Here is a 230,686-nt window from a genome sequence, read left to right on the forward strand (position 1 = left end):
CGCAGCGTGCCGGGGCCCTTGTCTTCCAGGCTGGTTACCACGTACACTTTGCCGCCCCGGCCCCCGAAGGAGTGGGCCCCGCCGCCTTCCGCGCCCGGAAACGCCAGCAGCGGCGACTGGGGCAAATCAACCGGGCGGGCCGCCCACGGAATGTAGGGCTTGCCGTTTTTGGCGTCGCGCTCGATGATGGGGTAAGCCTTGGCCCAGGCGGCATCCGACTCGCGGCGGGCCTGCTCCATCAGCTCGTTGGTGGCTTTCTGCACGTCGGCCGGGATTTGCGGATACTGCGCCCAGGCCGAGTGTTGCAGCGCCAGGCAGCCAGCGAAAACGAGAAGAGAACCAGCGGATTTTTTCATGAGAAGGGTGGGGTTTTAACCGCAGCTAAATAACAGGACAAAACGTCCCGCTACCTATACCATTTTTTCGACCCTGTGTAGGATGTTATCATTCCGGCCCGGGCGCACCTCTTATGGGCCGCCGGGGTGAGGAGCGCCCACCCACTGACGTCCCGCCACCCGCCGCCGGGTGCCGGCCGCATTCCTTATATAGGAGCAGGCGGCGTAAGCAGGGGCCAGGGCCGTCGTTGGCGGGCCCGGGCCGCCGCCCGGCCCGGAAACAGGAGCCGGGCTACCGGGTAAGGGGGCACTCACTGGGCCGGGCGAAGCCCCGCGCAAGGTAGCACCGCCGCCCAATTGGGCGCATGGCAACATGCTACAACAGCCGGAGAAGATGGTATAAGTTGCGGGCGGCCGGGGCCGGTACTTTTGGTATCAGCGTTCTGCCGCTGCGGCAGAACCGGAAAGGGAAAGCAAAGGTGAAGTAGAACAGGCGCGCTGCGCTTGTTCCACTTGCCTTTGCCCCGCTTCCGGCCGCCGTTCAACGAAAAACCCCGTTTGCCCTATGACCCCGAGCCAGTGGAAAAGCCTGTTTGCTAGTTGTTTGCTGCTGGGCTGCCTCTGGCTGGGCGTCGGGCGGGCGGTGGGTAGCCCGGTGCCGGCGGCGGCCTCCCAGACTATCGTCGTGCCCAAAGCGGCCCACGCCCGGCTGCGCTACGGGGCCGAGCGGCTGGCGGCGGCGCTGCGGGCGGCCGGCTACCCCGTCACCATCACGGCCCAGGATAAGCCCGGCCGCCGCAACCAGATTCTGGTCGGTTTGGCCACCGATGCGCTGCTGCGACAGGCCGCGGCCACGCTGCACGCTCCGGCTCCGGCCGCGCCCGGCAAGGAAGGCTTTTCCATTGTTTCGGCCGACAACCACACGGTGCTCATCAGCGGGGCCGACAACTCCGGCGCGCTCTACGGCTGCCTGGAGCTGGCCGAGCAGGTGAAAAGCGCGGGCCGCCTGCCCGAGCAGCTCAGCCTGCGGCAACAGCCCGAAATGGTGCTGCGCGGAGCCTGCATCGGGGTGCAGAAGCCGTATTATCTGCCCGGCCGCACTGTGTACGAGTACCCCTACACGCCCGAAACTTTTCCCTGGCTCTACGACAAGCAGCTCTGGATCCGGTACCTGGACATGCTGGCCGACAACCGCATGAACTCGCTCTACCTCTGGAACGGCCACCCGTTTGCGTCCTTGGTGCGGCTCAAGGACTACCCCTACGCCGTGGAGGTTGATGAGGCCACGTTCCGCAAGAACGAGGAAATCTACCGGTTCCTGACCGCCGAGGCCGACAAGCGCGGCATCTGGGTGATTCAGATGTTCTACAACATCATCGTCTCCAAGCCCTTTGCCGAGCACCACGGCATCAAAACCCAGGACCGCAACCGGCCCATCACCCCGCTGCTGGCCGACTACACCCGCAAGTCCATTGCCGCCTTCGTGGAGAAATACCCCCACGTGGGGCTGATGGTGGCCCTGGGCGAAGCCATGGAAGGGGTGGGGCAGGACGACGTGGACTGGTTTACCAAAACCATTATTCCCGGCGTGCAGGACGGCCTCAAGGCCCTGGGCCAAACCGAGCTGCCGCCCATCGTGCTGCGGGCCCACGACACCGACGCGCCCCGGGTGATTAACGCCGCGCTGCCGCTCTACAAAAACCTCTACACCGAGGCCAAGTTCAACGGTGAGGCCCTGACCACCTACACCCCGCGCGGCTCCTGGGCCGAGCTGCACCGCAAGCTGAGCAGCATGAACTCGGTGCACATCGAGAACGTGCACATTCTGGCCAACCTGGAGCCGTTCCGCTACGCCTCGGCCGACTTTATCCAGAAATCGGTGCAGGCCATGCACGGCACCTACGGGGCCAACGGGCTGCACCTCTACCCCCAGGCCTCGTACTGGGACTGGCCCTACACCGCCGACAAAGCCCCCGAGCGGCTGCTGCAAATCGACCGGGACTGGATGTGGTACAAAGCCTGGGCGCGCTACGCCTGGCAGGCCAACCGGCCCCGTCCGGCCGAAATAGACTACTGGGGCCAGCAGCTGGGCGAGTTATTTGGCACCGACGCGGCGGCCGGTAAGCAGGTGCTGGAAGCTTACGAGCAAGCCGGCGAAATCGAGCCCAAGCTGCTGCGCCGCTACGGCATCACCGACGGCAACCGCCAGACGCTCACGCTGGGCATGCTCATGGGCCAGCTCATCAACCCCAGGCGCTACGGGCTGTTTACCCTGCTCTATGAGTCGGAAGCACCGGAAGGGGAGATGATCATCGAATACGCGGAGAAAGAAGCCAAAGGACTGCCTCACGTGGGCGAAACGCCGGTGCAGGTGGCCTCCGAAGTCGTGGCCCACGGGCAGGCCGCGGTGGCGGCCATCGAGCGGGCGGCCCCGAGCGTGACGAAGAACCAGGCGGAGTTTGCCCGCGTCAGAAACGACATGTACTGCCAGGCGGCGCTGGCCAACTTCTACGCCGACAAGGCGCGGGCGGCCCTGCTGGTGCTGCGCTACAAATACTCGCGCAACGTGGCCGACCTGGAGCAGGCCGTGCCGCTGCTGGCGCGCAGCGTGCAGCACTGGGAAAAGATGGTGGCCCTGACCCAGGACACCTACCTCTACGCCAACAGCATGCAGACCGCCCAGCGCAAGATTCCGATGCGCGGCGTGGATGCCACCTACATTACCTGGGCCGAAATGCTGCCCGTCTACCAGAAGGAGCTGCTGAACCTGCGCCGCAACATCGACTCGCTGAAAACGGTGAAGCTGGTGCCCCCGGTGCAGCAAACCACCCGCCTGGCGGCGGCCCCCGTCACGCTGCAAACCAAAGCCGGGCGCTACGCTGCCGCGGCCGGGCAGTCGGTTTTCGCCGATACCACGGTGACCATTACGGCTTTGGCCCCGGAACTGGCCGGCTTGACGGGCCTGCGCCTGAGCAAAGCCCAGATGCTGAGCCAGGGCACCGAAATCCGCTTTACCACCCGGCAGCCGGTGAAGCTGCTGGTCGGCTATTTCAACGCCAAGAACCCACGCTACCTGCCCGCGCCCCAGCTCGAAACCGACGCCAGCGCCAACGACTACGGGCAGGCCGACATCAAAATCAGCAATGCGGTGGCCGTGGCCGGGATGCCGCCGGTGAACGTGCACACCTACACTTTTAAGGCCGGCACCCACACGCTCTACCTGGGCAAAGGGGCCGCGCTGCTGCTGGGCTTTATCGACGCCAGCCAGCCCCTGCGCCCCTACAACGCGGGCCTGGGTACCGGCCTGGGCGACCAGACCAAGGAAGTAGACTGGCTGTTTGAGTAGCCGAAAATCAGCTTTCACCCCGTTATTTACCTTTTCACCCGTCAAACGCAACGCAGTACATGGCCTTTCGCGCGCAAGCACTTCTTACGGCTCTGGGCCTGCTGGCCGGCGCGGCCGCCCCGGCCGGGGCCCAGCAGCGCCCCCCCTTCGTGCTGAGTACCGAGCCGCTGCGCACCAGCGTGGCCTGGTTTAACAGCCTGGACCAGGAAACGGTGGTGAACCTGGTGCCCAACGCCGGGGCCGCCGACTGGCTGGCCGAGCAGGTGCCGCTGTTCGAGTGCCCCGACTCGGCCTTGCAGCAAACCTACTATTACCGCTGGTGGACCTTCCGCAAGCACCTGAAGCAGACGCCTGACGGCTACGTTTTCACGGAGTTTATTACCCCGATGAAGCACGCCGGCGCCCACAATACCATCAGCAGCGCCCTGGGCCACCACCTCAACGAGGGCCGCTGGCTCCACGATTCGCAGTTCATCGACCAGTACACCCGGTTCTGGCTGTTTGCCGATGCCAGGCGCCCCGCGCCCAAGCTCCACGCCTTCAGCAGCTGGCTGCCCGATGCGGTGTACGGCCTGTACCTAGTGCAGAACAAGCCGCAGCTGGTGCAAGAGCTGCTGCCCGCCCTGCATGCCGATTACAAGCTCTGGGAAAAGGAAAGAATGCTGCCCAACGGGATGTTCTGGCAGTACGACGTGAAGGACGCCATGGAAGAATCCATCAGCGGGGGCCGGAAGGTGAAAAACGTGCGCCCCACCATCAACAGCTACATGTACGGCAACGCCAAGGCCCTGACGGCTATGGCCCGGCTAACGAAAAACGACAGCCTGGCCCGCAAGTACGCGGCCAAGGCCAAGCAGCTGCGCACCGACGTGCAGCGCGTCCTCTGGGACGAAAAAGCGGCGTTTTTCAAGGTGCAGTACGAGAAAGGCGGCCTCTGCGAAGCCCGCGAGGAGCTGGGCTACATTCCCTGGTACTTCAACCTGCCCGCCGACAAGGCCAAGTACGCCAAGCAGTGGGAGCAGCTCACCGACGAGCAGGGCTTCCGGGCGCCCTGGGGCCTGACCACGGCCGAGCGGCGCGCCCCCGGCTTCCGCACCCACGGCTCGGGCCACGGCTGCGAGTGGGACGGGGCCGTGTGGCCCTACGCTACCACCCAGACGCTCAAAGGCCTGGCCAACCTGCTGACCAGCTACAAGCACCACGATGGTATGAGCAAGCAGGTTTACTACGACGAGCTGCGCAAATATGCCCTGTCGCACCAGAAAAACGGCGTGCCCTACCTGGGGGAGTATCAGGATGAAAAGAACGGGGAGTGGCTCAAGGGCGACAACCCGCGCAGCAGCTACTACAACCACTCGGGCTTCGCCGACCTGATTATCACCGGCCTGGTGGGTCTCAAGCCCCGCCCCGACAACGTGGTGGAAATCGTGCCCCTGGTGCCCGCCGGGCAGTGGGACTACTTCTGCCTCGACCAGGTGCGCTACCACGGCCGCCTGCTCACGGTGCTCTGGGACAAAACCGGCCAAAAATACGGCAAAGGCCCCGGCCTGCGCGTGTTTGCCGACGGCCAGCAAATCGGCCACGCCGCCCAGCTGACGCGCCTGACGGCCAAGCTGCCGGGATAGTACAGGACGGAAGAAAAGAACGTCATGCGGAGCTTGTCCCAGAGCCTTATTGACCTCCTCCGCTAGGAGCAAAAACCGCCCGAATGCCAGGAACGAACCACCATCAGTATGAAAAAAGGCCCCTTAGCACTTGTATATAAAACGTCTGGCTCTCCCTCTCTTCTGGAGAGGGGGCCGGGGGGTGAGGCGCTTCGGCTGCTAATCGTCCTGTTCCTCGTGTTCGGCTCGGTTTCAACTCAGGCCCAGCAGTATTACAACGTGCTCAAGTACGGGGCCCGCAACGACAGCACCCGGCTCAGCACCGCGGCCATCGGCAAGGCCATAGCGGCGGCCAGCAAGGCCGGTGGGGGCACGGTCTACTTTCCGGCCGGCAAGTACCGCACCGGCCCGATTCACCTCAAAAGCAACATCACCATCGACCTGGAGGCCGGGGCCATTCTGTATTTCAGCGACAATTTCGACGACTACCTGCCCATGGTGTCCACCCGCTACGAGGGCATCGACATCACCAGCTTCTCGCCGCTGTTTTACGCCTACAAGGCTGAGAATATTACGATTAAGGGCCGGGGTGTCATCGACGGACAGGGTAAAAAGTGGTGGGACTACGCCGAGGGTGCCTCCCGCAAAAGCCAGGACTCGAAGTGGCAGCAGGAGTTTTTTCGCCTGAACCAGAACATTCTGCGGCCCGACGAGCCCGGCGTGATAGAGCGGGGCTTTATGCGGCCGCCGTTCATCCAGCCCATGTACTGCAAAAACGTGCGCATCGAGGGCATCACCATCCGTAACTCCCCGTTCTGGACGGTCAACCCCGAGTTCTGCGAAAACGTGACCATCACGGGCGTCACCATCCTGAACCCCAAGTCGCCCAACACGGACGGCATCAACCCCGAGTCGTGCCGCAACGTGCGCATTTCCGACTGCCACATCAGCGTCGGCGACGACTGCATCACCATCAAATCGGGCAAGGACCGGGCGGGGCGGCAGCTGAACGTGCCGGCCGAAAACTACACCATCACCAACTGCACCATGCTCTCGGGGCACGGCGGGGTGGTTATTGGCTCGGAAATGTCGGGCGGGGTCAGGAAAATTACCATCAACAACTGCATTTTCGACGGCACCGACCGGGGCATCCGCATCAAGACGGCCCGGGGCCGGGGCGGAATCGTGGAAGACATCCGGGTGGATAACATCGTGATGAAAAACATCCGCGAGCAGATCATCGTGCTCGACATGCAGTACGCCAAAACGAAGGAAGAGCCGGTGTCGGAGCGCACGCCGCGCTTCCGCAACATTCACTTCAGCAATATCACCGCCGAGGGCAACCAGGCCGGCTACCTCAACGGCCTGGCGGAAATGCCCATCGAAAACGTGACCTTCAGCAACCTCAACATCGACACCAAACTGGGCTTCACGGTGAAGGAGGCCCGCAACGTGGCCTTCCACAACGTGCAGGTAAACCCGCAGACCGGCCCGGCCGTGCGCGCCGAAAACGTGCAGCAGCTTCGCCTCGACGGCCTGCGCGGCCAGGTGCCCGCCGGCGCCCCGCTCGTGGAGCTGGGCAACGTGGCCGACGCCTTCGTGACCAACTGCTTCCCGGCTCCCGGCACCGATACTTTCCTTAAGCTGGAAGGCGCCGAAACGCGCGGCATCGTGCTCCAGAACAACTACCTCAAATCGGTGAAAACCCCGATTGCCAAGGGCCAGGAAGTAAGGCAGCCGGTGGAAATAACGGCCGCCGAAGTGCCCGCCGCACCGGCCGTTGAACGCCGCCGCTAGCACAACCGCTGCGTCTTCCGCGTTTCTTCCGCGCCCTCTGCGGGCTCCACTCGTCTGCTCCTACATGCTCCGCCTGTCCATCCTGCTCCTTACCTGGCTAAACCTCATCGGCCCCGCCCGGGCCCAGCAGCCCCTGACGCTGTGGTACCAGCGGCCCGCCGAGAAGTGGACCGACGCGCTGCCGCTGGGCAACGGCCGGCTGGGCGCCATGGTATTCGGCGGCGTGGGGCAGGAGCGGGTGCAGTTCAACGAAGCCACCCTCTGGACCGGCCGGCCCCGCAACTACAACCGCCCCGGCGCGGCCCGGTACCTGCCCCAGATCCGGGCGCTGCTGGCCCAGGGCAAGCAGGCCGAGGCCGAAGCCCTGGCTACCCGGCACTTCCTGGGCCTGCGGGACCACGAGGACGGCTACGAGCAATTGAAGGCCGCCTGGCTGCAGCAAATAAAGGCCGTAACCGCCCCGCAGGCGCTGGCCGCCTCCGGTTGGCAGCCCATCCGCATTCCGACGGCCAACGGCTGGGAGGCCGCCGGCCTCGATGGCCTCGACGGGGCCGTGTGGCTGCGCACCAGCTTCGAGCTGCCCGCCGCCTGGGCCGGCAAAGACCTCACCCTGAGCCTGGGCCGCATCCGCGACCAGGACCTGACCTACGTCAACGGCCAGCTCATCGGCACCGACGAGGGCATCAGCAAGAAGCGGCGCTACCGGGTGCCCGCGGCGGCGCTCAAACCCGGCCGCAACGAGGTGCTGATTCAGGTCATCAACTACTACGATAAGGGCGGGCTGATCGGGGTGAAGGAGCAGCAGCCGGTATTCGTGGTCTACCCCGAAGCGGCCGACCCGGCCACCGGCGTGGCCCTGAACCCGGCCTGGCAGTACTGGGTGCAGGACCAGAACCCGCCGCTGACGCCCACCTACCAGGCTTCCTACCAGCCCTTCGGCGACGTGCTGCTGGACTTCCCGTCGGCGGAGGCCAGCTCGTACGTGCGGCGGCTGCACCTCGACCGGGCCGAGACGGTCACGAGTTATAAGCAGAACGGGGTGCCCTTCATGCGGGAGTACTTTGCCAGCGCTCCGCGCAACGCCATTGTCGGGCGTCTGAGCGCCGGCGCGCGGGGCCGCCTGACGTTCAGGGCCCGCTTCGCCAGCCCGCACCAGCAGCGCCGCACCTACCGCGTCGACGATCATACGCTGGCCCTGGCCGTGCGGGTGCGCGACGGGGTGCTGCGCGGCGTGAGCTACCTGCGCGTGGCCGCCAGCCAAGGCCGCGTGACGGTAACCGATGAGCAAATTCAGGTGGACGGGGCCGACGAAGTGACGCTCTACCTGACCGCCGCCACCAACTTCGAGGACTACCAGCACACCGGCGCCGACCCCGAAAAACGGGCCGCCGACTTCATGCGGGGCGTGAGCGGCCAAAGCTTCGCCGCGCTCCAGCGGGAGCACCTGCGCGACTACCAGCGCCTGTTCAATAGCCTGGCCGTGGACCTGGGCCACACCCCGAACGAAAAGCTGCCGACCGACGAGCGAATCCGGCAGTTCAGCGCCGCCGCCGACCCGGCCTTGCTGGCCCTCTACCTGCAGTACGGCCGCTATCTGCTGATTTCCGCCTCCCGCGCCGGCGGGCAGGCGGCCAACTTGCAGGGCCTCTGGAACGAGTCCCTGACGCCGGCCTGGGGCAGCAAGTACACCACCAACATCAACCTGCAGATGAACTACTGGCCCGCCGAGCTGCTGAATTTGTCGGCCTGCACCGGGCCGCTGTTCCAGCTGATCAGCGAGGCCGCCGAGGCGGGGCAGGCCACGGCCAAGGATTACTACGACGCCCGGGGCTGGGTGCTGCACCACAACACCGACCTCTGGCGCGGCACGGCCCCCATCAACGCCGCCAACCACGGCATCTGGGTAACGGGCGCGGCCTGGCTGACCCAGCCCGTGTGGGAGCATTACCAGTTCACTCAGGACCGGGAGTTTCTGCGCCGCAACTACCCCGTGCTCAGGCAGGCAGCCCTGTTTTTTCAGGATTTCCTGGTGAAAGACCCGCGCACCGGCTGGCTGATCAGCACGCCGTCCAACTCGCCCGAGCACGGGGGCCTGGTGGCCGGCCCCACCATGGACCACCAGATTATCCGGGAGCTGCTGCTGACCACCAGCCGGGCCGCCGAGGTGCTGGGCGTGGACGTGGAGCTGGGCCAACAACTCGCCGAAAAAGCCCGGCAGCTGGCCCCCAACCAGATTGGGCGGCACGGGCAGCTCCAGGAGTGGCTCGAAGACAAAGACGACCCCCAGGACACCCACCGCCACGTCTCGCACCTGTGGGGCGTGTTTCCGGGCACTGATATTACTTGGCAGAATACCAAGCTGATGCAGGCGGCCCAAACCTCGCTTGTGCAGCGCGGCGACGAGGGCACGGGCTGGAGCCTGGCCTGGAAAGTCAACCTCTGGGCCCGCTTCAAGGACGGCAACCACGCCCTGCGTATACTGGAAAAGCTGCTTTCCCCGGCCGACAACGCCACCGGCCCGGAGCAGGGCGGAGTCTATAAAAACCTGTTCGACGCCCACCCGCCGTTTCAGATTGACGGCAACTTCGGCGGGGCGGCCGGCATGGCCGAAATGCTGCTGCAAAGCCACGCCGGCTACCTCGACCTGCTGCCCGCCCTGCCCACGGCCTGGCCCGGCGGCAGCATCCGGGGCCTGCGCGCCCGGGGTGGCTTCCTGGTGAATCTGCAGTGGGAGCGGGGCCGGCTCCGGCGGGCCGACATTACCTCGGAAGCCGGTGGGCCCTGCGAGGTGCGCTACGGCAACAAAAAGCTCATTCTGAGCACGAAAAAAGGAAAAACCTACTCGCTAACGGATGATTTACAGCCCAAAAACGCCGCTAAAAACTAGTTTCCCGCCTTTTTTCAAATTCCGCGCATCAAGCGGCGTGGGCTAGGGGTGGTAAAAACCGCAGAACGACTTTAGAAGCTATGCGCTAGTTCTAGTATCGTTCTGACATGTCAACCACCCTCAGCCCCTCCTCATCTGAGGAGGGGAGCTAGCTTCTAGTAACAACCTACTTGCCATGCCCCGCCTTTTTCTGCCGCTTCTGCTGTTGCTTACTTGCTTGCTGCCGACAACTCCAGCGGCAGGCCAGGCTGCCCTGCGCACGGAAATTCCGCTGAATGACAACTGGCGCAGCGTGGCCGACGACAACAACCAGCAGGCGCACAACGGCTTCGAGCGGGCCGGATTCGACGATACGGCGTGGCAACCGGTGGCCGTGCCCCACAACTGGGACGCCTACGAGGGCTACCGCCGACAGCGCCACGGCAACCGCCACGGCTACGCCTGGTACCGCAACACTTTTTCGGGGCCGGCGGCGCAACCGGGCCGGCAGTACTTCCTGTTTTTTGAGGGTGTGGGCTCTTACGCTACCGTCTGGCTCAACGGCCGGCTCGTCGGCCAGCACGCTGGGGGGCGCACCACGTTTACCCTCGACGTCACCGCCGCTATTCGCCTCGGGGGCCAGCCCAACGTGCTGGCCGTGCGCGCCGACCACCCCGCCGGCATTCAGGACCTGCCCTGGGTGTGCGGGGGCTGCTCCGAGGAGCGGGGCTTTTCCGAAGGCTCCCAGCCCCTGGGCATCTTCCGGCCGGTGTCGTTGCTCATTACGAATGCCGTCCGCATTCAGCCCTTTGGCGTGCACGTCTGGGCCGATTCGACGCTGTCGGCCCAACGCGCCCGGCTGAACGTGACAACCGAAGTGAAAAACTACGGCCGCCAGCCCGCGACGCTCACGGTGCTCAACCAACTGCTCGACCGGCAGGGCCGGGTGGTGGCCCAGGTGCAAACCCGGCAAAAGCTGGCCGCCGGCACCGCCACTGAGCTGCACCAGCAGCTGCCGGCCTTGCCGCAGCCCCACCTCTGGTCGTTGCCCGACCCCTACCTGTACCGCCTCGTGACGCGCGTCAGCAAGGGCCGCCAGCCGCTGGATGAGCTGACCACGCCCTACGGCATCCGCTGGATCAGCTGGCCGATTGGCCGAGCGGCAGCCGCCGGGCAGAAACAGTTTTTGCTGAACGGCCAGCCGGTGTTTATCAACGGCATAGCCGAATACGAGCACCTGCTGGGCCAGAGCCACGCCTTCACGGCCGCGCAGATCCGCACCCGCGTGCGGCAGCTGCGGGCCGCCGGCTTCAACGCCTTCCGCGACGCGCACCAGCCCCACAACCTGCGCTACCAGGCCAACTGGGACTCGCTGGGCGTGCTCTGGTGGCCCCAGCTGGCGGCCCACGTCTGGTACGACACGCCGCAGTTTCGCCAAAACTTTAAAACCCTGCTGACTGATTGGGTCAAGGAGCGGCGCAACTCGCCCTCGGCCGTGCTCTGGGGCCTGGAAAACGAAAGCACTCTGCCCGAAGACTTTGCCCGCGAATGCACGGCCCTCATCCGCCAGCTCGACCCCACGGCCTCGCGGGAGCGGAAAGTGACGACCTGCAACGGCGGCCAGGGCACCGACTGGGACGTGCCCCAGAACTGGACCGGCACCTACGGCGGCGACCCCAGCCTGTACGCCGCCGATGTGGCGCGGCAGGTGCTCATCGGCGAGTACGGCGCCTGGCGCACCCTCGATCTGCACGCCGAAGGCCCGCCCGTACTCAACGGCGGCCCGTTCAGCGAAGACCGGTTTACCCAGCTCATGGAGCTGAAAGTGCGGCTGGCCGAAGCCGCCCGCGACAAAACCGCCGGCCATTTCTTCTGGCTGCTGACTTCCCACGACAACCCCGGCCGGGTGCAGGGCGGGGAGGGGCAGCGCGAGCTGGACCGGATTGGACCGGTGAATTACAAGGGCCTGCTCGCGCCCTGGGAGGAGCCCACCGACGCGTTTTACATGTTCCGGGCCAACTACGCGCCCAAGGCCACCGAGCCGATGGTGTACCTGGCTTCCCACACCTGGCCCGACCGGTGGCTGACGCCGGGCAACAAGGATGGTTTGGTGGTGTATTCCAACTGCGACGAGGTGGAGCTGTTCAACGACGTGAACGGCTTGTCGCTGGGGCGCAAAACTCGGGGCGGCGTCGGCACGCATTTTCAGTGGGATGGGGTAGAGGTGCGCTACAACGTGCTCCGGGCCGTGGGCTACGTGGCCGGCAAGCCCGTGGCCCGCGACGTGCTGGTGCTGCACCACCTGCCCCCGGCGCCCCATTTTGACCAGCTACTGACCGGCAGTAAACCGCTTACCAGGCCCGCGCCCGGCTATAATTACCTCTACCGCGTGAACTGCGGCGGCCCCGCGTACGTGGACGAGCACGGCAGCCGCTGGCTGGCCGACCAGCCCCGTTCCGGCCCCGGTACCTGGGGCTCGGAGTCCTGGACCCGCGACTTTCCCGGCCTCGCGCCGTTCTTTGCCAGCCAGCGCCGCACCCAAGACCCCATCGGCGGCACCCGCGACTGGCCGCTGTTCCAGAGCTTCCGCTACGGGCGCGACAAGCTGCGCTACTCGTTTCCGCTGCCCAACGGCGAGTATCTGGTGGAGCTCTACTTCGTGGAACCCTGGCTGGGCACCGGCGGCGGCCTGGACGGCACCGGCTGGCGACAGTTCGACGTGGCTCTGAATAACGAAACCGTGCTCCGCGACCTGGACATCTGGCGCGAAGCCGGCCACGACCAGGCGTTGAAAAAGACCGTGCCGGTCCGGGTGGTGAACGGGGAGCTGGTCGTGTCGTTTCCGCGGGTGGCCTCCGGGCAGGCGCTTATTTCGGCCATTGCCATTGCCAGCCTCGATGCGAATGCCAAGCCTGCCCCGGCTCCGCAACCCGTCATCATCGACCTGAAATCGGCTGACGCCGCCGCCGGGCAGTGGACAGCCGAAACCTGGCTCGATACCGGCACCCAGCCTTACACCGATTCGCCGGTGGCGTTCAGCAAGCTGCCTTCGGCGCTGTACGGGGCCGAGTGGCTGCGCGGCCCGCTCGTCATTCCGGCCACCACCGCCGGGCAGTCCCGCGCCACCTTCCGCGTTAGCGCCCCGGCCGATGTGTATATCGCGCTGGATGGTAAGGCTACGCTGCCGGCCTGGCTCAAACAGTACGAAGACACCAAGACCACGCTCGAAACCAACGAAGCCGGCGGCCGCCAGTACCGGGTGTACCGCCAGCGGTTCCCAGCTGGCGTGCTGGTGCCGCTCGGCCCGAACAGCAGCACCCCGGACGCGCGGCCGTACCTGGTGGCCGTGAGCCGCGCCACGACCATCGAGCCGGCGTATGATTTGAAGTCGGTGACGGGCTACAAGCCGGCCGTGGCCCGCACCTCGGGCGCGGGCATGGCCCGCGAAACGGTGCACGGCAAGGAAAGCATTTCCTTCCGGGAAGCCGCCGGCGGGGCCGTGGAGTGGACCATTCAGGTGGGCGTGGCCGATACGTATTCCCTGACGTTGCGCTACGCCAACCAGCTCACCCGCCCGCTCGCCGGCCAGCTCACGGTAGCCGCCGCCGACGGCACGCTGCTGCGCACGGAAGCCATGGTGCTGCTGCCCTCCAAGCCCGGCAAGTGGAACTACCTGGCCTCGTCTACCGGCACCATGATTAACGCGGGCAGCTACCGGATACGCTTCACGGCCACCGACGCGGCCGGCCTGAGCGTGTCGGGCCTGGAGGTGCAGTAGCTGTTCGTAGTTGGTAGTTGTCAGTTGTTAGGAACGACACAAACCAGAACGAACTAACAACTGACAACGAACAACGAACAACTGACAACTACCAATCAGAAGCCAAGATGCTACAATAGGAGGGGAAAATCATACACGGACGCCGTGGCGGCGGCGGCTAGCTTTGTAGATAGTAATTCACCCCGGCACAAGGCGACAATTCGCGGCATTTCAGCAAAGTTTGTCTTATGAGCAATCTGCGAGTTCTTGACCTGGTCATTATTGCCCTCTACCTGGTGGCAATGGTGGCCGTGGGGGTGTATTTCGCCCGGAAAAACGTGAATCCGGAGCAGTACTCCAGCGCTTCGGGCTCTATTCCGGGCTGGGCCATCGGCATGTCGATTTACGCGACGTTCCTGAGCAGCAACACCTTTCTGGGCGTGCCCGGCAAGGCGTTTGGTACCAACTGGAACGCCTTTGTCTTCAGCCTCTCGATGCCGCTGGCGGCCTGGGTGGCAGCCCGCTACTTTGTACCATTTTACCGCAGCACCGGCGAAATATCGGCCTATACTCACCTCGAGCACCGTTTCGGCAGCTGGGCCCGCACCTACGCGGTGGTCTGCTTTCTGCTCACGCAGCTGGCCCGCATCGGCTCCATCTTTTTCGGCATTGCCCTCACGCTGCAGGCCCTTACCGGCCTGTCGATGGAGCTGATTATGCTCGTCACCGGCATCTGCATCATCGTCTACACCGTGCTGGGCGGCATTGAGGCCGTTATCTGGACCGAGGTGGTGCAGGGCGTCATCAAAACCTTCGGGGCCCTGCTGATTCTCTACCTGATTGTCGACAACCTGCCCGGCGGTCTGGCCCGGGTGGTCAGCATCGGCGAGCAGCACGACAAGTTCAGTTTGGGCGGCTTCAGCCCCGACCTCACCCAGTCGACGTTCTGGGTGGTGCTGCTCTACGGCTTTTTCATCAACCTCAACAACTTCGGCGTCGACCAGAACTACGTGCAGCGCTACCACACGGCGGCTTCGGCCCGGCAGGCGTCCAAGTCGATCTGGCTGTGCGTGTGGCTGTACGTGCCGGCGTCGCTGCTGTTTTTCGTGATTGGTGCGGCCCTGTTTGCCTACTACCAGGTGCACCCCGAGCTGATTGAGGCCGTGAAGCTGAAAGTGGCCGCCGAAAAGCTGCCCCTCATGGCCTCGGCCGCCGAAATCAGCCAGGCTGCGGCCCGGCTGCTGCCCGCCGACTACGGCGACAAAGTTATGCCTCACTTCATGGTCACCAAGATTCCCTCGGGCTTCGTGGGCCTGATTGTGTCGGCCATCTTGGCGGCGGCCATGAGCACCATCAGCTCGGGCATGAACGCCTCGGCCACGGTGTTTACCGCCGACATCTACGAGCGGTATTTCCACCGCAGCCCGCTCAGCATGCGCCAGACCATGCGGGTGCTGCACCTGGGTACGGTGGTGGTGGGCCTGCTGGGCATGGGCACCGGCATTGCCATGATTGGGGTGAAAAGCGTGCTGGACGTGTGGTGGGAGCTGTCGGGCATCTTTGCCGCCGGCATGCTGGGCTTGTTTCTGCTGGCCGTCGTCAGCCGCCAGACCCGCAACCACGAGGCCCTCACCGCCACCATTATCGGGGTGCTGGTCATTCTCTGGATGACGTTTTCGGGCAAGCTGCCCGCCGAGCTGGCCGCCTTCCGCAACCCTCTGCACAAAAGCATGATTATCGTGGTCGGCACGCTTACCATCTTCCTGCTGGGCCTGCTCTTCACCCGCCTGCGCGGCTCCCGGTCCCGGCCCGAGTCGGCGGCGCTGCCTTCCACTGAACAGTCCGTGTATCACTAGCCCCGCGCTATCATCGGGCCGCCGCTAACGGGCTGCCCATCTGCCTACTACATCCGGTTTAAGAAGATGGAAAAATCACGCAAAGGATTTGTCCCGGTCATGCTCATGCCCTTTCAAAGCGACGGGCAAATTGATTATCCGGCCCTCACGCGCCTGACGGAGCTGTACCTGCGGGCCGGGGCCTCGGGTTTGTTTGCCAACTGCTTGTCGAGCGAGATGTTCGAGCTCAGCGCCCAGGAGCGCCTGCAAAGCATCCGCCACATCGTCGGGGTGGTAAACGGGGCCGTGCCGGTGGTGGCCACCGGCACCTTCGCCGGCACCCTGGGTGCCCAGGCCGACTTCGTCAAGCAGGTCTACGAGGCCGGCACCGAGGCCGTCATCGTCATTACCGGCCTGCTGGCGGCTCAGTCCGAGTCCGACGCCGTGTTCGACGAGCGGGTGTTTCGCCTGCTCGACTGGACGCCGGGCATTCCGCTGGGCTTCTACGAGTGCCCCGAGCCCTACAAGCGCCTGCTCTCGGCCCGGCAGCTGGGCCAGTTCGTGGATACCGGCCGCGTTATCTACCACAAGGATACTTGCCTGGACATCAAGCAGGTGCAGGCCAAACTGGCGGCGGCCCAGGGCCACCCCTTCGGCCTCTACGACGCCTACATGGGCCACGCCGTAGACTCGCTGCGGGCCGGGGCGGCGGGCTTGTCCTGCATTCAGGGCAACTTCTTCCCCGAGCTCATCGTGTGGCTCTGCGCCAACTACGACCAGCCGCATTTGCAGCAGGAAGTGGCCGAGGTGCAGCAGTTTTTCATCCGCAACATGGACGTGATGCACCACGTGTATCCCATTGCGGCCAAATATTCGCTCAAGCAGCGCGGCATCGACATTTCGACCTTCACGCGCCGGCAGGTGGGCAGCTTTACCAGCGCCGTGCGCCAGGGCGTCGAAGCCCTCAGCGGCGACTACCTCACGCTGAGCCGCAGCCTGGAGCTGGCGTAGGAAACACGGAGGAACGTGCGGGGGAAGGATACAAAAAGGTGAGAGACAGAACGGCCGCCGTCAATGCTGACGGCGGCCGTTCTGTCTCTCACCTTTTCTGCAGGTTTGCTTAGGCTGCGGCCAGCTCCCGGTAGCTGTGCAGGTACTTGCGCTTGTATTCCAGCGGGGTCATCTTCGTGATTTTCTTGAAGTGCCGGTAGAAGTTCGACACGTTGTTGAAGCCGCACTCGAAGCAGATAACCTCGGTGGGCATCTTGTCCTCGATGAGCAGGCGGCAGGCCTGGCTGATGCGGATTTCGATGAGGAAGTCGTAGTACGTTTTCTTGGTTATCAGCTTGAAATACCGGCAGAAAGACGTCACGCTTAAATTACTGATCGAAGCAATTTCGTCGAGGGTAATTTCCTTTTTGTAGTTCGACAGCGTGTAGTTGCACACCTTGTTGATGCGCTGGGCATCCGACTCGTTGCTCTGCTTGAAGGCGTGGTGCTCGGCGGCAATGGTCTGGATTTCCGACGTTTCGGAAATGATTTTCAGAATCGACAGAAAGATGATGATGCGGTCCAGGTCGGTGGCCTGCACGGCCGCGTGCATTAGTGGGGCCAGGCGGGCCTTGGCCTCCCCGTCGATAATCAGGCCGCTCTTGGCTTTCTCGAACAGCTTCGGGATGAGGTAGGCCTCGGGCAAGCCCAGCAGGTAGCGGCCCAGGCACTCGGGCAGAAACTGAATGACGATGGCCTCAACTTCCAGCTCGGGGTTATACTGGAAATACTCCTCGTTGCAGCGCCAGGTGTGGGGCAGGTTGGCCCCGAGCAGAATAATCTCGCCGGAGGAGAAGTTGCTGATGTTGTCGCCGATCAGGCGCACGCCCTCGCCCCGGATAACGTAGTGCAGCTCCAGCTCGGGGTGGTAGTGCCAGGTGGTGCCGAAGTTGGGCTTCCGGTCGTGGCGGATGCTGAAGGAGCTCTGGGTGCTGACCGGGACTTTGTGGAAGTGCGCTTTCATGGGTGGGAAGCTAAGAGTGGAGAAAAACGGAGCCGCTGACCCCGCCGCCGAGCCACACCTTCACGAGCTGCTGGTGTTTCTCCGTCCCGTCCCCCGGATCAGCGCAGCCCCCCAGGGGGCTACTCTAGGATCTTATCCTGGGTGAAAACGGCCGGAGAAGAGGGAAACGACCAGCTTCAGTGGCAGTGTGTGGTCACTAATGTATCAGCGTATTTCACCCCAACTCTCCTGTAGTCTACTGCTCGGCCCCGGGAGGCGCCCCACAACCGCCCCCCAAACCGGTGAGCCGCTACTCACGCCGCCGGCCGGCCCTCGACACCCAGCCGAACCGGGCCGCTGCCGCCGCAAATCGGCGCTATGCTAACATCCTATACTAAGTAGCTAAGAACCCGGAGAGACGCCGTGCCCGGGTCCGGCATATTTGTTACAGAGATTTTTTCGGTGGCCGGCCCACCTGACCCGGTGGCTGTCTGCCGCCGGAAAAACCGGGCGGGCGGGCTGCAGTGGGACTTTTACCGCCGCTGCCCGCCGTCCTTCTCGTGTACCTTTTAACCAGCAGCAAGCCGTGGCTCCCGTTACCCCCCAAGAAATAGTGTTAGTGGCCAGCGGCGACCTGCGCCTGGCCGCCAATCAGAATTGCTGGGCCGCCCAGCAGGCCATGGAAGCCCAGCTGAGCGCCGCCCTGGCCCGCCAGGGCTACAGCGTGCGGCGCGCCCACCCCTACGACCCCGCCAAGCAGCACGGCTTCATCGACTCCCAGAAGATGGGCATGGACGTGTTTCGCGGCATCGACCCGCACCAGCCGCTCATCGTGGCCGAAAGCGTGTGGCAGTACTCGCACCACGTGCTGGCCGGCCTCACCACCCACCAGGGGCCTATTCTGACGGTGGCCAACTGGAGCGGGCAGTGGCCCGGGCTGGTAGGCATGCTCAACCTGAACGGCTGCCTGACCAAGGCCGGCGTGACCTACAGCACCCTCTGGAGCGAGGATTTCACCGACGAGTTTTTCGAAGCCGGCCTGCGCCAGTGGCTGCGCGAGGGCCACGTCGCCCAGGATGCCAGCCACGTGAAAAGCTTCGCGGCGGCCACCATTCCCAGCGCCGACGAGCAAACCGGCCGCGCCTTTGCCCGCCGCCTGCGCCAGCACAAGGCCATCATGGGCGTGTTCGACGAAGGCTGCATGGGCATGTACAACGCCATTGTGCCCGACGAGCTGCTGCACCCCACCGGCGTGTTCAAGGAGCGCCTGAGCCAGGCCACGCTCTACGCCAGCATGCGCACCGTAACCGACGCCGACGCCCAACAGGTGCTCGACTGGCTGCTGGCCAAGGGCCTGAAGTTTAGCTGGGGCACCGACGAGGCCACCCAGCTCACCCGGGCCCAGACCCTGGAGCAGTGCAAGATGTACATTGCCGCCGTGCGCCTGGCTGCCGAGTTTGGCTGCGACACCATCGGCATCCAGTACCAGCAGGGCCTCAAGGATTTGACCGTGGCCAGTGACCTGGTCGAAGGCCTGCTCAACAACGCCGACCGGCCCCCGGTGTACTCCGCCGCCGGCCAGGAGCTGTACGCCGGCAAGGCGCTGCCCCACTTCAACGAGGTCGACGAATGCGCCGGCCTCGACGCCCTGCTGACTTACCGCCTGTGGGAAGAGCTGGGCCTGCCCGGCGAAACCACCCTGCACGACCTGCGCTGGGGCGAGCTGTATGATACCGGCGAAGGGGAGGAGTTCGTGTGGCTGTTCCTGATTTCGGGTGCGGCCCCGCCGGCCCACTTCGTGGGAGGCTACCAGGGCGCCAGCAGTGAGCGGCAGCCGCCGATGTACTTCCGCCTCGGCGGGGGCAGCCTCAAGGGCGTAAGCCGGCCGGGCTCCATCGTCTGGAGCCGGGTGTACGTGATGGACGGCAAGCTGCACTGCGACCTGGGCGTGGGCGAGGCCGTGGCGCTGCCCGCCGCCGAAACCGAGCGGCGCTGGCAGGCTACCACCCCCGAATGGCCCATTATGCACGCCGTGCTGCGCGGCGTAAACCGCAACCAGATGATGGCCCGCCACAAAGCCAACCACATTCAGGTGGTGTACGCGCCCTACGAGGCCAAAGCCCACCAGGCCTGCCGCATCAAGGCCGCGGCCCTGGCCGAGCTGGGCGTGGAAGTGCACTTCTGCGGCGACGTTATCGGCACTACGCCCGCGGCGGCCAAGGCCAAGCACCAGCTGCTGTCCTTGCCGGGCTAAGCCCCGGCACCGCTTCCCGCACCCGGCACGACCACCGCGCCTTCGGGTTTCACGGCTCTGCTAAGGAGCTTATCGTCAATTGCCTCAATACCCCGTTTCTGATGAAACACCGTTTGGCTTTCTGCTCTCTGGTTTTCCTTGCCGCCGCTTCGGTCCGGCCGGCGTGGGCGCAGTACCCCACCATTCCGCCCGAGGTGGAAGCCAAGGCCGAAGCGGCCCTGAACGAGGCCAAGCAACGCTCGGAAGCGGCCTGGCAAAAGGCCCTGCCAATCGTTGAGCGCGAAGCCAAAGCCGGCAAACCCTACGTGCCCTGGGCCGCTCAGCCTTCTGATCTGCCCCAGGCCAAAATTCCGGCCTTCGCCGGGGCCGAGGGCGGTGGGGCCTACTCCTTCGGGGGCCGGGGCGGCAAAGTGTACGTGGTGACCAGCCTGGCCGACAGCGGGCCGGGCACGCTGCGCGAGGCCTGTGAGCAGGGCGGGGCCCGCATCGTGGTCTTCAACGTGGCCGGCATCATCCGCTTGCAAAGCCCAATTATCATTCGCGCGCCTTACCTCACGCTGGCCGGCCAGACCGCGCCCGGCGACGGGGTCTGCGTGGCCGGCGAGTCGGTCTGGATCAACACCCACGACGTGGTAATTCGCTTTCTGCGCTTTCGGCGCGGGGCTACCGAGGTGGGCCGCCGCGACGACGCGCTGGGCGGCAACCCGGTGGGCAACATCCTGATTGACCACGTCTCGGCTTCCTGGGGCCTGGACGAGAACATGTCGATGTACCGCCATGTGTACCACAACCCCGAAACGGGCAAGGACGACAAGCTGCCCACGGTGAACGTGACGATTCAGAACAGCATCTTCTCGGAGGGACTCGACACCTACAACCACGCCTTTGGCAGCACCATCGGGGGGCTGAACAGCACGTTTATGCGCAACTTGTGGGCCAACAACATTGCCCGTAACCCCTCGGTGGGCATGTACGGCGACTTTGGCTTTGCCAACAACGTGGTGTTCAACTGGTGGAACCGCTCGGCCGACGGCGGCGACAACCGCTCGGTCTACAACTTCGTGAACAACTACTACAAGCCCGGCCCGATTACCCCCCTCGACAAGCCCATCAGCTTCCGCATCCTCAAGCCCGAGGCCAGCCGCGACAAACAGCTGGGGGCGGTGTACGGCAAGGCCTACGTGGCCGGCAACGTCATGGAAGGCAACGACAAGATTACCAAGGACAACTGGGCCGGCGGCGTGCAGCTCGAAGACGTGGCCGAGCCGGAGAAAGTGCTGGCCGGCATTCGCCTGACGGAGCCCCTGCCCATGCCGGGCGTGACGGTAGTGCCCGCCCCGGAAGCCTACCAGTACGTGCTGGCCCACGTGGGCGCCACGCTGCCCCGGCGCGACGCCGTGGACGCGCGCATCGTGGAGGAAGTGCGGACCGGCAAAATCGTGTACGCCAAAGACGCCCAGCCCGCGGCCAAAAGCCCCTACATCAAGCGCCGCCTGCCCGCGGATTCGTTTAAGCAAGGCATCATCACCGACCCGGCCCAGGTGGGTGGGTACCCCGTGTACAAGGGCACGCCTTATAAAGATGCCGACCAGGACGGCATGCCCGACGACTGGAAGAAAAAGCACGGCCTCAACCCCAAAAATGCCGCCGACGCCAGCCAGGACCGGGACCAGGACGGCTACACCAACATCGAGGAATACCTCGACAGCGTCGTAAACCTGCAAGCCGTGCGCCCCGGCTCGGGCAAAAGCAAGTCGTAAGCCGTAATGCGAAGCTCCACTTCGCGGGTCGTTGAACGACCACCTGCCCCGCAACCCCGCCGATTCGCGAAGTGGAACTTCGCGTTTACTCCCAAGCCGCAAGCAATGCCTTTTAAGCCCCGAAATTTCCTCGCGCTGTTTTTACCACTTAGCCTGCTGGCCGCCGCCCCGGCGGCCGCGCCCACTGACGCGCTGCGGGTGTCCGACAACGGCCGCTACCTGCAAACCGCCGCCGGCAAGCCCTTTTTCTGGCTCGGCGACACCGGCTGGCTGCTCTTCAACAAGCTCAGGCGCGAAGAAGCCGAAACCTACCTCGAAGACCGCCGCCGCAAGGGCTTCAACGTCATTCAGGTGATGGTGCTGCACCAGGTGCCGGCCGTGAACGTGTACGGCGACTCGGCCCTGGTGCGCGCCGACGTGGCTCGGCCGCTCGTCACCAAAGGCAGCGCGCCCACCGATGCGGCCCAGTACGACTTCTGGGACCATGTCGACTACATCGTGGACCTGGCGGCCAAAAAGGGGCTGTACATGGGCCTGGTGCCGGTGTGGGGTACCAACGTGAAGGGCGGCGAAGTCAATCAGCAGCAGGCCAAAGCCTACGCCACTTTCCTGGCCGAGCGGTATAAGAATCGGCCCAATATCATCTGGCTGAACGGCGGCGACATTGCCGGCTCCGACTCGCTGAAAGTCTGGAACGTCATCGGCAGCACGCTGAAAGCCGTCGACCCGAACCACCTGGTGACCTACCACCCGCGCGGCCGCACGCAGTCGTCGGACTGGTTTCACAACGCCAAGTGGCTGGACTTTAATATGTATCAGTCGGGGCACCGGCGCTACGCGCAGGACACCTCGCGCAACGAAAAGAAGCACTACGGCGAGGACAACTGGCGCTACCAGCTGGTCGACAACCAGTTGAAACCGACGAAGCCGAGCATCGACGGGGAGCCGTCGTACGAGGGCATTCCGCAGGGTTTGCACGACATCACCCAACCCCGCTGGACTGATGCTGACGTGCGCCGCTACGGCTACTGGTCGGTATTCGCGGGCGCCTTCGGCTACACCTACGGGCAGAACTCGGTGATGCAGATGCACAGCGCCTTCGACAAGGGCAGCGCCTACGGCTCCTCGGAGCTGTGGTCGTCGGCCCTGAAAGCCCCAGGCGCGGCGCAGATGCAGTATCTGAAGCAATTGATGTTGTCGCGGCCCTTCTTCGAGCGGGTGCCGGATCAGTCGCTGATTGCCGGCGGAGGAGGGGAGAAGTACGAGCGGCTGTTTGGTACCCGAGGCAAGAATTACGCCTTCGTGTACACTTACACCGGCCGCAACATCAAGGTGAACCTGGGCAAAATCAGTGGCTCGAAAGTCAAGGCCGCCTGGTACAGCCCGCGCGACGGGAAAACCACCGCCATCGGCACCTTTCCGAACAAGGGCACCCAGGAGTTCAACGCGCCCGGCGAGCCGAAACCCGGCAACGACTGGGTGCTGGTGCTGGATGGGGTGTAACCTCACCCCCCGGCCCCTCTCCTTAGATGTCGCGCATCAAGCGAGGAAGGGGGAGCGAATAGTATCGTACGTCAGCTCACATCAGAACGCACCCCTCTCCCCAAGGAGAGGGGCTGGGGGTGAGGTTTACGGAATGACGACCTGAAAATTTCCAATGCTCAAAACCAAAGCCGTCCGCTTCCTAACCCCGCTGCTTGGCGCGGTCCTGCTCACGGCCTGCTCGCCGGACGCGTACATGTTTACGTCCTTTCACGAGCCGGCCAATGAAGGCCTGCGCCTGCTCTACAGCTACGACGGCTATAAGTGGCAGGATCTGAACCGCATTTTTCTGAAGCCGGAAGTTGGCCCCAGCAAGGTTATGCGCGACCCGAGCATCGCGCGCGGGCCCGACGGCACCTACCACCTGGTCTGGACCTGCGGCTGGAAGGGCGACACGGGCTTCGGCTACGCTTCCTCGAAAGACCTGGTGCACTGGTCACCGCAGCGCTTCATCGACGTGATGGGCCACGAGCCCACGACCGTGAACGTGTGGGCCCCGGAAATCTTCTACGACGCGCCCACCCGGCAATACCTTATCGTGTGGGCCTCGACGATTCCGTTCCGCTTCGCGAAAGGCATCGAGGACGAGGACAACAACCACCGGCTCTACTACACCACAACCCGGGACTTCCGGACGTTTGCGCCCGCCAAGCTGTTCCTGGACCCGGGCTGGAGCGCCATCGACGCGGTGGTGGTGCCGCGCGGACCGCAGGATTACGTGCTGGTGGTGAAGGATAATACCCGGCCCATGCGCAACATCAAGGCGGCCTTTGGCCCGTCGGCGCTGGGGCCGTTTCCCAGCGTGTCGGAGCCATTCACAGGTAACTTCACCGAAGGGCCGAGCGTGCTGGCCCTGCCGGATAAGCAGTGGCTGATCTACTACGACGCCTACAAAGAAAAGCGCTTCGGCGTGATGAAAACGGCCGATTTCAAGACGTTCACCGACGTTTCTAACCAGACCAGCGTGCCACCGGGGCACAAGCACGGTACCGTGTTCATGGCGCCGCGCAAGACTTTGAAGTACCTGTTGCGCAGCGCCCCGGCGGCTCCTGCGGCAACGACCACCACGAGCGGAAATCAATGAGTAAGATGATAGCATTTTCGGACGGCGCTGGCGTTGGCGCCTCACCCCCCGGCCCCCTCTCCGAAAAAGGAGAGGGGGTGCCAGACGCGAGAATCGTTGAACGCACCCCCTCTCCTTTTCGGCGAGGGGGCCGGGGGGTGAGGCGCACACTCGCGCCGCTATTGCTTGCCCTCGGCAGCCTCGCCGCCCAGGCCCAGACCACGCCCGAAACCATCCGCTACACCGGCACTACCCTCAGCAACGTGGACTACCACCACGGCCAGCTGCGCCCCGCCATCGGGACGCACTGCCGGCAGGTGCTGCGGGCGAATCGGGAGCAGCCCAGCGCCGCCAACGGGGAGGGGTGGACCTACAACCACGCGCCGATGCTGGCCTACTGGCAGGGGCAGTTCTACTACCAGTACCTGAGCAACCCGGTGGGCGAGCATGTGCCGCCCGGCCGCACCCTGCTGCTGACGAGCAAGGACGGCTACACCTGGACCAACCCGACGGTCATTTTCCCGCCCTACAAGGTGCCCGACGGCTTCACCAAGCCCGACCAGCCCGGCAAAGTGGCCCGGAACCTGGAGGCCGTGATGCACCAGCGCGTGGGCTTCTACACCTCCAAGAAAAACCGCCTGCTGACCCTGGGCTACTACGGCGTGGCCCTCGACGCCAAGGATGACCCGAACGACGGGCAGGGCATCGGCCGGGTGGTGCGCGAGGTGCTGCCGGGCGGCAAGTTCGGGCCGATCTACTTCCTGCGCCACAACAAAACCTGGGACCAGTCGAAATCGGCCTACCCCTTCTACACGAAGAGCAAGGACAAAGGCTTCGTGGCCGCCTGCGAGGAAATACTCGCGAATCCGCTGATGATGCAGCAGATGGTGGAGGAGCAGGACCGCGACGACCAGCTCATTCCGCTGCGCAAGGAGTACAAGGCCTTCAGCTACTACCACCTGCCCGATGGCCGCGTGGTGGGCCTCTGGAAGCACGCGCTGACTACCATCAGCCCCGACGGCGGTAAAACCTGGCCCAACCCGGTCATTCGCGCCCCGCACTTCGTGAACAGCAACGCCAAAATCTGGGGCCAGCGCACCTCGGATGGGCAGTACGCCACGGTGTACAACCCCTCGGAGTTCCGCTGGCCGCTGGCCGTTTCCACGTCGCAGAACGGCCTCGACTACACCGACCTCTGGCTGGTGCACGGCGAAATCACGCCCATGCGCTACGGCGGCAACTACAAAAGCTACGGCCCGCAGTACGTGCGCGGCATTCAGGAAGGCGACGGGGTGCCGCCCGACAAGAAAATGTGGGTGAGCTACAGCGTGAACAAGGAAGACCTCTGGATTGCCTCGGTGCCGGTGCCCATCCGCGCCACCGCCACGAGCCACGCCAACGAGGTTTTCGCGCAAATGCCAGTAGGGCAGGAGCTGGACCAGTGGAACACCTACAGCCTGGTGCAGGCCCCGGTGGAAATCGGCCCGCTGCCCGACGGCTCCAAGGGCCTCGTGTTCAAGGATTCGGACCGCTTCGACTACGGCAAGGCCGAGCGCGTCATCCCGGAAAGCAAGCAGCTGACGGCCGAGCTGTCGGTGGTGCCCGCCCAGAACGACCACGGCCTGCTGCAAATCGAGTTTCAGGACGCCAAGGGCCAGCCCGCCGTGCAGCTCAGCTTCGACTCCACCGGCACGCTCAGCTACAAGGCCGGGGCCCGCTTCAAGGGCGTGACCAAGTACCAGGCCGGCCAGCAGCTGGATCTGAAAGTGACCCTGGACGCGCCCAACCGCACCTGCACGGTATCGGTGAACGGCGGCAAGACCAGCACCTTCATCTTCTACGCTCCAGTAGCCTCCTTCGAGCGGGTGATGCTGCGCACCGGCCCCGCCCGCCACTTCCCCACGCCCGATACGCCCGCCGATCAGGCCTACGATTTGCCCAAAGCGGGCGAGTCGGAGAAGCTGGCGGTGTTTTATGTGAAGTCGTTGAGGACCTCGGGGGCGGCGGTGAATTGACCTCACCCCCCGGCCCCCTCTCCTTAGGGAGAGGGGGAGCCAGACGATTCTTTCTGCACTGAAAAATGGAGCGAGGCTAAAAAATAGCCTATATCACAAACAACAAACCCACGCTGCCGTGGCTCCCCCTCTCCCGGAGGGGAGGGGGCCGGGGGGTGGGGTCCACCACATGCCCAAGCTCTACCCATTCCTCCTCGCCGCCCTGCTGCCCCTGGCCTCACAAGCCCAGCAGACGCAAATCCAGTACCTCTCTGGTACCGATAAAGACCACACGGTGAAGTGGAAATTTCACTGCTCCACCGGCCGCAATTCCGGCAAGTGGACCACCATCCCGGTGCCTTCCAACTGGGAGCTGCAGGGCTTCGGCAAGTACAACTACGGCCACGCCAAGGACACCGCCCGCGGCAAGGAAGTAGGCCAGTACCGGTACGAGTTCAAGGTGCCTAAAAACTGGGACGGCAAGACCGTGAACCTCGTCTTCGACGGCGCCATGACCGATACCGAAGTACGCATCAACGGGCAGCCGGCCGGGCCGATGCACCAGGGCTCCTACTACCGCTTCAAGTACGACATTACCAAGCTGCTCAAGCCGGGCAAAACCAACCTGCTCGAAGCCACCGTGGCCAAGCACTCGGCCAACGAGTCGGTCAACGACGCCGAGCGGCGCGGGGACTTCTGGCTGTTCGGCGGCATCTTCCGCCCGGTGTTTCTCGAAGCCCTGCCCGCCACCCACATCAGCCGCGTGGCCGTGGACGCCAAGGCCGACGGCTCCCTGCGCGCCGATGTATACACCCAGGGCAGCGGGGCCGATGAAGTCGTGGGCCAGCTTTACACGCTCGACGGGCAGAAAGCCGGCGCCGAGTTCCGCGCGGCCGTAGCCGGCAGCGCCACCACCCGCCTGCAAACTTCGCTCAATCAGGCCCGGCTCTGGACGCCCGAAACGCCCAACCTCTACCGCGTGGCCTTCACCCTGCGCAAGGGCGGGCAGCCGGTGCACGTCGTGGATAAGCGCATCGGCTTCCGCACCATGGAAGTGCGCGAGCGGGACGGCATGTACCTCAACGGCGTCAAAATCAAGTTCAAGGGCGTCAACCGCCACTCGTTCTGGCCCACCTCGGGCCGCGTCACCAGCAAGGCCCTGAGCATTCAGGACGTGAACCTGATGCGCGACATGAACATGAACGCCGTGCGCATGGCCCACTACCCGCCCGACGACCATTTTCTGGCCGCCTGCGACTCCCTGGGCCTGATGGTGCTCGACGAAATAGCCGGCTGGCACGGCAACTACGACACGCCCACCGGCACCAAGCTCACCGAGGAAATGGTGCGCAAAGACGAAAACCACCCCAGCATCGTGGTGTGGGTGAATGGCAACGAGGGCGGCCACAACTTCGACCTCGACCCAGTGCTCGACCGCATGGACCTGCAGCAGCGCCCCGTCATCCACGCCTGGCAGGTGTTCCGCGGCACCGATACCCAGCACTACATCAACTACGACTACGGCAACGGCACGCACCTGCAGGGCCACAACGTGGTGTTCCCCACCGAGTTTCTGCACGGCCTCTACGACGGCGGCCACGGCGCCGGCCTCGAAGACTACTGGGAGCAGATGTGGGCCCACCCGCGCTCGGCCGGCGGCTTCCTCTGGGACTTCTCCGACGCCGGCGTGGTGCGCACCGACAAGGGCGGCATCCTCGACACCGACGGCAACCACGGCGCCGACGGCATCCTCGGCCCCTACCGCGAAAAGGAGGGCAGCTTCTTCACCATCAAGGAAGTCTGGAGCCCTGTGTTCTTCGAGCGCCGCGAAATCACCCCGGCCTTCGACGGCACCTTCCGCGTGCAAAACCGCTTCCACTTCACCGACCTGAACCAGTGTAAGTTCACCTGGAAGTTAGTGAAGCTGCCCGGTCCCGGGGACCCCACCCCCGGCCCCTCCCCACAGGAGAGGGGAGCCAGACGCGAGAAATCGTTGAGCGCACCTCCGCACGCCAGAACGCACCCCTCTCCCGGAGGGGAGGGGCTGGGGGTGGGGTCCCTCACCGCGCCCAGCATTGCCCCCAACGGCACCTACGGCACCCTGAAAGTGGCCCTGCCCGCCGACTGGCAGCAGCACGACGTGCTCTACCTCACCGCCAACTACCCCGACGGCCGCGAAATCTACACCTGGAGCTGGCCCATTGCCCGCCCCAGCGCCGTGGCCCAGCGCCTCATCCGCCTCGAAGGCCCCACCGCCGCCAAACTCACCGAAACCGACTCGCTCTACAACGTATCGGCCAACGGCGTGGAGCTGAGCTTCAGCCGCCGCTCGGGCCTGCTGCGCTCGGTGCGCAACGCCAAGGGCGTCATCCCGCTCACCAACGGCCCCGTGCTGGCCGAGGGCGAAACCGCCTTCGAGGGCTTGAGCCAGCGCCAGGACGGCCCGAACGTGGTCATCGAAGCCAAGTTCGGCAAGCAGAGCCGCTACCAGTCCTTGCAGTGGACGGTGTACCCCTCGGGCTGGGTGCGCCTCACGGCCAAGTACTTCCCCAAAGACTACGACTTCGCCCTGGCCGGCCTGAGCTTCAGCTACCCCGAAAAGGACGTGCGCGGCGCCCAGTGGCGCGGCGACGGGCCCTACCGCGTGTGGAAGGACCGCCTGAAAGGCACCAACCTGGGCGTGTGGACCAAAGGCTACAACGACACCAGTACCGGCGAAATGAACGGCACCCGCGGCCCCGAGTACCCCGAGTTCAAGGGCTACTACTCCAACTTCTACTGGCTCACCCTGCAGACCACCGGCCAGCCCTTCACCGTAATCTGCGACCAGGAAGACGTGTACCTGCGCCTGTTCACGCCGCGCTTCTCGGCCACGCCCTACAACACGGCCCCGGCCTTCCCCAGCGGCCAGCTCTCCTTTATGCACGGCATCACGCCCATCGGCACCAAGTCGCAGAAAGCCGAGAACATGGGCCCGATGGGCAAAACCAACATGTACTACGACTACGGCAAAGACCCCTCGTACGCCAAGGAAATGACCCTGTACTTCGATTTTTCCGGCCAGCAGGCGCAGGAGAAGTCGGTAGGGCAGCGGTAGGAGAGGAACGACATTCCAGAACGTCATGCTGAGCTTGCCGAAGCATCTCTACCGTTTCGTCCGGACTCGTTCAACGAAGCGGTAGAGATGCTTCGACAAGCTCAGCATGACACGGAAGGATAGTAGCAGCGGGTAGTGAACCGACGAGGTTTGCTACCCGTTGTTTGCTTTGGTACCTTCGCCGGGTATGATTAATGACCGTTACACGTTTGCAAGCTCACCCGACCTGTTGACGTTTGAGTTTGACAGCGTCGGCCCCAAAGGCACGGTCACGAAAGTCGTGCAGTACACCGAAATCAACGTCAAGGGCTTCTACAACCTCGGTTTCGGCGACAAAGAGCCCGAGTCCGGCTACATCAGCGACCTGAGCGTCACCAACAACGGCGACAGTCAGAAAGTCCTGGCTACCGTGGCCCGCACCCTGTACTTGTTTATGGAACGCCACCCCGACGCCATCGTGTTAGCCACTGGCAGTACGCAGGCCCGCACCCGCCTGTACCGTATGGGCATCACCAACAATCTGACGGCTATTGAGCAGGATTTTGACGTACTTGGTCTGACGGACGCCGATTGGGAGCCGTTTCGCAAAAACGTCACGTACCACGCCTTTTCCGTGCGTCGAAAGCCGCAACAGTAACTACAGCCATGAAAAAGACCCCGAAAGCCAAGCCCGCCAAAAAGCAGCCGGAGGTGGAATACACCATCAATCCGGAGTTGGCTGGCAAATACGACAACCAGCCCTTGTTTCAGGACAAGGTGAACCGCGCTAACTACATCCTGAAAACGGTCGGCATTCCGAAGTTTTCGTGATTGACATAGCTTTGTTCAGCATGCAACAGCGGAAAGTAAATCGTGGAGGTTTGCTGCCCGCTGTTTGTATTTTGGTGATGGACGCGCGTTTCTTGTATTAAAAATAAGCTATGGATAAAGTGCTACTTGCAGTATTGGTGCTAATCATTTCAATGAGTGCTTTTGCGCAAGACGTGGAAATAACTTGCGAAGGTAAGGTTATAAGATGCGAGAATGGTAATAAAGATCATTTTGATATGGTTAATGATTGTCCATATGAAGAAGTTGATACTACAAAACTTCCGCAGAAAGTGTTGATTAACGCTAAAGCTTATTTGATCAAGAGAGTTGGTGTTAGCTTTTACAGGCAGAAGTTAAATTACTATCAAAGCCAAATTGTCGACTTTGCTCGATTCGACGAAATCAAAAAACAGAAAGGCTGGATAGACGAGAAGAGTGACAAGCGGGTCAAATATGCCATTCAATACTATTTTGTAGTTGAAGGTGATATGAAATATTATATATCAATAGTGTTTGATGAAAAAGGAAATATAATATCAAAGGATCAGCTGCCTGCTAAAGCGCGGAATAATAATTTTGATAGAATGATAAGCGTTTGTGATGCAAAGAAAATAGCGGAATCAGATGAATTGTTCAGTGGAAAACTTGAAGGTATTTCACTTGAATACTATCTTAAGCAGAATGCTTTGTGCTGGAGGGCGGAAAAGCCCTCTGTCAAAGGCAGTAAATCATTTGAAAGAATGCATAGATTTATTTGGATAGATGCGAATACGGGTCAAATAGTAAAGCGTGAGTCAGAAGCGTGGCGTAGCGCACACTATTAGCCTGTAGTACGGTGCTGCCCCCACCATGCCCAAATCCTAAAGCTTTATGCTAAGATCGTAGAATGTTGGCACGGGAAAAATGGTGAACTAGTGGACGCCAAAAGTGCCTAGCACCGCCCCGTGGCGCCGGCCCGTGTAGCGGCCGGCTTCCCCGCTGCTGTCGTAGCGGGGGCGCGGGGTGCGGCTGCCCGTCCCGATGAACCTGCGCATTGTACTTTCTTCGCTTCTCACCGCCCTGCTGCTGACGGCCTTCCGCGCCGACCAGCCCGCCCCCGTGCAGCTGCTGCGCCTGCGCTGCGAGCTGCTCACCAACCCCGAAGGCATCGACGCCACCGCCCCGCGCCTGAGCTGGGAGCTGAGCGGCCCGGCCCGCGGCCTGGAGCAAACCGCCTACCAAGTGCTGGTGGCTTCCACCCCCGAAAAGCTGGCCGCCGACGAGGGCGACCTGTGGAACTCCGGCCAGGTCAGCTCGGCCCAATCGGTGCACGTGGCCTACGCCGGCACCCCGCTGCGCAGCCGCACCCTTTGTTACTGGAAGGTGCGTACCTGGACCACTCAGGGCCCCTCGGCCTGGAGCGCGCCCGCCCGCTGGAGCATGGGCCTGCTCAACTACCTCGACTGGAAAGGCCGCTGGATCGGCTTCGACCGCGCCTTTCCCGGCGACGACGAAACCACCCACGCCCGTCTCTCGGCCCGCTACTTCCGCAAGGAGTTCAAGGCCGACAAGCCCATCCGCCAGGCCACGGCCTACATCATCGGGCTGGGGCTGTACGAGCTGTACCTGAACGGGCAGCGGGTAGGGGAGCAGGTGCTGGCCCCCGGCCCCACCGACTACGGCCAGGGCGTGAAGTACAATGCCTACGACGTGACCGGCCTGCTCAAAGCCGGCCCCAACGCGGTGGGTGTGACCCTGGGTAACGGCCGCTTCTACGCCATGCGCCAGAATTACAAGCCCTACAAAATTAAGACCTTCGGCTACCCCAAGCTGCTCATGCAGATCGAGGTGACCTACGCCGACGGCACGCGCGACATCGTCAAGACCGACGACACCTGGCAGGGCACCGCCGACGGCCCCATCCGCACCAACAACGAGTACGACGGCGAAGAGTACGACGCCACCCGGGAAATGCCCGGCTGGGCCACCGCCGGCTTCGACGCGAAGAAGTGGCTGCCCGCCGAGCTGGTGCAGGAGCCCGGCGGCGCCTACGAGGCGCAGATGAACGAGAACATGAAGGTGATGGAAACCCTGAAACCGGTATCCATCAAGCCCCTCAACGGCGGCAAGTACATCCTCGACATGGGCCAGAACCTGGCCGGCTGGCTGCGCCTACGCGTGCAGGGCAAGGCCGGCGACCAGGTGACGCTGCGCTTCGCCGAAACCCTGCAGCCCAGCGGCGAGCTGTACGTGCGCAACCTGCGCGACGCCCGCGCGACCGACGTGTACACCTTAAAAGGCGGCGCCCGCGAAACCTGGGAGCCCCGCTTCGTTTACCACGGCTTCCGCTACGTGGAAATCAGCGGCTGGCCCGCCGGCCCGGCGCCCACCCTGGCCGACTTCGACGGCCGCGTGGTGTACGACGATATGGCCACCACCGGCGCGCTGACCACCTCCGACGCCACCATCAACCAGGTGTACCGCAACGCCTACTGGGGCATCCGCAGCAACTACAAGGGCATGCCCATCGACTGCCCGCAGCGCAACGAGCGGCAGCCCTGGCTCGGCGACCGGACCACCGGCGCCTACGGCGAGAGTTTCGTGTTCGACAACTCCCGCCTCTACGCCAAATGGCTGCGCGACATCGAGCAGGCCCAGAAAGCCGACGGCAGCATCCCCGACGTGGCCCCCGCCTTCTGGCGCTACTACGGCGACAACGTAACCTGGCCCGGCACCTACCTCACCGTGGCCGACATGCTCTACCGCCAGTACGGCGACCAGCAGGTGCTGGCCCGCCACTACGATTCCATGCGCCGCTGGCTCGTCTACATGGGCCAGAACTACTCCGAAAACGGCCTCGTCACCAAGGACAAGTACGGCGACTGGTGCGTGCCCCCGGAGTCCAAGGAGCTGATTCATAGCAAGGACCCCGCCCGCAACACCGACGGCGCCCTCATTGCCAGCAGCACCTACTACCACCTGCTGGATTTGATGCTCGGCTTCGCTGGGGTGCTGGGCAAGACCCGCGACGCCGACGAGTACACCCAGCAGATGGCTGCGCTGAAAACGGCCTTCAACCAGAAATTCCTGAACCGGGAAAGCTGCCAGTACTCGAACAATACCGTAACGGCCAACCTGCTGCCCTTGTCCTACGGCCTGGTGCCGCCCGAGGCCGAGGCCAAGGTGTTCCAGAACATCGTCGACAAAGTCATGGTCGACAACCAGGGCCACATCAGCACCGGCGTCATCGGTACGCAGTGGCTGATGCGTGGCCTCACCCAGCACGGCCGCCCCGACGTGGCCCTGCGCCTGGCCTCGAACCGCGACTATCCGAGCTGGGGCTACATGGCCGCCAACGGCGCCACTACCATCTGGGAGCTGTGGAACGGCAACACCGCCGACCCGGCCATGAACTCGCAGAACCACGTGATGCTGCTCGGCGACCTGCTGATCTGGCAGTACGAAAACCTGGCCGGCATCAAATCCGCCCCCGACGCGCCGGGCTTCCAGCGCCTGGAAATGAAGCCCACGCCCACCGCCGGATTGACTTCGGTGCAGGCCTCCTACCAGTCGGTGCGGGGCTTGATCAAGAGCAGCTGGAAGCAGGAGCCAAAGCGCTTTAGCTGGAACCTGACGGTGCCCGGCAACACCAAGGCTGTGGTCTACATCCCGGCCAAGGACGCCGAGAAAGTACAGGAAGGCGGCAAGAAGGCTTCGGCCGCGCCGGGCGTGAAGTTTCTGCGCATGGAAGGGGATAGGGCCGTGTTTGAGGTCGGCTCGGGGAATTATGCTTTCGTGGTGAAGTGAATCTGAATGACTGACATGGAACATCATGCCGAACACAGCCGAAGCATCTCTCCCGCTTCATCTGGCTCCCCCTCTCCTTTTTTGGAGAGGGGGCCGGGGGGTGAGGCGCAACGAAGCGGGAGAGATGCTTCGACAAGCTCAGCATGACAGAAAAGACAATCTAAAAAGCCGCGAATAGGCTTACTGACGAACGAACAATGTCGAAAACAAACACCTACCGAACCGGCCTGCTGGCTTTGATGCTGACCTGCATTTCGGGCAGCGGCTGCGTCAGCGCGTCCAGTGCGTCGGTGCCAGGCGGTGCGCAAACTGTTGCGGCCGGCACTTTGCAGCCCGCGCCGGCCCCGGCGAAATGGTCGGCGCGCATGATGAACTCGGTGCTGAAGCGCAGCCCGTGGATGGCCGACCCGGCGCAGAAAGACACCTGGGGCTACACCCAGGGGCTGATTATATACGCCCTGGAGCAGGTGTGGCGCAAAACCAACGACCCGCAGTACCTGGCCTACATTCAGCGCTACGGCGACAAGATGATTGACGCCCAGGGCCAGATCAAAACCTACAAGCCCGAGGATCTGAGCCTCGACAACATCAACTCGGGCAAGGTCTTATTTAACCTCTATGCCCGCACCAAGGACGAGAAGTACCGCAAGGCCCTAACCCAGCTGCGCGAGCAACTGCGCAAGCAGCCCCGCACGAGTGCGGGCGGCTACTGGCACAAGCTCAAGTACCCCCAACAAATGTGGCTCGACGGGGCCTACATGGCCAGCCCGTTTCTGGCCCAATATGCCGCTACCTTCCACGAGCCCGCCGCTTTCGGTGAAGTCGCCAACCAGCTGATCTTGCTGGAAAAGCACCTGCGCGACCCTAAAACCGGCCTGCTCTACCACGGCTACGACGAAAGCCGGCAGCAGAAGTGGGCCAACAAAACCACCGGCGCCTCGCCCAACGTCTGGGGCCGGGCTATGGGCTGGTACGGCATGGCCCTCGTGGACGTGCTCGACTACTTCCCCGCCCAGCACCCGCAGCGCCCCGAGCTGCTCCGGATTCTGGACCGCCTGGCCGTAGCCGTGGTGAAATATCAGGACCCCAAATCCGGCCTTTGGTACCAAGTAATGGACCAGCCTACGCAGCCCGGCAACTACCTGGAAGCTTCGGCGTCGAGCATGTTTGTGTACACGCTGGCCAAGGGCGCTAACCGCGGCTATCTGCCCAAAACCTACCGCCGCGCGGCCGAAAAAGGCTACGCCGGCATCACCGGGCAGCTGGTGGAGGTGAAGCCCGACGGGGAAGTCAACCTGCTGCAAGTGTGCGAAGTAGCTGGCCTGAGCGCCGACCGGGACGGCAGCTTCGAGTATTACATCAAGGAGCCGATTCGGGTAAACGACCCCAAAGGCACCGGTCCCTTCATTCTGGCTAGCCTGGAGCTGAACCAGTAGCGACGACCCAAAACGAACATGAGCAAACTCCTTCCCATCCTGCTTTTCGGCCTGCTAACCGCCGGCTGCTCCGTGGCCCAGACCCCGCCCGCAACTGCCCGGAAAAACCCCTGGCAGCGCGCTGTTATCGTGGATGAGTTCATCCAGGAGAAGATGCCCTTCCCGGAAAGCCACGCCGCCACCCTGGCCGAGACGCCGCAGGGCCTGGTGGCCTCCTGGTTTGGCGGCACCAAGGAGCGCAACCCGGACGTGGGCATCTGGGTGAGCCGGCAGGAAAACGGCCGGTGGACCGCCCCGGTGGAAGTGGCCAACGGCGTGCAGAGCGAAACCCTGCGCTACCCCACCTGGAACCCGGTGCTCTACCAGGTGCCCGGCGGCGAGCTGCTGCTCTTCTACAAGATCGGGCCGAAGCCCTCGGACTGGAAGGGCTACCTGCGCACATCCAAGGACCACGGCCGGACCTGGTCGGCGGCCCGGGCGCTGCCGGAGGGCTACATCGGGCCGGTCAAGAACAAGCCGGTGCTGCTCGCGAACGGCACCCTGCTGAGCCCCACCAGCACCGAGGGCAGCGGCGGCTGGCGCGTGCACCTGGAAGCCACGAAGGACAACGGGCAGACGTGGAAGATGATTGGCCCGATTGAAAATGGCCCCACCCAGGGCGCCATTCAGCCCAGCATCCTCACCCACAAGGACGGCCGCCTGCAGCTGCTCTGCCGCAGCCGCGACCGGGCCCTGCTGGAGTCGTGGTCCTCAGACCAAGGCCAGACCTGGACGCCGCTGGCCAAGACTTCGCTGCCCAACAACAACTCCGGCACCGACGCGGTGACCCTGCAGGACGGCCGCCAGCTGCTGGTGTACAACCACGTCTTGCCGCCCGGCACCCTGGCCAAGGGCCCGCGCACCCCGCTGAACGTGGCCGTGTCGAAGGACGGCAAGGAGTGGTACGCGGCGGCCATCCTGGAAGACTCGCCCATCAGCCAGTATTCGTACCCCTCGGTGATTCAGACCAGGGACGGCAAGGTGCATTTTGTCTACACCTGGCGCCGCCAGAGCATTAAGCACGCCGTCATTGACCTGAAAAAGCTCAAGCTGGTCAAGATTGAAAACGGCCAGTGGCCGGCCCTGAAGGGCTACACGGCCCCAATGGGCACGGCGGAAATTACCAAGGATTAGACCCCACCCCCCGGCCCCCTCCCCTCCGGGAGAGGGGGTGCCAGACGACAAAAAAACATGGTTACGCTTTTTATATTCAAGTCTGAAAACGCTCGCGCCGCCGTGGCTCCCCCTCTCCCGGAGGGGAGGGGGCCGGGGGGTGGGGTCCTCCACAAACTCCGCCTCCTCACCATCGGCCTACTGCTGACCGCCGCCGGCGCCGCCCGGGCCCAGACCGCCGACGAGCAGTACCGGGAGCCGCTGCAACAGGTGCTCGACGAGATTCAACAGCGCTACGGGGTGAAAATCCGGCCCGACGCGGCGCTGGTGAAGGACCGGTACGTGACCTATGCCCAGTGGCGCTTCCGCCCCGACGTGGACGAGACGCTGCGCAACGTACTGGCGGCGCTAGACTTGCAGGCCGCCAAAACCGGCGACAAAACCTACAAAATCAAGACCTACCAGTATCACCTCAAAACGCCGGAGGAAGGCGCCGCGCAGCTCCGGGAGCTGGCCGCCCGCTACCACGACCAGGCCAGCTGGGAGCAGCGTAAAGCTGAATTGCGCGGCTGCATGTGGTCGGCGCTGCGGCTGGCGCCGATGCCGGCCAAGCCCGCCAGCAAGCCAATCGTGACCAACAAACGGGAGTACGACGGGTACTCGGTGGAAAACGTGGCCCTGGAAACGCTGCCGGGCGTGTACGTCACCGGCTCCTTGTACCGGCCGCTGAAGCCCAAGGGCAAAATTCCGGTCATCATCAGTCCCGACGGCCACTTCGGCGACGGGCGCTACCGGGCCGACGCCCAGAAGCGCTGCGCCACGCTGGCCCGCATGGGCGCCATGGTCTACAGTTACGATTTGTTCGCCTGGGGTGAATCGACCCTGCAGTTTAAGCCCGAAGACCACCGCCGCAGCCTGGCCATGACGGTGCAGGCCCTGAACGGCCTGCGGGCCCTGGACTTCCTGCTCGCCCAGAAAAACGCTGATAAAGACCGCGTGGCCGTAACCGGCGGCTCGGGCGGCGGCAGCCAGACCATGCTGCTCACCGCCCTCGATGACCGCATCAAGGTGAGCGTGCCGGTGGTGATGTTATCGACTTACCATAGTGGTGGTTGTCCGTGCGAAAGCGGCATGCCGGTACACCTCTGCGGGGGCGGCACCAACAACGCCGAGCTGGCCGCCATGGCCGCCCCGCGCCCGATGCTGGCCATTACCGACGGCGGCGACTGGACTGCCCAGACGCCCGACGTAGCCATGCCCTACCTCAAGAACATCTACGGCTACTACGGCCAGCCCGAGCGGGTGCAGAATGCCCACTTCCCCAAAGAAGGCCACGACTACGGCGCCTCCAAACGGCAGGCCATGTACGCGTTTATGGCCCAGCACCTGGGCCTGAACCTGCGCATGGCCCAGGACGCCGCTGGCCAGATGGACGAGTCGAAGGTGACGGTGGAAAAGCAGGAGCAGCAACTGGTGTTCGGCCCGAAAGGGGAGGGGCTGCCGGCTACTGCCATCCACAGTTTCGAGGCCCTGCAGGCGCTGTTCAACCAGACGGCCGCGCAGGGCAATTAGCGCCGCGTGTGCGTAGCGCTGACTCTGTAGTCGGCGCTGCGGCGGAACGCCGCAATGCGGAACCGCGCATTGCGTGCCTTGCCCCATCAGCACAACAGCATTGCCCTATCCAGCCAGCAACGACCCAGAACCACCTTGGCGCCTTCCGCGCCAGCGCCGACTACAAAGTCAGCGCTACTCTCAGAACCGCTTGATGACCCGTTCGATTTCCGCCAGCCTCTTTCTCGCCGTCAGTCTGCTAAGTACCTCAGCCGTTGCCGCCGACATCTGGGTGGCCCCCACGGGCTCCGACCGCAACCCCGGCACCGCCGCCCAGCCGCTGGCCACGCTGAACATGGCCCTGCGCCAGGCCCGCGACCTGCGCCGCCTCCGCGATGCTTCGGTGCAGAACGGTGTACACATCTGGGTCAAAGGCGGGGAGTACCGGCTGCAGGAGCCCTGGCTGTTCCGGCCCGAAGACGCCGGCACCGCTACGAGCCCGACCATCATCGAAGCCGCGCCCGGGGAGCAGCCAGTGCTCAGCGGCGGCGTGGCGGTGACTGGCTGGAAAAAGGCGGCGGCCGCCGTACCGGGCCTGCCCAAAGCCGCCCAGGGCCAGGTGTGGGTAGCCGATGCGCCGCTGCTGGCCGGCCGCGCCTTCGATTTCCGGCAGCTGTGGGTGAACGGCCACAAGGCCGTCCGCGCCCGCACGGCCACCGACGACAACCTGCCCCGCCTGCTGCGCTGGGACACCGACAAGCGCGAAGCCTGGATTCCGGCCGCCGCGCTGAGCGGCGTGACGCGGGCCGGGCAGCTGGAAATGGTGCTGCACCAGATGTGGGCCGTGAACGTGCTGCGCGTCAAGTCGGTGACGGTGCAGGGCCCGGAAGCCCGCGTGACCTTCCAGGAGCCCGAAAGCCGGGTGCAATTTGAGCACCCCTGGCCCCGGCCCATCATCAACGGCAAAAACGGCAGCTCGGCCTTTTACCTGACCAATGCCCTGGAGCTGCTTGATCAGCCCGGCGAGTGGTACTACGACCAGCCGCGGCGGCAGGTGCTCTACTGGCCCCGCCCTGGCGAAACGATGAGCAGCGTCCAGGTGACCGTGCCTGCGCTGGAAACCCTGGTGCAGGTAGCCGGCTCGCTCGACGCGCCGGTGAGCCACCTGCAGTTCAAAGGCCTGACTTTCGCCCACACCACCTGGCTGCGCCCCGGGCAGCAGGGCCACGTGCCGCTGCAAGCCGGCATGTACCTGCTCGACGGCTACTCCCTGGCCAAGCCCGGCACCCCCGACAAAGCCGGCCTCGAAAACCAGGCCTGGATTGGCCGTCCGCCCGGTGCCGTGCAGCTCACAGGGGCCGACCACACCCGCTTCGAACGTTGCCGCTTCGAGCACCTCGGCGCCGCCGGCCTCGACTACCAGCAGGGCACCCACGATGATGCCATCGTCGGCTGCGTGTTCCGGGACGTGGCCGTGAACGGGCTGCAGCTGGGCAAGTTTTCCGACCCCGGCATCGAAACCCACCTGCCTTATAATCCTAAGGACGAGCGGGAAATCTGCGCCTCGGAGCTAGTGGAAAACAACCTCTTCACCGACTGCGGCAACGAGGACTGGGGCGCCGTGGGCATTGCGGCCGGCTACGTGCGCCAGACTACCATCCGCCACAACGAAATCAGCCAGGTGCCCTACACCGGCATCAGCCTGGGCTGGGGCTGGACGAAATCGGCCAACGCCATGCAGGGCAACCGCGTGCAGGCCAACTACATCCACCACTACGCCCAGCACACCTACGACGTGGCCGGCGTGTACACCCTCTCGGCCCAGCCCGGTACCGTCGTCAGCGAAAACCGCATCGACGAAATCGGCCGCGCCGCCTACGTGCACGACCCCGAGCACTGGTTTTACCTCTACCTCGACGAGGGCTCCTCGGGTATCACGGTGCAGGACAACTGGTGCCCGGCGGAGAAATTCCTGGCCAATGCAAACGGCCCCAACAACGTCTGGAAAAACAACGGCCCGATGGTGCCCGAGGCCATCAAGCAGGCCGCCGGGCTGGAAGCGGCGTTCCGCGACCTGCGCGGCGCGGCGCCGAAAGCGGAGCAGAAAGCCGGCAAGAGTCAATAGTAAAAGAACGTCATGTCGAGCTTGTCGAGACATCTCGCGTGCTGACTTCCGAGAGCAACCCCAACGAGAACAATAGCACCCAACGTCAGCACGCGAGATTCCTCGACTTCGCTCGGAATGACGCCCTGATTTGCAGCCATTAACCTCCCCTGATGCCCCACGCTACCCTGAAACGCTTTACCGTCGCCGCTGCCGCGCTGCTGGCCCTATTCGCCGCCGAAACCGCCCAGGCCCAGCAGGCCAGCAAGGCCACCTGGATCTGGTACCCCGGCGACTACGAAATCTGGCTCAGCAACCAGATGCAGAACCGCCGTACCGAGCGCGGCTCCTTCTTCCCGCCCTTCTGGCGCCTCGACAGCCACTACCCGCTCATCGACTTCCACCAGGACTTCGACCTGAAGGAGGCCGAAGAAGTGGAGCTGCGCGCCGAGGGCCAGTACAACGTGAAGCTCGACGGCAAGCTGATAACCGGCTACCCCACGCGCCTGACGGTGCCCGCCGGCAAGCACCGGCTCAACATCAAGGTCTACAACCAGCAGCACGTGCCGGCGGTGTTCGTGCGGGGTAAAACCATCGGCACGGACGGCCGCTGGCTGGTGACCTACGAGGACAAGGAGTGGATTGACGCCTCGGGCAAGGTGTCGGACCAGTCGGGCACCACCTGGCTGACGGCCGGCAGCTGGAACTTCAACGAGGCCCAGGCGCTGCCCTCGGCCTTTAAGCTGAAAACCGAGCCGCGGCGGGCCGCCAAGGTCACGCGCAACGCCGACGGCAGTATGCTGGTGGATTTCGGGCGCGAGACGTTCGGCTACGTGCGCCTGCACGGGCTGCAGGGGCAGGGACCGACCACGCTGTACTTCGGCGAATCCAAGGAGGAGGCGCTGAGCGTGGCGGGCTGCGAGACGCTGGAGCGGCTGGAGGTGAACCAGCCGCAGAAGGCCGACAAGCTGACTTCGCTGACCAAGGCCTTCCGCTTCGTGAACATCCGGCCGGAAAAGGGCGTGACCCTGGATTCGGTGTCGATGCTCTACGAGTACGCGCCGCTGACGGAGCGGGGCCGCTTCCGGTGCTCGGATGAGCAGCTGAACAAGATCTGGGACGTGGCCGCCTACACCATGCAGCTCACGAGCCGGGAGTTTTTCATCGACGGCATCAAGCGGGACCGGTGGGTGTGGTCGGGCGACGCCTACCAGAGCTACCTGATGAACTACTACCTGTACTTCGACACGCCGACGGTGAACCGCACCACCTTCGCCCTGCGCGGCAAGGACCCGGTGACCAGCCACGTGAATACCATCATGGACTACACCTTCTACTGGTTTATCGGCATCTACGACGCCTACCAGTACTCGGGCGACAAAACCGTGGTGCAGCAGCTCTACCCGCGCATGCAGAGCCTGATGGACTACTGCCTGAGCCGGCGCAACCAGGATGGCTACATGGAAGGCCTGGCCGGCGACTGGGTGTTTATCGACTGGGCCGACGGGCTGAGCAAGAAGGGCGAAGTCAGCTTCGAGCAGCTGCTGCTGTGCCGCAGCCTGGAAAGCATGGCCCTGTGTGCGGGCCTCGTGAACGACCAGACCGGCGCCCGGAAGTACCAGCAGCTGGCCGCCGACCTCAAGGCCAAAATCTTCGCCACCTACTGGAGCCCCGCGAAAGGCGCGCTGGTGCACAGCCGCGTGAACGGGCAGCCCACCGACAACGTGACGCGTTACGCCAACATGTTCGCCATCTTCTTTGACTACCTAAGTCAGGAGCAGGAGCAGCAGGTGAAAAAATCGGTGCTGCTGAACCCGCAGGTGCCCAAAATCACCACGCCCTACATGCGCTTCTACGAGTTGGAAGCCCTCTGCGCCCTGGGTGAGCAGCCCTACGTGCTCCAGGAAATGAAGAGCTACTGGGGCGGGATGCTCAACGAAGGTGCCACCGCCTTCTGGGAAGAATACGACCCCACGAAGAAAGGCACCGAGCACCTGTCGATGTACGGCCGGCCCTTCGGCAAAAGCCTCTGCCACGCCTGGGGCGCCAGCCCGATCTACCTGCTGGGCAAGTACTACCTGGGCGTCAGGCCCCTCTCGGCCGGCTACGCCACCTACGAAGTCGTGCCCAACCTCGGCGGCCTGCAGTGGATGGAAGGCAGCGTGCCCACGCCCCAGGGCGACATCACCGTGCGCGCTACTGCCAGGGAGCTGAAAGTGAAAGGCGCCAGCGGCACCGGCGTTTTACGCTTCAAAAGCAAGAGCAAACCCAGCGTCAAAGGTGCCAAAATCGAAGCTAAGGGTGGCGGGCAATACGAGCTGCAGCTCCAGCCCGGCCGCGAATACGTGGTGCACTATCAGGCCAGTTAAGATAGTTGCGGCATTCCTGTCTGATAGGTGCAGGACGTGCGTCCCGCCGTTGTTACTCAACAAGTTAACAGGTATTGCTGCGTTGCTGAAGTATTCTATATTTGAATATCAGTGCAAAATATTCGCGCAAAAACAATCAGATGCTATGAAGAGAGTAGCAAAGACAACTCTGTAATACGATGAGAAACAGCACATCTGCTTTGTTTCTGGGCCTTTGCGCCGTGCTTACCGGCGCTTGCTCTACCCACCGTACCGACCAGCAGCCCGCGTCCGCCGGGGAGCTGAGTATCGAGGCGTTTGCGGAATCAGACAAGTATAACCGGGCATTGGATAAGCTGGCGGAACTCAATGCCGCTTCCGATAAAAGCGGTCTGACGGCTTTAACGCTGGGTAGCCCCGATGCCCACACCTGGGAAAAGCTCGATGCGTACTACCAGCAGGCCGACGCGCTTCCTTACCCGGCGGATATTAGGAAGGCCCTGAAGGAAAAAGCTATTTTCGGCCTGGTGGAAGTCCAGCACTTCTTAAGCATTGCTCCGCTGGAAAAGCGCACGTACTATGCCGAGCAATTCTTCGCCCAGCCCTATGTTGAACCCAAGCTCGCCATTGCCTTCCTGGAAAATCTGCGCAACCAGTGGCCGGCCGAAAAGCTGGCGGCGGCCAAAGCCAAAACCAGCCGGCAGCTGCAAGCCAGCCTGGCCCGGACAACCAAAAAGCTGCCTGGCAACCTGATTTTGCCCGACACCAAGGAAATGAAGAAGACATTGGCAGTGGTGCAGCAGGAGCAACAAAAAAGGGCCCGGCAGCTGACCGCGCTACAATCGAAGCTCGAAACCCTGTAGCCAAATAGGCGCTACCCGACTAAAGCCCAAGCCCCGCCCCGATGAGGCGGGGCTTGGGCTTTCAGCCAACCAGGTTGTTGGGATGGTTGCTACGGCAGTACCACATCGGCCCGGCGCGACTCCGGCGTTACTTTCAACTCGGTGACTTTGCCATCCTTCACGGTGCATTCCACGGTGGTCTGGTAGGGCGCGTGGAGCTTGAAATGCACGTCCCACTGCTTGGGCCAGGCGGGCAGCAGCAGGATTTTGCGGTCATCAACTTGGAGCAGCATTTCCTGCAGCCCGATCATGCCCGCGCCGCCCCAGTTGTGGTCGGGCGCCCAGTCGTAGCCGGGGCCCCAGAAGGCGGGGAAGCGGCGGCCCGAGTCCTGCAGCTTCTGCACGGTGAGCAGGGCGGCTTCGTCGGTGAGGCCGAGGCGGGCGGCGAAAATGTTGTGCTGCTTCCAGCCCACGTGGCTGCGGAATTTCTGCACGTCCGGATCGAATCGGTAGGTATTCCGGGCCACGTCCAGGTCGGGCCGGCCGAGGCCGTACTGGCCCCAGGGAAACACCGGGTAGAGCTGCGGGCTTTCCACGTTGTTGACCCGCTCCCAGCTTTTAGCGGGTGAAATCAGCCGGTGCCCGTCGATTTCGCGGAAGCTCAGGGCCGGGATGCGGCCGAGCATGGCCGTCCAGGTTTGGCGCTGCTCCGCGGTGCCCACCTGCGGCGGCAGGGCCAGCAGGCGGGTCAGCACGGTGCGCAGGCCGGCCACGGTGGCGGTGGAGTTGTAGGCCATCTTGTAGGTCTCGGCGCCCGAGCCGGGGTAGAGTACCAGGTGGCCTTCGCCGTCGAGGGCCTTGGCGCCGCGCTGCCGGGCCAGCTGCTGGTAGTGCTGGTCGAAGAAGGTCAGGCAGCTTTCGATGAAGGGCAGATACGGCTTGATGTCTTGGCCGGCGTACCGCTCGGCGTCGAGCATCATCAGGCAGAACTCCAGCACCGTGTCCCACTCGTATTCCAGCCAGGCGTTGTACTCCAGACCCCGGTCGAAGCCGGCGGGGCGCTTCCAGCCGTACTCGGCGGGGTTGGGCAGGCCGAAGTTTTCGAGCTGCTCAGTAAAGCAGGCACCGGGGTGCTGCCAGTAGGTCTGGCTGCGCAGCTCGGCGTTTTTCAGCAGGCGCAGGTAGAAGTCGAACTGCGGCTTCAGCAGCTGCGCGTCGCCGCTTTTGAGCAGGGGCCAGTACACCAAGCGCTGGTTTTGGGCCGTGTGGGTGCCGCCGCCCCAGTTGCGAAAATCGGGGGTGAATTTGAGCGTGCTGTCGGTCAGCGCCGGGTCGTAGGTGAAGAGGCCGCCGTTGAACTTGGTCGGCCACTGGCCCTGGGCGTTGCAGCCGAGCATGTAGCGCATCAGCTGGTAGTTGCGGCCGGCTTGCCACTCAGGGGCGTTTTCGGCGGCTTTCGTGGGCTGAATGTGGATAAAGCTGCGCTGCCAGAAGCTGCGCCACCAGGCCAGCGTCTGCTGCCTGGCGGCCTTGGGGTTCTGGGCGGCGGCTTGCTGCGTCTGCCGCAGCTCCTGCTGCCACTGCTGGAGGCTGGACGCGTAGCTGGTGTGTAGGGCTAGCGTGAGGGCGTGCTTCCGCGCCGTACCCCGGCTTTTTAGGGCGTAGGCACGAAAGGGCGTGCGTTGGTACGTGCCGTCGGTAGCGCCGGCCGGCTGCATGTTTTCCCCCGTCAGCGCGCCGCCGAAGGTCAGGTTCCGTAGCGGATTGTAGAGCTGCGCCTTCACCGCCTCCAGACCTTGCTGGCGCACGGTCACGTCGAACACCGTTTCGGGGCGGTTCTGGTGAAAAAACTCGACCGTTTGTCCGCGGAAGCTGATACTGTCGTGGCGGGTTTTGACTTCGCCCTGCGGGGCCCACTTGTAGGAGTTCTGGTTGTTTTCCTTGCCCTTCAGCACGCGGTCCTGGTGGCGCCAGCTTTCGTAGCGGGCCTCGGCGGCCAGCGGTTTGCTGCTGCTGACTTCGACGTGGATGACGGGGCGGAACACCTCAACCCAGATGTGAACCTGGGCTTTCAGGCCGTTTTTCTCCGCGGTCAGCGTCACGTCGCCCTGCTGCAGGTTCAGCGTTTGTGCGAAGTGGCCGTTGTCGAACGGATTCGGCGTGAGGCGCAGGCGGACGCGGCCGAGCTTGAGCAGGGAGTTGTTTTCGTCGAAGGTGCCGCTGCGGGCGGCGTAGAAGAGCACGTCGCCTTGTTCGCTCCACACGTTCAGGCCCACGTCGCCGCCGCCGCAGGGCATGGATTCGGCGGCGTTGCGGCTGGGGCTGGTCCAGGTGATGTTGTTGCTCGGCAGCTCGGGGCTTTGGGCAGTGGCCGTCAGGCGGAGCAGAATAAATGCCCAGACGTAGGGAGCCCGCAGAGGGCGCAGAAGTTTACGCAGAGGGCGCAGAACGTTCTGCGCCTTCTGCGGCAAACCTCTGCGCCCTCTGCGGGCTAAAAAGTCAGCCCGAGCCCTCATTGCGCCCAATCATCGGTGCGAAACGACGACACCGGCAGGCCCTCGGTGCTGAACAGGGTGGCGCGGGTGAAGTCCTGGAAGGCGTAGCGCACCGCCACCGGCTGCTTCACCTGCTCGGCCGATACCTTCACCACGCTGCCATCGATGCTGGCTTTGGCCGGGTACCACCGCCGGTCGGCCCCGGCTACTTCGAAGCCCGTCAGCGCCTCGCCGAAGGACGTCATGCCGTTGGGCGCGTCGCGGAACCGCACCTGGGCCACGCCGTCCTTCACTTCCAGGGACTCATACGCCGGGCTGACCGCCCCGAAGCCCTTGCGGCCGTAGGTTTTGGCCAGGGCAAGCAGGGCTAGGCGCTGCCCGCCGGGCTCCTTGCGCATGGGGTGGATGCTGGCTTCCTCGCCCACGTCGAGCAGCACGGCCATGGCGGCGTTGGGAATCGTGGTTTCGGCCTTACGTTGGGCGTCACGCAGGAAGGCCGAGTTGTACTTGCCGCCCTTATTATAAGGCGGCAGCTGGGCGTAGTTGTAGGGCGCAATCTGGGCGTAGTAGAACGGAAACTCGCCCTGTTTCCACTCCGCACGCCACTGCTGCACCAGCGCCTGCAAGCGGGCCGGGTACTCGTCCGGGTGCTCGTAGTTGGATTCGCCCTGGTACCACAAGGCCCCGCAGATGCCGTAGCCGACGACCGGGTGCAGCATGCCGTTGTAGAGCGTGGTGGGCGTGCGGTTGACCACCTTGATGGAGTCGGTACGGGGCGGAATGGGCACGCCCGCAAACTGCCGCAGCGTCTCCTCGCTCAGCCAGGCCTCGATGGTGGAGCCCCCGTAGCTGCAGTTGATCAGCCCCACCGGCACGTGCAGCTGCTCCTGCACGAGCCGCCCGAAGTAGTAGGCCGTGGCGCTGAAATTCGCCACCGCCTCGGGCTCGGCCACTTTCCAGCTGAAGGGCTTGCTGTTGTCCTTGGGCGCGGTGCGCGAGTTGCGCGGCACGTTGTAGAGGCGGAGGTTCGGGTTGCTGGAGTGCAGAATAGCCTCGTTGGAGCCCAGAACCGGCTGGCCCTTGAAGCCCTTCATCGGCATTTCCATGTTCGACTGCCCGCCGCACAGCCACACCTCGCCCACCAGTACGTTCTGCAAAGTGACCGGCTTATCGTCGCCGCTGAAGGCCAGGGTGTAGGGCCCGCCGGCCGTGGGCGTTTTCACTTTCAGCTTCCAGCGGCCTTTGTCGTCGGCCTGGGCCTGGTACTTCTGCTTGCCCCACGACGGCGCCACGGTGATGCGGCTGCCCGGCCGGGCCCAGCCCCAGACAGCGCACTCGGCCTGCTGCTGGAAAATCATGTTGTCGGTGAAGATGGACGGCAGGCGCAGCTCGGCCCGCAGCAGCAGCGGGGTGAGCAGGAGGGCGACGGAAAGCAGGAAGGGCTTGGTGTTCATGTAGGCAAGGGAGCTAAGACTAGCTCCCCTCCTCAGATGAGGAGGGGTTGGGGGTGGTTGAAAGGTTAGGGCTAAAATTTAGAATCAAGTCATGTCCGGATGGCGGCTCAACCACCCCCAACCCCACGCCGCTTGATGCGCGGAATCATCTGAGGAGGGGAGCTAATTCTAGCTCTAACTGTGGACGCTACCGGCTCAGCGGAATCCACACTTCCATGTCGGCGTGGCCGCGGTTGCCCCAGGCGTAGTAGGGCACCAGCGTCAGCGGCACGGCGGTGGGCTTGCGCGCGGATACCGGGCGGTAGAGCTGCGTGCCCGTCCACTGCGGCTCGGCGCTGAGCAGGCCCTGGCCGGTTAGGCTCATCACCCGGCTGCCCTCGATGGTCACGGGTTTGGGCGTGAGCTTGGCACCGGCCGGGATGGTGAGGGCCGACAGAGGCTGACCAGCCGGAAAATCCTTGGTTTCGAGGCAGTACACGATGGGGCCGCGCTTCACGGCCACCTGGTTGCGGGTTTCCTCCACCAGCGGATTGGCCTCGACCAATTGCGCCGGCATGGGCAGCATCAGCTCCACTTGGTCGCCGGCTTTCCAGCTGCGGCTGACCTCGGCGTACGTGCCCGGCGTCAAGGCTACCGCCTGCACTTTGCCGTTCACCAGCAGCTTCGCTCCCTCAGCCCAGCCTGGCACGCGCAGAAACACAGAAAATGCCTCGGCCGGGGCCTGCTGCACCGTCAGCTGCACGGCGCCGTCCCAGGGGTAGTTGGTGGTTTGCTTGAGCTTCACCGCCGCGCCGCTCTTGAGCCTGGTGGTCAGGTCGTTGGCGCCGTACAGGTTCAGCCACAGCCCGCGGTCAGACACGCTGTAGGCGTAGTTGCCGACTTCGGCCACCGTGCGCACCACGTTGGGCGGGCAGCAGTTCGAGAGGCTGATGTAGTCCACGCGGTCCTTGCTCCAGCGCTGGTGAAAGGGGAGGGCATCGGAGTAGGCCAGCGGGTTGGTGTAGAGGAACTTCGTGCCGTCGAGACTGATGCCGCTGAGCACGCTGTTGTAGAGGGCGGTTTCCATCACGTCGGCGTACTTGGCCTCGCCGGTGAGCTGGAGCATGCGCCAGTTCCAGAGCACGTTGCCGATGTTGGCGCAGGTTTCGCCGTGGGCGGTGTGGTTGGGCAGCTGGTAGTCGCGGCCGTAGGCCTGGTGGATTTTCTGCACCGTATCGGGCTTGTAGGCCGTCCCGTCGGGCGAGACGCCGTCGTACAACGCCCCGCAGGCCCCGGTCACGTACATTTTGTGCTGGGTCACGTCGTCCCACATCCGGTTGAGCGTAGTCAGTAGCGTGGCGTCGCCGGTTTCGGCGTACACGTCGGCCACCCCGGCGAAGAGGTAGTTGGCGCGCACGGCGTGGCCGCCGGCCTTCTGCATCTGCCGGAAGGGCAGGCGGTCCTGGTTGTCGTCGGTGCCGATGTCGCCGGCCAGCCCGCGGATGTCAATCAGCTGCCGGGCCAGCTCCAGGTAGCGCGCATCCTTGGTGGTGCGGTACATTTCCACCACGCCCATGTAGTGCGAGGGGCAGATGGCGTTACGGGCCAGCTCGGGCGAGGAGCGTTTGTAGAAGGCGTACAGGTAGTCAGTGGCCTTGCGGGCCAGGTCCAGCATCGTGGTCTTGCCCGTGGCGCGGTAGTGCACGCAGGCGGCCGTCATCAGGTGGCCCAGGTTGTAGCTCTCGAAGTTCAGCCGGTTTTGGAACGCGGTGCTCTGGCCGGTATTGAGGGCCGCAATGGTGGCCTGGGTGTTCAGGTAGCCGTCGGCCCGCTGGCACTTGGCAATGACTTGGATAGCCTCGTCCATCATCTGGTCGAGCTTCGGGTCCTTGGTCACTGCGTAGGTCGCCGCCACTGATTCCAGCAGCTTGTAAAAGTCGCCGTCGTGGAACGAGGGGCCCATGTGCGTGCCCTTCTCCAGCCCGGCCGCAATTTCGAAGTTGCGGAACGCGTGGTTGCGCACCGGGTCGTGGTACAGGGCCCACATGGTCGGAATCATCGCCTCGCGGCAGACCTGAAACCGCTCCCCCCAAAAGCCCTGGGGCTGCCACTGCACGCTGCCCATATCCACACCACTGAGCCGGGCGTGCTGGCTGGCGGTGGTGTTGACCAGGGCCTTATCCTGCGCCGCCGCCGGGCGGGCCGCTACGGCCAGGCCGACGAGCAGGGCGGCGACCCTCACCCCCCGGCCCCCTCTCCTTAGATGTCGCGCATCAAGCGAGGGAAGGGGGAGCCAAGATGGGTCGGAAAGCCACGACAAACGCGTACGTCGCGGCGGCGAGGGAAGCAATGGATTGGTTTGGGGACGAATAACAGTCATAGAACGAAGTCAGAACGCACCCCTCTCCCCAAGGAGAGGGGCCGGGGGTGAGGTTTCGGTGCTGATGACCACCGGCCCCAGCAGCCCAGCCGGCAGCAGCGGCTTGGTGGCAGCCGGCGCGGGGGCCGTGGTCAGCGAGGTGTGGCGCTGCTCCACTGGCAACGCCGCGTCGCCGATGAGGCGGTTAGCCCAGGTGTTGGTCACGCGGATGCGCAGCTGATTCGGGCCTTTGCGCACGGCCTCGGTGATGTCGAGGCGGTAGGGGGCCGTCCAGGCCGTGCCGACGGGCTGGCCGTTCAACTCCACTTCCGCCAGGTTATTCACCTGCCCGAGTTCGAGGTACACGCGCTGGCCAGACTTCTTTCTTCCTTTCCAGCGGAACGTTTGGGTGTAATCGGCCGTGCCGGAGTAGTGGCGGATGGCCTCGTCCGCGTGCTGGCTCCAGTCGGTCAGCTGCGCGAAGGCCACGGGCTGAGCGGGGCCGCCGGCTTTAGTATCGAACTGTACCTGCCAGGGGCCACCGAGCGGCTGGGCGGGCGTGGTCGTCAGCCAGTTCGGGCCCGAATGCCCGGCGGTTTGCGTGGTCGGCTGGCGGAAGACGACGAACAGCGACCCGCTCGGCTCCAGGCGCAGCGGCAGGCGGGTGCGGCCGTTTTCCTGCTGCCAGTCCCGGGCGGGCCGGATTTCCCCGGTTACCGCGTCCCACAGCTCCGGCTGCCGTCCGGCCACGCGCAACGACAGGTCGATGGTCTGCACCGAGTCGAGCTGGTTGGAAACAAAGTAGATATCGAACTGCTCGGCGGTGCGGTGCGTCCAGGCCAGGCCGCGGGCACGCTGGCCGCCGGAGTAGCTGGCCGTCAGGTCGCGCAGCAGGCCCAGCGGCTCGAAGGAATCGGCGGTGTAGGGGCCGCGCAGCAGGTGCGCCTCGCCCCCCGGCCGCATCTGCTCTAGGCGCAGAGTCTCCGAAAAAGGAGAGGGGGAGCCGGACGAAGCGGTAGCGCCGGGCGCTGCGGAAGCTTTGGCTTCGGTGGTAGCTTGCAATCTGGCCGTCAGCTGCTTTACTTCCTGATCAGCCTGGGGGAAGCCTCGTAGCTCGGGGCTACGGCTAGGTTGCCGGTCCAGCAGGATGGTGGCACCGGCCTGCACCAGTTCGCGCAGCTTGTGGGCCACGGCGGGCGTCATGGATGTGCTGTCGGGCCAGAGGGAAGTTGCGCCGGGCACCACCAGCAGGCCGTAGCTGGCGCCGCCGGGTAGCTCGATGCGGCCGTTGCGCACCTGGGCCAGGCGTAGCAGCGCGTCGGGGTTGAACGAGTCGTAGGCGTAGCCGTGGAGCGGGTCCACCAGCATGTCGGCGGTGAAGCTACCGGCCGTGGCCGACACCTTTTCGGGCATTTCGCGCATGGGCACGCTGGCGTTGGCCAGGCGCTTTTGCTCGCTCTGCACCTTCTGCGGGCCGAAAATGCCGGGCAGCGTCTCGGTCAGGCGCTCGGGCAGCACGGCGCGGCGCGGGGTTTCCTCGCCGATGAACACGGCCAAGTCCACGACCGGGCGGCCGAGTTGCAGCAGCGCCTGGCAGCGGCGGGCATAGTCGACCCAGGCGCGGCCGGGGCGCCACCAGGTCTGGTCGCGCTGGAAGTACAGGCCCACGCCGTTGAGCGTCATGCCCGGCTGCCGGTCCAGCCAGGGGTTGTGGGCGAAGACGTGGTACACCAGCCGGTTCACGCCCAGCGCGTAGTTGCGGTCCTGCACGCTTTTCAGCATGGCCGGATGCTCGTCCCAGGCCATGCGCAGCTCCGTAAAGGACTCCGCCTGCACGATATTCTTCCCGTAGATATGCGCCCCCGACACGGCGTCGAGCATGTCGTTGGGCTTGTCGTGGGTGGGGCTGCGCAGCCAGAACTCGCCCATGGGCGCGTCCACGTGCTGGTAGTGCAGCAGCCCGTCGCTGACCATGGTGGGGGCAATAGCTTCGGCCGAGAAGCTGACGCCCTTGGCCCGGGCGGCGGCGGCCAGCGTGGCGTAAAACTTGTCGCCCACCAGCTCGGCAATGGTCTGGCGCACATCGAACAAGACCCGCTCCGATACCTCGGCGCTCTGCAGGGGCACGCCGGCCAGCACCGGCAGGTAGGGTAGCAAATCGTAGCCCCGGCGCTGCCGGAACTCGGCGGCGAAGTTGCCCGACCAGTTCTGGGAGCCGCATTCCCAGCTGTCGACGTGCAGGGTTTTGAGCACGCGCCCGGCCAGCTCGGGCCCGCCCTGGCGCAGCGCCTCGCCAAACCAGCTGTCGAACTGCAGCTGCACGGCCGCGGGGTTGAACTTGTCGCACTCCAGGCCCAGCGCGCCGCCGCCGGTGTAGTTGGTGTAGCCGGTGGCGGTGTGGCCTACGCGCAGAATGGTCCACCGGCCGGCCGGTGGCGTCCAGGTCAGGCGGCCGTCGGGGCCCAGCTTATTGGTCAGGTTGAGCACCTTGCCCAGCGGCACGCACAAGGAATCGGGTAGCTGCCGGGCGGTGCTGCGCGGGCTCACGCGCCAGACTTCCCCATTTTTGCCCTCGTACTGGTTGATGCGCGCTTCGGCCGAGAGCCGGATTTCCGACACTTTCAGCGCGGGCTTCCACTTGGCCGCGTCCAGGTCCTCGCCGCCGGGCTCGGAGCCGGCGGGGTCGTAGCGGAAGCGGAAAAAGCGGGCCGTGGTGGTCGGCAGCGCGTGCGTCACGGCGCTGCTGTCCTGCCAGCCGCTGCGCGGCGGCGTCAGGCGCACGACCGGCCGGAAGGTCTTGCCGTCCTGGCTGGCCTCCACGAGGAGGCGGTTGGCCTGGTAGTTATAGCCGTTGGAGCGGATGCGCAGGGAGCGGGCGGTAAAGGGCTGGCCGAAAGCGTACTGAACCCAGCCCGGCTCGGTGAGCTTGAAACCGTCCTTGTTGCCAGCCACGGCCAGTCGCTCCGGCTTGCCTTCTTTGGCGCTGCTCGTTACCGTGGGCTTGGTCGTGTAGGTCGACACCCCGCCGCCAGTGGGCGTGGGGTAGGCGTACACGGCAATGTCGCGGTAGTAGCCCTTCACCGCTGCTGGCTGGGGCAGTTGGATAGCCTGTTTGCGGCCGCCGGTCAGGCGGGTTTCGCTAAAGACCACCTTCTGCATGGCCAGTTCGGGCGTAATCCAGGGCCCGCCGGCTAGGGCAAATCCGTCGCTCACGTGCATGGCCAGCTTCAGGCCCAGGCGGTCGGCCTCGCGCAGGGCGTGGCGCACCATGTCCCACCAGCGCGGCGAAAGTTGTTCGGCCGGCGGGGTGATGAGCGGCTTCTCGCCCGCGCCGCGGATGGGCATCAGATACGCCCCGCCGATGCCAGCCTCGTGCATGGCTTCCAAATCGGCCGTGATGCCCTCGGGCGTGACGGCGGCGTTCATCCAGTACCAGAACACCCAGGGCTTGGCCGCGTCGGGCGGGTGCTGGAAGGCGGCCTGCAAATCTGCCGCGGTGGTCGGCACCGACTGCGCCCAACTCGTTGGCCCGCCCGAGCCCAGCAGCAGGGCGCTTAGGCCGAGCCGCAGACCGAGGTGGCGAAGCGAAAACGAGGGGCGGTGCTTCATGCTACAGTTTGCCGGTGCTACCAAGGGTGGTGGATTTGTTGGTGGGAGCTAGCTTGGCGGGCCTCCCGAAGCGCACTTTACGGGCCAGGGCGCCCAGGTCCTTATTCTTCCCGTTCACCGGCAGCAAATAAAAGCTGTAGCGGTAAGACTTGGCGGGCAGCTGGTACTGCGGCAGCGGGGCGGCCTGGTCGTCCCAGCTGGTATTGCCACCCACGCCCATCTGGGCCAGGTCGAGGTTCAGCGTGATGAAGCCGGCGTCCTGGAGGCGGTTGGTGTGGCGCGCCGACTGGATATTCTGCTCGGTGAAGGGCAGGGCCGTCATGCTCAGCAGCGAATCGGCCACCACCAGCAGCCCGCAGCCCTGCTGGTCGGCCAGCTGCAGCCAGCGGATATCGGTGCGGGTGCCGAATTCCTGGGGCACCACGTAGGAATCGGCCGCCGTGGGTAGAGGGTGGCTATAGATGCCCGCGTCGATGCCGTAGCGGCGGTCCAGGTAGTTTTCCCAGGGGCCGCGGCCGTAGTAGCTGAGCTGGTCGTAGCTGCGCCGGATTCCGCCCTGCAAACCCACGCGGGGCAGATTTGGCAGGCCGGCGGCGGGCGTCAGGGCGTAGTCGACTTTGAGCACCCCGTCGCCGTTCACGGTGTAGGTCACGCGCACCTTGGTGGTGGCGTCGATGAGGCTGTAGGTGCTGGTGAGGCTGGCCAGGCCGGCGGTGGATTTATCCACGGTCAGGCTTTCGAGCTTGGGCTGGGCCTCAAACCAGGGCTTGAGCTTCTTCGGAGCCTTCCAGCCGCGCCGGTCGTTGTCGGTGAGCGGGCGGGTGAAGTGGGGCAGCAGCGGGGCGGCCAGCTGCTCCGTGCCGTTGTGCTGGTAGCTCGTCAGCGCGCCGGTGGTCTTGTCGATGCTGACCGTGAAGCCCTTGCCGCTGATGACGTAGGCCTTGGCCTCGTCGCGCACGGCCACGGCGGGGAAGCTTTTGGCGGGCTTCTGCGGCTGGGCCAGGCCGGTCAAAGCCAGCTGGTTGGCGGCTACTTCGTGGCCCTTCGGCGCCCACCCGGTAGCCTCCGGCAAGGTGAACGAAACCGTAGCCAGGTATTCGGCGCCGGCTTTCAGCTTGGGCAGGTAGGGCCGCAGGCTGATGACGGTGTCGCGCTGGGCCGCCAGGCGCAGGCGGGGCAGCGGCTTGGTGCTGACCACGCGGCCGTCTTCGCGCAAGGTCAGCGTCAGCAGGTAGTCGGCGGCCGACTTGGCGGCGTGGCGGTTCTGCACTTTCACCAGCGCCTTGCCGGCGTCGGTCAGGGTGGTTTCCAGGGGCTGATTCACCCGCTTGCACTCGTAAAGAGCGGCTTTCGGATTGCCCTCGGAGTCGGCAATGCCCTTGATGGTGAAGTCGTCGTAGTATTTCTCCTGGAAGTCGCCGCCGTAGGCGTAGTAGGCGGTGCCCACCGAGTCGCGCTTGAGCAGGCCCTGGTCGCGGTACTCCCAGATGCAGCCGCCGATAATGCGCTTGGTGCTGCGCCAGGCGTCCCAGAACTCCTTGATGTTGCCGGTGGCGTTGCCCATCGAGTGGGCGTACTCGCAGAAGAAAATGGGCCGGTTGTCGCCGTTTTGCTGATTGGCCAGCAGCTCGGCGGTGAAGATGCCGGGGTACATGCGGCTGACCATGTCCACGTAGGCTTGGTCGCGCGGCACCTGGAGGCGGTAGGCGTGGTTTTTCGGGTAGCCGGGGTCTGAAGGACTGATGTAGCCGTCGAGGTGCGGGTCGCCCTGGGCGGGCTCGTAGTGCACGGGGCGGGTGATGTCGAAATCGTGCAGCCAGGCGGCCATGGCGGCGTGGTTCGGCCCGCGGCCGGATTCGTTGCCGAGGCTCCAGAACACGACGCTCGGGTGGTTTTTGTCGCGCAGGGCCATGCGCATGCTGCGCTCCTGGTAGGCGGCGGTCCAGGCTGGGTCGTTGCTGAGCTTGGCGCCGAGGCCGTGGGTTTCCAGATTGGCCTCGTCCATCACCAGGATGCCGTACTCGTCGCACAGGTCGTAGAAGTACGGGTCGTTGGGGTAGTGCGAGGTGCGGATGCAGTTAAAGTTGAACTGCTTGAGCGTCAGCACGTCCTTGCGAATATCCTCCCGCGACACGGCCATGCCCTTGGTCGGGTGGTGGTCGTGGCGGTTCACGCCGTAGAGGTAGGTGAGCTTGCCGTTGATGAGCAGCTTGCCCGTCGTCTTGTCGAATTCGATGGCCCGGAAGCCCACCTTGCAGCTCTTGCTTTCCAGCACCGCGCCCGCCTTATCCGTCAGCGTCAAGACCAGCGTGTACAGGTTGGGCGTCTCGTCGCTCCACTTCAGCGGGTTCGGGATTGTGGCTTCCAGCAGCCCGAACTTGGCGTTGTCCAGGCGCGGGTACGGCTCGTTGATGATGCTTTCGGCCGTGCGCTGCAAGGGCTGGCTGAGCACCGGCTGGCCCGCTTTGTCGTACAGCTGGGCCCGGACTTCGTAGCCTTTCAGGTCGTTGTTGCCGGTGAAGTTTTCCAGGCGGGGCCGGATGCTCAGCGTCGCGTCCTGGTACTGCTTATCCAGCTTAGCCTGCCAGTGGAAGTCGGCCAGGCGCATCTTGGGTTCGGCCAGCAGCAGTACCTCGCGGTAAATCCCGCTCAGGCGCCAGTGGTCCTGGTCTTCGAGGTACGAGCCGTCCGACCAGCGCATGACCTGCACCGACACGGTGTTTTCGCCGGCCTGCAGGTAGGGCGTCACGTTGAACTCCGAGGGCAGGCAGCTGTCCTCGGCGTAGCCCAGAAACTTGCCGTTGACCCACACCTTAAACGCCGAGCTGACCCCGCCGAAGTGCAAAGTCACGTTCAGGTTGTGCCAGTCGGCCGGCACCGAAAACGTGCGCTGGTACGAGCCCACGCCGTTGTAGTCCTGGGGCACGAAGGGCGGGTCGACGGGGCGGAAGGGGTACTTGGCCGACTTGTAGATGGGCAAATCGTAGCCGTTCATCTCCCAGTTCGAGGGCACGGTGAGCTGCTTCCAGCCCTGCACGCGGCTGCGCTGAAAGTCCTTGGGCGCGTCACTCGGCTTCGGCGCGAAGCGGAAGTCCCAGGGACCGTTCAGGCTCAGCATGCGGCCCGATTTCTCGCGGTTGCCTTCCAGCGCGGCGGCCTCGGAGGCGAAGGAGTAGGCCGTGGCCCGGGCCCGGTCGCGGTTCAGCTCCGTTATCTGCGGCACCTGCCAGCCGTCGGCCTCCGGGCCGGGGTACACCTGCGGCGGGTGCGACACGCCGGGGAAGAAGTACACGCTGGCTTCCTGGGCTTGGGCTGTGAGGGCGCAGAGGCCGAGCAGGGCCGCCCAGACGGTGCGCCTCACCCCCCGGCCCCCTCTCCGAAAAAGGAGAGGGGGAGCCGGACGATTCTCTCGGGTTTGATCTGGGAGGAAGCTTTGCTGACTCATACTCATGGGTACTTAGTTGCCCGCGGCTACTGAGGTAGCCGGGCCTTTCGTGGTGGAAGCAGAAGCAGAAGCACCACTTTTGAGGGTGATGCTGGCCGGCTGCAAGCCGTCGGCGGTAGCGCGCAGAGTAATGATGCCGGCCTGCTCGGTGGTCTGCACGATGGCCAGGCACTGCCCGTTGTAGGCCTTGCGCTCCGTCGCCTTGAAGGGCTCCAGGCTGGCCTGGTAGCCGTTGTCGACGCCGGCCAGCAGGGCCGGGCCGCCCAGGTCGAACTTCACCAGCGGGGCCGCGTCGGGCACCAGCGTACCCTGGGCGTCGAGTACGCGCACGGTCACGAACGAGAGGTCCAGGCAGTCGGCGCGCAGGGCGCTGCGGTCGGCCGTCAGCTCGATGCGGGTGGCCGGGCCGGCGGTTTTCACGGTGCGCGTCAGCACGGTTTTGCCGCCCTTGCGCGAAATGGCTTGCAGCGTGCCGGGCGCGTAGGGTACCCGCCACATGACGTGCAGCTGGTCGGCACCCTTCTTTTTCGTGCCCAAAGACTTGCCGTTCAGGAACAGCTCCACCTCGTCGGCCTGGCTGTAGTAGGCCCACACGTCTACCGGCTGGCCCAGGCGCCAGTTCCAGTGGGGCAGCAGATGCAGCACGGGTTTGGTGGTCCACTCGCTCTGGTAGAGGTAGTAGGCATCCTTGGGAAAGCCGGCCAGGTCGATTAGGCCGAAGTAGGAGCTGCGGGCCGGCCAGGGGTAGGGCAGCGGCTCGCCCAGGTAGTCGAAACCCGACCAGACGAAGGTGCCGGCCATGAACGGGCTGCGCTTGACGGCCAGCCAGGCCGGCTCGTGCGTGCTGCCCCAGTACGGCCGGGCGTTGTCGTACGACGAGGCGGTGAAGTCCGCGTTGCCGGTGGTGAGCTTGGTTTTGCCGTCCAGGGGCCACACCCGCACGCTGTCGGAGGGCAAATCGTAGTGGCCGCGGGTTTCGAAGGCGGCGGCAATTTCGGTGGCCAGGAAGGGCTTGCCGGGGAAGCTCTGGGGCAGTTTGGGGTAGCCCTCGTGCTTGTAGTTGAAGCTCAGGATGTCGAGCACGCCGGCCTGGCTGATGAAGTTCTTTTCCGGCTCCTGCTCAGTCAGCGCCGAGGTGACGGGCCGGGTCGAATCCAGCTGCTTCACGGTGGCTACCAGCTCCTTGGTGAGCCGCACGCCGGTGCTGTCGAACTGCTCCCGGATTTCGTTGCCGATGCTCCAGACGATGATGCTGGGGTGGTTCCGGTCGCGGCGCACCATATCCCGCAGGTCGCGGCGGTGCCAGGCTTTGAAGTCCAGGTGGTAGTCCTTGCCGTTCTTTTTCTTCTGCCACATGTCGAAGGCCTCGTCCATGACGAGCAGGCCCATCCGGTCACACAGGTCCAGCAGCTCCGGCGCGGGCGGGTTGTGCGACATGCGGATGGCGTTGCAGCCCATCTGCTGCAGAATCTGCAGCTGCCGCTCGGCCGCCCGCAGGTTGAAAGCCGCGCCCAGAGCGCCGAGGTCGTGGTGCTGATTCACACCCAGAATCTTCAGCGGCTGCCCGTTCAAGGAAAAGCCCGTCTGCGCGTCGAAGGCGAAAGTGCGGACGCCAAACGTGGTTTCGTACTCATCTACGGCCGTTTTGCCCTGCGCCAGACGCGTCTGCACCCGGTACAGGTAGGGCCGCTGCACCGACCACCGCTGCGGCTGCGGCAGGTTCAGCGTCTGCGTCAGCACGGTGGTCGAATCGGTCAGCTGCACGTTGTCGGTGGCCTGCCGGGCTACCGTTTTGCCCTGCGCATCCAGCAGCAGGGTTTCCACGCGCACGGGCTTGGCGCCCTGGCCGCCGCTGTTGCGGATGGTCGTCTGCAGGCGCACCGTGGCCGCTTCAGCCGTGACCTTGGGCGTGGTCACGAAGGTGCCCCAGTGGTCCACGGCTACGGTCGAGGTCGTCACCAGCCGCACGTTGCGGTAGATGCCCGAGCCGGAGTACCAGCGCGAGTTGGGCTGGGCTGAGTTGTCGACGCGCACGGCCAGCACGTTGGGCTGGCCGGCGGGCCGCAGGTGCCGGGTCAGCTCGTAGCGGAAAGAAATGTAGCCGTTGGGCCGCTGGCCGAGCAGCTGCCCGTTCAGCCACACCTCGCTGTGCTGGTACACCCCGTCGAACTCGATGTACACGCGCTGGTCTTTGCCGGGCTTGACGGTGAACGACTTACGGTACCAGCCGATGCCCGTCGGCAGGCCGCCGCCTTCGGGCTTGGCCGGGTTTTTCTCGTCGAACCTGCCTTCGATGCTCCAGTCGTGGGGCAAATTCAATTGCCGCCAGCCCGCGTCGTTGAAGCCGGCTTCCTTGGCTTGAGCCTCGTCGCCGAGGTAGAATTTCCAGCCCTTGTTGAAGTTCTCCACCCCGCGCACCGGCGGCTGGGCCGCGGGGTGGGCGGCGCTGAGCAACAGGAGCAGCAGAAAGGGAAGGAAGAGGCGCATGTAAGTTTAGTAGGTTGGCAGGGCAGATGCTACTAGTGCTAGAGTTAGACTTAGTTCCCCTCCTCAGATGACTCCGCGCATAAAGCGGACCGGGGCTAGGGGTGGTTGAACTTGTATTCGAACGACATCTAGCTCTAGCTTTTCAACCACCCCCAACCCCAGTCCGCTTTATGCGCGGAGTCATCTGAGGAGGGGAGCTAGCTCTAGTCGTAACTCGTGGATGCTTTGGCTTCCTTTTTCTTCTTCTCGGGCGGGGCAATGAACGATACCTTGCTCTTGCCCAGGTCCTTGGACGTAGCCACGGCAATGCCGCGCTGGTCGGGCTTGTTCACGGCGCAGTAGTAATGGTACACCACGCCCTTGTGCTTCACCACGAAGGACTTGTGGGCAAACAGCTCGTCGTAGGACTCGGAGGGCTCCACCAGGTTCTGCCCGCTCCAGTCGGTCCAGTTCACCAGGTCGTAGGAGCAGGCGAAACGGTTCACCGCGCCCTTCACGCCGGGGTAAAACGCGCCGAAGTAGAACATCACCCACAGGTCCTTGTCGATGCCGTCGAGCTTCTGCAAATACGCGTCGCCGGTGATGCCCTTGTGGTGATTCAGCACCGGGTTGCGCCGGTAGCGCGACCAGTGCACCATGTCGTCCGACACGGCCATGCCGATGCGCTCGGCCCCGCGCTTGGCGTCGAGCGAGTCGCCGTTGGCGTTGTAGTACATCACGAACGGGTGGCCGGTGAGCTTGCTCTTGTCCCAGATGACGGAGCTTTTGTAGATAGTGTGGTTTTCCCACCAGCGCACGTCCTTATCGTCGGGGCGCAAAACCGGCTGGGGCAGGCGCTGCCAGGTATGTACCGTGCTCGGGTCCTTGTCAGTCGAGGCTATGCCGATGGAGAGCAGGCCCTTCTCGTAGCCCCGGCTCTTGCCGCCGAAGTACGACATCCAGTACTTGCCCTGGTAGGGCTGCCACTCGTAGGAGCCGCCCCATTTGTAGTCCTGCAGGGCGACGTAGCCGGCTTTCTGGTTGGTGTCCCAGTCGGTGGTGTCGGTGAAGGCCATGATTTTGCCCTTGGTTTCCCACTTCAGCAGGTCCTTGCTCTGCGCCAGCCAGGTTTCGTAGCCCCGGCCGTCGTAGATGATGTAGGTCATGTACCACTGCTTGCCCTTGCGGAACACGCTGGGGCAGTCCATCTTCTTCTGGTTGTCGTTGGTAACGAGCACCAGGCCGTACTTGTAGGGCGTTTTCACCTCTTTGTACACTTTCTGCATCACGGCGGCCGACACCTCTTGGGGCTTGGCCGGGGCTTGGGCGCGGGCCGCGGTCTGGGCGAGCAGACCGGAGAGCAGCAGGCAGGCAAGTTTCAGTTTCATGCGGAAGTCGGAAGGAGGAGCAATAAGGGGCGTCGTACTTAAGCGGGCGGCTGCGCAGTCGAAGCGCAGGAAGGCGGAGTCAGGCGGCTCTACCGAAGTCGTTGCAGGAGCCCGGCCGAAGCGGTAGAGCTGCTTCGCCCGGGCTCAGCATGACGCTCTATTCCAGCGGCTGGGCCACGAACCGGTACGTGCCCGAGCCCACCGCAATGCGCGCCCGGCCGCCCTCCACGCCCAGCAGCCGCAGCTCCGGGTGCTGCGTGAGTGGCTGGCCCGATTCGGTGATGGCAGCGGCCGAAGAAGCGGGCAGGTACACCGTGGCCGTGGTATTGGCCGGGATGGTGGCCGTCAGTTCGAAGCCGGCGGCAGTTTTCTGCCACTCACTACCAATCAGCCCGTAAGGCGAGTGGTGCGTGGCTTTGGCGGAAGTCACGTCGCCCACCGGCTCGGGGCGGATGTCTATTTTATCGAAAGCCACCGAGCCCGCGGCGGGACGGATGCCGGCCAGCGCGCCGTACAGCCATTCCTGCAGGTGCCCGAGCATCAGGTGGTTGTTCGACACCGTCGGCAGGGCGGCCCAGGATTCGGTGAGGGCCGTGGCACCCTGGGCCAGCTGGTAGCCGTAGCCGGGCACGTCGGCGCGGCTGTTCATGGCATAGATGACGTCGGAGCGGCCCGCGTCTTCCAGCACCCGCAGCACGTAACGGTAACCGATGTCGCCGGCGGTCAACGCGTGCTGGCGGCTCTGAATGTCGCGCACCAGGTTATCGACGACGGCGGCCCGGTGCTCGGGCGCCACCAGGCCCATGTACACGGCCACGGCGTTGGCGGCCTGGCTGCCGCTGGCGTACTGCTTGGTTTCGGGGTTGAAGAACTTCGCGTTGAAGGCCGTGCGGACTTCGGCCGCCAGCCGGGCGTACTTGGTGGCGTCATCAGCCTTGCCGAGCAGGCGGGCAATGTCGCTGAGCGTAACCAGGTCGTAGTGGTAGATGGCCGTGCCCGTCACGCCCATGGGCGTGAGTTGCGACACGCCCGGCGGCTTGGGGCCCAGGTCGTACCAGTCGCCGAGGCCCTGGGTGAGGATGTGGCCCTGAGCCTTCGTCGCCAGGTAGGCCGCGTAGCGCTGCATCACCGGGTAGCTTTCCAGCAGCGTCTGCCGGTCGCCGTACCACTGGTAGGCGTACCAGGGCAGCAGAATGGCGCTACTGCCCCATTCGGGCGAGTCGCGGAACATGTCGCCGCCCCACTCGAACTGCACGTACTCCGGCGCGATTTCCGGGACAAGGCCGCTTTCGAGCTGCGAGACCTGCAAGTCCCGGATAACCTTGCGGCACAGGGCGGCAATGTCGTAGCCGTAGCGGATGGAGGCGCCCATCAGGTGGTTCTGCTCCTGCCAGCCCAGCTTTTCGCGGTGGGGGCAGTCGGTAAATACGCTGGCCATATTGCTGCGCACTGCCCAGTCGATGAGCGTGTTGGTCTGGTTCAGCAGCGGGCTTGACGAGCTGAACGAGCCCACCGGCGCGGCCGCGTTGCGGGTGTGCAGCATGGTCAGCCCGAGCACTGTGGGCCGGCCGGCGGGGTTAGCCTCGCCCGCGGGCACGCCGCCGTCGAGCTGCGCGTAGCGGAAGCCGTAGTAGCTGAAGCGCGGGCGCCAGGTTTCCACGCCCGCGCCGCGCAGCACGTAGGTGAAGTAGTAGGGCCGGCCGCTGTTTTTCTGGCTCACCAGCTTGTCCGGGCCCAGCAATTCGGCCGGCGCCAGGCGCACGGTGTCGCCCGCCCGGCCCTGCACCCGCAGCTCCACGATGCCGGAGGCGTTCTGCCCGAAGTCGTACACGAAGTGGCCCGGCCGGGGCTGCGTGACTTGCCGGGGCTGAAACGTCTCGTGCACCCGCAGCGGCTCGGCCTGCTCGGCGTCGAGCCGGGCGGGGCCGTCGACCAGCAGCACCGGTTTCCAGGCTTTTGCATCGAAGCCGGGCGCGTCCCAGCCGGGCTGCTCTCGGCGCGCGTCGTAGTCCTCGCCACCGTAGATGCTGCTGAAGGTGACCGGGCCGGCGGCCGTCTGCCAGCTGGCGTCACTGACGACGTTTTCCTGGGTGCCGTCGGCGTAGTCGAGCACCACGCGGCAGCGCAGCTTGGGGTAGCCGAAGGCGGTTTTGAGCTTGCGGTAGCGGCCCTTTACCGGCGGCACGTAGTAGAAGCCGTTGCCGAGCATGACGCCCACCGCGTTGTCGCCCCGGCGCAACTGCCCGGTCACGTCGAAGGTCACGTACTGGGCGTGTTGGTCGTACTTGGTCCAGGCCGGGTCGAGGAAATGGTCCCCGACTTTCTGCCCGTTCAGGCGCAGCTCAAATTGCCCCAGCCCGCACACGTAGGCCGTGGCCCGGCGCAGCTTTTTCCCGACGGCGAAATCCTTGCGCAGCAGCGGCAGCACGTTGCCGCCCTGGTACGCGTCTTTTTTGCCGTCGACGGGCAGCACGCTCACGCGCTCGGCCGGCAGTTCCTCGTAGGCAATCCAGCGGGCACCTTGCCAGTCGGCGGCCGTCAGCAGGCCCATCTGCCAGCGGGCGGCCGGGCTCCAGGCCGAGGCCTGTTGCCGCTCGTCCCACACCATCACCTTCCAGTAGTAGGTTTTGGTGGCCTGCAAAGCCGGTCCGGCGTAGGGCACCTGAATAGAGGCGGCCGAAGCGGTTTGCTGCGAATCCCACACGTTGCCCACGTTGCGCCGGAGCAGCTTTTCGTCGTCGGCCACCAGCACGCGGTAGGCGGTCTGGCGGGCGTTGCGGTGGTCGGCCCGCAGCTCCCAGCTCAGCTGCGGAGCTGCCTGGAGGCCCAGCGGGTTTAGCCGGTAGCCGCACTTGAGTTCTTTCACGGCCACCGCCTGCGCATGGGCCGCCGCCCCCAGGGCCAGCAGCAGCACGAGCAGGCCTGCTGGTCGGGTGTTGTCACGGCGCAGGGCAAAGGCAAACCGCATGGCTAGGCGTTCTTCAAAAAGGGCGGGTGGCTAGGGCAGAAACGGGGCGAGCAGCAGACCGGCCGGCCCGAACCGGGAGTGTGGCCGGTACAAATATTCACTTCCTGTCGGCGGCCACTGTCCCAGTCGTTAGCAACTTATTATACGATATTGCCCGACCCCGCCCGGCGGCCGGCGGCGACTGGCCTAACATGGTATATTCTTGTCCGTAAGGCTTGATTGGTCCCATCGGTAAAAAGCCCTTTCCCGTACGCAACGGGAAAGGGCTTTCTGGGGAAAGGCTGTGACTACCTGCGCAGCGGACGGATTGACGCCGCTTGAGGCGCGGAATGGCTTACGCCTCACGCCTCACGCCTCACCATGACACATTCTGCACATTTCTCACATTCAACCACATTCGCCCATTGCCTACGCTTTCTTCCACTTGATGGTGCAGCCGATGGCTTTGGTGGAGCTGGTTGCGGCGGGCTTGCCGGCCAGGATGTCGGTCATGGCCTGCTCGACGTACTTGGTTTTCACCAGCGTAGCATCTTCCGAGTTGTCGTCGATGGCCCCGATGTAGGATACCACGAAGTCGGTGCCCCGGCGGGTGACGACGTACAGGTGGGGCGTGCGGGTGGCGCCGAAGGTGCGGGCTACCTGCTGGGTGGCGTCCTGGAGGTAGGGAAACGGGTACTGCTTGCTGGCCGCCCGGGCCTTCATGGCGGCGAAGGAGTCGCCGGGCACGGTGGCCTCGTCGTTGGGGTTGATGGCCACCACGGGGTAGCCCTGGGCCGCGTATTTCTGGTGCAGCCCGATGATGCGGCTTTCGTAGGCCTGAGCGTAGGGGCAGGTGTTGCAGGTGAAAACCACGATGTAGCCCTTGGCGGCCTGGTTATCGGCCAACGAGACGAGCTGGCCGTCCACGTTCCTGAGCTTGAAGTCCGCGACTTTGTCGCCGACCTGGTAGCCGGCCGGGCCGGCGGTGAAGTTGCTGAGCAGGGCCAGCAGCAGGCAGGCCGTGACGAGGGGAAAGAGCTTTTTCATGGCGGTACGGTAGGGTAGAAGGGAAAGGAATTTCGGCGGGCTAGGGCAGAAACCTGGCGACTTCCGCCGCCAGCTCGGCCGGGGTAAACTCTTTTTCGAACGTGGCCCGGCGGTTTTGCCTGCCGTTCCACATCACCGTAAACGGCAGCGCGCCCGACCATTTCGGGTCCACTTTTTCCAGGTAGGTGTTCGGGTCGGTTTCGCCCAGCAGCACCACTTCCGACTTCAGCCCGCGCCTGAGCACGAAGGGCTTCACCTTCTTGTTGAGCTGGGAGGCGTAGTCCATGCTCACCAGCAGCACTTTCACCTTTTTATCGGCGTGGGTCGTGTTCAGCTGCTCAAACAGGGGCAGCTCCTTCACGCAGGGCGCGCACCAGGTGGCCCAGAAGTTCACCACGTAGGTCGTGTCGTTCTGCCGGTTTAGCCGCTGTTGCAGCTCCGCGAACTTGATGACGGAAACCTGCTGGGCCCGGGCGGCCCCCGCGGACAACAGCCCGCCGGTCAGCAGGAGCAGAAAAAGCCGGAATGATTTCATGAAAGCAGCCTTGATTTTCACCAAAGACAGCCGGCCCGGCCGAAAGTTGCTGCCCGGCGCGGCGGCGGGCCAGATCGGCAGCCCCGGCAGCCCCGGCCGGCGCGGGGGCCGCCGGGCCGTGTTTGGGCAAGCGCCGCTTCCAAACCTTGCGTACCTTTGCCCGCCGCAACTTTCCGCGCCGCCCCGTAGTTTCTGCTACGCCCACCTAGTCCGCCGCATGACCACTGCCTCCGCCTCCAAGATTTACTGCCCCAGCCTGACCGAATACAAGCGCCGCCTCTCGCGCGAAGTGAAAATCGGGGACCTGCCCCTGGGCGGCCTCAACCCGATTCGGGTGCAGAGCATGACCACCGTGGATACCATGGACACCCTGGGCTCGGTCGAGCAGACCCTGCGCATGGTCGAAGCCGGCTGCGAATACGTGCGCATCACGGCCCCCAGCGTGAAGGAGGCCCAGAACCTGCTCGAAATCAAGAAGGAGCTGCGCAAGCGCGGCTGCTCGGTGCCCCTCATTGCCGACATTCACTTCACGCCCAACGCCGCCGAGTTGGCCGCCCGCATCGTGGAGAAAGTGCGCGTGAACCCCGGCAACTACGCCGACAAGAAGAAGTTCGACGTCATCGACTACACCGACGCCAGCTACGCGGCCGAGGTGGAGCGCATCCGGGAGCGGTTCCGGCCCCTGGTCCAGATCTGCAAGCAGTACGGCACGGCCATGCGCATCGGCACCAACCACGGCTCTTTGTCCGACCGGATTCTGTCGCGCTACGGCGATACGCCGCTGGGCATGGTCGAGTCGGCCCTGGAGTTTTTGCGCCTCTGCGAAGAGGAAAACTACTACGACGTGGTGCTGAGCATGAAGGCCAGCAACACCCAGGTGATGGTGCAGGCCTACCGCCTGCTGGTGCAGAAGCTCGACGAGGAAGGCCTGCAGCCCTACCCGCTGCACCTGGGCGTCACGGAAGCCGGCGAGGCCGAAGACGGCCGCATCAAGTCGGCCGTGGGCATCGGCACCCTGCTCGAAGACGGCCTCGGCGACACCGTGCGCGTGAGCCTCACCGAAGCCCCCGAAGCCGAAGCCCCCGTGGCCAAGGCCCTGATTGACCGGTATACTACCCGCGCCCAGGAAGCCAAGCCGATTCGGCCTTTGACCCCTCCCCAATCCCTCCCCAAAAGGGAGGGGCTTGAAGTAGCCTTCGACGTTGTTTCGTCTGGCACCCCTCCCTTTTGGGGAGGGGACGGGGGAGGGGTTCCCATCGACCCCTTCCAGTACCACCGCCGCGCCACCCGCGAAGTGCGGAACCTGGGCGGACAGAACGTGCCCCGGGTGATGGTGGACATTTCCCGCCTCGCGGCGGTGGAATACGCTGATCTGCGCGCCGTGGGCCACTTGTACTCGGCCTTCCTCGACAAGTTCCAGATGAGCGACCTGGGGGCCGATTACCTCTACAGCGGCCAGCGCCCGGTGCCCTTTATGCTGCCCAACGGCCTGAAGGAAGTCGTGGACTACAGCGCCTGGCTCGACGCCGGCCGCCGCCCCGACCACTACCCGGTGCTTACCCAAACCGAGTACGCCGAAGCCGCCGCCAAGCACCCCGAGCTGAACTTCGTGTTTCACAACCTCGACTCGCTCACGCCGGCCGCCCTCGACCAGCTCCGGGACGATGCCACGGCCGTGGTCATTCTCTACACCGACAACGCCCACGCCATGCCCGAAATCCGCCGCGCGTTTTTCGAGCTGCTGAATAACGGCGTGCCCAACCCGGTCATTATCAACCGCCAGTACCCGGCCCTCACGCCCGAGCAAACCCAACTCTACGCCGCCACCGACGTGGGCGGCCTGCTCCTCGACGGCCTCGGCGACGGAGTGGTGCTGAGCACCGAGCTGCTGCCCGAGCGCCCGAAAGAGGAGTGGCTCCAAGCCCTGGATCAGCTCAATCAGCTCAGCTTCGGCATTTTGCAGGCGGCCCGCACCCGCATGTCCAAAACCGAGTACATCAGCTGCCCCAGCTGCGGCCGTACCCTGTTCGACTTGCAGGAAACCACCGCCATGATCCGCAAGCGCACCGACCATTTGAAGGGCGTCAAAATCGGCATCATGGGCTGCATCGTAAACGGGCCCGGCGAAATGGCCGACGCCGACTACGGCTACGTGGGCGTGGGCAAAGGCAAAATTGCCCTCTACCGCGGCCAGGAAGTCATCAAGAAAGCCGTGCCCGAGGAGCAGGCCGTGGATCAGCTCATCGAGCTCATGCGCGAGGATGGCCGCTGGCTGGAGCCCGTGGTGCTGGAAGAGCCGGTGGGGGCGTAGCTACCTTCTCGTTGGTCAGGCTGAGCTTGCCGAAGCATCCCGCGTGCCAGCAGAGTCACTCGCCCCGGCGGGGCTAAGTCCAGGTACCCGTTGTAGAGACGCAATATGTTGCGTCTCGTCGTTGAACGGTTGGAAACGCGCCACCTTGCCTGTACTAAACAACATCAGCAACGACGAGACGCAACATATTGCGTCTCTACAACGGGTGCATTGACGCCGAAACTGCTTTGAAACAAGTAGAAAACGCCTAGTTAAGCGCTGATGCACTGGTGCCAGCTGTAGAAAACGCTGCCTTTTTCTTTCTGGTTTTCTACAACCAGTGTAGAAAACAACTCCTTTGCTGGCGAAGTTTTCTACAACCCTGGCGCTGCCCTGAATAAAGAGGTTCAGTACCAGATGTAAAACATCCGCCCCGCTCAGCCGTCTACTGACGTATGAAGATCAAAGCAATTCTGACCGGGGCGACCGGTATGGTGGGCGAGGGAGTGCTGCACGAGGCCCTACACAGCCCCGACGTGGAGCAGGTGCTCAGCATCAGCCGCAAGCCCTCGGGCGTGACGCACCCTAAGCTGCGCGAAATCATCCACCAGAACTTCCACGATTTGTCGCCGATTCAGGACCAGCTCGTGGGCTACAACGCCTGCTTTTTCTGCCTGGGCGTGTCGTCGGTGGGCCTGAAGCAGCCCGAGTACCAGCGCCTGACCTACGACCTTACCCTGCACTTCGCCCAGACGCTGCTGCCCCGCAACCCCGAGCTGACGTTCTGCTACGTCTCGGGCGCGGGCACCGACAGCTCGGCCCACGGCCGCAGCATGTGGGCCCGGGTGAAGGGCCGCACCGAAAACGACCTGCTGGCGCTGGGCTTCAAAAGCGCCTACATGTTCCGGCCGGGCTTGTTACGCCCCACGCCGGGGCAGCAGCACGTGCTGTCGTACTACAAGTACTTTGGCTGGCTCTACCCGGTTGTCCGCGCCGTGTTGCCCAAGTTTGCCTCGACGCTGGCCGAGCTGGGACAGGCCATGCTCAGCGTGGTGCGCCGGGGCTACCCCAAGCCCGTGCTGGAAGTGCCCGACATCGTGGCCGCCGCCGGGAAGTAGGGCGAATAGAAATACAGAACGTCATGCCGGGCCTGAGCGAGACATCTGGCGTGCAAGGGTAAGTAAAATTACTGCTGCACGCCAGATGCTTTCCTTTGTTCGGCATGACGTTCTTTTTGCTCCGTCGGCCCGGTCGGAGTACTACCTTTGCCCGCCCACTTACTTCCCCTGCATGATTCGCACCGTTATCTTCGACATGGACGGCGTGCTGGTCGACACCGAGCCGCTTCACCACGACGCTTTTTTCCGCCACTTCGCCGAGCTGGGCATTCCCATGACCCGGGAGGAATACGCGACGTTTCTGGGCGCTTCCACCCGCAACGTGTACCAGACGCTCAAGGCGCAGTTTGGCCTGGAGCAGGAGGTAGAAACCCTGATTCAGCGCAAGCGGGAGCTGTTTGGCAAGTCCTTCGACGAATCCCGGGAGCTGGAGCTGCTGCCCGGCGCCCGGCCCCTGATTGAGGCGCTGCACCAGGCCGGCGTGCCGCTACAGCTGGCCTCGTCGGCCTCCAAGGAAACCATTGCCCGCGTGTTCACCCGCTTCGGCCTCTACCCGTACTTCGACAACCTGGTCAGCGGCGAAGATTTTCCCCGCTCCAAGCCCGACCCGGCCATTTTCCGGCACGCCGCCCAGCTGGCCGGCATTCCGCCCCACGAGTGCGTCGTCATCGAGGACTCGGCTAACGGCGTGACGGCGGCCAAGGCGGCGGGCATGGTCTGCATTGGCTACCAAAGCGAGCATTCCGAGGGGCAGGACCTGCACCACGCCGACCAGGTGGTAGCGAGTCTGACGCAGCTGTCGGCCGCCGCTATCCTGGCCTTGTAAGGGGGCTTGTTCAACGCATTGACTGCCTTTTTGGGCTCCGGCCGCCTTCCCCTTTCCGGCGGCGCTGCGTATACAACAGGGCACTAGCGAGGAAAAAGTACCCATGACCAACCGTGTGCTGAAACTGCCCGAGCTGGGCTTGCTGGTCTTTTTGCTGCGGGGTCAGCCCCGTTACGACCACCTGCTGGGCCGGCTCTACTCCATCGAAGTCACGGAGCTGGACGCCGCGGCCAGCGGCAGCCTGCGCTTCAGCAATGCGCGGCCCGACCGGCGGCTGGGGGAGAAAATTGCGGCCACCCGCTTCCTGGACGAAGACGGCGTGCCGGTCTTCGTGTCGCTCTACCTCGACCAGCAGGGCGAATTGTACGAGCTGGACTGCTGGAAGGTGGACGACACGCCATTGCGGCGCATTCCGGCGTTTTAGCGCCCATTACGGGCAGCCGTCCTTGCGCCGGGTGTCGATGATGTGCACGATTTTCCAGTTGCCGGCCAGCTTCACCAGCTGGAAGGAATTATAGCCGCAGTGGCTGAATTTGGTGCCCACGTAGAACTGGTAGGGCGTCCAGACGCTGGCCAGGGGAGCGTCCACCAGCACCTGCCCGAAGGTGATGCGCTCATCGTAGACGTCCGGGTGCGGTGTGCCCACGGCCTTGAGAAACGCGTTGGCCGGCTCAATTTCCACCTGCCCGCCATTTTTGGGGCTGATGGTGTGCAGCACCACGCCCGGGGCCAGCGTGCCGCGCACCATCGTGCTGTCGCCCTGGCGCATGCCGTCGAAAAACGTGGTAATGGTCTTTTGCACGGCGGCCGTTTCGGCGGCATTGGCCGGGGCTTTCTGGGCCCGGGCGGCCGTGGCGCCGGCCACGAGCAGCAGGAACGAGAGGAAAGGGTGGCGCATGGGGGTTGGGAAAGGGTAGAAGTCGAGGAGAAAAGCCGGCTAACGACGCAGCCGGCCCCGGGCAAGTTGCAGGCACTTGACGACCGGTCGTCCCGGCGTTTTCCGGAATCTATTTACCTTGCCGGCAAATCATTCTGCCCCGGCGGATGTTCTGAAAACGAACCTACAAACAACTGATATGGAAGGCCGCAACCTGTTCAACTTCGGGCCCGCACTCGGATATTTCTTCCGCAAAAACGACCCCAACCGCAAAACCAACTTCAACCTGCGCACCATGCACTTCATCAATAAGCTGAGCATGGCCATGTTCCTGGTGGGGTTGTGCGTGGTGCTCTACCGCCTGTTTACCCGCTAACCAAAGTCCGGCCGCGCAGCGTATGAACATCGAAGAGTTCCGCGACTATTGCCTGCTCAAAGCCGGCGTGACCGAAGAAACGCCCTTCGGCCCGGAAACCCTGGTGTTTAAGGTCGGCGGCAAAGTGTTTGCCCTCACCGACATCGACACCTTCGGCAGCATCAACCTGAAGTGTGACCCGGAGCGCGCCCAGGAGCTGCGCGAGCAGCACGACTACGTGCTGCCCGGCTACCACATGAATAAAAAGCACTGGAACACGGTGCTGGTCGGCACCGGCATTCCCGCCGGGCAGCTGCGCGCGCTCATCGACCATTCCTACGACCTGGTGCGGGCTTCCCTGCCCAAAAAGCAGCGCGAGGAGCTGGCCGCCGCCGAGCAGGAAAGCTAGCTGCCGCGGCCGGCAGTACCCGTAGCTCAGGCTTCGCCTGATCCAGAAAAAAGGCCCGCCGGAGTATTCCAGCGGGCCTTTTTCGGGCCAATACGGTGCCGTAGTCCTTACACCACCACGTTCACCATGCGGCCGGGCACGACGATAAACTTCTTGGGCTCCTTGCCCTCGGCAAACCGCGTCAGGAACCCCGACTCGCGCACTGTAGCCTCGATTTCGGCGGGGGTGGCGGCGGCGGCAAACTGCTGGGTTTCGCGCACCTTGCCGTTGATGGCCACGGGGTAGTTCACGGTGTCTTCCACCAGGTACTCCTCCCGGAACTCGGGGTAAGCGGCCGAGCTGATGCTGCCGGCCTCGTGGCCCAGGGTCACCCACAGCTCCTCGGCCAGGTGAGGGGCGTAGGGCGAGATGAGCACTACCAAGGGCTCCAGGATGCTGCGCTTGTGGCAGTCGAGGGCCGTCAGCTCGTTGACCGTAATCATCAGGGCGCTGACGGTGGTGTTAAACGAGAACTTCTCGATGTCTTCCTCCACCTTTTTGATGGCCTTGTGCAGGGCCTTCAGCTCGGCGGGAGCTGCCGCGTCCTCCGTCACGGCGAAGCTGCCGTCCTGGGGGTGGTAAAGGCGCCAGAACTTCTTCAGGAAGCCCGCCACGCCGCTCATGCCGTTGGTATTCCAGGGCTTGTACTGCTCCAGCGGCCCCAGGAACATTTCGTAGAGGCGTAGCGCGTCGGCTCCGTACTGATTGACCAGCACGTCCGGATTCACGACGTTGAACTTCGCCTTCGACATTTTTTCGACTTCCCAGCCGCTGACGTAGCGGCCGTCGTCTTCGAGGATGAACTCTGCATCAGCATAATCCGGCCGCCACTTTTTGAAAGCCTCAGTGTCCAGCACGTCATTGTTAACAATGCTGACATCCACGTGCAGGGCGGTGGTTTCGTGCTGGTCTTTCTTGCCGAGCGTGACGAACGTGTTGGTGCCGTTGATGCGGTACACGAAGTTCGAGCGGCCCAGAATCATGCCCTGGTTGATGAGCTTCTGGAAGGGCTCGTTGGCCGTTACCAGGCCCAGGTCTTTCAGGAACAAATGCCAGAAGCGGGAGTAGAGCAAGTGGCCCGTAGCGTGCTCTGCGCCACCGAGGTACAGGTCCACGTTCTGCCAGTACTTCTCGGCTTCCTGGCCCACGAAACGGTCGGCGTTGTGCGGGTCCATGTAGCGCAGGTAGTACCAGCTGGAGCCGGCCCAGCCGGGCATGGTGCTCAGCTCGTACTCGTAGAGGCCCTGGTACTTCCAGTCTTTGGCGCGGCCCAGGGGCGGTTCGCCGGTTTCGGTGGGCTTATACTCGTCGATTTCGGGCAGCACCAGGGGCAGATCGGCCTCGGCCACGCCGTAGGCTACGCCGTCTTTGTAGTAAATCGGAATTGGCTCGCCCCAGTAGCGCTGCCGGCCGAAGATGGCGTCGCGGATGCGGAAGTTGGTTTTGCCCTTGCCGATGCCGCGCTCCTCGAGCTGCTGAATCAGCGTTTGGGTGGCCTGCTGGTAGTCCTGGCCCTGAATGAGGCCGTGCAGGTAGGTGCCTTCCTTGGTCGGGTCGGCTTGCTCCGCAATCTGCTGCTGATTCACGACCTGCACGATGGGCAGGCCGAAGTGCTTGGCAAACACGTAGTCGCGCTGGTCGCCCGAGGGCACGGCCATCACGGCGCCGGTGCCGTAGCCGGCCAGCACGTAGTCGGCAATCCAGATCTGGATGGGCTCGTTGCTGAACGGGTTCAGGGCGTAGGAGCCGGTGAAGGCCCCCGACACGGTTTTGGTGTCGGCCATCCGGTCGCGCTCCGAGCGGCGCTTGGTGGCGTCGATGTACTCCTGGATTTCGGCCTGCTGCTCCGGGGTAGTCAGCTCTTTCACCAGCTCGTGCTCGGGCGCCAGCACCAGGAACGTGGCGCCGTAAATGGTGTCGACGCGGGTGGTATACACCTTGATCTGCGCCTGCTCGTGGCCTTGCACCTGGAACGTGACTTCCGCCCCGATGCTTTTGCCAATCCAGTTGCGCTGCATTTCTTTCACCGCGTCGGGCCAGTCGAGCGTGTCGAGGCCCTGGAGCAGGCGGTCGGCGTAGGCCGTGATGCGCAGGTTCCACTGGGGCATCAGGCGGCGCTCCACGGGGAAGCCGCCCCGCTCGGAGAGGCCGTCCTTCACCTCGTCGTTGCTGAGCACCGTGCCCAGGCCGGGGCACCAGTTCACGTAAGTATCCTGCTGGTAGGCCAGGCGGTAGGGGTGCACGGCCTGGAGTTTCTGCTTTTCGGTGAAGGTCTGCCACTGGCCGGCGGTGAAGCTGTGGCGCTCTTCCTCGTCGCCGGCCGCCCGGATTCCCTCACTGCCGTTCTGCTGAAACTTGTCGAGCAGGGTTTTCAGCGGCTCGGCCCGGTTGGTGTCCAGGTTGTACCAGCTGTTGAACAGCTTCAGGAAAATCCACTGCGTCCACTTGTAGTAGGCTGGGTCGGAGGTGCGCACCTCGCGGCTCCAATCGTAGCTGAAGCCCAGGGAGCTGAGCTGACGGATGTAGGTGTCGATGTTCTGCTCGGTGGTCAGGGCCGGGTGCTGGCCGGTCTGGATGGCATACTGCTCGGCGGGCAGGCCAAACGAGTCGAAGCCCATGGGGTGCAGCACGTTGAAGCCGCGCAGGCGCTTGTAGCGCGACACGATGTCGGAGGCAATGTAGCCCAGCGGGTGCCCCACGTGCAGGCCCGCCCCCGAGGGGTAGGGGAACATGTCGAGGACGTAGTACTTGGGCTTGGCCGAGTGGTTATCGGCCTTGAAAGTGCTATTGGCTTTCCAGTGGGCTTGCCACTTCTTCTCAATTTCCTGGGGACTATAGCCGGGCATGGGCTTCCGATTAGGTGGTTACTTGCTGAACTGGCGAAATTAAGCGGAAATGCCGGGAAAGGGTAATTCTTGCCCGGATTAGGCAGTCGGGAGCGGGTGTTTCGGATTCGGGAAGAAGTGTTTCGCCTTGCGTCGGAGGCGTTTCGGGCTTGGGTGGAAGTGTTTTCGATGGGGGCGGGACTGTTTTGTCTCCGGACGAACGTGGTTTGCGTTGGGCCCGCCGTGTTGTGCCCCGGTTACGAGGTGTATTGGAACAAGTGCGGGGCGGTTATTTGCCGAATACCGAACAGCGGGAAGCTCCACGCTGGGGAAAGTTGTGCAACTTGCTCCGTCCATGTATTCTATCCCGCTGTTCCGTATGCGCTACCGCTACTGGCTGCTGCTCCTGCTTTTCTCTGTAATTTATCGGCGCGGCGCGGCCCAAACGGCTCCCGTGCCGGTGCGGCCGGCCCTGACTACCGTAACGGTGTATCTGAACGGCACGGCGCTGGAGCACCAGGCGCGGGTGCCGTTGGCCGCGGGCCTCAACCGGCTGGCCCTGCTGGGGGTATCACCCAAAATAAACCCCGAAACGCTGGAAATAGAGCTCGGGGACGGGGCCGAAGTGCTAAGCCTGGGCCCCGACGATGCCCCCGCTGGCCCGGTAGCACTGAATACGTCGGCCGTGGATAGCCTGACGCGCGCCACCGAGGAGCTGCGGCGCACCGAGGCCGAGCTCCAGGGCCTGGACCAGGAAAAGGCTTTTCTGCTGGCCAACCGGACCGTGGCGGCGGGCCCCCAGGCCAGCTGGAGCGCCGAGGTGCAGCGCGGGGCCACGCTGCTGCGTACTCGCCTGGTGGCAATTCAGCTGGAAACCAACCGCCTGCAAACCCAGCAGGCCCGCCTGCTGGCCCAGACCACCGCCCTGCAGCCCCGCGCGGCCGCCACCGGGGCCGACAACCGGCTGGTGCTGCTGGTGCGGGCCGAGCGGGCCCTGACCGTGCCCCTGACGCTGCGCTACTACGTCGCCAGCCGGGCCCCGTGGCAGCCCAGGCTCGATATCCGCGCCGATGCCAGCGGGCAGCAGCTGCAGTTCGTTCCGCACGGGGTGCTGCGCAATCAGTCGGGGCTGGCCTGGGAACGGGTGCGCGTGGTGCTGATGCGCCACAACCTGGGCGAAGACGTGTCGCGGCCCGTGCTGGAGCCCTGGGCGCTGGATTTCGACGGCGGCGACCATATCGGCGAGGGCCGCATCGACCAGTTCGTGGTGAAGGGCACGGCCAAGGGCAAGCCCGTGGAAGTACCCCAGAGCACCCGCTACGAAGTGCCCGAAGCCGTAACGCTGGCTTCCGGCGGGCGGCGGGAGCTGGCGCTGCCGCCCGTGCGCCTGGCGGCCCGCCCCGAATACCTGGCCATTCCGCGGCTGTCGGAACAAGTGTTTTTGCAGGCCAAGGTCACCGGTTGGGAAGGCCTGCAACTGCCCGAGGAGGCCAGCGTGTACCACCAGGGCTCCTACGTGGGCACTACCGAGCTGAACGAGCGAGCCTACAACGACTCGCTGGAAGTAGCCCTGGGCCACGATGCGCAGCTGGTGGTAGGCCGGGCCAAGCTGGAAGACTTCAGCGGCAACGTTCCCCTGAGCGACAAGCGCCGGGTGCGCCTTACCTACGAGCTGAACGTGCGCAACAATCATGCTGCGGCCGTGCGCATCCGCATTCTGGATCAGGTACCCATTTCGGAGGAAAAGGAAATCGAGGTGAAGGTGCTCAACACCGGCGGGGCCCGGCTGGACGAGCGCACCGGCAAGCTCACCTGGGTCCTGACCCTGCCCCCCGGGGCCAGCCAGCGGCTACAGTTCGGCTTTCAGGTAGACTACCCCCAAAACCGGCCGGTAGAGATTATCAAGCACCAAACCCGGATTTCCTCGCCCAAATTTCGGTAGAACTGGCTACAGCAGCCCTTCCAGCGGGTTGCGGCCGTCGAGGGTGCCTTCGGAAGAAAGCACGCGGAAACGGGCAAACAGCTCCTCGCCGTACCACTGCTCCTGGCGGGTGCGCTGAATGACGCCCTTGTGCGCCGCCCCCCGGTAGGCGTACTGCTGCATGGCCCCGGCCGACTCCCACACGCTGAACGTAGCCTGGCGCACGATGGGAATTTCGCCCAGCCCAATGGCCGCCCGCACGCCCTCGGCCCGGGCAAAGGCGGCGCTGGTGGCGGGCACGGCGCGCCAGAACTGCGGGGCCTTCCAGAGCTTGATAGAGGCGCGGGTCAGCACGGCCACCGGGCCGTCGGGCGCGGCGGCCGGTTCGGCGGTCTGGTAGTCGAAGGGGTTGCGGCCGTCCCAGCGGCCGTGGGCTTTCAGCGGGGCCAGGCTCATGGTCCACTGCTCGGTGCTGTGCTGCTGATATGCTTGCCACAGCGGGTGGGAAGCCCGGAAGGCATCGGCGTCGGCCGCGGTTTCCCAGACGGCCATCAGGGCGTAGCGGCGGAAGTTGGGCTTGAGGCCAAAATCAAAGCCGCTGCCCAGCATCTTGAAAAAGCGCAGGCCTGGCACCCGTTGCAGCTGCCGGGGCGCGGTGCCCATGCGGGCCAGCCCCCAGCGCGTAGTGCCGGGCCGCAGGGTGAAAATGGTGAGGGTCGTGTGTGGCAAGTGAAGCTACGAAACTAGTTCTCCTCCTTCTTTTCAAGGAGGGGTCAGGGGTGGTAAGCTAGAGCTAGAAAATCGTTGGGGGAGCCGTACGGACCAAGCCCAGTTCTAAAGGTCGTTCTACGATTGAACCACCCCTAACCCCTCCTTGAAGGAAGGAGGGGAACTAGCTCCTAGCTTATAGCCCTAAAACAACAAAAAAGGGCCGGAATTGCTTCCGGCCCTTTTTGCTAAGTAAGCCCGGGAGCTTACTTCACGTTTACTTTGGCGTGCTCGTTCACGTCGTCGGAGGTGGCCCGCTCGCCGGTGGCCAGGGCTTTCACGTAGGCCGCTACCTGGGTCAGGGTGCTGCTGGGCGTGTCCCAGTACTCGCCCTTGTCGATTTCTACTTTCAAGATGTAGATGTTCGGGTCCTCCTTGCCCTTGGCAAACCAGGCGCGCATGGGCTCACTCCAGAGCTGGTCGATTTCGGCCTGGTCGCGGTAGGCGTTGGCCCGGCCCGAAACGGACACGTAGACGTTGTCGTCGGGCTTGGCGTAGCTCAGGTTCACATGGCTGTCCTTCTTGACTTCGTAGACTTTGGCCGAGTCCTTATCGGTCAGGAACACCAGGGCGCTGCTGCCGTCGGGCTTCTGGGTGTACATGGGGCGGCTGCGCAGGCTGCCATCCTCATCCTGGGTGGTGAGCATGGCGATGCGCACGTCTTTGATTTTATCGAGCAGGGTGGTCAGGTCGTTGGTTACGGGCGTTTCGGTAGCCATGAGTTGGGGTGTTTTAGTAAAGAGCGGAAAGAATAGTGCCCGCCGATACGTCGGGCGGTCTGGTTGGCTGTACGGTTTTGCGCCCCGTGGGGTTGAGCTTACCGGCTCCCGGAGCCCGTTAACATTGTAGGGCGAACTTTGTAGTTCGCGTAGCCCGCGCCGTGTAGGTATCCGGAACGGCCCAAACGGCGCGGGCTACGCGAACTACAAAGTTCGCGCTACGGCATTGCCTCTATTAATGAACTTCCTGGCCCACCTGCTGCTCTCCGGCTCGCCCGCCGCCCCCGATTACGCGGATATCGTTATCGGCAACTTTGCCGCCGAGGCCGTGCGGGGCCGGGCCCAGGTGCTGGCCTACCCCGCCGCCGTGCAGCGCGGCATTCATTTGCACCGCTTCATCGACTCGTTTACCGACGGCCACCCCGTGGTGCGCCGCACCACTGCCCGCCTGCGCGCGGCCGGCCTGGGCAAGTGGGCCGGCGTGGTGGCCGATATGGGCTACGACCACCTGCTGGCCCGCGACTTCGCCCACTTTCACCCCGCCGAGCCTTTGCCCGCGTTCAGCCAGCGCCTCTACGCCCTGCTGCACGCCCGCCGCCACGAGCTGCCCGAGCGCCTGCAGCACATGCTCCAGTACATGCGCCAGGGCGACTGGCTGACCGGCTACGCCCAGCCCGAAGGCTTGCACCGCGCCCTGCTGGGCCTGAGCCGCCGCGTGCCCAGCGGGGCCGTGCTGGCCACGGGTGCCGCCGCGTTTCTGGCGGAGCGGGGGGCGTACGAGGTAGATTTTCGGGAGTTCTGGCCGGAGCTGCGGGCGGGGGTGGAGGAAAGATTGTTTACAGGAATGTAAACTTTTTTGTATCGTTGCCGCGTCTTTACTACTGACTGACGGGCTGCTCTCCATGCAAAAGCCGATTGCCGTTGCCTTAACTGAGGAAGCCGATGCCTTTGTGCTGGCGCTGGCTCCGGAAGTTAGGAAGCGGTTTGCTAAAGCATTCGAGAAAACCGAGCTGGGCTTTAAAGGCGACTGGTTTCAGAAAATGACGAACACGGCCGACATCTGGGAGTTTCGCGTTGATGGGCCAAACCACACCTACCGGCTGTTTGCCTTCTGGGATACCACGGGTGCTACTGATACGCTCATTATCTGCACCCACGGCCTGGATAAGAAAACCCAGAAGACGCCCGCCGCCGATATTGCCCGCGCCGAGCGTGTCCGGCAAGCCTGGCTTGCGGGCCGCCGCTAACTCACCACACACCACTTAAACGTTACCCCATTCATGGCTACTACTACCAACCAGCCCGCCGCCGAAACCCAGTCCATCCGGCTCAAACGGTTTCAGGATGTGAAAAGCAGCTATGTAGGAGCCGAGGGCACACCGGAGCGCCACACCTACGAAGCCGAGCTGCGGGCGGAAGTCATTGCCGAGAAGATCAAGGAGCTGCGCAAAGCCCGCCACATGACCCAGCAGGAGCTGGGCGACAAAATCGGGGTGAAGAAAGCCCAGGTTTCCCGCCTGGAAAGCAGCACCGCCAATATCACCCTCGACACACTGCAAAAAGTGTTTCTGGCGCTGGGCGCGCGGGTTACGTTCGGAATTGAGCCGCTGGGGGAGTAGGGTTATTTGGCTAGTAAAAAGAATTATGAAAAAGGTATACAAGTACTATATAGAAGATACAAACTTTGGTTCTGGTTTAGCTTACGTAGAATTTGATGTTGAATCAGGCGAACCTTTGAGGCAAGTAAATGATTACGTCAACATTCTGCTGTATTGCTATTGGGATGCTGACAATGGCAAAGAGGTCGGTACATGTTATTTATCTGAGCAAAATATAAACTCAGGATTTAACCATGAAGAAGACAAAGTATTAGAAGAAATCTTTAGAAGAAAATGGGAGAGGGCAATTGCTATTCAAGACGATAGACTTGATATTCAGAATAAACATGAATTGTCTTTGGAGGAAGCACAGTCGATTATAATCAGAATCAATAGATAGTTATTTTTAAAATATAGAAACAAAAAACGGGGCCACACGGCCCCGTTTTCATTATCAGCATATAGCCAAATCTTAGTGGTGATGCCCACCTTCGCCGTGTACGTGGCCGTGGTCCAGCTCTTCTTTCGTGGCGTCGCGCACGGCGGCTACCTTACCGTCGAAGTGCATGACCATGCCGGCCAGAGGGTGGTTGAAGTCCATCTTCACGGTGTCGGCGCCGATTTCGACGATTTTGCCCTGCATGTGGTTGCCCTGGTTGTCGGACATGGGCAGGAAGTTGCCTTCCTGCAGCATTTCCTCGTCAATCTTGCCGTCGATTTCGAAGACGTTCTTGGGAATGTCGACCACGGCCTGCTGGTCGTAGTCGCCGTAGGCCTGCTCGGGGGTGAGGCTGAAGGTGAAGGCGTCGCCGGCGCTTTTGCCGCTGAGCTGGCTCTCGAACTCCTCGGGCAGGCCGCTCTGGCCAAACAGGAACACCATCGGGGCGTCGGCCTCGGCCGATTCTACCAGTACTTTCTCTTGGTTTTCGTCGGTCACACTCAAGTCGTAGGTGATGGTGACGACTTTATTGGGGCTGATCTGGGCCATACTCGGGGTGGATTAAGTATCCGGGTTGGGTGAAAAAACGGTTTCGGGCGGCTAGTTACGGAAATGCCGGGTAAAAAGCGGCGCTGCGTACTACTGATACTGATCGGCGGGAAATAGGGTTTTGCCTCACCCCCGGCCCCTCTCCCGAGGAGAGGGGAGCCTGCCGCTCTGGTGCTGCGCAGCTACGTCGGCTTACGCCTCCGCAACTGCTACCGTTGTAACAGAATGCTAAAAGCCACTGCTGAGAAGCAGTAGCTTTTATTCGGCAGTGCTACTAAGCTCCCCTCTCTTCGGGAGAGGGCCGGGGTGAGGCCCTACTGCAGCTCCCAGGCGGTTCTATACGCCCCGATGCTTTCCACGTAGTCCAGGAAGGCTTTGTAGAAGGGGTGGGAGCCCAGGGTGCTGGAGTCGCCGACGATGAGCAGCTTGCGGCGGGCCCGGGTCATGCCCACGTTCATGCGGCGAATGTCGCTGAGAAAGCCGATTTCACTCTGGGCGTTGCTGCGCGTGAGGCTGATGGCAATAATGTCGCGCTCCTGGCCCTGGAACGAGTCGACGGTGCCGATGCTGAGCATGCGGTGCTCCATCAGGCCCACCAGCTCGTCGTTGTCTTCCACCGCGTCCTTGAGGTAGTTGATCTGGGCGCGGTAGGGGGCAATGACGCCGATGGTGAGCAAGTCGTCGGTGTGGTCGGCCGGGTCGTAGACTTCCAGCAGCTGCGAGAGGCGCTTGAGCAGCAGGTCGGCTTCCTCGGGGTTGGCAATGGAGCGGCTTTCCTCAATGCCCAGCTCCTGAAAGCCGAAGCCGGCAGTATCCAGGAACTCCACCGGCAGGTCGGGGGCGAAGCGCAGGTCGTAGGCGGGCAAATCGGCGTGGGCCACGCCGGGCGCGGCTTTCAGGCGGCCTTCGTAGAACTGCTCGGAGCTGAACGCCATGATCTGCTCGTGCATGCGGTACTGCACTTCCAGCATGCGGGCCGCGTCGGGCTGGCGCTTGATGCACTTCTCGAACAGCGTCTCACGCAGGCCGTCCCGGGCCGCCTGGTCACTTTTCACGGTGGGCGGCAGCTGCTGATGGTCGCCGGCCAGCACCACCCGGCTGCCCTTGGTTATCGGAATCCAGCAGCCGGGCTCCAGGGCCTGGGCCGCCTCGTCGATAAACACGGTTTCGTAGGTCAGGTGGCGAATGGCGCGGTTCGAAGCGCCCACCAGCGTACAAGTAATGACCTGCACTTTCTCCAGCAGGTCCTCGGTGATGTAGCGCTCCAGGTTGTCGGAGTCCTGGAGCATCTGGTGGGCCATTTCCTTGAGCAGACGGCGCTGCTCGCGCTCCTCCCAGCCAAAGTGGCGCTTGAATTTGCCGGCCTGCTCGCGGTACTGCTCGGCCGTCTGGCGCATGCTTTTCAGCTCCCCGTAGCTCTTGTGCTCCATAATCTGGGCGTCGAGGGTGTGGTGCAGCAGCAGATCCGACACGCGCGAGGGGTTGCCCATGCGAATCACGTTGACGCCCCGCTCGGCCAGCTTTTCGGTCAAGAGGTCCACGGCCGTGTTCGAGGGCGCGCACACCAGCACCCGCCGCTCGCGCCGGATGGTTTCCAGGATGGCCTGCACCAGCGTGGTGGTTTTGCCCGTGCCGGGCGGGCCGTGAATAATGGCCACGTCCTTGGCCGCCAGCACGTGGCGCACGGCCGCCAGCTGCGACTCATTCAGGGGCGAAGGGTAGTACAAAGTGGCTTCGGCTTCGGGGCGGTAGCGGGCGGGCTTGACGCCCAGCAGCACGTCGCGCAGCTCGGCCAGGCGGTTTTCGTAGGCGCCCATCACCTTGCCCAGGGCGTGCTCCATCTCGCGGTAGCTCACCTCGTCGAAGGTCAGGTCCACGCCCAGCTTGCCGTCGTCGACCCAGTCGGGCAGGTCTTCCTTGTTGGTAGCCAGCAGGATTTTATTGCGCTTCACGCTGGTAATCACGCCCGACAGGGTGGGGCGGTCGGAGGCGGCGCGGCCGGGAATGTTGCCAAACAAAGCCGCGTTTTTGCCGACCTGAAACAGGTGCAGGCCGCCCTGGCCCGCCGGCCGCTCAATTTCGAGCACCAGCTTGCCGCCGAAGCCGATTTCTTCCTGGGTGATTTTCACCGGGTACCAGGTCAGGCCGCGCTTCTGGCGCTCGGCAATGGTGGCCTGGGCACTCTTGATTTTAAACTGTTCGAGGTCCTCTTTCTGCTCCAGCTTCATGAGGGCCTGCACCTTGCGCAGCTCTTTCTCGATGGCGTACGGGTCGGTATAGGTAGGTTGTTCAGACAAAAGGGTAGTCGTTATGAAGTCCGCTGGTAACAACGGAAACGGCAAAATGGTGGCCGAAGGTCGGGGAGAATTGTGGTTAATTCAGATTCAGGCCAAAAGTCCGGCTGCCTAACTTGTGCTTGTACAGGGTTTCGCGGGCCAGTACTTCCTTGCTCGTCATGGTTTTGGGGAGCGTCATGAGTATCGTAAACCGAAAATGCCGCGCATACTGCGGGTCGGTGGCGAGCAGCGCCTCCAACCGTACGTTGCCGCCGTGTCCGTTGGTGCTGACGTAGCTGGCCCAGCGCTGCCAGATGCCGCCCAGGCCAGCGGCTGAGCCAATATACTGCTGGCCGGTGTGGGTGTCAAGAATCAGGTAGATACCCGCCACGGCGGAAAGCATCCGTTGCCATTCGTCACCAGCGCCAGTGTTTTTCACCAGGGTTTTCAACTCGTCGAAGTCGAGCACGAAGTCAAGGTAATCTTTGAAAGGCCGCGCAAAAGGCTGCGGCTGAATTTCCACTACCACTTTTGCGTCAGGTCCAGCGGGGCGCAGCCATTGGTGCCAGCTAATGGTAGCGGCGCCCCAATTAATAATAACCCGCTCGGATAGATCTTCAAAACCCACGACCTCCGTGAGGCGGTAGTATAGATGTGGGTCGTTGGGGCGCATGTCGTAGCCTGCCACCTGAAAAACGCCCACGAAACGAGCCCGGCCGTTTTCTTCACCCAAAAACGACACGATATAGTCGCAACCTCTGAATATGTCGCTGGTTTGCTGACTTTGGTATTCCAGAAACCTATCCTTTTCACGACGGTACCAACCATGCGGATCAAAAGCTTGCCGCTGGTCTTTGTGGCGTACCAGTTTGATAGAGGCCGCAAGGGACAAGCCCCTGTTAGCCAGTAATTCGTTTAGGGTAATAGGCATATTTCAGGAGCGGGAAGATTGAAAATAGTATCCAACCCGAATAAGCAGGGCAAATACAAGCCCCAGCGGGGCGAAATGTCGGTAGAATAAATGCTCTTTCTGTTTCTGAAAAGCCCCAGCGGGGCGACACCTGGCCTTGAGCAGTGTCGCCCCGCTGGGGCATTGGGCCTTTGTGGGGGCAAACTGCCACCGGTATGTCGCCCGCTGAGGCTATTGTGCCCCGCCGTGCAGTGCAGAGCCCGAACGATGTAGAGACGCATACTTGCGTCTCCGCGTTGAACGACAGGGTAGCCCGACAATATCAGCGGCCTAATGGCGGCGAAGCCAACGCCCAGATGCGAAGGGGCGCGTATCTACAGCGTCCTGGCCCTGTCGTTCAACGATTGAGACGCAAGGTTGCGTCTCTACACGCGCTTGGCTGCTCAGGAAGCCGCCGGCTCTTCCTGCTCCAGCAGCCGCGCCAGCGCCTCGGCTTCTTCGCGCAGCAGCCGCTCGCGCAGCACCAGGTGGGCGCGGGCCAGGGGGCCGGGGCGGGGCACGGCGGCAATAGCGGCTTCGAGGCGGGCCAGCCACTTTTCGGCCTCGGCCGGTTCAAAGGCGGGGTCGAAGACGGAGCCGGGCGTGGCCAGGGCCTGGCGCAGCACGGCCAGCCCCTGCCGGCGGCGCAGCAGGGTGGCATCCTGTAAGGCCAGGTTTTCGAGCTCGTAGCGCAGGTTATAGGCCAGGTGCGCACAGCGCCGCTGGCGTTTGCGCACGACGGAGGCTTCGTCGGTTACCTGGTAGGCCGGGGGCGCGGGCGCCGGCAGCGGCGCGGGCGGGGGGAGCGGGCGGGTCGTCAGGCGCATGTCCGCCAAGTGGCTCAAGCGGCGCTCGACGGCGGGCGAAAACTGCCGCCGGCCGGCTTCCACCGCCTCCACGTGGCGGACGGTGACCTGGAGCCAGCGGGCCAGATCGGCCTGGGTGAGGGCAAAATGCTCCCGCACGTCGGCGGCCGGGCTGGAGGAGAAAGAACGAGGGGGAGTGATGCGGCCCATACCTTGTGGCGTACCTTTTAAAAAATAAAACAGAAGGTACGACAAGATTGGAGTACCTTCTGTTTTATTTTTTAAAAGGTACTACTGCGTTGGAGTACCTTCTGTTTTTATTTTCAAAAGGTACGCCACACGGGTAGCATCTTCTGGTTGGTGTTGCAAAAGGCACAACTACTCATGCGCCGCATGCGCCGGCACTACCCACCGGGCCGGGGCTGTTGTCTGTGCCGGGGCTACCTTCGCCCCGCACCTACCCAGCCGGCAATGACCCACGCGCACACGGAAAAAATAATCGAGGCGGAAATCCGGATTGAGGCCGCTCCGGCGGTGGTCTGGGACCATATCACCAACGTGCAGCTCGAGCAGTTTGCCGATCCGCTGCTTTTCCGCCTGCTCGACGTGCCCAAGCCGCTGCGGGCCGAGCTGCTCACGGATGGGGCCGGGGGCAGCCGCACCGCATACTTTGCCAACGGGAAGAAGTTCGAGCAGAAAATCCTGATTTGGGAGCCGTATACGCGCTATTCCTTCCGGTTCAACCCCGAGCCCGGCTTTCGGGTGGGCTATGTATTTGAGCTGTCGGCGGGAATATTCCGGATGCTGGCCGGCTCGTATTACCTGCGTCAGGATGAGGCGGGTGGTACCTGGCTCCGGCTCGAAACCCAGTACAGCGTGCAGCGTCGCCTGCGCTACGTGCTGCTGCCGCCCATCACGCTGGTGCTGCGCGTGTTTCAGCGCTATCTGCTAACTTCCATCAAACGCAACGCCGAGCAATGAAGCAGACCAAGTTTATCGAAGCCATCCAGATTGAGCGCCCGGCCGAGCAGGTGTTCGACTATACCCAGGACTACGGTCAGCGCCTGGTCTGGGACACGTTTCTGCGCGAGGCCGTGCTGCTCGACGGGGCCACCGAGGCGGCCAAGGGCGTGAAGTCGTGGTGCGTATCCCGGCACGGTCTCGGGCTCGAAACCGAGTACGTGTCCTTCAACCGGCCCACGGTAGCGGCCATCCGCCTGACCCGGCCCATGAACCTGTTCCGCGCGTTTGCCGGCTCCTGGCGCTTCGAGCCCGTCACGCCGGAGCTGACCAACACCATTTTTACCTACTCCTTCGCCCTGCGCTTTCCCCTGGCCCCGTTGACCCCACTGGTGCGCTATATACTGGCTGCCAACGTGCGCGGCCGCCTCCGGGACTTGAAGCTGAATCTGGAGGCGCGGTAGAGACGCAATATGTTGCGTCTCCTCGTTGAACAGTTGGCCGCTGGGGGCAGCGAATTCAGCAACGAGGAGACGCAACATCTTGCGTCTCCTCGTTGCACCATAGCAGGGCAGGGTGCAACGAGGAGTCGTTCAACGACGAGACGCAACATCTTGCGTCTCTACCGCGGGCCGACAGCTTTCGTCCTTTACTTAAACAGCTTCTCAGGCGTTGCTGAAGCTGCTTGGAACAGAGCTGTTCGACGACAAGCCGCGCCTCCGCGCCCTACGCGAAAAAGTCGCTGGGGTCGGTTTGGCCGAGGTACTTGCTCAGGCTGCCCAAATCGGCGAAGATGGGCTGAATACGGGCCATAAACTCCCGCACGGCGGCTTCGGAGTCGGCGTAGAACAGCAGGTTGGCCTCGGTGGAGAAGCCTTCCACGTGCTCCAGCAAGTCGGGGGCTGCTTCTTCCAGAATGGTCAGGATGTGCTCTTCCCAGCTGGTGCCGCCGCCGCCGTAGCCGTGCTTTTCGAACAGGTAGAAATGGCCTTCCAGGGCCGGGTCGACCTCGACGTCGGCGGTGATGCCGAACTGGAAGTCCTCCACGCGCATCGCGGCGGGCAGGGCGAAAATCTTGAAGGGGAAGGTCGTGGGCATGGGGGCGGCCGGGGTGAGGGGCAAAGCTACGCCGTAACGCGAAGTTCCACGCGGCGGGTGGTCCGCGCCAGGAGCGCCAGGAGCAGCGGGCGGCTTGCGCCCGCTACGTCGGCAACGGCTCGCGACGGTAGAACTTCGCGTTACGGCTAACTATACCGGTGCCGGGGCGTATGCCAGTAAACGTTTTTCCCCCACCCGGCTTTCCGCCCGGCGTTTTCCCCCATCCTATGGCACTGCACTACATTCGGCAAGGCGCCGGCCCGGCTCTTCTTCTGGTTCACGGCATCGGCGGCAGCTGGCGCTCCTGGAACCCTCTGCTCGACGCCCTGACGGCCGCCCACGAGGTCATAGCCGTCGATTTGCCCGGGCACGGGGCCTCGCCGCCGCTGGCCGGGGCGCACACCATTGCCACCCTGGCCGACGCGCTGACCGCCTTCCTGACCGAGCACGACCTGCTGGGCATCGACGCGGTGGGCAGCTCGATGGGGGCCCGGCTGGTGCTGGAGCTGGCCCGGCGCGGCGGCGTGCTGGGCGCGGTGGTGGCCCTGGACCCCGGCGGGTTCTGGGCCGGCTGGGAGGTGCCGTTTTTCTACCACTCGGTGGCTATTTCCCAGAAGCTGGTGACGGCCCTGCAGCCCGTGATGCCCGCCCTGATGAGCTCCGCGGTGGGGCGCACGGCCCTGCTGCCGCAGTTTTCGGCCCGGCCCTGGGCCCTGCCCACTGAGCACGCCCAGAACGAAATGTACTCCCTGGCCCACACCCCGGTGTTCGGGGAGCTGCTCGACACGCTGGCCCACGGCCCGGCTCAGCAGGGCGCCCCGGCCGGCTCCCTGCCGGCTCCGCTCGTCATCGGCTGGGGCCAGCAGGACCGGGTGTGTCTGCCCGCCCAGGCCGCCCGGGCCGTGGCCAAGTTTCCCGACGCCCGCCTCCACTGGTTTGCCAATTGCGGCCACTTCCCGCAGTGGGACCAGCCCGCCGAAGCCGCCCGCCTGATTCTGGCCACCCTGCGCCGGGAGCCGTTCCGCGACCAGGACATTGCCCGCTTTGCCCAGCCGCCGGCCCCGGCGCGGGCCGTGCCCACCACGGCCATTATTGCCAGCCTGGCCGTGGCGGCCCTGGGCAGCTGGTTGCTTTACCGGCGCCAAAAAGCGGCCGGGAGCTAGCCCGCCGGGCTGAGCAGCTGCCGGGTTTTGGCATCGGGAGCGCCGTTGAAAAACTTGTCGAGCACCTGCTGGAAAACCGGGTCGGTGGGGGCGAGGGCGGCGAAAAGCGTCATCGAGGAGTGCAGCTTCACGTCGTCGGGGCTGCCCAGGATGCGGGTGGCGTCGGTGCCCGGCAAGGCCAGCAGGGCCCGGCTGATTTCGAGCAGGCGCGGGCCCAGCACCGGGTGCTGGAGGTAGGCTTCGGCTTCCGCCCGGTCCTGGATGGCGTAGAACCGGGACGTTTCGCTGAAGCCCAACCCCTGAATCTGGGGAAAAATGTACCACATCCAGTGGCTGCGCTTGCGCCCGGCCTTGATTTCGGCCAGGGCCGGGGCGTAGTCGGTAGCCTGGGCCGAGACGAAGCGCTGCAAGTCGGAGGAACGGGTCATGGGCGAGTTTTTAAGTGAGCAATAAGCGGCTTTCCTTGGGGCGGACCGCGTTAGGCAGTGCAATGCAAACGCAAATCGGCCCGCACGAAGCACTGCCGAGAGTACTCCGTACGGGCCGGGTTGGGGCCGGGGTTGGCTTGCGCCGCCTAAACGGCGCTGCTTAGCGGCCGAAGTTGTCGAGCTCGGCCAGATCCTCGGCCGTGAGCTGCACGTCGGCGGCCTTCACGTTTTCCTCCAGGTGCTTTACTTTCGAGGTGCCCGGAATCAGCAGGATGTTGGGCGAGCGGTGCAGCAGCCAGGCCAGGGCCACTTGCTGCTTGCTCGCGCCGTGCTTCTGGCCAATCTGGGTGAGCTTGCTCAGGGCCTGCTCGTTGCCGCCGGCCAGCGGATACCACGGAATAAAGGCCAGGCCGTGCTGCTCGCAGAATTCCAGCTCGGCTTCCCACTTGCGGTTGTCCACGCTGTACATGTTCTGCACCGACACCACCTTCACGTACTGCTGGGCCTGTTGAATCTGCTCCACCGTCACCTCCGAGAGGCCGATGTGCTTGATCAGGCCGTTTTCCTGGGCCTGTTGCAGAAATTCCAGGGTCTTTTCGAACGGCACGTTCGGGTCGACGCGGTGGAGCTGGTAGAGGTCAATCTGGTCGAGCTTCAGGCGCTGCAAACTGCCTTCCAGGGCTTCTTTGAGGTGTTTGGGGCTGGCGTCGATGGGCCACTGGTTGGGGCCGGTGCGCAGCAGGCCACCCTTGGTGCCAATCACCAGGCCGGGGGCGTAGGGGTGCAGGGCCTCGGCAATCAACTCCTCCGACACGTTGGGACCGTAGCTGTCGGCCGTGTCGATGAAGTTGATGCCCAGCTCCACGGCGCGCCGTAGCACCCGGAGGGACTCGGCATGGTCCTGGGGCGGACCCCAGATTCCGTCGCCGGTGATGCGCATGGCGCCGTAGCCCATGCGGTTAACGGTCAGCTCGCCACCCAGGGCGAAGGTTTTGGCAGGTGCGGTTGTGGGTTGGTTAGCCATTGAAACGGGTTGAAAAGTAAGGTATACGCAGGTAGACGAATGAGGCGGCGTTTTACCGTATGCTGACAACCAATGCCAGCCCTAAAGAACCCTCAGGCGGCGAAGTGGCGGCCGCAGCCGGCGCAGCGGTACCGGGTGGTGCCGGCGTAAAACAGGCGTTGCCAGAAGCGCACCGCCGGGGCCGGAGCCACCTCGGGGCTGCCGCAGCGGGGGCAGCGCAACACGGCCAGGGTGGTCCGCCGGGCCTCAAACTGTTCCAGTAGCTCGCGGGCGGCTCCGGCATCGGCTTCCTCAATGAGCAGCTGGTACCAGATTCCGTCGCCAAACGGAAAGGAGGGTGGCCCGCAGGTCTTGACCAGGGAGCTGATTTCCAGCCCCAGCAGGTCGTTATACAGCGCCACCGCTTCGGCATACGTCAGGTACTGGGCGGCGGGAATGAGCATAGGACTAGGGGCGGGGCGGGGCAAAAGAACGTCATTGCAGGCGCAGAATGGTCGACATGCCGTTTTCGCGGACAACTACGGACAACGACCCTGTTACCGCCGCGCGCCGCGCCGGGTGGGCCGCACCTGCCCGCGCAGCCGGAAAATATACCACAGCAGCACGATGCTCAGCCCGGCCAGGCCGGCGGCAATCAGCTCCCGGCTCACGCGGGCGGTGGTGGCTTCCTCGGCGGCGGCCTGAGCTTCCTGCAGCTTCTTTTCGCGCTGCTTGTCCCGGATCTGCAGGTTCTGGATCTGGTTTTCCAGGTCGTAGAACCGCTCCCGGGTCATCGACTGGTCGCCCTGGGCCACGGTGGCCTGGCGCTGGGCCTGGGTTTTTTCCGCCACGATGGTCGCCGTGCGGCGAATCGACGACTCCTTCAGGGCCTTCACGATTTCGGTGTCTTTGCGGATAATACCCTTCAGGGCATCCACTACTTCCTGCAAATCCTTTTTGGACGGCTTGTTGGCCAGAAACGCGTTGCGCTGGGCACTGGCCTGCTCGTACTGGCGGATCAGCTCTTCCCGCTGCTTAATCAGGGGCGTGAGCGGGTCGGGCGGGGCCGCGGCGGGGTCCGGCGCCTGGGCCTGGGTAGTCAGAACGGAAAACAGCAGTAGAAAAGTAAACAGACGCTTCATCATGGGGCAAAGTAACGAGGAAGTCGTCTGAACGGTTGGCGGGGGGTGAGGAATGTGGGGAATGTGAAGAATGTGGAGGAATGTGAGGAATGTGGAGGAATGTGAGGAATGTGCGAAATGCGTCATTGCCAGGTGCAGGCGCAGCCGTGGCCACCTGTTCTCTGAAATGGGCGGAGTTTCCTTCACTGAAAAGCCCTTTCCTACCGCGGCAGGAAAGGGCTTTTCAGTGAAGGACGTTTGTCGCTAGCAGCGGACGGCTGGCCGCCGCTTGAAGCGCGGAATGCCGGGCCGCTTGCGCCAGCCGAACATTAAACTCACCACCTCACCATCTCACAATTTCACCGCCAGGGGCTGGCGGATTTCCTTGGGCTTGTGCTTGTAGAAATACAGGATGAGAATGGGCAGCAGGGTCAGCTCGGCTACCACGCCGAAGAGCAGGGTCAGGCCGATGAGCAGGCCCACGTAAAAGGTGCCGTCGAAGGAGGAGAAGATGAGCGTGCTGAAGCCGCCCACCAGAATCAGGGACGTGACAATCACCGCTTTGCCGGCCATCAGGTAGGTTTTGCGCACGGCCTTGAATAGGCTCCGCTCGTGCAGCAGGGTCAGCTTGAGCTTGCTGATGAAGTGGATGGTGTCGTCAACGGCAATACCGAAGGCAATGGTGAAGATGATGCTGGTGCTGACCTTCATGCTCACCCCGGCCGCGCCCATCACCCCGGCCACAATCAGAATCGGGACCAGGTTGGGAATCAGCACCACGATGGTCATGCGCAGGCTGCGGAAGAGCAGCAGCACGATGAGCGTGACCATCACAATGTCGATGCTCATGCCCGTAATCATGTTGAGCGTGAGGTTTTCGTTGTTTTTGTCGATGAGGTTAGCCGAGCCGGTGAGGCGGGTTTGCAGAATGTTGGGGTCGGTGTGCTGCCGTAAAAACCCACGCAAGTCGGCATTCAGCGCGTCGGCCCGGATGCTGCCCACGTCGGGCATGCGGCCGGTGAGGCGGCCCGCGGAGGCGTCGGGCAGCACCAGGGCCCGGAACTCGGGCTTCTTGCGAAACAGCTTCACCCGGCGCACCAGCTGCTGCAGCTCGGCCTCGGAAGCGGGCAGGCGGTACTCTTCCAACAGGCCGCCGTTCAGGGCCTTGCGCACCGATTTGATGATGGTCACGGGCGAGGCCACGAAGTTCAGGCCGTAGCTTTTCTGCAGGTAGGTTTCGATTTCCTCGGTTTCGCGCAGCACCTGCAAATCGTAGATGCTGCGGCCGGGGGCCGGCTGCAAGGCCAGCTCGAAGGGTCGCACGCCGGCGAAGTTCTTCTCGAAAAAGGCGAAATCCAGCTTTACCGGGTCGTTTTTCGACAAATCATCGAGCAGGGCCGAGTTGATGCGGATGCGCGAAGCCGAGGCCACCGAGCCAATCAGAATCAGGGCTGAGAGGCCCACCACCAGCCGGCGCTGGGCCAGCACCGTGCGAAACAGACGGCCCAGCACCCCGTCCCAGCTGTGGCCCTCGGCGCGCGGCACCCGCAGCTGGGGCTTGCGCAACAGCACCAGCATGGCCGGCAGCAAGGTAAACGACAGGGCAAAGGTGAGCAGCACGGCAATGCCGGTAAACAGGCCGAAGTTGTAGATGGGCCGGATGGTGCTGGTCATCAGGGTAAAAAACCCGATGCTGGTGGTAATGGCCGACAAACCCGAGCCGAAGCCCGACTCCTTGAGGGCAATCAGCAACGAATCCTTTTTGCTGGCCCCGTAGCCCAGCTCGGTGCTGTAGCGGGTGATGATGTGGATGGTGTCGGACATGCCCACCACGAAGAGCATGATGGGCAGCAGGGCCGTCATCAAATCGATGCTGACCCCGCAGGCGCTCATCAGCCCCAGGCCCCACACAATAGCCCCCAGCACCACCACCAGGGGCAGCACCACGCCCCACCACGTCCGGAAGGTGAACCAGAGCAGCACCGTGACCAGCACCACCGACAAGCTCATAAACACCACCAGCTCCCACTGCAGCCGGTCGACGAACACCGACTGGGCCACCATCTTGCCGGCCAAATGGTACTGGCTTTCGGCCACGCCCTGCCGGCTGAGCTCGGTGCGCACGGCCGCCAGCAGCGAGTCGCCGGGCGGCTTGCTCAGGTTGGGCGCGGTCTGAAACAGGATGGTCACCGCGTGGGCGTCGCGCGCAATCAGGTTGCCCACTAGGCCCGGCGTGCGGTATACCAGCACGGAGTCCTGGGCCCGGCGGGCGGGCTCCTGCGGGTGCAGGTAGGGCACGTTGAACACGCCGAAGCCTTCGACCACGGGGTTGGTGGCGTTGGTGGGCGAGGTGACGTGCACCACGTGGCGGCGCTGCTGAATAAAGCGCGTCAGCGAATCGACTTTGGTCAGGAACCCGGGCTCAAATACCGAGTGACCCTCGGGGGCTTCCAGGCCCAGCAGCACGTAGTCGTTGTCGTTGCCGAAGCGGGCCGAGTACTGCTGGTAGTAGTCCAGGTCCGGGTCGCCGGCGGGGTAGAAGTCGTTGAAATTGTAGTTGAAGCGCAGCTGGGCCACGAAATAGACGCTCACGGCCGTAATCAGGGCCAGGCCGAGCAGGGTGAGGTAACTGAGTTTGCGAAGCGGCATTCGGAAAGCTAAGGCCGCGGCAGAAGGGCGGCAAATCAGGAAAAAGCACCCCGGGGTGGCGCCGGACTTTGCCGGCGCTTTTGTACTTTAGGGGCACCAGGGAGCCAACCATGCCCCGCCGGCTTTTGTTTCCTCACTTCTTAGATATCTCCTCCATGAAAAACGTCCTGCTCGCCCTGACCCTGTTGGCCTTCGTCGGCACCGCTTCCGCCCACGATGGCAAAGATGAAAAAGGCAAGAAAGGCAAGAAAGAAGCCTGCTCCACGGAAATGAAGGCGCATTGCGCCAGCACCGGCAGCACGGCCGCCACGCCTTCCTGCTGCATGAAAAAAGGCGGCAAAACCGCCTCCGTGAAGCCCGCCGACAGCACCCCGGCCGCTGCAACGCCGGTAGCCAAGTCGCTGTAGGCAGCGGCAGAAGCTGAGTTATTGAAAAAGCCACCTGTATGGGTGGCTTTTTTATTTTTAGTTTAGAATAGAATCATACATTTAGAGAGTACATAATCCTCTTACTCAATTAAAAACAATGTATGGATCTTATTGACCAGCTTACCAACTTGGCGTCGAGGGCGCAGAAACAGATTTCTCACATTCAAACGGAGGAGGCAACCAAGAACGCTTTGGTAATGCCCTTTATCAACGCCCTCGGCTACAATGTATTTGATCCAACTGAAGTAGTACCGGAGTTTGTCTGTGATATAGGCACGAAAAAAGGAGAGAAGATAGATTACGCTATTGTGCGGGATGGGAAGCCTATCATTCTCATTGAGTGTAAACATGTTGGTGGAGAGCTGAATATCAACCATGCCAGTCAGCTGTTTCGCTACTTCCACGTCACCGAAGCCCGCATTGCTGTCTTGACAAATGGGGTCAGCTACAAGCTGTTCACTGATCTGGAACAGCCAAACAAGATGGACGAGCGGCCATTCATGGAATTCGACCTGTTTAATTTCCATGAAAATGACGTTGCCGAAATCAAGAAGTTAAGCAAGCCTGCTTTCAACATTGATGACATGCTGTTCGCCGCGTATAACTTGAAGTACATGCGTGCTTTCAAGAAGTATTTCGACGAACAATTCAATCAGCCCTCAGCAGACTTTATTCATTTCGTGTCGAAGCAGATTTACGATGGTACCCTTACGTCAAAGCTGAAAGAGCAATTTAGCGTCTTGGTGCACCGCTCGTTTCAACAGTTCCTCAACGATAAAATAACAATGCGTCTGCGCTCCGCTATGGTCGACACCAGCGGACAAGGCCCATTGGTCAACGATTTGCCGCCGGTTCAAGTAGCTGAGCCTGTTGGCAACAGTGAAACGGAAGCTAAGGATAAAGACATTGAAACGACTGTTGAAGAAACAGAAGGCTTCATGATTGTCCGCGCAATCCTGCGTAAGACAGTTGCTGTCAATCGTGTAATAATGCGTGACGTGCAATCTTACTGCGGCATCTTGCTGGATGATAATAACCGCAAGCCTATCTGCCGCTTACACTTTAATAGCAGTAAGAAGTACGTCACCTTATTTGACGTAGAAGGGGGTGAAAGAATGGATATTGCTTCACTGGATGATTTGTATGGCTTTGCCTCCAGAATCAGAGCTGCCGTGCAACGACACGAAACCAAGAGTATAGAAGCTCCTGCTGCGTGAAGCAGCAAGCGCAAAAAAGAAAAAGGGCTGCCTTACAAGGCAGCCCTTTTTTATAAGGTTGATACCGTACATTTATTTACTCAACCGAGAAAGTATTTATGGAGAGGATGCGCTATCAACCAACAACAAAGCTTAAAGCGCGGCTGCTTACCGCCCTGGTCGTAGTGCTGGGGTTCGGCGTGGCCTACAACGTGCTGGCCGCGCTGGATGTCATGGTCAGCCTGAAGTATGAGACAGATGGCCCGCAGGAGTGCTTCTCGCTTATCACCGGCCATAATCTGTGTCTGCGCCTGAAAATTCACGAAATAGCGGCCCCGGTCTGCTTTTTTCTGGCGCTCGGCCTAGCCATTGCCAAAGATGTGTGGCTGGAAAAAGTGAATAAGTAATCTTTGTCGTCATCCGTTTCACGCTTTATTTCTTGTCTTTGTGAGCAGCGCCCAGGCCATCATTGAGAAACTACACCTGCTGCCGCACCCGGAAGGCGGCTATTACCGGGAAACCTACCGGGCCGCTACCAGCCTGGTCATGGCAACCGGGGCTTCCCGCCATGTCAGCACGGCCATTCACTACCTGCTGGAAGGCGCCGATAAGTCCCACTTCCACCGGATTCAGTCCGATGAGCTGTGGTTTTTCCACCAGGGCCAGGCCCTGGAAGTTGTCCTGATTCAGAACGGCCAGCTGGTTACTATCGTGCTGGGCAATGACCTGGCAGCCGGCGAGGCGCCCCAGGCCGTGGTACCCGCCCACACCTGGTTTGGGGCCCGGCTTAAGAATGAAACCGGCTTTGCGCTGGTGAGCTGCACCGTCGCGCCCGGCTTCGACTTCCGGGATTTTGAGCTGGCCGAGCGGGCAGCGTTGGTTCAGGAGTTTCCGCATTTGCAGGCTGTCATCGAGCAGTTTACCCGCCACGCCTAGTGCCGGTCAGCAGAGGAAGCCGCCCACGGCGGCGGCTTTTGCGTTAGTAGCAACTCTGCCTGCCACCCTGAGTTAACTCGTATGCGTCCCGTCTTCGTTTTTCTGCTCAGTCTGCTGCCGGTAGCGGCCAGCTTCGCCCAGCGCGGCGCGCCCCGGCCGCCCGACCCGAAAGTGGCCCAGGAGCTGCTGCAGCTGGAGCGGCGCTGGAACGAGGCCATCGTCCGCCGCGACACGGCCTTTATCAGCACGCTGCTGGCCCCGGATTTCCTGTACGTAGCCGCCGACGGCAGCGTGAATGACCGCAAAACCGTGCTGCTGGCCGTCAGCAACCCCAACTCCGTCGTCAACCCCTTCCAAACCGAGGACGTGCGGGTGCGGCAATACGGCAACAGCACGGTGATTCTGACCGGCTGGTTTCTGCAAACCGGCACCTGGCTGGGCCAGCCTTTCGCCGTGCGCCTGCGCTACACCGACGTGTACGTGAAGCGCAAGGGCCGCTGGCAGGCCGTGTCGGCCCAGGCCGCCGTGTTGCCCGCGCCGCGCAAATCCTGAGACGGGAGCTGCCGGGAATCCTGCGCCGGCTTCGTACTTTCGCGCCATGCAGCAGTACCTCGACCTCGTTAGCCACATCCTCAACCACGGCACCCCGAAAACCGACCGCACCGGCACCGGCACGCTCAGCATCTTCGGCCACCAGATGCGCTTCGACCTGCAGCAGGGCTTCCCGCTGGTCACCACCAAGAAGGTTCACCTGAAAAGCATTATCCACGAGCTGCTGTGGTTTTTGCGGGGCGATACCAACATCAAGTATCTGACCGACAACGGCGTACGGATCTGGGACGAGTGGGCCGACGAAAACGGCGACCTGGGCCCGGTCTACGGCAAGCAGTGGCGCAACTGGCCCCGGCCCGACGGCTCCCACATCGACCAGATTGCGGAAGTCGTGCGCCAGCTCACCACCTCGCCCGACTCGCGCCGCATCCTAGTGTCGGCCTGGAACGTGGCCGAGCTCGACCAGATGCACCTGATGCCCTGCCACGCGCTGTTCCAGTTCTACGTGGCCGACGGCCGGCTCAGCTGCCAGCTCTACCAGCGCTCCGCCGACGTCTTTCTGGGCGTGCCCTTCAACATTGCCAGCTACGCTCTGCTCACGCTGATGATGGCCCAGGTCACGGGCCTGCAACCCGGCGAATTCATCTGGACCGGCGGCGACACCCACCTGTATTCCAACCACCTGGAGCAGGCCCGCCTGCAGCTTACCCGCGCCCCACGGCCCTTGCCCCAGATGCGCCTCAACCCCGAGGTAAAAGACCTCTTCAGCTTCCAGTTCGACGATTTCAAGCTGGAAAACTACGACCCGCATCCCGCCATTAAAGCCCCGGTGGCAGTATAGCGCATGCTGGACTTTCTGGGAGAAATGGTCCTGCAAGGCCTGTTTTCCGCGCTGCTGCGGGTGCTGGCCTGGCTAATCAGGATGATATTCTACTGGCCGATACTTGGTGTCGGCTGGCTCTGCCTGTGGTGGCCGCAACGCGCGCAGGTCGGCGGGTTGGGCAAGATCTGGAAGCAGCATCCACTGGCCGCTATGCATCAGGCGGGTTGGCGCGCCACGGTAGTGGTCATGCAATATTCCATTGCCGTGCTGCTGCCGTTGCCGCTGGTGGCGCTACTCGTTTGGCTTGTAGTGTATTACGCTACCCGTTAAGTCCGGCACCGGCGCTAACATACTACTCCAAGTCAGGAATTTTGAAAGCAGTTATTTAGGCTTATAAAGTTGGATTTATTTCAAAACGATTATTCTGGAGAAACGGCGTGAAGTAAACTGCTGTGTTTATATAAATATTATAAAATGAGGTATTTGCCAAGATATGTTGCTCTGTAGGGGCGAGGTGCTTACTGTTAGGCTTTGGTTGATTTTAGCAAATTTCCAATAGAAAGGGAATTTTATGGCTCCGTTTTCGTTTGAAAATAATTCAACTGAATCCAAAAAGTACAAAAGGACGTAGATTGCACGGTAATCCGCGCCCCACCTATTGTACCTTATTGCCCATTACCGCTGTGTCCACCTTAGAATTGCCTTTGCTGCCTCGTAAGCACCGCGCCTGGATTGCGCTTTATGCCCTGGAAGGGTGTGAGCAGGATCGGGCGGAAATCCTGCGCACCAACGACGTCACGGAAGCCGACCTGGTCGAGTTTGAGGAAAGCTGGCTGCGGCTGCGCTGCCGCAACGTGGCTCCCAGCCGCTAAGCCCGTTTCTCCCAGTCGCGCAGTGCCGTCAGCGCCGGGTGCTCTACCTGAAAATGCTGCGTCCCCAGGGTTCGTATCGATCTGATGCCGGCCACGTTGGCGACGAAAACCGCCTCGGCCCGCGCTACGTCGGCCGGCGTAAACAGGTCTTCCACGCAGGCAAGGCCGTGTTGCCGGGCCACGCGTAGCAGGTGAGCCCGCCGCACGCCGGCTACGCAGCCCGTAGTCAGGGCCGGGGTGTAAAGCTTGCCTTCTTTCAGCCAGAAAACAGCGGCCGCGCCGGCCTCGGCTACGTGGCCGGCGGCCGTGGTGAGAATGATTTCGTCGAGGCCGCGCTGCTGCCGCTCGTGCGCCGCCCGCACGTAGAGCCACGCCTGCGGCCCTTTGCAAAAACTGAGTGGGGACGGCTGGGCGTGCGTTTGCCGGGCGAAATCCACTACTTCCAGCGGACTATCATTCTCCTCGAACCCCTCGGCCGTGGCCAGCCATTCGGCCTGGTCGGTGAGGGGCGTGTAGCGGCCCGCGCCGGTGCGCCACACCTGCAAGCGCAGGCGGACGGGCCCGGTGCTTATGGCCTGCACCAGGCGGGCGAGGGTGGCTTCCAGGGCGGCCGCCGAGGCCAGCGCGGCCGGCAGTGTGAGGTAGAGGGCCGCCGCCGCGCTGGTCATGCGGGCGTGGTGGTCGGCGGCGTACCGCAGGCGGTTATCCGCGAAAACCAGGGTTTCGAAAAAACCGTCCCCGAAAGCCAGCCCACGGTTGGGCAGCGGCAGAGTCGCAGTCGGCAGCAGAACGTCGTTGAGCAGCAGCATAAGCTGCAAGGTAAGGCGCAAATCCTACGGGCCGGCACAAAAAAAGGGCGAACCTCGCGAGGTTCGCCCTTTTCCGGTTGGGGTTGCCCCGCCGCCCTATTGCACCTGAATGCGACGGGTCACGATACCCTCGGCATACACGACGCGCAGCAGGTAGATGCCCGCTGGCAGCGCCTCGACGGCCAGCGTGGCCGGGGCGGCGCCGCTCAGCGTACGGCGCAGCACGGGCCGACCCAGCGCGTCGAGCAGCTCCAGGGCCTGGGCGTGGGCCGAGGCGTCGGGGACTACGGTCAGCTGCTGTTGCGCGGGCACGGGCCAGGCCTGGGTGCGGTCGGCTACGGCCTGCGGGGCAGCCACGTGCAGCACGTTTGGCACGATGAGACGCGCCAGGGCCATGTCGGCCTGCCCGCCGATGGTGGTGAAAAAGCCGCCGGCCAGCACCGCGCCGCTGGGTTCAATCAGCAGGCTGCGGACACTGCCGTTAGGCACGGCCGTGGCGGCAAACGTGGCGTCGGCCGTGCCGTTGGCCAGCACGCGGGCCAGGTTGGTGGGCAGCGAGGAGCTGGTAAAGCTGCCGCCCACCAGCACGCGGTTGTTGGGCTGCACGGCCAGGGTGTAGATGGTGCCGGTCAGGGCGGGCGGGGTGAAGCCCGCGTCCAGGGTGCCATCGGCGTTCAGTCGGGCCAGGTTAGCCCGCACCGAGCCGTTCACCGCCCCGAAGACTCCACCCGCTACCAGCTTGCCGTCGGGCTGGAGGGTCAGGGCAAAGAAGCGGTTGCTCGGAGAATAAGTCCCGGAAGCAGTGGTGAAGGGCACGCTGGTGAAGCTGGCATCGACGCTGCCGTTGAAGTTCAGCCGCACCACGCGCGTAGCGGATGAGCCCGATGCGTTGCGGAAGCTGCCGCCGACGAGCAGCTTGCCATCGGCCTGCAGGGCCATGCTGCCGAAAGCGGAAAGGGAGTTGTTGCCGCTGGTAACCGGGGCGAAAGTACCGTCATACGTGCCGTTGTTGAGCAGGCGCACCAGGTTGGAAACCGGCGCGTTGCCATACTGCGTGAACGGGCCACCCACCAGCACGCGGCCGTCGGGCTGCACCAGCACGCGGGTCGGAGCCGAGGGGAAAAGGCTGGCTGCAAAGCTGTTGTCGGGGCTGCCGTTGGTCAGGTAGCGCCGCAGCTGCCGGCCCGAGGCCACCACCACCCGGCCGTCGGGTTGCAGGGCCAGGTCAGTAACCGCCACGTCGAGGGCACTGGTAGTGTTGAAGACGAACTGGCCGTCGAGCGTGCCATCGGTATTGAGGCGGGCCAGCCGCCGCGCGCTCTGGCCGTTTATGTCCATAAACGAGCCTCCGATGAGCAGCTTGCCATCGGCTTGCCGCGCCACGGCGCTGACGTTGCCGTTGACTTGCGTCACGGGCTGCCAGCTGGCGTCGACGCTGCCGTCGGTGTTGAGCTGCAGCAGGCTGCGGTCGAGCGTGCCGCTGAAGTTGGTGAAAAAGCCGGGCACGGCCAGCTTGCCCGAGCTCAGCAGGGTGATGGAATACGGCAGGTAGTTCGGGTCGCCAATGGCCTGGTACGACGCGTCGATGCTCCCGTTGGTATTCAGGCGCACCAGGGGCGTCGCCAGGGAGTTGGTTTTAACCAGGATTTTGCCGTCGGCCTGTACTTCCATGGCTTCGCCATAATAGCTGTAAGCGCCGTAGGGCTCACTCAGCAGGCTAGGCACGGTGAACGTGTTGTCGCGGACCCCGGAGGGCAGTACCCGCTGCAGACCCACGCCGGTGGGCGAGGCGGCCGACGTCACCACACCCGCCAGCAGAATGCTGCCGTTGGGCTGCACCTTGATGTTGTATATCTGCGAGTCGAACTGCAGGCCGGCGTTAAACGAGGTGTCGAACGAGCCATCGGCGTTCAGCCGGGCCACGCCGTTGCAGACGTAGCCATTATACGAGTCGAAATCGCCGCCGATGAGAAACTTGCCCCCGGGCGCGGGTGCGATGGTCCATACCTCACCATCAGCCCCAGAGCCCTGGTTGAAGGTCGGATCCACTGAGCCATTGGCGTTCAGGCGCACGATGCCGTGGGCCGTCGTACCGTTGAACTGTTCGAAATACCCCACGGCCAGGGTCTGGCCGTTGGCCAGGGGCAGGGCGTCGTCGAGGTAGGCTGCGCCGGTGCCGTACGAAGGGCCCGTGCCCGGGTCGAAGCTCGCGTCGGCGGTGCCGTTGGCGTTGAGGCGCAGCAGCCCGCCCGCGCGGGTGAGGCCGCCCACCGTCAGGGGCGAGTTCGAGAAGGCCACCAGCAGGTACTGCCCGTTGCTTTGCAGCTTGGCCCGGTACACGGCGGCCGCCGCGCCAATGTTCTGGTTGAAGGCCGCATCCAGGGAGCCGTCGGCGTTGAAACGCGCCAGGCGGGGCACGGCCGTGCCATTAATGCGCGAGAAGCTCCCGACGACGACCCGCTTGCCATCCGGCTGCTCGGTAACGGAATAGGCAGTACCCGGGGCATAGACCTGCAGGCCCGCCAGGCTCGGCGACAGAGTCTGGGCCGTGGCGGGTGCCCCGGAAAGCGCCACCAGCGCGAGGCCGGAGGCAACTAGTAAAAATGACTTCATTCGATAGGATAGAGGGTGAAAAAGAAGCCGAAATTACCGCCGGGGCCCAGTTTGGGCAAATAAATTTCGACCAACTGCCTGATGGGGCGGTAAAGTCGGCGCCGGACTTCATTGTAGCAGGAACAAGCCCCGGCCCGGCGGCTTCGGCCTACGCCAGCACGAACTTCTTGCCCGGCAGGGCCTTTACCACGCCCCGAAACTCCAGGCCCAGCAGCAGGGTGGCGACTTTGTTCACCGGCAGCTGAGCTTTCCAGCTCAGGTTGTCCATCTGCTCTTCCTTGCTGACCAGCAGCACTTCCAGCAGCTGAAATTCCTCGGCGGTAAAGTCGGCCGGGTCGTAGGTGGGCGTGGGCTTGAACTTGCCGCTCTGGTGCAGGGCCGCGTCCCAGTTCAGGAGCTGCTCCAAATCGGCCGGCTCCCCGTAGAGGGCGGCCTTGTTGGCCTTAATCAGGTCGTGGCAGCCCTCGGAGGCCGCCGAGCCCAGGTTGCCAGGTACCGCCAGCACGTCCTTGTTGTAGCTCAGGGCAATTTCGGCCGTTATCAGGGCTCCGCCTTTGCGGGCCGCTTCCACCACCACCGTGCCGTCGGACAAGCCGGCAATAATTCGATTTCGCGCCGGGAAGTTAAACCGGTCGGGCTGGGTGCCGAAGGCAAACTCGGTGAGCAGGCCGCCCTGGGTGAGCATCTTCTCGGCCGTTTTGCGGTGGGCGGCGGGGTAGAGCACGTCCAGGCCCGTGGCCATGACGCCCACGGTTTCCAGGCCTTCCTGCAAGGCGGCGCGGTGGGCGGCAATGTCGATGCCGTAGGCCAGGCCGCTGACGACCAGGGGGCGGTGCACCACCAGGCCCTGCACCAGCTTTTCGGTTTGCTCCCGGCCGTAGTCGGTGGCCTTGCGCGTGCCCACGATGCCGATGGTTTTGGGCTGGTTCAGATCGGCCGTGCCCTGGTAGTAGAGCAGCACGGGCGCGTCGGGAATGGTTTTAAGCCGGCTGGGGTACTGCTTGCTGGTGTAGAACAAGAGCCGCACCCCGTCTTTTTCGGCCTTGCGCAGCGCGTCTTCGGCCCGCTTCAGGGCCGAAGTCCGCTCGGCCCCGGTGAGCGTGGCCACGGTGGTGGGTCCCACGCCCGGAATCTTGCGCAGCTTGCCCGGGGGCAGCATCAGTACGTTTTTGGCCGAGCCCCCGTAGCTCATCAGCTGCCGCGTGAGCTGCGGCCCGATGCCGGGGAAAAGGGTGAGGGCGACTTCGTGGAAAAGGGTATCGTCGGGAGAAATAGGCATGCTAGAGGTTAGAATAAAGAAATCAGACAATTACAATGCTAAGCTGGGTAATGATTTAGTGTTGCTGGGGTATTTGTTACCAAGTAATTACCTGAAAATCAGTAAGAAGTCGACATGGGCGGTTTTGCGAGTCGAAGCCTACATACGTAGCGTAACTGCCGTCACCCCAGCCTGTTTCGAAAGCCGCTAGCGTGTCACTTTGTGCTGCGTACAGGAAGCCTGTTCTGTAGGCTTTGTTGTCGGGGAGTAATTCAAAACTTTTGACAAACAGCTGCTCGTACGCTGCTTCAGTTGTCAGCTGTTTGCCAAGTGGCTCAATGTGTTCAGCATCAATGAATAGTGCGGTGCCAGCATCTACGGAGAAACCGTAATAAGAGGAGTCGCGGATAGCAAGAGGTTTCTGTCCCGGGAGAAGAGCCAGTTCCCATCTTTTCACAGGCTGGGTTGAAAATAGGATGCGCGCAAAGGCTACTCGTCTATCCCTGTTGAATCGCGCAATAGCCAGTTCTACCGGAAAGCGGCCACGCGGAAACTCCGTTGTGAAAGCCGTAGCGCGCATTGCCACCGGATCGGTGGCAACGATGCGACCGGAAGGCACGGGTAGGGTCCCTAGAAAATCAGTTGTGAAGGCAATGCGGAAGCTGTCTTGCTGGATCTTCGCCCCCGGAAAAAAGCTAGTTTCAAATACGGCTGGTTCGGCCGTAACCTGATAGGGCGTACGCAGGATGGTTTTTTTGCCGGGCTTGACTATGCCACTTGGCGTGGAAGCACAAAAATTGGTAGCTAGGCCACCCACTGCAAACAACAAGTGATAAGCACGCATGAATAGTAGTATCCAGAATGAACAGATGCCTCTAATTATATAATAGCTACCCCTGCTGGGCCTTGCCAATGGCGTCCAGCTCCTTTTTCATGGTTACCAGAAAGCCGCGCACCTTCTCCAGGCTCTGAATCACGTCGATTTTCTCCTTGAGCTGGGGGCCTTTCTGCTTGAGCATGTCGCGCGCGCCGGGAATGGTGTAGCCGCGCTCCTTGACCAGGTGATAAATCGTGCGGAAAATGTCCACGTCCTGGGGCGTGTAGAGGCGGTTGCCCTTCTTGCTTTTGCGCGGGCGCAGCTCCTCAAACTCGGTTTCCCAGAACCGGATCAGCGACGGGGCCACGTTGAACTGGGCCGCCACCTCGCCGATGGTGAAATACTGCTTCTCGATGTCGCGCTCTTTGTAGGGCATGGGGGAGGTATCAAAATTAAACAGGCCGTCATGCTGAGCGCAGTCGACGCATGACCCGGCCAAAAGCCATAAAGACTTTCCAGTTTCGCTTTCCGGCTTAGTCGGCTAACTTTGCCGGAACGGCCTTTCCGCTGGAAAGGCGAAAAGTAACCAAATTCCCGGCCGCCGCCAATTCCGGTCCACCGGCTTCCTGTAGAACCTTCACGCCGCGCGAAGCTACCCTCGCGCCCCCGCTTATGTCACTGCCCACCGCCTCGCACGTCCGCCAGCAATTCCTGGATTTCTTCGCTTCCAAAGGCCACCACATCGTGCCCTCGGCGCCCATTGTGGTGAAAGACGACCCCACGCTGCTGTTCATCAACTCGGGCATGGCCCCGTTCAAGGACTACTTCCTGGGCAACAAGCCCGCGCCCTTCAAGCGCATTGCCGACACCCAGAAGTGCCTGCGCGTGAGCGGCAAGCATAACGACCTGGAAGAGGTAGGCTACGACACCTATCACCACACCATGTTCGAGATGCTCGGCAACTGGTCGTTTGGGGATTACTTCAAGAAAGACGCCATTGCCTGGGCCTGGGAGCTGCTCACCGACGTGTACAAGCTGGAAAAGGACCGCCTCTACGTGACCTATTTCGAGGGCGACCAGGCCGACGGCACCGCCGCCGACACCGAAACCCAGGACCTGTGGCGCCAGTACACCACCGACGACCGGATTCTGCCCGGCAACAAGAAGGACAACTTCTGGGAGATGGGCGACACCGGCCCCTGCGGCCCCTGCACCGAAATCCACATCGACCTGCGCTCCGAGGAGGAGCGGGCCCAGAAGCCCGGCCGCGAGCTGGTCAACGCCGACCATCCGCAGGTGGTGGAAATCTGGAACAACGTGTTCATGGAGTTCCAGCGCCTGGCCGATAAAAGCCTCATCAAGCTGCCCGAGCAGAGCGTGGACACCGGCATGGGCTTCGAGCGCCTGATGATGGCCGTGTCGGGCGTGAAGTCGAACTACGACACCGACGTGTTTCAGCCGCTGATTCAGTTCATTGCCAAGGAGGTAGGCAAGGAGTACCACGGCACGGCTCCGGCCACCGTAAACGACCAGCCGACCACCGAAAACGAGAAAACGGACATTGCCATCCGCGTTATTGCCGACCACATCCGCACCATCGCCTTCACCATTGCCGACGGGCAGCTGCCCTCCAACGTGAAAGCCGGCTACGTGATTCGCCGCATTCTGCGTCGGGCTGTGCGCTACGCGTTTTCGAGTCTCAACCAGAAGCAGCCCTTCCTGTACAAGCTGGTGCCCGTATTGGCCGACCAGATGGCCGGCATCTTCCCCGAGCTGAAAGCCCAGACGGCCTTCGTGCAGCGCGTGATTGAGGAGGAGGAAATTGCCTTCCTCAAAACCCTGGAAACTGGCCTGCGCCGCCTCGACGCCCTGGAGGAAACCACCCGCCAGAACGGCGGCGTGATTGACGGCAAAACGGCCTTCGAGCTGAGCGACACCTTCGGCTTTCCGCTCGACCTCACCGCCCTCATTGCCCGCGAAAAGGGCCTGACGGTGGACGAGGAAGGCTTCAAAAAAGAGCTGGAGCAGCAGAAAAACCGCAGCCGCAACGCCCAGGAAACCGAGCAGAGCGACTGGGTAACCGTAACGGAGCACGACGCGCCCAACGTGTTTGTGGGCTACGACCACGACGAGGCCACGGCCCGCCTGCTGCGCTACCGCAAAATCGACAAGAAGGGCAAAACCGAGTATCAGCTGGTGCTCGACCAGACGCCGTTCTATGCCGAATCGGGCGGGCAGATTGGCGACACGGGCTACCTGGAGTCGCCGCTGAGCAAGGTGCGCGTGATTGACACCAAGAAGGAAAACGACCTCATCATCCACACCACCCTGGACTTGCCCCAGGACTTGGAGGCCGAGTTCCTGGCCCGGCCCGACGCGGCCCGGCGCGCCCTCATCCGCAACAACCACACGGCTACCCACTTGCTGCAAGCCGCCCTGCGCGAAATCCTGGGCAGTCACGTGCAGCAGAAAGGCTCGTTGGTGAACGACAAGCTGCTGCGCTTCGACTTCTCGCACTTCACCAAAGTAACCGACGAGCAGCTGCGCGAGATTGAGCGCATGGTGAATGAGAAAATTCGCCAGCAGATTCCGCTCGACGAGCGCCGCCACGTGCCCATCGCCGAGGCCAAAAACCTGGGCGCCATGGCTTTGTTCGGCGAGAAGTACGGCGACTTCGTGCGCGTTATCACCTTCGATAAGGACTACTCCGTGGAGCTGTGCGGGGGCCTGCACGTGCAGAACACCGGTAGCATCGGCTACTTCAAAATCACCTCGGAAAGTGCCGTGGGCGCGGGTGTACGCCGCATCGAGGCCGTGACGGCCGGCGCGGCCGAAGCTTACGTGGACCAGCAGCTCGACTTGCTGGCCCAGGTGCGCGAGACGCTGGGCAACCCCCAGCACCTCATCACCAGCATCGAGAAGCAGAGCGAGGAAATTGCCGGCCTGCGCAAGCAAATCGAGCAGTTTGCCCAGCAAAGCATCAACCAGCAGAAAGACCAGCTGGTCGGCCAGGTAAAGGACCTGAACGGCGTAAATTTCCTGGCCGCGCAAGTGCAGGCCAGCAGCGCCGACGCCCTCAAAACCCTGGCCTTCAACCTGCGCCAGGCCGTGCCGAACCTGGTGGCCGTGCTCGGGGCCGAAATCGATGGCAAGCCCCAGCTGGCCGTGATGCTCGACGACGAAATTGCCAAAGCTGGCAAGCTCAACGCCAGCACGCTGGTGCGCGAGCTGGCCAAGGAAATCCAGGGCGGCGGCGGCGGGCAGCCGTTCTTCGCCACGGCCGGCGGCAAGAACGCGGCCGGGCTGGGCGCGGCTGTTGCCAAAGCCGAGGCTTTGATTGGCAGCTCTCTGTAGCGTAAAAAAAGCAGTAGTAATGCTGATTTACAGAGGCTTATTTCTGGTAGCAGCGGGCCTTGGGTCCGCTGCTACTGTTTCGGGGCAATCGGCGCCGCCGGGCCTGAATGCCTATTTTCAGAGCCAGGGGAAAAACGATGATCTGAGTTTTGGCCCCGGCATTCTGTTCCGGACCGATACGGTGCGCACGGCCGGTACGCCTGCTGGCACGCTGGTCCGATATTATCCGTCGGGCAAGAAATACGAGGAAGCGGATTTCGCCAATCTGCGCAAGGGAGAGCTGCAGGGCCGGCAGACGCGCTGGTTTGAGACCGGCCAGGTGCAGGCCACCGAGGAATATGCCGCCGGCAAGCGCCAGGGGCTGCTGACCACGTTTTACCCCAACGGGGTGGTGCGGCGGCGCGAGGAATTCGTCCAGGGAAAGAGTCGTGCCGCCCAATGCTTTACGGCGGCGGGCCAGCCTGTGGCCTGCTCCGACTACGTGGTGTTTCCCGAATACCCCGGGGGCCTACAGCTGCTGCTGACCCGGATTCAGACGAGTGTGAACTATCCGGAGCAGCAGATCCAGGAGGGAATTGAAGGCAAGGTGCGGGTTGATTTCGTCATCGATAAAACCGGGGCCGTGCGCAACGCCCGCATCCAGAAAAGCCTGTCGGAGCCGCTGGATGCCGAGGCCCTGCGGGTGGTGAATAGTTTGCCAGATTGGACGCCCGGCCGCCTGGATGGTGAGCCAGTAGAGGTTCTCTTCACGCTGCCGGTCACCTTTAAAATTGAGTAGGCTGGCCTAAGGCCGGCCAGCTTATCCCTTCTTTCTTATTGCACGACTTTCTTTCGTGAAGGATTCTTTTCTGGTAAGGGGCACCCGTCTGGTTTACCGCCTAGGTTGATGGCAAGATCTATTGAGTTTTCACTTTTATATTCGCTTACGATGCGCATTTCTACCCTTTTGCTGACTGGCCTGCTGGCCGGCAGCACCATTACCGCCCGCGCCCAGGCTCCGGCAGCCAAGCCCATTGCGGTGGTGCAGCGCACAACTATCTACTTTGATTCGTTTGGGGCCGTGCTGCCTTCCGAAGCAGGCGCTGACCACCGGGAAGAAATTACCTTTCGGGACAGCGTCAGCGGCACGGTGCGGGTGTATTATCCGTCGGGCAAAATCCGACGCATCGTGCCCTACGCCTATCTGAAGGGCGGCATCCGGCACGGAGTGGAAACCACCTGGTACGAAGCCGGGCAGATGCAAACCCGGGTGGAATACGTGGCGGGGCAGCGGCAGGGCGAGTTTCTGGCGTATTACCCCACCGGCACGCTGAAACGGCGCGAAACGTACGCCGCCGGTCAGCGCACGGCCGGGGAGTTGTTTGGGCCCGATAGTCAGCCCCAGCCGTTTGCCGAGGAGTCGACTATGCCGGTCTATCCGGGCAAGGAGGCGGGCCTGAAGCGTGACTTATCCGCGGCCATGCGCTACCCGGCGGCGGCCAAGCAGGCCAAACTGCAGGGGAAGGTCTTGGTGGTTTTCACGGTGGATACAACCGGGGCGGTAAAGGATGCCCACGTAATTAAGTCGGTGGCCCCGCTGCTGGACGAGGCTGCCCTGGCGGCCGTGGCGAAGCTGAAGCGCTTCGAGCCAGGGCGGCAGGACGGGGTGCCGGTTGCCGTATCGTTTACGGTTCCGCTGGATTTTGCCTTGTCGGCCGCCGCGCAAAGCCCGTATGCCCCCGCTACTCCTGACGTCAACCGCGGCGGGCAGCCGTTTGGCCGGCCCAACTACGAGCGTCCCGGCAGCATGAACGACCGGCGCCCCGCGGCCGGGGCAGTGCGCCAGTGAGGGCCCGGAAACCAGGCCTGAGTTTTATCTAGTCGTTTACTTTTTTCAGCTTCCTATGCGCATTTCTACCCTTTTCCTGGCCGGGGCTCTGCTCACCGGCAGTGCAACTACCGCCCGCGCTCAGGCCTACACCGACCCGGGCAGCTACAACAACGCCATTGTGGCCGAGCAGCTGATTATGCAGAAAAAGTGCCTGCGCTACATCAGCAAATCGGCCCACAGCGAGAATGAGCGCAAGATTGAGGCCCGCCGCCAGGACGTGGTGGCCCAGAACAAGGCCTCACTGGCCAAAATCTCCCACCTGCCTGGCTTCCAGGGCAACACCGAGTTTCGGGACCGGGCCAAGGCCGCGTTCCAGCAGATGCTGAGCGTGTATTCCGCTGACTACCAGAAGGTGAACAGCCTGGCCGTGGGCCGCAGCAAGAGCCTGGAAGCCATGCAGCGCTACTTCGACGCGCTGGAAGCGGCCGAGCAGAAGCTCAAAGTAGCCGGCGACAGTGTGGAAGTGGCCCAGCAGCGCTTTGCGGCCCGCTTTAAAATGACCGTGACCGAAGACCGGGAAACCCGCAAGATGAACGAGGTGATTCGGCAGGTGTCGGAGGTGAATGCCTACCAGCACAGGATTTTCCTGGCGTACTTCCGCCTGGAGCGCGCCAACGCCCAGCTCACCGACGGCCTCAACGCCCAGGATGCCAAGGCTTTTGAAGCGGCCCGGCTGGCCCTGGAAACCGAAACCGACAAAACCCTGGCCGAGCTGGACGCCATTCCCGCCTTCCGCGGCAAAGACACCCAGTACCGCGACGCGGTGCGCGACTACGCCAAGTTCTACGTTATCTGGAGCGGCAACCAGTTCAAGAAGATGACCGAGCTGCTGGAGCAGAAAGACCACCTGACCAAAGTCGACGCGGATGCCTTCAACGGCTACATTGCGGCCTATAATAAGCAGAATCACAAGCTGCTGGAAGCCTACAACAACGCGGGCAATACCTTCCAGGCCACGTACATCCCGGTTTTCAACGATTAGGCCGACCTAAGCCCGTAGCCCAGGTGGCCCACCACGCAAAAAACCGGGCCGGCAGCAGTGTCGGCCCGGTTTTTTGCGTGGTGGCGGCGGCAAAACTTTGGGTGGCCGGCCGTGGGCCTTTCCTGAGGATAATGGGCCCGGCAGTTGATGAAAGTCATGTTTTGTGAGGCGGCCCCGGCCGAACTTGCCGGCCCTGCCCGGCCCCCGGCGGGGCCGGTAGCCGCCCGCCCATGAACCTGACCCGACCCCCGATGCCCTGCCCGCTTGCCGTACGGCCCCGGCTCTGGCTGCTGGCTAGTCTGGCGTGCCTGGCCGGCTGCCGCGAGAAGGCGGAGCGGGTGAAACCCGTCTGGTCGGCTATTTCGGAGTCGGTGTACGCGGCGGGCACGGTCAAAAGCGGGCGGCAGTACCAGGCCTTTGCCAGCGTCGGGGGCATTATCCAGGCGGTGCTGGTGCGGGAGGGCGACTCGGTGCGGGTGGGCACGCCGCTGCTCGCCATTGCCAGCGACGTACCGCAGCTCAACCAGGACAACGCCGCCCTGGCCGCCCGCCATGCCGCTTTGGCCGCCAACCAGAGCCAGCTGCAGGAAGCCCGCCAGCGCATTGCCCTGCAACGCCGCGCCCTGCTCAACGACCAGCTGCAGCTCAGCCGCCAGCGCCGGCTCTGGCAGCAGGCCATTGGCACGAAGCAGGCGCTGGAGCAGCGGGAGCTAGCCTACGCCAGCTCCAAAACGGCCTACGAAGCGGCGGTGCTCAGCTACCAGACCCTTAGAAAGCAGCTCGATTTCGCCGCCGCCCAGGCCCGTAACAACCTCCGCATTGCCCGGCAGCAGGCCGGCGACTTCGTGTTACGCAGCAAAGTGGCTGGCCGCGTCTACCAGCTCTACCGCGAAGCGGGGGAGGCCGTGACGCCCCAGACGCCGCTGGCCCTGCTCGGCGACGCCCGCCACTTCGTACTCGACATGCAGGTCGACGAGTCCGACATCGTCAGAATCCGCCCCGGCCAGCGGGTGCTGGTAACCCTGGACAGCTACCCGGGCCAAGTGTTTCCGGCGCGCGTCACCACCATTTCGCCGATGATGAACCCCGGCAGCCGCACGTTTCAGGTCGAGGCGGCCTTCGTGCGCCAGCCCCCGGTGCTCTACCCGTTCGTCAGCTTCGAGGCCAACATCGTGCTGCGCACCCAGCCTCGGGCCCTGCTCATTCCGCGCCGCCTGCTGGTGAACGACTCCACCGTTTTGAAAAGCAACGGTGAGCCGGCGCGCGTCAGAACCGGCCTGCGCGACTACCAGATGGTGGAAATCCTCTCGGGCCTCACGTCCAACGACGAGCTCACGGCTCCCGCGCAATGAAACTGAATCTGCTCTACGACGTGGCCCTGTCGCTGCTGCTGGCCCGCTGGCGGCAGACGCTGGTGGCGGCCGTCGGGGTCACGTTCAGCATCACCATGTTCATTGCTTTGCTCAGCTTCATGTCGGGCCTCAACCAGCTGCTCGACGGGCTGGTGCTGAACCGCACGCCCCACGTGCGCCTCTACAACGAAGTGCAGCCGGCCCCGCAGCAGCCTATTGACCGCTACACCGGCCCCGGGCGGCAGTACAACTTTATTCGCTCCGTCAGGCCCCGTGACGAGCTGCCGCGCATCCACGACGCCGGGGCCATCATCGGGGCCCTGCGCCACGACCCGCGGGTGCGGGGCGTGGCTCCCAAAGCCCAGGCCCAGGTGTTTTACAACGTGGGCACCATCAACCTCACCGGCACCATCAGCGGCATTGAGGTAGAGCAGGAAGACCGGCTTTTTGCCTTTGGCAGCTACGTGGTGGCCGGCAACCCGCTGAGCCTCAAAACCGTGGCCAACAGCATCATCCTGGGCAAAGCCGCCGCCGACCTCATGCTGGTCGGGGTGGGCGACGTGGTGCAGGTGACGACCGTGAAGGGCAACCGCGCGCAGCTCAAGGTGGTGGGCCTGTTTCAGTCGGGCCTGCTGGAAATCGACAAGGTGCAGAGCTACACCTCGCTGGCTACGGCCCAAAAGCTGCTCGGCGAGCCCAACACCTACGTGACCGACGTGCAGGTGAAGCTCCACGACTTTACGCTGGCGCCCCGGCTGGCCAAGGAATTCGCGGCGCTCTACGACGTGCAGGCCCTGGACATGCAGACGGCCAACTCCGAGTTCGAAACCGGCACCTTCATCCGCACGCTCATTTCCTACGCCGTGGGCATCACGCTGCTGATTGTGGCGGGCTTCGGCATTTTCAACATCCTGAACATGATGATCTACGAGAAGATGGACACCATTGCCATTCTCAAGGCCGTCGGGTTTGCGGGCGCCGACGTGCGGCGGCTGTTCGTGGCGGTGGCCCTGGCCATTGGGCTGTCGGGCGGGGCGGTGGGGCTGCTGTGCGGGCTCGGCCTCTCGGCCCTGATTGCGCGGGTGCCGTTTCACCCGGCCTCCCTGCCGGGAGTGCACACCTACCCGGTCGACTTCGACCCGGTTTTCTACGGCATTGGGGCGGTATTCTCGCTGGTTACCACCTATCTGGCCGGTTTTTTTCCGGCCCGCAAGGCCAGCAAGATCGACCCGGTCGTCATCATCCGGGGCAAGTAACAAAACGTTGAGATGGAAACGCCCGCCCTCGAAGCCCGCCAGATTACCAAGTACTTCGACGACCCCGTGCGGGTGCAGGTGCTGCACGGCCTCTCGTTTGCGCTGGCCCGGGGCGAGTTTGCGGCCGTGGTGGGCAAGTCGGGCTGCGGCAAGTCGACGCTGCTCTACATTCTCTCCACCATGGATACGGCCTACGAAGGCGAGCTGCTGATTGACGGCCAGGCCATGCGGAACAGAAAAGAAGCCGAGCTGGCCCGCGTCCGCAACGAGCAAATCGGCTTCGTATTCCAGTTTCACTACCTGCTCAACGAGTTTTCGGTGCTGCGCAACGTGATGCTGCCCGGCGAAAAGCTGGGCCGGCTTGCCCGCCCCGAAATCGAGCACCGGGCCTACGAGAAGCTGAGAATCCTGGGCATCGAACGTGAGGCGCTGAAGAAACCCAACCAGCTCTCGGGCGGCCAGAAGCAGCGCGTGGCCATTGCCCGGGCCCTGATCAACGACCCGCTCATCCTGATGGGCGACGAGCCCACCGGCAACCTCGACAAGAAAAACGGCGAGGTCGTGTTCGACGTGTTTAAGGAGCTGGCCGAAACCTACCGCCAGGCCCTGCTCATCGTGACCCACGACAACGAGTTTGCCGCCAAAACCCACCGCATCATTGAAATGGAGGACGGCCGCATCCTGCCCCGCTAATGCGGGCGGACCCGCCGGGTGCTGATGCCCAGCAAGCTATAGATGGGGCAGTAGCCAAAAACGCCCGTGCCCAGCAGCAGCGCCGCCACGGCCAGCCAGAAAACAAGCGGGGCTCCGGTGCGCTGCTCCTGCAGCAGCACCCCAATCAGCACGGCCGCCAGGGCGATGCGCAGGCCCCGGTCAATAAGGCCAATATTCTGTTGCATGACTGTCAAAGGGTTATGTGGTGGATGAAAACAAAGCTCCCCCGCCGGTCCGCCCGAAGGCTGCGAGCCAAAGGGCGGCGGTGGGTAGTGCAGTGAAGTTACCCCGTTTCCCGGCCGCCGGGCATGATGAGGATCAGTTGGCTGCCCTGATTCTGCGCAGGGCGATTGGCTGAGTTGGCGGCAGTCGGCGGAAGTTTCTAGGCCTACTCGGCCAAAAAAAGGCAGTGCTGGCGGCGGTTGGCCAATAAAAACCGCGGCAGCAAGTAACTTAGCGGCAGCATTGCGGCCAATTTCGCCCCAACTGCCTATTCTGCTTGATATGGACGACGCAATAAAAGCCAAATACCAGCCGGTCATCGGTCTGGAAGTACACGCCCAGCTGCTCACCCAGAGCAAAATGTACTCCTCGGACGAGAATGAGTACGGCGCCCTGCCCAATAATAACCTGTCGGTTATCACGCTGGGTCACCCCGGCACCCTGCCCAAGGTAAACCGCACGGCCGTGGAGTACGCCATGAAAATGGGCCTGGCCACCAACTGCCACATCACGCGCGACAACCTGTTTGCGCGCAAAAACTACTTCTACCCCGACCTGCCCAAGGGCTACCAGATTACCCAGGACAAAACCCCGATCTGCACGGCCGGTAACGTCCCGATTCGCCTCACGGACGGCTCGACCAAGAACATCGGCATCACGCGCATTCACATGGAGGAAGACGCGGGCAAATCGATGCACTTGGCCGGGGAAGTGGAAACGCTGGTGGATCTGAACCGCGCCGGCGTGCCCCTGATTGAAATCGTGTCGGAGCCCGACATTCGCAACGCCGACGAAGCCTACGCTTATCTGAGTGAAATCAAGAAGCTGGTGGTGTACCTGGGCGTGTGCGACGGCAACATGGAGGAAGGCTCGCTGCGCTGCGACGCCAACATCTCGGTGATGCTCAAGGGGGCCGAGAAGTTTGGCACCAAGGTGGAGGTCAAAAACATGAACTCCTTCCGCAACGTGCAGCGCGCCATCGAGTACGAAATTGAGCGGCAGATTGCCGTGCTCGAAGCCGGCGGCACGCTCGACAGCGAAACCCGGGGCTTCGACGCCGCCACCGGCACCACCAGCGGGCAGCGCTCGAAGGAAACCCTGAACGACTACCGCTACTTCCCCGAGCCCGACCTGCCCCCGCTCATCATCAGCGACCAGTGGCTGCACGAGGTGCAGGCGTCGCTGCCGGCTTTGCCCCAGCAGCTCTACGCCCGCTTCACCGGCGAGCTGGGTCTCTCGGACTACGACGCCTCGGTGCTCACCGACCAGAAGGAAGTAGCCTTATTCTTCGACGAGTTGTCGCGCCTGACCCCGAACGCCAAGGCCGCCGCCAACTGGGTGCAGGGCCCGGTGAAGTCGTTCCTGAACGAGCGGGCGCTGACCATGCCGGACTTCCCGCTCACGCCCCAGCACCTGGCCGACATCATTCAACTCATTGATGAGAACAAGGTAGGCCACTCAGTAGCAGCCAAGCAGTTATTTCCGTATCTGCTCGACAACCCAACGCAAACCGCCTCGGCCGCGGCCGAGGCCCAGGGCCTCACGCAGCAGTCGGATGCCGGGGCGCTGGAGGCTATGATTCAGCAGGTGCTGGACGCCAATCCGGCTAAGGTGGAAGAGTACCGCGGCGGCAAAAAGTCGCTGACCGGCATGTTTATGGGCGAGCTGATGAAGCTCACCGGCGGCAAAGCCGACCCTAAGCTGGCCAACCAGCTCCTGCGCCAGAAGCTCGACGCGTAGCCGGGGGCCGGGGGCCAGCCAATAAGCCGGCCGGGAGCGTCGTTAGCGGCGGCGCCGCGAAACCAAACGGGCCGCCGGTTGCTTGTGTTCACAAAAAGTGGGAAGCGCACTGCGCCGGCCGCTTGTAGCGTAACTAAGAATGATTGAGAAAATGAAAAGTATCCTTCTGGTAACCACCGTGTTGGGCATGGCCAATGCCTGCAGCAAGTCGACGACGCCGACCACGGGCAGCGCCACCGGCGCGGGCTACCAGGTAAGCGGCCAGCTGACCAATGCCCCGGCCGGCACGAAAGTGTACCTGGCCGAGCTGGGCGAAACCCAGTTCGTGTCGCGCGACACGGCCACGGTCGACGACCAGGGCCGCTTCACCATGAAGGGCACGGTGCCCGAGGCGGGCCTCTACCAGGTGAAAGTCAACGACGCCAACCAGGTGCTGCTGGCCCTGGACAACACGAGCAACATTCAGCTCTCCGGCGACGCCAAGCGGCTGACCGACGGCTACGTGGTGAAAGGGTCGAAAGACTCGGAGAGCCTGCAGCAGCTGGGCCGGGCCATGACGCAGTCGAAGCACGACATGGCCATGCTGGAAATGCGCTACAACAACAGCGCCCAGGCCGGAGCCGCCGACTCGATGAAGCTCATTGAAGCCAAGTTCTACGCCGCCCAGGCCCACAACACGGCCGTTATCAAGCAACTGGTGCGCCAGAATCCCAACTCGGTGGTGTCGGCCTTTGCCGTGGGCAACCTGCTCAACCCCGAGGAGCAGTTCGCCTTCATCGACTCGATGTCGACCCAGTTCAAGAAGTCGATGCCCGACTCGCGCTACACCAAGGCCCTGGCCGCCAAGCTCGACCCGCTGCGGGCCACGGCCGTGGGCTCGGCCGCGCCGGAAATCAGCCTGCCCGCCCCCGACGGCAAAACCGTGGCCTTGTCGTCGTTGCGCGGCAAGTACGTGCTGATTGACTTTTGGGCCTCGTGGTGCGGACCCTGCCGCAAGGAAAACCCCAACGTGGTGCGCGCCTACAACAAGTACAAGGGCAAGGGCTTCGAAATCTACAGCGTGTCGTTCGATCAGGACCGGGACAAGTGGCTCAAAGCCATCCAGGCCGACGGGCTGACCTGGACCCACGTGTCGGATCTGCGCGGCTGGGAAAGCGCCGCCGGCCAGACCTACGGCGTGAAAGCCATTCCGCAGTCGGTGCTGCTCGACCCCCAGGGCCGCATTGTGGCCAAAAACCTGCGCGGCGAAGCCCTGGACGCCAAGCTGGCCTCGGTGCTGAAGTAGGGTTTAGTTGCTGGTTGTTCGTTGTTAGTTGTTAGTTTCAACCGGACACGAAAAAGGCTCGTCATCTGACGAGCCTTTTTTATTGGTAGCAAGTCGGCTTGCCGCTATTTTATTCTAAACAATCAACAATCAACAATCAACTCAAGAACATGCGCTGCATGGCTTGCCAGAGCAGCTTTTTACGGCTGTTGTCTTCTTCCAGCAGCTCGATTTCGGCGGCGGGCAGGTAGGCCGCGTCGCCGGCCAGCAGCACCGGCTCGTAGAGCTGGGTGGTGCGGATGGCCACGTCGAGCAGGTTTTTCCCGAAGCCGATGATTTGCCGGGCCGCCAGCTTCTGCCGGATGGTTTTCAGCTCCACGGGCAGGTGCGACTCCACGTTGATCAGCACCACGTCCTCCATCACCAGGCGGATAGCCTTGAGCAGGTTGTTCAGGAACACGTTTCTGGGCAGGCGCTGGAAGCGCACCGCGTCCATCCGCACCAGAATCACCAGGCCGTTGGGGTTGCTGCCCAAAGTAGAGTAGGGCGTGGCGCTCAGGGGCGGGGCCGTGCGGGCCGGCGGCCCATCCACCGGCGGAGCCGCCACCACGGGCGCAACGGGCACCGCCGGGGGCGCGGGAGCTACGGCCGGGGCTACCGGCGGGCGGGGCACCGGGGGCTGTTGCAGATTCAGGTTAGCCAGTGACGGTAGCTTGCCGGGGGCGGCAACAGTTGGGGCGGGCACGGCGGCCGGCGCGGGTTGCGGGGCTGGTGCCGGCCGCACTGGCGCTGGCGGCACCGGTACCGGCGCAGGGGGGCTGGCCACCGCTGGCGCTGGCGTAGCTCGCTCCGGCGCAACCGCCACTGGTGGAGCCGCAGCCTGAACTACCGGAGCCGAAACAGTCGGCGCGGGGGCTGGCTCGGGCGCAGCGGCCCCGGGCTCGGGCACGACGTACAGCGAGACGTTGGTGTAAAAGCTCTGAAAAAATGCCAGCGACGCCTGATCCATAGGTCGATTTAGTTGATAGTTGCTGGTTGTTAGTTGTTAGTTGTCAGTTGTCAGAGCCGAATGACCTAACAACTGACAACTATCAACCAGCAACTAAAATTACTCCATATCAAACAACGCCTTCAGCTCGTTGGCGTCCTCGGGCTTCATGCGGCCGGCCAGCACCAGGCGCAGCTGGCGGCGGCGCAGGGCCCCGTCGTAGAGGCGGATTTCCTCCTCGGTTTCGGCTACGGCCTCGGGCACGTCAATCGGGCGGCCCGACTGGTCGACGGCCACGAAGGTGTAGAAGGCTTCGTTGCTCTTGATTTTGGTGCCGCTGGGAATGTCCTCGGTCCACACGTCGATGTGCACTTCCATCGAGGAGCTGAACGAGCGGGTCACCTGGGCCTGCAGCGTCACGACGTTGCCCAGCCGGATCGGCTCCCGGAACGAGACGTTGTCGACCGAGGCCGTGACGACGATGCGGTTGGAGTGCTTCTGGGCCGCAATGGCCGCGGCAATATCCATCAGGTGCATCATGCGGCCGCCCATCAGGTTGTTGAGCGTGTTGGTGTCGTTGGGCAGCACCAACTCGGTCATAATCACGAAGGATTCTTTAACGGGCTTTTGTTTGCGCATCAGAAAAGGCGTTTCAGGGAAAAAGGAACGGCCGCAAAGATAGGCAGGCCCTGACGCAATGAGGGCCTTGCGCGGAAGAATAACTGCGCGCCGCCACCAGCAAAAAGCCCCGGCGCGAGCAGCGCGCCGGGGCTTTCGAGTACTAAATCAGCAGTGGCGGCCTACTGAACCAGCACTTTGGTGCTGAACGTCTGCCCGTTGAGGAGCAGGCGCACCACGTACAGGCCGGGCGCCAGGGGTGGCTGGCCGGGCTGGGTCAGAGCAATCTGCTGCTCGCCGGCGCCGTAGGCGCGGGGCGCCGTCGTGCGCACCGGCCGGCCCAGCACGTCGGTCAGCACCAGCTGCACCGGGCCGGGGGCGGCCAAGCGGAAGTGCACGGCCGAGGCTGAGGTCAGCGGGCTAGGATACACGTAGATGCCGGCCGGGCCAGCCCCGGAGCGGGCGGCCAGCACCGCGGCGTTGCCCACGCGCAGGTTGTCGATAAAGAGCGTGTTGCCCCCGTTGCTCACCATCTGCAGGCGCACCTGGAAGCGGCCGTTCTTGTAGGAATCGGGAATGGAAACGGTCAGCGGCTGCCATTCTTCCAGGGAGTCGGGCACGAAGCCCCCGTAGAACTGGCTGCCCTTGGTGCTCAGGTTGGCCGCGAAATAGGTGGTGGCCGTAGTCCAGCTGACCCCGCAGTCGGCGCTGAACTGCACCCGCAGCTGGTCGTTGGCCGTGGCCGAGCGGCGGGCGTAGGCCCGGTCGAACACCAGATAAGCCGGGCCGCTGATGCTGCTCAGGTTGAGGTTGGGCGACGTCAGGTTGGTGTTGGTGCCCGTGGCCAGCAAGGAGTTGCGAATCTGCAGATAAGCCGCGCCCTGGCTGGCTACGGCGCTGGTTTGCCGCTCCCAGCGGGCCAGCACGGCCGTCGAGGTCGAGGAGGAAGTCCAGTTGCGCAGGTCCGGGGCCGGGAAGTTGGCCGGGAAGCCCGGGGTTTCGAACGACTCCACCACCGGCCCCTGCAAGCCCGTGTTGGCGCCCTGCACCTGAATCAGCTGGGCGCGGGTGCTGGTGCCCGTGCCACCGGGCGTGGTGATGGTGAGCGTGGCACCGTAGACGCCGCTCACCGGGTACGTGACCGTGGGCTGGCGCAGGGTCGAGGAAGCCGGCTGCCCGCCCGGGAATTGCCACTGGTACTGGGTGGTCGGGGCCGTCAGGTCGGCGTTGTACGACTGGTCGGAGAAAGTAATGGCGCTGCCTTCGCACACCACCGTGGAGGAAGGCTGAAACACGACCACCGGCGCGCAGGGCGCGGGCGAGTAGCCGTCGTTGGTGCCCGTGAAAATCAGGTTGGCCGCCGAGGTGAGCGTGCTGCGGCAGGAGAGGAGCAGCGAGCCGCGCATCACGGTTTTCTGGCCCGTAGTAAACATCTTGGCGCAGCTGGCATAGTCCATGTAGTTCTGCACGTTGGCCAGCTCGCCGCAGGGGGCGCTGGTAAGGGGGCAGCCCGAGCCCCCGGCCGGCGCGCCCACGCCCACGGTGTTGGGCGTGTCGGCAATACCGTCGTCGAGGCCGCAGTTGCTGGCCAGGCCGGGCGTGTTGGAGCCGCCCCAGGTGTGGGGCAAACCGAAGTAGTGGCCCACTTCATGAGTTAGGGAGCGGTTGCAGAAGTTGCTGCCGCAGGAGCGCCCGATGCTGGCAAACTGCTGGTTCCGAATCACGATGCCGTCGGCCGCGCCGCCGGAGCAGGGCAGGTAGGCGTAGCCGCCGGCCCCGTTGGCCGCGTCGCACACCCAGATGTTGAGGTAGCGGTCCTGGTCCCAGGTAATGAGGTTTTTTACCTTGTCGTCGCCGATGCTGGTTTGGGTGGAGAAGGTGCGGGTGATGCCGGTGGTGCAGTTGCCGTTGGGGTCGCGCCGGGCCAGCCGGAACCGGAAGCCGATGTTGGCGTAGCGCGGCCGGAAGGCGGCAATAACGTCGGCCGTGTCGGGGTTGGTTTTGCTGTAGTCCTCATTCAGAATGCGGATGGCGTCCTGCACCTGCGCGTCGCTGATGTTGTTGGCGCCGCCGGTGTGAATCACGTGCACGACCACGGGCACCGTCACGTCGGGCTGGGCCAGCAGGCGGGCCTGGTCCTGGGCCGAAAGGGTGGCCATCTGGAGCAGGAAGTTGCGGTAGTTGCGCTCCGAGCCGGGGGTACGGGCAAAAGCTGCCTGCTGGGCGCTGTCGAAGGCGCAGCGGAAGCCGTAGGTATGCTCGGGATGGGCGCGTTTGACCGGGTCGGGCTGCTGGGCCCGGGCCCGTGGGCCGCCGCTCAGCAGGAGCAGGGCCCCCAGGCCAAAGGAAAGTACTTGTTTACGCATGCAGATTAGTTGGAGGAAAGAAAGGAGCAAGGAACGCCGGCCGGAGCCAACCGGCAGGAAAGATAACTCCTTTGCCTGGCTTCACCTTTCCCGCCGGCTACTTCTGCCAGCCAGCCTGCCCCAGCAGCGGCACGAAGCGAAATTCCTCGAACTCCTCGCGCACGAATTCCTCCTCACTTTCGCGCACCACCCGCATCATGCGCTGGGTGCTTTCGTCGCCCACCGGAATCACCAGGGCCCCGCCCACGCGCAGCTGCCGCAGCAGGGTGCGCGGAATGGCCGGCGAGCCGGCCGTGACCAGAATCTTGTCGAACGGGGCCTGGGCGGGCAGGCCCAGCGAGCCGTCGCCGCAGTAGAGGTGGGCCGGCAGCTGAAAGGCGTGCAGGCGGCGGCGGGTCGTCTCAAACAGCACCCGGTTGTACTCGATGCTGAACACCTCGGGCACCAGCTGCAGCAGCACGGCGCACTGGTAGCCCGAGCCCGTCCCGATTTCCAGCACCCGGTCGGTGGGGCGCAGGTTGAGCAGCGCGGTCTGGAAGGCCACCGTGTAGGGCTGCGAAATGGTTTGGCCCTGCCCGATGGGAAAAGCTTTGTCCTGGTAGGCGTGCTGCTGAAAGCCGGGCTCGAAAAACAGGTGGCGCGGCACCGTGGCCAGGGCCGTCAGCACCCGCTCGTCCCGAATGCCTTTGCGGCGGAGTTCTTCGACCAGGGAGCGGCGCAGGCCACGGTGGCGGTACGTATCAGCGTGCATGGAATGGTGGGGTTGGGCCAATGTCGGGAGTACGGGTTAATGCCCTACCTTTGCGCGGCTCAGGGAGCGGAGCCAAGGCCCTTTCTGTGCTTATCAGCCGCGAAATTACGGCATCGAGCCCATATAACCCATTTATTAGCCGGCTTCGGCCGGTTTGCTTACCCAATTCCCTTGACTCGCACCTTTCAAAAGCTCAAGCTCATCGCGGCCGACTTTCTGGCGGCCCTGCTGGCCTGGATGTGTTTTTTCCTGCTGCGCAAATACCTGCTCAGCGAGATTAATGAGGGCTACCGCTTCACCGGCGGCGAGCTGTTTACCCTCACCGGCTCGGCCCTGATGATTGCCCTGTTCTGGACGGTGCTCTACACGCTGATCGGCGAATACCGCGACATTTTCCGCAAGTCGCGCCTGGCCGAGATTATCCGGCTGGCCCGCATCTCGGTGCTCGGGGCGCTGGTTATCTTCTTCGCCCTGCTGCTCGACGACCAGGGCGTGAGCTCCTACCGGCTGTATTACAAGACCATTACGGCCTACTTCCTGCTGCATTTCTTTATCACGGCCGTGCTGCGCACCTGGGCCATTACCACGGTGCAGGGCCTGGTGCGGCGCGGGGTTATTTCCTTTAATACCCTGCTGGTGGGCTCTAACATGCTGGCCCGCGAAACCTACCAGGAGCTGGCCCGCACCGGCAAGCACCTGGGCCTGAAGCTGGTCGGCTTTGCCCCCGTCGGCGACACGGTGGATGCCGACCTGGCCGCCGAGCTGCCCGCCCGCGGCTCCTACACCCGCCTGCCCGCCCTGATCCGGGCCCTGAAAATCGAGCAGGTCATCATTGCCATCGAGCCCAGTGAGCACCGCATGATTCAGGAAATCCTGTCGCTCCTGGAAGGCACCCCGGCCCGGGTCAGCATCCTGCCCGACCTCTACCAGATGCTGCTGGGCTCGGTGAAGGTGAACCACCTGTTTGGCACCCCGCTGATTGAAATCAAGCACGATCTGCTGCCGCCCTGGCAGGAGTTCACCAAGCGCGGCCTCGATATTCTGGGGTCGTTGCTGTTTCTGCTGCTGGCCTGGCCCGTGTACGCCTTCACGGCCGTGATGGTGCGCCTCTCCTCGCCGGGGCCGATTTTCTACGCCCAGGAGCGCATCGGCAAAAACGCCCAGCCCTTCCGTATCTACAAGTTCCGCTCGATGTACGTGGACGCCGAGAAGATGGGCCCCGCGCTGTCGTCCGACCACGACCCGCGCATCACGCCCTGGGGCCGCTTCATGCGCAAGGTCCGCCTCGACGAGCTGCCCCAGTTCTGGAACGTGGTGAAGGGCGACATGAGCCTGGTGGGCCCCCGGCCCGAGCGCCGCTTCTACATCGACCAGATCGTGAAAGTGGCCCCGCACTACCGCCACCTGCACCGCGTGCGGCCCGGCATTACCAGCCTGGGCCAGGTGAAGTACGGCTACGCCGAAACCGTGGCGCAGATGGTCGAGCGCCTCAAGTTCGACATCCTCTACATCGAAAACATGAGCCTGGCCATGGACTTCCGGGTGATGCTCTACACCCTGAAAATCATCGTGGAAGGGCGAGGGAAGTAAATGTGCTTAGGTGCTAATGTGGGAAATGTGCTGATATGGTTGAATGTGAGAAATGTGGAGCATGTCGCCTTGCGAGCTTGTGAAACAATCCGTCCTCTGCGCAGTATGCCCCGACCTTTCACCACAAAGCCCTTTTCGTTGTTATACCCGAAGGCGTGTTACAGAACGGTGCTGAGCACCCTGCGGAGGCCGGGTTGCTCCAACTGCGCCTGGTAATGACAGAACGACATTAGCACATCAGCACATTCAACCACATTAGCACATTAACCGAATGTTTACCGGAATTGTAGAAACCCTGGGTACGATCACCGCCGTCAAAACGGAGGGTTCGAACCGCCATTTTACCGTGGCGTCGCCCTTTGCTCCCGAGCTGCAGATCGACCAGAGTGTGGCCCACGACGGGGTGTGCCTGACGGTGGTGGCCGTGGACGCGGCGGCCGGCACGCACGTGGTAACGGCCATCGACGAAACCCTGCAAAAAACCAACCTGGGCAGCTGGGTTGCCGGCCGGCAGGTGAACCTGGAGCGCTGCCTGGCCGCCAACGGCCGCTTCGACGGCCACATCGTGCAGGGCCACGTCGATCTGACGGCCGTCTGCGAAAGTGTGACCGACCAGAACGGCTCGTGGCTGTATCGTTTCCGCCACGAGCCCGGCCCGAGCCGCGTGACGGTCGAGAAAGGCTCCATCTGCATCAACGGCACCAGCCTGACCTGCTTCGACTCGACCGACGACAGCTTCGCCGTAGCCATCATTCCCTACACCTACGAGCACACCACCTTCCAGCACCTGCGCCCCGGCGACCTGGTCAACCTGGAGTTCGACATCGTGGGCAAGTACGTGGCCAAGCTGCTGGGTAAATAGAGCCGGATGCGGATAGCGGAGCGCGCCCGTGGCCCCCGGCCGGGCCGAAGCCGCCGGGTTATCCTGCTGATGCTGGCCGGGCTTTGCTTGGGCCTGGGCGGCTGCGCCCCGGCCGATTCGGGCTACGTGAGCTACGAGGCCGACGTGCGGCAGCAGGAGCTGCGGCTGTGCTGGCAGGACGAGCAGAATCAACGCCTGGGCAGCCTGGAGCGCCTCACGGCCTGGCTCAGCGGGCAGGGGCGCACGGTGGTATTTGCCATGAATGCCGGCATGTTCCGGCCCGATTATTCCCCGCTGGGGCTGTTCATCGAGGAAGACCGGGTGGTGACGCCCCTGGATACGGCGGTGGGCGCCGGCAACTTTTACCTTCAGCCCAACGGCGTGTTTTACACGACCGTAGACCAGCAGGCCGTGGTGTGCCCCACCAGGAGCTTCCGCTATTCGGGCCGCATCCGGTACGCTACGCAGTCGGGGCCGATGCTGGTGGTAGAGGGCCGGATTCACCCGGCCTTTACGCCCGGCTCCACGAACCGGCAGGTGCGCAACGGCGTCGGGATTCTGCCCGACGGGCAGGTGCTGCTGGCTATGTCGAAGCAGAAAGTGAGCCTCTACGAGTTTGCCGACTTTTTCCGCCGCCGGGGCTGCCGCAATGCTCTTTACCTCGACGGGTTCGTGTCGCGTGCCTACGCCCCGGCCCAGGGCTGGCAGCAAACCGACGGCAACTTTGGGGTGATGCTAGCCGTGACGGAACCGGTGAATGAATGAGTAAATGCAGGCGTATGCGGGCAAAACCAATCGTCCCGAGCCACTTACCAGTCGGTAGGTGACTTGGGACGATTGGTTTTGTCCGCATACGCTGGGAATGTGCTTCGGGACAATTGTCCCAGGACACATTCCCAGCGTATGTGCTTCGGGACGATTGTCCCAGAGCACATTCCCACCGTATGTGCTTCGGGACAAGTGTCCCAGGATACATTCCCACCGTATGTGCTTCGGGACAAGTGTCCCAGGACACATTCCCATCGTAAGTGCTTCGGGACAATCGTTTTCGAGCACAGGCGCCGGGAATGTGCTTCGGAACACTTGTACCAACGCGCATTCCCGGCGCGGTTGACTACGGCCAGTGCTTGAACAGCAGGAAGTTGAGCCCGAGGGGCGGCCGCCAGGGGGCTCAACCTGGGCTACCGAGGCGCGTATAGGCAGTATCCACCTTAGATTCTGCTCCGCCATGTCAAAACGCGAATTGATAGAACCCACCGAGGGCGACAAGCGCTACGTGCGCCGCAACGACAAAGGTCAGTTTACCAGCGAAGTAGACCTGAACCGCTCCCTGTCGCAGGACGATAAGCACAACTCCCACCGCACCAGCAAGCCCGGCCAGGGCGACCGGGGCGACGGCCACACCGGCAACCGCAAGCCCGGCAAGCAGTAGCGCCGGGAAACCATCAATCAGTAAAAAAAGCCCCGTAGCAGCTGCTACGGGGCTTTTTTTACTGATTGATGTAATTTTTATTCTGCGGCGGCCACTGGCCACCAGCGGGCGGCGGCCAGCCGGTAGAGCCGCACGCAGGCCCAGGCGGCGAGGCTCCCCAGCGTGGCGCCGGCCAGAATGTCGGAAGGGTAGTGGGCGCCCAGGTACATGCGGCTGTAGGAAACCAGCCCGGCCCAGATGAGCACCAGGATCTTGGCCACCCGGTAGCGCGGGGGCAGCACCAGCCACAGAAACACCACCAGGGCAAAGGCATTGGCCGCGTGCGACGACATAAAGCCGAACTGCCCGCCGCAGCCGCTGGCCAGGTTCAGCGTGGCCGAGAGCTGCGGGTCGTGGCAGGGGCGCAGCCGGGCGAAGTAGGGCTTGAAGAAACGGCTGGAAACGCTGTCGGCCAGGGCCACGCTCAGGCCCAGCAGCGGCAGCAGCAGCAGGGCGCGCCGGCGGAACATGTAGCCCAGCACCACCAGAATAACCAGGTAGGCCGGAAACCACACGAAGCGCTCCGAAAAGAAAATCATCCACGCGTCCAGGGCGTTGGAGCGGTGGTTGTTGGCGGCCAGCAGCAGCCAGCGGTCCAGGGCTTGCAGGTGTTCGATCAAGGCTAGCTAACGTTTTCGAGCCACTGCACGCCCTTGCGCAGCCACTGCTGGGTGGCTTCCTCGGCCGAGCCGGGCGCGGGGCGCTGGTCGTAGTGCCACTCGCAGCGCGGGGGCAGGCTCATCAGAATGCTTTCGGTGCGGCCCCCGGTTTCGAGGCCGAAGCGCGTGCCCCGGTCGAAGGCCAGGTTGAACTCGGCGTAGCGGGCCCGACGCAGCATGTGCCATTGCACCTGTGGCTCGCCGAAGGGCAGGTCGCGGTTCTGGCGCAGCAGCTCGGTGTAGGTGGGCCCAAACACGTTGCCCACGGCCTGGATAAAGGCAAACAGCTCCTCGCGGCTGCCGTCTTTGCCCACGGTGAGGCGGTCGAAGAAAATACCGCCCACGCCGCGGGTTTCCTGGCGGTGGGGCAGGAAAAAGTAGTCGTCGGCCCACTGCTTGAAGCGCGCGTAATACGCCGGGTTGTGGGCGTCGCACACGGCCTTCAGCTGGGCGTGAAACCAGCGGGCCTGGTCCTCATTCACGTAAATCGGGGTCAGATCGATGCCGCCGCCAAACCAGGCCTCGCCGTTGCCGGCCTCGAAGTAGCGCACGTTCATGTGGGCAATGGGCACCATCGGGCTGCGCGGGTGCTGCACCACCGATACGCCGGTGGCGAAGTAGTTGGGGTTGGGCATGAGCAGCACCCGGGCGGCCTGCTCGCTCATCTCGCCCCACACGGCCGAGAAGTTGACCCCGCCTTTTTCCAGCACCGCCCCGCCCTGAATCACGCGCGAGAGGCCCCCGCCGCCGCTGCCGTGCTGCCAGGCATCCTGTTGAAAAGTGGCCTGGCCGTCGGCGTCCTCCAGCTGCTGGCACAGGCGCTGCTGGAAGTCGCGCAGCCAGGTGGCCACGGTGTCGCGGAAGGTGGAAGCCACGGGGGCCAGGGAAGAAGAAGGAGCGGTGAGCATACGGCGTAAAGCGGCTAATTCTGGCGCGGCAGCCCGGCGGCCGAGTTGTCAGAAATAGAAAAACCGCCCGGCGGCGGGATTGGTTGGAAGCGGCAAAGGTAGGGGTTTGTGCGCGTTTCGGCGGACGGCACCGGGCAAAAGGTTAACCGCCGGGCAGTCCGGCGCTGCCCGGGGAAAAAACGGCGAAGCCCGCTTCCTTCCGGAAGCGGGCTTCGGGTACTTGCAGGGCGAAAAAGCTACTGATTTTGGTGCACCACCGACGCGTTGCCCATGCCTTGCTGCTGCACGTCGCTCTGGTTATTGGCCGTGCCCTGGTAGGTTTGGGCGTCGTTTTCGTTGCCCGTCTGCTGCTGCCGGGCGTAGTTGCCGCTGCCCGTCGCCTGCTGACTGATCAGGGCCTTGTTGGCGCGGCCGCCGGGGATGAAGCCCTGCTCCTGAACAGCCGTGCTGCCGGAGCCCAGCTGGTTGATCGTGGCGTCATTCCCCCAGAAGTTGCTGCCGACTTCTATCCTGCGCTGGCTCTGACTAGCTGTGTTACCTGAGCCATTTTGGACGATACTAGCCGATTGAACACCAGTTTGTTGGGTCTGGGTGGCCCGGTTCTCACTGCCGGTCTGGGTGATAACCGCGACCAGGCTAAAGGTGAAGGGGCCACTCTGGGTTTGGGTAGCCACGTTGGCGGTGCCCGTCTGGGTGGCGCTGGCTCTGGCATTGCTAACGTCGTCCTGCCGCTGCGTGCTGCTATTGTCCAGGCCGGTTTGGGTAATCGTAGCAGTCATGCCATAGAACTGCGTGTTTGCCGCATTCTGCAGTTGGATTCCGGTATTGCCGTTGCCGGTTTGGGTAATAACCACTGTGCAGCCCGAGGAGCTGCTGTTCGCTGTGTTTCCCGTACCCCCGCTCTGCTGCTGGCGGGCCGCATTCTGGTTGCCTTGCTGGATAATATCGGCCGACCACCTGCCCCCGCCTCCCGTTTGGGACTGGAAGGCCGCATTGCCGTCGCCCTGCTGCCGCACCATCCCGCTGGGCCCCGACCCTGAGGTGCTGCCCCCACTCTGGCTCTGGGTGGAGGTGTTGAGCGCGCCCTGCTGGACAGCAAGAGCCCGGGCAGTAAGAGCGCCCTGACCCTGCGTGGCGCGGTTGCCGTTGCCGACGCTTTGCTGAATCGTCGCGGAATTGTTGCGGCCCGACTGGTTCTGCGTGGCGTAGTTGAGGCCGCTGAGCTGCTCGATGGTAACGCCTTGGCTGAAGCCGCTCTGGCTTTGGCGGGCGTAGTTGCCGTGGCTGCCCGCCTGGGTCGAGCCCTGCCGAATGGTAGCCCCGTTGCCGCCCCGGCTTTCCTCGGAGCGTTGGTTCTGGATGGCCGTCTGGTCGTTACCCATCTGGTTCACCGTGGCCGCCTGGTTGATGCCCAGCTGGGTTTGGGTGCTCTGGTTGTTGTTGCCTCTGGCTGAGCCGCCGTTCACGGCCGCATCGTTCTGGCGGGTAGTGGCCGCGTTGCCGCGGCCCGTCTGCGTAACTGTCACCTGGTTGTCGTTGCCGAAGCTGGTGGAGGTTTGGGTATTCTGCTGCGCGCTTGCCGCGCCGCTCACGACCATAGCCGCAAAAAGTAATCCGGTTGGTTTCATAAGTGGGGATAGAAAAAGTGGATGAATATGCGCCTTGCAAGTGGCAATGGGAGGTAATAGAGTCAATGTATTATATAAATAATTATAAAATTAAATAATTAAGTTCCATTTATACGGAGTTAATTAACTATTAAAAATTGGACAACTTGCTGCCTGTCAGTAGTTAAATGGCCTTGCGTTGCGTTGTATCCGGAGGGAAGCCCGCGCGGCACCACGGCGGCTGGCCGGCGACCGGGGCGGAAGAGCCAGCGGGCGGTAGCCGACCGGAACCAGGTGGGAGTAAGGCGCTCCGTCGCCGCGCGAAGGTGTTGCTCTCGTTGCGAAACTGTAATTTCGCTGCTCCAACTGCTGCTCCTTTCATGCCCTCGCAAACCACCCCCGTCATCGAAACTGAATTTAGCACCGACCTCAATGCCACCCAGCCCAGCCGCGCCACGCTGCTGCGGGTGTATGAGCTGATGCGTACCGGCGACGAGCTGGCCCGCCTCTACGAAGAAAACAAGGCCGTGACGGCCAAGTACGTGCACGCCACGGCCCGGGGCCACGAGGCCATTCAGCTGGCCGCCGCCTGCTTTCTGGGCCCCCACGACTACGTGACGCCCTACTACCGCGACGACGCCATGCTGCTGGGCCTGGGCCTGGAACCCTACGAGCTGATGCTGCAGCTCATGGCCAAGCGCGACGACCCGTTTTCGGGCGGCCGCACCTACTACTCACACCCCTCGCTGCGCCGGGCCGGTTTCCCGACCATTCCGCACAACAGCTCGGCCACCGGCATGCAGGCCATTCCGGCTACCGGCATGGCCCACGGCATCAAGTACCTGGAAAGCCAGGGCCTGCACCCGGTAACGGCCGACCCGCGCGACTTCCACGAAAGCGGCGCTCCTGTTCCCGGCTTGTATAGCCTGCTGCCCGCCGAGGCCCGGCCGGGTGGCCCGGTGGTGGTGTGCTCCATCGGGGATGGGGCTATGACCGAGGGCGAAGTAGCCGAGGCCCTGCAAATGGCCGTGCTGCACCAGCTGCCCATTATTTATTTGGTGCAGGACAACGACTGGGGCATTTCGGCCACCGGCCGGGAGATGCGCGCCATGGATGCCTACGAGTTTGCCGCCGGCTTCAAGGGGCTGCAGCGCCTGCGCGTGAATGGGGCCGACTTCCCCGATTCCTACGCCGGCCTGGCCACGGCTTTCGACTACGTGCGGCGCACCCGGGGGCCGATTCTGGTGCACGCCAAGTGCCCGCTGCTGGGCCACCACACCAGCGGCGTGCGGCGCGAGTGGTACCGCGGCGACAACCTGGCCAAGCACACCACCAACGACCCGCTGCCCCGCCTGCACGAGCAGCTGCTGGCGCTGGGCGTCGAGGAGCAGGAGCTGGAAGCCCTGGGCGAGCAGGCCCGCACCCGCGTGCTGACCGACTACCAGCGCGCCCTGGCCGCCCCCAATCCGGACCCCGCCACCTTCGCCGACCACGAGTTTGCCGCCTCGGCCGTAACCGAGGAAGCCGGGGAGCGGAGCCCCGCCGGGGCCGACAAAGCCCTGATGGTGGATGCCGCCCTGCACGCCGTCGATGATATTCTCAGCGAGTTTCCCGAGGCCCTGTTCTACGGGCAGGATGTGGGCGGGGAGCTGGGCGGCGTGTTCCGCGAAGCGGCGCTGCTGGCCAAGAAGTACGGCGACGCCCGCGTGTTCAACACCCCGATTCAGGAAGCCTACATCATGGGCTCCACGGCCGGCATGAGTGCGGTGGGGGCCAAGGCCATGGTCGAAATTCAGTTTGCCGACTACATCTGGCCCGGCCTCAACCAGCTGGTGGAAGAGCTCAGCAAGTCGTGCTACCTCTCCAACGGCAAGTTTCCGGTGCAGGCCCTGGTGCGGGTGCCCATCGGGGCCTACGGCGGCGGCGGGCCCTACCACTCGGGCTCCATCGAAAGCACGCTGCTCACGATTCGGGGCATTAAAGTAGTGTACCCCAGCAACGCGGCCGACATGAAGGGCCTGCTGCGCGCGGCCTTCCTCGACCCCAACCCGGTGGTGCTGCTTGAGCACAAAGGCCTGTATTGGAGCAAAGTACCGGGCACGGAGGACGCCAAAACCGTGGAGCCGGCCGCCGGCTACGTCATTCCGCTGGGCCAGGCAGCCATTGCCCAGCCGGCCGACGCCGAGCAGCTGCGCCTGGGCAACACCTGCGTGGTCGTTACCTACGGCATGGGCGTGCACTGGGCCAAAACGGCCAGCCGGCAGTTTGCCGGGCAGGTCGAAATCCTGGACCTGCGCACCCTCAACCCCCTGGACTTCGACGCGGTGCAGGCCGCCGTGCGCCGCCATGGCAAAGCCCTGGTGCTTACCGAAGAGCCCCTGATGAACTCCTTCGCCGAGTCATTGGCCGGCCGGATTCAGCGCACCTGCTTCCAGCAGCTCGACGCGCCCGTGTTTACGCTGGGCGCCGCCAACCTGCCCGCCATTGCTCTGAACGTGGAGCTGGAAAAGCAAATGCTACCCAGCGCCGAGAAAGTCGCCGCCGCCCTGGCCGAGCTGCTGGAATACTAGGGGAATGTGCTCAGGTGCTAATGTGAGGAATGTGCTGAGTGTGGAGGAATACTAGGGGAATGTGCTCAGGTGCTAATGTGAGGAATGTGCTGAATGTGGAGGAATGTGTCATTGCGAGGTGTAAGCCATTCCGCGCATCAAGCGGCGTCAGTTCGTCCTCTGAAAGGTGCTGAGCCTTCTAACGTGAAAAGCCCCTTACTACCGCGTGGAGTAAGGGGCTTTTCACATTAAAAGGTCATTGGTCACTAGCAGAGGACGCATTGCTTCGTGCCTCGCAATGACACCCTTTTCTCATTTCTCACATTTCCCCACATTAGCACCTGAGCACATTAACAATTAGCACATTAGAAAGGATAGCCGATGCCCAGGTTGAAGGCGGTTTGGTTGGGTGATTTGCCCAGGCGGAAGTTGGGCAGCACGTACTTGTTGCCCGGGGCGGTGGGGTCGTAGACTTTCGTGGCCACGTCGAGGCGCAGAATCAGGAAGGTGAAGTCGAAGCGGATGCCGATGCCGGAGCCCACGGCAAACTGGCGGTAGAACCGGTTGAGCCGGAACACGGCCTCCTGGCGCTTGGCGTCCTGTTCCTGCAGGGTCCAGACGTTGCCAAAATCAGTGAACAGCGCCCCGTTGATGAAGCTGTAAATTGGGAAGCGGTACTCCAGGTTGCCCTCGATGAGCACCTCGCCGGGCTGTTCCAGGTCGTAGTCGCGCACGGGCAGGCCGGTTTCTTCGTCGATGCGGTTCGAGCCGTCGTCGTTGAGCTTGTAGGTGGTGTAGGAGCCCGTGCCCAGCCGGCGCGGCCGCCAGGCCCGCACGCTGGAGCTACCCCCGGCGAAGAAATACTTGTCGTAGGGAATCGTGTACTGGCCGTCGGTTTTGGTCAGGGCGTGGGCCACGCCGGTGTTGAGGCGGTACACGAAGTACGATTTGGGCCCCAGCTTGTGGTAGCGGCGGTAGTCGGCGCTGAGCTTGGCGAAGTCGTACACCGTCAGGTTGGTGCTGTTCTGGTAGAGCGAGCGGGTCAGGCCCCCGACCTCGGCAAACAGGCGCAGGTAGCGCGCGTCGCGGGTCTGGGTGAAGTCGTTGGAGTTGTAGAGCGAGGTGGCGTTGATGCTGGGAATAAACAGGCTGGTAAAGCTGCGGAACAGCGGGGAGCCCTGCGTCACCCGCAGCGTTTCCAGGTCCTTCCTGAACTGGTCGTCGATGGTCGGCGTGTAAATCACGCTCAGGTCGAAGGGCGTCAGCACGTACTGGTGGAACACCGAGCGCTGCCAGATGTAGTCGTAGGTGGCTTCCAGGTTGGTGCGCGTGTACTCGGGCCGCCGCACGTAGGTGTAGCTGCTGCTGATGCGCGTTTTGGGGTTGTAGCGCGTCAGGAAGCGGTTCATGTTCCAGGGCACCAGGAACTGCGGGAGCACCAGGTTGGCGTTGGCCCCGAGCTGGGTGGTGAGCACGCTGCGGTCTTCGGTGCGGCTGAGCTGCCCTTCGAAGCCCGAGCGCAGGCCTAGCTCCAGCACCTCGGCGCCCCCGAAGATGTTGCGCACCTTCAGCCGGAAGTTGATGAACGGCCCCGGCAGGCCGGCCACGTAGGTGCCCCCGAATTCGGTGGTTTCCTGGTATTTCTTGGTGGGCGAGGCATTCACGGTGGCAATCAGCTGCCCCCGGTTGCTGATACTGTCGCCGTTCACGGGCCGGATTTTGTTGTAGCTCACCGTGTTGAACCGGAACATGTCCAGGTCGCTGAGCTGGCGCTGAGTCTGCAGGGTGTTTTGCAGGCTGTACCGCTCGCCGGGCCGCACGGAAAGCTTGCGGTCCAGCACGCGGGTGCTGAAGCGGTGCTGGTAGGCCAAATAATACACCGAGTCGCGCACCAGCGTGTCGCGCTTCACGCCGAAGCGCGTGGTACCGGCATCGGTGATAAAGCGCACCCGCTTGATATGGTACACCTGGTGCTGCTCGCCGGGGCCGGGGTCGGCAATGATGGTGCGCAGCCGCACGGTGGTGGGGGCAAAGCTGGTATCGGCCTCCAGGGTGATGTACTGCTGGCGGAAGTCGTAGTAGCCCGCGTTTTTGAGCAGGGTTTCCAGACGGCTGCGCTCCTGGCCGATGACGTTTTCGTTGTAGCGCTCATTCACCCGCAGCAGCGAGGCCGGCTGCCCGGCCAGCACCACCCGGGCCACGGCCGAGTCGGCAATGTCGTAGTCGAGCTGGGTGTAGTGAAACGGCTGGTTTTCGCGGATGCGGTAGGTCACCGTCACGCGGCGGTTGTGCACCGTGTCGGGCCGGGCAAAGAGGTGGGCCAGGGAAAAGCGCCGGTCCACGACGGTATCGGTGGCCGACACCTGGCTGCGGAAGAAGCCCTCCGACTTCAGGAAAATGGCAATCTGCTCCACGGTTTTGGCCGTGAGCGTGGAGTCGTAAATCACCGGCGGCTCGCCCAGGCGCATGATGGCGTTGCCCTTGTCGAGGGCCAGCTGCAGGCGGCGGGTGCGCTTTTCGCGGCGCACCAGCAGCTTGCCCACCTTCACCGAGTCGGGGCGGGCGGCCTGGGTGCGCTCGTCAAACTCCTGGCGGATGCGCTGGAGCTTGGCCTGGAGGCGTTCCTTGTTGTAAAAGCGGTTTCCGAGCTGGTAGATTGTTAGCTTTGGCAGCGGAAAGCGGCTGTTGGGCTTTTGCTGGTACAGGGCCGCAATCCGCTCGGCGTCGGCTTCCTGCACGCCTTCCAGCCGGATGCGGCTGAGCAGCTTCTGCTTAGGCCCCAGCAGCCGCAGCGGCGAACAGCCGGCCGCGAGCAGCAGGGCGCCGGCCAGCGCCGCGCGGGTGAGTAATCTTTCAGTATGCCGCCCTGGGCGGAAAGTAAACAGCGAATATGGTTTCAAAAGCAGTAGCGAAATACGTGCACGCGCTGCACCTGAAGAAATACCGGCTCCGCCACGGCGCCTTTCTGGTGGAAGGCGGCAAAAGTGTGGGGGAGCTGCTAGGTTCCGGGCTTCTAACGGAGCGGGTGTTCCTCACGGCTGAGTATGCCGCAAAAATCCCGCCGCTGCCCGCGAAGGTACCGGTTGAAATCGTGACGGAGGAAGAATTAACCAAACTTGGCACGCTGGCCAACAACACCACGGCCCTGGCCATTGCCCGCCTGCCCGACGAAACACCCTTGCAGCCCGAGCCCGGCCGCCTGCTGCTGGCCCTGGATGAAGTGCGCGACCCGGGCAACCTGGGCACCCTCATTCGCCTGGCCGACTGGTACGGCCTGCACGGGGTGGTGTGCTCCGAAACCTGCGCCGACCCCTGGGCCCCCAAAACCATTGCCGCCACCATGGGTTCGTTTACCCGCGTGCGGGTGTGGCAGCGCGAGCTGCCCGAGTGGCTCGACTCGCTGCCCGCCGCGCTGTCCCGCTACGGCGCCCACCTGGAAGGCGACAACGTGCACCGCCTCCATCTGCGCCCCGCCGGCGTGCTGATTATGGGCAGCGAGTCGCACGGGCCGCGCCCCGAGGTGCTGGCCCGCCTCACCCAGCGCCTCTACATTCCCGGCGCCGGCGGGGCCGAAAGCCTGAACGTGGCCGTGTCAGCCGCCATCCTGCTCGACAATTTCCACCGGGAGCTGTAGGGGTAATGTGCTGAGGTGGGGAATGTGCTCAGGTGCTAATGCTCCCCTCCCAAACGTAGCGCGAAAGGGAAGGGCCTGGCTTAAACTAACCTGCCGTAGCTATTGCCGATCAGCAAAAGTCCTTTACCATGAGCGTGGTAAAGGACTTTTTTACGTTGAATCACCCTTAGCTCTTTGTTAAAAGTTGGGTAGGTGCCTTTGACCAGGAGCTACTTATTCCACCACCAGGCGCAGGGCCTGGCTGCCTGCGCGCACCACGTACACGCCCGTGGCCCGGCCCGGCGGCAGCAGCAGCAGCGCCGTGCCGCCGGCATCGGCCGTGGCGGCCAACACCTGCCGGCCCAGGGCATCGAACACCATAACCGCCGTGCCGGGTTGCGCGCCCGTGAGGGTGGTGGCCTGGGTGGTCGGGTTGGGAAAGAGGGCCAGCCCGGCCTGGCCGCGCACGGCCACCGTGCGCACGGGCGAGTAGCTAAAGGTGCCGTCCAGGTCTACCTGACGCAGACGGTAGTAAACCGGGTTGGCCGCGTAGCGGGCAATGACCGGGTCCACGAGCTGGTACTGGTGGGGCTGGGTGCTGCTGCCGTAGCCGGGCACCTGCCCGATGCGGCGGAACGTGCGCCCGTCGGGGCTGGCTTCCACCTCAAACCGGTCGTTGTTCTTCTCGGAAGCCGTGGCCCAGCGCAGCAGCGCGTCGGCACCCTGGGTTTCGGCCGTGAAGCGCGTCAGCTCGACGGGCAGCGGGGCGGCGGCGCTGCTCACGGTGAGGCGGCCCAGCGCGGCGGTGGCAAACGAGAAGCTGCGGCTGGTGGCCGTGCCGGTGGCATTCTGCGCGCTGCCCACGGCGGCCCAGGCCGTCACCGGCACCGGGCTGCGCCAGGCCTGGGCGGGAGCAAAGCTGGTCAGGCCGTTGTCGTCGTCGGCGGGCCAGCTCAGGGTCACGGGCACGGCGGCGGCGGGGGCGGTGGTGGTTTCCACGGTCCAGATCCGGTCGATGCTCTGGCTGGCCGCGTTGGGCAGGGCCGTGCGGCTCACGTTGTCGAGCAGCAGGCCGGCGGCGCGGGTAGCCGTCACCTGGCCCAGGCTGGTGAGGTCCAGCGTCAGGCCGTGGCCGAAGTCGAGCACCCCGCTGCCGGCGGCCCGCACGATGCGCAGGTTGCCCTGCACGTACTGGCCGGGGCCCTCCCCGCTGAGGGTGGCCCCGTCGGGCAGGGTGAGCGTGGCGGCGGGGTCGGTGCGCAGCAGGCCGCTTTGCAGGGTCAGGGCCGTGCCCACGGTCAGGTCGGTGGGCACCGTGAGGGTGCGCTGGCCGCTGGCCCCGGTGTTGTTTACCACGAGGGTAGCCACGGTGGCCGCGCCGGGCGTGAAGGTCTGGTTGGTGGTGCCCGCGAAGAGCAGCGTGCCGCCCGAGGCGAGCGTGCCCGCGTTGGTCAGGTCGCCGGTGAGCTGCAGGGTGCCCGCGTTGGTGAGGCTGCTCCCGGCGTTGTTCTGCACCGTGCCGGCCACGTAGAAGGTAGTTCCGGCGCCCACCGTGAGCGTGGCCCCGGCGTTGGTGAGAGTGGCTTGGGCCAGGCCCGGCAGAGCGGGCAGCAGCAGGGCGAGAGTAAAGCGAAGTTTCATACGCCGGAAGGTTATACGAGATAGAGAGGGTGATTCGGCCCGGTGAATCAACAGGCTGACGTGGGGCCGGCCCGCCTCCGGCTGCCGCCGCCGGGCCTCGAAGGTTTTCAGGGCGGCAGTAGCCGTGGCGGCCTGGGCGTCGGCGGAGGCCGGGAAGGGGATGGGGCGGCTAAAACACCTGGAGCAGGGTCATAGCCCCCACCACCGCAACCCCGGCCCCGTTGGAGTTCTGGGCATGTAGCGAGACGACATCGCCGGCGGCGAGGGTGTAGTACAGCTCCTGGGTGATGTTCAGGTCGGCCTGCGAAGCGTACGAGCTGTGACTGACCCCGACGTAGTTGCCGTTTATCTTGAGGCGGGCGTACCCTTGCCCATTGCCGGACAGGTACATGCCCACGCTGTAGTAGATTTTGTAGACGCCGGGCGTGACGATGGTGACTTCGCTGGTGCCGGCATTGAACGAGAGGCCGGATACCTCGGGGCCAGTGACGAGGTTTATTCTGACCAAGCCATCCCCGAGCCGCACGGTCTGCTGAGATGCGGCCGAAAAAGTGCCGTACGCCGGTTTTACGCGCGCGCCCAGCAGCTGCCACAGCGGCGTGGTAGGGGTGCCGTTGTTACAATACAGGCCGGCGGTGCCGTCGGTCTGGTACACCACCAGGCCCGTGGCCGGGCTGCCGATGGCGGTGCGCTGGGTCTGGGTCAGGCGCGGGGGCAGCAGGCCCTTGCTGGTGCTGCTCACGTCGAGCGCGGCCGAGGCATTGGGCGGGCTGGTGCCGATGCCCACGCTGCCGCCCACCGTGGCGTTACCGCTGATGCTGGCGTTGCCGGCCACCTCCAGCTTCTGGCCGGGGATGCTGGTGCCAATGCCCACGTTGCCGTCGGCCCGCACCGTGAAGGTAGGCGTGAAGCTGCCCGTCGGGATGCCGCCCTCGCTGCTGGTACCGTCCATGCGGCCCACCACAAACTTGTCGTTGGCGTCGGCCCCGTCGCCTACCACCACGCGCAGCTCGCTCTGGTCGCTGGCCGGGTTCACGCGGTAGAGGCCCACCGGGTCGGTGTTCACGCCCGGCCCCACCCACTCGATGGCCTGGCCGGTGCCCGTGGCGCTGTTGCCGCCGTTGTCGCCGAGGCGCAGGTTGCCGCGCACGTCCAGCGCCTGGGTGGCGGGCTGGGCCGTGGTGGTGCCGATGCCCACGCGGCCGGCCACGGTGGCGCTGCCGGCGGTGAGCAGGCCGCCCACCGTGCCGGTGCCCGCCACCTGGAAGCTGGCGGCCTGCGCCGTGGCTGCCTGGTTCTGGATGAAGCCGGTGCCGGCCCCGGCGGGCGTGAGGTAGTCGGTGCCGGCGGTGGCGGCGCTCACCAGGCCGTTGCCATCGGCCCGCAGCAGGCCGCTCACGGTGCCGGCCCCGCCCTTGGTGGCGGGCACCACGTTGGCGTAGGTGGTGGCCGCGCCGGTGCTGGTGATGTCGCCCGTCAGGTTGGCGGTGCTACCGGCCGCCGTGGTCTGGGTGGTGCCATCGGGAAACCGGAAGCCGCCGCTGCTGCTGTACACCGTGCCGGCCACTTCTAGCTTCTGGGTGGGGCTGCTGGTGCCGATGCCCACGTTGGCATCGTTGCCCAGCACCACGGTGTTGCTGTTGGTCAGGGTCACGAAGGCGCCCAGGGCGGTGGCGTTGGTGATGTCGCGGGCCGCATAGCTGGGGCCGCTGTAGCTGCCCACCACCGTGTTGCCGGTGCCGGCTTCGCTACGCTCGCCGCTCATGTAGCCCAGAAACAGGTTGTAGTTGCCCGTGGTATTGCGGGACCCGCTCCCGTTGCCCAGAAACAGGTTGTAGTTGCCCGTGGTATTGGCGCCGCCGCTTATATACCCCACAAACACGTTCTCTTTGCCCGTGGTATTGGAGCCGCCGCTCTCGTTGCCGATAAAGTGGTTGTTGTAGCCCGTGGTGTTGCTGTAGCCGCTCAGGTAGCCAGCGAAATGGTTGTTGAAGCCCGTCGTGTTGGCCTCCCCGCTGCGGAAGCCCACAAACTGGTTGCTGCCGCCGGTGGTGTTGGCGTAGCCGCTCCGGTAGCCCACAAACAGATTCTCCTGGCCGCTGGTGTTGCTGTAGCCGCTGCGGTAGCCGCTGAACTGGTTGAAGCGGCCGGTGGTGGCCTGCCCGGCCTGGAAGCCCAGCAGCACGTTGTTGCCGACCGTGTTCTGGCCCAGGTTCAGCCCCCCATCGGCCCGCACGCCTACCCCAATGCCGCTGATGCTGGCCCCCGTGCCGGTCAGGGCCTGGTCCTGCAGGTTCAGGGGCTGGGTGGCGGTGTGGTTGCCCAGGTTGTCGCCGCTGCCGCTGCCGGCCGTGGCCAGCTGCTGCCAGCTGGGGGCGGCGGCCGTGCCGGCATTATAATAGAAGCCGGCCGGCGCACCGGTCTGGTACACAAGTAGGCCGGGGGCCGGACTGGCAATGCCGGCGGCGGCCACCACGCGGGGCAGCAGCAGACCCTTGCTGGAACTCACGATATCGAGGGCGGCCGAGGCATCGGGGGCGGTGGTGCCGATGCCGACGGAGCCCGTCTGATTCTGGGCGTGGGCAAGGCGGGGGGCGGCCAGCAGCGTGAGGGCAGCCAGGGACGTGAGGAGGTAGCGGTGGCGCATCGGGTACAGGGGAAAGCGAAGTGGGGAAGGCTACCGGCGGGCCGGGGCCGGGCCGGTAGCGGTGGGCTGCTCGCCGAGCAGGCGGGCCATCTGGGCTTGCAGGGTGAGCAGGCTGGCGTGGTCGGCGGCGCTGCCGGTTTGCAGGGCGGCGTTCTGGGCCTTCAGGGCCTCAATCTGCTGCTGCTGCTCCTTGAGGGCTTCCACCAGCACGGGCGTCAGGCGGGAGTAGTCCACGCTCTTGTAGCCGTCGGCGTCGGTGGTTACCATCTCGGGGTAGTAGGGCTCAATTTCCTGGGCAATGAAGCCCAGCTGCCGGCGGGCCTCAAACTGCTTCTCCGGGAAGGCGGCCTGCTTCCAGTAATAGGTCACCCCGCGCAGCTTCAGCACTGAGGCCAGCGCGCCCTGCACCGGCACCACGTCGCGCTTGTAGCGGCCGTCGGAGGCGCAGTTGAGGCCGCCCGAGGCGCAGATGTTGCCGATGACCGTCAGCTTCTGGCCGGGGTTGTCGGTGCCGATGCCCAGGTTGCCGTTGCTGTCGAAGCGGGCCCACTCGGTGACGGTGTTGGGGCCGCTGCTCACGTTGTTGGACTGCCCGAAGCGGATGCCGCCCAGCCCGCCGCCCTGCTGGTTGAGCAGCCAGGTTTCGCCCTGGTTGCCGCTGCGGTTCCACTGCAGGTAGGCGCCCTGGTTGCTGATGCGGCCGCTGCCGCGGGCCAGGATGCCGCCGTTCACGTCCAGGGCCTGGGTGGCGCTGGTGGTGCCCACGGCCAGGGTGCCACCCACCGTGGCGCTGCCGCCCACGGTGCTGCTGCCGGTCACAGTGCTGCTGCCGTTCACGTTGCTGTTGCCGGTCACGTTGCTGTTGCCGCCCACGGTACTGGTGCCCGTCACGAACGAGCTGCCCTGCACTTCGAGCTTCGTCCCCGGGCTGAAGGTCCCGATGCCGACATTGCCCGTACCGTCCTGCAAAAACAGCGACTGCACCCCGGGCCCGCCCACGCTCAAGCCCCCGCTGGTCAGCCGGAAATCGAACTTTGCAGCGCCGGTGACATCGTAAAAGCGCTGAATCTGGGAACCATAGGGCGTTTGCTGTATCACCAGGGGAATGCTACCGAGAGCTTCGTTGACGGCCGGGCTCACGCCGATGCTCAGCCGCTCGCTCACCAGCATGCCACCATTCACCCGGGCAAAGCCTTCCACGTCAAGCGGATAGTCGGGAGCCCGGCCCAGGCCCACCCGGCCGGAGTTGTCTATCTCGATACCCCGGTAGGGCGCGTTGCCGTTGATGAGGCGGAAGCCGTTCAGGTTCAGGGGTTGGGTGAGGGTGTGGCTGCCCAGGTTGTCGGCCGAGCTGGGCACGGTCACCGAGCCCCCGTTGGTCAGGCTGATGGTGCTGCCGCTGATGCCCAGCTGCTGGTTGTCGGGCAGCGTCACCGAGTTGCCGTTCGTGATGCTCAGACTGCTGCCGCTCAGGCTCAGCTGCTGGTTGTCGGGCAGGGTCACGGTATTGCCGTTCGTGATGCTCAGGCTGCTGCCGCTCAGGCTCAGGGTGGGCGTAACGCGGGCATCCACGTAGGTTTTCACCGCCTTCTGGGTGGGCACGGCCGAGTCGGCATTGTCGGTCAGGGCGCCGTCAGTCGAGAAGCTGCTCACGGCCGCGCTGCTGCCCAGCTGCAGGGCGCCCTGTTCGATGCGGAACACCACGGTGGGGGGCGGCGGCGAGCCGGCTATCAGCTTCCACTCCAGCACGTGCACGGCGCTTGTGCCCGAGCGGGGACGGGATATCAGCAGGCGGTAGTAGCGGTAGAGCGCGGGCTGGTCGATGGGGTAGCTGTTGTATTGATTGCCGGGCTGATTGGTGCTGACCGTGTGCAGGGTAGTCCAGGAGCTGGCATCGTAGCTGCCCTGCATCTCCCAGGCCCCGGCCGCGGTCGAAGACGTGGACAGCAGCACCTGGTACTCGCTGACCACCACGGGGGTGGCACTCACATCCAGCTGCACCCACTGGGGGAACGGCCGGTCGGGGTCAGAAGTCCACCGGCTGGTGGGGCTGTCGTCGTTCACATTGGTTGGCGCGTCGGCCCCCGAAAACGTCGAGGAGGCCGTGGCCGTGGCCGTCAGCGCGATGTTATTGCTCGGGGCGATGCCCAGCAGGTGGAGCCGCGTCGTCGGGTTGGTGGTGCCCAGGCCCACGTTGCCGGTACGGTCTTGCACGAAGATGCGGCCGCTGGCCACGTTGCTCTCGCTCAGGTTCAGGCCGCCGTTGGTCAGGCTCCAGTTATACTTATCCTGCCCCCCGAACGTGGCCAGGCCCAGCCCTGCCCCGTTGATGTCGGTCTTCACCGTGAGTGGGTGGGCCGGCGTGGCCGTACCGATGCCCACCCGGCCGGCGCTGCTCACGCGCAGGCCGTTGGCGCTGCCGGGGGCATTGCTGAGCCAATTGCCGTTCAGGCCCAGGTTGGTGGTGGCCGTGTGGTTGCCCAGGTTGTCGGCGCCCAGGCGCACCCAGGTGCTGCCGTCGAAGGCGTAGAGGCCGGGGGTGTTGTCGGTCTGGTAAATGACCAGGCCGGCCACGGGCGGGGCCGTGGGGCTGGCCGTGAGGGCCGTGCGCTGGGCCAGCGTCAGGCGGGGCAGTAGCAGCCCCTGGCTGGTGCTGCTGATGTCGAGGGCCGCCGCCGCGTTGGGCGTGGTGGTGCCGATGCCGACCGAGCCGGGGCTGGTCTGGGCCAGGGCGAGACGGGGCGAGGCGGCCAGCAGCAGGGCGGCGGCCAGGGAAGGAAGCAGGTAGCGGTGTTGCATAGGAGAGTAAGCAGAGAGCTGGCGGCAGGAACCCGTCCCGCCGTGCGGCGGCACCGGCCCCGAGGGCTTACCTCAGGAGCCGGCGCGCCGCCCGCCCGGGGCCGAGCGGTGGCCGAAGGGGTTCGGGGTGCCGGGGTGGTGGCCGACCAGCCCCGGCGGCAGCAAACCTAGCCCCGTTTCCGCCCGCCTTCCCAAAATAGGGTGTAGACAAAGTGTAGACGTATTTGCTAACTCATTCATAATCATTGTGTATTATTCTGGTCGCTGGCTGGCCTCCACCGTCGGCTGCGGGCCAGCCGGGGCTTGGCGACTACTCGGGCCCGTTGTGCCTTTGGTACTCCCTGCATCGCCGCTACCCCCGGCTGCGCAGCCCCGGCACCCACCCCGGCTACCTCATCCCGCACGGGATAAACCAACATCGGCCCCACCCGATGATTCGGATGGGGCCGGTGGTCGGCCAAGCTAGGCGTTGACGGGGTGGGCTACCACTGCCCGGCCGCAAACTCGCGGGTGGTGAAATCCTGTACCACCTCCTCTTGGGCGGGCTCGGCGGCCGGGGCCTGTAGCACGAGGGCCGGGCGAGTGGGCTCGGCCAGCTGGGACCCGGCCGGAATGGCTCCCGTCCAGTCGTACGTCCAGCTGTACTCCCAGTGGAAGCAGAGCCCGCCGCCGCCGTAGGAAAGGCCAGTGAGGCGGGGGCTCAGCGCGTCGTCCACGCTGGCCATGAAATCGTAGGTATGGTCGCTGGTGCTGGGCTCGCCCGTGGTGAATAGCTGGCCCAGGTTGGTTTCGAAGGTAAGCCCGACGATGTAGGGGCCGCGCTCCAGGCCGTAGGCGCTGGTGATGTATTCGCCCGGGGCCAGCGTCAGGGTTTTCATGTTGTGGGTCTCATTGCCCGAGGCGCGTTTGCGGCCGTCGGCGTAGTGCACCACCAGCCCCGAGACGATGTCGCCAATCTGGCCCATGCTGAGGCTAGTGATGGTGCCGGTTACCAGCTCAAACGGCGTCTCGTTCTGCCGGAGTGGAAACGGTCCTACCACCCGCTGGTCAATGTCCTGCGCGGGGCGCTCGGTGACGTCCGGGTTCAGGAAGCGCCACAGCCGGACCGGGGCCAGCAGGGCATCCATCTCGGCCTCAAACTGCGCCCTGACCTGGTCGCGCCGGGCCGCCGCCGCCTGGTTGGCCCGGGCTATGCCCTCGGCCGTGAAGTCCGACAATATCCGCATCCAGCCGCCGCGCTCGTCCACCACCATGGTCATGACGGTACCAATCCTCTCCAGCCGCCACTGCAGGGCGTTGGCGCGGGCGGCCATCAGGGCTTTCGAATACTGGGCGATGTTGGCCTGCAGTACCTTCTTGTAGACGGCCTTGCCCTTGGCGTGCTCCGCGGCAGTCTTGTCGGGATGCATCTCGGCGTAGTCCCGCATCATCTGCGCGTTGGCGCCCAGCACCAGCGTGCCCCAGGCCCCCAGGTGCGACAGGATGCGGTGGCTGTCCTGGTAGTCCAGGGTGAGAAATGCCTGCTCGATAGCCGTGGCCCCGGCCGTCACGGCTACCAGGTGGTTCCACCGGTCGGTGGGCGGCAGGTCCGGGTCGTTAGCCAGGCGCAGGTTTTTGATGAGGCCGACCAGGTAGCTTTCCAGCTGTAGCAGGCGCACGTGCTGCAGCATCTCCGTCATGCGCACGTCCACGTAGTCTTTCATCTGCTGCCAGAAACGCTGGTCATGGTCGCTGGGCCAGATCAGGCCGATGAGGGCGGACACGCCGCCGCCCACCTTCGGGATAACGCCGGCCAGCCCCAGCACCAGCATCCGCCCGTAGTTGGTGTAGCCCCGGAAGGAGGTGGTGTTGACCGACAGCCCGGTTCTGGGCACGGCCACGAGTCGGAACAGCTGGTTGTCGGTGGGCGTGAGGCCGTGCTGCACCAGCCGGGCGCCGACGGCCGTCGTATTGCCATACACGTCCCAGAACTTGCCCGAGTGCAGGCAGCGGATGCGGTAATCGTCGTCGCCGGCCGGTATCAGCTGGAAGCGCTGGTGCCCGGCCCCGGCGTTCCAGATGGCCTGCACGATGGGCGTACCGTCTTCCCGGCCCCGGCCGTCGCGCGAGGCCTTGGGCTCCAGATACAGGTCGCGGTGGCCGGGCTTGATGTAGAACGTGTAGTTGGGCGCCCCATCGAGGCGGAAGTGCTGCTGGGGCTGCGCGCTGTCCGGGCTCCAGGTTTGCTGCACCATTTCGGCGCCGACGTCCCCGGAGTTGCCCTGCACGCCCAGGGGCATGTTGCTGTTCTTGGCGAGGAGAAAGTACTGCGTGTCGCGGGCGGGTCTGAATGCCATGAGTAGAAAGAAGTAAGGGGAGCGAAAGTGGTGCTGCTGCGTAGACCGGGGCGAGGGGCCGGCATCAGGCCGGGAAATCCTGCTCAGGACGACGCAATACTCCAGATTAGCAGGCCCAACTTCCTAAAAAGGAGCATAGACAAAGTGTAGACAACTCACGTGAGTTGCTGGCTCTCAGACGCTTGTTTTCTGATGTCGTGCGGTTGCCCGGCGCAACGGCCCGGGCCCGCTATTCTGCCGGCGGCGGTCCGGCCTCGGGGGGCGGCAGTGCGCCGGCGGCGGCAATCTTCTTGAAGAGGCGGGTTTTGGCCCGGCGCACGCTGGCCGGGTCAATGTTGAGCAGGGCCGCAATTTCCTTGGTGGCCAGGTTAATGTGGAAGTAGCTGGCCAGCCGTTGCTCGTGCGGGGTCAGGGCCGGGTACTTCGCCTGCAGCTCCTCGAAGAAGCGCGGATGCACCTGCTCGAAATGCACCTTGAACCGCCCCCAGTCCTCATCGAGGTACGTGTGGCTGTTGAGCACCGCCTGGATGCCGGCCAAGTCTTTCTGCTGGTCGGGCCGCTGCTTGTTCAGCTCCCGGATCTGGCTCTTGAGCTCGGCCAGCAGCGCGTTTTTCTGCTCCACGTAGAGGGCAGTAGAGGCCAGCTCGCGCTGGTTGGCTTCGAGCTGCTGCTGCAACGCATGGTTGGCGGCTTGCTGCTGGCGGTGGTCGGCGCTGAGCTGCTGCTGGTCGGCGCGCAGGGCGGCCTGAATGTGGCTGTTCTGCAGTACGATTTCGCGGTGGCGCAGCTGCTGCTGCCGGATATCGAGGGCCAGGGCCGCGGCGTCGCGCTCGGTGGCCAGTAGCGCCCGTTGCAGGTACTGCAGGTGAATGTTCAGGGCCAGGGAGAAGCTCAAGGCGTGGGCAACGAGGGCCAGGTGGGGCAGCGCATTTCCGTCGTTATCGACGGTGACAGCCACGTGGTAGCCGGCGGCCAGCAGCACGCCGAGCAGGGGCAGTACGTTGGCCAGCAGGTAGGGGCGGGCCAGCGGTAGTTGCCGCCGGTCGGCGGTTACTGCGGTGGCCAGCAGCAACCCCAGCAGGCCCAGCACCAGCAGGTTGTCGAGCAGCAGCGAGTACTGGTCGAGGTAAAAGCCGCTTAGGTTCACGACCCCTACCGCCAACGTAAAGAGGCCGTAGCCGACCAGCCCGCAGCGCAGGGCGACATCGAGGCGGGGTAGGCGGGCGCGGGTGCCCAGGTAGGTGCGCGTGAGCTGCACCAGGCCCAGCAGCAGCAGGCCCACGCTCAGATGCATCAGCGCGCTGTTGAGGGTGTAGGCATAGCTGCGGCCGGAGGAGAGCACCAGCTGGCTAAACGTCGGGCCCGGCCACCACTGCTTGAATATGCCCCGATAGGCCGTCAGGTAGAGCACGCCTCCCAGCTGGCCGCAGAGGTACCAGGCGGTGGGGCGGTCGGGCCGGCGCAGGTAGGCGTGCGCGTTGAGCAGCAGCAGCAGCCCTAGCACGGCCAGCGCCACCAGCCAGGCCACGTAGGAAAACAGGTCAGCTTGCCGGGCCTGGGCCGCCGGTGCCAGCTGCACCCGCAGGCTTATTGCCGGGGGCAAGGAGGCGCGCGCGCCCAACCGCACCAGCACGTAGCAGGTGGTGGTGGCGGCCGCCGGCAGGCGCAGCGGCAGCCCGCCTTTCACCCACTGGCTATCGGTGGCCACGGCCACGCCCGCCCGGCGTGAATGCCAGGTGCGAGTATTCTGGTCGACGAAGTAGAAGGTGTTGTCCAGCGCGGGCAGCACCGTGAGCTGGGCATCCTCGCTGTAGCGGCTGGGGTTGCGCACGGCCAGCCGCAGCCAGAAGCGGCGGGCCTGGGCGGGGCGCAGGGAGTCGGCCGGGGCGAAGGCCAGCGTTGGGTCGTGCAGCACGCGCGGCCAGGCGTAGCCTCGGTCGGGCAGCACCTCCACGCGCCCAACGACCGGACCGCCCTGCGCGGCGCTACGCAGGGTGGCCAGTAGCAGCCATGCCAGCAGCAGGCCGGCGCGCAGCAGCCCCGGGTGAGCGGCCCCGCTACGCACGGGCCGGGCTCGGGTGGGCTGACACCGCGCTACCAACGCGCGGGCTGGTAATCGGGCAGCCGGCAAAGCGCAGTATTCTGTAGAGGGTACGCCGGGAGCCAACCTGGAAGTTATCCATGATTTGGCGGGTAGAATGCTGGCCTGCCTCGTAGGGTTTCCGCACGGCGGGGCCAATTTGCTGGTAGCGCGGTGCCAGCCCGGCGTAGGTACGCGGCACCAGCACGTTGCGTTCCCGACTGAGCTTGTGAGCCTGCACCCCGGCCCCGGTGTCGGTAAAAACCAGCTCACAGCCAGCCTGGCGCAGGGCGTCGAGTTGCAGGTCCAGGACTTGTTCGCTGGTACTGACGCGGGCGTGGCCGAGTTTCATCCAAAAAGGGTGCAAATGGTACCGAAAAGAAGCAAAATGCGAATTTACGGTATCTTGATTGCGGAAGCCAGCTTCGGGGACCGGCTTTTCTCGTACCAGGGTGCCAATTTCGGAAATGGAGCGGGCCATGACAAAAAGGGACGTTTTACACTCTCCTTTTTGTCATGGCCCGCTCTCTGCTCAATGCGGCCCGGCGCCGCGCGTTTGATTCCCCGCCGCGGCCGCTGTGCCCCGGACCAGGCGGGGCACAGCGGCCCGAGTTGCTGCCCACGGTTACCAGCCGTTAGTCCAGAATCGAGATGCCGAAGCTGATGCTCTGGGCCTGGGGGCCGCGGTTGTTTTTGAACAGCTCGTTCATGTTGTACTTCACGAACAGGTCGATGCCCCGCACCCCGATCAGGCCCTGCACCCCGTACTGGAAGTCTTCCAGGTTGAAGCTGCCCCGGTCTTTGTCTTTGCGGGTGTTGCCTTCGTCTTCGTACTTAATCTTGGTGTGGCTGGCCAGGCGGTAGCCGCCGAAGCCCCCCACGCCGATGCGGAACGCGTCGTGCCCGGTTTTGTCCTGGAAGTTGAGCTTGGCCATCAAGGGCAGGTTGATGACGGTGGTGGCCAGCTTGCTTTTTTCCAGGCTCAGCAGCGGGTCCTGCACGATGGTGGTGCGGGAGTCGGGGGCCAGCAGGCGGCGGTTCTTGTCGAACATGTAGTTGTTGAAGGCCAGCTCGGGGCCCAGCACCAGAAACAGCGGGCTGCGGCGGCCACCCACCCGGATATCGTAGTGCCAGTTCAGGCTGACGTAGCGCGAGCCGGTGGGCTTCAGGTCAAACTCCTCTTCGGCCCGGCCCGAGCGGTTGGTCAGCGCGTTCAGGCCCAGGTCGAGGGAGAAGTTGCTGTGCACGGCGCGGTTGGCGTGCTCCTCGCGCTTGGCCCGGCGAGAAGCTTCCCGCAGCGAGTCGCCCCGGTGCGAATGGTCACGCTCGATGTTGATGGACACTTCGTCGTCTTCCTTTTTGTCGCCGTTCTTGGCACCTTCCTTCACCGAGATGCTGAACACCTGCCCAAACTTGTAGTTTTTCAGGGCCACTTTGGTGGCGGGCTCCTCGTTGCGCACCGTTATCCGGATCTGCTCGGGGGCCTGGGTGCCGGGCCGGTCTTTGGCGGGGTAAAACTCCATGGTCACGGGGCTGTTGCCGGCATTTTTGCTGGCCAGCTCGGCCTGGTGAATGTAGCGGTCCAGCAGGGCCATCAGCGAATCGAGACGGTAGGTACGCAGCTCGCGCAGTTGCTCCTTGTTCTTAGTGTAAAGGGTCATGGTGGCCTGGTTGGGCAGTTTCACCACGATGGTATCGTCGTTGGCCGGCTTAGAAGCGGCCTGGGAGCGGGAGGGAGCCGCCAGAACTGTCAGCAGCAGCAGGGCCAACAGGCAGGAAAAACGTTTCATGACGTAGGGAGTTGAAAATCTCAGAGTTGAATGACTTTGGTGGCCGAGTGATTGAACACGTTCACCTGAACGGTGACGGTTTCCGGCAACTCGACTTTGGGCAGCTTCACGCGGCCGTCTTTCACGGCCGTTTTAGCTTTGTGAAACAGGTTTTTGAGGTGCGAATCCGACTCGTAGCGGGGCTGCGCGTCCGCGGCGGCTACGACTACCGGTGCTTCCGTGCCGCGGTGCACTTCCACTTCGATAGCGCCCGTGGGGGCGGGGGAGACGGGGGTAGGCGTTGGGGTGGCGGCCACTTCCGGGGCTGAGCGGTGCTCCGGTTGCACCGAAACAGCGGCGGAAGCAACCTGGGCCACGGCCTGGGCCGGTACCGGCGCCGGGCCAGTGGCTGGGGTTGGTTTGGCGGCAGCCTGCGCGACCAGCCGGTTAACGGTAGCGGCGGGCCGGGAAGCCGGCTGCGACGTCCGGGCGCTGGTGGCTTGCTCTGCGGAAGCCGGAGTCGGAACCGGGGCGGCGGCTACTGCCGATGGGTTGGTCGGGTCTTCTAAGCGGCTAGATGGAAACGCCGGATCGGCGGTTGCCTGCGGGCCGGCAGATTTTTTTGCGGCACTTTTTTCTTCTCCCGTAACGGGGTTCGACTGCGGAGCCGAACCCGTAGTGCTAGCCAGCGTGCCGGCCGCGGGTTCGGTGCCGCTGGGGCGCAGCAGCCAGCCGCCGCCGGCCACGATGAGCAGGGCAATCATGGCCGCGGCGGCGTAGAGCCACATAGCCGGGCGCTTTTTGGCCGGCCGGATTTCTTCCTCCAGCTGGTTCCAGAGGTAGGCCGGCGGGGTGGGCGCGTGGTGCTGCAGCTGGTCGCGAAACAGCTTATCAATATCTTCCGGTTGCATAATATTCTTTCGGTGAGGAGGTGGAAGTGCTCAGGCTGACGGCGGCCAGGCGGCGCTGCAGCATGGCGCGGGCCTTGCTGAGCTGCGATTTGGAAGTGCCCTCGGAAATGCCCAGCAACTCGGCAATTTCGGGGTGGGAATAGCCTTCCAGGGCGTAGAGGTTGAACACGGTGCGGTAGCCGGCCGGCAAATCAGCCAGCAACGCCAGCAGATCGGCCGCGTTCAGGTTGCTTTCGGCCTCGGCGGCCGTGGCCGGCACGTCCGTCACCATGTCGTCGATGGCCAGGTGCAGGGGCTCTTTGCGGCGCAGCTGCCCCAGGGCCTCGTTCACCATAATCCGGCGGATCCAGCCCTCGAAGCTGCCCTCGTGCCGGTACTGATCCAGGGCCCGGAACACTTTGGCAAACCCACCCAGCATGGCTTCCTCCGCGTCTTCGCGGCGGCGCAGATACCGGATGCATACGCCCAGCATCATGCCCGCAAACCGCTCGTAGAGCAGTTTCTGGGCACGGCCACTGCCTTGGCGGCACGCAGCAATGAGGTCGGCGTCAGTCACGGGAAAAGCAGAGTAGAGTCGAACGATAGGAAGGTGTTTGGCGGGGTAGATGCGGCCGGCCGGGGCGGGGTTGCCTGGGAGGAAAAAATAATCAGCGGCTATGTGGTGGAGCCATCCAATCAAGCTTACATGGTGTCACATTTAAAGCCCTTATTTCCTTGTGCGTCTGTGGCAATGAGGTTAATTTTATTTGGAGTAATTGATTTACTGTCAATGATTTTGGTATAAATGTAACGTTGTTGAGAGGCCTTCTAATAGTTTTGATTTTTCCACTAGCATACTTCTTTTTTGATGAAAAAAACCTGTCTCTTTTTCTTGCTTATCGGCCTATGGATCAATGCTGTTCACGCGCAACATCCTCTGCCTGCTGCCCGAGAAGCACGACTGCAAAATGCTCTTCGTAAAGCTGTTACGAGTGTAGGCGTTTGTGGCGGTATGACTACTTCTGGAACCGCTACCATTCCGACGTACACGGAAGCCATGCGAACGGAAGACATTGCTTCCCTGAATTATATCGGCGCTGAGTTTATTGGCCGGGCCTCGAGTTGGTGGGGAGATACAAACTTTAACGATGTTTTTGACCCCACTAACACTGCCTACGAAGGCAGTGATAACGGGCATTTTGCACGAACGTATGCCAATAGTCAACGGCTGTTGGATGGCCATCCGGATAGAATCATTCAGGGAGCAGTGTTTGAAATTGTGAACGAGAATGTTAATAACATGTTGATTCCCAATTGGGTATGGAAAGGTTTTGGTTTGGATCCACCCACAACTCAGCAGAAATTCTGCCTGAGGGATATTGCCTTCGATTCTGCTTTCGATCCTAATGCAGGCGACAACGATCAGCCCTTCCAGGTGCCGGACGTAACGAAGCTGCAGGCGCGTATGTGGCTCTACTACAGGGCCTGCAGCTACATTGCGACCGATATAGAAGCCCTGCACATGGGCCAGTGGAATTTAATTGCAGCCCTTGATTCCGCTGGGCGGAACTCCACCGGAGCCTTGACGGGAAGAGCGAAGTATGCCTACACTAAAGATTTGTTTGACCGCATCAGAGCCTTTGCCGCGAATGGAGTAGCAGCACCCAATGGTTTTGCCCAGTACAATAATCGTCTGGGAGCACGAAAGGGGTACGTGTACCTCGACTGTCACAGCAAGAAAAAAATGCTGTACAATGGCTTGGTTGATCTGTTTGACTTCTACACCTATCCTCTCGGTGCCGAGGAGGTGATGACAATGACTCATCAGGATGCCAACGGTACGCTGCAAGCAGGCTCAAATAGCTTTTACCAGCAACCAGTTCAAGGGGTGCAACTTGTAATGAACGTGTGCAACTCGGGCTACTATGGCCCTTCCGGAAGAACGGACGGAAATGACCGGCTGCTGCTACTTGAACTAGATAATGGCGTGAGTTCCGCCGATGCTCCCAACCTAGCCCCCACGCGCATGTACGGTTGGGACGAAATCGCCTGGTTTACGAATCAGCCCCAAGCTTACCGCGCGGACCTGCTGCGCTATATCTATAGGTGGATGGCGTGTAACACGCCGAATGTGCATTTTCAAATGCCTGCGCGGCGCTCACACTACCGTTTCAATGCGACCCCTGCCAACACAGAACCCCAGCGAATCCTGGAGCTGTGGCGCGGAGACTATGATAATAACGATTCCTACGCGGCCGGTACCTTGTATACAGCGCCTAATACGCCGGCTCAATCCCAGAGCAACATTGCTATTGAGTCTGACGGCTCCATTTTTTGGTCCAGTGGTGGACAAATTCGCTTCGCCAGATGGGGTACGGAGCCAACCAATACGTCTCCCCATTGGATTCATGGTACCATTCCCAGCGTGACGAATGTGGCCGGCGATTTAGTGTTTTGTGAGAAGGGGCTACTCTTCTACCGCTCTACCTCAAACACAATTGACTACTGCCAGTACAATCCTAATAATACATGGACTCATTACTCCACTAGCTCTGCTACAAATGGAGTGACGGCAAACGTAGCCGGAAATCTGGTGGTTGAAGGCTCCGGTCCCATCCAAAATCGGGTGAATGGCCGCACCATTTTTTACCGAAGCACCGATAACAAGCTACAGTACATAAAGCAGAACGTGGCGAACAGGGTGTGGGAACACGTGGACTTGAGCCAATACGCGTCGCCGGTTGATGCGGTGGATGGCGCCATAGCGTGCCCCAATATGGGTACCATATTCTATATCTCAAACAATCGAATCAAAGCCCTGCGTTCATACGAATGGTCTTGGCAGGCGCCCGACAATCAGACGTCGGTCGTGGATGCATACAGTAGCTTGGCGGTAGAAAAAACCGATGATTCAGGAGCTGTTGTCCTCTACTACATTACTACGATGGGCAACGTTTATTACCTCAAGTACAATCATAATTACTCTGCGCCCCGGTGGGGTATTTTTTCGGAGCCCTACGTAACTCAGCAAGCTGGTCAGGCGGTTACGAACTCCCAAGATGCCTGGGGTAGCATTACCGTCGCCGGCAGCAGCTCCATCCTGTATGCTGGCTACAATAGCATCAAAAGTGTGCGCTACTGTAGTGGTGCCGTGAACAACGGCTGGCAGCGCGAAGAGTATAGCCAAGTCCAGAACTGCGCCTGGGGGCTGGTGCGACAACCTGATAACAGCATGTTCTACATCGGCCCCGGAAACAAAATTCATTACCTCACTTGGGAGGCAAATAAATGTACTCAGGCTTTTCCGTCACCCGGCGCCGTGCTGCAAGAAGAGCCTGCTATGGCTGCAGCCTCAAGTATGATCCGGCAAACGGATGTATATCCTAACCCTGTCAACATGGAATTGACTATTTCCCTGGCACAGGTCGTTGCGACCGATGAGTATTGTCAGCTCTATGATGCCTTGGGCAGGAAAGTCGCTGTCAGCAAGCGGCAGGACGATACGCACCAGTGGATTACCACCCGGCACATTCCGGCGGGCTTGTACTATCTGCGGGTCCAGGGCCGGGGCAACGTTGAAACACACAAAGTCCTGGTAGAGCACTAAGCATACTCTATCCATAGAGTAAAGCCTCGGCATCAGCCGGGGCTTTTTTATTTCGGTAATTGAAAAAGCTTCTGAGCGACAGCAGCTGGCCCGGCCTGTAGCCGCCCTATTGCGGTGCCAGCGTTGCTGGCTGCCACAGCGCCAGTTCGGTTTGTAGAGGTAGAGGGCTGGCAAAGGCATGGGCCCGCACGTTGTTCAGCGAGCCGGGCGGGTAGTGCAGTTCCACGTCAAAGCCGCTGTCAGGACTCGGATAAAAATACAGGAAGACACCCCCGGTCGTGCGCCGGCACCAGCTCAGATATGCGCCTCAATATTTAGTTAAGGGCTGTTTCCTGTCAGCAGCCGACGCATTAAATTCAGTTAGGGTCATGCTGCAGCGGTACAAAAAAAGCCCTCCGCTACGAAGGGCTTTTTTTGTACCGCCCACTGTCCAGTCGCATGCCGGGAGTAGCTGAGCTTGGTATTGCTTGCTGAAAAACAGGATAAGTAAATCAATAATTGCCGATGCTGAGCATGACCAGCGTGCAGGCTTCCTCGGTCCGGATGCCGCGCTGCTGGGCCAGGCGCTCCAGCTCCAGGTTCTCGGTGCCGGGGTTGAAGATGATGCGCTTGGGCTGCAGATCGAGGATGTAGTCGTACCAGGCGGGCTGGTTTTGCGGGCCCACGTACAGGGTCACGGTATCAATGTCGCCGGCTTGGGGCCGGTCGGTGTGAATGTCGAGGCCGGCGACCTGGCCTTTACGGATGCCGACGGGCACCACGGGGTGGCCGTGCTGCTTGAGCTGGTGCACGGCGCGGTAGGAATAGCGGGCCGGATTGTCGCTGGCGCCGAGAACAAGGGTCTTTTTCATCTTAATTGATGGTTGTTTGTCTTTGGTTTTTGGCCACAGTCTCAAGCTGGTTGGGCTGAGCTGGGGCAGGCGCTACGAAGGCGTTAGGTCTTAAACGGATTCTGGCGCCAAAAAATCAAAAAACCACCCCTAAAAACGAGAAACCAGGGCCGCCACGGCCTCGGCGCACCGCTCCCCATCCATGGCCGCCGACACGATGCCGCCCGCGTAGCCGGCGCCTTCGCCGCAGGGAAACAGGCCCTGGGTTTCGGGGTGCTGCAAGGTGGCCGGGTCGCGGGGGATGCGCACCGGGGCCGAGGTGCGGCTTTCCACGCCCACAATCTGGGCCGCGTTGGTGGCGTAGCCGGGAATCTTGCGGCCGAAGTTCTCGAAGCCCTGCCGCAGCCGGGCCGCCAGCCCCGGGCCCAGCACCTGGTCCATCGGCACCGACACGAGGCCGGGCTGGTAGGACGTATCCAGCAGTTCGGCGGAAACTTTGCCTTGCAGGAAGTCGCCCAGGCGCTGGGCGGGGGCCAGCTGGGTGTTGCCGGCCAGCTGGCAGGCGCGCTGCTCAATCTGCTGCTGCAAATGCAGGCCGGCCAGGGCGCCGTAGCGCTTCAGGTCCATGTCTTCCAGCTCAATGGCCGTCACGATGCCGGAGTTGGCGTAGCGCGAGTCGCGGCGGCTGGGGCTCATGCCGTTCACCACCACCTCGCCGGGCGCCGTGGCGGCCGGCACGATAAAGCCGCCGGGGCACATGCAAAACGAAAATACGCCCCGCTGCTTGCCCTGCCACTGGGTTTGGTGTACCAGCGAGTAGGATGCTGCCGGCAGCGGGCCCCGGTCGCGGCGGCGGTACTGGGCCTGGTCGATGAGCTCCTGCTGATGCTCGACGCGCACGCCCAGGGCAAATGGCTTGGCCTCGATGCGCACGCCGCGCCGGTGCAGCAGCTCGTAGATATCCCGGGCCGAGTGGCCGGTGGCCAGAATCACGCCGTCGGCTTCCAGGGCCGCGCCGGCGGCCGTCACCACCCCGCGCAGGTGGTTGCCGTCCAGAATAAGGTCCGTGACGCGGGTATCGAAGTGCACCTCGCCGCCGGCTTGCCGCACCGAGTCGCGCAGGGCGGCCACTACCAGCGGCAGCTTGTTGGTCCCGATGTGGGGGTGGGCATCGACCAGAATGTCGGTGGTCGCGCCGTGCTGCACCAGTATTTTAAGGATGCGCTGAATGTCGCCGCGCTTGGTGGAACGGGTGTAGAGCTTGCCGTCGGAGTAAGTGCCCGCCCCGCCTTCGCCGAAGCAGTAGTTGGAGTCGGGATTCACGAGGTGCTCCTTATTGAGCGCCGCTAGGTCGCGGCGGCGAGTGCGCACGTCTTTGCCCCGCTCCAGTATGATGGGTTTGATACCCAGCTCAATGGCCCGCAGCGCGGCAAACAAGCCCGCCGGACCCGCGCCCACAATCAGCACCGAGCGGCGCGCCCGGCTTACATCGGGGTACTGAAACCAGGGGCCGAATAAGTCGGTGGGCGGGGCGGTGCGCCAGATGTCGGCCCGCAGGCGCACCAGGGGCTGCCGGCCCCGGGCGTCGATGCTGCGCTTGCGCAGGTGCACAAAGTCGGCCTGGCCGGGCTGCAGGCCGGCGGCGGCCAGCAGGGCGCGGTAGCGCGCGTACTCGTCGTAGGCCACTTCCGGGGGAAGCAGGGCCTCAATTTCCTGTTTTTCGGACATAACGGGTGAAAGGTGTTTAGCCTTTAGACCTTCTTGGTAAAGGAGCTTTTCGGGGCAAAGATACGCAAGCCGGAGAGTTGTTCAGTGAATCGTCATGTCGACCAGCGGGAGACATCTCGCGTGCTGACGTCTGATTACTTATCAACGAAGCCACGCGAGATGTCTCCCGCTGGTCGACACGACAATTAATCACTAACCAAACTACTCGGCTGCAACGGCTTCGGGCAGAATCCGCACCGGGCGCTTTTCGTGGTCGATGGCCACGAAGGTGAACGTGCCCGTCACGGCTTTGGTGCGCTCCTCGGAGTACATCTGCTCCACGAACAAGTCGACGCGCACCTGCAGGCTGGTGTTGCCCACGCGCACCACGTTGCCGATCAGCTCGACGAGGGTGCCGCCGGGAATGGGGTGGGTGAAATCGACTTTGTCGCTGGACACGGTGACCATCTTCAGGCGCGAAAAGCGGGTGGCCGTGATGAAGGCCACTTCGTCCATCATGTGGAGCGTGGCGCCGCCAAAGAGCGTGTCGTAGTGGTTGGTGGTGTTGGGGAATACCGCTTTGAAAATACGCGTTTCGGCGCGGGCAATTTTCTCGTCGAGCGTGAGCATAGGACTGGGAAAAGGAGGAAAAGAAACGTCCTGCGGTCGATTTTTCCGGCCGCCCGTGCCCTATTCATCCTTATCGAGAAAAAGCAGCCCCAACGGCGGCCCGGCGCGCCAAAACGCCCGGCACCCGCCGCCCGAAACCCACCAGCACCCGACAAGGACCCCATAGCGCGAGGGCAGCCTTATCATTGCGGCGCGGGGCAGGTCTCCTGACTTATACCGGTTTTCACCGCCCTTCTCACCCCGGCTGGCAGGCGGAGCAATGGGCTGTAGCAGGGTGAAAACCAACTTGGTACTTACAGTAGCGCGTCTGTCCGGGATTCGCACCCGGTTCCCTATTAATTCCGGTATTACCCGGAAACCCTGCGCCGTCTGATTGAAATCAAACCAAGAACAACGGCGGCAAAGGTAGGAGTTTCGGCGGGCCGGGCTACCTTGGCCGGCTGTAGTAGCGCGAACTGTGTAGCTCGCGCCCCGGAACGACTGTTGTCCGACTGGCGCGGGGACGCGGACTACACAGTTCGCGCTACGTTCTTTTCCTCATTTCTATGTCCGAAACCCTTCCCGCCGCGCCGCCCGCCCGCAGCATGGCGTCCCGCATCCAGTCCATCGTCAGCGGCTCCATCGGCAACCTGGTGGAGTGGTACGACTGGTACGTGTACTCGGCTTTTTCCCTGTATTTCGCCCCCGCGTTTTTTCCCAAGGGCAACCTCACGGCCCAGCTGCTGAACTCGGCCGCCGTGTTTGCCGTGGGCTTTCTGATGCGGCCGTTGGGCGGCTGGCTGATGGGTGTGTATGCCGACCGGCACGGGCGCAAGGCGGCCCTGGTCGTGTCGGTGCTGCTGATGTGCGGCGGCTCGCTGCTGATTGCCCTTACGCCCGGCTACGAGCAGATTGGGGTGGCCGCACCGGTGCTGCTGGTGCTGGCCCGCCTGCTGCAGGGCCTGAGCGTGGGCGGCGAATACGGTACCTCGGCCACCTACCTGAGCGAAATGGCCGACAGCAAAAACCGGGGCTTCTTCTCCAGCTTTCAGTACGTGACGCTGCTGGGCGGGCAGCTGCTGGCCTTATCGGTGCAGCTGGTATTGCAGCGGACGCTGAGCGAGGCGCAAATGTACGGCTGGGGCTGGCGGGTGCCGTTCGTCATCGGGGCGGCGGCGGCCCTGGTGGCGCTGTATCTGCGGCGGCACATGGACGAAACCGACTCGTTTGTCAAGCAGGAGCAGCGGGCAGAAACGCAGCCGCAGGAGCCGGGTAAGCTGGAAGTGCTGCTGCGCTACCCCAAGGAAATCCTGACCGTGGTGGGCCTCACGCTGGGCGGCACCATCGTGTTTTACACCTTCACGACTTACGCCCAGAAGTTTCTGGTGAATACCGCTGGCTTCAGCAAGGCCCAGGCTTCCTGGATTTCCTTTGTCACGCTGGCCGTGGCCCTGGTGTTGCAGCCCTTGTTCGGAGCCTTGTCCGATAGGGTGGGGCGGCGGCCGGTGCTGCTGTTTTTTGGCGTCGGGGCCACGCTCGGCACCGTGCCGCTGATGACCCTGCTGGGCCGCGCCCATTCGGAATGGGCGGCCCTGGGCCTGCTCATCATTGCCATGATTATTATGAGCGGTTACACGTCCATCAACGCCGTGGTGAAGGCCGAGCTGTTCCCGACGGCCATCCGGGCCCTGGGCGTGGGGTTGCCCTACGCGCTGACCGTCGCCATTTTCGGGGGCTCGGCCGAGTACGTGGCGTTGCAGGCCAAGCAGCTGGGCGTGGAAACCTGGTTTTACTGGTACGTGACGTTCTGTGCCGCGCTTTCCCTGCTGGTCTACTGGCGCATGCCCGACACCCAGCGGGCCGGGCGTATGGAGAGCTGAGCGGGTTAAGGTAGGGTGACCGTCTGGCCCGTTTTCAGGTAGTGGCCGGGGCTTGTAGCAGTCTGAAATAGGGTTGGCACCATGCGCGGATCAGGTTCGGCGCTGTATTGCACACTAAACCCTAAGCAGGGCTGCCGCACCCAGCCGGTGTTGCCGGAGAAACCCAGTACGTCGCCCTGGTTGACGCGCTGGCCCTTCTGCACCGCCGCTCCGTGCTGCCGAAAGTGCGTGTACACCGCGTAGGTCCCGTCGTCGTGAAACACTACTATCATATTGGCATCATACCGGCGGCCCCGGCCCCCAGATTTGTCGGAATCCTGGCGGACGTAGGTTACGATGCCGGTCCGGGCCGCGCACACGGGCGTGTTCTCGGGCAGCCCGAATATAACATGAGTGCTCCAGAGCTTACCCTGGGTGGAGTCGACGGCCGTGGCTTGCAGCACGGTGCTGGTGGTTCCCGTTTGAAAAGGCAACCGATATACGAAGCTGGTGTCGGGCTTCTTGCCGTTGCAGATGCCCAGCTGCGCCCCATACCAGTATTTGTACGTGTGGGTCAGGTACTGCTCTTTTGGGGTGAAGTGAGCAATGACGCGGGGCTTGGAGGAAGGAAATACCACAATTTTGGCGGGCAGGGCCACGTCACTGGTCATGTGCAGCAGCTCGGCTTCCAGAAAGATCGTGCAGGGGGCAAATTCCCGGTTTGTGGCCGTCAGCACCGTACTGCCGTCCTTGTATTTTACTTCCTCCACTGCAATCTGAGGCCCGGGCTCCTGCTGGGCAAACCCGGCAAACCCTGAAAGTAGCAGGAGGATACAGCTCAATAAGCGGGGCATCGGGATACGGCAAAAGGGTATAATACTACCCCGAAGAAACGCCACCCGATCGGAATAACCTACTGCCCCGGGCGCCGGGCCCCGCAGCTACGGGGCCCGGCGCTACCAGCCCCGCCTAGCGGCAGTGTTCCTTGATGATGCGCTTAAGCTCCTTTTCGCCCACGGCCGCGTCGCCCCACTTCAGCGCCTGCCGCAACGACTCGCAGGCGCTGGGGTCCGCCAGCTTGATCTGGGCAATGCCGACCATGCGGTAAAACTGGCCTTTGTCGAGGAAGTCGGCCATTTCCAGGCATTTATTGTAGTCGGCCACGGCCTGGGCCAGCTGGCCCTGCTGCTCGTAGGCAAGGCCCCGGGCGGCGTAGGCATCCAGGTAGCGCGCGTTCAGCCGGATGGCCTGGGAGTAGGCGGCCACCGCCCGGGCGTAGTCCTGGCGGGCGTAGGCCAGCTGGCCCAGGCTCAGGTGCGTCACCGAGTCGCGGGGGTTCAGGGCCAGGGCTTTCTGCAGCTGCTGCCGGGCTTTGGCGCTGTCCTGCAGGGCGCCGTAGGCCGTGCCCAGCATGCGGTAGGCGCTGGCGTTATCGGGGTCGAGGCGCACGACCTGCTGGTAGGAGGCCAGCACGCCGGCCTGGTCGCCCAGCTTTTCCTGCAAATCGGCCAGGCGCACGTAGTAGGTCAGGGCCCCGCGGTTTTGCGGGTCGCGCTGCTGGGCCAGGGCCAGGTAGTGCTCGGCCTGGGCCGGGGTGCCGCGCCGGGTGAGGTAGGCGCTCAGGCCGTAAAACACGTTGGCACTGGCCGAGTCCAGCAGCCAGGCGCGGTTGTAGCTCTGCAGGGCTTGCCCGTATCTTTCCTGGTAAAAGGCGCTCCAGCCCTCGTCCACGTAGGTTTCGGAGGCGGCGGCCCGGGTTTTGTACTGCTTCAGGGCCTGGGCCACGAAGGCCTCATCGGCCTGGCGCTGGGCGGCCGTCGGGGGCCGGCCGGCGTAGCGGGGCTTTTCGGGCGCGTCGTCCTGGGCCCGGCAGGGCTGCAGAAGGCATACAAATACCAGGAAGAGTAGTGCCTTTCTCATACGTAGCGCGGCGGTAAGGAGTGGAATACCCGCCTACTACGTCGGGGCGGCGGCGAAGATGCTTGCGCCCGGGTTTTTACGCGGGCTCAGGGCGGCTTCTAGCGGCAATTGCTTTTCATCAGCCGGCGTATCTGCTTTTCCCCGTCGGGCGTCACGGCTACCAGCAGCGCTTGTTGCCAAGCGGCACAGGCCCCCTTCTTATCGTTGGCTTTGAGCTTGGCATGCGCCATCATCAAGTAAAATTCCCCTTGGTCGCGGGGCGCTACCAAACCCAGGCACGTTTGCCAATCGGCAATGGCCGCGGCCAGGTTGCCCGCGTCGGCATACGCCAGGCCCCGGTTGGCGTAGGCGCTGACGTAGTGGGGGTTGATACCAATAGCCCGCGTAAAATCGGCTATGGCCTGGGGGTAGGCTTTTTGCTGGTAGCGTACCCAGCCCCGATCCAGAAAGGAAACCGAATCCTGCGGGTTCAGCTCGACAGCCCGACTCAGGTGGTGGCTGGCGCGGACTGTATCTTGCTGCTGCATAAAAAAGTAGCCCATGCGGCTGTGCGCAGAAGCGTTGTCGGCATCCAGCGCCAGAATCCGCTGGTTGGTCGCAATGGCCCCCGCGTAGTCGCGGCGCACCGATTGCCCGTAGGCCAGGCTGGCGTAGTACCTTAGCAGGGCCGCGTTGCCTTGGTCGTGGCGCTGAGCCAGCTGCTCATACTGAGTTGCCTGCACTGGGCGGGCCAGCTGGTGCAGGTAGGCGCTGAAGCCGTAATACACGTCCGCCGACGTCGAATCCAGGAGCCACGCCTGGTTGAAGCGCTTAATGGCCGTCGGCAGGTGGCCGGTGGCCAGGTAATGCCAGCCAAAGTTGACGTGGGCCTGAGCCGCCGCCGGGGCGTTGCCATACTGCCGCAAAGCTTCCGCCACAAACGTTTTGTCGGCCTCCAGCTGCTGCGCCGTCTTGACCAGCCCCCCGTAGCGGGGCCGCTCGTTGAGGCGGTTCGGGGCGAGAAGCGCATCACTCTGCGCGTAGCGGGGCCCGGTGCCGCTCGTAGTTTGCGCGCCGGCCGTGAGGCTGCCGAGGAACATTCCGGCCAGGATACAGTAGTTTTTGAGCATAGGTATAGCAGCGTCTTAATGTGGTAGCGGTAAGTACCTAAAAAAAACCGGCACCCAGCGCCGTAAAGCTGAGTGCCGGATGTAAAAAGCTAACCGTGGGCTTCTTCCAGAATGCTTTCCACCCAGCTTTTGCCCCAGTCTTCCAGCTCCTGCGCGCTCCAGAGCTGGGGGTAGAAAATGCGCTTCTGGAACTTGGGAGGCAGGTATTTCTTCCAGTTGGTGCCGCCCGTGGCGGCCAGGGCCGTCGGGTCGCGCTCCAGGTAGCGGACCGCCGACTTAAAGTGCATCAGCGGCCAGTTGATGTTCACGTTGGTGTCCAGTAGCTTGAGCTGGCGCAGCAGGCGGGGGTGCTGCTGGTCTTCCGCGCTCAGGTGCTGCACCACGGTCCACACGTTGCGGTCCTGGTACTGGGCCGCGTGCTGGCTGAGCTGCTGGGTGTACTTCTCCTCGAACTGAATCAAAGTCAGGGCTTTGACCCCGGTTTCCTCGATGGTGGCCCCGGCTTTCCAGTAGATGCAGCCCATCAGCTCGTCGTGGGCGGCGGCCTCGCCCAGCAGGCGGCGCTTTTCCTTGTTGAGCAGGTTGTCGAGCGAGGTAGAGGCAATTTCAATCATGCGGTACTGCACGCTCTGAAAGCCCGAAGCGGGCATCAGGGCCATGCGAAACTGCAGAAACTGGCTTTTGTCCATGCCGTCGACCATCACGTCGAACGAGTCAATCAGGTTCTCGAAGTAGCGGTTGATGCGGCCCAGGCGCAAGACCAGCTCGCCCACGGTGGGCTCCCGGAGCTGCCCGATCTGCTCGTACTCGCAGAGGCAGAGCTTGAAGTAGAGCTCCGTAATCTGGTGGTACATGATAAAAATCCGCTCGTCGGGAATCTGGGTGAGGGGGCGCTGCAACGAGAGCAGCGTGTCCAGCTCGATGTAGTCCCAGTAATTGACGTAATCGGCGTGGTAAAGGCCTTCGAGGTAGCCGGCGAGGTCTTGGCCGTCGGCCGCGTACTTCTGCTGCAAACGGCGCAGCTGTTCGAGCACGGCGGGCGAAAATTCGTCCTGTGGCAGAGACATTGGGTGGATGGTTGGAGGCGGGAGAGAAAAGCCGTTTGGGTGGAAACGGAAGCACAAGGAACGAAAAAGCCGCCGAATCTGCCAGTTGCAGGCAACCCTAGGCCCGCCACAACCATCTACTGAGCGAAACCGGGCCGGGCTCTTACGTAACCCCGGCCCGTTTGGTTGGTATCCCGCCCAAAACCCCTACTTTTAGCCCACTATGGCCGAAAAGAGCAGTATTTTTGACATGATTGGGCCGGTGATGATCGGGCCCAGCAGTTCGCATACGGCGGGGGTAGTGCGCATTGCCGGCGCCGCCATCCGCATTCTGGGCTCGTTGCCCACGCATGCCACCATTACGTTCTACAACTCCTTTGCCCGCACCTACGAAGGCCACGGCTCCGACCGCGCCATCGTGGCCGGCCTGCTGGGCATGGCCACCGACGACAAGCGCATCCGCGACGCCTTCGAGCACGCCCGGGAGGCGGGCCTGCAGTACACGTTCCAGAGCGTGGGCAACGCCTCGACCATGCACCCCAACACCATCCGCCTGCAGCTGCGCGACGAGCGCACCGGCCACAGCGTGGAGGTCATCGGCCAGAGCCGCGGGGGCGGGGTTATCCGCATCGTGGAGGTCGACGGGTTTCCGTCCGATTTCTCGGCTTCCCTGCACACGCTCATCGTCGACGCCGACGACCGGACCGGCTCCATTGCCTTCATTGCCAGCGTTATTGCCCACGACGACTGCAACATCGCCACCATGTTCGTTTCGCGCAAGGGCAAAAACGACGCGGCCCGGCAGTTCATCGAAATGGATTCGGGCATCAAGCAAATCACCCTGGAGTACCTGCGGCAGCTGAGCTGGGTACACCGCGTCACTTATATTCCTAATATTGAATAATTAAATTCCGGTCGTAGCTTTCCGCGGCCCTCTTCGCTATGAAAACACCTCGTACCCCGTTTTTGCGCCGGCTAGCCACCACCAGCGCCGGTGCCCTGCTGCTGAGCGCGGCCGGGCTGCCCGCCCTGGCCCAAACGGCCCCGCCCGCCCAGCCCCCGGCCGGCACGCTGCCCGCCGCCGCTCCCAGCGGCCCCTACACCCTGCAGCGCGCCATCGACGTGGCCCTGCAAAACAACCTGACCATCCGCCAGCAGCAGCTCACGGTCGAGAATACCGACGCGGTGCTGCGCCAGAGCCGGGCGGCCTTGCTGCCCTCGGCCAATGCCAGCGCCACCCAGAGCTGGAACTACGGCACCAACGTGGACCCGCTGACCTTTCAGTTTCAGGACCAGACCACCCGGAACAACAACTTTTCGCTGGCCTCCCAGGTCACGCTGTTTTCGGGCTTCCAGCTGCGCAACACCATCAAGCGCAACCAGCTCGACTACCAGGCCGGCCTGAGCGACATTGAGAAGTCGCGCAACGACATATCCCTGAACGTGGCCTCGTCGTTTCTGCAGCTGGTGCTGGCCCAGGAAATCGTGCGGGCCAACGAGGCGCGCGTCAACAGCAGCCAGCAGCAGGTGGCCCGTACCCAGAAGCTGCTCAAAGCTGGCAGCGTGGCCGAAAGCAACCTGCTCGACAGCCAGGCCCAGCTGGCCTCCGACGAGCTCAACGTCATTACGGCCCAAAACCAGGTGGCTTTCTACAAGCTCCAGCTGGCCCAGCTCTTGAACCTGGCCACGCCCACGGGCTTCGAAATTGACGTGCCCGCCCTGCCCGACCCCGACGAGGAGGTCCGGTTCGTAGCCAACCCCGACGGCACGTACCAGACGGCCCTGGGGCTGATGCCCGAAATCAAGGCGGCCGACCTGCGGGTGCAAAGCTCGCTGCGCACCGTGGAAGTGGCCCGCGGTGCCTTTTACCCGCGCCTGACCTTCGGCGGAAGCCTTTTCTCGGGCTATTCTTCCTCGCGGACTACCCCGGTGTTTACCGGGGAGCTGGAAGAGGCCGGGCAGTTTCCGCTGTTCACGGTCGATCCGATAACCCAAATCCGGACGCCGGTGCCCAACACCTACGCGGTGGCCTTTCAGCCGGGCTACAAAAGTCTGCCCGACGGCTTCATCAACCAGCTTAAAAATAACTACGGCAAGCAGCTGCAGTTTTCCCTCAGCGTGCCGATTCTCAACGGCTTCCAGGTGCGCACCAACGTGCAGCGCTCCGAAATCGGGGTAAAGCAGAGTGAGCTGCGGGCCGAGCAGACCCGCCTGGAGCTGCGCCAGAGCATTCAGCAGGCCTACGCCGACGCCGTGGCGGCCCAGCGGCGCTACTCGGCGGCCAAGCGCCAGACCGAAGCCCTGAGCACGGCCTACCGCAACGCCGAAATCCGCTTCAACAACGGCCTGCTCAACGGCACGGACTTCAACATCGCCAAAAACAACCTCTACGGGGCCGAATCGAGCATGATTCAGGCCAAATACGAGTTCATCTTCCGGCGCAAAGTGCTGGATTTCTACGAAGGCCGTGGTCTGGGTTTGTAATCTGATTGTATCCTGACCAGAAGCCAGTAGCCCGGAAATTTCAGCCGGGCTACTGGCTTCTTCCTTTTTTTGCCCCAACTTTCCGCCGATTCGCCTCCTGATTTACACATGAAAAATAACCGCTTACTGTACATTCTTCTCGCCCTCGTCGTGGTGATGATCGGCGGCTTTATGTTTGCCAAAAAGAAGGGCTGGGTGGGCCAGCCGGCCGGCACCGAGGTCATGACGGCCAAGGCCGCGCCTACAACCATCGTGGAGAAGGTCAGCGCCTCGGGCAAGATTCAGCCCGAAACCGAAGTGAAAATCTCGCCCGACGTGTCCGGCGAAATCATTGAGCTGTATGTAGCCGAGGGCGACTCGGTGAAGAAGGGCCAGCTGCTGCTGCGCATCCGCCCCGACAACTACCAGGCGATGGTGAACGTGCAGTCGGCCACGGTGGGCACCCAGCGCGCCAACGTGGGCCAGACCCAGGCCCGGTTGCAGCAGCTCATCGCCTCGGCCAAGCAAACCGAGCTGACCTACCGCCGCAACGCCTCGCTCTACAAGCAGAAGGTGATTTCGCAGGCCGACTACGAAGCCAGCAAAGCCGCCTACGACGCCTCGCAGGAGGAAATCAACTCGGCCCGCCAGAGCATCCGGGCGGCCCAGAGCAACGTGCAGAGCGCCCAGGCCAGCCTGGAGGAAGCCCGCAAAAACCTGAACAAAACCACCATTTACGCGCCCGTGAGCGGCACGGTGAGCAAGCTCAACGTGGAGAAAGGCGAGCGGGTAGTCGGTACGTCGCAGATGGCCGGTACCGAAATCATGCGCATCGCCAACCTCAACTCGATGGAAGTGCGGGTGAACGTGAATGAAAACGACATCATCAACGTGCACCTCGGCGACTCGGCCGACGTGGAAGTGGACAGCTACGCCAGCAAGGACGAGAAGTTCCGGGGCCTGGTGACCAGCATTGCCAACACGGCCAAGGACGCGCTGACGGCCGAAGCCGTTACCGAGTTCGAGGTGCGCATCCGCCTCTTGCCCGAGTCGTACCGCCACCTGGTGCGCACGGTGCAGGGCCGCACCGTGGTGCCGTTCCGCCCCGGCATGACGGCCTCCGTCGACGTCATTACCGACCGGAAAAGCAACGTGCTGAGCGTGCCCCTGGCCGCCGTCACGACCCGCTCCGACAGCACCCTGGCCCAGAACAAGCCCGCGGAAAAAGGCGCGGCGGTGCCGGTCAGCAACAAGCCCGCGCCCAAAACCGAAATTCAGGAAGTCGTCTTCGTGGTGCGCAACGGCAAGGTGGTGCTGACGCCCGTGAAAACCGGCATCAGCGACTTCGCCAACATCGAAATCCGCAGCGGCCTGCAGGCCGGCGACGAGGTGGTGAGCGGGCCGTTCCGGACCGTGGCCAAAACCCTGAAGGATGGGGGCCAGGTGGTGGTGAAAGATGCCAAAACCATCAACAAGGCCGCCCTGAAGGAAGAGCCCGAAGAAGGCAAGTAAGCGGCCCGGGGCGGCTAATGCCAACGGGCGCGTGCCAAACGCTAACAGTCGCGTTTTCGGTTAGTTGGGAGGCTGGGAGCAGGTACTGCTTCCGGCCTCTCATTTTTTTTGCCTAAACTCGGCTCCCTGACTCCCTCAATTCCCATTCCCCGGTGGACAAAATAGCCATGATTGGCGGCGGCTCCTGGGCCACCGCGCTTACCAAGATACTTTCCGAAAACGGGGCCCGCGTGGGCTGGTGGATGCGCAGCAAAGACGACGTGCAGCACCTCTTGCGCACCCGCCACAACCCGCGCTACCTGTCCTCCGTGGCCTTCGACCTGAGCCGCGTATTTCCCTCCACCGACCTGAAGGAAACGGTGGAAGAAGCCGACTGGCTGGTGCTGGCCGTGCCCGCCGCCTTCGTGCAGAGCACCCTGGAAAAGCTGGACCGGGACATGCTCAAGAACAAGCGCGTGATTTCGGCCATCAAGGGTATGGTGCCCAGCAAAAACGTGCTGGTGACCGACTACGTGGCCGAGCGGTTTCGGCTGCCCCACGAGCGGATCGGGGTGGTGGCCGGGCCGTGCCACGCCGAGGAAGTGGCCCTGGAAAAGCAAAGCTACCTCACCATCGGCTCGCCCAGCCTGGAGCTGGCCGAGAACTTCAGCCTGCTCTTGCGCAACCGCTTCGTGAAGGCCTACCCCATGGAGGACCTCGACGGCATCGAGTACTTTGCCGTGATGAAAAACATCATTGCCCTGACCTGCGGCATTGCCCACGGCCTGGGCTACGGCGACAATTTCCAGGCGGTGCTGGTCAGCAACGCGGTGCAGGAGATGCGCCGCTTCGTGCACGCCATGAACCCCCAGCCGCGCGATTTGTCGGCCTCGGCCTACCTCGGTGATTTGCTGGTGACGGCCTACTCGCAGTTTTCGCGCAACCGCACCTTCGGCAACATGATTGGCCGCGGCTACTCGGTGAAGTCGGCGCAGATGGAGATGAACATGGTGGCCGAGGGCTACTACGCCGTCAAGAGCATCCATGAGCTGAACAAGAAGCTCGGCGTGCACATGCCCATTACCTCAGCGGCCTACCACGTGCTCTACGAGAAGATTTCGCCGGCCGTGGAGATTGAGCTATTGAAGGAGAAGTTTAGGTAGTGGCTGCTAAGCGGATGCTGGCAAGCAATAAGCACAACCATAATCCGCGGTGAAACCTGCTGCCCTGATTAACGCTTATTGAGGCCACTGATAGTCCAAGTACTCGTATTGTTCTTGGGCCAAGTCGTACAACTCAATTCGATGGCGTAGCTGTTGAGCCGCCAGAATAGCCGAAGCATGTTGACAGATCTGGTATAAGCTTCGGCTAGATGCTGCATCCGCGCTGATCAAAAAACCATTTTCCACTCTCTCAAAGGTCATGTTTGAGTCTTCGTCCTCTAGAAGCAGGTGTTGACTTTCCGGGTAGTGAACCGATCCTCTAATTCGGCTGACGGGAAAATACTGCTGCAACATAGCTAGGCCGAGCCGGGTATCCACTTCACCATAAGCCCGATAACAGTCTTCCATTGCTTCGGCCGCGTAGAATTGAGCAGTAGGCCGCCGCCAAATTACGGGTATAATGCGGCCTGCGGCTCTCTTTCCCGTATCAACATCCTCGTAAACCAACCAAAACTGAAACTATGGGCACCTGGGGCTACTACAACTTCGACAACGACGCGGCGGCCGACTTCGCCGAGGATTTCCGCGACAACCACTCCGAGGCCGTGCTCTACGAGGCCCTGGCCACCGCCGCCGAGGAAGAAGGCGCCCTGGAAGCCAATGAGGCCAGTGAGGCCCTGGCCGCCGCCGAAATCGTGGCTGCCATCCTGGGCAAGCCCGCCCGCGAGTTTCCCGTCGACCTGATTCCGGTGATTGTAAAGTTGGACGCGGCCGAAAGTGAGGATCTGCGCGAGCTGGCCACGGCCGCGGTAGAGGCCATCCTGCAGAAGTCGGAGCTACAGGAGCAGTGGGCCAGCAAGGATGACTACGCTAACTGGCAGCAGCTGCAGCACGAGCTGCTGGAGCGCCTCAAGTAGCATGCCCTGGCTGGTGCTGGCGCTACTCACGGCCTTGTGCCTGGCGCTCTATAACTTCTTTATCAAGCTGGCCGCCGACCATATCCCGGCCGCCGTGGGGGCCGTGGTGCTGCAGCTGGTAGCGGCGGCCCTGGGGGCGGTGTGGCTGCTGCGCCTGAAGCTGCAGGGCCAGCCGCTGCCCATTACCAACAAAGGGCTGCTGCTGGCGGCGCTGGCCGGGCTGGGCGTGGGCCTGGCCGAAATCCTGACCTTTGTGGTGTTCAGCCGGGGCGTGTCGTCGTCGGTGGGCACGCCCGTGATTGTGGGCGGCTCGGTGCTGCTCACGGCCGGGCTGGGGCTGGTAGTGCTGCGCGAGGCGCTGACGTGGCCGCAGGCGCTGGGCCTGGTCAGCATTGTGGTGGGCATCGTGCTGCTGGCCCGGGGCCACTGACGAGCCCGGTTACTGGGTGGCTTCGGCCGGCTGGGGCTGGCTCATCACCTGCAGGCTGCGGTGCAGGGCCGCGCACAGGTGGCTGTGGTGGCAGGCCAGGTACGTGGCCAGCTGGGAGCCCCGGTAAATAAAAATCTTGGCGTCGGGGTACCACACCGGCGCGTCGTTGGGCGGGCAAAAGACCGTGAGAATCAGCTGGTAGCTGCCCCGGAAAGTGAGGCTGACGGATGCCCCGTGGTGCTCATTGTCCTGCCAGCCGCGCACCTGGCGCGGCGCCGAAGCCAGCAGCAACGGCAGGCACTCGCGCAACTGGTGCAGCGTGCGGGTCTGGCACTCGGCCGACAACGTGCCCACCAGCTCCATCTGCTTGGATAGCTCCGCCTGAATCTGCTGGCCCAGCTGCTCCTGGGCCCTGGCTTTCCTGAACCGTAACATTCTTTTCATGTACTCCGCTGGCGTGGATCCGGCCCGGCCAGTCCGGCCGGGAAGTGGCCTCACAAAGTGAGAAGCGGGGTAAATCGTTCCTTCCCCCGCATTTTTTAGCCGGGTGCCCTTGCTGTCCTGTCCTTCGGGGGCTGCCGAGACAAGGTGTAAAATTTGGCGGTACGAACGGCGGAAGGCGGCAAAAGCCTTGCTGTTGAGCTTGTTAAGTCCGCTTGGCCCCGACCAGCTCATAGTAAACAACTTAGGCCCGGCCGGGAGCCCGCCAAACTGGTCGGTAGGCCTGGCGTTGGCGGTTTGAACGCCGCCCAAACGGGCTCCGGCGGTTAAACATCGTCGTTCTTTTTTGGTATTTTACTACTTCCAATCCATCCTAAAAACCAATGGCACAGAACGAAGAAAAGAACCAGAACGGCTCCGCTGGCTCCAACGGCCACGCTGTGTCGGGCAACGGCACGGGTACGGCCGTAACCGGCGCGGGTACCTCGCACGATGGCCGCACGGCCGAGGGCGAAAGCGCCCAGACCCTGACCACCCGCCAGGGCCATCCGCTGACCAACAACCAGAACACGCGCACCGTGGGCAACCGCGGCCCCGCCACGCTGGAAAACTACCAATTCATCGAAAAAATCAGCCACTTCGACCGGGAGCGGATTCCGGAGCGGGTGGTGCACGCCCGCGGCGCCGGGGCCCACGGCGTGTTCGAAGCCTACGGCAAGGTTGGCGACGAGCCCATTGCCAAGTATACCCGGGCCAAGCTGTTCCAGGAAAAAGGCAAGCAGACGCCGGTGTTCGTGCGCTTCAGCACGGTAGGCCACGGCGGCCACTCGCCCGAAACCCTGCGCGACCCCCGCGGCTTCGCCGTGAAGTTCTACACCGAGGACGGCAACTGGGATTTGGTGGGCAACAACCTGAAGGTGTTCTTCATCCGCGACGCCATGAAGTTCCCCGATTTGATTCACTCCCAGAAGCCCGACCCGGTCACGAACCGGCAGAGCGGGGAGCGGATTTTCGACTTCATCTGCAACACCCCGGAGGCCATGCACATGGTGAGCTTCCTGTTTTCGCCCTGGGGCATTCCGGCCAACTACCGGCAGATGCAGGGCTCGGGCGTGAACACCTATAAGTGGGTGAATGCCCAGGGCGACGCCGTGCTGGTGAAGTACCACTGGGAGCCGCTGCAGGGCATCAAAAACCTGACGGCCCCGGAAGCCGAGGCCATCCAGGCCAAAAACTTCAACCACGCCACCCAGGACCTGTTCGAGCACATTGCCAAGGGTGAATTTCCGGAGTGGGAGCTGCGCGTGCAGATCATGAGCGACGACGAGCACCCGGAGCTGGACTTCGATCCGCTCGACGACACCAAGATCTGGCCCGAGGATCAGTTCCCGCACCTGCCCGTGGGCAAGATGACGCTCAACCGCAACCCCGAAAACTACTTCGCCGAGGTGGAGCAGTCGGCCTTCGGGACCGGCGTGCTGGTCGACGGCCTCGACTTCTCGGACGACAAGATGCTGCAGGGCCGCACGTTCTCGTATTCGGACACTCAGCGCTACCGCGTGGGCACCAACTATTTGCAGCTGCCCATCAACGCGCCCAAAAAGCACGTGGCCACCAACCAGCGCGACGGCCAGATGGCCTACCACGTCGATTCGGCCCCCGACCAGAACCTGCACATCAACTACGAGCCCAGCTCGCTCAACGGCCTGAAGGAAGCGCCCCGTAGCGCCCCCGACCACATGCCCGAGTACAAAGGCCGCCTGATGCGCCAGACCATCGACCGGCAAAACAACTTCAAGCAGGCCGGGGAGCGGTACCGCCTGCACGAAGGCTGGGAGCGGGACGACCTGATCAACAATATGGTAGGAGCCCTGGCCGACGCCGACCGCCGCGTGAGCGACAAAATGGTGGAGCTCTGCACCAACTGCGACCCGGACTGGGGCAAGCGTCTGGCCGAAGGCCTGCACAAGGCACGAGGCGGTAAAAAGGCCGAAGGCAGCGGCCAGTCCAACGAAGCCCGCAGCTCGGAAGCCGTGGCCGAAGCCGAGGCTACGGCCCACGATGCCAAGCCGTACTAACGCTCCGCGTAAGGCACAAAAAAGGCGGCCCTCGCACTGCGGGGGCCGCCTTTTTTGTGCGCTGCTTCTAATTTAGGGCCGGGGCATCGGGAACTTTGATGCCACCCAGCAAGGTGGCCATTTGCGCCTGCAATTCTTCCAGCGCGCCCTGCAGCTGGTCGAGGCGGGCCTGCTGCCGCTCCGCTTGGGCCTGGAGGGCAGCGTTTTGCTGAATCAGGGCCTGGGTGGCCGACACGTTCAGCATGGCCAGGGCATCGTAGTCCACGCTGAGGAAGTCGGCCACGTACTTGCCGTACACGAACAGGGCCTCGTGCGGCTGCTCACTGGCGAAGCGGAACGTGTGCTCATCCACCACGCTGGCCTCCACGTGCAGGTCCTGGCCCTGCGGGGTGTAGAGGCGCATCCGGCCGCCCGCGGCGGGCAGCTCGTGGGGCCGGGTGGTGCGCACGGTGAGGTAGCCCGCGGCGTGGCTGAGGCTGGCCGCCGGCTCGTACACGTTGGGAATGGCCCCGGTGTGGCGGCTCACGGCCTCGGGGTATACCTGTTGCACCTGCTGGGCAATGACCTTTTTGACCGTGTGCGCCGGGTTGTTGGCCTGGTCGATGTAGGCGTAGTCGGTAATCTGGAGCTGCTGCAGGCGGGCTAGGTCGGCGGTGCAGTCGGAAGGGCCCACCACGCGCTTGATGCGCGCGTCGGAGGCCGCGCTGACCGTGCCCGACACGATGGAGCCGTTCACCCAGACTTCGCCGCCCTCGAAATACGCGGCCAGGGGGCGCTGGCCGCTGGCCCCGGCGTCGTGCACCAGCGTATTGTTAGCGCCTACCCAGTTATAGCTAAACCAGTTGGCCACGCCCTGCACGTTTTGCTCGCCCGCGTTGCCGTTCACGTGCAGCTTGGCCACGGGCGAGCCGGTGCCCAGGCCCATGCTGCCCTGGGTATTGAGCATCATCCAGCGGTGGCCGCCGGCCACGAATTGCATGGTGCCGCCGGCCTCGTAGTAAAAGCCCGCGTCGTTGGGGCCAAACTGGCTGAGACTACCCGCCGCGTTGGAAATAACGGCCGTGCTGCGTATTTCCTGGTGGGCATTCACTACGCCGTTCACGTCCAGGGCATAGGCCGGCGTGGTGATGCCAATGCCGACTTTTCCGGTGCCGCTCACGCGCAGCAGGGGCGTACCCATCTGGTCGATGACGCCCTGGCTGACGTCGAGGGCCGTAGCGCTGGTGCTGGCCACTTTGATGACCACCCCGTTGGCGCTGCCGCCGCCGGCCCCGTTGAAAAACTGACCCACGTAGCCGTTCTGCCCCGTGGCCCAGGCCAGGCTTTCGATGTTGCCGCCGTAGCCATCGGCCCCTATAACGTTGCTGTTGGTATTGGCCAGGCGGAAACCCGAGGGGCCCCCGATGCCCACGACGTGGGGCGTCAGGCTGGGGTTTCGCACCGTGACGGTCAGCGTCTGGTAGAGCGTGGCGTCCTTCAGCGTGGCGGCCAGCACAAACGTGGTATCAGTCGGCAAGCCCTGCTCGACGAGGTAGGAGGTAGCATTGCCCTCGTAGACAGGCGTCGTCTGGCCTTTCTGGTACACCTTGAAATAGGTACCGTTGCTTTCCCAGGCCAGCAGGAACTTCGTGGCGTTGATAAACTCCGTGGCCGGCACCGTGGGCGTGTCGGGCGCCGAGGAAATAAAATTCCGGACGTAAAAGGCCGGGGCGGCAGCTTTCGGCAGGGGAAATGAGGCCACCTTACTGGAATACGTGGGGCTGCTGACCGGCGCGGAATACTCGGCCACGGGCAGCAGGGCGCTGCCGCTGCTGGCATTCACCACGCCCTTGATGGTAAAGGTAACGGGCTGGTCGACCACGTGGCTGGTCGTGTTGTTGGCCAGCGTGAAGGTGTGGTAGTTACGGGGCGCGGCCTGCACGCTGGCATCGAAGGCTTCTTCCAGCGTGGGGGCCCAGTCGGCGCTGCTGCTGCTGATAGTCGGGGCCGGCGTCTCGCGGTAGAGGTCGTCGTTCAGGTCTCCAATCGGCACCTTGATGACAATGAACCGGCAGAGCACGTCCGGGTTGCTGGCTACGGCCACCGTCACCAGGCCGGGCGTGGGCGTGTCGGTGCTGATTTCCAGCGGGGAGGGAGTCGTGCTGACGGTGTAGGTGAGCAGCGTCGTCGGGGTTGAGGCCATAAGAAGTCGGGAAAGAAATAGAGAAGAGGGTAGGAAGCGGGGCTTATTGCTCGGGCGCGGGCGCGGCCAGGTCGGTCAGCAGCTGCAGGTAGCCTTCGCGCAGCGTGGCCGGCCCCGCGCCCAGGGCCGCCGTCGTCGTGGCGTCGGCCAGGCCGTAGCTCTGCCAGGTGGTGGGCTGGTCGGGGCGGTGCCGGGTGCTTTCCCACCACGACCACGCGCCGTTTTTCTCGCTGATGGGCAAATAGCTCAGGGCCGTGGTGAAAGCCGGCGTCTGGCTGGTCGCCGACGGCGGGGTGGCCACCGGCTTGAGGCGGGAAAGCAGCGGCCCCAGCCGAAACGTGACTTCGAGCCGCGCCAGGGGCGCATCGACGAACTGCCGCGGAATCGTGAGCATTTTCACCGGCAGAATCCCGGTGGTGGCGTGAATGGCCGCCCGCGGGTCTACCAGCAGGGTCAGGGTTTTGGCCGTCTGCCCATCAAACGGCAGCGTGACGTAGTGACCCCCGGGAGCGGCCAGCGGCCCGATGGGCTGCACGTACTGCTGCCCCTCGGCCGGGGCGGCCACGCTGCGAAACGTGGCGTAGTCCGGCCCTTCAAAGTACCCAATGACCCCGTCTTCGCGCGTGGCCAGGCTGCCGAAGCGGATGCTGAACGCCGACGTGGTAAAGGCCGGCCCGGCGGTTCGGGCCGGTGCCTCGGGCCAGTCGCAGCTGGTCAGCGGGGGGCCGTCGAGGGCGAACTGCGTCCGGAGCCGCACCAGGGCCAGGGGCCGCCCAATCAGCACCGACAGGTTCTGGTCGGTGCGGTTGCCCAGCGGGTCGGTGGTCCAGAGCGTGCTGTCGATGGCGCTGAGCAGGGCCCCGAACTCCGCCGCCGCACGGCCCTCAATACCGGCTACAAACGCCGCTACCTGCGGGGCCAGATCGGCCACCTCCACGCTGGTAAGCGTGCTGTGCGGCGGCGGGTTCCACTGCACCTTGCCTTGGCGCAGGGCCAGCTCGCCCAGCGCCGTGCCATCGGCCGCAAACAGCTGCACCGACTGGTTCAGGTGGTTGGCCAGCACGAAGCCGCCTACCGGGTTCACGTCCGGGGCCACGCCCAGCACCTTCGCCTCATCCCGCTGGTCGACCAGCAGCAGATCGAGGCGGGCGGGCTGCAGCAGGCGGGGCGGCAGCTGCACCGGGGCGGCAATGGTGGGCGTCAGGTTGGGGCTGGGGGCCAGGGCCGCGTCGCGCACCAGCGGGAAGTTGCGCGCGTCGTGAGTGCCGCCGTCCTGGGGCAGAATCAAGTCCAGCTGGCGGCCGAACTTGTCGTAGAGAATCACGTGGCTGAAGTAGAATTGCCCGCTTCGGATGCCGTGGAAGGGAAATTCGCTGGGGCCATCGGCCTTCACAGCGGGCGTCGAGTTGACCAGGCCCTGGTGCTGGGCGGGCGTGTCGTAGGGCGGCTGGCTGGGGCTGCCGGGGTAGCCGATTACTTTCTCGAACGTGACGCGCCGGCCGGCATCGGTAAAGGCCTCCACCGTAGGCTTGCGGAAGGCCCGCGGGTCGCGCTGGGTGAGCAGCTCGTTGAAGCCCATCAGCTCCTGACTCAGAAACCGCCAGTTGTCGGCGTCGGCAATTTCGTCGTAGAGCTTTTGCAGCTCAGCCTGCCCGGCGCCGTACTGCCGCACGAAAGCCTCCAGACGGGCCCCGAACGTAAACTGCGTGTGGGGGCTCAGCAACGACCGGCCGCTGATGGTTTCGGTCGTGTCCGCCCCGCGCACGCTCGGGTTCAGCTCGTAATCGGTGCCGTTGAAATGCCAGTTGAGTTGCCGGGTGCCGGTTTTGGCATCCTGGTACTCGTAGGGCACGTCGGTGTAGATAACCTGCCATTCCAGGTAGAGCGGGTGCCACTGCTGCTGCCAGGTATCCAGGGAAACGGCGGGCAGCACCCCGCCCTGACTGGTATAGACGGCCGCATCGTGGGTGCGCATGGCCGTGGTCAGCAGGGTGGCGTCGACCTTGGTTTGGGCGGCTATCTGGGCGGCATTCGTGGGGTCGAGCAGGAAAAACTCCTGGTAGACTGCCGCCACTCCGGCCGGCAGGGCCGCCTGGTTGGCCAGGGGCGGAATCACGGCGCTCAGCGCCGCGGGCAGCAGCGTGGTACCCGCCACGGCCAGCGCCCCGATCTGCTGGCTGGCCAGGCGCACCACCAGGCTATCGTCGGGGTCAGTAATGGCCGAGGGCTCAACGCCGGAAATCAGGAGGTTGGGGTTGTTGGGAGCCCAAAACCGGGGCAGGGCCACGGCCTTGAGCACTTTGCCCGCCCCGATGCCGCGCTGGGTGGCAAAGGCGCTGATGCCGGCCAGAAACGCCTGCTGGGCGTTGCCGCTCTCATCGGCGGCCGGCTGGGGTACTTTGGTCAGCAAGGCATTGATGCTGGCCAGCTGCCGGAGTACCCGGGCCAGCGGGCTATCCGGATTGGTGGCGTCGAGCAGCTGGGTCTGGGCCGCCGCGTCCAGGTTTAGCGGGTTGTCCACGGCCAGGCTCATCTGCTGGGTTACGGCGTTGAGGTAGCCGCTCTTCCACCAGGCGGCGTTCAACTCCCACTGCAGGCTGTGCAGGGTTTGCAGGGCCGAGTCCAGCGCCTGCTGATCCAGGTTGAGCTGCCGCAGCCAGGCCTGCTCGGCGGCCTCGGGCTTGTCGTCGCCGGCGGGCTTGTCGGCCACGATAACCCAGCGGGTGCCGCCGGCTTTCGAGCTAAACCATTCCTGCCGTACCCGCTCGGCCAGCAGCGCCTCCCCGTTGGGCTCGTTGAGCAGGGGCAGAAAGTCGTAGTGAAAAGCGCGCAGCAGCTCCACGACCCGGGCCGTATCCGAGTAGCCGGGCACCTGCGCCAGCTGGGCGGCCACCAGCGTGCTGAAGGCGTCGACGCTGGTATTGGCCACCGATACGGTCAGGTGCTGGGTGGCCCGCGTGGCTTCGAGCTGGTCGGGACCGGGGGCCGTCGTGGCGTTCCGGTCCCAGCTCAGGCCAAAGGCCATGCCCGAATACAGACTGCTGGTCAGCGTGCCGGGCTCGGCCGAAGCGGCCAGGGTCCAGTTGAGGGCCGCCAGCACCTGCTGGGTGGTAGTGCCGCCGGTAAAGCCCGTGGCGCCGGTGGCCACGATGTCGCGCGCCGGGTCCGAGTACCAGCCCGTTACCAGGTAGCTCAGCGTTGTCACGTCGGGCGCGTCCAGCAGGTCGTCGTAGAAGGAAAACACGCCTTCGTGGAAGGGCACGTAGGCGCTGAACTCCAGGTTGCCGGGCGCTACGGCCGTCAGAAACAGGGGCGTGGCGGCCTGCTCCTGCCAGGTAGGCTGCGCGAAGGCCACGCCGATGTTGGCCAGGTAAGCGCCCGTGGTCGGCACGTCGCTCAGCGGGCCGGGGGCGGGCACGATGGCTTCGGGCCGGGCCGCGCGACGGTTGGGTTCGGTGCTGCTTTGCCAGGCCGCTACGGTGGCGTCATCCACCAGAAAATAGCTCGCGCCCTCGGCGTGGCTGCTGGCACAGTCACTTTCCACTACCCAGGCTTTCTGCAGGTTGTGGCCGGTAGCATCCCGGCTGATGCGCGTTACCAGCCAGCGGTTGGGCACCAGCGGGTAATCAGTCGTGCCGGTTTTGGCCGAGCGCAGGGCCCGGGGCAGGGTCCAGTGCAGAAAGGCCCCCACCCGGGCGTCGTCGATATTCGCGTCGAAGGCCCGGGCTTCGGAGCTGTGAAACGTGTCGCTGCTCAGGGCGCTGTAGGTATGTTTCCAGCGCCGGAAAGTGTCGCGCTGCCGCAGCGCCGCGTTGGCCAGCAGGATGTCAAGCGTTATCGGAACCAGTAGCGGATTGCTCATAACAAGGTGATTCAGAAAGAGGAAAAAAACGACGCGCGGCCGGCTAGGAGGCCTGGCTGGTAAACACCACGGCCTCGGCCGACTTGATGAGCTGCAGGGCAAAGGCGGCCGGGCCCAGCGTGTCGTTGGGCAGCTTAACGCCCAGCTTGCGCAGGGCTGCGGCCAGGGTTTGCACCAGTCCGGCCGCGTCGGTGGGGGCAATGTGCAGCACCCGGCTGCCGGGGGCGCGCATGCCCAGCGGCTGCTGGCCGTGCAGGTCCCGAATCTGGACCGTGCCCACCTGCGCGCCCACGTTGGTGGCGCCGGGGGCCACGGTGCGCAGCACCGCGTTGCCGGCTTCATCCACCCCAAAGCCGAGGCTTTCCTGGGGCTCACTGAACTCCACGGTGTGCGGCACACCATCAAACAGGCAGAATAGCACGTTGGTGGCCAGGTGGTCGAGGCGCAGGATTTTCAGGGAAGTGTCGGCCTTGTCTTTGGCCCGCACCGCCAGGTTGGGCCAGCCCGTGACGAGGGCCGAGCGCAGCAGAAAGCCGCTGATAATGGTGGGCGGCTGCGGCGCGGTGCCCGGTTGGCGGCCCTGCAGCACGTCGCGCACCACGGCCAGGGCCTGGCGGGCCGCCTCATACACCAGGTTCTTGGTGACCTGGGTGAAAAAGGTTTGCTTGCTGGAGTCCAGGCCCAGACTGAGGGCCCCGTCGAGGGCGGCCCGCAGCCAGTTTTCGTCCAGGTAAAAAAAGCGCAGGGATTCCACCGGCAGGATGCGCTCATCGGGCACCAGGTTGTCGAAGGGCACCGGGTAGAGCAGCATCAGCTGGGCCAGCCACTCGGCCAGCGGGGCCAGCTCCTCCGCCGTTAGCTCCTGGAGCTGGGTCAGCACGGCCGGGTCGGCCAGGAAAGCCCGCGTATCGGCAATCGGGTCGGGAGCAGGGGTAGGCGTAGCGGCCGGCGGGGTAGCGTTCAGGCGGCTGCTGTCGGCGGTAGCGCCAATGTCCTGCACCAGCTGCGGGGTGAGCAAACCCAGCAAGGTATCCTGCACGGTGGTCGTGGCGTCGAGCTGGTCAATCTGGTTGGCCGTGAAGTGGTCGGAGGTCAGGCGGCGGTAGAGGGCGTCGGTGAGGCGGTGGGCTTTGCGGCGGAAAGCCAGCAGGCGCTGGGCAAAGTGCGCGTCGGCCAGCGCCACCTCCCGGCCCAGCTCCCAGGCCGCCGCCAACGACACGTCGAACACGCCAAAGGCCGGGTCGTAGATCAGGGCGGCGTCGGCGGTGTAGAAGGGTGCGTCCAGCTGCTGGGGCTGGGTCAGCAGGGGCGTGAGCGGCCCCCGGTACCAGGCAAAGGTGTCCTCGCCGCTGCGCGTGTGGTAGGCCAGCGGCGAGTAGCCGTGGGCAATGCGCTGCTGCACTTCCTTGCCCGCTACGTCAGCGGGAGCGGTAGACGGCATGGGCAGGCGCAGCCACAGCCGGCCCGGGTCCACGGCTCCGTTGGTGATTTCCTGGGTAATGAGGTTGGTGGCCAGGCTGTTGAAATCCTGGGCCTGGTCGGGCAGGCACAGGAACGTCCAGCTGGCCAGCGACACCAGGGCCACGCCCCCGGAGTAGGCCTTCAGGTCGGCATCGGCGGCCAGGTATTTTTCCATGCCTTCCAGCGACACCAGGTGCATGATGTTCTTGATCGGCTGGCTGGCCGTGGCTCCCGCCGCGCGGGGAAACCGGTTGGCGGCCGTCACCGAAAACAGCCCGTGCTCGTGCAGGCTCAGGCTGGCCCGGTCGTCGGTATTCACCTTGCGCACGTGCGAGAGGTAGGGCAGCTCGTCGAGGCGCGGCACCACGGCCTGAAACACGTCGGCCGCCATGCGGATGTAGTGGCAGGGGCTGGTAGGGTCTACGTCGGCTTCCAGCGCGGGCTTGGGGGCCAGCACCGGGGCGGCCAGGGCCAGAAAGTCGGCCACGGTGGCCGTGTGGGTTTTGGTGTGCGGATCGTCGCCGTCGGCCAGCTCGGCTTCCTCAAACACGAGCAAAGCCAGCCAGGGCGTATTGGTGCCGCCCATGTGCCGTTCCCAGGCCAGCATCGGGTCTTTGAGCACCAGGTGGGGCAGCACTTCGCCGTACTGGCCCGTGCTGCCGGCTGCAGGGTACTGGTTGATAATCTGCTGGGTGTCGATGGTAAACTGCGGGGCGGCCACCAGAAACTCCTGCCGGGTGCGCAGCACGTCGCCGCCGGTGGCCACGCCCGGCAGGCTGTGGCTCACGGTAATGAAATAATTGCCCGCCTCCATCGGCGGCCGGTAGTTGTCGTACAGCTGCAGGTCGCCAACGGGAATATCGGCGGTAATATCGCTACCAGTGCTCATAAGAAAGGCTTATCGTTGTTCCAGAGGATTGTCGGCAAACAGGCTTTCGACGCCTGCCGCCAGGTTCAGCATCGGGTCATTGGCCCCCGAATACAAGGCGGCCGCCTGCAGGGCCTGGTACAGCGCGGTGCGCTGCGGGGCCTGGGTGGCCAGGTTGGCCAGGTCCTGTAGCACCGTGTCGCTGACGACCGGTTGGTAGTCGGCCGAGCGGGTGGGGGCTGTGCTGAGCGGGCTCTGGCCCTGACCGGGCAGAATGTACTCGACGGCCAGGGCTTCGAGCGAGACGACGCCGAACGTGTCGCCGGCCACGGCGGCGGGGGCTTGCACGAAGTAGCCGCTCAGCTGGTCTTGGATGACGTCGGCGGCGGGCTGGGCCGGGGTTTGCACGAAGTTGCCACGCCCGTCGCGCAGGGGAGCGCCCCACAGGGTGGCGGCCACGTTGCTGCGGGTGGGCGTCAGGGTCCAGCGGCTCACGTCGAGGGCGTCGGCGTCGGCCCTGTCGCGGGAGATGCGCAGGTTGTGCACCGACTGCACGCCCGTCAGGTTCATGGGCCGGATGTCAATGGTGCCGCTGCCCTGGGCGTTGGCGTGGTCGGGGCCGTAGGTAAGCTGGCTGGCGGGCACGGCGCTCTGGGTGGTGAAGCTGAACGAGCCGGCCCGCACCACCCACAGGCTGGTGGCATCCTTCACGGGCGCCTGCTTGTTGAACAGCACTTTCCCGGTGGTCGAATCCCGCTTCAGCGTCTGGGTCAGCCCGCTGTTGGCGGCCACGTTGCACACGTCGGCCGGGGCGGGCAGCAGGGTTTTCAGGCCGGTCCAGTCCAGCGGATCCTGGTGGTTCGGGGCCCCGTCGGAGCCGAAATGCACCGTAACGGTCACCACCACCACGTGCACCCGCACCTTGCCGCCCAGCGGCGGGCCCCACAGGTTGAGCGAGGCCCCGAGCGATACGGTCACCGTTTTGTGGCACACCAGCAGGTTGAGCCGCACCGAGGCACCCAGCTCAATCCGAATGTCGGCCACGAAGGAAAACGGGTGCCAGGTGACCAGCATGTCGGCCTGGGCCGTAAACCAGGCTTTCACGATGCCCGACTGGTAGAGCGCCTCCAGGCTGCCCCCGGCCATGCCGCAGGCCGGCGTAATGGCGAAGTAGGCGCCGCCCTTCAGCGAAACCTCGCCCGACACCGGCCAGTTGAACCCCAGGCGGGCCACCAGCGGGTAAAACGGCGGGGGCTTAAAGGCCGGGTGGTAGCCGCCCAGCGTCATGACCACCTGCCCGGCGTTGGGGCTCTTGCCAAACCACAGGTCGAAGGCGAAGCCCCCGGTGATGTGGCAGTCCTTGGTGAGCACGAACGAGTTGCGCGTCAGGCTGGCGGCCACGCCGAAGTAGCCTTCCTGGGGCTTGAGCACGGCCTCCATCTGCAGGGCCACGAACACGAAGGTTTCGCTCGGGCCCGCGCCCTGGGGCAAGCTCAGCCAGGCCAGGCCCAGCACCGCGAATTGCAGGTCGTTGCCAAACTCGGCGACCAGCAGCAGCTCGCCCTGCACGATTTCAAACGAGGAGAACTTGATGCCGGCGGCCAGCCAGTACTGGCCTTCCTGGGGCACGATCCACTGGGTTTTGGTGCCGCCCGCGCCGGCTACTTCGCCCTCCAGAATTTGCAGCGTGTGCATGGCCTGGCCCTGGGCCGAGCCGCCGGTGCTGGGTCCGCCCAGGGCCAGCAGGGGAAAGTCCTGCACCTGGTCGAAGGAGGGCAGCACCAGGGTGCGGTTGAAGCCGAAGCCGCCCATCAGGCCCTCGACCATAAAGTAGGGCTGCCCGCCCAGGGTGGCATTCACGTCAATGAAAATGAACAGGGACGGCATGCCGTCGGCCATTTGCGCGTACGACGCCAGCGCCGACAACCCCCATTTCTCCACCTGCACGATCAGGGCGCCGTCGTACTGCATCAGCACGCCGGGAGCCAGCTCGTCGGCGGGCACCTTCAGGATGGCGCCCTCGATGGTCAGGGCCGGCGACGAGTAGGACACGCCCAGGCCCCGCAAGTCAAACTTGGGCGAAAACGTCGACAGGGAACTGCCAAAGGCCAGGCCCTGGGCCGAAAACGACACCGGCCCCAGCGTCACGGCCGCGTCGAGGGCAAACATCAGAATGCCCTCCGCATACGACACGCCGAGGCGCTGAAACTGAATCGGGCCCAGCTGCTTCTGAATGTCGATCCACTTGATGGGAGCCGGGGCCGGGGCGGCAGCGGCCAGCGTAGTGGCCGCCGGAGCGGCCGGAGCGCCGGCCGGAGCCGGGGCGGCCGGGGGCGTCGCCGAGGCGTTGCTGCCCCCGATGGTGAGCTGGGTGGTGGCCTCGCCCAGCTGCAGCTCGGCCAGCACCGTGAGGCCCTGGGTGGTGCCGGCGGCCGCCAGCGGGTAGATGCCGGCCGGCAGCAGCGGATTGACGACGCCCACGGCTTCCGGGGCAAAGGAAGCCGAGCAGTACAGTACCTGCAAGTCGTTTACGGCGGCCGTCAGGGAGGCCGGCAGCTTGGAGCCCACCACCGGAATGTCGGCCAGGCTAAAGGAGGTGCCTAGCTCGAAGGCCAGCAGGAATTGCTTGGCGGGCGTGGGGGCCTGATCGGTAGCGGCGGGGGCGAAGAAGACGAACTTGGCCTGCTTTAAGTCGATGCTGATGTCGGCGGGAATGTCGGCGGCCACGGTTGCCGACACGGCCGCCACCATGCGCTGCAGGTTGAGAGAGGCGGTTTTTACTTCCTGGTAGGTGGCAATGAACGTGTTTTCGCTGCTGCCGGCCCCGGCTTTCTTGCTGGTGTCGAACACGACGTCAAACTCCAGGTCGTGCAGGGTGAGGCGGCCGCTGAAAAAGGCGTCGTAGCCCTTCGAGCCGCTTACTTTGCCGGTCTGGTCGGTAGCGTCGGCATTTGACTGGCCCTGCTGGCTTATCCGGATGGTCACGCTAAGATCCACGGCCTGGTCGTGCACTTCGAACGTGCCGGCGCACTCAAACTGAAACGTGCCGGTGCCGGTGGCATACGACACCAGCAGCTCGGTCAGGACCAGGGATTTGACTGGCTCCGGCACCTGGGTAATGCCGAATTTATCGGCCAGTAGCGTCAGCACGTCGCCCATGGCCACCGGCGTGGCCGGGTCGAGGCCGCCCTGAAACAGCCAGCCGTTCTGGGGCCCGTCGTACTCGGCCAGCAGCACTACCCGGGCCTTGTCGGCAATACCGAATTCGCAGTCGAAGCGGCCGGTCAGCCCGTTGCCCTGGCTGTAGGTTAGCCGCAGCCCTGTTTCTTCCAGCGTCAGCGGCCCGATGGTCCACAGGTTCAGAACTTCGAAGCTAACGGCGTAGGAGCCCAGCGCCAGCGCCGCCACAAACTCGGCGGTGGCAATGGTCAGCGCCTCGGGCACCAGGTCGGGCGGCAGGCTCAAAGAAGTCAGCAGGTCTTTGACCTTCAGCGGGGCCTTATTGTGCAGGCTGCCCTGCACCGTGATGCCCGGCAGCGTAATAACTACGTCCAGCTGCAGGGCCCCCAGCGTCAGGATGGTGGCCACGTTGAGGCTGACCAGGGAGAACTTCGTCACGTCGACGACGGCCGATACCGAGGAAATAGCCGCGTCCAAGCCGCTGGTGCTCAGGCCGTGGTTGGTAAAGCTTCCCACCACGTCGCCGGCGCCAATCCAGTGGGCCAGGGCGGCCAGGCCGGGAAAAGCCTGGGCCGGGGGCGTCGGGCGCACAAACACCGGCCACGCACTGCCCCGCATGATGGTCAGGCCCGCATCCAGGGCCACGCCCTCCACGGCCAGATGCCCGATAAGGGTGAGGCCGAAGGAATTGGTCTTGTTGGCCCCCACGATGCTCAGGCCGTCAAACTCGAAGATGTCCGGGACGGGCTTCCAGGTGGCCGCCGGGGCATTCAGGACAAACCGGGTGTAGGCCTCGTAGGTGGTGTTGGGGTGAAACGTGATGCTGTACGCGTCCTTATCCACGACCAGCCCCTGCGTCAGAAAATCCAGGCCGGCGGGCAGGTCGAAGGGCAGCGCGCCGCCCGCGCTGCCGAGCAGGATTACCTGCAGGGGCGTCAGGTTGGCGGCATTCTGGGCCAGGGTTACCTGCCAGGTGGGCGGGTCGGTGGGGCTGGTGGTGGCGGCCGATACCAGCACCGGCACCGCCACGGTGCTGGAAAAGGGCAAAGTGCCGTGGGCCACGCCGCCGTAGGCCACCGTGCCCGTGCCTTGGTCCTCGATGGTCAGCTCAATGGAGGCCAGCGTCACGGCTACGTCCCGCAGCCCTTGCAGGGGCCACACGGCGCTGGTCGTGCCCGAGATGGTGAGGCGGTTGTTCTGCAGGCGCAGGCCCGTGCTGGGGTCGGGCGCGACGACCAGCTCCCGGCCGGGCAGTGTGCCCAGGAAAGCCTGGAAACCGGGCGGCAGGTTGGTATCGGTGGCTCGCAGGGTCAGCGGCGTGGCCTGGCCCTGCAGGTAGCTGAGTAAGGTTTGCAAATCCATAGCCGGGCTGTTAAAAAGGAATATGAACCGTCAGAAACCCGCCGTGCGTGTCTTCTTCCCAGTATGTAATGTGAAATTGGCGCAGCGCCGCGTCGCCGGGGCCCAGCGGATACGCCGGGGAGTTGGATGCTGATTCGTCCTCGTTGATGCTGAGGCTGATGTGGCCGTACTGGGCCGCGGCGTTGCCACTCACGTACATCTTGTTGCCCACCGGACCGGGATACTGCAGCACGGCCGGCACCAGGCTCGCGGGCACATGAATCTTGGGTCCCTGCAGCGTCGCGGGGTCTACCTGGAATCCGGTCAGGAAGCAGTAATCCAGGGAGCCGCAGGCTTGCAGCCGGTTGATCAGGGGCTGGTCGGGGTGGTAATAGTTGGTGCCCGGGTGGCCGCAGGAAATAAGGGCGGCCCGGGGCCGGATACCCTGGCGGACCGGCAGGGGAGCTACTTGGCCATTCAAGAAAACGTCGCTGGTGCAGGTGGTCGCCCCGTGGTGGCCGCACTTAAAGGCCGCAATGCAATGGGGCAGCGCAAACTGGTTCGCCGTGCCGGGAATGGGTAGCCCGTTGGTCATCACGGCCTGGGCTATCAGCTCCTCGCCCGAGGTCGGTAGGTCGCCCCCGGTGTAGAAAAAGAACTTGTTGAACCGCACCACCAGGCCGTAGCTGTCGGAGTTGTTTTCCTCGGCCAGCGCGATGGGCATCCGGTTCGGGTCGCCGCGCCACATGTATTTATTGACCGCCACCACGAACACCATCGGCGCGTTGGCCACCGGCACCGCCGCATTCGGCCCCGAGTTCCACAGTATCTCGTCGCCCAGGGCGGCGGTGGTGCGCTGCCGGTTCACGTTGGGGGCCGTGATGTTCTGCGAGGACAGCAGCAGCTGCCCATTCACGTAGGAATCGTACTTGTTGGGCATGCTGGCGTTGCCCGTATCAATCATGTGAGTAGTGCTAAACCGCCCGCCGGTGGAAAAATTGCAGTTCTTCTCCTTGACCAGCGTGCCAAGCTGAGCGAAGACAAACTGCCGGACCGCCACCCGAATGGCCGCCGCCCCCACGATAGCCGGGTTGACCAGCGTATCGGCTATGAAAACGCCGGTGCGACGCGCGACTTCCCGTCGCTTCTTGGTGGAGGTGTGCGGAATCAGCCAGGGGTTTGCCGGCAGGTTCCCCACCACGCTTTCGGCTTCCTGCATGCCCCAGAGCGCCGCATCGGCATCGGTGGTGGTGGGCACCACGTGGGCGCGGGCACTCATGCCCGCGCTGATTGCGTACATTGAGTCGTCGGAGCCGGGCAGGGCGTAAGCGCCGATTAGCGCCGCGCAGGTGCCGGCAGCTCCAGCGGCTATCTGCTGGGGCCGGTTGATGCCCATATTCGCTTCCGCAATGGCTATCCGGGCGATGGTATCACAGATCTGAAAAAAGTTGTCGGCCGCCAGCAGCGACATGATGCCGCCCGAGTGGTCGACATCGTAATGCGTTACCAGAATATGGTCGACCGGCACGTTGGCCGGCAAGATGGCGTCAATGCAGCCGGCCACCAGCGCCCCCTGCGCCGCGATGCCGCCGTCGATCAGCATCGTTTTGTAGGCCACCGGGGCGACGGCCGGGTCGCGGGCCACCAGGAGCGCACTTTCGCCCTGGCCTACGTCGAAAGTGTGGATTGCTAATTCCCAGGCCATATCGTCTTGCGGAGCGTAGTAAAGTCTATCATCTGTTGTTGCTAAAGAGAGTGGGTAGTAAGCCCCGGGGCTGTAGCGCCGCCTCAGCGCACCGCCGCCAGCAGAACCAGCCCGCTACTCAGGGCTATCAGCAGCCCGTTGAGCAGGCCCCGCTTGCGGGCTTTGCCCTGCCACAGGGTTTTTTCGGCCGTTTCGGAGGCTAGCAGCCGCTGCTGGTCGTCCAGGCTTTTCTGGTAGGAGCGGGCCGCGTCCTGCTGCAGGCGCCCGGCCCGCTGCAGGCTGTCGGCCGCGCCCTGGTAGTCGGCGGCGGCTAGGCGCCACTGCCGGGCTTCCTGGCGCAGCAGCGGCAGCACGCGCAGGCTGTCTTCAATTTTAGCCGCCTGCGTCACCGACAGCGTCACGGTTTTGGGGGCCGGCTTAATAGCCTGTGAGCTCGCGCTGAAGCTCAGCAGCAGAAGTGTCGGAAGGAGCAGTTGTTTCATGCGTACGTTGGTGGAGGCGGCGGGCAGAATCGGCCGCTAACCGGCCGTGGTGGTACAGCGTGGCGGCGGCCGTATCGGCGTGGGCCGTGGCCAGCGAGTCCTGCCGGCGGCGGGCCGCTTGCTGTTGCAGGTCCTGCTCCAGGGCTTTTTCCTGCCGAGGGCTCAGAATAGCGCGGTTGTCGGCCGTGGGCCGCCGGCTATACCACAGGGCCAGCAGCACGAGGCCGATAACGATAAGCCAGAAAACGGGCCGCTGATACAGAGGGGAAGGAGTCATGATAATAGAAAAGCCGGGCCGGGCCGCGGGGCACCGGCGATAAACGAGCCGGCCAAAGCCGGAATGACTGCACGATGGGATCGAGCTGCGGGATACCGCCGGGAAAGACTTGGCGGGCAAGGTAGAGCCCGAACCGGGGGCGGCCGCCGGCGAAGCATGTGAACTGCCCTGCCAGCACGGCAAACGACCCGTTTTGGTACGTGGAACCCGGTAGTAGCCCCGGCAGGGCCCGAAAAGCGTTGCAATAGGAGCTGCCCACGAAGCGCAGCGGTAGGATAGAGGAGCGCAGAAATAGGATTGGACTGCGAATAAATAGAAGTCGGAGTAATAAACAAAGCCCTATTCATCTAGGGTAAGTAATAATTTTTACCGGCCGCTTGCCCCGGTGCTGCCCGGCATACCAGAAGCCGCCGTTTACCTACCAAACGCCGGACTTTACCGCTTTTCCTGCCCCGGCACCGGCCAAAACGGCATCTTCGCCCGGCCCGGCAGTGCCTGCTGCCCGGGGCCGGTCCGTCCGGTTTATCCACGCTCAACGCCGCCTGCTATGGCAAACTTTGCTCACTATTTCCCCACGCTGCTCGCCAACGAAGGCGGCTACTGCCACGACCCGCTCGACCCGGGCGGAGAAACCTACCGGGGCATTGCCCGCGCCTACAACCCGCACTGGCCCGGCTGGCCCGCCGTCGATGCCATCCGGACGCGGCTCTGCCCCGCGCCCCCCGTGCCCAAAACCGAGTGGCTGACGCTGAGCCACACCCTGGAAGCCGACGCGGCCCTGGGCAGCCAGGTAATGAGCTTTTACAAAGCCGAGTACTGGAACCCGCTGGGCCTGGACGGAGTCAATTCGCAGCCCATTGCCGACCAGCTGGCCGACCACGGCGTGAATGCCGGCGTGGCGCGCCCGGCCAAAATGCTGCAGTACCTGCTCAATACCGAGTTTGGGGCGCACCTGGTGGTCGATGGGAAAGTAGGGGCCCAGACCATTGCCACGCTGAATGCCGTGGACCAAGCCCGCTTCTACGCCCGCTTTATTGCCATGCGGCGCGCCTTCTACGATTACCGGGCCGGCAGCTTTTCGCCCGCCGACGCGCAGGCCCTGGCCGCCTGGCACCAGTTCTTTCACACCGAGCTGCACCTGGTGCCCGACGACCGGATGCAGAAATACCTGGCCAGCTGGCTGGGGCGCACCCAGGAAAAATTCGTCGCCTAGCGTCGGCTTTCTGCGGGTTCTGGCTCAGCTCCGGGGCCAGAACCCGCTCGGTTTCTTCCGGCTCTTATTACCCTTACAGCCTGTTATCGGTGAAGAATTTTACCCGGTTTCTATTCTCAATGCAAACAGGAAGTGCTTGTAGGCTTCTTGTTGTAAATCAGATGCATATTTTTTTGAAAAAGGCGGGCAGTCTATTGGCCGTTGTGGCCTTGTTGGCCGGGCTGCCGGGTGGCGCCCGGGCCCAGCAGCCGGTTATCGAGCGGGTCTACGTCACGGATGACCCGCGGCAGGATTCGGTGTTCGCGCTGGGCAGCACCATCGTGCTGGAAGTACGGGGGCTGAACCGGTGGCTGCGGTTTCAGGAAGAGCTGCTGGTGCACCAGGGCCTTACTCCCGAGAAAGCCCACGACAAGGCGCGCGACCTGGTACTCTACATCGACGATGCCCCGTTGGTGGGCATGCCACCCCTGGCCCTGTACGTCGATGAGTCCGGGGCCGACTCGGTGCTGACGGCCCGGGCCCTGGCCAAAGCCCAGGCCCAGGCGGCCGCCGACTCCACAGTGGCAACGCCCGGCGCGGCCGACCCCGTGCTGCAGGTGCTGCTGGATGAATACCCAATCGGCGTACCCGATAAAGTGATATTCAAGCTGCGCCGCGACGTGAGCAACTACAACTACTGGGACATCGTCTACGACTCGCCCTGGGACTATTCGCACGCCGGGCGGCTGGGCCTGGGCTACGAGGACCGAGTCTTTACCGAGCTGCACCCGCGCCGGGGCAACACTATCCGTGTGGAGCTGATTCAGCCCGCCACGCTCTGGGTTGCTATCCTGGGCACCATCGGGCTGGGCTTGGGGCTGCTGGTGCTGGGGCGGCGCTCGTGGCTGCTGCGCACCACGGCCAGCACCCCAGTGGGCGCGGGCAGCCCGGCGGCCACGGTGGGCGCGTTGCAGCCGGCATTTAGTCTGGCCAAAGTGCAAATGGCCTGGTGGACCTTCGTTATCCTAGGCAGCTTTCTGGTGATTTACTGCGTCTCGGGCGAAATGCCGGACATTTCCACCACGTCGCTGGCGCTGCTGGGCATCAGCGGGGGCACCACTGCCCTGAACGCCCTGATTACGTCCGGCTCTGCCGACCCGGCCACGGTGGCAGCGGGGCCGCAAACCAGCCGGGGCTGGCTGACCGACATTGTCTCCGACGACCACGGCCTGAGTTTGAATCGGTTGCAGCAGGTGGTTATTTCCCTGATGATGGGCTACTTCTTCGTGCGCACCGTCTACAACACGGTAGCCATGCCCGTCTGGACCGACAACCAGATTCTGCTGCTGGGCATCAGCAACGCCACGTACCTGGGCCTGAAATGGCAGGAAAGCCGCACGCCCAGCGTCCCCGTCGATACCGCCCCGCCGCCGGCCCCGGCCGCCGCTAGTTCCCAAGCGACCAGCCCGGACTTTCTACCGGCCACCGATGCGGCGACCTCGCCGGCTTAAGAGTGGGCTAGGAATGGATAAGGACACGCCGACAATTACCACCTGGAAGCCCCGAACCAGCCCCGCCCGGATAAAATAGCCGCCTGCTTCGGCTAGTTCGGGGCCGTGTCGTCCAGCTCCGGCTCGTCCACCTCCGGCATTACTTCCGCGGAATCAACTGGCCCGGCCGGAACTTCCGCCGAATCGAGTACGGCCGCTGATGGCTCCGGCTCGGCGTCCGTCCCAACCGAATCCGGCTGGTATTGGTCGGCGTCTGGCGCGGCGGCGGCCGCAGGCGTGGCCGGGGCCGGGCGGGGTTTCGCCGAAGTACTACGGCTTGTCGGCGGGCCGCTGGTCAGCTTCGAGGCCAGGTGCAGCACGCCCCACACGCCCCAGCCCAGCCCCCCGGCCAGGGCCGCCACCACGGCTACCCGGTGCCACTGCAGCTGCCAGCCCGCCGCGGGCCGCGCCGCCGCCGCCCGACGAGGTGGGCGCGCCGCCGCCGGAGCTGCGGGCGGCACGGGAGCAACCGGCCCCGGCGCCGGAGCGGGGTGCTGGACAGCAGGCGAAGCCGGGCGGGCCTGCAGCTGCTGCATCAACGTGCCCAGCTGCTCGATGCGGCTGTCGAGCAGCTGATTGCGGACCGCGGCTTCGCTCTGGGCGGCCCGCACGGCTTCCTGCAAAGCGGCCTTTTCCTGCATTTCAACGGCTAGGCGCTGCTGTAGCGCCTGCGTTTCCGGGGCCATAGCTGAAGCCGCCCGAAGCTGGGTCTGCAAGTCCTGAATCAGCTGGTCGCGGGCGGCTTCCCGGGCGGCGGCGGCGTGCTGCTGGGCCTGCACTTCCTCCCGCACCTGCTGACGGATCTGTGCCAGCCGCCGCTGCTCGGCGCGGCCGGCGGCCTCGGCGTCTTCTGCGGGGTAGCCGTAGGGCCGGTCGGCCGGAATATCCTCGGCCCCCAGCCAGTGCCAGAGCTGCCTGGCCTTATGCTCCCAGAACCCCATAGGCGCCACCAGCTCCGAGACTTCCTCCACCACGTCTTCCTCGAAGACGCGGGTGGGCATGTCGGTGGCTAGTTCCCGCACCCAGCCCTGCAGTGCTTCCTCGCTCAGCTCAATTTCCGCGCGGGTAAGCTGCTGAAGCCGCCGGGGGAGGTGCGCCGGGTGGCGCAGCAGCTGGAAGCCGTCGGCGCCGGGCTGCTGGCGGAGCCGGGGCTCCATGGTGGCATCAAACGTGACGGGTGCGGCAAACAGCACCACGGCCGTAAGGGCCGGGGCGGGAATGGGCCGGGCGCTCAGATCGGTCCCCAGCCAGTCGGCCAGCACCGGCTGCTGGCGCCGGAACCGGGCAAAAGGATTGGCCAGGGCTTCTTCCGCCAGGGGCTTGCCGTCCAGCAGCCAGGGCCCATCCAGGCTTGGCAGACTAAGCTGGCCGCTGCCGGGCACAAATAGCAGGGCCGTGATGCCGTGCCGCCGCACCACCACGGCGTCGATGGGTTCCTCCGCGAGCAGAAAGTTGCCCAGCAGCACGGTCGTGCCGGGGTGGGCTTCGGCTTGTAGCGCTTCCAGCACGGCATCGTACTGCGCCTGGCAGGCCGGGTCGGCGAAGGGCGCAAACAGAAGGCTGTGCAGCATGGGTAACCGGGAAAGAAGTGGGTGAGGATTCGGCTATACGTGGGCGCCGGGGCGGCTGAGCCGCTTGGCAGTACGCAGGCCCTGCCGGGCCGGTTATCAGCCCGGGGCGCGGTTAGCCAGGTCTTATATCGAGTGATGGATAGAAACAGCAGCGCGGCCGCTGCCCGCCCGCTCACCGGAATCAGAAAGCAGTCATAATTATTCTTATGATCTAAACTAACGGATTAAGATGGTTGCTGTAACGTGACCATTCCCAGCTGTTCCAGCTCTTTCCACACCCGGTGTACGGGCAGGCCCATCACGTTGAAGTAGGAGCCTTCGAGCTTGGTCACGGCTACCATGCCAATCCAGTCCTGAGCCCCGTAGGCGCCGGCTTTGTCCAGGGGCTGGTACTGGCGCACGTAGAACTCAATTTCGGCCGGCGTCAGGGCCCGGAAAGTGACGCGGGTCTGGTCGGAGAATACCGTGCGCTGCCCCGTGCCGCTGAGCAAACACACGCCGGTGTACACATCGTGGGTGCGGCCCTGCAGGCGAGTGAGCATGGCGCGGGCTTCGGCCTCGTCGGCGGGCTTGTTGAGCACGTCGTCGTCGAGGCACACGATGGTATCGGCCGTGAGCACCACCTCGTCGGGGGCCAGGTCGGGGCGGTAGGCCTCGGCTTTGTGGGCGGCCAGAAACTCGGCTACCTCGGCCCGGTGCAGGTGGGGCGGAAAGCTTTCATCCACTTCCCGCAGGCGCACCTCGTAGCGCAGGCCCAGGTCGGTGAGCAGCTGCCGGCGGCGGGGCGAGTTAGAGGCCAGAACCAGGCGCAAGGTGGGGCGTGTAGAAGGCATTGTCGTGTTCGTCGTCGCGGATGGAGGTAAAGAGAAATCCGCCGATGGTTTTGGGGTAGAAAAACGTGGATTTGGGCGGCATTACGGCCCCGGAGTGGCACACCCGCTCGACTTCCTCCATCGTCACTTCATTCACGATGAGGGCGGCGCGGGCTTCCTGCCGGTCGACGCGGCTGAGGCACTCCGGGAAGTTGCGCACGTAGGCCACGCCCGGCCAGGTGCGCTGGGCGTCGGGCCCCACAATGCCCAGGGCCTTTTCCAGCACGAAAAAGTGCAGCACGGTCAAATCCAGGGCTTTGACTTCGGGGGTAGTGTCCCAAGTGAGCTGTTCGTGCACCTCGGGCCGCAGGCGCAGCTTATAGGCCTGCCCACCGATATACAGGCCAAAGGCCCAGGGCTTGCCGGCAATCAGCTCGGGCAAATCGTAGATGTCGTCTTTGGGCAGCACGGTAAAGTACGGCTCCAGCCGGGTCAGAAACTCCGCATCCGTCAGGCCCGCGGGCAGCTCCAGCAGCAGGCGGTGGGTGGGCAGAATGCGCAGGTCGTCGGCCGCCGCGTTGGTCAGGTACATCAGGTGGAAGTGCCAGGGCTCCCGGCCCGAGTTGGCGGGCGCGGCGGCCATGCGGGCCTGCCGGTAGGCCAAGGAGCCTTCGTAGCGGTGGTGCCCGTCGGCCAGAATTACCTCGCGCCCGGCCATCACCTGCTGAAAGCGGCGGATAATGGCCGCGTCCTGAATCACGGCCAGCACGTCGCGGGCGCCCTGGTAGTCTTCCTCGGTCTGGTAAAGCGGGTCGGCAATGGCCTCGTCGAGGTAGCGCTCCAGCTCGAAGTCCTCGTCGCGGTAGAGGCCGTGGGTGGCGCTGGTCTGAAACTGGGTGCGGGCCAGCAGCTCGGCCCGGTCGTTCACGGCCCCGGGCAGGGTATTTTCGTGGCGCAGCACCACGTTTTCACTCCAGTCGTAGGCCCGGATGTGGCACATAAAGCCCTTGCGGCAGTACTCGCGGGGGCTGCCCGGCAACCGGAAATACTGGTAATAGACGTAAATGCCCGGCATTTCGTCCTGGCGCAGCACGCCCTGCTGCTGCCACTGCTGCAGGCGCGCCAGGGCTTCGCCGGCCGGGTCGCCGCCGCGCGGCACCGAGAGGTGAATGCTGTTCAGCTCGTTGCGGTAGAGGGCCTCGCGCTGCTTGGTCGATACCACGTCGAACAAGGGCGAAACGTAGTCGTCGATGTGGGCGCTCAGGTCCGCGTTGTAGCGCCAGCCGCGGACGGGTTGAATTTCAGCCAAACTGTGAATGAGTGAGATGGTGAGGTGGTGAGATGGTGAGGTGGTGAGATGGTGAGGTGGTGAGATGGTGAGGTGGTGAGATGGTGAGGTGGTGAGGTGGTGAGGTGTTCTACATGCGCCGTACTGTGCCGGCAGAACGAAAACTCACCATCTCACCACTTCACCGTCAGGGCGCCAGGCGGCTCAGCGTCCAGCCCTGGCCGGCGCGCTCGTACACGATTCGGTCGTGGAGGCGGCTGGGGCGGCCCTGCCAGAACTCAACCCGCTCGGGCCGCACTATGTAGCCGCCCCAGTGCGCGGGGCGCGGTAGTGGGTCCTGGCCGGCAAAGCGCTGCTCCACGTCCCGTTCCTGGGCTTCCAGCTCTTCCCGGCTCCCGATTACCTGGCTCTGGGGCGAGGCCCAGGCCCCGATCTGGCTGCTGCGCGGCCGGCTCTGGAAGTAGTTGTCCGACAACGATTCGGGGGCTTTTTCCACCCGGCCTTCCACCCGCACCTGCCGCTCCAGGCCGGGCCAGAAAAAGGTGAGGGCCGCCAGGGGCCGCTCGCTCAAATCGTGGCCCTTGCGGCTGTCGTAGTTGGTATAGAACAGAAACCCCGCGTCGTCGGGCAGGCCCTTGAGCAGCACCACCCGGGCCGAGGGCTGGCCGGCGGCATTCACCGTGGAAACGGTCATGGCCGTGGGCTCGTCGAGGTGGGCGCTCAGGGCCTCGTCGAGCCACTGGCGGAACTGGCGCACGGCATCAGCCTGCACGTCGGCCTCCGACAGGGTGCGTTGCGAATACGTCTGGCGCAGGTCGGCTAATTGTTGATCTGTCATGTGGTGAACCCCCGAAAAAATAGAGTGCAGTGGCTTTAGAGGCGCAAGGTAGTATATTGACCGCACCCTTGGGAACCTAGCGCGGCCTTCGCTGCGTAGGGTAAAAGCGACACCGCGCATTTTCTGCGGCCAATGTGCCCGGCCGATTGTTTGTCCTTACTCAAGCCCCGAACCGCGACGTACGCTTGCTGGCAAGCGTAGTTTTACCGGCCTTTTGCGTATCGTTCATTCCTCAACCCGTTTTCCATGCCTCGGCTACGCGACAGTAGTTTATTGATTTCGCAGCCCTTTCTGGGCGACCCGAACTTCGAGCGGACGGTGGTGCTGATGTGCCGCCACTCCGAGGAGGAGGGTTCCTTTGGGCTGGTGCTCAACCGCACGTCGAACCTGCTGCTGGGCGACGTGCTGGAGCTGCCCGGCGGCGACGCCTCCCCGGCCGCGCGCCTGCCCCTGGGCCTGGGCGGCCCCGTTTACCCCGACACGCTGCACTACCTGCACCGCCGCGCCGACGTGCCCAACGCCACCGCGCTGGGGCAGGGCGTGTACTGGGGCGGCGATTTTCAGGTGGTGCTGGGCCTGCTGCTCAGCGGCGAGCTGGCCGCCGATGATATTCGCCTGTACGTCGGCTATTCGGGCTGGACGGCGGGCCAGTTGGAAGAGGAAGTGAAGGAAAATGTTTGGATAGTGCACCCCAATGCTGCCGGGAAAGTATTTACTTTGAATAATGATGCCTTCTGGCAAGCCATTTTGCGTGAAAAAGGGGGCCGCTTCCGGGTCCTGTCCAACTATCCGCTCGACCCCCGCCTAAATTAGCTTTTGCTTTCTTCGCTGCCGGGCCACCCATTCCTTTCCTGCGCCAGGCCTTTTCCTTTGACCTATGTTACCTGAAAACGAGAATTCCGCCCCCAACCACTCCGATGCTTCTTCGGAGTCGCCGATGAGCATTCTGGAGCGCCGCCTGGCCGAAATCCAGGCCAAGCAGAACCCGGCTGATGCTCCGGCCACGCCCCCGGCTTCCCCGGCTCCGGCCCCCAACGAGCCGGCCGCCGCCGCTCCGGCCGCCCCGCTGGCTTCTACCACCAACGAAATCACCGAGCGGCCCGCCCAGGGCACGCCCCCCGTAGCCGATACCCCCGCCGGCGCCGGCACGGCCGAGCCCACGGCCGCCGCGTCGGAAGCCGCGGCCGAAACGTCGGCTGCCCTGGCTGCCGACGAAACTGCCCCTGTTTCCGCGCCGCTGGCCCGCGCCGAAGACCACTACGGACATGCCAACCCCGGCGTGCAGTCGGCCGAAGCGGCCGCCCAAACCAGCGCCGCGCCCGAAACGTCGCCTACCGCCACGGCCGCCGAAGCCGGCACCCTGACCGAAACCAGCCCCGTTACGACGGAGGCTGCCGCTGAGCCGGCCGCTGCCACCCCTTCGGCAACCGAACTGCCCGCCGCCGTGCACGAGCCCATCGTGCCGCTGGCAACGGCCGCCGACATCGAAACGGCCCCGGCTTCGGTGGCCGCCCTGCCCACCTCGGCCAACGACTCGGCTACGGAGGCCGCCGCCGCCGCGGCCGAGGCTTCCGAAACGGCCGTCAGCCCGGAAGAGGAGGAAGAATACGTGCCCGAGGTGCCCGTGCCCGACTTTGCCACGTTGGACTTGCCCGCCCAGGCCTCGCACCTGCTGACGTTGCTGCGCCGGCCCGACGCCCGCCAGAACCGCAAGCAGATCTTCGACCTGCACCGCCAGTACGAAACCAGCATCAACGCGGAGCGCACGGCGGCCCGGCAGCGCTTCACCGAAAGCGGGGGCGAAGCCGACGACTTTGCTTTCAACGGCCCCGAAGGCCATGCCGAGCTGATCAAGGCCCTGCAGGAGTTCCGCGACAGCCGCGCCAAGGACGCCCGCGCCGAAGACGAGCAGCGCGCCAAAAACCTGGCCCACAAGCAGTACCTGCTCTCGCAGCTGCGCCAGTTGGTCGAGTCGGCCGAAACCAAGGATAGCTCCATCCGCATCAAGGCCCTGCAGAACGACTGGAAAGCCACCGGGGCCGTGCCGCAGAAGGACGCCCAGGAAATCTGGAACAGCTACCACGCCCTGCTCGACATCTATTACAACAACCGCGGCCTGTTCTTCGAAATGAAGGAGTTGGACCGCCGCCGCAACCTCGAAGCCAAGGAAGCCCTGATTCAGCGCGCCGAGGCCCTGGCCAGCCAGCCCAGCATCAACAAGGCCCTGCAGGAGCTGCGCCAGCTGCACGAGGAGTGGAAGCACATCGGGCCCGTCGCTAATGAGCAGCGCGACGCCATCTGGAACCGCTTCCTGCTGGCCTCGGAAAAAGTGCACGACCGCAAGAAGGAATTCCTGAACGTGCGCTCGACCCAGGAAAACGCCAACCTGACCCGCAAAACTGCCCTGCTGGAGCAGATCAAGCCCTTCGCCGAGTTCCAGACGGAGCGCGTGAACGAGTGGCGCGCCAAAACCGACGAGCTGCAGAAGCTGAAAGAGGAGTGGGATGCCGCCGGCCTCGTGCCCCGCGACAAAGCCGAGCAGCTTAACAAGCAGTTCTGGTCGGCCTACAAAGGCTTCTTCCAGCGCAAAAACCAATTCTTCAAGTCGCTCGACGAAGAGAAAAACGCCAACCTGCAGCGCAAGCTCGATTTGTGCGACCAGGCCGAAGCGGCCCTGCAGAACCCGAATTGGGAGGAAGGCCGCGAAATCGTGATTCGCCTGCAGAAAGAGTGGAAGCTGATCGGCCGCGTACCCGAAAAGCAGTCAGATAAGGTGTGGAACCGCTTCCGCACCGCCTGCGACTCGTTCTTCGACCGCAAAAATGAGGAGGCCAAGCAGCGCGTGCAGCAGGCCCAGCAGGTATCGCAGGAGCAGGCCACCCACCTCGACCGGGTTGCCGAAGCCGTAGCGGCTCTCTCCGTGGATGCCCCCGGCACGCTGGAAGGTTTCCGGCAGCACGTCGACGAGTGGCGCGGCTTCGATGGTGCTTCCAGCGGCCCCCGCGGCTCGGCCGAGCGGGCCGAGGAGAAGTTCCTCACCCTGATGGGCAAATACCTGGACGCGGTGCCCGGCCTCTCGTACGCCGACCGCACCGATCTGCTGTTTCAGCTCCAGGTAGAGCGCCTCAAGTCGAGCCCGGATTCGCAGCAGGCCCTGTACCGCAAGGAGCAAGCCCTGCGCCGCGAAATCAACGAGGTGGAAAATGACATTGCCACCTTACAGACTAACCTTGAGTTCTTTGCGCGCTCGAAGAACGCCAACCAGCTGCGCGAGGAATACCAGGGCCGCATCGACGAGGCCAAAAACCGCATTGAGGGCCTGAAGAAACAATTGAAAATTATTCGGTCCTAGTTTGGGAATGTGGTGCGAAGCAGTAGTTTTGCACCACAATTCGCCTCCTTAGCTCAGCTGGTAGAGCAACTGACTTGTAATCAGTAGGTCGTTGGTTCGATCCCGACAGGAGGCTCAGCACTTCAAACCCCTTGTAAATTCGTTTGCGAGGGGTTTTTTGTTGTGTGCCTGCCGCTGTGCCCCTTACCTCTTAAATACGGCGGTTTTGAGCCAAGAATGGCCCCGACTGCTTGCGTAGTTGGGGCCTTTTTTGGCCTTAGCAGTATTGGCAACAAGAATTAAAGAGTGATTACCCCACCTCCTCAAACAACGGCAGCTGCGCCGTCGGTACTCCACCCGGATAGTGGTTCAGCACCCGGCTAATCTCATACTCCGTCCGCAGGGCTCCGCGCTCCGTCCGGTACTGCCGCCGCGTCAGCTCCGCCCGGATGGCATCGTTGTGGCCGAAGGTGACTTCCCGCGTGCGCACGCGCTCGGCAAACACCTCATCCGTTACCCGGGCATTGAACTTGCTCGTCCCGTCGGTTACCTCCCACCGCGGCGTAGCATCGCTCAGGTCCGGCCGCACGATCTGCAGTAGGGTAGTGGACGTGTCTTCGGTCGGCGAGTTGTCCGGGGCCTGCACGGCGAAGGCCGGCACGTCCTCCTGGGTGATGGGTACCGGCGTTATGGCCTCGCCCACTTGCCGGCGCAGCACGAAGGACGTAATGCCTTCCCGCTCCAGGGGGTGCACGACGCGGGCCACGTCCTGCTTGACTCGCGTATCGGTTGCCAGCTGCAGGGTAAGCGCACTGGTCAGCGCCTTTCCCCCGAAGGCATTGTACACCGTGACCGTGCTCAGAGAGGTACGCTCCACGTCCTGGGGTGCCTGGCCCCGCAGAAACTTCAGCAACTGAAACAGGCCCACCGTGTGGCCGCTGTCCCAGAGCACGTCCAGGATGCGTCCTAAACTCTGCGTGTCGTTGCCGGCGAACAGCGGCGTGGCTTCCTGGGCCACGATGGTCTGCAGGTCCAGGTTGATGGTGAGTGAACCCCGCTTGGCGGCCCGGAAGTGCAGATGCACCGGTGGGTTGTCGTGGCTGAGGCGATGATTAATTTGCTCGACCAGATTGCTCAGCGCCAGCAGGGCCGGGGCCAGGTCGCGCGTGTCCATCAGGCCCTCGCGCAGGCTGGGGCCGTCGTAGATGATTTGAAAGCCAAGGTGGGTGGGTGGCTGGATAGTAGGCACAGGTGACAAGTTACTGGTTACGGTCTTCGATATGAATACTGCTCAACACCTGCTCGACCGAATAGGCAGAATCTTGCACCAACTTCGTCACTTCTACTGGTAGTAAGGACCCCGCGCCCTGTTGCTGATAGGCATCCCACAGTACCTGTGCCCGGCGTTGCACTTCTGCTTCGTTTGTTCCCGCCTGTGGCTGCTTCTCCTCGAACCGCTTCAGTATCTGGTAATACAGCGTGATTTCAGCACTGGCTACAATAGCGGGTAGCCGATTAATGTCTTGCTGCCACCAGAGCGTAGTGGGCATCTGGTGTGCAAGATCAATTGTCGGATACACCGCGGCCAACTGCTCGCCTACCTTCATTGGCTTTTTCGATTTCGACTTCGACTTCTGCTTTGGGGATTTGATCAGCCACCGCTCGTAATCGGTCACAATACCCCCGATGATACTGGTCATAATTTCCCCGGACGCCTTCTCTTTTCCTCCCCGCCGGTAGAGTTGATCGTAGTTCAGGCTCCGTACGCGCCGCATGAATACCGACGTGAGAAGTTTCGCCGTGCTCCCGGCACGTAAGGTCAGCAAGTAGCCCAGTTGCCGCACGGACAACCGGCGTAGCCGAGGACGGACCCATTTTGGTAGTGTGGGTCCGACGTTGGAGAGGGTACGACCAAGCTTGCGCCAGAGCCACCTAACGAGGATGAGTATCCCGCTACCTAAGGCTGCGAGGCCAGCGAGGAGGCCACCCCAAAATCGCCACCCGGTCCAAGTAAGCCATCCGGCCAATATGCCTGAGAGGAGCACGACCAGCAACGCCCCATAAAAGAGTTGCTGCAGCGTAGGGGAAGCCCTGGCTGCTTGTGGGGGCTCCGGTGCCGAGTAGATCTGCGTATCTGCGCTACTCACATCCGCTACCAAAAATAATGTTGTTGGTTGTAGCAATGCGGCCTGCTGCGGTGACAAGTGTAGCATGTGCTGGTGTTCCCGGTTACGCTTGTTGGCCAGCAGCAGGCTCTCAATTCCCTGGTTGTCATAAATTCCTCCGTCGAGCAAGGCCACATGGTTGGCCATGTGCACGCTCCCCATCCGGCCACGCAGGATGGATTCGACATTACCAGAAAAAAAGTCATTGGGCATTACCAACGGCTCGAAGCCACCGGGGAAGCACGACGACGCTGCCACCACATCGGCCAGGCGCAGCTGTCGTGCGGAACTCCACGAAAGGCTGACATTGCCATTGCCTACGACGTAGCATTCCTTTTGCTTCCCTGTGGGGGGAGGAAGAAATGCGCTGTGCTGAAACCGAAATGTCAAGCCAGAATACATCTCAGTGGCGCCGAAGATGAGGCTCTGTAAGTGGAACGGCGCAGTCGCCGAGTCATCCGGCTGCCAGAACAGGCCAAACCGGACCTCCCCGTACAACGCTTGGTTGTATTCGTCGGCAAAGGCCTGGATTAGTTTGTACGTGTCTTCACGCAGAATACGCTCTTCCCAGCGGGTCAGGGCGTTCGGCAATATCGTATCCTGCTCCAGTAGGGCATAGAACGCCTGGTAGATGTCTTCGAATGCGTCGCCAAACTTGCGGCGCATAGCATAATAAGCGCCCGTAATTGTGCCGCCTGAAGCGGTAGAAAGCATATGTACGTTTTCCAGTAAGCCGAGCTGATGCAAGGCTTTGAGTGTGCCTAAGCTGTACGCGGCTGCCCGGAAACCGCCCCCGGATAAACTCAACGCTATGCGCGCATAAACGGACTCCGGGGTGACCGTAGTCTCAAGAAGGGCAGCTGTTGGCTGTCCAGTAACGTTTTCAACCAGCATAACAATGAAATAGATGCCATCAAGGACAGCCAAAGAAGCCCTGCCTTGCTGTGGGGCTTCTTTTCGTGTGAGCGAGAGTGGATAGCCCCCTCTGTAGGGGAGTTGTCGAACGGGGCCGCCAATGTGCAGATACCCGCACCGATTTCCAAGCACTTTCCCAGGATGATAGAGTGTTATTTGGATTCTCATTCATAGAACGCACCGGGGCGGTGAACAGCAGCAGAGTGGAACCCCAAACTCTTCTACACACCTTGAATTCAGTGCCAGCACGGATGCCTCAAACTAAGCACGGCAGTATACTCGCTTGATGGCCAAAATAACGGAGTTCGACCTCGCGCAATACGAGTGGCTCAAGAAGGAAATCGAAGCGGAAGTCGGCGAAACCCGCCAGCTGGAGCGCAACGCGCTGCTGGGCAGCGGAGCCACCTGGCTCTGGCTGCTGACCGATTCGGATAACAAGCTCCCCCAACTCGCGTGGTGGCTGCCCGTGGGCTTGATTGTGTTGAGCGCCATGCGGTGCGCCGCCCTGTATGCGCGCATTCATCCCAAGGCCACCTACATGCGGTACCTGGAGAAAACCAGCCAGCAGCAGGGTGGATTGCTGGGCTGGGACCGTTGCCTGGAACGCCAGCTGCAGAAAGGAAGGATGGCAACGCTGCACCTGCGTCTGTCGGGTACCGTGGCTATTGTCTTCTGGTTAGCCCTTTTGGGCTTTGCCCTTTGGATAGCCAGTATGTCACCCGGCAAGAGTAAACCCAAGCCTAATAAGCGGGTCGTTACCACCACGACGACGACCACCACTACCTACCGCTAACGCTCTTTACTACTGGGGCTGTTATTGATGGTCTTTATTCGTCCAGCATCGTCGGTTGCCACAGCGTCAGCTCGGTCTGCGGGGGTAAGGGAGTAGTGAAGGCGTGGGCCCGCACGTTTTCCAGCGAGCCGGGCAGGTAGTGCAGCTCGACGTAGAAACCACCTGGGCCTTCACGGCGCGCAGGTGCTGGTAGTAAGCGGGCAGCAGGTCGGCGGCGCAGTTTCCTCCCCGGACTGTCTTGACTCAGCCCGAACCTGAAAACGAAAAGTGGCGGCGTGCCGATACTAGCTTTCTGCCTGGCCGCTCAGGGTTAGCAAACAAGATAATTTCATACCATGAATGCTGCCTAATTGGTGGCCTGCGCCGCTGCCGGCCAGAAATATAGTGCTTGGCGACAGAGAAAAGCGAATTGTTGGCGGGCTTGGCTGGGAGGGCAGCGGGAAAATTTCCCCGGCTTCTGTGAGCTGCGTTCCTGCTATTTTAATTTGTTCAGGCATTAAAAACCGGCACCGTAATATAAAAAGTACTGCCTTTGCCTTCCGCACTATCGAACCAGATACGCCCCTGGTGTAATTCCACAATAGTTTTGATAATCGACATACCCAAGCCCGTCGTCTTTTCGCCGCGTAGTCCGGGACGTCGGGCGGGAGTGAAGCGTTCGAACAGCACCAGCTGTTGGGCCTCGGCAATGCCAATGCCATTATCCTGCACCATGACCAGTACCTGACCCGGTTGCTGCTCGAGGACTACGGTAATTTGGCCCCCGTCGGGCGTGAACTTAATAGCATTGCTGATCAGGTTGTTAATTACCTGTTGAAATTTATTTAGGTCAATCGGAGCATAAATAGGCTCCGGGGGAGCGACGTACGCAAACTGCAGGTGAATGCGCCGTTCAGCGCGTTGATACTCTTCCAGGAGCGTCCCCAGCCAGGGCACCAGATTCGTTCGTTCTAATTTAAGCTGCACGTTGCTTGATTCCAGGAACTCATTATCGACAAAGTCATGAATCAGCGACATTCCGTCGGTGCAGGTGCGCTCCATCAGGTGTACTATCTGTTGCAGCTCAGGGGTCAGATGGCTTTTTATTCCCTGGGCCAGAAAACCGGTCAGCTGTTGCAGGACAACCAGGGGATTGGCCAGGTCGTGCGCCAGAATTTCGAGGGTCGCGTTTTTCTTGGTGTTAAATTTTTCCGAATTAATCATTTGCACTTTTTCGGCGGTAATGTCGCGCACGTTGCCACTCAGGTACTGCTGCTCCGGAGTCGGTTGCACGCGGCAGGCGGTCAGGCACAGCCACTGGGTACGGTCGTTAGGAGAGGCCACGCGCATTTCGACGTTCTCGAGCAGCTGGCCCGGCGGCGTTTGCGCGAGCTGCTGGCGGATATAGCGCTGGTCGTCGGGGTGAATGCGGGTTAGCCACAACGGTAGGTCTTCCTGCACATGCTGCACGGGGTCCCCGACCAGCCGTTCGTAGGCATCACTCACGTACACGATTTTGCTATGCGTCAGGTCGTACACAAAATGCACGGCCTGGCTGTGTTCGATAAGGGGGCGGAGGAGGGTCAGGTAATCGGACATGCACCAAATAAAGGTGAGCGGCGCCTGGCAGGGGCCAGTGGAAAGTTGAGTATTTAGCTGCAATACGAGCAAAAGGCTGTTTTCGGTATACTGCTTTCGCCGGAATAAAGGCCAGGTGCTGCCAGCTGTAGCGGCCGGGCAGTCGGCTGGAGTCCGCAATTGGTAACGGAAAGCAGACCGCCCCGCGGTATTTCTTCTTCGGGAGCGGGCAAGAGTGGTGCGCCGTTATTTACCCGAAAATAACGTCCGCGCAGAATACTGTTTTTCTGACCGGATAAATTGCCGGAGGTCGAATGCGTGCTGCTCGAAACTACTGCGCAGTGGCCGTGTAGGGCCGCCGGCTTAATATCGGCCAGTAAAGTTCACGGCAAATTAGTGGGCTGCGACCAGCGCTATTTTATCCGCAACGTTTTAAAACTTTATCGAAATTAATTGAAAACGAAAATCAATATGTTACGTTTGCGGCAGTGTAGGTCATTGATCAGCACTGAATTTTTCGTTCACTCCTAAAATAACTTCAGCATGGCACTAGATTTCAGCCAATTCGAAGAAGTCCTCAAGTCGGCTAAAAACAGCGACATTGTAAAAAAGGATTTGCGCAAGGCACTGCGGGGCGTATCCTCCGCCATCAACGCGCTAAACCAAGCCGTTGCCGATATGGAAGCCGTACTGGCCGATGACTACCAGCCTGCCGTGAAGGTGCGCAAGCCCCGGGCTACGAACCCGAATGGTGCCAAGCGCGGCCGCAAGCCGAAAGTTGCTCCGGCGGAGTAATTCACCACGGAAATTCAGTTTCCCGTTGTCATAAAAAAAAGCGCCCTGTTCAGGGCGCTTTTTTTTATGACAACGGGAAATTACCGTCCAACGATTTTACGCTGACCTAGAGGGCTGAGCAGCAGTAGCCACCCGCGAATTGCAATGGTGGGCAGGATGGCTTATTGGCCTGCCAGCGCGTGAGTTGTTAGCGCGGGCTAATCCCGGGTAGAATTTATGCGTAATTACTGGCAGTACCCTGCGAAACTCATCTATCGACCCTATGGAATATTCTTCTTCCCGTCCCGAAGATTTGCTGTTTGATGCCGCCCGGCGGGGCGACCTGCCTCTGCTGCGGGAATTGCTGCCGCAGCTCGACGTAAACGTGCAGAATGGCAAAGGCTTCACCCCTTTGATTGTGGCCGCCTACGATGAGCAGCTGGAAGCTACCCGGGCCTTGCTGGCGGCCGGGGCCGACCCGAACGTGCAGGACTTGAGCGGCAACACGGCCCTGATGGGCGTCTGCTTCAAGGGCTACCCCGATATTGCGACCCTGCTGATTGAGCACGGGGCGCAGTTGGATCTGCAAAACGGCAACGGCGGCACGGCCCTCATGTTTGCCACCCTATTTGGCCGCAACAAGCTGGTGAAGCTGGTGCTTGAGGCCGGGGCCGATGCCTCCCTGCGCGACGTGCGGGGCCTGACGGCCCTGGACCTGGCCGTGCAGCAGGGCAATGAGGAGGCCTTTCAGCTGCTACAGGCCCAGCAGGCGCCCTGATGCTGGTTGGCTTTCCATTTCAAGAGCCCAAAAAAAGCCCGGCGGAGAAGCCGGGCTTTTTTTGTACGGGGGCGGCCTGGCTACACCGTGCTGCTGAGCCGCTCACGGGTAAGAATGGCCTGTAAAGCGGCCGACTTACCCAACTCGGACGAGTAGGGCAGTTGGGCAATCTGTTGAATGGTTAATTCGCCATCAATGTAGCGCTGGAGCTCGAGCAGCAATTCGGGCTTGGGGCCCGTGCCACCCATCGACGCTACCGCAATACCCCATTCGGCGTGCCGCTGCCGCTTCTGGCGAGCGGCGGCTTCCTGTTCGGGTAAGTCGGTGGGGATTGGGTTAAAATAGGGAGTTTCCATCAGCTTCCGCGGTTGGTGTTCCCTGGGCTATACGGCGGCCGGGGCGTTTGGGTAGGAAGCGCGCCCGTTTTTGTCGTCCCAACTGGCAGCGCGCTCCTGCTCGCACCGGCTGACGGTCAGAGGGTTGCTGACGGCCCAATGGCCCCGTACGGGAGGCTGCCGGCAGAAGCCGAGCGGGCCGCGCCTCCGGTTTTAATATTCTTATATCTTTGTATCCTACCTATTTACAATAGGAGAAAAGATGATATTCTACCGGTTGCCGACTACCCGCGCTCCGCTGCCGTAGCTGGCTGCCGCTGATCTGCTTTGTAATGCCTACCTCCGCCACCCCGCCCGCCCGCCTGACCTGTGCCATTCTCGACGACGAGGAGATTAACCGGCTCACGCTGGAGCATTACGTCGAGGCCAGCGGCTTGCTGCGGCTGGAGGCGTCGCTGGCGGGCAGCGTGGAAGGGCTGAGCTTTTTTAGTACCGGCCGCCGCGTCGACGTGCTGTTTCTGGACGTGGAAATGCCCGACCTCAGCGGCCTGGACATGCTGCGCCTGCTGCCGGAGCCGCCCCACGTCGTGCTGACCACGGCCCACGAGAATTTTGCCTGGGAAGCCTTCGAGCTGCGCGTTGCCGATTACCTGGTCAAGCCCTTCGACTACGAGCGGTTTCTGCAAGCCGTAGCCCGGGTGCAAACGCTGGTAGCCGCCGGCCAGGACGCGGCCTCGGCCAGCCGGCTCATGCTGCCCGACCCGGGCTTGTTGCGCTAACGGCCCCGCGGAAAACCCCGCCTGCCCCCGGCGCTTTTCCAGCGTTGGGGCAGGCGGCGCGCATTCAGGGCTAACTGTCCGCCGCGGAGTTAGACACGGAGTGCTGCACCTGCCAGAGGAGCTGCGCGAGCAGTTGGTGCAGCTGCTGGGCCGCCGCCGCGCGCCGCTCTGCCGGCTCAGTGGCTTCCTCCAGCGTGGCCAGGAACGGCAGCAACTCCTGGGCCATCAGCAGCTTCAGGGACGGCTTGATGCGGTGCGCCACGGCCGCCGCCCGGGGCCAGTCGGCGGCGGTGGCGGCATCCTGCAGGTCCTGCACCATCTGGGGCGTGTGGGTCAGGAAGGAGTCGAGGATGCGGCGCACGAAGGCGGGGTTGCCCCGGGCCATGCGGCCCAGGTCGTCGAGGGCAAACAGGGGCCGGCTGGGGCGGGCATCGGTGCGGTGCAGGGCCACAATCTTGCGCACCAGGTCGGCCGCCTCGAAAGGCTTGGCCAGGCAGTCGTTCATGCCCGCGGCCAGGTACTTTTCGTTGTCGGCCAGGAAGGCGTTGGCCGTGAGGGCAATAATCGGGGTCCGGGCCCGGACCACGTCGGGGTGCTGCCGGATGCGGGCCGTGGCTTCCAGCCCGTTCATGCCCGGCATCTGAATGTCCATCAGAATCACGTCGTAGGCCTGCTGTTCGAACAGGGCCAGGGCCGCCGCGCCGTCGGTAGCCGTTGCCACCTCCACCTCGTAGCTTTCGAGCACGAGCTGGGCCAGCTGCCGGTTTACGTCGTGGTCTTCCACCAGCAGCACGCGCAGCCCCTTGATGGCGGCCCCGGCCTGGGCCAGGTCTTCGGCCAGCTCGGCCTGGCTAACGGCCTGCAACGCCTCGGCCGGAGCCTTTTCAAAGCGCAGCGTAAAGCCGAAAGAAGTGCCTTTGCCCGGCTCACTGCACATGAGTAGGTGGCCGCCCAGCTGCTCGACCAGGCTGCTGCTGATGGACAGGCCCAGGCCCGAGCCCCCGAAGCGGCGGCTGGTGTCGGCGTAGGCCTGGGTGAAGGTTGAGAAGATGGACTCCTGCTTGTCGGCCGCCACGCCCAGGCCGGTGTCCGTCACCCGAAAGCCCACGGTCAGGGTGGTGGCGGTTTCGGTGAGCAGGCGGGCGCTGAGCGTGATGCTGCCCTGCTCGGTGAACTTGAGGCTGTTGCTGAGCAGGTTGAGCAGCACCTGGCTCAGGCGCTGCGGGTCGCTGAGCACGGCGGCCTGGGGGCGGGCCACCGGCTCGATGGCGAAGCGCAGGCCCTTGCCCCGGGCCTGGTAGCTCAGCGTCTGGCCCACGGCCTGCAGGGTCTGGTTCAAATCGAAGGGAATCTGCTCCAGCTCCAGCTTGCCCGACGTGATTTTGGCCACGTCCAGAATGTCGTTGAGCAGGCCCAGCAGGTGGGTGCCCGAGTTGCGGATGATGGCCACGTACTCCTGCTGCTGCTGGCTCAGGGGCGTGCGGGTGAGCAGGCCGGCCATGCCCAGCACCCCGTTCATGGGCGTGCGAATCTCGTGGCTCATGTTGGCCAGGAAGTTCTCCCGGGCCGTGGCGGCGGCCTCGGCCTCGCGCTTGGCCCGCTTCAGCTCGGTAATGTCGGTGCACACGGTCAGCACCTCGGCCGTGCCGTTGGGGCGCTGCAAGGGGCGCTTCACCACTTGCAGCTGCAGCACTTCGCCGGAGGCCAGGGTGAAGGGCATTTCCCCGGACACCTCTTCGCCGGTGGCCATGACCACGTCGTTCCAGGCCGTGAGCTGGCGCAGCTCCTGGGCCTCGGGCGTGTCGGCGCCGGGGGCGGTTTGCAGGTGGTTGCTGCGGTGCAGGATGTCGGCGAAGCTCAGGTTGGTAAACACCGGGGTGCCGTTCACGTCGGTCACGTAGAGGAAGTTGGGCGAGGTATCCACGATCTGCTGCACAAACTCCTGCTGCTCGGCCAGCTGCTGCTCGGCCCGGTGCCGCTCCGTAATGTCGAGGCCGTAGGCCACGATCAGGCGCACCGAGCCGTCGGCGTGGAAAACGGGCTGCATCAGGCGCAGCAGGCGGCGCGGGCCCTCGGGCGTGGGCACGGTTTCCTCGTGCATCACCCGGCGGCGCTTCCCGATGACCTCGTCGAACATGGCTTTGCGCTGCTCGGCCAGCGCGATGGGCCGCTGCCGGTAGGCGCAGTACTCGAAGTGGTCCTTGCCGATAATCCAGGCCCGCACCTCGGGGTTTTTGATGCCCACGGGGTTCACGAACAGGTAGCGGTGCTGGGGGTCGAAGACGCCGATGTCGGCGGGCAGCTCGTTGAGGATGGTTTCGTAGAACTCGCGCTGCTCGGTGAGCTGCTGCTCGGCCTGACGGCGGGCCGTAATGTCGAGGCCGTAGGCCACCATCAGGCGCAGCGAGCCGTCGGGGTTGAAAACGGGGTGGAAGCGGCGCAGCACGTGGAACGTCCCGGCCGGGTCCTCCACGGTTTCCTCCCACTGCTTGTCGTGCCGGTTGGTCACGGCCCACTGAAACATCTGGTCGCGCTGCTCGGCCAGGGCCCGGGGCCGCCCGCGCCGGGCCGTCACCTCGAAGTTGTCGCGGCCGATACTCCACTGGCGCAGGGCCTCGTCGGGCAGCACGTTGGCGTTGGCAAACAGGTAGCGGTGCCGGGCATCAAACACGGACACGCCCACGGGCAGCTCCTGGAGAATCATCTCGTAGAAAGCCTGCTGCTCGCTGAGCTGCTGCTCGGCCCGGCGGCGGGCCGTAATGTCGACCAGGTAGAGGGTGGCGTACTGCTGCCGGGGCACGGGCACCACCTGGAGCAGGAAGTGCTGCGCGCCCACGCTGATTTCCTGGCTTTGGGCGTGGGTGGTGGTCAGGGCGGCGGCCACCAGGTCCTGGAGCTGGCCGTGCAGGGCCTGCTCGGGGCTCAGGGCGGCGACCAGCGGGGCGGCGGCGGGGTTGGCGTAGAGCAGCTGCCCGTCGTGGGCCAGGCGCAGCACGGGGTTGGGGTTCTGCTCGGCAATCAGGGACACGGTGCGCAGCTGGGCTTCGCGCTGGTGCCGCTCGGTGACGTCGCGGTAGCACACCAGGCGGCCGGCCATCACGCTGTCGAGCACCAGGTAGTCGCGCTCCAGCACCCGGCCGTCGGCCAGCACCAGCTCCTCGTTCAGCACCGACTGGCCCGCCGCCCGAATGGCCCCGGCCCGGGCCAGGTAATCGTCCGGGTCCTGGAAGTTGTGCCGGATGCGGGCCGCGACGTCCATGCCCGAGAGCGGGGTAGTGGCGGCCGACACGTCCTCGATGCCGAACAGCTCGCAGTAGCGCTGGTTGACCAGCTCCACCCGGCCGTTGTCGTCGACGAGCATGAAGCCCAGGCGCATGTTTTGTACCAGCGAAGCCAGCCGGGTCTGGTAGCGCTGGGCGGCGGCCTGGCTCTGGGCCAGCTGCTGCTCCAGGGCGGCTACCCGCTCCTCGGCCTGCGCGCGCCGGTGCTGCTCCTGGAGCAGCTGAGAAGCCAGAGAATCGGGTGAGGCGGGAGGGGCAGACATAGAGCGGCGCAAACGGTACGCGACGAATATACAGGCTGCCCGGCATACCAGCCAAAAAAGCCACCCGCCGCCGCCGCCCCAAGCGCGGCAGCCCGGGGCGGCGGCCGGCAAGTCGCTGATACCGAGTGCCGCACAATAAAGCAAAGTCCGAAACAGTTCTTACCTTACTTCTATACCAACCCGTTGCCGTGATGACGAAAGTGCTGTTGCTGTTGGGCGCCCTGTTCCTGTTTCTCGCGGCTGAAGCCGTAGCCGCCCGCCCGAGTGCCTATGCCCGGGCCAAATCCAAAGGCCGCGTGTACGTGCACCGGCCCAACTACAAGCTCTACCGCGGAGCCAAACGCAGCCGGGCTACCAGCTGGCTGCGCCTGCCCCGGCTGGGCCGCGCGGCATCCGGACCCCGGAGCCGGTTCTAGGGCCGTACCCCGGGCACGACCCGCCGCCTGGGTGGCCACCGCCGGCCACCGGGCGGCGGCTAGCCCGGCCGGGCGGGGGCGCGGGAAACAGGAAACGTACTTACCTTGCCGGTACGCTTGTCTGTTTTACGCGCTACCCCGTCTGCTTATGCCCGTACCTGCCGTTTGTTCCCTGTTTCGCCATTCCGCTGCGCCGGCCCTGCTGCTGGCCGCGGCCCTGGGCGGCTGCCAGCCCCGGCCCGCCGCTACCACGGCCGCCGCGGCTACCGCCGAAGCTATTCCGGCGGCTCAGCCCGCCGCGGCGGCTTCCGCGGCTACTCCGCCGGCCATCAGCGCCGCCAGCATTGGGCAGTACCTGCAAGCCGTAGCCGCCGACGAGATGCTGGGCCGCAAGCCGTTTACGGCCGGCGAGGAGCGCATCACGGCGTATCTGGCCGCTGAGTTCAGGAAGCTGGGCCTGCAGCCCGCCCCGGGCGGCAGCTACTTCCAGCCCGTGCCCATGGTGGAAGTCACCGGCACGCCCTCGGCCACGATGGTCGTAGCCGGCAAAGGCGCTAAGCTGAGCTTGCAGTACAAAACCGACTTCGTGGCTTTCACCCAGCGCGAGCAGGAAGCCGTGGCTCTGACCAACTCCCCGCTGGTGTTTGCCGGCTACGGCGTGGTGGCCCCCGAGTACGGCTGGGACGACTACGCCGGCCTCGACGTGCAAGGCAAGACCGTGGTGGTGCTGGTGAACGACCCCGGCAACGCGGGCAACGACACGACCTTCTTCAAGGGCAAGGCCATGACCTACTACGGCCGCTGGACTTACAAGTACGAGGAAGCCGCCCGCCACGGCGCGGCCGGCGTGCTCATCGTGCACGACACCCAGCCGGCGGCGTATCCGTGGAGCGTGGTGCTGAGCGGGGCCGTCAGCCCCAAGCTGCGGGCCCAGACGGCCAACAAGGGGGCCGACAAGTGCGCCCTGGAAGGCTGGCTGACGCTGGACGCGGCCAAGCGCCTGTTTACGGCCGCCGGCCAACGCTACGACCAACTCTACGCCGCCGCCAACCAGCGCGGCTTCCGGCCCCGGGCCCTGAATGGCCTCACCGTCACGGCCGGCATCCGGAACAAGCTGCGCCGCCAGACCAGCAAGAACGTGCTGGCCGTGCTGCCCGGCACCACCCGCCCCGACGAATACATCATCTACTCGGCCCACTGGGACCATTTCGGGGTGGGCAAGGCCATTGCCGGCGACTCCATCTACAACGGGGCCGTGGACAACGGCACCGGCCTGGCCGCCTTGCTCAGCATTGCCGACGCCTTCCAGAAATCCCCCGAAAAGCCCCAGCGCAGCATCGTGTTCCTGGCCGTGACGGGCGAGGAGCAGGGCCTGCTGGGCTCGGCCTACTACGCCCAGCACCCGCCGTTTCCGCTCAGTAAGACCGTGGCCGACCTGAACATGGACATGCTCTGGCCCTACGGCGAAATGAAGGACCTGACCGTCATCGGCTACGGGCAGTCGGAGTTGGAGGACTACGCCCGCGCGGCGGCCCGGGAGCAGGGCCGCTACGTGCTGCCCGACCAGACGCCCGAAACCGGCATGTTCTACCGCTCCGACCACTTCAACTTCGCCCACGTGGGCGTGCCTTCCCTCTACGCCAGCGGGGGCTTCGAGAGCCGCACCGGGGGCAAGGAAACCATTGCCCGCCAGCGCCAGAACTACACGGCCACCATGTACCACAAGCCCGCCGACCAGTTCGACCCCAGCTGGGACCTGGCGGGCATCGCCCAGGACGCGCAGCTCTACTTCCGGGTGGGCCAGCGCCTGGCCGCCGAAACCACTTTCCCGCAGTGGCGCCCCGGCTCCGAGTTCAAAGGCGCCCGCGACAAAAGCCTGGGCCGGTAAGCCGGCCGCCAACGCCCAGCGGCCGGCTGTCGGCGCTACCTGCCGGCTCGGTAGCCTGACAATTCCAACCGGAGTGCTTTCTTTGCCGCCAACCTCCGCCCGGGCATGCTGTCCGGCGGCTTTTTAAGCTACACTTCCCCATCACTATTCATGAAATACCCCCTGCCCGTATCCGTTCTGCTGTTTTTCCTGCCGCTTTTGGCCGGGGCCAGGCCCGTCAATTACCTGGAAAAGTGCTGGGCCCGGCAGGGGGGCGCGCTGAACGGCCGCTTTGCCGCTTTTTCCTACCGGGAGCAGGCCCAGGAGTTGGAGCACAGCCAGTATCCGTGGCAGGCCACGGCGTATGCCAAGCAGGGCACGGCCTGGCTGAGCGACCAGCGCTACCTGCGCCAGGACACCCTGACCGAGAGCGGCAAAACCTACTTTTCCCGCACCCAGGTTAGCGCCGAGGAAGTGCTGTACGTCGACTACGGGGAAAAAGACCTGGCCCCGGCCACGCCCGAGCGGCAGGCGGCCCAGCTGGTCAACTCGGCCCGCTACTCGCCGCTGCTGCTGCTGGGCTACCTGCGCGCCCACCAGGCCCCGGCCGAGCCCCCGCAGCTGGCGGGGCTGGCGGTGTACCGGGCGCAGCTGCCTAATGCTCAGGTTTCCGTCTTCATCCGCAAGGCCGACCAACTGGTGCAGCGCATCGCGGTGCTCTCCCACGATGAGCTCTACGGCGACGTATACACCACCATTACGTACCAGGACTACACCACCAGCGGAGCCCTGGCCTACGCCCGCACGGTGCTGATTGATAAGGTGAACGGCAAGCTGCACGACACGGTAACGGTGCGGCGCCAGACGCTGGTCGCGGCCCCCGCGGCGTTGCTGACCCGGCCGGCGGGCTACCAGTTGGCGGCGCCGGCCCCGGTGCCGCCCGTCAGCACCGTCGAGCACTTCCGGCCCAATCTGCATCTGCTCAACTTAAAGCATACCGACGACCGGGTCCTGATCGTCGAGTTCAAGGACTTTCTGGTGGTCGCCGAAGCTCCCCTGAGCAGTGAGAACGGCGAGTACATCATTCGGGAAGCCCGCCGGATTGCTCCTCACAAACCCATTCGCTATTTCGTCTACGGCCACTACCATCCGCACTACCTGGGCGGGCTGCGGGCGTTCGTGGCGCAGGGCGCTACCATTCTGGGCGGGCCCGGCACGGCCTCCTACGCGCGCTACCTGGCCGAAGCCCGGCATACGCTCCGGCCCGACAGCCTGCAGCGCCACGCCCGGCCGCTGGTACTGGAGGAGGTCACGAGCAGCAAAACCATTACCGACGGCCAGTTTGAGATGCAGATTCATTTCATCGGCCAGCAGTCGGCCCATACCAACGACTACCTGATCTACTATTTTCCCAGCGAGAAGCTCCTGTTTGAGGATGATCTGGTGTGGATCAAAAGGGAAGGCGGGCCCCGCAAGGCCAGCGCCCGGCAGGCGGGCCTCTACCAGGCCGTGCAGGCCCTGAAGCTGCCGGTGGATACCATCGTGCAGTCCTGGCCCGTGGCCGACTACGGCGTCAAAACCATTATTCCCTTCGCCGAGCTGGAGCAGTCGGTGCTCGTGAAGTAAACGGTGATAAGCAGGGTGTTTTCGGCGGCAGCACCTAGCACTGACGCAGCTGCTGGGCCTGGGAAGCCAACTGCACCGTAGCTGGGTTTGCCTAGTACCGGTCAGATACGGCCGCGCTATAGTACCGCCGGCCGTTACCGCACGCCCGTCACGCGCACTTCCACGCGCCGGTTCAGGCGGCGGGTGGCTTCGCGGGCGTTGCTGGCCCGGGGCTGGGTGCCGCCCAGCCCGGTGCCGGTTATGCGGGGCGCGCCCACGCCGTGCTCTACCAGGTAGGTTTTCACGGCCGCCACCCGCTCCTGGCTGAGCACCACGTTTTTCTGCGGGTCGCCCTGGTTGTCGGTGTGGCCGCGCAGCTCGATGGTCATCGTCGGGTTTTTGGTCAGCATGCCTACCAGCTGGTCGAGGGTGGGAAAGGAGGTGGGCAGCAGCACGGCCTGGCCCTGGGTGAACTGCACGTTGTCGAGGGGCAGGGTAGAGCCCACGGCCAGGGGGTAGAGCAGCAAATCCTGCACGTAGGGGCCGGCCGGGGGCGTGTAGGTGCTGTCGAGAGCCAGGTAGCCGGGCAGTTGGATGGTGGTAGCGTAGGCCAGGCCGGGCTCGGCCGTAATGGTAAACGTGCCCTGGGCCGTGAGCGGCACCTTGATTTCGCCGCCGTCGGGGCGGCGCAGGCGCAGCTGAGCCTGGGGCAGGGGCTGAAACGTGACGCCGTTGAGCACCCGCCCCCGCCAGGTAGCCAGCGTGGGCGTAACGGCCGCCGCGGCAGGAGCCGCTGGGCCCGACTTGGCCGGGACGGGCCCGAACAAGTTGCAGCCGGCCAGGTCGGTGTAGGTGCCGCGGCGGACGAGGCGCACCCGGCGGCGGGGCATATCTACCTCGTACAGCGCCTTGGGGCCGGCCAGGTAGAGGCGGCGGTTGCCCTGCTCGTCTTTTTGCAGCAGCAGGTCGCTGTAGCCGCCGCGCTTGGGCAGGCCCTGCAGAGCCAGGGGCTCGGGGCCGGGCTGCCGGGTTTGCAAATCCACGGTGAGCAGGCTGCCGTCGGTGCTGTAGACCTGGAACAAGGTGCCCGTGTCGTCGAGGCAGAAGTTGCCGTGGGAGCCGGCGCCGGCAAAGCCGATGCGGGGAAAATACGCGGCCTTGCGCAGCGGGTCCGAGTCCCAGAGCACGGTCACGGTGCCGTCGGCGGGGTCGATTTTGACCAGCTTGTTGGCGTCGGCGGTGCTGAAGTAGAGGTTGCCCTGCTCGTCGGTGGCCCCCGAAATCCAGACCGTTTCGGGGCCCTGGGCCGGCAGCTGCCAGCTGGTGTACTCGCCCTGGCGGGTGGCCGGGTTGTAGCGGTACACGTACTCGGGCGCGTCGGTGGGGGCCTTGGTGACCGAGTAGAGGCAGTTGTCGAAGCCCTTGGCCAGGGCGTAGGACTGAAACGGCAGCGCGTCGCGGTGAATCCGGGGCGGGGCGCTCAGGTTGTCGGCCGCAAACTCGTGAATCGTGCGGCAGTCGTCTTCCCAGGCCTCGTTGCGCCGGCGCAGGGCCGCAATGCCGTACATCTTGTTGTCGCACTGCGCGGCAGCGGCAGGCAGGGGCGCGGGCGGGGCGGGCGCGGCAAAGTCGAAGGACTCGACCAGCTGCTCGGCCTCACTCAGGTAGCGCCCGTCCTCGTCGGCGGCCCGGTATTCGAGGTCAAACTCGGTGCCGTTGCGCCAGAGCCGGCGGCCCAGCACCCGGGTGCGGTCGGCTGAGCTCCGGTCGGGGGCGTAGGTGTAGTGGTAGCTGACCTCGGCGTAGCTGGTCGCCTCGTGCTGCTCCAGGCGCAGAATCTGGGCCCGGGAAAGCTGCTGAATCCGGCGCCAGAGCGAATCCTGGCGGCCCAGCAGAGAGGCTGCGCCCGGGCCGTCGGTGCGCATGGTCAGCGTCACGATGGGGTGCTGCCGGGCGCTGCCGGCAAAAAAGGCCAGCTGGCGGCGGTCCTCACTGCGCTGCCGCTGCCAGGACTCGGGGTAGCTGACCCGGAAGCGGGCCTTGGCATCGGTGTACACCTGGCGGGGCACCAGGGCCTCCTGCGCGGAAAGCTTCAGCCAGCATACGGTCAGTACCAGCGTCAGCAGAAACTTCATGGGCGAGGCGGCGGGAGAAGGCAGAAAACCGATGGAAATCAACGGAAACCAATGGAAACCTCAAAAGTACGCAAGCTTACCGGATCTTGCCCGCTGCTCTCCGGCTATAATCCTCTTTCAGGGTCGTTATTGTTGGTTTTATACGATACCAGTCCGGAATTATTGCAATACAAAATCCGGTTTCGGCTCAAGCCCGCGCCGGTTCGGGAAGCAGCGCCCGGGACTTGTCCCGCCGGGCTTCCGCAACTGCCCGGCTGCCCCGGGACTTGTCCCGTTCAGCTTTTCGAACTGCAAAAATGCCCCGGGACTCGTCCCGGCAGGCTTACGAAGTTCCGGAACACGCCCGGGACTTGTCCCGCCGGGGTGTTAGACTTTCCAAACCCGCCCGGGCCTCGTCCCGACCAGGTCTGGTGGTTTGCCAAGCCTGGTGCGTTAAGTCCCGGCGGGCTTTGGGCAGCGGGCCGGGCGCGCGTTAGCCGCAAGGTTGTAGGTGCACCGCGCGGAGCGCCTGCCTGGCCGTGCGCCAGTCGGGCATAAACTGGTCCATCAGCCCCCAGAACCGGGCATTGTGGAGCCGCTCGTGCAAGTGCACCAGCTCGTGCACCACCACGTAGTCGAGGCACGCGGCGGGCTGCTTGATGAGCTCCAGGTTCAGCCAGATGCGCCGGGCCCGGATGTTGCAGGTGCCCCAGCGGGTGCGCATCTGTTTGATGGCCCAGGCAGTGGCCTGCGCGCCCACCACCGGCTCCCAGCGGGCGGCCAGCGCGGGCAGCTGCTCTTTCAGCCGGGCCCGGTACCAGGTGTTCAGGGCTTTTTCGCGCTGCTCCCGGGGGCTGCCGGCGGCAATGCACAGATCCAGAAAGCCGGGCTCGGTGCGCTGCACCCGGCCGGCGGCGGGACCGGGCAGCACGCGCAGCAGCAGGGGCTGGCCCTGGTAGTAATGCGTTTCCCCGCTCACAAAGTCCAGCACGGCGGGCTGCTCGCGGGCCGCAAACTGCGCCTGGTGCTTCTGAATCCAGGCGCGGCGACTGGCGACGAAGGCGTGAATGGCGGCCTCGGTAGTACGCAGCGGGGCGGCCACCCGCACCCGCCCGTCGGGGGCGTACACGGTCAGGCGCAGGCTGCGGATATTCTTGCGGACCAGCTCAATGGGCAGGTCGTCGATGAGAAGCTGGGGCATGCGGAAAAAGCGGGCTACGCGGTGGTGGCAGGCCACGGCAGGTGCGTGGCCGCGTAGCTTCACCGGTAAAAGTACGGCGGCCAGCCCAGCCGGCGAAACTACCGGGCGGGGTTGGTCGCCGTACTGGGTATGCGCTATTTTCTATGCTTGGGGCCTATTGCACCCGCACCTGCTTGCTGGCGCTGCGGCCGAAGCGGGTGGGAAAGTACATGAGCTCGGCCTTGGCCGGATTGAGGGTGTAGCGGCCCCGGTAGCGGGGCTGCAGGGCAATGCGGAAGGTATGCACCCCCACGGGCAGCCGGTCGATGAAAATGCCGGTTTGGTGGCGCAGGTACTCGCGGTGCACTTCGAAGTAGTTGCCGGCTTTGTTGTCGCCGTAGGAGCAGCCGGCCGGAATGGGCACTTCCAGCAGCACGTAGCGGGCCTCGGCCGTCACGTTCACCGTCACGACCAGCTCGGCGGGCTGCCCGGCCCGCAGGCTCACTTGCTGCCCGGTTTGGCCGGCCAACTCGGTTTTCACCGTGAAGGGCGCGGCCGTGGCCTCGGGCGCGGGGTTCCAGCGGGTTTGGTAAGCCGTGGCGTACACCGGCAGCAGGCCGGTTTTACGCAGCGTCAGCGGGGCGGCGGTGGCGGGCAAGGTCAGCTGCTGCGGGAAGGTACTGAGCTGCTGGCTGGTGGCTCCGCTGAGCTGCACCTGGGCCAGCGTCGCGGGTTGGCTGGCGGCCAGCAGGTCGGGCCCGATGGTTTCCAGAATCTGAGCCGCCTCGAAGGTGCTGGCCCAGTGGTCGGTGCGGCGCAGATTGAGCAGGTACAGGCGGATGCGGGTCAGCTCCGGCTCGTGCCCGCCCTGGGTGCGCAGCAGGCGGTAGGCCAGTAGCGTCGAGCCCACGCTGCCGGGCAGCACGTAGCGGTAGTAGGAGCCCGGGCGCAGGGTATCGGCGTAGAACACCCCGCCCAGCTGGGTGCGCAGGCGGTAGCGCCGCAGCGTGTCGAGCTGGTAGGGCAGGCCCAGCTGCTGGCGCAGCTGGGTCAGGGCCAGGTAGCGGTCCAGGGGCTGGCGGCCCTTATACGTGCGTTCCAGCCGGGTCACGTAGGTGCGGTAGTCGGTAGCGGCGCCCAGCTGGCGGAGCACCCGTAGCAGGCGGATCAAATCGTCGTCCGACTGGTAGTACCCGGTGCGCCGCCGCGGGGCGGGGGCGGGCTGGGCGGCCAGGTGGTAGTCGAGCTCTTGGAGCAAATACGCTTGGAGCTGGTCCCGCTCCAAGCGCACTTTATAGCCGGCCTGTTCGGCCCCGAGCAGGGCTTCCAGCACGTGGGTCGTGGCCCAGGGGCTGACCTCGGAAGCGGCCCAGGTGCCCCAGAGCAGGTTTTCGGGCTGATGGCGGCCGGCCAGCAGCTTGCGAATCAGAAAGTTGATACTCCGGTCGCCTTTGAAGTCTTCTTTGCGCACGGCCCGGATCTGCTTTTCCAGCAGCAGGGCCTTGAGCTTGGAGGCGGCCTGCTCGTTGCACAAGTACGCGTACTGCTGCAGGTGCTGAATTTCGGACAAGAGCACCGGCAGCGCATCACTTTCCAGGCGCACCGTCACGGGCCCCAGCGTGGGGTCGAAGGGCAAGGTCAGAGTCGTATCGGGGGCCGAAAGGATGGCAAAGGCCCCGACGGTTTCGCTGGTGCCGGCCGGCAGCACCGGAATCTGGCGCTGCTCCCCGTCGGCGTAGCCGCTGGCCTGGCGCAGGTCGTAGCTCACCAGCACCGAGTCCGGGCCGGTGGGGGCGGTCAGGCTGAGCGTATCGAGCACCGAGCCGCGCATCGTGCGGCTCCGGCGGGCCTGGGCCACGCCGGCCACCGCGAAGCCCGTGCTGACCTGGGCCGAGTCGGGGTTGTAGTTCAGGGTTTTGCCCAGCACCTGGGTCTGGTCGCCCTCAATGAGGAAGCGGGGCACGGCCAGCTCGGCCAGCAGGGCCTTAAAGGAGCGCAGCAGCTGGGTGGTGGAGCCCACGCGGCCGTGGTCGTCGGAGCCCAGCACGAAGGTGTCCCAGCCGGTCACGTCGTCGGGCAGGGTTACGGTGGTGCTGGCCCGGCCCTGGGCGTCGGTGACCAGCGTGGGTTGCCACCAGGCGTAGTCGCGGAAGTTGCGGCGCAGGGCCAGGCGCGGGTCCCGGCCGGCGGGGTCGTTGCCGTCCTTGCTGGCTTTAGTCGTGATAAAGAGCACTCCGTTGGCCGCCCGGCTGCCGTAGGTAGCAGTAGCCTCGGCGCCCTTCAGCACCCGAATGGCGGCAATGTCGTCGGGGCTCAGGTCTGCCACCCGGCCGTTGAAGGGCAGGCCGTCGAGAATGAGCAGGGGCTGGGCCGCGGCCGGCAGGGCGGTTACCCCCCGAATAAAGACGTTCGGGGACCCACCCGGCACGTCGGCACCCAGCGAAGCTGCCCCGCGAATCTGGACTCCGGCCACTTTGCCCGCCAGTTGGGTTGAGGTGATGGTAGCAACGGCGGCCGTTACGTCGCGCCGGGTCTGGGTGCCGTAGCCCGTCACCACCACTTCCGAAAGCTGCTTGGTATCGGCCCGCATACCCACGTTCACCTCGTTTTGGGTGGCGGACCGTTGTTCCTGAATATAGCCAATGGAGCTAAAAGTCAGCGTCACGGTTTCGTTGGGAACCTGTAGTGCGTAGGTGCCGTCGGCGTTGGTCGAAACGCCAATGGTGGTGCCCTGCACCAGCACCGTCACGCCGGGCAGACCTTCCCCCGATTGGCGGTCGGTGACCTGCCCGCGGATGGTGCGCCAGCCCGGCTGCGGCTGCCCGTACTGGGTAAGGGCAATGGTGCGCTTGGCTTTTTGGAGCTCTTCCGCTGGCGTTACCAAACTCAAATCTTTGACCTCGTAGCCCGGCAGGAGCTTGCTGATGCGCCGTTGCAGGGCCGCGCCCGGCTGCCGGTCGGCGAGGCGGAGCTGGAAATAGGTTACCCCATTGGGTGCCACCACCACTTCCTCGGCCGGGAGCAGACTGGTGCTGTCGGCGAGCAGCACGGCCACCCGGTAGCGGCCGGCGGGCAGGGCCTGCACCTGGCCCAGATGGGGCTGCAGGCGGAGGAAGTTGGCAGCGCCGGGCTGGGTGAGCAGCAGGTAAGCTACGGTGGGAAACCGGTAGCCGGGCCCGGCGTCGGCCGGGCGCGGGGGCAGGCGCACTTCCAGGCGGCCCTGGCCGGCGGGCGTCTGCTGCGGAATTCTAAAGTCGTAGCGGGGCCGGGGCGGCGTCCAGGTGGCATTGCCGGGCAGGTAGCGGGCCTTGAAGGCGGCCTCGGTCAGGGCAAAGTCGGCCAGGGGCAGGCTGCCGGGAAAGCCGGCGCTGTGCAGGGCGCTGAACAGCTGGGCTTGCGTGGCTAGGGTCAGGCTGGTCTGCTTCACCAGGCCGGGGGCGAAGTAGTAGCGGTAGAGGGGCTCAAACAGAAAGCTGCGCCGCAGCCCGTCGGAGCGCCGCAGCAGCACCGAGTCGGGCCGGAACGGGCCCGCGAGGCTATAGGAGCCCACGCCGCGGTAGCCATTACGGCTCACGGGCCGCAGCACGTTGCCCTGGCGCAGGCTGCCGTAGGTGAAGTCGGGTTCCGTGACCAATAACGAGCGGGTCAACACCAGCTCTTCCTCCGGTGTAAGCAGGGGGCGGCGCTTTTCCACGGTCAGCTCGGCGCAGGGCTGGTTGACGTCGAGGCTGAGCGTGAGCTTGTGCAAGTGGCGCAGATACACGTCATCCAGGGTCACCAGGCGGGTTTTGGTTCGGATGCTGAGCGAGTGGTGGCCCGGCTCGGCCACCAGTGAGTAGGGTTCGTTTTGGTTGACTTCGTGCACGTACACCGGCACGCCGTCCAGGTACACGGCCACGGGCGGCTCCACCCGACCCGAATCCACCACGAAGGGCGCCAGCTGGGTCAGGCCGCCGGGGGCGGGCTCGTACTGGTAAAACGCGCCCGCCGCGGGGTAGAGAAACTGGTAGAACCGCAGCGAGTCGAGGCCCAGCTGGTGGCGCCACAGGGCCCAGCGCAAGAGCTGCCGGCCGGCGTCGGCGGGGGAGTTGTCGAAGCCTTCCTGCAGGGCAAACCGGCGCTTGGATACCCGGCCCACCACCGGCGGCTCAAAGCTGGGCAGGCTCTGTTCCCGCTGGGCCTGCCCAAACTTGCTGGTGTAGGCGTAGGACGTCAAATCGACGCCGGGCACGGGCCGCCCGCCGCCGTCGGTGACGGTGTACTGGAGTCGGATTCTCTGGCCCGGGTAAGCCACCTCGGGCTGCTCGGCGCGCACCACCAACTGGCGCTGGGGCAGCGGAATGCTGTACTCGGCCGTGCGCAGCTCCTCGCCCCAGAGGTAGTGCACCGATACCGCCCAGGTTGCCGAACCGGGCGCAGTTGTGTTCAGCTGCAAGTCCGGGCCGTAGCCGCGCCGCACCAGGGTGTTGGCGCGGTACACGAAATACCAGAACCGCAGCCGCCGCGGGTTGTCCACGCTTATAAAAATCGAGTCGTGGGTCCGGTCGGAGCGCACCGCGAGGCCGGCGTTGGTTTCGTCTAATTCCAGCTCCACGGAGCGGTGTTCCTCATCGGTCAGCTCGTAGGAAGCGGCCCGCGGGTCGACGGGCAAGGTGAGAGGCAGCTGCACGGGGCCCGCAAACAGGCGGCTAGCACCCAGCTCCCGCCCATTGACGACCTCCAGCCGGGCCGGGTGCGGCACCGACTGGCCCTGCACCACGAAGCGCAGGCGTACCGAGTCGGCGGCCAGCTCCACGTGCAGCTGGCCCGGGTCGAGGCCGTAGGGCACGGTGGTGGTTTCGGTGCGCCGCTCGTTGTCGGCATTCAGGAACACGGCCCCGACGGCGTAGCTGAATTCGGCGGCGGGGAAAATGCCGGCCGGCAGGTTCAGGCGGGTTTCGCCGGTGGCATCCAGGGCCTGGCTGCGGGTCCAGAGCGTGTCGGGCAGAAACAGCTGGCGCTGCGTAAACGGGCCGAGCGGGGCGCGGGGCGTCACGCTCAGCCGCACCCGGGCATCGAGCAGGTTGAGGTCGTTGGAGTCGGTGCCGCGCAGAAACACGGCCTGGGGCTGGCCCCGGCGGTGCTCTTTCTCGGCCACGCGCAGGGTGTAGCGGGTGCTTTTGAGCTCGTAGTCTTCCAGCTGAAAGTTGCCCCGGGCCAGGGTTTGCCCCCGGCGGTTGTCCAGCCGGAAGCCCACCCGCGTATCGGCCCGCAGGCCCAGCGTATCGGTCAGGGGCAGGGTATACTCGTAGGAGCCGGGCCGGGTGGGGCGCAGCACGGTCAGCTTCTTCTCGGGTTGGCCGTAGCCCCCGCCCAGCCACAGCGTGAGCGGCTGGCGGCCGGGCCGGCCGCTGGGGCGGCGCAGCAGGCGCACCTTCAGGCGCAGCGTATCGGCGCTGGGGCGGTATTTGGGCTTGCTCAGGGCTACGTAGCTCGTCCAGCGCTGCTGTTGCTCCTGCTGCTCCCGCCGGCTTTGGCGCTCGTTGCGCACGTCTGCGCTGAAGGCCGAGCGCAGCAGGCCCACGGGGCCAAAGTAGGCATAGGAAGCGTGTTGCAAATCCCGGCCCAGGCTCCAGACGGGCTTGGTGAGGTAGCCCAGCGGAAAGCCGAACACCAGACGCCGGCCCCCGCGCAGCAGCTGGCGGCCCAGGGGTTGCTGCCGCCAGTAATTGCCGGAGTGTTGCTGCTTTTCCACCAGGTGAAACGTGGTGCGCCCGGCCTGGGTAACGGCCAGCAGGCCGCTCCGGCCGCGCTTGGCCAGGCGGTAGGCGCGGGTGGCCGCGTCGAAGGGCACCGGGCGGCGGGCCAGCGCCACGCGGGCATCTTCCAGCGGCCGGCCCAGGGAGTCGCGCACCACCAGGGTCAGGTCCACCTGGTTATCGACGATGACCACTTCCCGGTCGGTGACGCAGCGCAGCCAGTACACCAGCTGCGGGCCTTCGGTGTGGGCCACCAGGTAGTAGCCCGGGGGCTGGGGCCGTTGCCGCCAGGCTGAGTCAGTGGGAAAGGAGTCGACGGGCTGGGTGAAAAACTCGGGCCGGGCCGCCGAGAGGCTGTGCAGATACAGGTGGCGGGTCTGCTCGTCGGTCAGCCGGAATACCTTGGTCAGGTAGCTGCGCTGCCGGGCCCCGGCCAGGCGCTGTTGGGCCGGGGCGGGAATGGTCAGCAGAAAATAGAGTGCAAAAAGTAGCAAACGAGGCATAGGCGGATGGAATAAAAAGCACGGAATACTAGCTGGATGCTACCGGGCAATTGATTCCACACGGCCCGCTGGAAAATTCCGGGCTGCTTGGACGGAACAAGGGGGACGGGGCTGCGCGTGGCCGCCACCTCCCGGAGCGCCTGTGCGTAGCCTTGGAATAGCTAAGTCTGTGGTGGATATGCAAAAAGCCTGTTTATCCATTTGGTTAAAATGAATAAACAGGCTTTTTTATACAAATGAATATACAGTAAGGCCGCTTTACTGCGTCGGCCCGTTGTCCACTTTAGCTTCCAGCGTCGCCTGAATACCGGTCGGCACCCGCGACAGTATATCGTAGCCAGTGGCCGTTTCGATGGCATCCACGGACGTGCGGTAGCCACCCCAACTGGTACTAATGGTATTCTCATTCGGCGTATCCACGGCAATGACGCGGGTGCTGCTGCTGACGCGGCTCACGTCGTCGGTGCCCTGGGGCAGTACGACAATAACCTTCCAGATGCGCCTGGGCACCGTGATGCGGCCGTTGTCGATAGTCTCCTTATAGTCAATGGAGCCGGTGCCGCCTTTGCCGTAGCTACCCATCAGGATATAGAGCTCGTTGCCCTGATTGACCAGGGTGCGGCAGTAGCCTTCCAGATTGGCCCAGGTCTGCTGGTTGTTGCGCGGGGCCTGCGGAATCATGTTGGTCATCAGAAACGTGGCCGAGTTGTCGGCGACGGTGCTGGTGCGGTCGGCGGAAGGGCAGTTGTGGCCCCGGTCGAAGCCCGAACCCGTGTAGCTGCTGGTGCTGACCTGGTACCAGCCGGCGGGCAGCGTGGCATCGGCCCGGAAATCGTCCTGGCGGGCGGCCGAGCCCAGCCACTCCGGACTAAGGTGCCAGCTTACCCAATTGGGTATGCCCCGGTCGCGGTGATACGACACGATGTACTGCGGCTTGATCAGCAGGTAGTTCGTGGGCTGCGCCACGTCGGTGGTGGCCCCGCTGGGGTTGCCCAGCGCCATGTGCTCGGGCAGGGGAGCTTCGGTGGGGACAACGGGCTTTACTTCGTCGTTTTCGTGGGCGCAGGCGCCCACGAGCAAGCCTAGCGCCAGCAGAGCGGCGGTAGAAAATGTACTGGTATTCATGAATGCAATAGGAGGTGAGAACAGGGCAGAAAGACAAATAACGGGACTTCAGTCCACTCTGTCTTGGTTCGGTGCGGCGGCCTCCCTGGTTAAGGCCGGTGCAGTAGGCTCCTGGCCGGGCGGCGGCGAGCTTCGCGGCAACCAAACAGAGCTGCCGCCCCGAAGCTTGCCGCCGCCGAAAGCCGCTTGTTTTGGCAAATAGCCCTACCAAAATGGAAGGGTGAGCAGCGGAGAAAATGCCGGATAATGGCTCTGGTATATTTTTATTTACTGATAATCATGCAGTTGTGAAATAATCGGAAGCCAGGGGCCGGGCGCGGCACTGGGATTGGCAACAGGGCCATATCACCATTACCCTAACGCCCCGCCCTCATGGACCTTTTCGACAACCTCGCCAAAGCCGCTAAAGACTTCTTCGTCGAAGGCGACGCCTCCAGCACCCCGGGTAAGGTCAGCCAAGGCGCCGCCCAACCCGCGCCGCCGCTCCAGCCCCTGCCGGGTCCGGTGCCCCAGCAGCTACCCGTAGCGCCCGGCCCCGGCACTTTTGCCCTCCATCAGCCCGCCCCGGTCACCCAGCCCGAGCAGCGCCACCTCGACCACATTGCCGGGCTGCTGGCCGGCGACGGCAAAGACTTCGTGGCCTACACCAAAATGGTCAAGAGCATGGCAGCCAGCGGACTGGCCGGCCCGGTGCTCTACCAGACGGCTTTTCACGCCTTTGCCGCCGTCACGGGCCTCGACGCGGCCACGCTGCTGACCACCGGCGAGCAGCTGGAGCAAAAGCTGGTGGCCGACCGCAACAAGGTGCTGGAGCGCCACCAGGAAAAGATGGGGGAACTCAAGATTGCCAACGCCCAGCCCAGCATCATCGTGCAGCTCACGGGCCAGGAGCAGCGCCTGCAGGCCGAGCTTGCCGAACTGACCCGGCAGCTAGAAGCCAAAAGCCAGCAGCTGCAGGCCACGCAGCAGCAATTAGTGGCCGAGCGCCAGAAGGCCCAGGCCTCGCTGGCTTCCTACGAGCTGGCCAATGCCACGGCCGCCGCCGACCTGAAAGCCCACCGCCAGGCCGCCCAGTCCTTTCTCCTGGGAGTGAAATAGCGAACTGGTGAAATGGTGATTTTTTCAACCTCGCCATTTCTGCTGCCTGCTATAAACCGCCCTCTGGAACCTCAAACTCACCACCTCACAATTGCATCACTTTACCATATGAATACACAGCTTCCCGGTGGTACTTCCACTGATTTACCCAAATGGCAAAAGCCCGAGAAGGCCGCGGGCTGGGTTTTTCTGGCCGCCGCCGCCGGGGCCGGGGTCTACTTCTGGGGCCAGATCGTGCCCTACCTGGTCGACATCGTCTTCGACACCGTGAAGCTCGGCTTTGGGCTCGGGGGCTTGTTCGTGCTCTTTCTCATCGTGACCAGCAAGCGGATTAAGGCCGGGCTCTGGTACGCGGGGCAGCGCATCTTCCGCACCGCGGCCGGCATTTTCGTTGAGACGGACCCCATCGGGATTATGCAGGACTACATCCGCAACACCGAGAAGGAGGCCCAGAATATGGAGTCGGAAGTGGGCCACATCGAAGGCGCCCACGAGCTGGTGAAGCGCAAGATGGACGCCAACAAGCAGCAGCTCCAGGAGTACCTGCGCCTGGCCGACTCGGCCGCCCGCAAGGGCGAGAAGGACTTCGCCGAATCGTACGCCTCCCGGGCCGCCCAGCTGGAAGACTACAACGCCCGCCTGCAGCCCATGCTGACTACCACGGCCAACGTGACGCTGGTGATGCGCCAGATTCTGAAGGCCGCCCTGCGCCAGATCGACAACTCCAAGTTCAAGGTCAACCTGCTTAAGGACGAGTACGAGCTGGTCAAGCGCACCTCGTCGGGCATGCGGGCCGCCATGAACATCCTGCGCGGCGACCCCGACAAGAAGTACTTCTTCGACATGGCTACCGACCGGGTCGCCCAGGACATGGCCCAGCAGCTGGGCCAGATCAAGCAGGCCATGCGCTACTCGCAGGAGTTTGTGAAGGAAATGGACATCCAGAACGGGGTGATGAGCGAGAAGGGCCAGCGCCTGCTGGAGAAATACCAGAAGGGCGACTTCAACACCCTGCTCAACGAACAGCCCAACGCCGCCCTGAGCGGCCCCGCCGCCACGGCCAAAGCCACCAACGATGCCTATTCCAACCTGCTGGACTAAGCTGACGCTGGAACGGCAATTCCCCTCCTCAGATGAGGAGGGGTGCCCGAAGGGCGGGGTGGTTGATACGTCAGAACAACGACGGCTGCTGACGGCTGAAATAAGCCTGCCCCCTGAGATTCTCTAACGGCCAGAAACAACCCCTAACGGCGCGGCCACAAACCACCCCGGCCTTCGGCCACCCACGCCGCTTGATGCGCGGAATTTAAAAAAAGGAGGGGAGCTTGACCGCCTGACAACAAACAACTAACAACCAACAACTAACATGACAACGCGCGGAAAAATCGTGATTGGCGCCCTGCTCGTGGCGCTGCTCTACTTCGGCATCAACAAGCTTATCGGCAGCGGGATGCTGTTTAAAAAGGCGGCTACCGAGTCGGTGCTGCTGAACTCCATCGAGCTGCCGACCCAGACGGCCGGCACCCGCACCAACCAGGCCGTGCCGCTGGCCCCGCTGCCGGGCCGCACGCCCACCGAAAAAGGAGCCCCGGTAACCTGGGAGGTAATGGCCTGGAACTCGCAGATGGCCGGCATGCTGGCCAACGGCGGCCCCCGCACCACGGAGGGCTCCAGCATGGCCGCCAACGGCCTCAACCTGCAGATCGTGCGCCAGGACGACGTGGCCAAGATGCAGGCCGACCTGGTGAAAAATGCCCTGGACATGCAGCAGAACCCCGAAACGCCGGGTTTGATTGTGAGCATCATGGGCGACGGACTGCCGGCCTTCTCGGCGGTGCAGAGCCAGCTGGAAAAAGCCGGCACCGGTTTGCAGATTCTGCCTTATAGCTGCGGTAAGAGCTTTGGCGAGGATAAGCTGATGGGCCCCAAGGAGTGGCTCGACAACCCGAAAGCGGCCCTGGGCAAGACCATTGCCTGCTACCTGCGCGACGGAGACCAGAACATTGCCCTGAAGTGGTGCGCCGACAACGGCCTGAAAGTCAACCCCGACGAAACCACCTACGACCCCGAAGCCGTGAACTTCATGGCCGCCCCCGACTTCCTGGACGCCGCCGAAAAGTACATTACCGGCAAGCCCGAGCAGCGCACCAAGGTGGTGAAGGGCAAGGACACCGGCGTGAAAGTGGACGTGCCCGCCGACGCGGTAGCCACCTGGACGCCCGGCGACGTGAACATTGCCAAGCAGAAAGGCGGCCTGGTCAACATCGTTTCGACCAAGGACTACTCCAACCAGATGCCCAACATCATGGTCACCACCAAGCTCTGGTACGACGCCCACCCGAAGGAAGTGGAAGGCATCATGACGGCTCTGGCCGTGGCCGGCGACCAGGTGAAAAGCCACCCCGAGGCCCTGAGCCGCGCCGCCGATATTTCGGCCGAGGTCTACGGCGACAAGGACAAGAACGGCGGCTACTGGCTGCGCTACTATAAAGGAGTGAGTGAGGCCGACCGCACCGGGGAAGTGGTGGAGCTGGGCGGGAGCAAGGCCTTCAACTTCGCCGACAACCTGGCCTTGTTCGGCCTGGAGGAAGGCGGCACCAACGTCTACGCCTCGGTGTACAAGACCTTCGGCGACGTGCAAAGCAAGCTGTATCCCAAGGAGCTGCCCAGCTACGTACCCCTCGACCAGATGCTGGACCTGACCCTGCTCAAGAAGCTGCAGCGCCAGTACCAGGGCAAGGCCATTGCCCCGGCCGACAAGCAGCAGTTTGCCGCCGACGACGAAATCCGCCAGAGCGTGAGCAAGCGGGCCTGGAACATCGAGTTTGCAACCGGCAAGAGCACCTTCACGCCGGCCGCCGAGCGGGATTTGAACCAGCTCTTCGACGACCTGGTGGTAGCCGGCCGCCTGAAAGTGGCCGTCCACGGCCACACCGACAACCAGGGCGACCCGCAAAAGAACCAGCAGCTCTCGGAAGACCGGGCCCTGGCCGTGCAGCAGTGGCTGAGCCGCAAAAGCTCCAGCGCCTTCCCCGAGGGCCGGGTCCAGATCTACGCCCACGGCGCCACCGAGCCCCTGGCCAGCAACACCACCCCCGACGGCCGCGCCAAAAACCGCCGCGTGGAAATCGTCCTTGGCAATTAGTGATTTAGCGACTTAGTGAGTTAGTGAGTTTTTGTTCGGATGGCGCATTCTGCGCAGCTACAAGCTCACAGGATTTCCTGAGTCCCTGCACCCAAAATCTGCTCCATTGCTCGTGCTTTATCCTACCCGACTTATCCCATGTGCCTTATTCCAATGCATAGCAAAGAAGAAGTCCCGCCCGGAGCGGGGCTTCTTCGGGCTGTGAGTCCCCTGGTTTGTATCTCCTCTGATAAACTGCGCCACCAGCGCATTTAGCGCCAGCCGAACATCAAACTCACTAAGTCACTAAATCACCAACTCACCGCATGAAAGAGCTATTTGCCCCCAATGCCCAGCCCAGCCGCCCGGTGTTTGCCACTATGGTCGGGGCCCAGCTGCTGGTGCTGGTGCTGCTCTGGGTGTTTTTTCCGCTGCAGATTTTCCCCAGCCTGGGCCAGGTGCTGCGAGCCCTGAGCGACTTAATCACGACCCAGGGCTTGTTGCAGGAGCTCTGGGCCAGCATGACCACGGCCCTGCAGGCGCTGGCCATCGGCACGGGGCTGGCCCTGGGGATTTCGTATCTGACGGCCCTGCCGTTTTTCCGGCCGATTGCCTACGCCGCCACCAAGATGCGCTACCTCACGCTCACCGGCCTCACGTTTTTTATGGCCCTGCTGCTCAGCTCGGGCCACCAGGTCAAGCTCTCGGTGCTGGTGTTTGCCACCACGGTCTACCTCGTGACGGGCATGACCAGCGTGATTCTGACCACCACCCAGGAGGAAATGGACCACGCCCGCACCCTGGGCCTGGGCGAGTGGCGCAGCTTTCTGGAAGTCGTGGTGCGGGGCAAGCTGGATCTGATGCTGGAAGTGGTGCGCCAGAACTTCGCCATCATCTGGACCATGATTACGCTGGTCGAAACCCTCTACCAGTCGGAGGGCGGCATCGGGCTTTTGCTCTACAAGCAAAACCGCTACCTCCACCTCGACGGCGTGCTGGCCATTCAGCTGGTCATCCTGGCCACCGGCGCTCTGCAGGACTACGTGTTCGTGCTCCTGCGCCGCGTGTTTTTCCCCCATTCGGCCCTGACGGCGGCACAGGGCTAAGTGTAGAATATTCTTGAAAAACGAAAAAAATATTCTACACCACTTGTAGAATATAATTCAAAACGAAAAAAATATTCTACACCAGGAAGAGCCGTACCAGCCGAACATCAAACTCACCATCTCACCATCTCACTAACTCACTAACTCACCATCTCACACCGTGACTCCTTACTTCCACCAGGAACCCGTTTTGACGCTCGACGGAATTTCGATGAGCTACCACGGCGAAGTGGTGCTGCGCGACATCAGCGCCCAGGTCTTGAACGTGGTGCGGCCGGGCCTGACCCAGGGCCAGGTCGTGGGCTTCTACGGCCGCTCGGGTATCGGCAAGTCGGTGCTCTGCCGCATCATTGCCGGCCTCACGGCGCCGGCTACGGGCTCGGTACGGGTCGGGGAGGAGCAGCACCCGGTGCAGGCCGGCGACGTGGGCCTGGTGCAGCAGCGCTACCCCTTGTTCAACCACCGCACCCTCACGGATAACCTGCTGCTGGCCGCCGCCCGCAAGCACGAGCCCGAGGCCGCCCGGCGCGAAGTGCAGGCCTACCTGGAGCGGTTCCGGCTCGACTTGCACGGCCGCAAGTTCCCCGCCCAGCTCTCGGGCGGGCAGCGCCAGCGGGCCGCCATTGCCCAGCAGCTGCTGTGCTCCGACCACCTCATCCTGCTCGACGAGCCCTTCTCCGGCCTCGATGTGGCCATGATTGACGAGGTAAAGAAAATTATCCTCGAAGTCACCACGATGGATGAATTGAACACGGTCGTCATCGTCTCCCACGACATTGCCACCACCACGGCCCTCTCGGACACGCTCTGGCTGATGGGCTACGAGCGGGACGCCGCCGGCCAGCTTTTGCCCGGGGCCACCATCAGCAAAGACCACCAGTACGACCTGGCCGGCATGGGCCTGGCCTGGCACCCCAACGTGGAAGCCGAGCCGGAGTTTAATAGGTTTGTGGAGGAGTTGAAGGGGGAGATTCGGGCAGCCTAAAATTGCTGCTACTTTTGCCCGTCCAGTACTTGTAACGCGAAGTTCCACTTCGCGAGGCGTGCGCGCCGTAACAACGACAATCGTTCAACGCCTCGCGAAGTGGAACTTCGCGTTACACTCCCGCTGGCGTCAATTCTTACTTAAATACCCATGCCCACCGGTACCCTGCTCATCATCGACGACGAAACCCGCCTGCGCCAGCTCCTGAGCCGGGTGCTGGAGCTGGAAGGCTACACCGTGCTCCAGGCTCCCGACGCCCGGCGCGGCCTGGAGATGCTCCAGCAGCACGCCGATGAAGTCCTGGTCGTGTTGTCCGACGTGAAGCTGCCCGATGCCCACGGCGTAGAGCTGATTCCGAAGCTGCGGGCCCGCTGCCCGGAGGCCGAAATCGTGCTGATGACCGCCTTTGGCACCATTCCCGACGGGGTGCAGGCCATGAAGCAGGGCGCTTTCGACTACCTGACCAAGGGCGACTCCGACGACCAGCTGGTCGTCATCGTGGAGCGGGCCGCCGACAAGGCCCGGCTGCAGCGCCGGGTGGCCGAGCTGGAACGCAAAGTCGGGGCCCAGCACAGCTTCGAGACGATGATAGGGGAGTCGGCAGCCTTGCGGGCGGCCCAGCACCTGGCCCGGCAGGTAGCCGTGACGGATAGCACCGTGCTGCTGGAAGGCCCCACGGGCGCGGGCAAGGAGCTGTTTGCCCAGGCTATTCACCAGGCCAGTCCGCGCCGGCTCAAGCCCTTCGTGGCCGTCAACTGCTCGGCCTTTCCCAAGGATTTGCTGGAAAGTGAGCTGTTTGGCTACAAGAAAGGCGCCTTCACCGGGGCCCTCACCGACAAGAAGGGCCTGCTGGAAGAAGCCCACGGCGGCACGCTGTTCCTGGACGAAATCGGGGAGCTGGAGCTGACCGTGCAGGCCAAGTTTCTGCGCGTGCTCGAAACCCAGACCTTTACCAAGCTGGGGGCCACCACGCCCACGGCCGTGAACGTGCGCATCGTGGCCGCCACCAACCGCAACCTCAAGCTCGAAGCCCAGGAAGGCCGCTTCCGCCCCGATCTGTACTACCGCCTCTCGGTCTTTACCATCGACGTGCCCCCGCTGAAAGCCCGGCCGGCCGACGTGCCGGTGCTGGCCCGGCACTTTCTGCAGTACTTCGCCGCCCGCCTCAAAAAGCGCCTGCCGGGCCTGGATGCCGAGTGTCTGCGCCTATTGCAAGCCTACGACTGGCCCGGCAACGTGCGGGAACTGAAAAACGTGCTGGAACGGGCCGCCATCCTCACGCCCGACAACGAGCTGGTGGCCGCCGGCCTGCTGCCCACCGAGTTCTACACCCTGCCCGACGCCATCCGGGCGACCGACGACCCCCACGACCGGAGTCTGCGGGCCGTGGAAGCCCGCCACATCCGGGAGGTGCTGGCCGACGTGGAAGGCAACAAAACCGAGGCCGCCCGCCAGCTCGGCATCGGCCTGACCACGCTCTACCGCAAGCTCCAGGAGTACGGCCTGACGGCCTGATTTACCGCTTTTTCCTACCTTCCTAACGCCCTGCCCGCAGCCGTTGCGCGGCGCAGCCGGGCTCCTACACCCATGAAATTCTCCTTCCTTCTGGCCCTGGGCCTGCTTGTTTCCCCTTTCGCCAGAGCCCAGCAGCCGGCTTTGCCCGACTCGGCCGCGGCGGAAGCCGTTACGGTATTGCCCGCCGGGCTGACCATCTACGGCTTTGCCGACGGCTACTACGGCTACGATTTTACCGGTAAAGCCCCCCAGCGGCCGGGGTTTCTGTACGCGCATAACCGCAACAATGAGTTTGCCCTCAACAACGCCGTGCTGGGTTTGCGCTACGAGGAAGCCCGGGTGCGCGGGGCCCTGGCCCTGCACACCGGCACCTACGTGGAGGCCAACTACGCCAACGAGCCCACCGTGCTGCGCAATATCTACGAGGCTTACGCCGGCTTCCGGCCCACGGCCAAGTCCTGGCTCGACCTGGGCATCTTTAGCTCCCACATCGGCTTTGAGTCGGCGCTGAGCAAGGACAACTGGACCCTGACCCGCTCGTTGATGGCCGAAAACTCGCCCTACTACGAAACCGGGGCCCGCTTCACCTACGAATTCTCGCCCCAGCTCACGGCCACCGCGCTGGTGCTCAACGGCTGGCAGCAGATCCGGGACGTGAACCGGTCCAAGAGCCTGGGCACCCAGCTGCAGTGGAAGCCCACGGAGAAATGGCTGCTCAACTCCAGCACGTACTACGGCAACGACCAGCCCCAGAGCGAGCTGCGCCGCCGCCGGTTTTTTCACGACTTCTACGTGACCTATACTGCCACCGATAAGCTTGCCGTGGCCGCCGTATTCGACGTGGGCACCCAACAGACCGAGGAAAAGCCCCGGAATGATACCTGGCTGACCGGGGCCCTGCTGGCGCGCTACCGGTTTGCCCCGACCTGGACCGTAGCCGGCCGCCTGGAGGCTTATTCCGCCCGCGACGGAGTTATTATCCAGACGATCCGGCCCACACCGTCGAATTCCAATACCCAGCTGACAGGTGCTTCCCTGAACGTGGATTACGCCCCGACTTCCCACCTGACGGCCCGTCTCGAAGGCCGGCTTCTGCACAGCAGCCTGGAGCTGTTCGACAACGGCGGCCGCCGGCCGGGCCACACCTACGGCAACGTAACGAGCAGTATTGCCCTGAGCTTTTAACGCTCCCCACCCATGACCTTAAAGAACCGAATCCGGCTGAGCGTGCTCACCATGCTGCTGTTGCTGCTCATCGTGGGCGTGTACAGCTACAACGTGCTCCACGGCCTGGACCGCCGGGCCCGGCACGTGCGCCAGGCCAATCTGCACTCTGTGGAGCTGGGCCGGCAGATGCTCTGGGCCCTGAGCGGCCTGAGCCAGCAGCCGGCCCGCCCTACGGCCCTCTCGGAGTTTCGCCGGGCCCTGACCCGGGAAGGGGCCAATATCACCGAGCCGGGCGAGGCCGAGCTGGTCGACAGCCTGACCCAGAACCTGGCCGACTACCAGCGTCTGCTCGACAACCAGGCCCCGCTGGCGCAGCGCCAGGCCGAGCTGCTCCAGCTTCAGGCCCAGACCAACCGCCTGCTCACCCTGAACCTGGCTGCTTCGGGCCGGCAGGGTGAGGAAGCCACCCGCACGGTGCGGGCCGCCAAAACCACTTTGCTACTGATTCT

Annotated in this window: 165 protein-coding genes, 1 tRNA gene and 1 riboswitch (2 of these 167 cut by a window edge); of the genes, 89 read left to right on the plus strand and 77 right to left on the minus strand. The window is 63.9% G+C overall.

All coding sequences use genetic code 11. From position 1 onward, the window contains the following. Positions 1 to 356 carry the 5' portion of a pectate lyase family protein gene (locus E5K00_RS03085; RefSeq protein WP_135461569.1) on the minus strand. It extends 1,282 nt beyond the left edge of the window, so the window shows 356 of its 1,638 coding nt (coding positions 1-356); its start codon is at positions 354 to 356; its stop codon lies beyond the left edge, outside the window. A 544-nt stretch (positions 357 to 900) separates the two neighbouring features. Here E5K00_RS03085 and E5K00_RS03090 point away from each other — a divergent pair. From E5K00_RS03090 to E5K00_RS03120, 7 genes are all read left to right on the plus strand, one after another. Then, positions 901 to 3,681 carry an alpha-d-galacturonidase gene (locus E5K00_RS03090; protein ID WP_135461571.1) on the plus strand — a complete coding sequence of 927 codons (2,781 nt, stop codon included), beginning with the start codon at positions 901 to 903 and terminating at the stop codon, positions 3,679 to 3,681. A 59-nt stretch (positions 3,682 to 3,740) separates the two neighbouring features. Next, positions 3,741 to 5,306 (plus strand): MGH1-like glycoside hydrolase domain-containing protein, encoded by a 1,566-nt coding sequence (locus E5K00_RS03095; RefSeq protein ID WP_135461573.1) that lies wholly within the window; start codon positions 3,741 to 3,743, stop codon positions 5,304 to 5,306. A gap of 216 nt (positions 5,307 to 5,522) precedes the next feature. Next, a complete protein-coding gene (locus E5K00_RS03100) occupies positions 5,523 to 7,082 on the plus strand; it encodes a glycoside hydrolase family 28 protein (RefSeq protein ID WP_210114270.1) in 1,560 nt (519 codons plus the stop codon). Positions 7,083 to 7,146: 64 nt separating this feature from the next. After that, positions 7,147 to 9,969 (plus strand): glycoside hydrolase family 95 protein, encoded by a 2,823-nt coding sequence (locus E5K00_RS03105; protein ID WP_135461577.1) that lies wholly within the window; start codon positions 7,147 to 7,149, stop codon positions 9,967 to 9,969. 175 nt (positions 9,970 to 10,144) lie between these two features. After that, positions 10,145 to 13,726: a malectin domain-containing carbohydrate-binding protein gene (locus tag E5K00_RS03110; protein ID WP_135461579.1), complete on the plus strand. Its 3,582-nt coding sequence runs from the start codon at positions 10,145 to 10,147 to the stop codon at positions 13,724 to 13,726. Positions 13,727 to 13,953: 227 nt separating this feature from the next. Beyond that, positions 13,954 to 15,561, plus strand: a complete 1,608-nt coding sequence (locus E5K00_RS03115) for a sodium:solute symporter (RefSeq protein ID WP_135461581.1) — start codon at positions 13,954 to 13,956, stop codon at positions 15,559 to 15,561. A 66-nt stretch (positions 15,562 to 15,627) separates the two neighbouring features. Continuing rightward, positions 15,628 to 16,551 carry a dihydrodipicolinate synthase family protein gene (locus E5K00_RS03120; RefSeq protein WP_135461583.1) on the plus strand — a complete coding sequence of 308 codons (924 nt, stop codon included), beginning with the start codon at positions 15,628 to 15,630 and terminating at the stop codon, positions 16,549 to 16,551. Positions 16,552 to 16,660: 109 nt separating this feature from the next. Here E5K00_RS03120 and E5K00_RS03125 read toward each other — a convergent pair whose 3' ends face one another. Further along, positions 16,661 to 17,554: an AraC family transcriptional regulator gene (locus E5K00_RS03125; RefSeq protein WP_135461585.1), complete on the minus strand. Its 894-nt coding sequence runs from the start codon at positions 17,552 to 17,554 to the stop codon at positions 16,661 to 16,663. A 565-nt stretch (positions 17,555 to 18,119) separates the two neighbouring features. Between E5K00_RS03125 and E5K00_RS03130 the strand changes: the two genes are divergently transcribed. The 16 genes from E5K00_RS03130 to E5K00_RS03200 all read left to right on the plus strand — a co-directional run bounded on the left by E5K00_RS03130 (position 18,120) and on the right by E5K00_RS03200 (position 43,293). Then, positions 18,120 to 19,787: a fucose isomerase gene (locus E5K00_RS03130; protein ID WP_135461587.1), complete on the plus strand. Its 1,668-nt coding sequence runs from the start codon at positions 18,120 to 18,122 to the stop codon at positions 19,785 to 19,787. Positions 19,788 to 19,888: 101 nt separating this feature from the next. Next, complete coding sequence (locus E5K00_RS03135) at positions 19,889 to 21,547, plus strand: pectate lyase family protein (protein ID WP_135461589.1); 1,659 nt, start codon at positions 19,889 to 19,891, stop codon at positions 21,545 to 21,547. 105 nt (positions 21,548 to 21,652) lie between these two features. Then, a complete protein-coding gene (locus tag E5K00_RS03140; RefSeq protein WP_135461591.1) occupies positions 21,653 to 23,050 on the plus strand; it encodes a glycoside hydrolase family 140 protein in 1,398 nt (465 codons plus the stop codon). 154 nt (positions 23,051 to 23,204) lie between these two features. Further along, the gene (locus E5K00_RS03145; protein WP_135461593.1) at positions 23,205 to 24,173 is read left to right on the plus strand and encodes a glycoside hydrolase family 43 protein; all 969 of its coding nucleotides are present in this window, start codon (positions 23,205 to 23,207) and stop codon (positions 24,171 to 24,173) included. A gap of 161 nt (positions 24,174 to 24,334) precedes the next feature. Continuing rightward, positions 24,335 to 26,167, plus strand: coding sequence for an exo-alpha-sialidase (locus E5K00_RS03150; RefSeq protein WP_245328197.1), 1,833 nt, complete (start codon positions 24,335 to 24,337; stop codon positions 26,165 to 26,167). Between the two features lie 169 nt (positions 26,168 to 26,336). After that, on the plus strand, positions 26,337 to 29,243 hold the full coding sequence (locus E5K00_RS03155) for a glycoside hydrolase family 2 protein (RefSeq protein WP_135461597.1): 2,907 nt from the start codon (positions 26,337 to 26,339) through the stop codon (positions 29,241 to 29,243). A 187-nt stretch (positions 29,244 to 29,430) separates the two neighbouring features. Continuing rightward, complete coding sequence (locus E5K00_RS03160; protein ID WP_210114271.1) at positions 29,431 to 29,880, plus strand: DUF6934 family protein; 450 nt, start codon at positions 29,431 to 29,433, stop codon at positions 29,878 to 29,880. A gap of 8 nt (positions 29,881 to 29,888) precedes the next feature. Continuing rightward, the gene (locus E5K00_RS22745) at positions 29,889 to 30,053 is read left to right on the plus strand and encodes a hypothetical protein (protein WP_167856734.1); all 165 of its coding nucleotides are present in this window, start codon (positions 29,889 to 29,891) and stop codon (positions 30,051 to 30,053) included. Between the two features lie 110 nt (positions 30,054 to 30,163). Next, entirely contained in the window at positions 30,164 to 30,877 is a 714-nt protein-coding gene (locus E5K00_RS03165; protein WP_135461599.1) for a hypothetical protein, read from the plus strand. A 196-nt stretch (positions 30,878 to 31,073) separates the two neighbouring features. After that, on the plus strand, positions 31,074 to 33,839 hold the full coding sequence (locus tag E5K00_RS03170; RefSeq protein ID WP_135461601.1) for a glycoside hydrolase family 78 protein: 2,766 nt from the start codon (positions 31,074 to 31,076) through the stop codon (positions 33,837 to 33,839). Positions 33,840 to 34,036: 197 nt separating this feature from the next. Continuing rightward, on the plus strand, positions 34,037 to 35,275 hold the full coding sequence (locus E5K00_RS03175; RefSeq protein WP_135461603.1) for a glycoside hydrolase family 88/105 protein: 1,239 nt from the start codon (positions 34,037 to 34,039) through the stop codon (positions 35,273 to 35,275). A gap of 18 nt (positions 35,276 to 35,293) precedes the next feature. Next, entirely contained in the window at positions 35,294 to 36,448 is a 1,155-nt protein-coding gene (locus E5K00_RS03180) for a sialidase family protein (protein WP_135461605.1), read from the plus strand. Between the two features lie 102 nt (positions 36,449 to 36,550). Beyond that, positions 36,551 to 37,999 (plus strand): DUF4974 domain-containing protein, encoded by a 1,449-nt coding sequence (locus E5K00_RS03185; RefSeq protein WP_210114272.1) that lies wholly within the window; start codon positions 36,551 to 36,553, stop codon positions 37,997 to 37,999. Between the two features lie 193 nt (positions 38,000 to 38,192). Further along, positions 38,193 to 40,103: a right-handed parallel beta-helix repeat-containing protein gene (locus E5K00_RS03190; RefSeq protein WP_135461609.1), complete on the plus strand. Its 1,911-nt coding sequence runs from the start codon at positions 38,193 to 38,195 to the stop codon at positions 40,101 to 40,103. A gap of 152 nt (positions 40,104 to 40,255) precedes the next feature. Continuing rightward, entirely contained in the window at positions 40,256 to 42,451 is a 2,196-nt protein-coding gene (locus E5K00_RS03195) for an alpha-L-rhamnosidase-related protein (protein ID WP_135461611.1), read from the plus strand. A 179-nt stretch (positions 42,452 to 42,630) separates the two neighbouring features. Continuing rightward, positions 42,631 to 43,293, plus strand: coding sequence for a hypothetical protein (locus E5K00_RS03200; protein WP_167856735.1), 663 nt, complete (start codon positions 42,631 to 42,633; stop codon positions 43,291 to 43,293). 89 nt (positions 43,294 to 43,382) lie between these two features. On the opposite strand, the gene E5K00_RS03205 is transcribed toward E5K00_RS03200, so the two are convergent. From E5K00_RS03205 to E5K00_RS03250, 10 genes are all read right to left on the minus strand, one after another. Further along, entirely contained in the window at positions 43,383 to 45,743 is a 2,361-nt protein-coding gene (locus E5K00_RS03205) for a DUF5703 domain-containing protein (RefSeq protein ID WP_245328198.1), read from the minus strand. A 41-nt stretch (positions 45,744 to 45,784) separates the two neighbouring features. Continuing rightward, on the minus strand, positions 45,785 to 47,221 hold the full coding sequence (locus E5K00_RS03210; protein WP_135461615.1) for a sialate O-acetylesterase: 1,437 nt from the start codon (positions 47,219 to 47,221) through the stop codon (positions 45,785 to 45,787). A 187-nt stretch (positions 47,222 to 47,408) separates the two neighbouring features. Then, complete coding sequence (locus E5K00_RS03215) at positions 47,409 to 49,442, minus strand: aceric acid hydrolase (RefSeq protein WP_245328199.1); 2,034 nt, start codon at positions 49,440 to 49,442, stop codon at positions 47,409 to 47,411. 147 nt (positions 49,443 to 49,589) lie between these two features. Next, complete coding sequence (locus E5K00_RS03220; RefSeq protein ID WP_135461619.1) at positions 49,590 to 53,168, minus strand: glycosyl hydrolase; 3,579 nt, start codon at positions 53,166 to 53,168, stop codon at positions 49,590 to 49,592. A gap of 1 nt (position 53,169) precedes the next feature. Next, positions 53,170 to 56,529: a glycoside hydrolase family 2 TIM barrel-domain containing protein gene (locus E5K00_RS03225; RefSeq protein ID WP_245328200.1), complete on the minus strand. Its 3,360-nt coding sequence runs from the start codon at positions 56,527 to 56,529 to the stop codon at positions 53,170 to 53,172. A 96-nt stretch (positions 56,530 to 56,625) separates the two neighbouring features. After that, positions 56,626 to 59,100, minus strand: coding sequence for a beta-galactosidase GalB (gene galB, locus E5K00_RS03230; RefSeq protein WP_135461623.1), 2,475 nt, complete (start codon positions 59,098 to 59,100; stop codon positions 56,626 to 56,628). A gap of 203 nt (positions 59,101 to 59,303) precedes the next feature. Beyond that, positions 59,304 to 60,467 carry a glycosylase gene (locus E5K00_RS03235; RefSeq protein WP_135461625.1) on the minus strand — a complete coding sequence of 388 codons (1,164 nt, stop codon included), beginning with the start codon at positions 60,465 to 60,467 and terminating at the stop codon, positions 59,304 to 59,306. A gap of 157 nt (positions 60,468 to 60,624) precedes the next feature. Then, complete coding sequence (locus E5K00_RS03240; RefSeq protein ID WP_135461627.1) at positions 60,625 to 63,435, minus strand: family 78 glycoside hydrolase catalytic domain; 2,811 nt, start codon at positions 63,433 to 63,435, stop codon at positions 60,625 to 60,627. A 408-nt stretch (positions 63,436 to 63,843) separates the two neighbouring features. Beyond that, positions 63,844 to 64,461 (minus strand): thioredoxin family protein, encoded by a 618-nt coding sequence (locus E5K00_RS03245; protein ID WP_135461629.1) that lies wholly within the window; start codon positions 64,459 to 64,461, stop codon positions 63,844 to 63,846. A gap of 40 nt (positions 64,462 to 64,501) precedes the next feature. After that, a complete protein-coding gene (locus tag E5K00_RS03250) occupies positions 64,502 to 64,996 on the minus strand; it encodes a TlpA disulfide reductase family protein (protein ID WP_135461631.1) in 495 nt (164 codons plus the stop codon). A 217-nt stretch (positions 64,997 to 65,213) separates the two neighbouring features. Between E5K00_RS03250 and ispG the strand changes: the two genes are divergently transcribed. From ispG to E5K00_RS03270, 4 genes are all read left to right on the plus strand, one after another. Continuing rightward, complete coding sequence (gene ispG / locus E5K00_RS03255) at positions 65,214 to 67,307, plus strand: (E)-4-hydroxy-3-methylbut-2-enyl-diphosphate synthase (RefSeq protein ID WP_135461633.1); 2,094 nt, start codon at positions 65,214 to 65,216, stop codon at positions 67,305 to 67,307. Between the two features lie 434 nt (positions 67,308 to 67,741). Then, on the plus strand, positions 67,742 to 68,404 hold the full coding sequence (locus E5K00_RS03260) for a Rossmann-fold NAD(P)-binding domain-containing protein (RefSeq protein ID WP_135461635.1): 663 nt from the start codon (positions 67,742 to 67,744) through the stop codon (positions 68,402 to 68,404). Between the two features lie 172 nt (positions 68,405 to 68,576). After that, complete coding sequence (locus E5K00_RS03265) at positions 68,577 to 69,230, plus strand: HAD family hydrolase (RefSeq protein WP_135461637.1); 654 nt, start codon at positions 68,577 to 68,579, stop codon at positions 69,228 to 69,230. 103 nt (positions 69,231 to 69,333) lie between these two features. Then, on the plus strand, positions 69,334 to 69,654 hold the full coding sequence (locus E5K00_RS03270) for a DUF6984 family protein (protein WP_135461639.1): 321 nt from the start codon (positions 69,334 to 69,336) through the stop codon (positions 69,652 to 69,654). 6 nt (positions 69,655 to 69,660) lie between these two features. On the opposite strand, the gene E5K00_RS03275 is transcribed toward E5K00_RS03270, so the two are convergent. Continuing rightward, a complete protein-coding gene (locus E5K00_RS03275; RefSeq protein ID WP_135461641.1) occupies positions 69,661 to 70,128 on the minus strand; it encodes a nuclear transport factor 2 family protein in 468 nt (155 codons plus the stop codon). A 178-nt stretch (positions 70,129 to 70,306) separates the two neighbouring features. Between E5K00_RS03275 and E5K00_RS22750 the strand changes: the two genes are divergently transcribed. Together E5K00_RS22750 and E5K00_RS03280 are read left to right on the plus strand one after the other, a co-directional pair. Continuing rightward, entirely contained in the window at positions 70,307 to 70,483 is a 177-nt protein-coding gene (locus E5K00_RS22750) for a DUF6728 family protein (protein WP_167856736.1), read from the plus strand. A gap of 22 nt (positions 70,484 to 70,505) precedes the next feature. Continuing rightward, positions 70,506 to 70,871: an MmcQ/YjbR family DNA-binding protein gene (locus E5K00_RS03280; RefSeq protein ID WP_135461643.1), complete on the plus strand. Its 366-nt coding sequence runs from the start codon at positions 70,506 to 70,508 to the stop codon at positions 70,869 to 70,871. 107 nt (positions 70,872 to 70,978) lie between these two features. Here the strand turns inward: E5K00_RS03280 and leuS are convergent, their stop codons facing one another. Further along, the gene (gene leuS, locus E5K00_RS03285) at positions 70,979 to 73,756 is read right to left on the minus strand and encodes a leucine--tRNA ligase (protein WP_135461645.1); all 2,778 of its coding nucleotides are present in this window, start codon (positions 73,754 to 73,756) and stop codon (positions 70,979 to 70,981) included. A gap of 334 nt (positions 73,757 to 74,090) precedes the next feature. On the opposite strand from leuS, the gene E5K00_RS03290 reads away from it, so the two are divergent. Further along, positions 74,091 to 75,677, plus strand: a complete 1,587-nt coding sequence (locus E5K00_RS03290; RefSeq protein WP_135461647.1) for a DUF4139 domain-containing protein — start codon at positions 74,091 to 74,093, stop codon at positions 75,675 to 75,677. A gap of 6 nt (positions 75,678 to 75,683) precedes the next feature. Here E5K00_RS03290 and E5K00_RS03295 read toward each other — a convergent pair whose 3' ends face one another. After that, positions 75,684 to 76,385 carry a spheroidene monooxygenase gene (locus E5K00_RS03295; RefSeq protein WP_167856737.1) on the minus strand — a complete coding sequence of 234 codons (702 nt, stop codon included), beginning with the start codon at positions 76,383 to 76,385 and terminating at the stop codon, positions 75,684 to 75,686. 245 nt (positions 76,386 to 76,630) lie between these two features. Continuing rightward, positions 76,631 to 77,143: a pyridoxamine 5'-phosphate oxidase family protein gene (locus E5K00_RS03300; protein ID WP_135461649.1), complete on the minus strand. Its 513-nt coding sequence runs from the start codon at positions 77,141 to 77,143 to the stop codon at positions 76,631 to 76,633. A 238-nt stretch (positions 77,144 to 77,381) separates the two neighbouring features. On the opposite strand from E5K00_RS03300, the gene E5K00_RS03305 reads away from it, so the two are divergent. From E5K00_RS03305 to E5K00_RS03320, 4 genes are read left to right on the plus strand one after another with little or no spacing between them, the layout of a single operon-like run. Beyond that, on the plus strand, positions 77,382 to 77,993 hold the full coding sequence (locus E5K00_RS03305) for an acyl carrier protein phosphodiesterase (protein WP_135461651.1): 612 nt from the start codon (positions 77,382 to 77,384) through the stop codon (positions 77,991 to 77,993). 52 nt (positions 77,994 to 78,045) lie between these two features. After that, entirely contained in the window at positions 78,046 to 78,390 is a 345-nt protein-coding gene (locus tag E5K00_RS03310) for a type II toxin-antitoxin system RelE/ParE family toxin (protein WP_135461653.1), read from the plus strand. A 33-nt stretch (positions 78,391 to 78,423) separates the two neighbouring features. Continuing rightward, complete coding sequence (locus E5K00_RS03315) at positions 78,424 to 78,762, plus strand: helix-turn-helix domain-containing protein (RefSeq protein ID WP_135461656.1); 339 nt, start codon at positions 78,424 to 78,426, stop codon at positions 78,760 to 78,762. 25 nt (positions 78,763 to 78,787) lie between these two features. Then, complete coding sequence (locus E5K00_RS03320) at positions 78,788 to 79,141, plus strand: hypothetical protein (RefSeq protein ID WP_135461658.1); 354 nt, start codon at positions 78,788 to 78,790, stop codon at positions 79,139 to 79,141. A 72-nt stretch (positions 79,142 to 79,213) separates the two neighbouring features. Here E5K00_RS03320 and E5K00_RS03325 read toward each other — a convergent pair whose 3' ends face one another. The 4 genes from E5K00_RS03325 to E5K00_RS03340 form a co-directional block, all read right to left on the minus strand. Next, a complete protein-coding gene (locus E5K00_RS03325; protein ID WP_135461660.1) occupies positions 79,214 to 79,729 on the minus strand; it encodes an FKBP-type peptidyl-prolyl cis-trans isomerase in 516 nt (171 codons plus the stop codon). A gap of 314 nt (positions 79,730 to 80,043) precedes the next feature. After that, on the minus strand, positions 80,044 to 82,026 hold the full coding sequence (locus E5K00_RS03330) for an AAA domain-containing protein (protein WP_135461662.1): 1,983 nt from the start codon (positions 82,024 to 82,026) through the stop codon (positions 80,044 to 80,046). Positions 82,027 to 82,102: 76 nt separating this feature from the next. Beyond that, the gene (locus E5K00_RS03335; protein ID WP_135461665.1) at positions 82,103 to 82,936 is read right to left on the minus strand and encodes a GIY-YIG nuclease family protein; all 834 of its coding nucleotides are present in this window, start codon (positions 82,934 to 82,936) and stop codon (positions 82,103 to 82,105) included. A gap of 422 nt (positions 82,937 to 83,358) precedes the next feature. Beyond that, complete coding sequence (locus E5K00_RS03340; protein WP_135461667.1) at positions 83,359 to 83,970, minus strand: helix-turn-helix domain-containing protein; 612 nt, start codon at positions 83,968 to 83,970, stop codon at positions 83,359 to 83,361. Between the two features lie 261 nt (positions 83,971 to 84,231). Between E5K00_RS03340 and E5K00_RS03345 the strand changes: the two genes are divergently transcribed. Beyond that, on the plus strand, positions 84,232 to 84,741 hold the full coding sequence (locus tag E5K00_RS03345) for an SRPBCC family protein (protein WP_135461669.1): 510 nt from the start codon (positions 84,232 to 84,234) through the stop codon (positions 84,739 to 84,741). Next, complete coding sequence (locus E5K00_RS03350) at positions 84,738 to 85,184, plus strand: SRPBCC family protein (RefSeq protein WP_135461671.1); 447 nt, start codon at positions 84,738 to 84,740, stop codon at positions 85,182 to 85,184. The genes E5K00_RS03345 and E5K00_RS03350 overlap by 4 nt, the downstream gene beginning before the upstream one ends. Positions 85,185 to 85,446: 262 nt before the next feature. Here the strand turns inward: E5K00_RS03350 and E5K00_RS03355 are convergent, their stop codons facing one another. Next, entirely contained in the window at positions 85,447 to 85,818 is a 372-nt protein-coding gene (locus E5K00_RS03355; RefSeq protein ID WP_135461673.1) for a hypothetical protein, read from the minus strand. 227 nt (positions 85,819 to 86,045) lie between these two features. On the opposite strand from E5K00_RS03355, the gene E5K00_RS03360 reads away from it, so the two are divergent. After that, positions 86,046 to 86,981, plus strand: coding sequence for an alpha/beta fold hydrolase (locus tag E5K00_RS03360; RefSeq protein WP_135461675.1), 936 nt, complete (start codon positions 86,046 to 86,048; stop codon positions 86,979 to 86,981). On the opposite strand, the gene E5K00_RS03365 is transcribed toward E5K00_RS03360, so the two are convergent. The 5 genes from E5K00_RS03365 to E5K00_RS03385 all read right to left on the minus strand — a co-directional run bounded on the left by E5K00_RS03365 (position 86,978) and on the right by E5K00_RS03385 (position 92,182). Further along, a complete protein-coding gene (locus tag E5K00_RS03365; RefSeq protein ID WP_135461677.1) occupies positions 86,978 to 87,409 on the minus strand; it encodes a DUF1810 domain-containing protein in 432 nt (143 codons plus the stop codon). The genes E5K00_RS03360 and E5K00_RS03365 overlap by 4 nt on opposite strands. A gap of 160 nt (positions 87,410 to 87,569) precedes the next feature. Next, entirely contained in the window at positions 87,570 to 88,433 is an 864-nt protein-coding gene (locus tag E5K00_RS03370; RefSeq protein ID WP_135461679.1) for an aldo/keto reductase, read from the minus strand. Positions 88,434 to 88,525: 92 nt separating this feature from the next. Beyond that, positions 88,526 to 88,876 carry a hypothetical protein gene (locus E5K00_RS03375; protein WP_135461681.1) on the minus strand — a complete coding sequence of 117 codons (351 nt, stop codon included), beginning with the start codon at positions 88,874 to 88,876 and terminating at the stop codon, positions 88,526 to 88,528. Between the two features lie 93 nt (positions 88,877 to 88,969). After that, positions 88,970 to 89,557 (minus strand): hypothetical protein, encoded by a 588-nt coding sequence (locus tag E5K00_RS03380; protein WP_135461683.1) that lies wholly within the window; start codon positions 89,555 to 89,557, stop codon positions 88,970 to 88,972. Positions 89,558 to 89,884: 327 nt separating this feature from the next. Continuing rightward, positions 89,885 to 92,182: an efflux RND transporter permease subunit gene (locus E5K00_RS03385; protein WP_135461685.1), complete on the minus strand. Its 2,298-nt coding sequence runs from the start codon at positions 92,180 to 92,182 to the stop codon at positions 89,885 to 89,887. A gap of 155 nt (positions 92,183 to 92,337) precedes the next feature. Between E5K00_RS03385 and E5K00_RS03390 the strand changes: the two genes are divergently transcribed. The 8 genes from E5K00_RS03390 to E5K00_RS03425 all read left to right on the plus strand — a co-directional run bounded on the left by E5K00_RS03390 (position 92,338) and on the right by E5K00_RS03425 (position 96,989). After that, positions 92,338 to 92,589, plus strand: a complete 252-nt coding sequence (locus tag E5K00_RS03390) for a hypothetical protein (protein WP_135461687.1) — start codon at positions 92,338 to 92,340, stop codon at positions 92,587 to 92,589. Between the two features lie 122 nt (positions 92,590 to 92,711). Continuing rightward, the gene (locus E5K00_RS03395) at positions 92,712 to 93,827 is read left to right on the plus strand and encodes a type I restriction endonuclease (protein ID WP_135461689.1); all 1,116 of its coding nucleotides are present in this window, start codon (positions 92,712 to 92,714) and stop codon (positions 93,825 to 93,827) included. Between the two features lie 107 nt (positions 93,828 to 93,934). Then, positions 93,935 to 94,213, plus strand: coding sequence for a hypothetical protein (locus E5K00_RS03400; protein WP_135461691.1), 279 nt, complete (start codon positions 93,935 to 93,937; stop codon positions 94,211 to 94,213). A 40-nt stretch (positions 94,214 to 94,253) separates the two neighbouring features. Continuing rightward, positions 94,254 to 94,742: a cupin domain-containing protein gene (locus E5K00_RS03405; RefSeq protein WP_135461693.1), complete on the plus strand. Its 489-nt coding sequence runs from the start codon at positions 94,254 to 94,256 to the stop codon at positions 94,740 to 94,742. An 81-nt stretch (positions 94,743 to 94,823) separates the two neighbouring features. Continuing rightward, positions 94,824 to 95,294 carry a nuclear transport factor 2 family protein gene (locus E5K00_RS03410; protein ID WP_135461695.1) on the plus strand — a complete coding sequence of 157 codons (471 nt, stop codon included), beginning with the start codon at positions 94,824 to 94,826 and terminating at the stop codon, positions 95,292 to 95,294. 46 nt (positions 95,295 to 95,340) lie between these two features. After that, the gene (locus E5K00_RS03415) at positions 95,341 to 96,135 is read left to right on the plus strand and encodes a thymidylate synthase (protein ID WP_135461697.1); all 795 of its coding nucleotides are present in this window, start codon (positions 95,341 to 95,343) and stop codon (positions 96,133 to 96,135) included. Positions 96,136 to 96,138: 3 nt separating this feature from the next. Continuing rightward, positions 96,139 to 96,447 (plus strand): hypothetical protein, encoded by a 309-nt coding sequence (locus E5K00_RS03420; protein ID WP_135461699.1) that lies wholly within the window; start codon positions 96,139 to 96,141, stop codon positions 96,445 to 96,447. Between the two features lie 353 nt (positions 96,448 to 96,800). Continuing rightward, complete coding sequence (locus E5K00_RS03425; protein WP_135461701.1) at positions 96,801 to 96,989, plus strand: hypothetical protein; 189 nt, start codon at positions 96,801 to 96,803, stop codon at positions 96,987 to 96,989. Here E5K00_RS03425 and E5K00_RS03430 read toward each other — a convergent pair. From E5K00_RS03430 to E5K00_RS03450, 5 genes are all read right to left on the minus strand, one after another. Then, positions 96,986 to 97,798, minus strand: a complete 813-nt coding sequence (locus E5K00_RS03430; protein WP_135461703.1) for an aminotransferase class IV — start codon at positions 97,796 to 97,798, stop codon at positions 96,986 to 96,988. The two genes, E5K00_RS03425 and E5K00_RS03430, sit on opposite strands and share 4 nt — an antisense overlap. Positions 97,799 to 97,894: 96 nt before the next feature. Continuing rightward, positions 97,895 to 100,411, minus strand: a complete 2,517-nt coding sequence (locus E5K00_RS03435; protein WP_135461705.1) for a T9SS type A sorting domain-containing protein — start codon at positions 100,409 to 100,411, stop codon at positions 97,895 to 97,897. A 148-nt stretch (positions 100,412 to 100,559) separates the two neighbouring features. Next, positions 100,560 to 101,690: a DNA-processing protein DprA gene (gene dprA, locus E5K00_RS03440; protein ID WP_135461708.1), complete on the minus strand. Its 1,131-nt coding sequence runs from the start codon at positions 101,688 to 101,690 to the stop codon at positions 100,560 to 100,562. A gap of 76 nt (positions 101,691 to 101,766) precedes the next feature. Further along, positions 101,767 to 102,513 (minus strand): DUF4241 domain-containing protein, encoded by a 747-nt coding sequence (locus E5K00_RS03445; RefSeq protein WP_135461710.1) that lies wholly within the window; start codon positions 102,511 to 102,513, stop codon positions 101,767 to 101,769. Positions 102,514 to 102,559: 46 nt separating this feature from the next. After that, positions 102,560 to 102,922, minus strand: a complete 363-nt coding sequence (locus E5K00_RS03450) for a MerR family transcriptional regulator (RefSeq protein WP_100336180.1) — start codon at positions 102,920 to 102,922, stop codon at positions 102,560 to 102,562. A gap of 236 nt (positions 102,923 to 103,158) precedes the next feature. On the opposite strand from E5K00_RS03450, the gene alaS reads away from it, so the two are divergent. From alaS to E5K00_RS03485, 7 genes are all read left to right on the plus strand, one after another. Next, on the plus strand, positions 103,159 to 105,840 hold the full coding sequence (gene alaS, locus E5K00_RS03455) for an alanine--tRNA ligase (RefSeq protein WP_135461712.1): 2,682 nt from the start codon (positions 103,159 to 103,161) through the stop codon (positions 105,838 to 105,840). A gap of 19 nt (positions 105,841 to 105,859) precedes the next feature. Continuing rightward, positions 105,860 to 106,618: an energy transducer TonB gene (locus E5K00_RS03460; protein ID WP_135461714.1), complete on the plus strand. Its 759-nt coding sequence runs from the start codon at positions 105,860 to 105,862 to the stop codon at positions 106,616 to 106,618. Positions 106,619 to 106,768: 150 nt separating this feature from the next. Then, positions 106,769 to 107,668, plus strand: a complete 900-nt coding sequence (locus E5K00_RS03465; RefSeq protein WP_167856738.1) for an energy transducer TonB — start codon at positions 106,769 to 106,771, stop codon at positions 107,666 to 107,668. 55 nt (positions 107,669 to 107,723) lie between these two features. Continuing rightward, on the plus strand, positions 107,724 to 108,692 hold the full coding sequence (locus E5K00_RS03470; RefSeq protein WP_135461718.1) for an LIC11966 family surface protein: 969 nt from the start codon (positions 107,724 to 107,726) through the stop codon (positions 108,690 to 108,692). 230 nt (positions 108,693 to 108,922) lie between these two features. Further along, complete coding sequence (locus E5K00_RS03475; RefSeq protein ID WP_245328201.1) at positions 108,923 to 110,044, plus strand: efflux RND transporter periplasmic adaptor subunit; 1,122 nt, start codon at positions 108,923 to 108,925, stop codon at positions 110,042 to 110,044. After that, positions 110,041 to 111,300 (plus strand): ABC transporter permease, encoded by a 1,260-nt coding sequence (locus E5K00_RS03480; protein WP_135461722.1) that lies wholly within the window; start codon positions 110,041 to 110,043, stop codon positions 111,298 to 111,300. Before E5K00_RS03475 ends, E5K00_RS03480 begins: the two co-directional genes overlap by 4 nt. A gap of 12 nt (positions 111,301 to 111,312) precedes the next feature. Further along, positions 111,313 to 111,993 carry an ABC transporter ATP-binding protein gene (locus E5K00_RS03485; protein ID WP_135461724.1) on the plus strand — a complete coding sequence of 227 codons (681 nt, stop codon included), beginning with the start codon at positions 111,313 to 111,315 and terminating at the stop codon, positions 111,991 to 111,993. Here E5K00_RS03485 and E5K00_RS03490 read toward each other — a convergent pair. Then, entirely contained in the window at positions 111,990 to 112,199 is a 210-nt protein-coding gene (locus E5K00_RS03490) for a YgaP family membrane protein (RefSeq protein ID WP_135461726.1), read from the minus strand. The genes E5K00_RS03485 and E5K00_RS03490 overlap by 4 nt on opposite strands. Positions 112,200 to 112,518: 319 nt before the next feature. Between E5K00_RS03490 and gatB the strand changes: the two genes are divergently transcribed. Beyond that, complete coding sequence (gatB, locus tag E5K00_RS03495; RefSeq protein ID WP_135461728.1) at positions 112,519 to 113,976, plus strand: Asp-tRNA(Asn)/Glu-tRNA(Gln) amidotransferase subunit GatB; 1,458 nt, start codon at positions 112,519 to 112,521, stop codon at positions 113,974 to 113,976. A gap of 151 nt (positions 113,977 to 114,127) precedes the next feature. After that, positions 114,128 to 115,261, plus strand: coding sequence for a TlpA disulfide reductase family protein (locus tag E5K00_RS03500; protein ID WP_167856739.1), 1,134 nt, complete (start codon positions 114,128 to 114,130; stop codon positions 115,259 to 115,261). 136 nt (positions 115,262 to 115,397) lie between these two features. Here the strand turns inward: E5K00_RS03500 and E5K00_RS03505 are convergent, their stop codons facing one another. The 4 genes from E5K00_RS03505 to E5K00_RS03520 all read right to left on the minus strand — a co-directional run bounded on the left by E5K00_RS03505 (position 115,398) and on the right by E5K00_RS03520 (position 119,963). Beyond that, positions 115,398 to 116,249 (minus strand): hypothetical protein, encoded by an 852-nt coding sequence (locus E5K00_RS03505; protein WP_135461732.1) that lies wholly within the window; start codon positions 116,247 to 116,249, stop codon positions 115,398 to 115,400. Positions 116,250 to 116,348: 99 nt separating this feature from the next. Beyond that, positions 116,349 to 116,867: an acyl-CoA thioesterase gene (locus E5K00_RS03510; protein ID WP_135461734.1), complete on the minus strand. Its 519-nt coding sequence runs from the start codon at positions 116,865 to 116,867 to the stop codon at positions 116,349 to 116,351. A gap of 161 nt (positions 116,868 to 117,028) precedes the next feature. Further along, complete coding sequence (locus E5K00_RS03515) at positions 117,029 to 119,212, minus strand: M43 family zinc metalloprotease (protein ID WP_135461736.1); 2,184 nt, start codon at positions 119,210 to 119,212, stop codon at positions 117,029 to 117,031. A gap of 97 nt (positions 119,213 to 119,309) precedes the next feature. Beyond that, positions 119,310 to 119,963 (minus strand): protein-L-isoaspartate(D-aspartate) O-methyltransferase, encoded by a 654-nt coding sequence (locus tag E5K00_RS03520; protein WP_135461738.1) that lies wholly within the window; start codon positions 119,961 to 119,963, stop codon positions 119,310 to 119,312. 171 nt (positions 119,964 to 120,134) lie between these two features. On the opposite strand from E5K00_RS03520, the gene E5K00_RS03525 reads away from it, so the two are divergent. The 4 genes from E5K00_RS03525 to E5K00_RS03540 all read left to right on the plus strand — a co-directional run bounded on the left by E5K00_RS03525 (position 120,135) and on the right by E5K00_RS03540 (position 123,847). Continuing rightward, positions 120,135 to 121,553, plus strand: a complete 1,419-nt coding sequence (locus E5K00_RS03525; RefSeq protein WP_245328202.1) for a sugar transferase — start codon at positions 120,135 to 120,137, stop codon at positions 121,551 to 121,553. Positions 121,554 to 121,824: 271 nt separating this feature from the next. Then, entirely contained in the window at positions 121,825 to 122,415 is a 591-nt protein-coding gene (locus E5K00_RS03530) for a riboflavin synthase (RefSeq protein WP_135461742.1), read from the plus strand. A gap of 69 nt (positions 122,416 to 122,484) precedes the next feature. After that, positions 122,485 to 123,180: a phosphodiester glycosidase family protein gene (locus E5K00_RS03535; RefSeq protein WP_135461744.1), complete on the plus strand. Its 696-nt coding sequence runs from the start codon at positions 122,485 to 122,487 to the stop codon at positions 123,178 to 123,180. A gap of 463 nt (positions 123,181 to 123,643) precedes the next feature. Beyond that, on the plus strand, positions 123,644 to 123,847 hold the full coding sequence (locus E5K00_RS03540; RefSeq protein ID WP_135461746.1) for a hypothetical protein: 204 nt from the start codon (positions 123,644 to 123,646) through the stop codon (positions 123,845 to 123,847). A gap of 77 nt (positions 123,848 to 123,924) precedes the next feature. On the opposite strand, the gene E5K00_RS03545 is transcribed toward E5K00_RS03540, so the two are convergent. From E5K00_RS03545 to E5K00_RS03555, 3 genes are all read right to left on the minus strand, one after another. Continuing rightward, a complete protein-coding gene (locus E5K00_RS03545; RefSeq protein ID WP_135461748.1) occupies positions 123,925 to 124,506 on the minus strand; it encodes a phosphatase PAP2 family protein in 582 nt (193 codons plus the stop codon). A gap of 2 nt (positions 124,507 to 124,508) precedes the next feature. Then, positions 124,509 to 125,453, minus strand: coding sequence for an oxygen-dependent coproporphyrinogen oxidase (gene hemF, locus E5K00_RS03550; RefSeq protein ID WP_135461750.1), 945 nt, complete (start codon positions 125,451 to 125,453; stop codon positions 124,509 to 124,511). A 236-nt stretch (positions 125,454 to 125,689) separates the two neighbouring features. Further along, the gene (locus E5K00_RS03555; protein WP_135461752.1) at positions 125,690 to 127,081 is read right to left on the minus strand and encodes a hypothetical protein; all 1,392 of its coding nucleotides are present in this window, start codon (positions 127,079 to 127,081) and stop codon (positions 125,690 to 125,692) included. Between the two features lie 359 nt (positions 127,082 to 127,440). On the opposite strand from E5K00_RS03555, the gene E5K00_RS03560 reads away from it, so the two are divergent. After that, a complete protein-coding gene (locus E5K00_RS03560) occupies positions 127,441 to 129,630 on the plus strand; it encodes an alpha-ketoacid dehydrogenase subunit alpha/beta (protein WP_135461754.1) in 2,190 nt (729 codons plus the stop codon). Between the two features lie 344 nt (positions 129,631 to 129,974). Here the strand turns inward: E5K00_RS03560 and tamL are convergent, their stop codons facing one another. Then, complete coding sequence (tamL, locus tag E5K00_RS03565) at positions 129,975 to 132,509, minus strand: translocation and assembly module lipoprotein TamL (protein ID WP_135461756.1); 2,535 nt, start codon at positions 132,507 to 132,509, stop codon at positions 129,975 to 129,977. Here tamL and E5K00_RS03570 point away from each other — a divergent pair. Next, entirely contained in the window at positions 132,500 to 133,243 is a 744-nt protein-coding gene (locus E5K00_RS03570; protein ID WP_135461758.1) for a TrmH family RNA methyltransferase, read from the plus strand. The genes tamL and E5K00_RS03570 overlap by 10 nt on opposite strands. A gap of 213 nt (positions 133,244 to 133,456) precedes the next feature. Here the strand turns inward: E5K00_RS03570 and E5K00_RS03575 are convergent, their stop codons facing one another. The 9 genes from E5K00_RS03575 to E5K00_RS03615 form a co-directional block, all read right to left on the minus strand. Then, complete coding sequence (locus tag E5K00_RS03575) at positions 133,457 to 134,863, minus strand: T9SS type A sorting domain-containing protein (protein ID WP_135461760.1); 1,407 nt, start codon at positions 134,861 to 134,863, stop codon at positions 133,457 to 133,459. Between the two features lie 169 nt (positions 134,864 to 135,032). Beyond that, the gene (locus E5K00_RS03580; RefSeq protein WP_135461762.1) at positions 135,033 to 137,510 is read right to left on the minus strand and encodes a beta strand repeat-containing protein; all 2,478 of its coding nucleotides are present in this window, start codon (positions 137,508 to 137,510) and stop codon (positions 135,033 to 135,035) included. Between the two features lie 30 nt (positions 137,511 to 137,540). Then, positions 137,541 to 140,309 carry a tail fiber domain-containing protein gene (locus E5K00_RS03585; protein ID WP_135461764.1) on the minus strand — a complete coding sequence of 923 codons (2,769 nt, stop codon included), beginning with the start codon at positions 140,307 to 140,309 and terminating at the stop codon, positions 137,541 to 137,543. A gap of 482 nt (positions 140,310 to 140,791) precedes the next feature. Beyond that, complete coding sequence (locus E5K00_RS03590; protein ID WP_135461766.1) at positions 140,792 to 142,645, minus strand: RICIN domain-containing protein; 1,854 nt, start codon at positions 142,643 to 142,645, stop codon at positions 140,792 to 140,794. A gap of 229 nt (positions 142,646 to 142,874) precedes the next feature. Continuing rightward, positions 142,875 to 144,710: a 7TM diverse intracellular signaling domain-containing protein gene (locus E5K00_RS03595; RefSeq protein ID WP_135461768.1), complete on the minus strand. Its 1,836-nt coding sequence runs from the start codon at positions 144,708 to 144,710 to the stop codon at positions 142,875 to 142,877. Continuing rightward, positions 144,703 to 145,206, minus strand: a complete 504-nt coding sequence (locus E5K00_RS22945) for a recombinase family protein (RefSeq protein WP_210114273.1) — start codon at positions 145,204 to 145,206, stop codon at positions 144,703 to 144,705. Before E5K00_RS22945 ends, E5K00_RS03595 begins: the two co-directional genes overlap by 8 nt. Positions 145,207 to 145,360: 154 nt before the next feature. After that, positions 145,361 to 146,515 carry an outer membrane beta-barrel protein gene (locus tag E5K00_RS03605; protein WP_135461770.1) on the minus strand — a complete coding sequence of 385 codons (1,155 nt, stop codon included), beginning with the start codon at positions 146,513 to 146,515 and terminating at the stop codon, positions 145,361 to 145,363. A gap of 20 nt (positions 146,516 to 146,535) precedes the next feature. Further along, complete coding sequence (locus tag E5K00_RS03610; protein ID WP_135461772.1) at positions 146,536 to 147,405, minus strand: hypothetical protein; 870 nt, start codon at positions 147,403 to 147,405, stop codon at positions 146,536 to 146,538. Beyond that, positions 147,386 to 147,961 (minus strand): RNA polymerase sigma factor, encoded by a 576-nt coding sequence (locus tag E5K00_RS03615; protein WP_135461774.1) that lies wholly within the window; start codon positions 147,959 to 147,961, stop codon positions 147,386 to 147,388. The genes E5K00_RS03610 and E5K00_RS03615 overlap by 20 nt, the downstream gene beginning before the upstream one ends. 291 nt (positions 147,962 to 148,252) lie before the next feature. On the opposite strand from E5K00_RS03615, the gene E5K00_RS03620 reads away from it, so the two are divergent. Continuing rightward, positions 148,253 to 150,991 (plus strand): T9SS type A sorting domain-containing protein, encoded by a 2,739-nt coding sequence (locus E5K00_RS03620; protein WP_167856740.1) that lies wholly within the window; start codon positions 148,253 to 148,255, stop codon positions 150,989 to 150,991. Positions 150,992 to 151,482: 491 nt separating this feature from the next. Here the strand turns inward: E5K00_RS03620 and E5K00_RS03625 are convergent, their stop codons facing one another. From E5K00_RS03625 to E5K00_RS03635, 3 genes are all read right to left on the minus strand, one after another. Next, positions 151,483 to 151,842, minus strand: coding sequence for a CoA-binding protein (locus tag E5K00_RS03625; protein ID WP_135461778.1), 360 nt, complete (start codon positions 151,840 to 151,842; stop codon positions 151,483 to 151,485). A gap of 129 nt (positions 151,843 to 151,971) precedes the next feature. Continuing rightward, positions 151,972 to 153,549, minus strand: coding sequence for an NAD(P)/FAD-dependent oxidoreductase (locus E5K00_RS03630; RefSeq protein WP_135461780.1), 1,578 nt, complete (start codon positions 153,547 to 153,549; stop codon positions 151,972 to 151,974). 201 nt (positions 153,550 to 153,750) lie between these two features. Then, complete coding sequence (locus tag E5K00_RS03635) at positions 153,751 to 154,158, minus strand: acyl-CoA thioesterase (RefSeq protein ID WP_135461782.1); 408 nt, start codon at positions 154,156 to 154,158, stop codon at positions 153,751 to 153,753. A 179-nt stretch (positions 154,159 to 154,337) separates the two neighbouring features. Next, positions 154,338 to 154,536, minus strand: a riboswitch (cobalamin riboswitch). A 206-nt stretch (positions 154,537 to 154,742) separates the two neighbouring features. On the opposite strand from E5K00_RS03635, the gene E5K00_RS03640 reads away from it, so the two are divergent. Next, a complete protein-coding gene (locus tag E5K00_RS03640) occupies positions 154,743 to 156,017 on the plus strand; it encodes an MFS transporter (RefSeq protein WP_394346324.1) in 1,275 nt (424 codons plus the stop codon). 5 nt (positions 156,018 to 156,022) lie between these two features. On the opposite strand, the gene E5K00_RS03645 is transcribed toward E5K00_RS03640, so the two are convergent. From E5K00_RS03645 to E5K00_RS03660, 4 genes are all read right to left on the minus strand, one after another. Then, positions 156,023 to 156,838, minus strand: a complete 816-nt coding sequence (locus tag E5K00_RS03645) for a M23 family metallopeptidase (RefSeq protein WP_167856741.1) — start codon at positions 156,836 to 156,838, stop codon at positions 156,023 to 156,025. Between the two features lie 127 nt (positions 156,839 to 156,965). Beyond that, the gene (locus E5K00_RS03650) at positions 156,966 to 157,916 is read right to left on the minus strand and encodes a tetratricopeptide repeat protein (protein WP_135461788.1); all 951 of its coding nucleotides are present in this window, start codon (positions 157,914 to 157,916) and stop codon (positions 156,966 to 156,968) included. A 98-nt stretch (positions 157,917 to 158,014) separates the two neighbouring features. Beyond that, a complete protein-coding gene (locus E5K00_RS03655) occupies positions 158,015 to 159,025 on the minus strand; it encodes a tetratricopeptide repeat protein (protein WP_135461790.1) in 1,011 nt (336 codons plus the stop codon). Positions 159,026 to 159,114: 89 nt separating this feature from the next. Next, positions 159,115 to 160,092, minus strand: a complete 978-nt coding sequence (locus tag E5K00_RS03660) for a tryptophan 2,3-dioxygenase family protein (protein WP_135461792.1) — start codon at positions 160,090 to 160,092, stop codon at positions 159,115 to 159,117. 202 nt (positions 160,093 to 160,294) lie between these two features. Between E5K00_RS03660 and sdaAB the strand changes: the two genes are divergently transcribed. The 6 genes from sdaAB (at position 160,295) to E5K00_RS03690 (ending at position 166,535) form a co-directional block, all read left to right on the plus strand. Then, on the plus strand, positions 160,295 to 160,975 hold the full coding sequence (sdaAB, locus tag E5K00_RS03665) for an L-serine ammonia-lyase, iron-sulfur-dependent subunit beta (RefSeq protein WP_135461794.1): 681 nt from the start codon (positions 160,295 to 160,297) through the stop codon (positions 160,973 to 160,975). 38 nt (positions 160,976 to 161,013) lie between these two features. Next, entirely contained in the window at positions 161,014 to 162,555 is a 1,542-nt protein-coding gene (locus E5K00_RS03670) for a TolC family protein (protein ID WP_135461796.1), read from the plus strand. A 108-nt stretch (positions 162,556 to 162,663) separates the two neighbouring features. Further along, entirely contained in the window at positions 162,664 to 164,046 is a 1,383-nt protein-coding gene (locus tag E5K00_RS03675) for an efflux RND transporter periplasmic adaptor subunit (protein ID WP_135461798.1), read from the plus strand. Positions 164,047 to 164,198: 152 nt separating this feature from the next. Next, on the plus strand, positions 164,199 to 165,188 hold the full coding sequence (locus E5K00_RS03680; RefSeq protein ID WP_135461800.1) for an NAD(P)H-dependent glycerol-3-phosphate dehydrogenase: 990 nt from the start codon (positions 164,199 to 164,201) through the stop codon (positions 165,186 to 165,188). 521 nt (positions 165,189 to 165,709) lie between these two features. Continuing rightward, a complete protein-coding gene (locus tag E5K00_RS03685; protein WP_135461802.1) occupies positions 165,710 to 166,105 on the plus strand; it encodes a DUF4259 domain-containing protein in 396 nt (131 codons plus the stop codon). A gap of 1 nt (position 166,106) precedes the next feature. Beyond that, positions 166,107 to 166,535: an EamA family transporter gene (locus tag E5K00_RS03690; RefSeq protein WP_135461804.1), complete on the plus strand. Its 429-nt coding sequence runs from the start codon at positions 166,107 to 166,109 to the stop codon at positions 166,533 to 166,535. A 9-nt stretch (positions 166,536 to 166,544) separates the two neighbouring features. On the opposite strand, the gene E5K00_RS22755 is transcribed toward E5K00_RS03690, so the two are convergent. Further along, on the minus strand, positions 166,545 to 166,979 hold the full coding sequence (locus E5K00_RS22755) for a hypothetical protein (RefSeq protein ID WP_167856742.1): 435 nt from the start codon (positions 166,977 to 166,979) through the stop codon (positions 166,545 to 166,547). 380 nt (positions 166,980 to 167,359) lie between these two features. On the opposite strand from E5K00_RS22755, the gene E5K00_RS03700 reads away from it, so the two are divergent. After that, positions 167,360 to 169,054 carry a catalase gene (locus E5K00_RS03700; protein ID WP_135461808.1) on the plus strand — a complete coding sequence of 565 codons (1,695 nt, stop codon included), beginning with the start codon at positions 167,360 to 167,362 and terminating at the stop codon, positions 169,052 to 169,054. 67 nt (positions 169,055 to 169,121) lie between these two features. Here E5K00_RS03700 and E5K00_RS03705 read toward each other — a convergent pair whose 3' ends face one another. From E5K00_RS03705 to E5K00_RS03735, 7 genes are all read right to left on the minus strand, one after another. After that, positions 169,122 to 171,236, minus strand: a complete 2,115-nt coding sequence (locus E5K00_RS03705) for a tail fiber domain-containing protein (RefSeq protein ID WP_135461809.1) — start codon at positions 171,234 to 171,236, stop codon at positions 169,122 to 169,124. Between the two features lie 43 nt (positions 171,237 to 171,279). Then, positions 171,280 to 175,098: a hypothetical protein gene (locus tag E5K00_RS03710; RefSeq protein WP_135461811.1), complete on the minus strand. Its 3,819-nt coding sequence runs from the start codon at positions 175,096 to 175,098 to the stop codon at positions 171,280 to 171,282. 43 nt (positions 175,099 to 175,141) lie between these two features. Next, the gene (locus tag E5K00_RS03715; protein WP_135461813.1) at positions 175,142 to 177,448 is read right to left on the minus strand and encodes a hypothetical protein; all 2,307 of its coding nucleotides are present in this window, start codon (positions 177,446 to 177,448) and stop codon (positions 175,142 to 175,144) included. 9 nt (positions 177,449 to 177,457) lie between these two features. Then, positions 177,458 to 181,969, minus strand: coding sequence for a DUF6603 domain-containing protein (locus E5K00_RS03720; protein WP_135461815.1), 4,512 nt, complete (start codon positions 181,967 to 181,969; stop codon positions 177,458 to 177,460). A gap of 10 nt (positions 181,970 to 181,979) precedes the next feature. Then, the gene (locus E5K00_RS03725) at positions 181,980 to 183,653 is read right to left on the minus strand and encodes an MBL fold metallo-hydrolase (RefSeq protein WP_135461817.1); all 1,674 of its coding nucleotides are present in this window, start codon (positions 183,651 to 183,653) and stop codon (positions 181,980 to 181,982) included. 83 nt (positions 183,654 to 183,736) lie between these two features. Further along, complete coding sequence (locus E5K00_RS03730) at positions 183,737 to 184,135, minus strand: hypothetical protein (RefSeq protein WP_135461819.1); 399 nt, start codon at positions 184,133 to 184,135, stop codon at positions 183,737 to 183,739. Further along, positions 184,071 to 184,412 carry an SHOCT domain-containing protein gene (locus E5K00_RS03735; RefSeq protein ID WP_135461821.1) on the minus strand — a complete coding sequence of 114 codons (342 nt, stop codon included), beginning with the start codon at positions 184,410 to 184,412 and terminating at the stop codon, positions 184,071 to 184,073. Before E5K00_RS03735 ends, E5K00_RS03730 begins: the two co-directional genes overlap by 65 nt. Positions 184,413 to 184,959: 547 nt before the next feature. Between E5K00_RS03735 and E5K00_RS03740 the strand changes: the two genes are divergently transcribed. Together E5K00_RS03740 and E5K00_RS03745 are read left to right on the plus strand one after the other, a co-directional pair. Beyond that, on the plus strand, positions 184,960 to 185,625 hold the full coding sequence (locus E5K00_RS03740; protein WP_135461823.1) for a glycoside hydrolase family 108 protein: 666 nt from the start codon (positions 184,960 to 184,962) through the stop codon (positions 185,623 to 185,625). Positions 185,626 to 185,786: 161 nt separating this feature from the next. Further along, positions 185,787 to 187,115 carry a hypothetical protein gene (locus E5K00_RS03745; RefSeq protein ID WP_135461826.1) on the plus strand — a complete coding sequence of 443 codons (1,329 nt, stop codon included), beginning with the start codon at positions 185,787 to 185,789 and terminating at the stop codon, positions 187,113 to 187,115. A gap of 92 nt (positions 187,116 to 187,207) precedes the next feature. Here the strand turns inward: E5K00_RS03745 and E5K00_RS03750 are convergent, their stop codons facing one another. From E5K00_RS03750 to pdxH, 4 genes are all read right to left on the minus strand, one after another. After that, on the minus strand, positions 187,208 to 188,725 hold the full coding sequence (locus E5K00_RS03750) for a hypothetical protein (protein WP_135461828.1): 1,518 nt from the start codon (positions 188,723 to 188,725) through the stop codon (positions 187,208 to 187,210). Between the two features lie 224 nt (positions 188,726 to 188,949). Beyond that, a complete protein-coding gene (locus E5K00_RS03755) occupies positions 188,950 to 189,537 on the minus strand; it encodes a Maf family nucleotide pyrophosphatase (protein WP_317128868.1) in 588 nt (195 codons plus the stop codon). Continuing rightward, complete coding sequence (locus E5K00_RS03760; RefSeq protein WP_135461832.1) at positions 189,515 to 190,846, minus strand: DUF1015 domain-containing protein; 1,332 nt, start codon at positions 190,844 to 190,846, stop codon at positions 189,515 to 189,517. Before E5K00_RS03760 ends, E5K00_RS03755 begins: the two co-directional genes overlap by 23 nt. 166 nt (positions 190,847 to 191,012) lie before the next feature. Continuing rightward, positions 191,013 to 191,663 (minus strand): pyridoxamine 5'-phosphate oxidase, encoded by a 651-nt coding sequence (pdxH, locus tag E5K00_RS03765; protein ID WP_135461834.1) that lies wholly within the window; start codon positions 191,661 to 191,663, stop codon positions 191,013 to 191,015. A 246-nt stretch (positions 191,664 to 191,909) separates the two neighbouring features. On the opposite strand from pdxH, the gene E5K00_RS03770 reads away from it, so the two are divergent. The 3 genes from E5K00_RS03770 to E5K00_RS03780 all read left to right on the plus strand — a co-directional run bounded on the left by E5K00_RS03770 (position 191,910) and on the right by E5K00_RS03780 (position 195,130). Beyond that, on the plus strand, positions 191,910 to 192,476 hold the full coding sequence (locus tag E5K00_RS03770) for a YqgE/AlgH family protein (RefSeq protein ID WP_135461836.1): 567 nt from the start codon (positions 191,910 to 191,912) through the stop codon (positions 192,474 to 192,476). 64 nt (positions 192,477 to 192,540) lie between these two features. Further along, the gene (locus E5K00_RS03775) at positions 192,541 to 195,015 is read left to right on the plus strand and encodes a DUF349 domain-containing protein (RefSeq protein WP_135461838.1); all 2,475 of its coding nucleotides are present in this window, start codon (positions 192,541 to 192,543) and stop codon (positions 195,013 to 195,015) included. 42 nt (positions 195,016 to 195,057) lie between these two features. Next, positions 195,058 to 195,130 (plus strand) — tRNA-Thr (locus E5K00_RS03780). Between the two features lie 174 nt (positions 195,131 to 195,304). Here E5K00_RS03780 and E5K00_RS03785 read toward each other — a convergent pair. Together E5K00_RS03785 and E5K00_RS03790 are read right to left on the minus strand one after the other, a co-directional pair. Further along, on the minus strand, positions 195,305 to 196,243 hold the full coding sequence (locus E5K00_RS03785) for a hypothetical protein (protein ID WP_135461840.1): 939 nt from the start codon (positions 196,241 to 196,243) through the stop codon (positions 195,305 to 195,307). Positions 196,244 to 196,253: 10 nt separating this feature from the next. After that, positions 196,254 to 198,053, minus strand: coding sequence for a patatin-like phospholipase family protein (locus E5K00_RS03790; protein ID WP_167856743.1), 1,800 nt, complete (start codon positions 198,051 to 198,053; stop codon positions 196,254 to 196,256). 307 nt (positions 198,054 to 198,360) lie between these two features. On the opposite strand from E5K00_RS03790, the gene E5K00_RS03795 reads away from it, so the two are divergent. Further along, a complete protein-coding gene (locus E5K00_RS03795; protein ID WP_135461844.1) occupies positions 198,361 to 198,867 on the plus strand; it encodes a hypothetical protein in 507 nt (168 codons plus the stop codon). 489 nt (positions 198,868 to 199,356) lie between these two features. Here E5K00_RS03795 and E5K00_RS03800 read toward each other — a convergent pair whose 3' ends face one another. Continuing rightward, positions 199,357 to 200,445 (minus strand): PAS domain-containing sensor histidine kinase, encoded by a 1,089-nt coding sequence (locus E5K00_RS03800; RefSeq protein ID WP_135461846.1) that lies wholly within the window; start codon positions 200,443 to 200,445, stop codon positions 199,357 to 199,359. Between the two features lie 522 nt (positions 200,446 to 200,967). Here E5K00_RS03800 and E5K00_RS03805 point away from each other — a divergent pair. Together E5K00_RS03805 and E5K00_RS03810 are read left to right on the plus strand one after the other, a co-directional pair. Next, positions 200,968 to 201,219 carry a hypothetical protein gene (locus E5K00_RS03805; RefSeq protein ID WP_135461848.1) on the plus strand — a complete coding sequence of 84 codons (252 nt, stop codon included), beginning with the start codon at positions 200,968 to 200,970 and terminating at the stop codon, positions 201,217 to 201,219. A 262-nt stretch (positions 201,220 to 201,481) separates the two neighbouring features. Continuing rightward, a complete protein-coding gene (locus E5K00_RS03810; RefSeq protein WP_135461850.1) occupies positions 201,482 to 201,976 on the plus strand; it encodes an ankyrin repeat domain-containing protein in 495 nt (164 codons plus the stop codon). Between the two features lie 80 nt (positions 201,977 to 202,056). Here E5K00_RS03810 and E5K00_RS03815 read toward each other — a convergent pair whose 3' ends face one another. Then, positions 202,057 to 202,332 carry a hypothetical protein gene (locus E5K00_RS03815; RefSeq protein ID WP_135461852.1) on the minus strand — a complete coding sequence of 92 codons (276 nt, stop codon included), beginning with the start codon at positions 202,330 to 202,332 and terminating at the stop codon, positions 202,057 to 202,059. A 311-nt stretch (positions 202,333 to 202,643) separates the two neighbouring features. Here E5K00_RS03815 and E5K00_RS03820 point away from each other — a divergent pair, with 311 nt between their 5' ends. After that, a complete protein-coding gene (locus E5K00_RS03820; RefSeq protein ID WP_135461854.1) occupies positions 202,644 to 203,090 on the plus strand; it encodes a LytR/AlgR family response regulator transcription factor in 447 nt (148 codons plus the stop codon). 70 nt (positions 203,091 to 203,160) lie between these two features. Here E5K00_RS03820 and E5K00_RS03825 read toward each other — a convergent pair whose 3' ends face one another. Beyond that, positions 203,161 to 206,634 carry a response regulator gene (locus E5K00_RS03825; RefSeq protein WP_135461856.1) on the minus strand — a complete coding sequence of 1,158 codons (3,474 nt, stop codon included), beginning with the start codon at positions 206,632 to 206,634 and terminating at the stop codon, positions 203,161 to 203,163. Positions 206,635 to 206,825: 191 nt separating this feature from the next. On the opposite strand from E5K00_RS03825, the gene E5K00_RS22760 reads away from it, so the two are divergent. From E5K00_RS22760 to E5K00_RS03835, 3 genes are all read left to right on the plus strand, one after another. Continuing rightward, entirely contained in the window at positions 206,826 to 207,050 is a 225-nt protein-coding gene (locus E5K00_RS22760) for a hypothetical protein (protein ID WP_167856744.1), read from the plus strand. Between the two features lie 148 nt (positions 207,051 to 207,198). Continuing rightward, positions 207,199 to 208,938 carry a M28 family metallopeptidase gene (locus E5K00_RS03830; protein ID WP_167856745.1) on the plus strand — a complete coding sequence of 580 codons (1,740 nt, stop codon included), beginning with the start codon at positions 207,199 to 207,201 and terminating at the stop codon, positions 208,936 to 208,938. A gap of 150 nt (positions 208,939 to 209,088) precedes the next feature. Next, on the plus strand, positions 209,089 to 210,543 hold the full coding sequence (locus tag E5K00_RS03835; RefSeq protein ID WP_135461860.1) for an MBL fold metallo-hydrolase: 1,455 nt from the start codon (positions 209,089 to 209,091) through the stop codon (positions 210,541 to 210,543). Positions 210,544 to 210,677: 134 nt separating this feature from the next. On the opposite strand, the gene E5K00_RS03840 is transcribed toward E5K00_RS03835, so the two are convergent. From E5K00_RS03840 to E5K00_RS03855, 4 genes are all read right to left on the minus strand, one after another. Continuing rightward, a complete protein-coding gene (locus E5K00_RS03840; RefSeq protein ID WP_135461862.1) occupies positions 210,678 to 212,657 on the minus strand; it encodes an OmpA family protein in 1,980 nt (659 codons plus the stop codon). Positions 212,658 to 213,129: 472 nt separating this feature from the next. Beyond that, positions 213,130 to 213,837, minus strand: a complete 708-nt coding sequence (locus E5K00_RS03845) for a M48 family metallopeptidase (RefSeq protein ID WP_135461864.1) — start codon at positions 213,835 to 213,837, stop codon at positions 213,130 to 213,132. Positions 213,838 to 213,991: 154 nt separating this feature from the next. Next, a complete protein-coding gene (locus tag E5K00_RS03850; protein WP_135461866.1) occupies positions 213,992 to 220,057 on the minus strand; it encodes a carboxypeptidase-like regulatory domain-containing protein in 6,066 nt (2,021 codons plus the stop codon). 258 nt (positions 220,058 to 220,315) lie between these two features. Beyond that, a complete protein-coding gene (locus E5K00_RS03855) occupies positions 220,316 to 221,182 on the minus strand; it encodes a DNA/RNA non-specific endonuclease (RefSeq protein ID WP_135461868.1) in 867 nt (288 codons plus the stop codon). Positions 221,183 to 221,554: 372 nt separating this feature from the next. On the opposite strand from E5K00_RS03855, the gene E5K00_RS03860 reads away from it, so the two are divergent. The 8 genes from E5K00_RS03860 to E5K00_RS03895 all read left to right on the plus strand — a co-directional run. Then, entirely contained in the window at positions 221,555 to 222,280 is a 726-nt protein-coding gene (locus E5K00_RS03860) for a hypothetical protein (RefSeq protein ID WP_135461870.1), read from the plus strand. 108 nt (positions 222,281 to 222,388) lie between these two features. Further along, positions 222,389 to 223,381, plus strand: a complete 993-nt coding sequence (locus E5K00_RS03865; RefSeq protein WP_135461872.1) for a PspA/IM30 family protein — start codon at positions 222,389 to 222,391, stop codon at positions 223,379 to 223,381. A gap of 265 nt (positions 223,382 to 223,646) precedes the next feature. Then, positions 223,647 to 225,425, plus strand: a complete 1,779-nt coding sequence (locus E5K00_RS03870; protein WP_135461874.1) for an OmpA family protein — start codon at positions 223,647 to 223,649, stop codon at positions 225,423 to 225,425. A gap of 305 nt (positions 225,426 to 225,730) precedes the next feature. Further along, the gene (locus E5K00_RS03875) at positions 225,731 to 226,510 is read left to right on the plus strand and encodes an ABC transporter permease (RefSeq protein ID WP_135461876.1); all 780 of its coding nucleotides are present in this window, start codon (positions 225,731 to 225,733) and stop codon (positions 226,508 to 226,510) included. A gap of 160 nt (positions 226,511 to 226,670) precedes the next feature. Beyond that, a complete protein-coding gene (locus E5K00_RS03880; RefSeq protein WP_135461878.1) occupies positions 226,671 to 227,495 on the plus strand; it encodes an ATP-binding cassette domain-containing protein in 825 nt (274 codons plus the stop codon). Between the two features lie 150 nt (positions 227,496 to 227,645). Next, on the plus strand, positions 227,646 to 229,010 hold the full coding sequence (locus tag E5K00_RS03885) for a sigma-54-dependent transcriptional regulator (RefSeq protein ID WP_135461880.1): 1,365 nt from the start codon (positions 227,646 to 227,648) through the stop codon (positions 229,008 to 229,010). A 72-nt stretch (positions 229,011 to 229,082) separates the two neighbouring features. Continuing rightward, positions 229,083 to 230,195, plus strand: coding sequence for a porin (locus E5K00_RS03890; protein ID WP_135461882.1), 1,113 nt, complete (start codon positions 229,083 to 229,085; stop codon positions 230,193 to 230,195). 12 nt (positions 230,196 to 230,207) lie between these two features. Next, positions 230,208 to 230,686, plus strand: partial view of a HAMP domain-containing sensor histidine kinase gene (locus tag E5K00_RS03895; protein ID WP_135461884.1) — the beginning only. Its footprint extends 1,288 nt past the window's final position; only the first 479 of its 1,767 coding nucleotides appear in the window; it begins with the start codon at positions 230,208 to 230,210; its stop codon lies off the right edge, out of view.

This window comes from Hymenobacter aquaticus (assembly GCF_004765605.1).
In the GTDB taxonomy this organism is placed as follows: Bacteria; Bacteroidota; Bacteroidia; order Cytophagales; family Hymenobacteraceae; genus Hymenobacter; species Hymenobacter aquaticus.

Excerpts from the sequence above, each read along its gene's own strand:
- E5K00_RS03090 (WP_135461571.1), top strand. The coding sequence starts at position 901 with ATGACCCCGAGCCAGTGGAAAAGCCTGTTTGCTAGTTGTTTGCTGCTG.
- E5K00_RS03095 (WP_135461573.1), top strand. The coding sequence starts at position 3,741 with ATGGCCTTTCGCGCGCAAGCACTTCTTACGGCTCTGGGCCTGCTGGCC.
- E5K00_RS03105 (WP_135461577.1), top strand. The coding sequence starts at position 7,147 with ATGCTCCGCCTGTCCATCCTGCTCCTTACCTGGCTAAACCTCATCGGC.
- E5K00_RS03110 (WP_135461579.1), top strand. The coding sequence starts at position 10,145 with ATGCCCCGCCTTTTTCTGCCGCTTCTGCTGTTGCTTACTTGCTTGCTG.
- E5K00_RS03115 (WP_135461581.1), top strand. The coding sequence starts at position 13,954 with ATGAGCAATCTGCGAGTTCTTGACCTGGTCATTATTGCCCTCTACCTG.
- E5K00_RS03120 (WP_135461583.1), top strand. The coding sequence starts at position 15,628 with ATGGAAAAATCACGCAAAGGATTTGTCCCGGTCATGCTCATGCCCTTT.
- E5K00_RS03125 (WP_135461585.1), bottom strand. The coding sequence starts at position 17,554 with ATGAAAGCGCACTTCCACAAAGTCCCGGTCAGCACCCAGAGCTCCTTC.
- E5K00_RS03135 (WP_135461589.1), top strand. The coding sequence starts at position 19,889 with ATGAAACACCGTTTGGCTTTCTGCTCTCTGGTTTTCCTTGCCGCCGCT.
- E5K00_RS03140 (WP_135461591.1), top strand. The coding sequence starts at position 21,653 with ATGCCTTTTAAGCCCCGAAATTTCCTCGCGCTGTTTTTACCACTTAGC.
- E5K00_RS03145 (WP_135461593.1), top strand. The coding sequence starts at position 23,205 with ATGCTCAAAACCAAAGCCGTCCGCTTCCTAACCCCGCTGCTTGGCGCG.
- E5K00_RS03155 (WP_135461597.1), top strand. The coding sequence starts at position 26,337 with ATGCCCAAGCTCTACCCATTCCTCCTCGCCGCCCTGCTGCCCCTGGCC.
- E5K00_RS03160 (WP_210114271.1), top strand. The coding sequence starts at position 29,431 with ATGATTAATGACCGTTACACGTTTGCAAGCTCACCCGACCTGTTGACG.
- E5K00_RS22745 (WP_167856734.1), top strand. The coding sequence starts at position 29,889 with ATGAAAAAGACCCCGAAAGCCAAGCCCGCCAAAAAGCAGCCGGAGGTG.
- E5K00_RS03165 (WP_135461599.1), top strand. The coding sequence starts at position 30,164 with ATGGATAAAGTGCTACTTGCAGTATTGGTGCTAATCATTTCAATGAGT.
- E5K00_RS03170 (WP_135461601.1), top strand. The coding sequence starts at position 31,074 with ATGAACCTGCGCATTGTACTTTCTTCGCTTCTCACCGCCCTGCTGCTG.
- E5K00_RS03175 (WP_135461603.1), top strand. The coding sequence starts at position 34,037 with ATGTCGAAAACAAACACCTACCGAACCGGCCTGCTGGCTTTGATGCTG.
- E5K00_RS03180 (WP_135461605.1), top strand. The coding sequence starts at position 35,294 with ATGAGCAAACTCCTTCCCATCCTGCTTTTCGGCCTGCTAACCGCCGGC.
- E5K00_RS03190 (WP_135461609.1), top strand. The coding sequence starts at position 38,193 with ATGACCCGTTCGATTTCCGCCAGCCTCTTTCTCGCCGTCAGTCTGCTA.
- E5K00_RS03195 (WP_135461611.1), top strand. The coding sequence starts at position 40,256 with ATGCCCCACGCTACCCTGAAACGCTTTACCGTCGCCGCTGCCGCGCTG.
- E5K00_RS03200 (WP_167856735.1), top strand. The coding sequence starts at position 42,631 with ATGAGAAACAGCACATCTGCTTTGTTTCTGGGCCTTTGCGCCGTGCTT.
- E5K00_RS03210 (WP_135461615.1), bottom strand. The coding sequence starts at position 47,221 with ATGAACACCAAGCCCTTCCTGCTTTCCGTCGCCCTCCTGCTCACCCCG.
- E5K00_RS03220 (WP_135461619.1), bottom strand. The coding sequence starts at position 53,168 with ATGAAGCACCGCCCCTCGTTTTCGCTTCGCCACCTCGGTCTGCGGCTC.
- galB (WP_135461623.1), bottom strand. The coding sequence starts at position 59,100 with ATGCGCCTCTTCCTTCCCTTTCTGCTGCTCCTGTTGCTCAGCGCCGCC.
- E5K00_RS03235 (WP_135461625.1), bottom strand. The coding sequence starts at position 60,467 with ATGAAACTGAAACTTGCCTGCCTGCTGCTCTCCGGTCTGCTCGCCCAG.
- E5K00_RS03240 (WP_135461627.1), bottom strand. The coding sequence starts at position 63,435 with ATGCGGTTTGCCTTTGCCCTGCGCCGTGACAACACCCGACCAGCAGGC.
- E5K00_RS03245 (WP_135461629.1), bottom strand. The coding sequence starts at position 64,461 with ATGAAAAAGCTCTTTCCCCTCGTCACGGCCTGCCTGCTGCTGGCCCTG.
- E5K00_RS03250 (WP_135461631.1), bottom strand. The coding sequence starts at position 64,996 with ATGAAATCATTCCGGCTTTTTCTGCTCCTGCTGACCGGCGGGCTGTTG.
- ispG (WP_135461633.1), top strand. The coding sequence starts at position 65,214 with ATGACCACTGCCTCCGCCTCCAAGATTTACTGCCCCAGCCTGACCGAA.
- E5K00_RS03260 (WP_135461635.1), top strand. The coding sequence starts at position 67,742 with ATGAAGATCAAAGCAATTCTGACCGGGGCGACCGGTATGGTGGGCGAG.
- E5K00_RS03265 (WP_135461637.1), top strand. The coding sequence starts at position 68,577 with ATGATTCGCACCGTTATCTTCGACATGGACGGCGTGCTGGTCGACACC.
- E5K00_RS03270 (WP_135461639.1), top strand. The coding sequence starts at position 69,334 with ATGACCAACCGTGTGCTGAAACTGCCCGAGCTGGGCTTGCTGGTCTTT.
- E5K00_RS03275 (WP_135461641.1), bottom strand. The coding sequence starts at position 70,128 with ATGCGCCACCCTTTCCTCTCGTTCCTGCTGCTCGTGGCCGGCGCCACG.
- E5K00_RS22750 (WP_167856736.1), top strand. The coding sequence starts at position 70,307 with ATGGAAGGCCGCAACCTGTTCAACTTCGGGCCCGCACTCGGATATTTC.
- E5K00_RS03280 (WP_135461643.1), top strand. The coding sequence starts at position 70,506 with ATGAACATCGAAGAGTTCCGCGACTATTGCCTGCTCAAAGCCGGCGTG.
- leuS (WP_135461645.1), bottom strand. The coding sequence starts at position 73,756 with ATGCCCGGCTATAGTCCCCAGGAAATTGAGAAGAAGTGGCAAGCCCAC.
- E5K00_RS03290 (WP_135461647.1), top strand. The coding sequence starts at position 74,091 with ATGTATTCTATCCCGCTGTTCCGTATGCGCTACCGCTACTGGCTGCTG.
- E5K00_RS03300 (WP_135461649.1), bottom strand. The coding sequence starts at position 77,143 with ATGGCTACCGAAACGCCCGTAACCAACGACCTGACCACCCTGCTCGAT.
- E5K00_RS03305 (WP_135461651.1), top strand. The coding sequence starts at position 77,382 with ATGAACTTCCTGGCCCACCTGCTGCTCTCCGGCTCGCCCGCCGCCCCC.
- E5K00_RS03310 (WP_135461653.1), top strand. The coding sequence starts at position 78,046 with ATGCAAAAGCCGATTGCCGTTGCCTTAACTGAGGAAGCCGATGCCTTT.
- E5K00_RS03315 (WP_135461656.1), top strand. The coding sequence starts at position 78,424 with ATGGCTACTACTACCAACCAGCCCGCCGCCGAAACCCAGTCCATCCGG.
- E5K00_RS03320 (WP_135461658.1), top strand. The coding sequence starts at position 78,788 with ATGAAAAAGGTATACAAGTACTATATAGAAGATACAAACTTTGGTTCT.
- E5K00_RS03325 (WP_135461660.1), bottom strand. The coding sequence starts at position 79,729 with ATGGCCCAGATCAGCCCCAATAAAGTCGTCACCATCACCTACGACTTG.
- E5K00_RS03335 (WP_135461665.1), bottom strand. The coding sequence starts at position 82,936 with ATGCCTATTACCCTAAACGAATTACTGGCTAACAGGGGCTTGTCCCTT.
- E5K00_RS03340 (WP_135461667.1), bottom strand. The coding sequence starts at position 83,970 with ATGGGCCGCATCACTCCCCCTCGTTCTTTCTCCTCCAGCCCGGCCGCC.
- E5K00_RS03345 (WP_135461669.1), top strand. The coding sequence starts at position 84,232 with ATGACCCACGCGCACACGGAAAAAATAATCGAGGCGGAAATCCGGATT.
- E5K00_RS03350 (WP_135461671.1), top strand. The coding sequence starts at position 84,738 with ATGAAGCAGACCAAGTTTATCGAAGCCATCCAGATTGAGCGCCCGGCC.
- E5K00_RS03355 (WP_135461673.1), bottom strand. The coding sequence starts at position 85,818 with ATGCCCACGACCTTCCCCTTCAAGATTTTCGCCCTGCCCGCCGCGATG.
- E5K00_RS03360 (WP_135461675.1), top strand. The coding sequence starts at position 86,046 with ATGGCACTGCACTACATTCGGCAAGGCGCCGGCCCGGCTCTTCTTCTG.
- E5K00_RS03365 (WP_135461677.1), bottom strand. The coding sequence starts at position 87,409 with ATGACCCGTTCCTCCGACTTGCAGCGCTTCGTCTCGGCCCAGGCTACC.
- E5K00_RS03370 (WP_135461679.1), bottom strand. The coding sequence starts at position 88,433 with ATGGCTAACCAACCCACAACCGCACCTGCCAAAACCTTCGCCCTGGGT.
- E5K00_RS03375 (WP_135461681.1), bottom strand. The coding sequence starts at position 88,876 with ATGCTCATTCCCGCCGCCCAGTACCTGACGTATGCCGAAGCGGTGGCG.
- E5K00_RS03380 (WP_135461683.1), bottom strand. The coding sequence starts at position 89,557 with ATGATGAAGCGTCTGTTTACTTTTCTACTGCTGTTTTCCGTTCTGACT.
- E5K00_RS03385 (WP_135461685.1), bottom strand. The coding sequence starts at position 92,182 with ATGCCGCTTCGCAAACTCAGTTACCTCACCCTGCTCGGCCTGGCCCTG.
- E5K00_RS03390 (WP_135461687.1), top strand. The coding sequence starts at position 92,338 with ATGAAAAACGTCCTGCTCGCCCTGACCCTGTTGGCCTTCGTCGGCACC.
- E5K00_RS03395 (WP_135461689.1), top strand. The coding sequence starts at position 92,712 with ATGGATCTTATTGACCAGCTTACCAACTTGGCGTCGAGGGCGCAGAAA.
- E5K00_RS03400 (WP_135461691.1), top strand. The coding sequence starts at position 93,935 with ATGCGCTATCAACCAACAACAAAGCTTAAAGCGCGGCTGCTTACCGCC.
- E5K00_RS03410 (WP_135461695.1), top strand. The coding sequence starts at position 94,824 with ATGCGTCCCGTCTTCGTTTTTCTGCTCAGTCTGCTGCCGGTAGCGGCC.
- E5K00_RS03415 (WP_135461697.1), top strand. The coding sequence starts at position 95,341 with ATGCAGCAGTACCTCGACCTCGTTAGCCACATCCTCAACCACGGCACC.
- E5K00_RS03420 (WP_135461699.1), top strand. The coding sequence starts at position 96,139 with ATGCTGGACTTTCTGGGAGAAATGGTCCTGCAAGGCCTGTTTTCCGCG.
- E5K00_RS03430 (WP_135461703.1), bottom strand. The coding sequence starts at position 97,798 with ATGCTGCTGCTCAACGACGTTCTGCTGCCGACTGCGACTCTGCCGCTG.
- E5K00_RS03435 (WP_135461705.1), bottom strand. The coding sequence starts at position 100,411 with ATGAAGTCATTTTTACTAGTTGCCTCCGGCCTCGCGCTGGTGGCGCTT.
- dprA (WP_135461708.1), bottom strand. The coding sequence starts at position 101,690 with ATGCCTATTTCTCCCGACGATACCCTTTTCCACGAAGTCGCCCTCACC.
- E5K00_RS03445 (WP_135461710.1), bottom strand. The coding sequence starts at position 102,513 with ATGCGTGCTTATCACTTGTTGTTTGCAGTGGGTGGCCTAGCTACCAAT.
- E5K00_RS03450 (WP_100336180.1), bottom strand. The coding sequence starts at position 102,922 with ATGCCCTACAAAGAGCGCGACATCGAGAAGCAGTATTTCACCATCGGC.
- alaS (WP_135461712.1), top strand. The coding sequence starts at position 103,159 with ATGTCACTGCCCACCGCCTCGCACGTCCGCCAGCAATTCCTGGATTTC.
- E5K00_RS03460 (WP_135461714.1), top strand. The coding sequence starts at position 105,860 with ATGCTGATTTACAGAGGCTTATTTCTGGTAGCAGCGGGCCTTGGGTCC.
- E5K00_RS03465 (WP_167856738.1), top strand. The coding sequence starts at position 106,769 with ATGCGCATTTCTACCCTTTTGCTGACTGGCCTGCTGGCCGGCAGCACC.
- E5K00_RS03470 (WP_135461718.1), top strand. The coding sequence starts at position 107,724 with ATGCGCATTTCTACCCTTTTCCTGGCCGGGGCTCTGCTCACCGGCAGT.
- E5K00_RS03475 (WP_245328201.1), top strand. The coding sequence starts at position 108,923 with ATGAACCTGACCCGACCCCCGATGCCCTGCCCGCTTGCCGTACGGCCC.
- E5K00_RS03480 (WP_135461722.1), top strand. The coding sequence starts at position 110,041 with ATGAAACTGAATCTGCTCTACGACGTGGCCCTGTCGCTGCTGCTGGCC.
- E5K00_RS03485 (WP_135461724.1), top strand. The coding sequence starts at position 111,313 with ATGGAAACGCCCGCCCTCGAAGCCCGCCAGATTACCAAGTACTTCGAC.
- E5K00_RS03490 (WP_135461726.1), bottom strand. The coding sequence starts at position 112,199 with ATGCAACAGAATATTGGCCTTATTGACCGGGGCCTGCGCATCGCCCTG.
- gatB (WP_135461728.1), top strand. The coding sequence starts at position 112,519 with ATGGACGACGCAATAAAAGCCAAATACCAGCCGGTCATCGGTCTGGAA.
- E5K00_RS03500 (WP_167856739.1), top strand. The coding sequence starts at position 114,128 with ATGAAAAGTATCCTTCTGGTAACCACCGTGTTGGGCATGGCCAATGCC.
- E5K00_RS03505 (WP_135461732.1), bottom strand. The coding sequence starts at position 116,249 with ATGGATCAGGCGTCGCTGGCATTTTTTCAGAGCTTTTACACCAACGTC.
- E5K00_RS03510 (WP_135461734.1), bottom strand. The coding sequence starts at position 116,867 with ATGCGCAAACAAAAGCCCGTTAAAGAATCCTTCGTGATTATGACCGAG.
- E5K00_RS03515 (WP_135461736.1), bottom strand. The coding sequence starts at position 119,212 with ATGCGTAAACAAGTACTTTCCTTTGGCCTGGGGGCCCTGCTCCTGCTG.
- E5K00_RS03520 (WP_135461738.1), bottom strand. The coding sequence starts at position 119,963 with ATGCACGCTGATACGTACCGCCACCGTGGCCTGCGCCGCTCCCTGGTC.
- E5K00_RS03530 (WP_135461742.1), top strand. The coding sequence starts at position 121,825 with ATGTTTACCGGAATTGTAGAAACCCTGGGTACGATCACCGCCGTCAAA.
- E5K00_RS03535 (WP_135461744.1), top strand. The coding sequence starts at position 122,485 with ATGCTGGCCGGGCTTTGCTTGGGCCTGGGCGGCTGCGCCCCGGCCGAT.
- E5K00_RS03540 (WP_135461746.1), top strand. The coding sequence starts at position 123,644 with ATGTCAAAACGCGAATTGATAGAACCCACCGAGGGCGACAAGCGCTAC.
- hemF (WP_135461750.1), bottom strand. The coding sequence starts at position 125,453 with ATGCTCACCGCTCCTTCTTCTTCCCTGGCCCCCGTGGCTTCCACCTTC.
- E5K00_RS03555 (WP_135461752.1), bottom strand. The coding sequence starts at position 127,081 with ATGAAACCAACCGGATTACTTTTTGCGGCTATGGTCGTGAGCGGCGCG.
- E5K00_RS03560 (WP_135461754.1), top strand. The coding sequence starts at position 127,441 with ATGCCCTCGCAAACCACCCCCGTCATCGAAACTGAATTTAGCACCGAC.
- E5K00_RS03570 (WP_135461758.1), top strand. The coding sequence starts at position 132,500 with ATGGTTTCAAAAGCAGTAGCGAAATACGTGCACGCGCTGCACCTGAAG.
- E5K00_RS03575 (WP_135461760.1), bottom strand. The coding sequence starts at position 134,863 with ATGAAACTTCGCTTTACTCTCGCCCTGCTGCTGCCCGCTCTGCCGGGC.
- E5K00_RS03580 (WP_135461762.1), bottom strand. The coding sequence starts at position 137,510 with ATGCGCCACCGCTACCTCCTCACGTCCCTGGCTGCCCTCACGCTGCTG.
- E5K00_RS03585 (WP_135461764.1), bottom strand. The coding sequence starts at position 140,309 with ATGCAACACCGCTACCTGCTTCCTTCCCTGGCCGCCGCCCTGCTGCTG.
- E5K00_RS03590 (WP_135461766.1), bottom strand. The coding sequence starts at position 142,645 with ATGGCATTCAGACCCGCCCGCGACACGCAGTACTTTCTCCTCGCCAAG.
- E5K00_RS22945 (WP_210114273.1), bottom strand. The coding sequence starts at position 145,206 with ATGGCCCGCTCCATTTCCGAAATTGGCACCCTGGTACGAGAAAAGCCG.
- E5K00_RS03605 (WP_135461770.1), bottom strand. The coding sequence starts at position 146,515 with ATGAAACGTTTTTCCTGCCTGTTGGCCCTGCTGCTGCTGACAGTTCTG.
- E5K00_RS03610 (WP_135461772.1), bottom strand. The coding sequence starts at position 147,405 with ATGCAACCGGAAGATATTGATAAGCTGTTTCGCGACCAGCTGCAGCAC.
- E5K00_RS03620 (WP_167856740.1), top strand. The coding sequence starts at position 148,253 with ATGAAAAAAACCTGTCTCTTTTTCTTGCTTATCGGCCTATGGATCAAT.
- E5K00_RS03625 (WP_135461778.1), bottom strand. The coding sequence starts at position 151,842 with ATGAAAAAGACCCTTGTTCTCGGCGCCAGCGACAATCCGGCCCGCTAT.
- E5K00_RS03630 (WP_135461780.1), bottom strand. The coding sequence starts at position 153,549 with ATGTCCGAAAAACAGGAAATTGAGGCCCTGCTTCCCCCGGAAGTGGCC.
- E5K00_RS03635 (WP_135461782.1), bottom strand. The coding sequence starts at position 154,158 with ATGCTCACGCTCGACGAGAAAATTGCCCGCGCCGAAACGCGTATTTTC.
- E5K00_RS03640 (WP_394346324.1), top strand. The coding sequence starts at position 154,743 with ATGGCGTCCCGCATCCAGTCCATCGTCAGCGGCTCCATCGGCAACCTG.
- E5K00_RS03650 (WP_135461788.1), bottom strand. The coding sequence starts at position 157,916 with ATGAGAAAGGCACTACTCTTCCTGGTATTTGTATGCCTTCTGCAGCCC.
- E5K00_RS03655 (WP_135461790.1), bottom strand. The coding sequence starts at position 159,025 with ATGCTCAAAAACTACTGTATCCTGGCCGGAATGTTCCTCGGCAGCCTC.
- E5K00_RS03660 (WP_135461792.1), bottom strand. The coding sequence starts at position 160,092 with ATGTCTCTGCCACAGGACGAATTTTCGCCCGCCGTGCTCGAACAGCTG.
- sdaAB (WP_135461794.1), top strand. The coding sequence starts at position 160,295 with ATGGCCGAAAAGAGCAGTATTTTTGACATGATTGGGCCGGTGATGATC.
- E5K00_RS03670 (WP_135461796.1), top strand. The coding sequence starts at position 161,014 with ATGAAAACACCTCGTACCCCGTTTTTGCGCCGGCTAGCCACCACCAGC.
- E5K00_RS03675 (WP_135461798.1), top strand. The coding sequence starts at position 162,664 with ATGAAAAATAACCGCTTACTGTACATTCTTCTCGCCCTCGTCGTGGTG.
- E5K00_RS03685 (WP_135461802.1), top strand. The coding sequence starts at position 165,710 with ATGGGCACCTGGGGCTACTACAACTTCGACAACGACGCGGCGGCCGAC.
- E5K00_RS03690 (WP_135461804.1), top strand. The coding sequence starts at position 166,107 with ATGCCCTGGCTGGTGCTGGCGCTACTCACGGCCTTGTGCCTGGCGCTC.
- E5K00_RS22755 (WP_167856742.1), bottom strand. The coding sequence starts at position 166,979 with ATGAAAAGAATGTTACGGTTCAGGAAAGCCAGGGCCCAGGAGCAGCTG.
- E5K00_RS03700 (WP_135461808.1), top strand. The coding sequence starts at position 167,360 with ATGGCACAGAACGAAGAAAAGAACCAGAACGGCTCCGCTGGCTCCAAC.
- E5K00_RS03705 (WP_135461809.1), bottom strand. The coding sequence starts at position 171,236 with ATGGCCTCAACCCCGACGACGCTGCTCACCTACACCGTCAGCACGACT.
- E5K00_RS03710 (WP_135461811.1), bottom strand. The coding sequence starts at position 175,098 with ATGAGCAATCCGCTACTGGTTCCGATAACGCTTGACATCCTGCTGGCC.
- E5K00_RS03715 (WP_135461813.1), bottom strand. The coding sequence starts at position 177,448 with ATGAGCACTGGTAGCGATATTACCGCCGATATTCCCGTTGGCGACCTG.
- E5K00_RS03720 (WP_135461815.1), bottom strand. The coding sequence starts at position 181,969 with ATGGATTTGCAAACCTTACTCAGCTACCTGCAGGGCCAGGCCACGCCG.
- E5K00_RS03725 (WP_135461817.1), bottom strand. The coding sequence starts at position 183,653 with ATGGCCTGGGAATTAGCAATCCACACTTTCGACGTAGGCCAGGGCGAA.
- E5K00_RS03730 (WP_135461819.1), bottom strand. The coding sequence starts at position 184,135 with ATGAAACAACTGCTCCTTCCGACACTTCTGCTGCTGAGCTTCAGCGCG.
- E5K00_RS03735 (WP_135461821.1), bottom strand. The coding sequence starts at position 184,412 with ATGACTCCTTCCCCTCTGTATCAGCGGCCCGTTTTCTGGCTTATCGTT.
- E5K00_RS03740 (WP_135461823.1), top strand. The coding sequence starts at position 184,960 with ATGGCAAACTTTGCTCACTATTTCCCCACGCTGCTCGCCAACGAAGGC.
- E5K00_RS03745 (WP_135461826.1), top strand. The coding sequence starts at position 185,787 with ATGCATATTTTTTTGAAAAAGGCGGGCAGTCTATTGGCCGTTGTGGCC.
- E5K00_RS03750 (WP_135461828.1), bottom strand. The coding sequence starts at position 188,725 with ATGCTGCACAGCCTTCTGTTTGCGCCCTTCGCCGACCCGGCCTGCCAG.
- pdxH (WP_135461834.1), bottom strand. The coding sequence starts at position 191,663 with ATGACAGATCAACAATTAGCCGACCTGCGCCAGACGTATTCGCAACGC.
- E5K00_RS03770 (WP_135461836.1), top strand. The coding sequence starts at position 191,910 with ATGCCTCGGCTACGCGACAGTAGTTTATTGATTTCGCAGCCCTTTCTG.
- E5K00_RS03775 (WP_135461838.1), top strand. The coding sequence starts at position 192,541 with ATGTTACCTGAAAACGAGAATTCCGCCCCCAACCACTCCGATGCTTCT.
- E5K00_RS03790 (WP_167856743.1), bottom strand. The coding sequence starts at position 198,053 with ATGCTGGTTGAAAACGTTACTGGACAGCCAACAGCTGCCCTTCTTGAG.
- E5K00_RS03795 (WP_135461844.1), top strand. The coding sequence starts at position 198,361 with ATGGCCAAAATAACGGAGTTCGACCTCGCGCAATACGAGTGGCTCAAG.
- E5K00_RS03800 (WP_135461846.1), bottom strand. The coding sequence starts at position 200,445 with ATGTCCGATTACCTGACCCTCCTCCGCCCCCTTATCGAACACAGCCAG.
- E5K00_RS03805 (WP_135461848.1), top strand. The coding sequence starts at position 200,968 with ATGGCACTAGATTTCAGCCAATTCGAAGAAGTCCTCAAGTCGGCTAAA.
- E5K00_RS03810 (WP_135461850.1), top strand. The coding sequence starts at position 201,482 with ATGGAATATTCTTCTTCCCGTCCCGAAGATTTGCTGTTTGATGCCGCC.
- E5K00_RS03815 (WP_135461852.1), bottom strand. The coding sequence starts at position 202,332 with ATGGAAACTCCCTATTTTAACCCAATCCCCACCGACTTACCCGAACAG.
- E5K00_RS03820 (WP_135461854.1), top strand. The coding sequence starts at position 202,644 with ATGCCTACCTCCGCCACCCCGCCCGCCCGCCTGACCTGTGCCATTCTC.
- E5K00_RS03825 (WP_135461856.1), bottom strand. The coding sequence starts at position 206,634 with ATGTCTGCCCCTCCCGCCTCACCCGATTCTCTGGCTTCTCAGCTGCTC.
- E5K00_RS22760 (WP_167856744.1), top strand. The coding sequence starts at position 206,826 with ATGACGAAAGTGCTGTTGCTGTTGGGCGCCCTGTTCCTGTTTCTCGCG.
- E5K00_RS03830 (WP_167856745.1), top strand. The coding sequence starts at position 207,199 with ATGCCCGTACCTGCCGTTTGTTCCCTGTTTCGCCATTCCGCTGCGCCG.
- E5K00_RS03835 (WP_135461860.1), top strand. The coding sequence starts at position 209,089 with ATGAAATACCCCCTGCCCGTATCCGTTCTGCTGTTTTTCCTGCCGCTT.
- E5K00_RS03840 (WP_135461862.1), bottom strand. The coding sequence starts at position 212,657 with ATGAAGTTTCTGCTGACGCTGGTACTGACCGTATGCTGGCTGAAGCTT.
- E5K00_RS03845 (WP_135461864.1), bottom strand. The coding sequence starts at position 213,837 with ATGCCCCAGCTTCTCATCGACGACCTGCCCATTGAGCTGGTCCGCAAG.
- E5K00_RS03850 (WP_135461866.1), bottom strand. The coding sequence starts at position 220,057 with ATGCCTCGTTTGCTACTTTTTGCACTCTATTTTCTGCTGACCATTCCC.
- E5K00_RS03855 (WP_135461868.1), bottom strand. The coding sequence starts at position 221,182 with ATGAATACCAGTACATTTTCTACCGCCGCTCTGCTGGCGCTAGGCTTG.
- E5K00_RS03860 (WP_135461870.1), top strand. The coding sequence starts at position 221,555 with ATGGACCTTTTCGACAACCTCGCCAAAGCCGCTAAAGACTTCTTCGTC.
- E5K00_RS03865 (WP_135461872.1), top strand. The coding sequence starts at position 222,389 with ATGAATACACAGCTTCCCGGTGGTACTTCCACTGATTTACCCAAATGG.
- E5K00_RS03870 (WP_135461874.1), top strand. The coding sequence starts at position 223,647 with ATGACAACGCGCGGAAAAATCGTGATTGGCGCCCTGCTCGTGGCGCTG.
- E5K00_RS03875 (WP_135461876.1), top strand. The coding sequence starts at position 225,731 with ATGAAAGAGCTATTTGCCCCCAATGCCCAGCCCAGCCGCCCGGTGTTT.
- E5K00_RS03885 (WP_135461880.1), top strand. The coding sequence starts at position 227,646 with ATGCCCACCGGTACCCTGCTCATCATCGACGACGAAACCCGCCTGCGC.
- E5K00_RS03890 (WP_135461882.1), top strand. The coding sequence starts at position 229,083 with ATGAAATTCTCCTTCCTTCTGGCCCTGGGCCTGCTTGTTTCCCCTTTC.